Annotated in this window: 202 protein-coding genes, 2 tRNA genes, 3 rRNA genes and 1 riboswitch (2 of these 208 running past the window's edge); of the genes, 100 read left to right on the forward strand and 107 right to left on the reverse strand. The window is 40.4% G+C overall.

Annotated elements, in window-relative coordinates:
• Together BFS30_RS10230 and BFS30_RS10235 are read right to left on the reverse strand one after the other, a co-directional pair.
• Positions 1-286 carry the 5' end (the start) of a hypothetical protein gene (locus tag BFS30_RS10230; RefSeq protein WP_157262902.1) on the reverse strand. Its footprint begins 302 nt before the window's first position, so only the first 286 of its 588 coding nucleotides appear in the window; its start codon is at positions 284-286; its stop codon lies off the left edge, out of view.
• 71 nt (positions 287-357) lie between these two features.
• The gene (locus BFS30_RS10235) at positions 358-726 is read right to left on the reverse strand and encodes a hypothetical protein (RefSeq protein WP_069379202.1); all 369 of its coding nucleotides are present in this window, start codon (positions 724-726) and stop codon (positions 358-360) included.
• A 242-nt stretch (positions 727-968) separates the two neighbouring features.
• Between BFS30_RS10235 and BFS30_RS10240 the strand changes: the two genes are divergently transcribed.
• Complete coding sequence (locus BFS30_RS10240) at positions 969-1,760, forward strand: glycosyl hydrolase family 18 protein (RefSeq protein WP_069379203.1); 792 nt, start codon at positions 969-971, stop codon at positions 1,758-1,760.
• A 94-nt stretch (positions 1,761-1,854) separates the two neighbouring features.
• On the opposite strand, the gene BFS30_RS10245 is transcribed toward BFS30_RS10240, so the two are convergent.
• From BFS30_RS10245 to BFS30_RS10265, 5 genes are all read right to left on the reverse strand, one after another.
• Positions 1,855-2,478: a phosphatase PAP2-related protein gene (locus BFS30_RS10245; protein ID WP_069379204.1), complete on the reverse strand. Its 624-nt coding sequence runs from the start codon at positions 2,476-2,478 to the stop codon at positions 1,855-1,857.
• Between the two features lie 145 nt (positions 2,479-2,623).
• Positions 2,624-3,826 (reverse strand): DUF763 domain-containing protein, encoded by a 1,203-nt coding sequence (locus BFS30_RS10250; protein ID WP_069379205.1) that lies wholly within the window; start codon positions 3,824-3,826, stop codon positions 2,624-2,626.
• 244 nt (positions 3,827-4,070) lie between these two features.
• On the reverse strand, positions 4,071-5,174 hold the full coding sequence (locus BFS30_RS10255) for a PepSY-associated TM helix domain-containing protein (RefSeq protein WP_069379206.1): 1,104 nt from the start codon (positions 5,172-5,174) through the stop codon (positions 4,071-4,073).
• Positions 5,171-7,537, reverse strand: coding sequence for a TonB-dependent receptor (locus BFS30_RS10260; protein WP_069379207.1), 2,367 nt, complete (start codon positions 7,535-7,537; stop codon positions 5,171-5,173). Before BFS30_RS10260 ends, BFS30_RS10255 begins: the two co-directional genes overlap by 4 nt.
• Before the next feature lie 171 nt (positions 7,538-7,708).
• Positions 7,709-8,152 carry a hypothetical protein gene (locus BFS30_RS10265; RefSeq protein ID WP_069379208.1) on the reverse strand — a complete coding sequence of 148 codons (444 nt, stop codon included), beginning with the start codon at positions 8,150-8,152 and terminating at the stop codon, positions 7,709-7,711.
• 158 nt (positions 8,153-8,310) lie between these two features.
• On the opposite strand from BFS30_RS10265, the gene BFS30_RS10270 reads away from it, so the two are divergent.
• Positions 8,311-8,547: a hypothetical protein gene (locus BFS30_RS10270; protein ID WP_069379209.1), complete on the forward strand. Its 237-nt coding sequence runs from the start codon at positions 8,311-8,313 to the stop codon at positions 8,545-8,547.
• 4 nt (positions 8,548-8,551) lie between these two features.
• Here the strand turns inward: BFS30_RS10270 and BFS30_RS10275 are convergent, their stop codons facing one another.
• From BFS30_RS10275 to pfkA, 4 genes are all read right to left on the reverse strand, one after another.
• Positions 8,552-9,343 carry a hypothetical protein gene (locus tag BFS30_RS10275; protein WP_069379210.1) on the reverse strand — a complete coding sequence of 264 codons (792 nt, stop codon included), beginning with the start codon at positions 9,341-9,343 and terminating at the stop codon, positions 8,552-8,554.
• 123 nt (positions 9,344-9,466) lie between these two features.
• Positions 9,467-10,468, reverse strand: coding sequence for a type I glyceraldehyde-3-phosphate dehydrogenase (gene gap, locus BFS30_RS10280; protein ID WP_069379211.1), 1,002 nt, complete (start codon positions 10,466-10,468; stop codon positions 9,467-9,469).
• 4 nt (positions 10,469-10,472) lie between these two features.
• On the reverse strand, positions 10,473-11,315 hold the full coding sequence (locus BFS30_RS10285; RefSeq protein WP_069379212.1) for a hypothetical protein: 843 nt from the start codon (positions 11,313-11,315) through the stop codon (positions 10,473-10,475).
• Between the two features lie 2 nt (positions 11,316-11,317).
• On the reverse strand, positions 11,318-12,304 hold the full coding sequence (gene pfkA / locus BFS30_RS10290; protein WP_069379213.1) for a 6-phosphofructokinase: 987 nt from the start codon (positions 12,302-12,304) through the stop codon (positions 11,318-11,320).
• A gap of 618 nt (positions 12,305-12,922) precedes the next feature.
• Here pfkA and BFS30_RS10295 point away from each other — a divergent pair.
• The gene (locus tag BFS30_RS10295) at positions 12,923-13,612 is read left to right on the forward strand and encodes an NUDIX hydrolase (RefSeq protein WP_069379214.1); all 690 of its coding nucleotides are present in this window, start codon (positions 12,923-12,925) and stop codon (positions 13,610-13,612) included.
• 87 nt (positions 13,613-13,699) lie between these two features.
• Here BFS30_RS10295 and BFS30_RS10300 read toward each other — a convergent pair whose 3' ends face one another.
• Positions 13,700-14,557 (reverse strand): N-acetylglucosamine kinase, encoded by an 858-nt coding sequence (locus tag BFS30_RS10300; protein ID WP_069379215.1) that lies wholly within the window; start codon positions 14,555-14,557, stop codon positions 13,700-13,702.
• A gap of 465 nt (positions 14,558-15,022) precedes the next feature.
• Here BFS30_RS10300 and BFS30_RS10305 point away from each other — a divergent pair, with 465 nt between their 5' ends.
• From BFS30_RS10305 to BFS30_RS10315, 3 genes are read left to right on the forward strand one after another with little or no spacing between them, the layout of a single operon-like run.
• Positions 15,023-16,063 (forward strand): threonine aldolase family protein, encoded by a 1,041-nt coding sequence (locus BFS30_RS10305; RefSeq protein ID WP_069379216.1) that lies wholly within the window; start codon positions 15,023-15,025, stop codon positions 16,061-16,063.
• A gap of 8 nt (positions 16,064-16,071) precedes the next feature.
• A complete protein-coding gene (accC, locus tag BFS30_RS10310; RefSeq protein WP_069379217.1) occupies positions 16,072-17,559 on the forward strand; it encodes an acetyl-CoA carboxylase biotin carboxylase subunit in 1,488 nt (495 codons plus the stop codon).
• A gap of 8 nt (positions 17,560-17,567) precedes the next feature.
• A complete protein-coding gene (locus BFS30_RS10315; RefSeq protein ID WP_069379218.1) occupies positions 17,568-18,155 on the forward strand; it encodes a riboflavin synthase in 588 nt (195 codons plus the stop codon).
• On the opposite strand, the gene BFS30_RS10320 is transcribed toward BFS30_RS10315, so the two are convergent.
• The gene (locus BFS30_RS10320; RefSeq protein ID WP_069379219.1) at positions 18,156-19,304 is read right to left on the reverse strand and encodes a tetratricopeptide repeat protein; all 1,149 of its coding nucleotides are present in this window, start codon (positions 19,302-19,304) and stop codon (positions 18,156-18,158) included.
• A 174-nt stretch (positions 19,305-19,478) separates the two neighbouring features.
• On the opposite strand from BFS30_RS10320, the gene BFS30_RS10325 reads away from it, so the two are divergent.
• Entirely contained in the window at positions 19,479-19,778 is a 300-nt protein-coding gene (locus BFS30_RS10325; RefSeq protein WP_069379220.1) for a hypothetical protein, read from the forward strand.
• Positions 19,779-19,856: 78 nt separating this feature from the next.
• On the opposite strand, the gene BFS30_RS10330 is transcribed toward BFS30_RS10325, so the two are convergent.
• A complete protein-coding gene (locus BFS30_RS10330) occupies positions 19,857-21,617 on the reverse strand; it encodes a histidine kinase N-terminal 7TM domain-containing protein (RefSeq protein WP_069379221.1) in 1,761 nt (586 codons plus the stop codon).
• Between the two features lie 148 nt (positions 21,618-21,765).
• Between BFS30_RS10330 and BFS30_RS10335 the strand changes: the two genes are divergently transcribed.
• Together BFS30_RS10335 and BFS30_RS10340 are read left to right on the forward strand one after the other, a co-directional pair.
• Positions 21,766-22,353, forward strand: a complete 588-nt coding sequence (locus BFS30_RS10335) for a porin family protein (RefSeq protein ID WP_069379222.1) — start codon at positions 21,766-21,768, stop codon at positions 22,351-22,353.
• A 110-nt stretch (positions 22,354-22,463) separates the two neighbouring features.
• A complete protein-coding gene (locus BFS30_RS10340; protein ID WP_069382380.1) occupies positions 22,464-22,745 on the forward strand; it encodes a hypothetical protein in 282 nt (93 codons plus the stop codon).
• On the opposite strand, the gene BFS30_RS10345 is transcribed toward BFS30_RS10340, so the two are convergent.
• The 3 genes from BFS30_RS10345 to BFS30_RS10355 all read right to left on the reverse strand — a co-directional run bounded on the left by BFS30_RS10345 (position 22,742) and on the right by BFS30_RS10355 (position 26,122).
• Complete coding sequence (locus BFS30_RS10345) at positions 22,742-23,662, reverse strand: YihY/virulence factor BrkB family protein (protein WP_069379223.1); 921 nt, start codon at positions 23,660-23,662, stop codon at positions 22,742-22,744. The genes BFS30_RS10340 and BFS30_RS10345 overlap by 4 nt on opposite strands.
• 123 nt (positions 23,663-23,785) lie before the next feature.
• Positions 23,786-24,916 carry a 4-hydroxyphenylpyruvate dioxygenase gene (gene hppD, locus BFS30_RS10350; RefSeq protein WP_069379224.1) on the reverse strand — a complete coding sequence of 377 codons (1,131 nt, stop codon included), beginning with the start codon at positions 24,914-24,916 and terminating at the stop codon, positions 23,786-23,788.
• A 39-nt stretch (positions 24,917-24,955) separates the two neighbouring features.
• Positions 24,956-26,122: a homogentisate 1,2-dioxygenase gene (locus BFS30_RS10355; RefSeq protein ID WP_069379225.1), complete on the reverse strand. Its 1,167-nt coding sequence runs from the start codon at positions 26,120-26,122 to the stop codon at positions 24,956-24,958.
• 325 nt (positions 26,123-26,447) lie between these two features.
• Here BFS30_RS10355 and BFS30_RS10360 point away from each other — a divergent pair, with 325 nt between their 5' ends.
• Both BFS30_RS10360 and BFS30_RS10365 read left to right on the forward strand, forming a co-directional pair.
• The gene (locus BFS30_RS10360; protein ID WP_069379226.1) at positions 26,448-27,446 is read left to right on the forward strand and encodes a fumarylacetoacetate hydrolase family protein; all 999 of its coding nucleotides are present in this window, start codon (positions 26,448-26,450) and stop codon (positions 27,444-27,446) included.
• Between the two features lie 81 nt (positions 27,447-27,527).
• Complete coding sequence (locus BFS30_RS10365; RefSeq protein ID WP_069379227.1) at positions 27,528-28,415, forward strand: flavin reductase family protein; 888 nt, start codon at positions 27,528-27,530, stop codon at positions 28,413-28,415.
• Here BFS30_RS10365 and BFS30_RS10370 read toward each other — a convergent pair.
• The 8 genes from BFS30_RS10370 to BFS30_RS10405 all read right to left on the reverse strand — a co-directional run bounded on the left by BFS30_RS10370 (position 28,410) and on the right by BFS30_RS10405 (position 39,291).
• The gene (locus BFS30_RS10370) at positions 28,410-28,946 is read right to left on the reverse strand and encodes a C40 family peptidase (protein ID WP_069379228.1); all 537 of its coding nucleotides are present in this window, start codon (positions 28,944-28,946) and stop codon (positions 28,410-28,412) included. The two genes, BFS30_RS10365 and BFS30_RS10370, sit on opposite strands and share 6 nt — an antisense overlap.
• A gap of 61 nt (positions 28,947-29,007) precedes the next feature.
• On the reverse strand, positions 29,008-29,709 hold the full coding sequence (locus BFS30_RS10375; protein WP_069379229.1) for an SDR family NAD(P)-dependent oxidoreductase: 702 nt from the start codon (positions 29,707-29,709) through the stop codon (positions 29,008-29,010).
• The gene (locus BFS30_RS10380) at positions 29,710-31,488 is read right to left on the reverse strand and encodes an aromatic amino acid hydroxylase (RefSeq protein ID WP_069379230.1); all 1,779 of its coding nucleotides are present in this window, start codon (positions 31,486-31,488) and stop codon (positions 29,710-29,712) included. It abuts the gene before it with no gap.
• 117 nt (positions 31,489-31,605) lie between these two features.
• Entirely contained in the window at positions 31,606-32,091 is a 486-nt protein-coding gene (locus BFS30_RS10385) for a GtrA family protein (protein WP_069379231.1), read from the reverse strand.
• A gap of 2 nt (positions 32,092-32,093) precedes the next feature.
• The gene (locus BFS30_RS10390; RefSeq protein ID WP_069379232.1) at positions 32,094-34,022 is read right to left on the reverse strand and encodes an LTA synthase family protein; all 1,929 of its coding nucleotides are present in this window, start codon (positions 34,020-34,022) and stop codon (positions 32,094-32,096) included.
• 146 nt (positions 34,023-34,168) lie between these two features.
• Complete coding sequence (locus BFS30_RS10395; protein ID WP_069379233.1) at positions 34,169-35,692, reverse strand: FMN-binding glutamate synthase family protein; 1,524 nt, start codon at positions 35,690-35,692, stop codon at positions 34,169-34,171.
• A 326-nt stretch (positions 35,693-36,018) separates the two neighbouring features.
• A complete protein-coding gene (locus BFS30_RS10400) occupies positions 36,019-36,708 on the reverse strand; it encodes a CAP domain-containing protein (RefSeq protein WP_069379234.1) in 690 nt (229 codons plus the stop codon).
• A gap of 174 nt (positions 36,709-36,882) precedes the next feature.
• Positions 36,883-39,291, reverse strand: coding sequence for a TonB-dependent receptor (locus BFS30_RS10405; protein ID WP_069379235.1), 2,409 nt, complete (start codon positions 39,289-39,291; stop codon positions 36,883-36,885).
• A 397-nt stretch (positions 39,292-39,688) separates the two neighbouring features.
• Between BFS30_RS10405 and BFS30_RS10410 the strand changes: the two genes are divergently transcribed.
• From BFS30_RS10410 to BFS30_RS10430, 5 genes are read left to right on the forward strand one after another with little or no spacing between them, the layout of a single operon-like run.
• Positions 39,689-40,810, forward strand: a complete 1,122-nt coding sequence (locus tag BFS30_RS10410) for a porin (RefSeq protein ID WP_069379236.1) — start codon at positions 39,689-39,691, stop codon at positions 40,808-40,810.
• A gap of 19 nt (positions 40,811-40,829) precedes the next feature.
• A complete protein-coding gene (locus BFS30_RS10415) occupies positions 40,830-42,260 on the forward strand; it encodes an anion permease (protein WP_069379237.1) in 1,431 nt (476 codons plus the stop codon).
• Positions 42,261-42,270: 10 nt separating this feature from the next.
• Positions 42,271-42,945, forward strand: coding sequence for a succinate dehydrogenase cytochrome b subunit (locus BFS30_RS10420; protein WP_069379238.1), 675 nt, complete (start codon positions 42,271-42,273; stop codon positions 42,943-42,945).
• Position 42,946: 1 nt separating this feature from the next.
• Positions 42,947-44,863, forward strand: coding sequence for a fumarate reductase/succinate dehydrogenase flavoprotein subunit (locus BFS30_RS10425; protein ID WP_069379239.1), 1,917 nt, complete (start codon positions 42,947-42,949; stop codon positions 44,861-44,863).
• A 12-nt stretch (positions 44,864-44,875) separates the two neighbouring features.
• Entirely contained in the window at positions 44,876-45,622 is a 747-nt protein-coding gene (locus tag BFS30_RS10430; RefSeq protein WP_069379240.1) for a succinate dehydrogenase/fumarate reductase iron-sulfur subunit, read from the forward strand.
• A gap of 87 nt (positions 45,623-45,709) precedes the next feature.
• Here the strand turns inward: BFS30_RS10430 and BFS30_RS10435 are convergent, their stop codons facing one another.
• Complete coding sequence (locus BFS30_RS10435; protein ID WP_069379241.1) at positions 45,710-47,191, reverse strand: glycine--tRNA ligase; 1,482 nt, start codon at positions 47,189-47,191, stop codon at positions 45,710-45,712.
• A 77-nt stretch (positions 47,192-47,268) separates the two neighbouring features.
• Between BFS30_RS10435 and BFS30_RS10440 the strand changes: the two genes are divergently transcribed.
• The 11 genes from BFS30_RS10440 (at position 47,269) to BFS30_RS10490 (ending at position 59,342) form a co-directional block, all read left to right on the forward strand.
• Positions 47,269-47,691: a helix-turn-helix domain-containing protein gene (locus tag BFS30_RS10440; protein ID WP_069379959.1), complete on the forward strand. Its 423-nt coding sequence runs from the start codon at positions 47,269-47,271 to the stop codon at positions 47,689-47,691.
• On the forward strand, positions 47,688-48,590 hold the full coding sequence (locus tag BFS30_RS10445) for an IS3 family transposase (RefSeq protein WP_157262844.1): 903 nt from the start codon (positions 47,688-47,690) through the stop codon (positions 48,588-48,590). The genes BFS30_RS10440 and BFS30_RS10445 overlap by 4 nt, the downstream gene beginning before the upstream one ends.
• A gap of 1,201 nt (positions 48,591-49,791) precedes the next feature.
• Positions 49,792-51,313: ribosomal RNA gene (locus BFS30_RS10450) — 16S ribosomal RNA — on the forward strand.
• A 117-nt stretch (positions 51,314-51,430) separates the two neighbouring features.
• Positions 51,431-51,505, forward strand: a tRNA-Ile gene (locus BFS30_RS10455).
• A 14-nt stretch (positions 51,506-51,519) separates the two neighbouring features.
• A tRNA-Ala gene (locus tag BFS30_RS10460) sits at positions 51,520-51,596 on the forward strand.
• 215 nt (positions 51,597-51,811) lie between these two features.
• A 23S ribosomal RNA gene (locus tag BFS30_RS10465) occupies positions 51,812-54,689 on the forward strand.
• 113 nt (positions 54,690-54,802) lie between these two features.
• Positions 54,803-54,914, forward strand: a 5S ribosomal RNA gene (gene rrf / locus BFS30_RS10470).
• The 16S, 23S and 5S rRNA genes sit together here with 2 tRNA genes alongside, the layout of an rRNA operon.
• A 137-nt stretch (positions 54,915-55,051) precedes the next feature.
• Positions 55,052-56,158 carry an N-acetylglucosamine-6-phosphate deacetylase gene (nagA, locus tag BFS30_RS10475; RefSeq protein WP_069379243.1) on the forward strand — a complete coding sequence of 369 codons (1,107 nt, stop codon included), beginning with the start codon at positions 55,052-55,054 and terminating at the stop codon, positions 56,156-56,158.
• Positions 56,159-56,196: 38 nt separating this feature from the next.
• Positions 56,197-56,904, forward strand: coding sequence for a UMP kinase (pyrH, locus tag BFS30_RS10480; protein WP_069379244.1), 708 nt, complete (start codon positions 56,197-56,199; stop codon positions 56,902-56,904).
• Positions 56,905-56,944: 40 nt separating this feature from the next.
• Positions 56,945-57,508 carry a ribosome recycling factor gene (frr, locus tag BFS30_RS10485; RefSeq protein WP_069379245.1) on the forward strand — a complete coding sequence of 188 codons (564 nt, stop codon included), beginning with the start codon at positions 56,945-56,947 and terminating at the stop codon, positions 57,506-57,508.
• An 85-nt stretch (positions 57,509-57,593) separates the two neighbouring features.
• Positions 57,594-59,342, forward strand: coding sequence for an ABC transporter ATP-binding protein (locus tag BFS30_RS10490; protein WP_069379246.1), 1,749 nt, complete (start codon positions 57,594-57,596; stop codon positions 59,340-59,342).
• An 8-nt stretch (positions 59,343-59,350) separates the two neighbouring features.
• On the opposite strand, the gene BFS30_RS10495 is transcribed toward BFS30_RS10490, so the two are convergent.
• From BFS30_RS10495 to BFS30_RS10525, 7 genes are all read right to left on the reverse strand, one after another.
• A complete protein-coding gene (locus tag BFS30_RS10495; protein ID WP_069379247.1) occupies positions 59,351-60,625 on the reverse strand; it encodes an MFS transporter in 1,275 nt (424 codons plus the stop codon).
• 55 nt (positions 60,626-60,680) lie between these two features.
• Entirely contained in the window at positions 60,681-61,322 is a 642-nt protein-coding gene (locus BFS30_RS10500) for an alpha/beta hydrolase (protein ID WP_069379248.1), read from the reverse strand.
• A gap of 41 nt (positions 61,323-61,363) precedes the next feature.
• Positions 61,364-61,996, reverse strand: a complete 633-nt coding sequence (locus tag BFS30_RS10505) for a thiamine phosphate synthase (protein ID WP_069379249.1) — start codon at positions 61,994-61,996, stop codon at positions 61,364-61,366.
• A 5-nt stretch (positions 61,997-62,001) separates the two neighbouring features.
• Positions 62,002-64,449 carry a TonB-dependent receptor gene (locus BFS30_RS10510; protein ID WP_069379250.1) on the reverse strand — a complete coding sequence of 816 codons (2,448 nt, stop codon included), beginning with the start codon at positions 64,447-64,449 and terminating at the stop codon, positions 62,002-62,004.
• A gap of 65 nt (positions 64,450-64,514) precedes the next feature.
• A riboswitch (TPP riboswitch) is annotated at positions 64,515-64,646 on the reverse strand.
• 43 nt (positions 64,647-64,689) lie between these two features.
• The gene (locus BFS30_RS10515) at positions 64,690-65,220 is read right to left on the reverse strand and encodes an AAA family ATPase (RefSeq protein ID WP_069379251.1); all 531 of its coding nucleotides are present in this window, start codon (positions 65,218-65,220) and stop codon (positions 64,690-64,692) included.
• On the reverse strand, positions 65,204-65,821 hold the full coding sequence (gene pnuC, locus BFS30_RS10520) for a nicotinamide riboside transporter PnuC (RefSeq protein ID WP_069379252.1): 618 nt from the start codon (positions 65,819-65,821) through the stop codon (positions 65,204-65,206). The genes BFS30_RS10515 and pnuC overlap by 17 nt, the downstream gene beginning before the upstream one ends.
• 126 nt (positions 65,822-65,947) lie before the next feature.
• Positions 65,948-66,472, reverse strand: a complete 525-nt coding sequence (locus BFS30_RS10525) for a hypothetical protein (RefSeq protein WP_157262904.1) — start codon at positions 66,470-66,472, stop codon at positions 65,948-65,950.
• Positions 66,473-66,733: 261 nt separating this feature from the next.
• Between BFS30_RS10525 and BFS30_RS10530 the strand changes: the two genes are divergently transcribed.
• Both BFS30_RS10530 and carB read left to right on the forward strand, forming a co-directional pair.
• Positions 66,734-67,051 carry a carboxypeptidase-like regulatory domain-containing protein gene (locus tag BFS30_RS10530; RefSeq protein WP_069382381.1) on the forward strand — a complete coding sequence of 106 codons (318 nt, stop codon included), beginning with the start codon at positions 66,734-66,736 and terminating at the stop codon, positions 67,049-67,051.
• A gap of 233 nt (positions 67,052-67,284) precedes the next feature.
• Positions 67,285-70,101 (forward strand): carbamoyl-phosphate synthase large subunit, encoded by a 2,817-nt coding sequence (carB, locus tag BFS30_RS10535; RefSeq protein WP_069379254.1) that lies wholly within the window; start codon positions 67,285-67,287, stop codon positions 70,099-70,101.
• A gap of 73 nt (positions 70,102-70,174) precedes the next feature.
• On the opposite strand, the gene BFS30_RS10540 is transcribed toward carB, so the two are convergent.
• The 7 genes from BFS30_RS10540 to BFS30_RS10570 all read right to left on the reverse strand — a co-directional run bounded on the left by BFS30_RS10540 (position 70,175) and on the right by BFS30_RS10570 (position 77,116).
• Positions 70,175-71,131, reverse strand: coding sequence for a DUF3137 domain-containing protein (locus BFS30_RS10540; RefSeq protein ID WP_069379255.1), 957 nt, complete (start codon positions 71,129-71,131; stop codon positions 70,175-70,177).
• On the reverse strand, positions 71,131-71,688 hold the full coding sequence (locus BFS30_RS10545) for a LemA family protein (RefSeq protein ID WP_069379256.1): 558 nt from the start codon (positions 71,686-71,688) through the stop codon (positions 71,131-71,133). Before BFS30_RS10545 ends, BFS30_RS10540 begins: the two co-directional genes overlap by 1 nt.
• Before the next feature lie 45 nt (positions 71,689-71,733).
• Positions 71,734-72,216 carry a DUF4920 domain-containing protein gene (locus tag BFS30_RS10550; RefSeq protein WP_069379257.1) on the reverse strand — a complete coding sequence of 161 codons (483 nt, stop codon included), beginning with the start codon at positions 72,214-72,216 and terminating at the stop codon, positions 71,734-71,736.
• Between the two features lie 416 nt (positions 72,217-72,632).
• Positions 72,633-74,009 carry a DNA repair protein RadA gene (gene radA / locus BFS30_RS10555; RefSeq protein ID WP_069379258.1) on the reverse strand — a complete coding sequence of 459 codons (1,377 nt, stop codon included), beginning with the start codon at positions 74,007-74,009 and terminating at the stop codon, positions 72,633-72,635.
• A gap of 127 nt (positions 74,010-74,136) precedes the next feature.
• Positions 74,137-75,687 carry an Rne/Rng family ribonuclease gene (locus tag BFS30_RS10560; RefSeq protein ID WP_069379259.1) on the reverse strand — a complete coding sequence of 517 codons (1,551 nt, stop codon included), beginning with the start codon at positions 75,685-75,687 and terminating at the stop codon, positions 74,137-74,139.
• Between the two features lie 247 nt (positions 75,688-75,934).
• The gene (locus tag BFS30_RS10565; protein ID WP_069379260.1) at positions 75,935-76,807 is read right to left on the reverse strand and encodes a tetratricopeptide repeat protein; all 873 of its coding nucleotides are present in this window, start codon (positions 76,805-76,807) and stop codon (positions 75,935-75,937) included.
• Positions 76,808-76,813: 6 nt separating this feature from the next.
• Positions 76,814-77,116 (reverse strand): HU family DNA-binding protein, encoded by a 303-nt coding sequence (locus BFS30_RS10570; RefSeq protein WP_008240139.1) that lies wholly within the window; start codon positions 77,114-77,116, stop codon positions 76,814-76,816.
• A gap of 173 nt (positions 77,117-77,289) precedes the next feature.
• On the opposite strand from BFS30_RS10570, the gene mutY reads away from it, so the two are divergent.
• From mutY to BFS30_RS10585, 3 genes are read left to right on the forward strand one after another with little or no spacing between them, the layout of a single operon-like run.
• Complete coding sequence (mutY, locus tag BFS30_RS10575; protein ID WP_069379261.1) at positions 77,290-78,342, forward strand: A/G-specific adenine glycosylase; 1,053 nt, start codon at positions 77,290-77,292, stop codon at positions 78,340-78,342.
• A gap of 11 nt (positions 78,343-78,353) precedes the next feature.
• On the forward strand, positions 78,354-78,782 hold the full coding sequence (locus BFS30_RS10580) for a single-stranded DNA-binding protein (RefSeq protein WP_069379262.1): 429 nt from the start codon (positions 78,354-78,356) through the stop codon (positions 78,780-78,782).
• Between the two features lie 3 nt (positions 78,783-78,785).
• A complete protein-coding gene (locus BFS30_RS10585) occupies positions 78,786-79,277 on the forward strand; it encodes a damage-inducible protein DinB (protein ID WP_069379263.1) in 492 nt (163 codons plus the stop codon).
• 55 nt (positions 79,278-79,332) lie between these two features.
• On the opposite strand, the gene glmS is transcribed toward BFS30_RS10585, so the two are convergent.
• The 3 genes from glmS to BFS30_RS10600 all read right to left on the reverse strand — a co-directional run bounded on the left by glmS (position 79,333) and on the right by BFS30_RS10600 (position 83,569).
• Positions 79,333-81,171 (reverse strand): glutamine--fructose-6-phosphate transaminase (isomerizing), encoded by a 1,839-nt coding sequence (gene glmS / locus BFS30_RS10590; RefSeq protein WP_069379264.1) that lies wholly within the window; start codon positions 81,169-81,171, stop codon positions 79,333-79,335.
• Positions 81,172-81,245: 74 nt separating this feature from the next.
• Positions 81,246-82,721, reverse strand: coding sequence for a DUF4270 domain-containing protein (locus BFS30_RS10595; protein ID WP_069379265.1), 1,476 nt, complete (start codon positions 82,719-82,721; stop codon positions 81,246-81,248).
• Between the two features lie 23 nt (positions 82,722-82,744).
• Positions 82,745-83,569 (reverse strand): glycogen/starch synthase, encoded by an 825-nt coding sequence (locus BFS30_RS10600; protein ID WP_069382382.1) that lies wholly within the window; start codon positions 83,567-83,569, stop codon positions 82,745-82,747.
• 154 nt (positions 83,570-83,723) lie between these two features.
• Here BFS30_RS10600 and panC point away from each other — a divergent pair, with 154 nt between their 5' ends.
• The 3 genes from panC (at position 83,724) to BFS30_RS10615 (ending at position 86,196) form a co-directional block, all read left to right on the forward strand.
• Positions 83,724-84,563, forward strand: coding sequence for a pantoate--beta-alanine ligase (panC, locus tag BFS30_RS10605; protein ID WP_069379266.1), 840 nt, complete (start codon positions 83,724-83,726; stop codon positions 84,561-84,563).
• Positions 84,564-84,608: 45 nt separating this feature from the next.
• Positions 84,609-84,959: an aspartate 1-decarboxylase gene (gene panD, locus BFS30_RS10610; RefSeq protein WP_069379267.1), complete on the forward strand. Its 351-nt coding sequence runs from the start codon at positions 84,609-84,611 to the stop codon at positions 84,957-84,959.
• A 97-nt stretch (positions 84,960-85,056) separates the two neighbouring features.
• A complete protein-coding gene (locus tag BFS30_RS10615; protein WP_069379268.1) occupies positions 85,057-86,196 on the forward strand; it encodes an acyl-CoA dehydrogenase in 1,140 nt (379 codons plus the stop codon).
• 92 nt (positions 86,197-86,288) lie between these two features.
• On the opposite strand, the gene BFS30_RS10620 is transcribed toward BFS30_RS10615, so the two are convergent.
• Positions 86,289-86,636: a phage holin family protein gene (locus tag BFS30_RS10620; RefSeq protein ID WP_069379269.1), complete on the reverse strand. Its 348-nt coding sequence runs from the start codon at positions 86,634-86,636 to the stop codon at positions 86,289-86,291.
• A gap of 120 nt (positions 86,637-86,756) precedes the next feature.
• On the opposite strand from BFS30_RS10620, the gene BFS30_RS10625 reads away from it, so the two are divergent.
• The 5 genes from BFS30_RS10625 (at position 86,757) to BFS30_RS10645 (ending at position 93,440) form a co-directional block, all read left to right on the forward strand.
• Complete coding sequence (locus BFS30_RS10625; protein WP_069379270.1) at positions 86,757-87,089, forward strand: hypothetical protein; 333 nt, start codon at positions 86,757-86,759, stop codon at positions 87,087-87,089.
• 177 nt (positions 87,090-87,266) lie between these two features.
• Positions 87,267-87,731: a ribosome assembly cofactor RimP gene (gene rimP, locus BFS30_RS10630; protein ID WP_069379271.1), complete on the forward strand. Its 465-nt coding sequence runs from the start codon at positions 87,267-87,269 to the stop codon at positions 87,729-87,731.
• A gap of 2 nt (positions 87,732-87,733) precedes the next feature.
• Positions 87,734-88,969, forward strand: coding sequence for a transcription termination factor NusA (gene nusA / locus BFS30_RS10635; protein ID WP_069379272.1), 1,236 nt, complete (start codon positions 87,734-87,736; stop codon positions 88,967-88,969).
• A gap of 116 nt (positions 88,970-89,085) precedes the next feature.
• Complete coding sequence (gene infB, locus BFS30_RS10640; protein ID WP_069379273.1) at positions 89,086-92,151, forward strand: translation initiation factor IF-2; 3,066 nt, start codon at positions 89,086-89,088, stop codon at positions 92,149-92,151.
• Between the two features lie 134 nt (positions 92,152-92,285).
• The gene (locus BFS30_RS10645; protein ID WP_069379274.1) at positions 92,286-93,440 is read left to right on the forward strand and encodes a glycosyltransferase; all 1,155 of its coding nucleotides are present in this window, start codon (positions 92,286-92,288) and stop codon (positions 93,438-93,440) included.
• A gap of 3 nt (positions 93,441-93,443) precedes the next feature.
• Here the strand turns inward: BFS30_RS10645 and BFS30_RS10650 are convergent, their stop codons facing one another.
• Positions 93,444-94,463 (reverse strand): glycosyltransferase family 2 protein, encoded by a 1,020-nt coding sequence (locus BFS30_RS10650; RefSeq protein WP_069379275.1) that lies wholly within the window; start codon positions 94,461-94,463, stop codon positions 93,444-93,446.
• A 164-nt stretch (positions 94,464-94,627) separates the two neighbouring features.
• Here BFS30_RS10650 and BFS30_RS10655 point away from each other — a divergent pair, with 164 nt between their 5' ends.
• Both BFS30_RS10655 and BFS30_RS10660 read left to right on the forward strand, forming a co-directional pair.
• Entirely contained in the window at positions 94,628-95,362 is a 735-nt protein-coding gene (locus tag BFS30_RS10655) for a hypothetical protein (RefSeq protein WP_069379276.1), read from the forward strand.
• Positions 95,363-95,373: 11 nt separating this feature from the next.
• Entirely contained in the window at positions 95,374-96,183 is an 810-nt protein-coding gene (locus tag BFS30_RS10660; RefSeq protein WP_069379277.1) for a glycosyltransferase family 2 protein, read from the forward strand.
• A gap of 6 nt (positions 96,184-96,189) precedes the next feature.
• On the opposite strand, the gene BFS30_RS10665 is transcribed toward BFS30_RS10660, so the two are convergent.
• The 4 genes from BFS30_RS10665 to BFS30_RS10680 are packed head-to-tail and all read right to left on the reverse strand — an operon-like array spanning position 96,190 to position 100,931.
• Positions 96,190-97,305, reverse strand: a complete 1,116-nt coding sequence (locus tag BFS30_RS10665; RefSeq protein ID WP_069379278.1) for a glycoside hydrolase family 99-like domain-containing protein — start codon at positions 97,303-97,305, stop codon at positions 96,190-96,192.
• Between the two features lie 17 nt (positions 97,306-97,322).
• A complete protein-coding gene (locus BFS30_RS10670; protein ID WP_069379279.1) occupies positions 97,323-98,255 on the reverse strand; it encodes a glycosyltransferase family 2 protein in 933 nt (310 codons plus the stop codon).
• 7 nt (positions 98,256-98,262) lie between these two features.
• The gene (locus tag BFS30_RS10675; RefSeq protein ID WP_069379280.1) at positions 98,263-100,089 is read right to left on the reverse strand and encodes an ABC transporter ATP-binding protein; all 1,827 of its coding nucleotides are present in this window, start codon (positions 100,087-100,089) and stop codon (positions 98,263-98,265) included.
• A gap of 44 nt (positions 100,090-100,133) precedes the next feature.
• Entirely contained in the window at positions 100,134-100,931 is a 798-nt protein-coding gene (locus BFS30_RS10680; protein ID WP_083252013.1) for a glycosyltransferase family 2 protein, read from the reverse strand.
• Positions 100,932-101,088: 157 nt separating this feature from the next.
• Between BFS30_RS10680 and meaB the strand changes: the two genes are divergently transcribed.
• Positions 101,089-101,985 carry a methylmalonyl Co-A mutase-associated GTPase MeaB gene (gene meaB / locus BFS30_RS10685; RefSeq protein WP_069379281.1) on the forward strand — a complete coding sequence of 299 codons (897 nt, stop codon included), beginning with the start codon at positions 101,089-101,091 and terminating at the stop codon, positions 101,983-101,985.
• Here the strand turns inward: meaB and BFS30_RS10690 are convergent, their stop codons facing one another.
• Both BFS30_RS10690 and BFS30_RS10695 read right to left on the reverse strand, forming a co-directional pair.
• Entirely contained in the window at positions 101,986-102,861 is an 876-nt protein-coding gene (locus BFS30_RS10690; protein ID WP_069379282.1) for a glycosyl transferase, read from the reverse strand. It abuts the gene before it with no gap.
• Between the two features lie 81 nt (positions 102,862-102,942).
• Positions 102,943-103,599: a glycosyltransferase family 32 protein gene (locus BFS30_RS10695; RefSeq protein WP_069379283.1), complete on the reverse strand. Its 657-nt coding sequence runs from the start codon at positions 103,597-103,599 to the stop codon at positions 102,943-102,945.
• 461 nt (positions 103,600-104,060) lie between these two features.
• Here BFS30_RS10695 and BFS30_RS10700 point away from each other — a divergent pair, with 461 nt between their 5' ends.
• The 5 genes from BFS30_RS10700 (at position 104,061) to recG (ending at position 109,077) form a co-directional block, all read left to right on the forward strand.
• Positions 104,061-105,389, forward strand: coding sequence for an OmpA family protein (locus tag BFS30_RS10700; protein WP_069382384.1), 1,329 nt, complete (start codon positions 104,061-104,063; stop codon positions 105,387-105,389).
• A 78-nt stretch (positions 105,390-105,467) separates the two neighbouring features.
• Positions 105,468-105,608 carry a DUF6728 family protein gene (locus BFS30_RS28170; RefSeq protein ID WP_335645370.1) on the forward strand — a complete coding sequence of 47 codons (141 nt, stop codon included), beginning with the start codon at positions 105,468-105,470 and terminating at the stop codon, positions 105,606-105,608.
• A 57-nt stretch (positions 105,609-105,665) separates the two neighbouring features.
• Positions 105,666-106,052 carry a RidA family protein gene (locus tag BFS30_RS10705; RefSeq protein WP_069379284.1) on the forward strand — a complete coding sequence of 129 codons (387 nt, stop codon included), beginning with the start codon at positions 105,666-105,668 and terminating at the stop codon, positions 106,050-106,052.
• 18 nt (positions 106,053-106,070) lie between these two features.
• Positions 106,071-106,967 carry an EamA family transporter gene (locus tag BFS30_RS10710; RefSeq protein WP_237028735.1) on the forward strand — a complete coding sequence of 299 codons (897 nt, stop codon included), beginning with the start codon at positions 106,071-106,073 and terminating at the stop codon, positions 106,965-106,967.
• 4 nt (positions 106,968-106,971) lie between these two features.
• Positions 106,972-109,077: an ATP-dependent DNA helicase RecG gene (gene recG / locus BFS30_RS10715; protein WP_069379286.1), complete on the forward strand. Its 2,106-nt coding sequence runs from the start codon at positions 106,972-106,974 to the stop codon at positions 109,075-109,077.
• Here the strand turns inward: recG and BFS30_RS10720 are convergent.
• Positions 109,074-110,258: a serine hydrolase domain-containing protein gene (locus BFS30_RS10720; RefSeq protein ID WP_420488420.1), complete on the reverse strand. Its 1,185-nt coding sequence runs from the start codon at positions 110,256-110,258 to the stop codon at positions 109,074-109,076. The genes recG and BFS30_RS10720 overlap by 4 nt on opposite strands.
• A 315-nt stretch (positions 110,259-110,573) precedes the next feature.
• Between BFS30_RS10720 and fumC the strand changes: the two genes are divergently transcribed.
• The 5 genes from fumC to BFS30_RS10745 are packed head-to-tail and all read left to right on the forward strand — an operon-like array spanning position 110,574 to position 114,345.
• Complete coding sequence (gene fumC / locus BFS30_RS10725) at positions 110,574-111,971, forward strand: class II fumarate hydratase (RefSeq protein ID WP_069379288.1); 1,398 nt, start codon at positions 110,574-110,576, stop codon at positions 111,969-111,971.
• Between the two features lie 19 nt (positions 111,972-111,990).
• The gene (locus BFS30_RS10730) at positions 111,991-112,485 is read left to right on the forward strand and encodes a fumarate hydratase (protein WP_069379289.1); all 495 of its coding nucleotides are present in this window, start codon (positions 111,991-111,993) and stop codon (positions 112,483-112,485) included.
• Positions 112,486-112,508: 23 nt separating this feature from the next.
• A complete protein-coding gene (locus BFS30_RS10735) occupies positions 112,509-113,315 on the forward strand; it encodes a S1/P1 nuclease (RefSeq protein WP_083252014.1) in 807 nt (268 codons plus the stop codon).
• 5 nt (positions 113,316-113,320) lie between these two features.
• The gene (locus tag BFS30_RS10740; protein ID WP_069379291.1) at positions 113,321-113,767 is read left to right on the forward strand and encodes a low molecular weight protein-tyrosine-phosphatase; all 447 of its coding nucleotides are present in this window, start codon (positions 113,321-113,323) and stop codon (positions 113,765-113,767) included.
• Between the two features lie 20 nt (positions 113,768-113,787).
• The gene (locus BFS30_RS10745; protein WP_069379292.1) at positions 113,788-114,345 is read left to right on the forward strand and encodes a DUF1543 domain-containing protein; all 558 of its coding nucleotides are present in this window, start codon (positions 113,788-113,790) and stop codon (positions 114,343-114,345) included.
• 84 nt (positions 114,346-114,429) lie between these two features.
• Here BFS30_RS10745 and cphA read toward each other — a convergent pair whose 3' ends face one another.
• Positions 114,430-117,045, reverse strand: a complete 2,616-nt coding sequence (gene cphA, locus BFS30_RS10750; protein WP_069379293.1) for a cyanophycin synthetase — start codon at positions 117,043-117,045, stop codon at positions 114,430-114,432.
• Positions 117,046-117,316: 271 nt separating this feature from the next.
• Between cphA and BFS30_RS10755 the strand changes: the two genes are divergently transcribed.
• From BFS30_RS10755 to BFS30_RS10770, 4 genes are all read left to right on the forward strand, one after another.
• A complete protein-coding gene (locus BFS30_RS10755; RefSeq protein WP_069379294.1) occupies positions 117,317-118,192 on the forward strand; it encodes a cyanophycinase in 876 nt (291 codons plus the stop codon).
• A 6-nt stretch (positions 118,193-118,198) separates the two neighbouring features.
• Positions 118,199-119,041: an isoaspartyl peptidase/L-asparaginase gene (locus BFS30_RS10760; RefSeq protein WP_069379295.1), complete on the forward strand. Its 843-nt coding sequence runs from the start codon at positions 118,199-118,201 to the stop codon at positions 119,039-119,041.
• 20 nt (positions 119,042-119,061) lie between these two features.
• Positions 119,062-119,745, forward strand: a complete 684-nt coding sequence (locus tag BFS30_RS10765; RefSeq protein WP_069379296.1) for a tetratricopeptide repeat protein — start codon at positions 119,062-119,064, stop codon at positions 119,743-119,745.
• A gap of 173 nt (positions 119,746-119,918) precedes the next feature.
• Complete coding sequence (locus BFS30_RS10770; protein WP_335645371.1) at positions 119,919-122,090, forward strand: carboxy terminal-processing peptidase; 2,172 nt, start codon at positions 119,919-119,921, stop codon at positions 122,088-122,090.
• 77 nt (positions 122,091-122,167) lie between these two features.
• Here the strand turns inward: BFS30_RS10770 and BFS30_RS10775 are convergent, their stop codons facing one another.
• The 3 genes from BFS30_RS10775 to BFS30_RS10785 form a co-directional block, all read right to left on the reverse strand.
• Positions 122,168-123,106 carry an SPFH domain-containing protein gene (locus BFS30_RS10775; RefSeq protein ID WP_069379297.1) on the reverse strand — a complete coding sequence of 313 codons (939 nt, stop codon included), beginning with the start codon at positions 123,104-123,106 and terminating at the stop codon, positions 122,168-122,170.
• Between the two features lie 53 nt (positions 123,107-123,159).
• Entirely contained in the window at positions 123,160-124,278 is a 1,119-nt protein-coding gene (locus BFS30_RS10780; protein WP_069379298.1) for a CapA family protein, read from the reverse strand.
• A gap of 82 nt (positions 124,279-124,360) precedes the next feature.
• Positions 124,361-124,915 (reverse strand): C40 family peptidase, encoded by a 555-nt coding sequence (locus BFS30_RS10785; protein ID WP_069379299.1) that lies wholly within the window; start codon positions 124,913-124,915, stop codon positions 124,361-124,363.
• 227 nt (positions 124,916-125,142) lie between these two features.
• Here BFS30_RS10785 and pdhA point away from each other — a divergent pair, with 227 nt between their 5' ends.
• From pdhA to hisS, 3 genes are all read left to right on the forward strand, one after another.
• Entirely contained in the window at positions 125,143-126,138 is a 996-nt protein-coding gene (gene pdhA, locus BFS30_RS10790) for a pyruvate dehydrogenase (acetyl-transferring) E1 component subunit alpha (RefSeq protein WP_069379300.1), read from the forward strand.
• Positions 126,139-126,168: 30 nt separating this feature from the next.
• Positions 126,169-127,821, forward strand: a complete 1,653-nt coding sequence (locus tag BFS30_RS10795; protein ID WP_069379301.1) for a pyruvate dehydrogenase complex dihydrolipoamide acetyltransferase — start codon at positions 126,169-126,171, stop codon at positions 127,819-127,821.
• Between the two features lie 72 nt (positions 127,822-127,893).
• Positions 127,894-129,279, forward strand: a complete 1,386-nt coding sequence (gene hisS, locus BFS30_RS10800) for a histidine--tRNA ligase (protein WP_069379302.1) — start codon at positions 127,894-127,896, stop codon at positions 129,277-129,279.
• On the opposite strand, the gene BFS30_RS10805 is transcribed toward hisS, so the two are convergent.
• From BFS30_RS10805 to hutU, 5 genes are all read right to left on the reverse strand, one after another.
• Complete coding sequence (locus BFS30_RS10805) at positions 129,276-129,755, reverse strand: nuclear transport factor 2 family protein (protein ID WP_069379303.1); 480 nt, start codon at positions 129,753-129,755, stop codon at positions 129,276-129,278. The genes hisS and BFS30_RS10805 overlap by 4 nt on opposite strands.
• A gap of 54 nt (positions 129,756-129,809) precedes the next feature.
• Entirely contained in the window at positions 129,810-130,202 is a 393-nt protein-coding gene (locus BFS30_RS10810; protein ID WP_069382386.1) for a response regulator transcription factor, read from the reverse strand.
• Positions 130,203-130,440: 238 nt separating this feature from the next.
• Positions 130,441-131,742: an ABC1 kinase family protein gene (locus tag BFS30_RS10815; protein ID WP_069379304.1), complete on the reverse strand. Its 1,302-nt coding sequence runs from the start codon at positions 131,740-131,742 to the stop codon at positions 130,441-130,443.
• 5 nt (positions 131,743-131,747) lie between these two features.
• Positions 131,748-132,401 carry a TetR family transcriptional regulator C-terminal domain-containing protein gene (locus tag BFS30_RS10820; RefSeq protein ID WP_069379305.1) on the reverse strand — a complete coding sequence of 218 codons (654 nt, stop codon included), beginning with the start codon at positions 132,399-132,401 and terminating at the stop codon, positions 131,748-131,750.
• A 119-nt stretch (positions 132,402-132,520) separates the two neighbouring features.
• The gene (gene hutU / locus BFS30_RS10825; protein WP_069382387.1) at positions 132,521-134,173 is read right to left on the reverse strand and encodes a urocanate hydratase; all 1,653 of its coding nucleotides are present in this window, start codon (positions 134,171-134,173) and stop codon (positions 132,521-132,523) included.
• A gap of 78 nt (positions 134,174-134,251) precedes the next feature.
• Between hutU and BFS30_RS10830 the strand changes: the two genes are divergently transcribed.
• Positions 134,252-134,587, forward strand: a complete 336-nt coding sequence (locus BFS30_RS10830; RefSeq protein WP_069379306.1) for a hypothetical protein — start codon at positions 134,252-134,254, stop codon at positions 134,585-134,587.
• A gap of 149 nt (positions 134,588-134,736) precedes the next feature.
• The gene (locus BFS30_RS10835; protein ID WP_069379307.1) at positions 134,737-137,037 is read left to right on the forward strand and encodes a TonB-dependent receptor; all 2,301 of its coding nucleotides are present in this window, start codon (positions 134,737-134,739) and stop codon (positions 137,035-137,037) included.
• Between the two features lie 75 nt (positions 137,038-137,112).
• Here BFS30_RS10835 and hutH read toward each other — a convergent pair whose 3' ends face one another.
• Positions 137,113-138,600 carry a histidine ammonia-lyase gene (gene hutH, locus BFS30_RS10840; protein ID WP_069379308.1) on the reverse strand — a complete coding sequence of 496 codons (1,488 nt, stop codon included), beginning with the start codon at positions 138,598-138,600 and terminating at the stop codon, positions 137,113-137,115.
• Between the two features lie 85 nt (positions 138,601-138,685).
• Here hutH and BFS30_RS10845 point away from each other — a divergent pair, with 85 nt between their 5' ends.
• Positions 138,686-139,675 (forward strand): alpha/beta fold hydrolase, encoded by a 990-nt coding sequence (locus BFS30_RS10845; protein ID WP_069379309.1) that lies wholly within the window; start codon positions 138,686-138,688, stop codon positions 139,673-139,675.
• Here the strand turns inward: BFS30_RS10845 and BFS30_RS10850 are convergent.
• The gene (locus BFS30_RS10850) at positions 139,670-140,449 is read right to left on the reverse strand and encodes a zinc-dependent peptidase (RefSeq protein ID WP_069379310.1); all 780 of its coding nucleotides are present in this window, start codon (positions 140,447-140,449) and stop codon (positions 139,670-139,672) included. The genes BFS30_RS10845 and BFS30_RS10850 overlap by 6 nt on opposite strands.
• Positions 140,450-140,452: 3 nt before the next feature.
• Positions 140,453-141,466: a Gfo/Idh/MocA family oxidoreductase gene (locus BFS30_RS10855; protein ID WP_069379311.1), complete on the reverse strand. Its 1,014-nt coding sequence runs from the start codon at positions 141,464-141,466 to the stop codon at positions 140,453-140,455.
• Between the two features lie 145 nt (positions 141,467-141,611).
• On the opposite strand from BFS30_RS10855, the gene BFS30_RS10860 reads away from it, so the two are divergent.
• Positions 141,612-141,956 (forward strand): hypothetical protein, encoded by a 345-nt coding sequence (locus BFS30_RS10860; protein ID WP_069379312.1) that lies wholly within the window; start codon positions 141,612-141,614, stop codon positions 141,954-141,956.
• 86 nt (positions 141,957-142,042) lie between these two features.
• Here the strand turns inward: BFS30_RS10860 and BFS30_RS10865 are convergent, their stop codons facing one another.
• From BFS30_RS10865 to BFS30_RS10895, 7 genes are all read right to left on the reverse strand, one after another.
• Positions 142,043-142,723, reverse strand: coding sequence for an OmpA family protein (locus BFS30_RS10865; RefSeq protein ID WP_069382388.1), 681 nt, complete (start codon positions 142,721-142,723; stop codon positions 142,043-142,045).
• Between the two features lie 181 nt (positions 142,724-142,904).
• Positions 142,905-143,603 (reverse strand): ABC transporter ATP-binding protein, encoded by a 699-nt coding sequence (locus BFS30_RS10870; protein ID WP_069379313.1) that lies wholly within the window; start codon positions 143,601-143,603, stop codon positions 142,905-142,907.
• Positions 143,600-145,078: a DUF5687 family protein gene (locus BFS30_RS10875; protein WP_069379314.1), complete on the reverse strand. Its 1,479-nt coding sequence runs from the start codon at positions 145,076-145,078 to the stop codon at positions 143,600-143,602. Before BFS30_RS10875 ends, BFS30_RS10870 begins: the two co-directional genes overlap by 4 nt.
• A 1-nt stretch (position 145,079) precedes the next feature.
• Positions 145,080-146,360, reverse strand: a complete 1,281-nt coding sequence (locus BFS30_RS10880; RefSeq protein WP_069379315.1) for a replication-associated recombination protein A — start codon at positions 146,358-146,360, stop codon at positions 145,080-145,082.
• 61 nt (positions 146,361-146,421) lie between these two features.
• A complete protein-coding gene (locus tag BFS30_RS10885) occupies positions 146,422-147,672 on the reverse strand; it encodes a DEAD/DEAH box helicase (RefSeq protein WP_069379316.1) in 1,251 nt (416 codons plus the stop codon).
• A 112-nt stretch (positions 147,673-147,784) separates the two neighbouring features.
• Positions 147,785-148,561: a DUF4197 domain-containing protein gene (locus BFS30_RS10890; protein ID WP_069379317.1), complete on the reverse strand. Its 777-nt coding sequence runs from the start codon at positions 148,559-148,561 to the stop codon at positions 147,785-147,787.
• Positions 148,548-150,443 (reverse strand): vWA domain-containing protein, encoded by a 1,896-nt coding sequence (locus tag BFS30_RS10895; protein WP_069379318.1) that lies wholly within the window; start codon positions 150,441-150,443, stop codon positions 148,548-148,550. Before BFS30_RS10895 ends, BFS30_RS10890 begins: the two co-directional genes overlap by 14 nt.
• Positions 150,444-150,540: 97 nt before the next feature.
• On the opposite strand from BFS30_RS10895, the gene BFS30_RS10900 reads away from it, so the two are divergent.
• Both BFS30_RS10900 and BFS30_RS10905 read left to right on the forward strand, forming a co-directional pair.
• Positions 150,541-151,119 carry an RNA polymerase sigma factor gene (locus BFS30_RS10900; protein WP_069382389.1) on the forward strand — a complete coding sequence of 193 codons (579 nt, stop codon included), beginning with the start codon at positions 150,541-150,543 and terminating at the stop codon, positions 151,117-151,119.
• The gene (locus BFS30_RS10905) at positions 151,112-152,380 is read left to right on the forward strand and encodes a carboxypeptidase-like regulatory domain-containing protein (RefSeq protein ID WP_069379319.1); all 1,269 of its coding nucleotides are present in this window, start codon (positions 151,112-151,114) and stop codon (positions 152,378-152,380) included. Before BFS30_RS10900 ends, BFS30_RS10905 begins: the two co-directional genes overlap by 8 nt.
• A gap of 60 nt (positions 152,381-152,440) precedes the next feature.
• Here the strand turns inward: BFS30_RS10905 and BFS30_RS10910 are convergent, their stop codons facing one another.
• From BFS30_RS10910 to BFS30_RS10935, 6 genes are all read right to left on the reverse strand, one after another.
• On the reverse strand, positions 152,441-153,451 hold the full coding sequence (locus BFS30_RS10910) for an inorganic phosphate transporter (RefSeq protein ID WP_069379320.1): 1,011 nt from the start codon (positions 153,449-153,451) through the stop codon (positions 152,441-152,443).
• An 11-nt stretch (positions 153,452-153,462) separates the two neighbouring features.
• A complete protein-coding gene (locus BFS30_RS10915; protein ID WP_069379321.1) occupies positions 153,463-154,104 on the reverse strand; it encodes a DUF47 domain-containing protein in 642 nt (213 codons plus the stop codon).
• Positions 154,105-154,249: 145 nt separating this feature from the next.
• Positions 154,250-155,275: a sensor histidine kinase gene (locus BFS30_RS10920; protein ID WP_069379322.1), complete on the reverse strand. Its 1,026-nt coding sequence runs from the start codon at positions 155,273-155,275 to the stop codon at positions 154,250-154,252.
• Positions 155,276-155,309: 34 nt separating this feature from the next.
• Entirely contained in the window at positions 155,310-155,957 is a 648-nt protein-coding gene (locus tag BFS30_RS10925; RefSeq protein ID WP_069379323.1) for an HD domain-containing protein, read from the reverse strand.
• A 60-nt stretch (positions 155,958-156,017) separates the two neighbouring features.
• Positions 156,018-156,278 (reverse strand): helix-turn-helix domain-containing protein, encoded by a 261-nt coding sequence (locus tag BFS30_RS10930; RefSeq protein WP_069379324.1) that lies wholly within the window; start codon positions 156,276-156,278, stop codon positions 156,018-156,020.
• A 106-nt stretch (positions 156,279-156,384) separates the two neighbouring features.
• A complete protein-coding gene (locus BFS30_RS10935; protein ID WP_069379325.1) occupies positions 156,385-157,560 on the reverse strand; it encodes a THUMP domain-containing class I SAM-dependent RNA methyltransferase in 1,176 nt (391 codons plus the stop codon).
• Between the two features lie 72 nt (positions 157,561-157,632).
• On the opposite strand from BFS30_RS10935, the gene BFS30_RS10940 reads away from it, so the two are divergent.
• The 3 genes from BFS30_RS10940 (at position 157,633) to BFS30_RS10950 (ending at position 160,976) form a co-directional block, all read left to right on the forward strand.
• Positions 157,633-157,998, forward strand: a complete 366-nt coding sequence (locus tag BFS30_RS10940) for a DUF3127 domain-containing protein (protein ID WP_069379326.1) — start codon at positions 157,633-157,635, stop codon at positions 157,996-157,998.
• Positions 157,999-158,442: 444 nt separating this feature from the next.
• A complete protein-coding gene (locus BFS30_RS10945; protein ID WP_069379327.1) occupies positions 158,443-160,281 on the forward strand; it encodes a sensor histidine kinase in 1,839 nt (612 codons plus the stop codon).
• Positions 160,281-160,976: a response regulator transcription factor gene (locus BFS30_RS10950; protein WP_069379328.1), complete on the forward strand. Its 696-nt coding sequence runs from the start codon at positions 160,281-160,283 to the stop codon at positions 160,974-160,976. Before BFS30_RS10945 ends, BFS30_RS10950 begins: the two co-directional genes overlap by 1 nt.
• Here the strand turns inward: BFS30_RS10950 and BFS30_RS10955 are convergent.
• Entirely contained in the window at positions 160,973-161,746 is a 774-nt protein-coding gene (locus BFS30_RS10955) for a GLPGLI family protein (RefSeq protein ID WP_069379329.1), read from the reverse strand. The genes BFS30_RS10950 and BFS30_RS10955 overlap by 4 nt on opposite strands.
• A 5-nt stretch (positions 161,747-161,751) precedes the next feature.
• Positions 161,752-164,547: an outer membrane beta-barrel family protein gene (locus tag BFS30_RS10960; RefSeq protein ID WP_069379330.1), complete on the reverse strand. Its 2,796-nt coding sequence runs from the start codon at positions 164,545-164,547 to the stop codon at positions 161,752-161,754.
• A gap of 271 nt (positions 164,548-164,818) precedes the next feature.
• On the opposite strand from BFS30_RS10960, the gene BFS30_RS10965 reads away from it, so the two are divergent.
• Positions 164,819-166,342, forward strand: a complete 1,524-nt coding sequence (locus tag BFS30_RS10965; protein ID WP_069379331.1) for a sulfatase family protein — start codon at positions 164,819-164,821, stop codon at positions 166,340-166,342.
• 128 nt (positions 166,343-166,470) lie between these two features.
• A complete protein-coding gene (locus BFS30_RS10970; protein WP_069379332.1) occupies positions 166,471-168,750 on the forward strand; it encodes a helix-turn-helix domain-containing protein in 2,280 nt (759 codons plus the stop codon).
• Here the strand turns inward: BFS30_RS10970 and dapF are convergent, their stop codons facing one another.
• Positions 168,751-169,536, reverse strand: coding sequence for a diaminopimelate epimerase (gene dapF, locus BFS30_RS10975; RefSeq protein WP_069382390.1), 786 nt, complete (start codon positions 169,534-169,536; stop codon positions 168,751-168,753). It abuts the gene before it with no gap.
• A gap of 216 nt (positions 169,537-169,752) precedes the next feature.
• Here dapF and BFS30_RS10980 point away from each other — a divergent pair, with 216 nt between their 5' ends.
• The 4 genes from BFS30_RS10980 to BFS30_RS10995 all read left to right on the forward strand — a co-directional run bounded on the left by BFS30_RS10980 (position 169,753) and on the right by BFS30_RS10995 (position 174,991).
• On the forward strand, positions 169,753-171,291 hold the full coding sequence (locus BFS30_RS10980; protein WP_069379333.1) for a trypsin-like peptidase domain-containing protein: 1,539 nt from the start codon (positions 169,753-169,755) through the stop codon (positions 171,289-171,291).
• A 266-nt stretch (positions 171,292-171,557) separates the two neighbouring features.
• A complete protein-coding gene (locus BFS30_RS10985; RefSeq protein ID WP_420488422.1) occupies positions 171,558-172,187 on the forward strand; it encodes a succinate dehydrogenase cytochrome b subunit in 630 nt (209 codons plus the stop codon).
• A 27-nt stretch (positions 172,188-172,214) separates the two neighbouring features.
• Positions 172,215-174,194, forward strand: a complete 1,980-nt coding sequence (locus BFS30_RS10990; RefSeq protein WP_069379334.1) for a fumarate reductase/succinate dehydrogenase flavoprotein subunit — start codon at positions 172,215-172,217, stop codon at positions 174,192-174,194.
• A 26-nt stretch (positions 174,195-174,220) separates the two neighbouring features.
• The gene (locus BFS30_RS10995) at positions 174,221-174,991 is read left to right on the forward strand and encodes a succinate dehydrogenase/fumarate reductase iron-sulfur subunit (RefSeq protein WP_069379335.1); all 771 of its coding nucleotides are present in this window, start codon (positions 174,221-174,223) and stop codon (positions 174,989-174,991) included.
• A 93-nt stretch (positions 174,992-175,084) separates the two neighbouring features.
• Here BFS30_RS10995 and BFS30_RS11000 read toward each other — a convergent pair whose 3' ends face one another.
• The 6 genes from BFS30_RS11000 to BFS30_RS11025 all read right to left on the reverse strand — a co-directional run bounded on the left by BFS30_RS11000 (position 175,085) and on the right by BFS30_RS11025 (position 181,373).
• Complete coding sequence (locus BFS30_RS11000; RefSeq protein WP_069379336.1) at positions 175,085-177,073, reverse strand: M56 family metallopeptidase; 1,989 nt, start codon at positions 177,071-177,073, stop codon at positions 175,085-175,087.
• A complete protein-coding gene (locus BFS30_RS11005) occupies positions 177,070-177,447 on the reverse strand; it encodes a BlaI/MecI/CopY family transcriptional regulator (RefSeq protein ID WP_069379337.1) in 378 nt (125 codons plus the stop codon). The genes BFS30_RS11000 and BFS30_RS11005 overlap by 4 nt, the downstream gene beginning before the upstream one ends.
• A gap of 195 nt (positions 177,448-177,642) precedes the next feature.
• Entirely contained in the window at positions 177,643-179,205 is a 1,563-nt protein-coding gene (locus tag BFS30_RS11010; RefSeq protein ID WP_069379338.1) for a M28 family metallopeptidase, read from the reverse strand.
• Between the two features lie 268 nt (positions 179,206-179,473).
• On the reverse strand, positions 179,474-180,256 hold the full coding sequence (locus BFS30_RS11015; RefSeq protein ID WP_069379339.1) for an ABC transporter permease: 783 nt from the start codon (positions 180,254-180,256) through the stop codon (positions 179,474-179,476).
• A 2-nt stretch (positions 180,257-180,258) separates the two neighbouring features.
• Entirely contained in the window at positions 180,259-181,167 is a 909-nt protein-coding gene (locus tag BFS30_RS11020; protein WP_069379340.1) for an ABC transporter ATP-binding protein, read from the reverse strand.
• A 2-nt stretch (positions 181,168-181,169) separates the two neighbouring features.
• Positions 181,170-181,373, reverse strand: coding sequence for a hypothetical protein (locus BFS30_RS11025; protein ID WP_069379341.1), 204 nt, complete (start codon positions 181,371-181,373; stop codon positions 181,170-181,172).
• 232 nt (positions 181,374-181,605) lie between these two features.
• Between BFS30_RS11025 and BFS30_RS11030 the strand changes: the two genes are divergently transcribed.
• Positions 181,606-182,634, forward strand: coding sequence for a sensor histidine kinase (locus BFS30_RS11030; RefSeq protein WP_069379342.1), 1,029 nt, complete (start codon positions 181,606-181,608; stop codon positions 182,632-182,634).
• Positions 182,631-183,386, forward strand: coding sequence for a LytR/AlgR family response regulator transcription factor (locus tag BFS30_RS11035; RefSeq protein ID WP_069379343.1), 756 nt, complete (start codon positions 182,631-182,633; stop codon positions 183,384-183,386). Before BFS30_RS11030 ends, BFS30_RS11035 begins: the two co-directional genes overlap by 4 nt.
• 8 nt (positions 183,387-183,394) lie before the next feature.
• Here BFS30_RS11035 and BFS30_RS11040 read toward each other — a convergent pair whose 3' ends face one another.
• The 3 genes from BFS30_RS11040 to BFS30_RS11050 are packed head-to-tail and all read right to left on the reverse strand — an operon-like array spanning position 183,395 to position 187,207.
• Positions 183,395-184,129 (reverse strand): lysophospholipid acyltransferase family protein, encoded by a 735-nt coding sequence (locus BFS30_RS11040; RefSeq protein WP_069379344.1) that lies wholly within the window; start codon positions 184,127-184,129, stop codon positions 183,395-183,397.
• Positions 184,130-184,146: 17 nt separating this feature from the next.
• On the reverse strand, positions 184,147-184,701 hold the full coding sequence (locus BFS30_RS11045; RefSeq protein ID WP_069379345.1) for an NUDIX domain-containing protein: 555 nt from the start codon (positions 184,699-184,701) through the stop codon (positions 184,147-184,149).
• A 13-nt stretch (positions 184,702-184,714) separates the two neighbouring features.
• Positions 184,715-187,207: a TonB-dependent receptor domain-containing protein gene (locus BFS30_RS11050; protein ID WP_069379346.1), complete on the reverse strand. Its 2,493-nt coding sequence runs from the start codon at positions 187,205-187,207 to the stop codon at positions 184,715-184,717.
• A gap of 97 nt (positions 187,208-187,304) precedes the next feature.
• Between BFS30_RS11050 and BFS30_RS11055 the strand changes: the two genes are divergently transcribed.
• On the forward strand, positions 187,305-187,919 hold the full coding sequence (locus tag BFS30_RS11055; RefSeq protein WP_069379347.1) for a thioredoxin family protein: 615 nt from the start codon (positions 187,305-187,307) through the stop codon (positions 187,917-187,919).
• Here the strand turns inward: BFS30_RS11055 and BFS30_RS11060 are convergent.
• Positions 187,899-188,180: an ATP-dependent Clp protease adaptor ClpS gene (locus tag BFS30_RS11060; protein ID WP_048907811.1), complete on the reverse strand. Its 282-nt coding sequence runs from the start codon at positions 188,178-188,180 to the stop codon at positions 187,899-187,901. The two genes, BFS30_RS11055 and BFS30_RS11060, sit on opposite strands and share 21 nt — an antisense overlap.
• Before the next feature lie 77 nt (positions 188,181-188,257).
• Between BFS30_RS11060 and BFS30_RS11065 the strand changes: the two genes are divergently transcribed.
• A complete protein-coding gene (locus BFS30_RS11065; RefSeq protein ID WP_237028737.1) occupies positions 188,258-189,307 on the forward strand; it encodes a 3-oxoacyl-ACP synthase III family protein in 1,050 nt (349 codons plus the stop codon).
• A 20-nt stretch (positions 189,308-189,327) separates the two neighbouring features.
• Here BFS30_RS11065 and BFS30_RS11070 read toward each other — a convergent pair whose 3' ends face one another.
• The 4 genes from BFS30_RS11070 to dcd all read right to left on the reverse strand — a co-directional run bounded on the left by BFS30_RS11070 (position 189,328) and on the right by dcd (position 194,293).
• Positions 189,328-190,203 (reverse strand): SDR family oxidoreductase, encoded by an 876-nt coding sequence (locus BFS30_RS11070; RefSeq protein WP_069379348.1) that lies wholly within the window; start codon positions 190,201-190,203, stop codon positions 189,328-189,330.
• Positions 190,204-190,206: 3 nt separating this feature from the next.
• The gene (locus BFS30_RS11075; RefSeq protein ID WP_069379349.1) at positions 190,207-190,968 is read right to left on the reverse strand and encodes an enoyl-CoA hydratase/isomerase family protein; all 762 of its coding nucleotides are present in this window, start codon (positions 190,966-190,968) and stop codon (positions 190,207-190,209) included.
• Between the two features lie 10 nt (positions 190,969-190,978).
• The gene (locus tag BFS30_RS11080) at positions 190,979-193,672 is read right to left on the reverse strand and encodes a carboxypeptidase-like regulatory domain-containing protein (protein WP_069379350.1); all 2,694 of its coding nucleotides are present in this window, start codon (positions 193,670-193,672) and stop codon (positions 190,979-190,981) included.
• Positions 193,673-193,756: 84 nt separating this feature from the next.
• Positions 193,757-194,293, reverse strand: a complete 537-nt coding sequence (gene dcd, locus BFS30_RS11085; protein WP_069379351.1) for a dCTP deaminase — start codon at positions 194,291-194,293, stop codon at positions 193,757-193,759.
• Between the two features lie 66 nt (positions 194,294-194,359).
• Between dcd and BFS30_RS11090 the strand changes: the two genes are divergently transcribed.
• From BFS30_RS11090 to BFS30_RS11110, 5 genes are all read left to right on the forward strand, one after another.
• Positions 194,360-195,001: a 4'-phosphopantetheinyl transferase family protein gene (locus BFS30_RS11090; protein WP_069379352.1), complete on the forward strand. Its 642-nt coding sequence runs from the start codon at positions 194,360-194,362 to the stop codon at positions 194,999-195,001.
• Between the two features lie 10 nt (positions 195,002-195,011).
• Positions 195,012-195,707, forward strand: a complete 696-nt coding sequence (lipB, locus tag BFS30_RS11095; RefSeq protein ID WP_069379353.1) for a lipoyl(octanoyl) transferase LipB — start codon at positions 195,012-195,014, stop codon at positions 195,705-195,707.
• Positions 195,708-195,785: 78 nt separating this feature from the next.
• A complete protein-coding gene (locus tag BFS30_RS11100) occupies positions 195,786-196,271 on the forward strand; it encodes a DUF5684 domain-containing protein (protein ID WP_069379354.1) in 486 nt (161 codons plus the stop codon).
• Positions 196,272-196,283: 12 nt separating this feature from the next.
• Positions 196,284-196,616: a DUF2752 domain-containing protein gene (locus tag BFS30_RS11105; RefSeq protein ID WP_069379355.1), complete on the forward strand. Its 333-nt coding sequence runs from the start codon at positions 196,284-196,286 to the stop codon at positions 196,614-196,616.
• A 58-nt stretch (positions 196,617-196,674) separates the two neighbouring features.
• Positions 196,675-197,301 (forward strand): SGNH/GDSL hydrolase family protein, encoded by a 627-nt coding sequence (locus BFS30_RS11110; RefSeq protein ID WP_237028738.1) that lies wholly within the window; start codon positions 196,675-196,677, stop codon positions 197,299-197,301.
• Here the strand turns inward: BFS30_RS11110 and BFS30_RS11115 are convergent, their stop codons facing one another.
• Positions 197,302-198,024 (reverse strand): RDD family protein, encoded by a 723-nt coding sequence (locus BFS30_RS11115; protein WP_069379357.1) that lies wholly within the window; start codon positions 198,022-198,024, stop codon positions 197,302-197,304.
• 90 nt (positions 198,025-198,114) lie between these two features.
• Between BFS30_RS11115 and BFS30_RS11120 the strand changes: the two genes are divergently transcribed.
• From BFS30_RS11120 to BFS30_RS11145, 6 genes are read left to right on the forward strand one after another with little or no spacing between them, the layout of a single operon-like run.
• Positions 198,115-199,074 carry a stage II sporulation protein M gene (locus BFS30_RS11120; RefSeq protein ID WP_069379358.1) on the forward strand — a complete coding sequence of 320 codons (960 nt, stop codon included), beginning with the start codon at positions 198,115-198,117 and terminating at the stop codon, positions 199,072-199,074.
• Complete coding sequence (locus BFS30_RS11125) at positions 199,067-199,936, forward strand: hypothetical protein (protein ID WP_069379359.1); 870 nt, start codon at positions 199,067-199,069, stop codon at positions 199,934-199,936. Before BFS30_RS11120 ends, BFS30_RS11125 begins: the two co-directional genes overlap by 8 nt.
• Position 199,937: 1 nt before the next feature.
• Positions 199,938-200,657, forward strand: a complete 720-nt coding sequence (locus BFS30_RS11130) for a DUF4129 domain-containing protein (RefSeq protein ID WP_069379360.1) — start codon at positions 199,938-199,940, stop codon at positions 200,655-200,657.
• Entirely contained in the window at positions 200,654-201,835 is a 1,182-nt protein-coding gene (locus BFS30_RS11135; RefSeq protein ID WP_069379361.1) for a DUF4350 domain-containing protein, read from the forward strand. The genes BFS30_RS11130 and BFS30_RS11135 overlap by 4 nt, the downstream gene beginning before the upstream one ends.
• 2 nt (positions 201,836-201,837) lie before the next feature.
• On the forward strand, positions 201,838-202,815 hold the full coding sequence (locus BFS30_RS11140; RefSeq protein WP_069379362.1) for an AAA family ATPase: 978 nt from the start codon (positions 201,838-201,840) through the stop codon (positions 202,813-202,815).
• An 11-nt stretch (positions 202,816-202,826) separates the two neighbouring features.
• Complete coding sequence (locus BFS30_RS11145) at positions 202,827-204,173, forward strand: DUF58 domain-containing protein (protein WP_069379363.1); 1,347 nt, start codon at positions 202,827-202,829, stop codon at positions 204,171-204,173.
• A gap of 4 nt (positions 204,174-204,177) precedes the next feature.
• Here the strand turns inward: BFS30_RS11145 and BFS30_RS11150 are convergent, their stop codons facing one another.
• The 9 genes from BFS30_RS11150 to miaB all read right to left on the reverse strand — a co-directional run bounded on the left by BFS30_RS11150 (position 204,178) and on the right by miaB (position 213,293).
• On the reverse strand, positions 204,178-205,605 hold the full coding sequence (locus BFS30_RS11150) for an L-serine ammonia-lyase (protein ID WP_069379364.1): 1,428 nt from the start codon (positions 205,603-205,605) through the stop codon (positions 204,178-204,180).
• 78 nt (positions 205,606-205,683) lie between these two features.
• Positions 205,684-206,340 (reverse strand): MgtC/SapB family protein, encoded by a 657-nt coding sequence (locus tag BFS30_RS11155; RefSeq protein ID WP_069379365.1) that lies wholly within the window; start codon positions 206,338-206,340, stop codon positions 205,684-205,686.
• 73 nt (positions 206,341-206,413) lie between these two features.
• Positions 206,414-208,054, reverse strand: coding sequence for a chaperonin GroEL (gene groL / locus BFS30_RS11160; RefSeq protein ID WP_069379366.1), 1,641 nt, complete (start codon positions 208,052-208,054; stop codon positions 206,414-206,416).
• Between the two features lie 58 nt (positions 208,055-208,112).
• Positions 208,113-208,406, reverse strand: a complete 294-nt coding sequence (gene groES, locus BFS30_RS11165; RefSeq protein ID WP_069379367.1) for a co-chaperone GroES — start codon at positions 208,404-208,406, stop codon at positions 208,113-208,115.
• 218 nt (positions 208,407-208,624) lie between these two features.
• Positions 208,625-208,969, reverse strand: coding sequence for a preprotein translocase subunit SecG (gene secG / locus BFS30_RS11170; RefSeq protein ID WP_069379368.1), 345 nt, complete (start codon positions 208,967-208,969; stop codon positions 208,625-208,627).
• 14 nt (positions 208,970-208,983) lie between these two features.
• Entirely contained in the window at positions 208,984-210,021 is a 1,038-nt protein-coding gene (locus BFS30_RS11175) for a hypothetical protein (protein ID WP_069379369.1), read from the reverse strand.
• A gap of 31 nt (positions 210,022-210,052) precedes the next feature.
• Complete coding sequence (locus BFS30_RS11180; protein ID WP_069379370.1) at positions 210,053-210,562, reverse strand: LptE family protein; 510 nt, start codon at positions 210,560-210,562, stop codon at positions 210,053-210,055.
• Between the two features lie 31 nt (positions 210,563-210,593).
• Entirely contained in the window at positions 210,594-211,826 is a 1,233-nt protein-coding gene (locus BFS30_RS11185; RefSeq protein WP_069379371.1) for a sigma-54 interaction domain-containing protein, read from the reverse strand.
• Positions 211,827-211,844: 18 nt separating this feature from the next.
• Positions 211,845-213,293, reverse strand: a complete 1,449-nt coding sequence (gene miaB / locus BFS30_RS11190) for a tRNA (N6-isopentenyl adenosine(37)-C2)-methylthiotransferase MiaB (RefSeq protein ID WP_069379372.1) — start codon at positions 213,291-213,293, stop codon at positions 211,845-211,847.
• 159 nt (positions 213,294-213,452) lie between these two features.
• Between miaB and BFS30_RS11195 the strand changes: the two genes are divergently transcribed.
• The 10 genes from BFS30_RS11195 (at position 213,453) to BFS30_RS11240 (ending at position 226,434) form a co-directional block, all read left to right on the forward strand.
• Positions 213,453-214,253, forward strand: a complete 801-nt coding sequence (locus tag BFS30_RS11195) for a TIGR04325 family methyltransferase (protein ID WP_069379373.1) — start codon at positions 213,453-213,455, stop codon at positions 214,251-214,253.
• Complete coding sequence (locus BFS30_RS11200; protein ID WP_069379374.1) at positions 214,246-215,253, forward strand: glycosyl transferase; 1,008 nt, start codon at positions 214,246-214,248, stop codon at positions 215,251-215,253. The genes BFS30_RS11195 and BFS30_RS11200 overlap by 8 nt, the downstream gene beginning before the upstream one ends.
• A gap of 172 nt (positions 215,254-215,425) precedes the next feature.
• On the forward strand, positions 215,426-215,851 hold the full coding sequence (locus tag BFS30_RS11205; RefSeq protein WP_237028739.1) for a hypothetical protein: 426 nt from the start codon (positions 215,426-215,428) through the stop codon (positions 215,849-215,851).
• Between the two features lie 9 nt (positions 215,852-215,860).
• Positions 215,861-216,472 (forward strand): RNA polymerase sigma factor, encoded by a 612-nt coding sequence (locus tag BFS30_RS11210; RefSeq protein ID WP_069379376.1) that lies wholly within the window; start codon positions 215,861-215,863, stop codon positions 216,470-216,472.
• Between the two features lie 12 nt (positions 216,473-216,484).
• Complete coding sequence (locus tag BFS30_RS11215) at positions 216,485-217,486, forward strand: FecR family protein (protein ID WP_069379377.1); 1,002 nt, start codon at positions 216,485-216,487, stop codon at positions 217,484-217,486.
• A complete protein-coding gene (locus tag BFS30_RS11220; RefSeq protein ID WP_083252016.1) occupies positions 217,486-220,038 on the forward strand; it encodes a TonB-dependent receptor in 2,553 nt (850 codons plus the stop codon). Before BFS30_RS11215 ends, BFS30_RS11220 begins: the two co-directional genes overlap by 1 nt.
• 1 nt (position 220,039) lies before the next feature.
• Positions 220,040-220,867, forward strand: a complete 828-nt coding sequence (locus BFS30_RS11225) for a DUF4249 family protein (protein ID WP_069379378.1) — start codon at positions 220,040-220,042, stop codon at positions 220,865-220,867.
• 50 nt (positions 220,868-220,917) lie between these two features.
• Positions 220,918-222,705, forward strand: coding sequence for a DUF748 domain-containing protein (locus tag BFS30_RS11230; protein WP_069379379.1), 1,788 nt, complete (start codon positions 220,918-220,920; stop codon positions 222,703-222,705).
• An 18-nt stretch (positions 222,706-222,723) separates the two neighbouring features.
• The gene (locus BFS30_RS11235) at positions 222,724-224,538 is read left to right on the forward strand and encodes a hypothetical protein (protein WP_069379380.1); all 1,815 of its coding nucleotides are present in this window, start codon (positions 222,724-222,726) and stop codon (positions 224,536-224,538) included.
• Between the two features lie 345 nt (positions 224,539-224,883).
• Positions 224,884-226,434, forward strand: a complete 1,551-nt coding sequence (locus BFS30_RS11240; RefSeq protein ID WP_069379381.1) for an MAC/perforin domain-containing protein — start codon at positions 224,884-224,886, stop codon at positions 226,432-226,434.
• A gap of 125 nt (positions 226,435-226,559) precedes the next feature.
• Here BFS30_RS11240 and BFS30_RS11245 read toward each other — a convergent pair whose 3' ends face one another.
• The 3 genes in view from BFS30_RS11245 to BFS30_RS11255 are tightly spaced (at most 33 nt apart) and all read right to left on the reverse strand, a layout consistent with a single transcriptional unit that may run on beyond the window.
• The gene (locus tag BFS30_RS11245; protein WP_069379382.1) at positions 226,560-227,624 is read right to left on the reverse strand and encodes a phytase; all 1,065 of its coding nucleotides are present in this window, start codon (positions 227,622-227,624) and stop codon (positions 226,560-226,562) included.
• Between the two features lie 33 nt (positions 227,625-227,657).
• Entirely contained in the window at positions 227,658-228,908 is a 1,251-nt protein-coding gene (locus BFS30_RS11250; protein ID WP_069379383.1) for a right-handed parallel beta-helix repeat-containing protein, read from the reverse strand.
• 5 nt (positions 228,909-228,913) lie between these two features.
• Positions 228,914-230,686, reverse strand: partial view of a TonB-dependent receptor gene (locus tag BFS30_RS11255; protein ID WP_069379384.1) — the 3' portion only. It continues 996 nt past the right edge of the window; 1,773 of the gene's 2,769 nt are visible here — the last part of the coding sequence; the start codon falls outside the window, past its right edge — the gene reads right to left on this strand; it ends in the stop codon at positions 228,914-228,916.

Here is a 230,686-nt window from a genome sequence, read left to right on the forward strand (position 1 = left end):
GCCATTTTTGGATCCAGAATGCATTGATCAGACAAAAGGCAAGAAATCCTGAAATGAGTAAGATAAACCAGATCCTGGCTATGGAATCTTTAAAAACAACCTGGTAAAAAAGCATGATTGTGGAAAATTCAATCATGGTATAGATATGGAGTACAGGAAGATTGTTTTTACTTGATAACCATAATGAAGCACTGTACAAAGCTAAAATTCCAATCAACAACAAGTGAATACTGATCACTTTCAGTTCCTTTGGATAAGACCGGAAATATTTTAATGAAAGTATCAATGGGCAAAAAATAAAGCCCATTGAAAAAATTAAGGTTAGATATTCTACTTTTAGTATTTTAGAAAACATATTTATTCTCCTAAAGGACTGTCAGGTGGAGGACAGGTAGGTGGACAAGGCATCGTGAAATCGAAAATATTACTTTTCTCCTGACCTTCAATAAGAGATGGCGTAGTATTGATCATGTCATGACCATATACATCTGCAGGGACCATAATTAGTCTTTGTTCTCTCCCTTTTTCCATCTCTGTGTCCCAACCAAAGTAAACGCGTACATAACTTGCACCTCTTTCTTCTACCATGTCTTTGAGCTCCCGAGCATCAATTAGATAAGATTTGATGAAATTGCCACGTGCAGCCCATGCTCTGGTAATATCCTGAGCCTCTTTCAGTGGAATTTCAAAGATACTTTTGTCATGTTTGGAGGATTGATGTTCCATTGTTTTTGTTGTTTTAAGTGATTGATTTAATTTATGAACTGAAAAGCAGCTTCTCAATTGGTTAATCTAAAATAAACAATTTTTGTTAAGCTGATTAACTATTTACTCTGTATTTATATTTGTTACGATCTCGTTATTTATACAGGTATAAATACCTGTTTTTTAATATAGGTATTCAAGCGCATACCTGACCGGTTTCTATTGATGAACTTTAAATATCATTTTAAACCATTGATTGATTTATGAAAGCCCCTGATCCCCTTTTTGTTACTTATTGGCTTGGTTACGCAAATCAAAAAATGATTATTGAGGAACTTCCGAACGGTATTGACGTGATCAATTTGTTTCTGATTAACCTGGATCCCCAGAAAACTTTGCAGCATTTGTACCTGACCAGCAATGGAATGACCTGGGCTAGCATTCTGACAGGGGTAAGGGTGCAGCAAAACAGAGGAGTTAAGGTTCTGGCATCAATCATCAGCACGCCAAATCCGCAGATTTCATGGAATACCATTGCCGATCCGGCAGCTTTCGCTGCAGATGTTTATGATTTGGTCGTAAATAACTGGGGATTGGATGGGATTGATATTGATCCTGAAATGGGAGGAGATATCCCCAATGAAACATTTATTGAAGTGGTGTGGCAGTTGTCTAAATATTTTGGGCCACGGTCACAAACGGGAAAGACAATGAGTTATGTTACTTATCAATATTATGCCGATGAACAATTGTTAAAACAGTGTAATGCATTATTTGATTACGTGGCTTTAATGGGATATTTCTGGGATCTGGAAACGATGATCAATCAATTTGAATTGTATGCAGGATTAGTGAGCAGTAAAAAACTGTTATTCGGTGTCCAGCCAGGTGCCCATCAGGCGACTTCATTGGCAGAAGCAGTGCAATTGACCAAATGGCAGCCCGATAATGGCCTAAAGGGAGGGATGATGCTCTTTAATATTAATATTGATAAAGATTTTAATTACACCAACGGACTGATTAAAGTACTTAAATCCAGAGAACTGATGTCCTGATTCAGGAGTCTGGTGGAAAAATATATAGCTCTCAGGCACGTGAACGGGGTAGATTCAAGGATTTGCCACCGTTTACTTTTTTATACGAAACAGGTTATAATTTCTCTATTGATTTTCCAAAATACCAACAGATCCAACTAAAGAAAGGTGCTGCAACAACATCTGCGGTATAGTGTACATGTTGAAGTAACAGCAATACTCCAATGATTCCGGAAGCAATAAAAGCAACCATTTTCTCCCGCTTATTTTCCAGACACAGAGCGCCTAGAAACACAGTAGCAGTATGTCCGGAAAAGAAAAGATCTTTGGTAATTACATTAGAACCATAGAAAACGACAGAACATGGATCTATGAGCTCAATAATCTCTTTTGGAGGATGAAGAGGGACAATAGAAATTGTAATGATTCTTGCTGCGCACAGAAAGATATAGGCCCATAATGCCGTCAGACAAATGGAAGTGTTCCTGGACATCTTTATTAGAAAGAATACAGACATCCCATAAAGGACAATAAATATATATAAAGAAACATCAATAGCCGGAATTCGGGCCAGTAACCAGTCATTAAGTGTAAGTCCCTTATCTCTGTTTTCTACGTAAGCGAAGAAATGAGGTATAAAAACCAGGATCAATGCGAGAATAGAGATCCCAAGGATAAATTTAAGTCTGAATGGGGGATAATCCCAGGCAATTTGCCAGGAGAATTGTTTAAACTGCATTAAAAGGTTTTGTTGGTATCTCTAAAAAGTAAATGCAACAAATAACGGAATTAATCCCCTATAAAAGAATACTCTGACAGAGAAATGTTGATTATTCTATGAAAAAAATAAGATGTTTAAACAGATAATTTGCTGCTTTTAAGAGTTAAAAGAGACTCAATTGAATTTTTTCCGGTGGTTTAGCATCACCATCGACTGTTTTTCCGCCGTATTTCCAGGAATTACGACGCTCTTTTTGGACCAACTCGTCGAAATTATCATTTGGTACGAAGTTCTTTTCAGCTTTACGGGCAAGTTCTCCTAATTTAAGGATGGCATGCTGCTTATCCGATTGACCTAGTCTGGCCTTTTGAATGGCTTTTCCCAATACCTGAATTGTTTCATCGTATACTTTTAGAGGAACAGGAAATGGATGACCATCTTTTCCCCCATGAGCGAAAGAAAACCGTGCGGGGTCGGTAAAACGGGACGGTGTTCCATAAATTACTTCGCTGACTAAAGCTAAAGATTGTAAGGTCCTTGGTCCCAAACCTTCCAATAACAACAGTTCTTCAAAATCTGCAGGCTGTTTTTCCTGTGTCAGCCATAACATGGCACCCAAACGTTTCAGGTCCACATCTTGCGCTTTTACTTCATGATGATTGGACATGACGAGTTTTCTGGCTTCTTTAAGGATGCGTTCCGGATTTTCAGTAGTCATAGATAACATGCTGACCCGCGATGTCCGGGCTTCCTTTGCAACCAGATTTAAAATCTTTCCCTGGTTGATGCCACAAATTCCGGTATGAGGATCTTCTACAAAAGAAGTTAAAGCTGAGGAATGCCAGTGGTATCTTCTGGCGGTAGCACTATCATTCCGCATTCCCTGTTGTACCACAGTCCAGAGCCCGGTTGAATCGACGATGAAATTGTGGGTGTATAGCTGGAATCCATCCTGAATAGCTGTATTGTCAATCTTTGCACTTAGTCTGCTACACCTGACGAGCTCTTTACCATCAAGACCTTGGAGTTCGGCAATATTCAACAATTCATTCGGAGTTTGTCTGGACTTTAGCCCTTTGCCACCACAGATGTAAATGCCGAGTTCCTTACTTCTCGGATTGACGGCAGCTTTTAAAGCACCCATAACAGACGTGGTAATCCCTGATGAATGCCAGTCCATGCCCATTACTGCTCCCAGACTTTGAAACCAAAAAGGATCACTTAACCGTCGTAGTACTTCGGCTGTACCGTATTCAGCAATGATGGCTTCGGTGATGGAAAGACCCAAACGTGTCATGCGCATTGCAAGCCATTTAGGGACAGAACCATAATGAAGCGGTAAGTCAGCAGTTCCTGATGATTTCATTGCTAACAAATTTAGTAAAAAAATAATAACAAATGAATTCACAATCTGGCAGGTGTTCGTATAGTCCGTAAACTTAAAGGAACGTATGATCAACAGAATTCAATAACAACAAGAAAGGGATGCTCCATCCAGACGCATCCCTTTTCTAACCAAATATAAACCTGTATGAAACGGTTTTTTCTTAAATATCTTTGTCGTAATTTCTGCTATGTACACATGAATTATGCCAAAATATAAAATTAGCCTACTCGTGCCGTTTTTTTACTTTTCTCCACCAAAGCAGTCCTCCCGTAACAGAGAGCAAGCCAGGTAGCAAGCCTATAATAACATACAATACTTTAATTACAATGCCGCCAAAACTTCCTGCATGTAAAGGGAAAAAAGTTGCTTCAACCCGTGCCCATATTCCCTTTTTAGTTAGCCTTTCTATCGTTATAACCTTTCCTGAAATCGGATCAATGGAAATGGAATTGCCGTTATAAAAGAGGGGCGACTGTTCTTTCAATGGGCCGGACAGTCGGAAAAGCTTTTCCTTTTGTGTAGGTAAATACATATTTTGAGGGACCAGATCCGGCATTGCATTTCTGGCAGTCCGAAGCATTTGGTCTATAGATTCGTCAGATAGAACATTTGCAGTAGCGGACACCGTTTGTTTTTTCCAGTAAGAGGAATCGAAAGCAAACCTGTTCATCCAGAATCCGGTAAAGAAAATGACTACATTAAAAAATAATGCCCAGACTCCGACAATTCTATGGAGATCAGAGGAAATGGTTCTCCAGTTTTTCCATTTCATTTTTACCTGAAAGCTGAATACTTTCCAGATGTATTTTCTGTAAATGATCAGTCCTGTGAATGTGGATAATAACATCGTGATGCCAAATACAGCCGCAAGGAGCAATCCGGGTAGTCCCAGCTGAAAGCTCCAGTGGAATTGCAATATCCAGTACAGGAAACTTGGGTTGAAATCTTTCAGGTTGCCATCCCGGAGAATAGCGCCGGAATATGGGTTAATACTTATCATGCCCAAATCATAAGTGCTGATTTTCCCATCATTCTGATACAAACGGAACTCATAGGCTTCTCCCTTTCCTGCGTCTGGGTTTAACCAGGCTATTCCGGTTAAGTTTGGATGCTGTTTGCCAATCTTCCTGTACATGGTATCAAGCGCTAATGGTTGGCTTGTAGGGCTGATATGGAGTAGATCTGAATTGATAAAATGATCAATTTCTTTTAGGAAAACCAATGCAGAACCACTCAAACCCAAAAGGATTAGAAAAATACCGCTGACTAATCCCAGCCAGCTATGTAAGGAGAACACCAGTATGCGTGTGAAGTTTATCTTTCTCATTTGATCTGATAACTTAAGCCAACCCTGTAATTAAAAGGATCTCCTAAACCGCCGGTCACCGTACCTGATCTGCTGCCTGTAAAATAATGTTTGTCAGTCAGATTGTAGGCGTTAAACTGGAGGTTGTATCTACCTCTTCTGTAGTTGACGGCTGCATCGAGGACAGTGTATTCCGGAAAGATAAAATTTTGGTTACTGATAAGACCTACCTGGTCACTAACATACCTTAATCCGGTAGCAAGTCCCAGACCTTTTATTACCCCAGTCCGCAGGTTATATTTTAACCATAGATTGGCCATGTGTTTAGGTGCATTGTTAAAACGGTCTCCCTTTTTTCCAAAAGCACTGGTGCTTAAAATCGTATGTTCATTATACGCATATCCGGCGATTATATTGAAGTTTTGAAGCGTTCCGGTGACCGAAAATTCTATTCCCCTGCTTCGGGTTCCATCAATTGCAGCCTGGCGATGGGAGTTCTCTTCGGTCGGTGCCGGTGCCAGAATATTGGCATATTTGATCTGGTAAAGGGAAACGCTGGTCGACAACTGCTGGCTAAAGAAATCACCCTTATAACCAAGTTCATATTGACTTGCTTTTCGGGTGGGGAAGGGGCCTCCGGAAAGCACATTGTTTGAGGTCTGTGGATTAAACGATTTAAGATAAGTTCCGTAAATGGATATATTTTCTGCTGGCAGATACACCAATCCTATTCTCGGAATAAGCCCTGAAGCTTGTAATTCATCTCCCTGTTTATTATCCCTGATGGAAAGTGGTGTTTCTTTTGCGTTGTAGGAATCGTATCTCAGGGAAAGTAAAGCTTTCCACTGTCGGCCAATACTTACCTGATCCTGCAGATATAGACCTATCAGGTTTGTAATACGTTTATTATCATCAGATTCTTCTGCCGGAACGGAGCTTGGTGGCGGATCATTATGATAATCAGGGTTAAAAATGGAAATTCTGGAGGCAGCCTTGTACTGGTAATCGTTTTTAGTCCATCCATACCTGTTATAGTCTGCTCCTCCGGTCAAATGATGTTTTATTGGCCCTGTTTTAGTCTCAAAAGATAAGTAAGCGGTGCTTTGCAGACTAAAACGATTGGTTTCCCAGTCCTGATACCCCCTGCTGATAGAATCATTTTTGATTTTCCCTACAGGAATATGGTCTGTATAATCCAGAACATTATTAACTACACGTTGAACCGCTGTCAGTTTTAACCGGTCATTAAATCGGTGATTGAAGGTTACTGTAGCAGAAGAATTGTAGGTTTTTCCGTAGTCTGTAGGACTTTGAACGGTCAAATGATCTGGATAATAATTGAAATCAAAAGTTCCATCAGGTCTGGTCCGGATAAATGTTCCGTTGTCATATTGTTGTACGGTTTTTTGATAAGCATAATTAACTTCCAGGTTCAGGTCAGTGTTACTGGAAAACAGATAGGTCAGGGAAGGGGCGAGGAAGATATTTTCCTTATCCTGGTCGTCACGGAAACTTTTCGACCTGTCGTATCCGATAATGGTACGGTAGAGTAGTTTTTTATTCCTGGACAATGGGCCGGTCAGGTCGAGAGATGCGCGGCGGAAGTTCCAGCTGCCTAAAGACAATTCTACATTATAGCTGTTTTGCAGCATTGGTTTTTTGGTGATGAAGTTGACCAATCCACCCGGTGCACCTTCACTAAACATCGCACCGGAAGGACCACGCAAGAGTTCAACTGATTCTACATTGTACAACAAGGGCTGCTGACTCCATAAAAAAAGATTACCTCTGATCCCGTTGTACAAAAGAAAACTGGCATCTGTCGGGGAGTAAGCCGTAAATCCACGCATGTTAAACGAGCCGTTTCCATTGTTTGCCTTCATTCCGGTAAAGGTCCCTGCGACTTCGTTGAGGGTAAAAGACTGGCGGTCTTTTATCGTCTGGGAAGAAACGATTTGAATCGATTGTGGAGTCGTTAATAAAGGAAGATCCAACCGGGTGGACGTACTGGAGTTTTTAACCTGATAGGTATTCTTCACACCACTGATTACGACTTCCTTTAGTTGTTGCTTACTTTTCGAAAGTTGCAGATTGACGATGGAAACCTGCTCTGGCTTGATGATCAGGTTTTGCTTATTGGCGGTATATCCGATATTGGAAACGATCAACACATAAGTGCCCGCAGGGATATCATGAAGGCTAAAATTTCCGTTGGAATCGGTTCTTGTACTGATTCCGGTATGTTGAAGCTGAATGGAGGCACCTGATATCGGCTCGTCCTGGAAAGAAATAATGTTACCGTTTAATGATCCTGTACCTGATTGTGCAAATAGCCTGATACTCAGAAGAAGAAAAAATATAATAGAGAAAATCTTGATTTTCATTTTTTACAATTGATTTTTTATAAATAATTAAGAAGACCAGGTTAAAGAACAAGGTCTGTTAGAGCGTAAAAAATGTTTTTATTGTTCGCGTAAAACCCTTCCGCATCAAAGCAGACGATGTCAAATGACCGCTGTTCTTTGCTGAAACTAAGTTTTAAGAAAATAAAAAGATTAAACCCTTAGGCGTTGCGGTGGTTTAAAAATATCGTTGGAAAATGAGGATGGTTTAAAGCGCAGGTAAAAAGAATTGAAGTCTCTTCTTTGAAGGGAAAGCAGACATTCTTCTACCTTGAGTCTGTTCATTTTACAAAAGAAAAGTACGTTTGCTTTTTCCTGACTTTGGGCCCTTTGTTTTTCCTCGTTCTGTTCGGCTTGTTTTAGTTTCTTTGCTAAAACGCATCTTCCATTACAATGCATCTGAGGCTTATCTTTATTTTCACAGAGTGCCTTGGCGATGTAATCCTGATTCACTTTAAAAGCAAGCATAATCCCTACCTTATTAAAGGATTGCAGGGCAATAATCAGGAGTAATAAAATGCAAACGAATCGTCTCAATGAATAACTTTGAAGAGCTGCAAATCTATCATTTTTTTTCCAGATCCTAAGCAGATTCATTTACCGGTAATTTTCTGCCATTCGGCGGCATTTTTGTCCGCTTCAACCAAGAGGTCCTTTAGTTATTTCAATAGATCCCGCATCTTTATGATAACATTAGATGGAAGGTAACACTGGTCATTACCATTCATCATATTAGGCAATTAAAAAATAAAGCGATGAATATAGTAATCTTTAAAACTTCAGTTCAGGATAAAAACGAGTTGACTCCGATTAAACCAATTCTGAATACACTGTTCGGGGAAAAAAACTGGACTTTTGCCTTTGAGGACGTCGATAAGATCCTGAGGGTAGTGAGCGCGGTTCCTTGTGTCGCTGCGGTAAGGCAGATTTTAATGGACAATGGCTTCCTCTGTGAAGAGCTTCCTTATTCGTTAGATGAATTTAAGGTTTAAAAGACTATTGAAATTCTTTAATGTCTACGATTCTATCGTCGTCATTGTATTTCAAAAATGAAATTCCTTTTTTATTTTTCTGGAAGCTGTAGTTGTTCTGAATCCATCTGTAGACTCCTGGAATGTCCTTCGGAATATCTCCGCTCAAAGATTCAGTAGATACTTCAGCTGAGGTATAGTGCACCTGATATAAAGATTTTCCAACCAGAAAAACAATAGTTTGTCTGTCTGGTGACATCAATAAAAACTGTCCTTGAATTCTTTCAGCTGGATTTTGCCTTTTTACAAAATAAACTTTCGCATTTACATTCGTGATAAAAAAATCATTATCGACGAGATATCCTGCTCCGCCAACCTTGTTGATTCCTGTGCTGAACTTTTTATCCTGACTTCCATTCGATGCCAGATATAAGCTGATCACCTCTATCCCACTACCTTTCAGACTAATCAGGTAAGAAGGGGCAACCAAGCCTGTACTATCAGCCAGCTGGACCAGTAAACATGTTTTTTGGGTATTGATGAATTGAGCAGAGGTAAATTTATCATTGGCACTATTCTGATCAGATAGATCAGTTTGAATACGCATTACGGTATCCCTGAATTTGATCCTGAATTGTTCCGGATTGGTATTGCCGACTTTAACAATGGTTATGGAATCTGCCTTTTGTTCCGGATAGCGGTTGAATCCTTCGTTGGTAGTTAAGGTTCTTGGAATATATGTTTTTGTTGATTCTTCCTTTTTAGAACATCCAATAACAAACGTGATCAAAGTTGCGGCAATAAAAAATAATTTCATATCTGACTTAAAGAAGGGGATTTGTTTTCGACAAAGATAATAAAGAAATCAAATAACAAGAAAGGGATGTTCCATCCAGACACATCCCTTTTCTAACCAAATATAAACCTGTATGAACGGGTTTTACTTTAAATTTCCGTAGTATTCTACGAATTTAGCTAATGCATTAGAATAGCCCCATTCGTTATCATACCAGGAAACCACTTTTACGAAGTTGTCATTTAATGCAATACCTGCATTTGCATCGAAAATTGATGCATGATCATCTCCTATAAAGTCAGAAGAAACAACTTCATCTTCTGTATATCCTAATACACCTTTCAAGTAACCTTCTGAGGCTTCTTTCATGGCAGTTTTAATTTCTTCGTAAGTTGCCGCTTTTTCTAAGCGAACAGTTAAATCAACTACAGATACGTCAGCTACCGGTACACGGAAAGCCATACCTGTTAGTTTTCCTTTTAAAGCAGGGATTACTTTTGTAACTGCTTTAGCAGCTCCGGTAGCAGAAGGGATAATGTTAGAGAAACCTCCACGTCCACCTCTCCAGTCTTTCGCTGAAGGACCATCTACTGTTTTTTGTGTTGCAGTTACCGCATGTACTGTGCTCATTAAACCTTCGATGATACCGAATTTATCGTTTAATACCTTAGCGATTGGCGCTAAACAGTTAGTGGTACATGATGCATTGGAAACTACAGTCTGATCTGCAGTTAACTGCTCGTGATTTACACCCATTACATAAGTAGGGATGGAATCATCTTTAGCCGGAGCAGAAAGAACAACTCTTTTAGCACCTGCCTGAATGTGTTTCTCTGCATCAGCCTGAGTTAAAAATAAACCAGTTGATTCGATTACAGTTTCTACACCTACTTCATTCCATTTTAGGTTTGCAGGATCTCTCTCTGCGGTGATGCGGATTGTTTTTCCGTTTACTACAAGGTTTCCGTTTTCTACTGCAATCGTACCATCAAAACGGCCATGAGTAGAATCGTATTTTAACATATAAGCCATGTAATCCGGCTCCACTAAATCATTGATCGCAACAATATCTAATCCTCTTTTTAAAGCAGCTCTAAAAACCAGTCTGCCGATACGGCCAAAGCCGTTTATTCCAATTTTGCTCATTTTGTTAATTTGAATAGTAGTTTAGTAAATTATATATCGGTTCTTTAGTAATCGATGTAATTTCCAGTTGGTATCTTTTAGCCGTTGCCCGAAGTTCCTCCTGGAAGTTTCCCGCAACAAGACCTACAAAATGTATTTCTTTTCCGGGATGTAACTTCAGTGTTGGTAACAAATAAGTATTAATATAGCTTTCAAAGCCTTTTTCTATCATTGCCAGAAGGAATTTATCCGTTCTGTTTTCCAGAAAAAAGTCAAAGAAAGAACTTAAAAACTGTTGTGCCATTGGTCGCTTATACACACGCTCTAGTATCTGTGGGCGGTCAAGGTTATATTTAACCTCGAATTTTTTATGTAATTCAGCGGGTAATTTATCCTGTACAAAATATTTAAGCAGTGTTTTTCCAAGGTAATTTGCAGAGCCTTCGTCTCCTAGGATGTAACCCAGGCCGAAATTGTTCTTTTCAGGGGTTTTGCCATCAAAATAGGCACAGTTGGCACCACTTCCAAGCAAGCCGACAATTCCGCTGTTATTATAACAGGATGCAATTGCTGCACCGTAAAGGTCATCTTTAACAGATATTTTACTGTACCTGAAGAATTGACCTAAGGTCTCGGCAAGCTCATTCCTTCTTTCCTCAGATGAAGCACCGGCAGCGAAAACGTAAATTTTCTTAATGCTTTCTGCATGGTTCACCAGGATGGACTTTTTATTCAAAAATTGAAGTATAGACTTCTGATCATTGAAACAAGGATTAATTCCCGGCATATTGCATTCCGCAATGGTTTTCCCATCCCGGGCAATTTTCCAGAAGGCTGTTTTTGATCCGCTATAAACTACTGCTATCATACTTATATTGATAAAACTTTAGTCATCTCCAACAAATCACTTTCCAGTTTGAAAGTATGTCTCGTTAACGCTTCGTCTATACTAGTCGTCTTTATATCATTACCACGTAAACCAACCATTTGCATGGTACTGCCTTTTAGGAGCTCATTAACGGCTGCGAAGCCTAAACGACTTCCTAAAATGCGGTCGAAACTACTTGGACTACCGCCACGTTGGAGATGTCCTAATATAGTTACTTTAGTGTCATAGTGGTTAAAACTCTCTTTAACTTTTTTTGCAACATCGTAAGCACCACCATACTTATGGCCTTCCGATACGATAACAATGCTCGAGGATTTCTTTGTCGAGGCACCAGCCTCCAATTGAGCTATAAGCTCATCCAGATTGGTTTCTTTTTCGGGTAAAAGCACCGCTTCAGCACCGCTGGCTATTGCGCTTCTCAAGGCAATGCATCCAGAATCCCTGCCCATTACTTCAATGAAAAATAAGCGGTCATGAGAGTCTGCTGTATCCCTGATTTTATCTATTGCTTCAATAACGGTATTAATGGCCGTATCGTATCCAAGTGTAAAATCAGAACCGTATAAATCATTGTCAATTGTTCCTGGAATTCCGATGACACGGATGCCGAACTTTTTTCCAAAACGTTGGGCACCTGTAAAGGTTCCGTCTCCTCCGATAACAACTAAACCGTCGATTTCGCGTGCTTTCAGATGTGCAAAAGCCAACTCCATTCCTTCTTCAGTTTTGAATTCGAGACAACGTGCCGTTTTTAGTATGGTACCGCCAAGGTGAATGATGTTACTAACGGATCTTGCATCCATCGGATTAATATTGTTGTTGATCAATCCCTGATAACCCTGCAAAACCCCAAACATGTTGATACCATTGTATATTCCGGTACGTACAACTGCTCTGATGCAAGCATTCATTCCGGGAGCATCTCCTCCAGATGTTAATACGGCGATATTTTTAATATTTGGTTTCATGATTTATGATTACGAATATAGCGTGTATTTTTTACACTAAGTAATTTATTTTTAATTTTTCCTGTTGACACACGAAACAGGTGTGCCGGTTTGTTTAGTTTCAAAAAGAACAATAAGTTTATTACATGCGTTTTAAACCCTTTTTAAACTATTATTTAGCTTAAAAAGTCTTCCGTCCTCCATCCCGGATTCTGACAATATTCTGGCAAAGGCAGAAATCAATGTGTACTGAAAATGGAATGAAAACCCAGATCCAAACGGTAAGCAGCTGCAATATATGAAAGAGTATGGAAAAATTCGGAATTAAATTTGGTGTAATAACCGAAGTATAGCTAGCAAGAGAGGCATAACTATAAATGGGGATAAAGCGGGAGCATATGAACTTTCTTTTGCAACAAATTCTCTATAATTCCATTTTTCATTTTGTTTTTAACTTAAATCCTGTTAATCTTGTTAAAACAGGATATTATTTAAGAACTTTAAAAGATTAGCTCCAATAATAGTGGGGGAAAAAAAGGGAAAAAAGATAGAGAAGATCAGTAATCTAAAAAATGAAGAGCCTTAGTGATAGCTAAAGGCAGATTTAAGAAATAAGTTTGAAAAATAAAATTTAATATTTTGAAAGAAGTCTTACCAAAGTTTAATTCCACTTTCTCGATTGATTGTGTGTTGTTCGGATTCGATGAAGGAGAATTGAAAATTCTTTTGATCGAAAGGAACGAAGAACCATTTAAGGACTGGTGGGCCCTACCAGGGAACCTGGTTGCGGAGGATGAAAGTTTAGACCAGAGTGCTTCCAGAATTTTGCATGAACTGACCGGTCTTGGTGATGTCTATATGGAACAGTATTATACCTTCGGTGATGTCAACCGACATCCTCAGGGGAGGGTAGTAAGTATTGCGTATTATGCGCTGTTAAGGTTAGGTGGTGATAAAGCATTAAAGCCCCTTAGCAATTATGCTAAACAGGCGCATTGGATCAATGTCAAAGATTTGCCGAAACTGGCATTTGATCATCAACAGATCTTTGATAAAGGTCTGGAGAAGATTAAAAGACGCATTAAGCACCAGCCTATAGCTTTTGAACTCCTGCCTGAAAAATTTACGCTTACTCAGTTGCAAAATGTATATGAGATCATTTTGAATAAAAAGCTGGATAAAAGAAACTTCAGGAAGAAGATGCTGAGCTTCGGTGTATTGAAAGACCTGGACGAAAAACAAAAAGGAGTTTCATTCAGAGCAGCGACGCTCTATAAATTTGATAAGCGTAAATACGCGAAGTTATTTGGAAAAGAGATTTCCTTCTAAGCAGATGAACGGTGCTGATATGAATTCAGCATCCCAAAAAGAAAGCCCGAAAGTATCAACTTCCGGGCTTTTAGCATTTTTTATGTTTTATTTATTTACTGCTGAGATGTGGTAGTCTACCAGATCATCTATAGGAGAGCGGATGATCTTTCCGACACCCATTTCGTATCTGTCTGCAACGATGCTTAAGATATCCCTAAAGCTATAACCAACCGATCCTACACAGTTTAAAGAGTAATCTTTGTAGTTTGGATAATGGATCACCAGATTCTCAAAAAATGCGGTAAACGCATAATCTACAGTAGAGAAGGTGTAATCTTCATAATTGTCTTTGAAATCGTATAAGAATTTACTGAACCCGGCACAAAAACGGTTTGGAAGTGGCTTATTATAGATGTGGTCAAAAATATCCTCATTGGTTAAAGCGAAGTTGTCATAGAAGCTTTCCCTAAGTCCTTTAGGCATATAACCTTTCATATAATCACTCAGAATTCTCTTTCCGATGAAACATCCGCTACCTTCATCACCAAGGAAATAACCAAGAGAATCAATGTTCAATGTAATGTCTTTACCATCATATAGACAAGAGTTTGTTCCTGTTCCCAATATTGCAGCGAAACCAGCCTCATCTCCAAGTAAAGCCCTGCAGGAAGCCAGTAAATCATGACCTATATTGATCTCTGCATTCGGGAAAATCTGTTGCATGGCATCTGCTACAATTTTGCGCTTGGCATCAGTAGAGCAACCCGCACCATAATAATTTACCTGGGTTAGTTTTTCTGTTTCTAAATGATCCGGAAGAGATTTTCTTAAGGAATCAACAATATATGCTGTATCTGAGAAGTATGGGTTATATCCTTCTGTATTAAAATGAATTTTCCTACCTGCCTCATTAATTAAACACCAATTGGTTTTGGTTGAACCACCATCTGCAATAACTATCATCTTAATTTGTTTTTTTCGGGATAAAAGTAAATAATCCTAACACTTTTGTATGGTTTTTTTTCATAAATGTAATTCTTTAGTTTAAGTTTTTAAATAATTATCCGCTTCTAAAGGGTAAAAAACGGCTTTTTTTGTAATTTTATTTATTGATTTAAGGTTACCATATTGTTAAAAAAACACTAAGCTAAAATACGCTTGTTATTTTGAAATCCAAATTTAAAATCAAGCATTTAAAAGAAAGGGTTTTTAAATTGGGCTAAACTGCGATTTCAGCATAGATAAAAACCCTAATTGCGCAATTATTAAACGATTTAGTGCCCATTTATAGCCAATTATTCAAATAAGGTATAAATTTAAAAAACGCCGGATGGAAACTTAACAATTGTTTTACACAAAGGTTTAGTGTGGTAATTACAGGATAGATCGCCGGATTTTTTTAATATTTGTATTCATTCGTAAATGACTATGGCAATAAAAATCGATTTTAGAAGCGATACGGTAACCCGCCCAACGGAAGGGATGCTTACTGCAATGATGACCGCAAAGGTAGGTGACGATGTGTTTGGAGAAGATGAGACGGTCCATAAACTGGAAACAAAACTCGCTTCGATGTTTAATATGGAAGCAGGCTTGTTTTGCCCTTCAGGAACGATGACCAATCAGATTGCCATCAAGTGTTTTACTCAACCCATGGATGAAGTGATTTGCGATCAGACAGCACATGTATACCGATACGAAGGTGGTGGAATTGCTTATCATTCTATGGCTTCTGTCAGACTGCTAAACGGGGAGCGGGGGATATTAACTCCTGAAATGATCGAACCGGAAATCAACGAAGAAAATATCCATTATCCCAACTCCAGCCTGGTCGTGTTAGAAAATACAGTAAATAAAGGAGGGGGAGCCTGTTATCATTTGTCACAAATCGAACCGATTCATACTTTATGTAATATCAAAGGCTTGAAACTCCACCTGGATGGTGCGCGTCTTTTTAATGCATTGGTGGCTACAGGTGATCAGGCCAGAAACTATGGTCAGTATTTTGATGGAATTTCCATCTGTTTATCCAAAGGACTGGGAGCTCCGGTGGGTTCTGTACTGCTAGGAAGTAAAGAAACCATCAGGAAAGCAACGAAAATCAGAAAGGCATTTGGCGGAGGAATGCGCCAGGCCGGTTTCCTGGCTGCCGCAGGCATCTATGCACTGGATCACCATGTGGAACGAATGGCTGTAGACCACCAGCATGCCAAAGCCCTTGCCACCGCTTTAAGTTCGCTAAATTACGTTGCTTCTGTGATGCCTGTGGAGACAAATATTGTGATTTTTGAAGTTGCAGCAGGATTTAAAGCCGACAGCATTGTACATACTCTGGCCGAAAAAGGAATTGCCTGTAGTGCTACAGGACCAAAAACGATAAGATTAGTGACCCATCTTGACATTTCTGCGGAAATGATCGACATGGCTATAGAAAACATAATACATTTGCATCCATCAGGTCATAAATAACCTATTAAATGAAGAAAATCCTTATAGCCAACAGAGGCGAAATTGCATTGCGGATTATGCGCTCTGCACGTGAGATGGGAATAAAAACCGTAGCGGTATATTCTGAAGCAGACCGGGAAGCGTTGCATGTGCGTTACGCAGATGAAGCCATTTGTATTGGCCCTGCCGCTTCCAACCAGAGTTATTTGTTAGGAGAGAAGATCGTAGAAGCCTGCAAAATCACTGGTGCTGAAGCCATTCATCCGGGATATGGTTTCCTGTCGGAGAATGCATCTTTTGCCAGGCTGGTCCAGGCTTCAGGGTTGACTTTAATAGGTCCCACCCCTGAGGCAATGGAGATCATGGGAAATAAATTGTCTGCAAAAGCGGCGGCTTTAAAGTATCAGATCCCGATGGTTCCGGGAACAGAAGAGGCCATCACAGATGTCAATGAGGCGAAATTAAGAGCTATAGAAGTGGGCTTCCCAATTCTGATTAAAGCAGCTGCAGGCGGAGGAGGAAAAGGAATGAGGATTGTGGAGCAGGTTGCTGATTTCGAAGAGCAGATGCAGCTGGCTGTAAGTGAGGCGACCTCTGCTTTTGGCGATGGCTCAGTATTTATCGAACGTTATGTCTCTTCTCCGCGACATATAGAAATACAAGTTCTGGGTGATACTCATGGCAATATTGTACATCTTTTTGAACGGGATTGCTCTGTTCAGCGTCGTCATCAGAAGGTGGTTGAAGAAGCACCCTCGAGTGTGCTAACCGCGGAAATCAGAGAGAAAATGGGGAAATGTGCGGTGGATGTAGCCCGTTCGGTAAATTATGTAGGTGCGGGTACCGTTGAATTTATCCTGGATGAAAAACTTGATTTTTTCTTTTTGGAAATGAATACCCGTCTGCAGGTAGAACATCCCGTTACAGAGATGATCACCGGGCTGGACCTGGTGAAAGAACAGATCAGAATTGCAAGGGGAGAAGCACTTTCCTATCGGCAGGAAGATCTTCAGATTAATGGCCATGCCATGGAGCTTAGGGTTTATGCGGAAGATCCGGAAAACAATTTTCTTCCTGATATAGGGGTGTTGAGTACTTATAAAACGCCAAAAGGGAACGGTGTGCGCGTAGATGATGGTTTTGAGCAGGGAATGGAGATCCCTATTTATTATGATCCTATGATTGCCAAGTTGATTACTTATGGAAAGACGAGGGAAGAAGCGATGGATAGAATGATTCGTGCAATTGATGAATATGAGATTACCGGGATAAAAACCACTTTAGGTTTTGGTAAATTTGTCATGCAGCATGAAGCTTTTAGATCGGGAGATTTCAATACCCATTTTGTCAGTAAATATTTCAGTCCGGATAGGTTGAAAGAAACTGATGGTCAGGAAGCAATGATCGCAGCAGTGGTAGCCGCTATGTCTTATAAAAAAGCAGCTATCCCGGTTCAGAGCCAGCTTCAAACGGAGACCCTGAGCAACTGGAAAAGAAATAGAACAAATTATAATTAGATACGCAGATGTTTACAGGAATAATTGAAACATTAGGAGAAATAGAAAGCATCCGGGAGGAAGGAACAAACCTTCATTTTACGGTACAGTCAGACTTGAGTAATGAACTAAAGATAGACCAGAGTATAGCTCATAACGGAGTTTGCCTGACAGTAGTAGCATTGACTGATCATACGCATACAGTAACTGCGATTCAGGAAACCCTGGAGAAAACCAACCTTGATGGTTTAAAAGTGGGAAGTAAAGTGAACCTGGAGCGTTGCATGTTGATGAATGGGCGCCTGGATGGACACATCGTGCAAGGGCATGTGGACCAGACGGCAGTTTGTATAAAAAGAGAAGAGCTGGATGGCAGCTGGGAATACCGGTTTAAATATGATTCAGAAACCGGAAATGTAACGGTAGAAAAGGGCTCTGTCTGTATAAATGGAATTAGCTTAACTGTTGTCGGATCGGAGGATGACGAGTTTTCTGTATTCATCATCCCTTATACCTTTGAACATACCAATCTGCAGGAGGTAAATGTAGGGGATACCGTAAACATTGAATTTGATATTATCGGTAAATATGTGGCACGTTTAGCGGCCCGTTCGTAATTACCTTTTCAATTCTTCGACTTTATTCTTTATAAATGTGATCAGCTTGGGCTGTGCTACAGGATCGATAGTTTTTAAGTATTGATTGTAATAGCTGATCGCATTTTTCTTGTCGTTAAATTTAGTCTCATATACCAGGGCTATATTATAATACAAACTTCCGTTGTTGTCAAATAGTAACCCTCTTTTGTAAGCTGCATTGGCTTGCTCATTTTTGTCAATATTCTCAAACGAATCCCCTAGGAGACCATAGTAGCTGGCTATTCCCGAAGAAATGGCCTCCTTTATCGCCGTTTCCAGATAAGGAACTGCATTTTTATAATCTTTAAGACCCCGGTAACTCAAGGCAATGTTGTACGATAGTGTTTCATTGTCCTGTGAGGCGCTCTTAACTTTTAGGAAGTAGTCTAATGCTTTCTGGTATTCCAGAAGCTTAAAATGACTCTTACCCATGTTGTTCAGCACAAAAGTGGAGCTGTCTCCATAGCGGAGCAGCTTTTCTCCGGTTTCAATGGCCTGTTTATATTTTCCCGAACCAATGCTGACCGGCATTTTCATTTTCAGTAACTGAAAGTTACTGCTGTCGGCTTTTAGTGCAGGCTCAAGAATATCTTCTGCTTTTCGGAACAAATTACCTTTAAAATAAATCTCACAAAGATCAAAAACCACATCTGCATCCGTAGGGTTTAGTTGATTTGCTTTTTTTAAATTGATGAGCATGGGCATGATTTCTCCCTGGTCTTTGTTAATTCTGGCCAGTTGCTTATAAACATTAAAGTTATTGCTGTCCAGCTTAATGATTTCTTCGTAATATTCTTTTGCTTTGATGTTATTCCCCCTTCTGATATTGATATTGGCCAGCTGGAATAATCCAGGAATATCACCGGGCTTTTCGGCATACAACTTCAGGTAATTCTTTTCTGCCTCCGGAAGTTTTCCTGCCATCAGGTACGCATAGGCGAGCTGAGCAAGCTCTTTTGGATCTTTGGTGTCTTCCTTATAGCTGCTTTGCAGATACTGTGCAGCTTCAGCGTAGCGTTGCGTCTGAAAATAATCGAGTAGTTTCTCTTTATCCACCACAGCAGAAGATTGAGCCTCTGCAAGTTGAATGCCAGCAAAAATCAAAAGAAGGGTCAGGAGCTTTTTCATGATCGTATAATTGGGTATCAATTTTATTTTTCTTTTAAACTAAGTTATTAGTTATCTATTAATAATCCAAATCGGACTACCATTATCTGGCATTTATCGAGAAAATGAAAACATATTGGCAGGGTAATTGGTTGATTAGGTATAAATCAAATGTTAATATTAATATAAAAGCATATGGATACTTTAAAAAAGTTTGAATTAATGGAGAAGATTGTCAGAGAGCTGGAAGACTTACAGCACTCACAGCAGGCCATCATCCAGAAGATAGGGAAAATAGAGGTAGATAATATTGAATTGGGTGATAAAAGACTTGATAAAGACTTACCTGATATGCATCAAAGGGTTTCAGATAACCTGAATACCATTGTGGGAATCCTGGAATACTTTGCGGATAAAACCCAGAACTTCGGGAACAAAAACAATGTGGATGCGTTAAAAGAGAAACAAGCAATTGATGAGGCCACCGGCAATTAATCCAGTTTAATCATAAGAAAAGCCAGGGGATGTCCCTGGCTTTTCTGTTTCCAGAATTTCTGGTCTATGCCTGGCTTATCAAGGCTCTATAGGAATAAAAAGATTAAATTTAGTGCCTTTCCCAAACTCACTTTCCACTGTAATCTCCCCATCATTCCGCTCCATAAATTCTTTACATACCATCAATCCCAGGCCAGTTCCTTTTTCGTTCATGGTTCCCCTGGTTGATATATTCTCTCCTCCAAACAGCCTTTCCAAGGCTTCTGCTTTGATTCCCATCCCATTATCTGCTATGGATAGTAACATCTTTCCCTTGCTGTAAACGGCGGTAATGTTGATCTCACAATCTTCATAACAGAATTTTATGGCATTACTCAGGAGGTTTCGGACTACGATCTGGATCATCAGCATATCCGCATATACGATGTTTCCCGGAAACACATTCTGTACAATATTTACATTTTTTGACGCAGCTGAAGGTAAATGATAATTTACTTCATTAATGATCATACTTTTCAGGTCAAAATACTCTTTATTAATTCCGTAGCCTTTTAACTGGCTTCTTGACCAATGCAGGATGTTTTCCAGTAAATCCGTGGTATACAAAATATCTTTATTCAGGATCGGAGATAATGTTTTGAACTCCTCTACTGTAATCAGGTTATTGGAAATCATTTTAAGGACTTCTGAGAGGTTCACCAATGGCCCTCTCAGGTCATGGGCAATGATAGAAAAAATCCGGTCTTTTAACTGATTTAACTTCTTCAGTTCTTCCGTCTGTTGTTGTGATTTAAGGGCTTCCTGCTTAAAATGGGTGAGGTCCTGCAACTTGATAATTGTGGCATCATTATTTAGTTTATTCTCATCCAGATACAGAATGTCCGCTTCCAGATCAAAAGAACCCAGGTGACTTTTGATATGCAGTTCTATCTTTCCGGACTGATGCCTTTCCATGAATTCAAAAAAAGCAAACTGATCCGGAAACAGAGTTTCAATTGGAGTCCCTATGATTTTTTTATTATTGGGATCGATCAGATATTTTCTGAAAGCATTGTTATAATCAATAACCCGGTTCTTTTGATCGACCACTAAAAAGCCATCCTGGATTAAATCCAGAACCTTTTCTCTGGCGATAGGTAGTACGTCAAAGAGCTTGAACCTGTATATGGCAATGGAAATAAAAAAGATCGTTGCCGCAAAAGAAAAAGGAGTGAGATCCAGGTTTCCAACAGGGCGGAAGCCCAGAATATAAGCAATATTGGTTAACCACGGGATAATGGCCGCAATCACGACACTATAGTTTTGTCTTTTATAAATCGGATCGGCCTTTCGAAAGGTTGTAATGAGCAAATAACTACCGATGGCTAGCAGCAGATAAAAATAGATAGTAAATAGCTGGTAAGAAATTCCCGGAACAATATATACCATAGGGAATTCTCCTCTGGTATCCATAAAGTAGCTTTTATAATGCAGGTGATGATAACTGTTGGTCCAAACCAATAAGGTGATAACTACAGTTACACTGGCTAAAAGGGAAAAATTTAAAGGCCGTTTATACCATTTTTCCCGACCCGCCAGTTTTAAGCAAAATAAAAACCAGCAAAGGGGTAATGTGGTGATGCCTACATATTCAATATCAATGAAAAATTTTGCCTGATCTAATGAAGCACTCGCAAGTTCAAATCCATAGGCCAATGACCAAATGGAATTTGACAGCATCATCAGCCCAAATATCTTAAGTGCCCCATGCTTCTTTTTATAAGCATACCAGGACAAAAAAAGCATGATGCTGCCAGAAATCAGGAGAAATAAGGAGTAGGCATTAAATGTAAAATCCATTTAAACAGAAGATGAGAATGCAATCATTAGACGCCTCAAATATACCCCATATGCGATGATTGTTAATATAAAACTACGTAATTTAGTTATGAATTAAAAATATTCTTAGTTTTACAGAACAGTTATCATATCAACTTATCATTACATTATGAAAAAAATAATCTTATCTGCATTATTCATCTGTTCCAGCATGATGGCTTTTAGCCAGGTGTTGCCTAGCTTCCAATTCGGATTAAAAGGTGGGGCCAACCTTACTAAGTTTAGCACCAAGGGTACTTTTAACAGCGAAAACAGAGCAGGATATTACGGTGGTGTCTGGGCGCGTATCGGTGCTGCAGGAATTCACCTGCAACCAGAGCTTTACATTTCTGGGAAAAATACAACTTTAAAAGATGATGCTGGTGTAGAGAATAAAGTGAACTTTACCAGTTTGGATATTCCGGTTTTGGTCGGTACAAAAATCGGAGCAGCAGGTGTGGGGATTCGTTTAAATACAGGACCTGTCGTTTCTTTTATCCTGAATGAAGATCAGTCTATCGGTGACGCAACGAGCTCAGCACTTAAAGGAAACTTTAAAGGTCAGAACTTTGCATGGCAGTTTGGTGCCGGATTAGACATCAGCAAATTAGGCATCGACCTAAGGTACGAGCAAGGTCTTTCTAAAATTGGAAAAGACGACTATAATGCTAAAAAACTAGGTCTGTTTACTTTAGGATTGGCTTACAGGTTATTCTAAAAACAAAAGTTTTCAACATTTTGTTGAAAAGGGGTGGACATCAGTTGTTTACCCCTTTTTTTGGCTTTAAAATTGACGTTGTAATTCTCCCTAACTTAATTAATACAACTATGAATATCAAAGAGTTATTATTAAACGGAAAAAGCTTTTCAGAGCTATTGAAACAGTTCTCTATAGAGGCAGATGATGTTAGAATACAGGACGAAGATGTCATCCTGTCTGACCACATTTTGAAACACCAGGATGTGGTAAAAGAAAGTATCTGTATCGAAGGTAAAAACAAAGAGGGAATTGTGAATTTCTTTGGTACCCTTCATTATAACTTATTGAACAAGTTGGCTGTATTTGAAATGCAGGGATTTGAGAAGATTACTTCTCCTCAGGTTTGTTAGGCATCCTTGATCACTTCTTTGATTTCATAATTGAATGTGCCTTTAATAGGCCGTATAGGCGTGTTTTTGTCGTCACTAAGCACCTTCACATAACAGGCGCCAAAATAGAAAATGAAAGATGAATAGAAAACAAATAGCATAATCAGGACAATAGAACCTGAAGTTCCGTAAATATTCCCTATACCGCTTAGGGGTAACATAATCCTTAAGATATACTTTCCTGCAGTAAATAAAATGCCAGTCAGAATTCCGCCATGAATGGCCGATTTCCAGGTTGGACGGCCATTGGTCAGGAACCGGAACAGAACCGAAAACCAAATGGTCACGATTACCACAAACAAAGCCTGATTTAATATCGAAAGAAAGAACTTTCCGAATGTAGGTGCGGCATTATTAATATAAACCCCAATAATGGCCTGGATACTGTCGGTGAGAAGGCCGAGAAAAAATAATAAGCCTGCCAGCAGGATGATGACAAAGGAACGGGCCCTCAACTGCATCTTGAAATAAAAACCGGCCTTTCCCTTAATTCCAATAGACCAGATCTGATCCATTGAATTTTTGATAACCGCAAAAAGTGTGGTGGCGACAAAAATGAAGAAGATAAAACTCAATATCGTAGCATACCACTGGTGATCAACACCTCTGATATTTCTTAAGGTTTGTCGGATCTGAAGTGTACTGCTGTCGTCTAATACGCTGCCCAATCGTTCAAACAACCGGTTTACCAGGGTCTTACGGTCCATAAAGAAACCAAATAAACGAATCAGGATAATGAGAATGGGAGGGATGGCAAAATTTGCAAAGAAAGCAGTAGCTCCGGCAAGACGTAAAGGATCATTCTTTTTGAACAATTTAAACGCAGCGCTAAAACGCGTACAAAATAATGAGATCCTGCTGATGCTGTTAATTTCCATTCCCCTCAGATTGCCTTGAGGCCCGAAAATAGCTAAATTTTTTAAATCTGATGGGAATGTCACATAAAAAAGCCAGTACTGTTTCCAGACTGGCTCCGTTTTATGAATAATAATGGTCAGTTTTTATAAATTTCCTCTCAGTTCCTGCTCACGTTCCAATGATTCGAATAAGGCTTTGAAATTACCTGCTCCAAATGATTGTGCCCCTTTTCTTTGGATGATCTCAAAGAACAAAGTCGGACGGTCTTCTACTGGTTTGGTAAAGATCTGCAATAAATAGCCTTCCTCATCACAGTCTACCAGGATACCCAACTCTTTTAACTGCTCAATCTCCTCATCAATTTCTCCTACACGATTCGGCATCATGTTGTAATAGGCTTCAGGGGGTGCACTTAAAAACTCAACCCCTCGAGATTTTAATTCCCTTACCGTAGACAAAATATCTTTTGTAGCTACCGCAATGTGTTGCACCCCTTCGCCTTCATAAAACTCTAAATATTCTTCGATCTGTGATTTTTTCTTCCCTTCGGCAGGCTCGTTGATCGGAAATTTCGAAAACCCATTCCCGTTGCTCATTACCTTACTCATCAGGGCAGAATACTCTGTATTGATCTGCTTATCATCAAAAGAAAGAATGTTGACAAAGCCCATTACGTCTTCATACCATTTCACCGTTTCATTCATTCTATTCCATCCTACGTTTCCTACGCAATGGTCAATATATAAAAGACCTGCATCCTTTGGTGCGTAATCACTCCTCAGGTCCTGATAACCAGGCATGAAACTACCGGTATAATTCTTACGCTCAATGAACATGTGGATGGTCTCGCCATAGGTATAAATACCAGACATTTTTACTTCTCCATGTTCATCCGTTTTGGTTACCGGCTCCATATAAGGTTTGGCACCACGCTTAGTGGTTTCCTCAAATGCACTGTAAGCATCGTCTACCCAAAGTGCGAGGATTTTTACACCGTCACCATGTTTTTTAACATGTTCTGCAATCGGACTGTCCGATTTCATAGCGGTTGTCAGTACCAATCTGATTTTTCCTTGTTGTAAGACATACGAAGCGCGATCGCGAACTCCTGTCTCTGGTCCTGCATAAGCTAAGGATTGAAAGCCAAATGCTGTTTTATAGTAATGTGCAGCCTGCTTTGCATTGCCTACATAAAATTCTATGTAATCTGTTCCATTAATAGGGAGAAAATCCTGTGCTTTAGCGATCTTTTCTGCAAATGTTTGTGTGCTCATGATTGTTGTTAAATATTTTAAAATAAGCTGTTTATCTGATTATTCTACGTTGTGCTGCCAGCTTTTGTGGTAGCTCTCATCCTCAATGTTTACGGCATCTTCAGTAAGCATTAAAGGACGGAAAGGGTCAATCATCACTGCCAGCTCCTCTGTACTTTCTTTTCCGATAGATTTCTCTACAGTCCCAGGGTGTGGCCCATGAGGAATTCCTCCGGGATGTAAGGTGATTTGTCCTTTTACTACACTCTTTCTGCTCATAAAGTCGCCATCTACATAATACAGGACCTCATCACTATCCACATTGCTGTGGTTATAGGGTGCAGGAATCGAAAGCGGATGGTAGTCGTATTTGCGGGGAACAAAAGAGCAGATCACAAAATTATGTCCTTCAAAAGTCTGATGAACCGGAGGCGGCTGATGTAAACGTCCGGTTATGGGCTCAAAATCATGGATAGAAAAAGCCCATGGATAATGAAAACCATCCCAGCCTACAAAATCAAAAGGATGGGTGCCATAAGTATAAGGATACATTAAGCCCTGTTTTTTAATCAGTACCTTGAAGTCGCCTACCTCATCAATAGTCTCCAGATCTGTTGGACGTTTGATGTCACGCTCACAATAAGGAGAATGTTCCATCAATTGCCCGTATTCATTTCTATAACGTTTTGGAGAGCGGATCGGACTAAAGCTCTCTATAATAAAGAGCCTGTTTTTCTCCTCATCGAATTCCAGCTGATAAATGGTACCTCTTGGAATCACAAGGTAATCCCCATATGCAAAACGGATTTTACCAAAACCTGTTTTTAGGGTTCCTGTACCTTCATGAATAAAGATGACCTCATCCGCCTGACTATTTTTATAGAAATAATCGGTCATCGATTTTCTTGGTGCCGCCAGGGAGATATGCAGGTCACTGTTCACCAGGACCGGCTTTCTGCTTTCCAGGTAATCATCTTCAGGTTTGATATTGAAACCGATCAGACTGGTATGGCGCAGGTGTTTTTCACGGGCAATTTTTGGCTCTACAGAATAGGGCTCCCCAAGGGATTTTACGATGGTTGGCGGGTGACAATGATAGACCAGTGAATATAAGCTTGAAAACCCTTCAGTAGAAACTAGTTCCTCTGCATATAAATTGCCATCTGGTTTTCTAAAAACGGTATGGCGTTTAGCAGGAATGGTTCCTAAGGTATGATAGATAGGCATAACAGTAGGTTAATTTGGTTAGAATAATATATATTAATAACGTTAAAACGCGGAAAACGTTTTATAAAATCAGCGGAAAAGCTAAATGGAGTATTGGGCAAAAATGATTTTGGAAAGCATGGCATACCTGAATGCGGCCAATGCTTGTTTGGCTACTTGATTTTGGTATGTGAGGGGCTGTATCATTTTGTTTGCGTCAGCTAAATTAAGGAATTAATCTAGTAATCAACAAACAATAAAAGAGATTTAATGGAGATAATTTTTTTATAGCCATGGTTGCTGTAATTTTATATAGCTTTGAACAACTACATAAAAAACTGAGCATATGAAGCTGGTATCCTATAAAACAGAAGACAGAGAACACCTGGGTGTTTTTGTAAACGGACATATTTATAATCTGAATTCATGCGACAAACAACTGCCGAATGAGATGAATGCTTTTTTGGCAGGCGGCGAAGAATTGATGATCCGTGCGAAAAAGATTGACGCACAAATCAAATCTGCTGAGATTGAACCTAAAGAAGAGGCTTTCTATGAGCTTATCGCTCCGGTACCGCACCCAACTTCCTGCAGAGATGGATATGCCTTCCGTCAGCATGTGGCTGCGGCACGTAGAAACCGTAAAGTAGATATGATTGCAGAGTTTGATCAGTATCCTATTTTTTATTTTACCAACCATAACGCCATTCAGGGACCGGGAGAGATCGAATGTATGCCCGATCATTTCCAAAAACTTGATTTTGAGCTGGAAGTAGCTATTGTAATTGGTAAAAAAGGCAGGAATATTACTGCTGCAGAAGCGGATAGCTATATCGCCGGTTATATGGTGATGAATGATATGAGTGCGAGAACCCTGCAAATGGAAGAGATGTTGTTAAACCTGGGCCCTGCAAAAGGAAAAGATTTCTCTACGGTGATTGGCCCATGGCTGGTTACTCCTGACGAGCTGGAACAGTATAAAACAGCGGCTAAACCAGGTCATACCGGTAATGCTTACGATCTGAAAATGACCTGTACCGTAAATGGTGTGGAAGTATCTTCGGGTAATATGGCAGATATGGACTGGACTTTTGCCGAGATTGTGGAGCGTTGCGCTTATGGTGTAGACATCCTGCCTGGCGACGTGATTGGTTCAGGTACAGTAGGTACAGGGTGCTTCCTGGAGTTAAATGGAACAGGCTTATTGAATAATCCTGATTTCAAGCCACAATGGTTACAGGATGGCGATGTAGTGGAAATGGAAATTACTGGTCTCGGACATTTAAGTAATATCATAAAAAAGGTAGATACAGACTTCTCTATCCTTGCTTTGAAGAAAAAATAAAATCATACCCGTAAAGACAATTGCTCTTTACGGGTAATTAGCCCTGATCAGGTATCCGAATTAAGGCTCAAATAAAAGAATATGCTTACTATAGATGTAACTACACAAACTCCTGCCCAGCTGCAGAACTATTTGCAATATGCAATTGCACCAAGACCAATCTGTTTTGCTACCACAATTGATAAGGATGGAAACATCAACTTAAGCCCTTTTAGTTTTTTCAATATGTTCAGCACCAACCCTCCATTGTGTATTTTTTCTCCTGCAAGGAGGGTGCGTGACAATACCACCAAGCATACGCTGGAAAATGTACTTGAGGTAAAGGAATGTGTGATCAACATCGTCAATTATCCGATGGTACAACAGATGAGTCTGGCCAGCACGGAATATGCGAAGGGGGTAAATGAGTTTGAAAAGTCAGGTTTTACCATGCAGCCCTCACAATTAGTGAAACCACCAAGGGTAGCTGAGGCTCCGGTTCAAATGGAATGCATTGTTAAAGAGGTGATCCATCTTGGAGCGAATCCAGGTGCAGGAAACCTGATCCTGGCGGAAGTAAAACTAATTCATATCAAAGAAGAAATCCTGGATACAGATGGAAAAATTGACCAGGCAAAAATAGACCTTGTAGCTCGTTTAGGTGGTGATTGGTACTGTAGAGTAACCCCTGAAAACCTGTTTAAAGTAGCCAAGCCGCTAACCACACTAGGTGTGGGGGTAGATGCTTTACCTTCAGCCGTACGGAATTCACATGTATTGAGTGGAAATGATCTGGGGATGCTTGGAAATGTAGAGCATTTGCCTTCAGCAGATGAAATAGATGCGATCAGGGATACGGAGCTGGTAAAAGAAGTGTTGGATGCAACGATTGGTGATGCTGCCAACCGCGAACGTGAACTTCATGAACTGGCCAGGCAATTGTTGAAAGAAGGAAATGTAAATGAAGCACTAAAGGTGGTTTTGTTATAGAATACTGACCACTTTCATGAATCTTTTCTTATAAAAGCCTTCATTTAAACTCGTAATTGTCACTCCTTTTGCACCACCGGAAGAGGAGTGAATAAATTTGATCTCATCGCCATTAATGGAGTATATAATGCCCACGTGGCCTATCCGGCGAACCCGGCTATTGGTGCCGGTAAAAAGGATTACGTCACCAATCTGTGCATCTTCCAGCTTTTTAGCCTCGCCTCTGGTTGCAAATTCCCTGGAGGAACGTGGCACTTTAAATCCAAAATTCTGAAACACATAGCTTACAAAGCCGGAACAGTCAAATCCTTTCCTGGGATTGCTGGAAGCATATCGGTAAGGAATACCAATCATAGATTTCGCAAACTCTAAAAGGCGGTTGGTAGATTGGGGCTTACTTGCAGGAATTGCCGGCGTGATTTCCATGAGTTTGGAAACCAATTCTTTATATTGAACGGGTGTGGTGTTTTGCGATCTTGCTGCAAATGCACTACATGAAAGAAAGAGGGATAAAATAATGCTTTTCTTCATATCAACGGGCTAAAGATATTAAAATATCCTTAGCCCGTTGATAATGTTGATAACTTGGCGGCTAAGGTGTCGTTACAGCCACAGGAAGCACTTTTCCATTAAAAAATTTATGTCCTGTCTTTGCAAAATCAGCTACATACTTGCCCATTTCAAAAGCCATAACCGGCGATTGGTAACCTGGAAATGCCTCTTCCAGCATCTCGGTTTGAGCAGAACCCAGAGCCAGACAATTGATTTTTATTCCCGTATCGGCCAGTTCAAAGGCCAGACATTCGGTTAAAGTATGCAAAGCCCCCTTACTGGAAGAATAGGCTGCAAGCCCAGGAAATTTAACACTACCCTGAAAACCGCCCATACTGCCAATATTTACAATATGGCTTCCTGAGGTCAGTAGTGGAAGTAAGTTCTGGATCATGTTAAAATGCCCCAGCACATTGCTTTCAAACATCTGGTATAAATCCGCTGCGCTGGTTTCCAGAAAAGGTTTGTTGATTAATGAGCCGGCATTATTAATTAAAATATCTACCGTTCCCAGTCTTTCCTTTAAAAAAGGAATCAGTGCGGCATAATCATCATTTACAATGTCAAATTCTACAGGAAGTAAAACACAGTCGGGGTTTATTCCTCTGGCAATTTCCAGTAGTTTACGCAGTTTGTCCGCAGATCGGGCAATACATACGATTTTATGGTCTTTATTCAGTGCAAATTCTAAGGCAGCTTCAAAACCTATTCCACTGCTTGCACCTGTTAATACTATGTTCATCTAATCTTCTTCAGTAATCAATTGGCTCACGGGGTTTTCAATCACATGTAAACCATCTGTAATTAATTTACGGTAGTCTGCCTCATTTGCCGCTTTAAGCTCCAGATATACCCGCAGCTCTTTTTCGAATTCGGGATCCAGTTTCTTGTGATAAATGATCTCTAGAATTTCTAAAGCAGCAAGCCAGTCGTAACGGTGTTCTGCTTTAAGTTCTTCAAATAGAGCGATACATTTCTCATAATCTCTTTTATCCTGTCTTATAGAACGGATAGCGCTATAGATCGCATGTAATTTCTTGGTTTTTTCATCATAAGTTACCTTATGTGTTTGCTGACCGCTTACATGGGTGATTTCTTCATAAGCATCTTTATCGGCTGCGCCGTTGAATACAGAGATGATTTTTTCTCCCACTGCCATATCATAAATACCCCATTCCGGTTGGAAAAGTATATTTCCATTGTCTTCTTTAACGGTACAATCCTCAAATGTGATCAATACCGTTTTACCGCCATGCTGGACAATTTCTTTTACCAGTCCTTTCACGTGAATCCCGCTGTCAAAAGTCAGGTCTGCGGTTTGCCCTGTAGCAATACCTTGCGCCTGTAGCTCAGTAAGGCTCAGATTTTCCAGTGCCAGACCATTCCATCTGCCAACAGGGGAGGAGAATCCGTCCTTATGGTAGAATTTGCCATGACCTTCCAGTTGTTTATGGTCTACAGCCAGTGCAGATGGCCCGGTTGTTTTTATAAAAGTAAGCTCGTCATCGGCAGTGATGCCCATATCTGTAAAAATGCCGGTAACCTGTAAGCCAGAACTGTAAACTGCTGTTGCAGGATTTTTACATTCAATTGCTTTGACCAGACTTTCAGCACCGCCACGTCTGAACGCCATAGTATCAGCAAACTCTTCTAAAACGTCTATCAGGTTTTGAAAAGTTTCCGTCACAAATAATTGTGGCTGTGGCTTGGTGATGTCATATTGTGCATTGATTGCATCGATGGTATACCATTTTTTCAGCACGTCATCTTTCATACAGCTGGAACTTTCCCCGATCGAAGAAAGTAAACCCGCGCCATAAATTTTAGGGTCTTCAAGTGTGCCTATCAGTCCATATTCTACTGTCCACCAATGTAGACGACCCAATAGCGCCATTTCAGAAGGCTCGCCCATATTCTCGGCAACCACCTGCAAATGTTTTTCTGCTTTGGCGATTTCCTGTTCCGAGGCATCTGCAGATTCCTTCAGGATAGAAAGGTTGCGGATAGCCTCATAAAGCTCAAAATCTTTGGAAGAGAACATGGCTTTAGCTCCGATAGAGCCAAAATAGCTCAAGTAACTGTTGTAGTCGGCATCCGCTATGATGGGTGCATGCCCTGCCGACTCATGGATAATATCCGGAGCGGGTGTATATTCAATATGGTTGATCTGACGAATATCTGCTGCAATAACCAATACCCGGTAAGCCTGGTATTCCATGAATGCTGCAGGAGGAATAAACCCATCCACCGTAACCGCACCCCAGCCTATTTTGCCAAGGTTATCGTTCATGGTTTGCAAATTGGGGATATATTCAATACTTAGGCCTGCACGTTGCAGTCCTTTGATATATGGATAATAAGCCACATGTTTCAGGTAACTATAATTCTGACGCATTACATAGCGCCAAACAGCCTGATCGATTGGCGTATATTTTTCGTAATGCTGCTCTACAATAAACTGCCTTAAATGCTTAGGGAGCTTTGCTACCTGGGGATTGTTAAAGTCATTAAAATCACTCATTACGTGTGTTGATTAGTATTGAGCCCAATATAAGAAAATCTACGTCTTCACTTAAAAAAAAGGGGCTATGATTTAAGAAAAATAACCGAAAACAGACATGTTGTTCAGTTGTTGTAATTACTTTCTGACCTTAAATGTAAAGTACTTCTGAGAAAAATAACTGAATATGGTCAGGATTACCGTGATGATGATTTTTGAAATTGTCGGATAAAATCCAAATGCCTCCACCAGTACTTTCAGCATCGCAAGATTCAACAGAATGTTCGTTACAAATACCGAACCATACCGGAAGAGCTGGATTCTTCCCTTAAGATTGGATTTAGTGAATATCAGGTATTTGTTGAGGATAAAACCGATGCAAAAGGTGATCAGGGATTCAATTGCCAGTGCTGCTACCGGTGCGGTAATCAGATTGGGCAGATATGGAATGGAAAGTTTTACATCCTCCTGGTGTAACACCCAGTTATAGACAATATAGTAAACTACAATACCAGAAGCTGCAGTTGTACCTCCTGAAACCAGGTATCTGAACGTATGAAGGGATAGCCAACGGGAAAAAGGGGGGTAGAAGAAATCTATTAATCTTAATAACGCTTTGCGCATGCTTATTTGAAGGTTAATTTATTCTCAATCATCCTGTTGTTATATTGCTGTCTGAAGGCTTTCAAATTCTTTTCCAGTTTTTCTGCAATCAATGGCTCTGTCTTCAACAGATTATGCTGAACAAGCCGGTCGGTTTTTAAATTATATAAGGCCAGATTTTCTTTTCCGTCATTTACAAGGTAATAGTCGCCCATGTAAAAGTTGAAAGAACCATCGTTGTTATTAACGACAAAGTTATCGGTTTTCTTATCAAAAGCATCAAAACCCATAGAGAAATAAGGTTTATTGTAATGCAGGTAGTTTAATACCGTGGGCATAATGTCCATTTGCTGTACCAGCTTGTCCGTTTTTCCTTTCAATGTCCCCCCGGGGCGGTAGAACAGAATTGGAATAGAGAAATATCCTGGAGTGTTTTGGTATTCAGGCAAATAGGATACCGTAGCATGGTCTGCGCAAAGCACAAACAAGGTGTTTTTATACCAGGGCATGGTCGAAGCAGTTTTAAAGAAATTGCGTAAGGCCATATCGGTATAACCCAGGGGTTCCTGTACCGGAAGAGGGCCTTTAGGGAATTTCCCCTGATACTCATCAGGCAGACGGAAGGGATGATGGGAAGATAAAGAGAAGAAACTGGCAAAGAAAGGTTGTTTCAGCGTGTTCATCGTATTCGCCATGTATTGCATGTACGGATCGTCCCAAATTCCCCATGTACCATCAGAATCACCCTTTTTCTGATATTCATTCTGGCCGAAATACTTTTTAATTCCGGCAAGGTGTGTGTAGGAAGAAAAGCCCATAGAGCCATTAGGCGCCCCATGAAAAAATGCAGTTTCGTAACCCTCGTCTCCCAACAGCTTGGCAATGCTGGTTGTTTTGTTGCCTGAATAGATGGAAAGTACGAAGGGTTCATTGATGGAAGGGATGCCGGTAATTACAGAAGGCAATGCATCTATGGATTTGCGTCCATTGGCAAAAGTATGTGTAAAGGTAAAGCTCTCCCCAACCAGGGAGTCCAGAAAAGGAGTATAACCCTTATATTTTCCACCCATGAGGTCTTTATTGAGACTGCCTACATGTTCCTTTCCCAGACTTTCAATAATCAGAAAAACCACATTTAACTTATTAAAGGCCGCAGTATCTGCCGGCTGGTGGATCGGATTATAGATCGCATTTAAAGTCTTTTCGTCAAAGTAGTTTACAGGCTTTAGTTTAGAAGCTTTCAATGTCCTGAAAATAGCAAATGGAGTGTTCAGGACCAGGCTCATCTGATCGGGGGTGTCTACATATTCGCCTGCATTGCTCAGCGTAATAGGCCTGGTTCCAAAGCCCCAGCCACCACGAACACCGGTAATACACATCAGGGCAATCATCAGCAATAATGCCGTATGTAAAACATACACAGGCCAGGTAAAACGAACTGTTTTTTTAACTTTTACCAATTGATAAAGTTTGCTGAAGATCCAGATGAATACAGCTAGCAATATCAACAGATACCAGTAGTCCTTTAAAAAATCGACAAAGAGCTTAAATTTATTCTGCTCATGACTGAACTGACCGAAAACTGTTGCGGTAGTTCTTTTTAACGTAAACTTATAATAGACAAAGTCGGCTAGATTGGCGATAATACCTATGCTATTGGTGATCAGGAACCACCATTTACAAAACTTTTGAAAACCCTCATTATAACGGAACGGAAAAGGAATAAGATGGAGCAGAATGTAAATCGCATTGATGTAGATTAATGCGGAAACGTCGAACTTTAATCCTCCCCAAAGGATATAGAGGTATTTTGGCAGCGTAATATTTTGAAAAAGGTCCTGGTTAAAAAGATAAAACCCGATTCTGCACAGGGTATATAGGAACAACAATATCAGGAAGCGATAGGCCAATACCAGATAGAGGTTAAGGCCTGTAGTGTCTTTTCTTTTCAAAGTCTTGATTTTAACACGGCAAATTTAAGTATTGATAACGATTTATTGATGTTAAATTAATAAGCCTTTCGTATATCACGAAAAAAGGGTCTGTTTTCCAGAAGAAAACAGACCCTTTTTGAATGGAATACGCTGACGAATGCCGCTTAGGAGAAATAAATATCTTTGAAATTCAACGTTTTTGTCGTGTCAATCCTTCTGTTAAAACGCTCTGGTTTAATCTCAGAAAGGGTATCAAAACCACAAGCCTCCATTAATTCTATGGTCGCATGAACAGTATTCTTATGGAAGTTAGCCACCCGGTGCTTTTTATCAGTTACATCAATTCCCTTAAACAGGCTCTTGTCCTGGGTAGCAATACCTACCGGACATTTACCGCTATCGCATTTCAAGGCCTGAATACAACCTAAAGCCATCATCATTCCCCTCGCACTGTAACAGGCATCTGCTCCAAGCGCAACCACCCTCATGATGTCAAATCCGGTAATGATTTTCCCTGAAGCCAGAATTTTAATGTCATCTCTAAGGCCATATTTTTTTAGGGAGGTGTTTACAAATGCAAGGGCATCCAGTAATGGCATCCCCACATAGTCGGTATATTCAAGAGGTGCTGCTCCGGTTCCACCTTCTGCACCATCTATGGTAATAAAATCGGGAGAAATCCTGGTCAGCGACATGGCTTCACAGATGTCAATAAATTCCTGTTTACTTCCGATACATAATTTAAACCCTACAGGTTTACCTCCTGACAGCTCGCGCAATTGCTGAATAAAGCGCATCAGGCCAGTTGCATTAGAGAAAGTGCTGTGAGCGGGAGGGGACAGGATAGTCGTCCCAGCCACCACGTTTCTGATCTCTGCAATTTCAGGGGTATTTTTAGCGGCCGGTAAAATACCACCATGTCCTGGTTTTGCACCCTGGGATAATTTTAACTCAATCATCCTGACATATTCTCTTTTAGAGTTCTTTTGAAATAAAGCTGGATCAAATTTTCCTTCCGCGTCCCGGCATCCGAAATATCCGGTACCTACCTGCCAGATCAGGTCGCCACCACCTTTAACGTGATAAGGACTGATTCCTCCTTCGCCGGTATTGTGTGCAAACTTATTGAGATTTGCGCCATTACTTAGCGATTGGATGGCTGTTTTGCTCAATGCACCAAAACTCATGGCTCCAATGTTCAGGATGCTCAGGTTGTAAGGCTGTAAACAATTTTGCCCGCCTACCTTCACCCGAAGGTCCATATTGGTTAATTTTTTAGGGTAAATACTGTGTGATACCCATTCGTATCCTTCCTGATAAGGGTCTACCTGCATACCAAAAGCAACAGTTTCTCTTTCATTCTTTGCCCTTTGGTAAACAATAGAGCGTTGGCGACGGTTAAAAGGTTTTCCGTCCAGTTCGGATTCGAAAAAATACTGACGCATCTCTGGTCTGATAGACTCGAAGAAATAACGTAGCCGGCCAATAACCGGGTAATTGCGCAATACTGCATGTTTCGACTGAAATCGGTCGTAAGCCAAAGCGGTAACCAGAATAATCGGCAATGCGATCAATAGATAGAATGCCGATTTTTGGTAAAACGCATTCACGATTAAAGCTACAATGCCTAGTAAGGCGATCCAAAGAAATACTGTTCCAAGTAAGGAACGAAATTCTTTTTGTTTCATAAATTGAGGATAAATAAAAGAAAAATGATCATCCTGATAGGAATATGATTTAAGAATCTTATACCTTCAGTATGATTTAAATGATGATTTTGATAAATGAACAGGCCCCTGAATCAGATAATCTTAAGGTGAAAGATTCGGGGCAAAGAGAATAAAGTCTCTACAGGTACTCTGGAAGGCGAAGCCAAAGGCATAATTGTCTCTAACATATCGGCGGAAACGCCTATACACAGTTATATATTTACCCTCACTTGCTTTCATTGGGGCAAAGCTCGGCACCTTTTTCCTCAATTCAAAGCAATTCAAGGTTATTTAATTGTAAATAATTAATCCGGAAGGGATACAAAGTCAATGACCGCAGTGTAGCGATAGCGTTTATGAGACTGAATACTCAAGCCTACTGTATTCAATTTTGAAGAGGTATTCAGAAGGATTTTTCGGTGCCCCAGGTCGGCAACACCTTTGTCCAGCAATAACATACATATATTAGATAAGCCGGAACTAAAACCAAAAGCCAGACATTCCCCATTGGATTTATTAGGATATACCGCTCCGATACGCTGGGCAACTGAGCGTCCGTCGCTGGATTTATGACCGGTAAAATTATTTCTGTTCAGGTCCTTTCCATGAGCTCTGGCGATTCTGCTTAATGCTTCATCGGGCCAGAATACGGGAAAATTCTTAACATTCTCCAGATCCCTGCGCAGACTTCTGTAATAACTGCTGTTTCTGCTCACCTTTACTTCCTCGTAGTTTCCGTATTGCTGCATTTCCTGGTTGTGTGCATCCACAAATTCCTGGAAATAAGTATCGAAAAATCTTGCCCCATCCATTCTGGCCAGGTTCATGTAAATGACCATGTCTTTTTCTTCGGCAGTAAGATAATCGGCATTGCCGGCAGTATTGGCCATTCTCAATTCTTCTCTTGTCCAGCTGTCGTCCGGATCTGATCTTTGAACTGCATTTGGAGAGAGTAGGGGAAATAAGAGACAAAGGGTGACTGTAATTATTTTCATTCGTATTTATTATTCCTAAGCGCTAGGGTGATAAAGCGTTTATCAGCGTTTTAACGCAAAAAACCGGCCATATTGTATAATATATGGCGTATTATTTAATGAGGTACAGGATTGCCTGATAAAGAAAAAGGATGTCTTTTTGGGACATCCTTTTTCTCTGACACGGCATTGATCCTAAAATCTGTAGCTTATTGTTGTCATAAATTGTCTTGGAGGAATAGGGTTGATACTATAGTTCTCATGAACATAGTAGTTGAGCGTATTGCCTATGTTCGAAACTTTAGCCAGAAGGGATAATTTCTTAAAGCTATATCCTGCAGTAAAATCAAATGTGGTGAAATCTCCAACAGGGATCAGACGTGAGCCGGTAGGGCTGGTCAAATCAGCATAAGTATTGTTCCATCCTGCCATACGTTTACCGGTATAGAAGGCGGAAGCTCCCAGTTTAAGTCCTTTTACCGCTCCTTCACTAAAGGTGTAAAATAAAGTTCCATTGGCCGTGTGAGCGGTATTTCCTACAATGCGTTCTCCGACAACATTGTTTACCGGTTTTCCTGGTGTTTTGGTATAACGCATAAAGTTATAGCTATAACCTGCAAGGAAATTTAATCCGGAAACGATGGTTCCTGAAAGGTCAATTTCTAATCCGTCACTGGTCGTTTCTCCTGCAAATTCTCTGGCTGCGGTTGGTTCGTTATTCGGTAACACCACTGCTTGTGCGAAATCATGGTTGATGATTTTATACAAAGACAGGTTAGCCGTAATCTTTCCGTCAAACAACTCATTTTTAACACCTACTTCATACTGATCAATGATGGAGGCCTTCATGTTGTCACCGTTGATGTCAACGCCGCTATTTGGCGAAAAGTTATTGGAATAGCTGGCAAAAACAGAGGTAGTTTTTAAAGGTTGATAAACAAGACCTACTCTGGGAGAAAAAGCCTGTTCGTATCTGGCACGCACCGTTGTTGATTTTGCCGTTTCTCCCGTAGATACGGTATGTATTTTCGGAACGCCTACTGCCTGATAAGAATAACGCAGACCAGCGAGTACTTTAATCTTTTCAGATAAGGCAATTAAATCCTGGAAATATAAACCAACACGATCGGTAGGGGTTTTTGATGAGGACAATATTTGCGTATCCGGCATATCTGTTCTTGGCACGAACTTATTAGGGTCAAGAGTATTGATTTTATCGTAAACAGCACTAGTGGACAGATTAAAGGTATTCGTTAAATTCATATACCTGTCTCCATCCACACCTACTAATAAAGTATGTTTTACAGATCCGGTATTGAAAATACCGTTTAAGTTGATCTGCCCGGTATAGTAGTCTTCTGATGTTTTCTGGCGACTCAATTTACGTTCCCAGTCACCGATCTCAGAAGCCTGGATTCTCTCTGAAGAGAAATAGTTTCTGTCAAACGACTGGAAGGATCCGATCGCATTTAATTTCCAGTTGGCGTTAAACTGATGGTTCAGTTCTGCAGATGCCGTAGCTTGTTTTCCTTTATTGTAAGCCCAAACTGTGTTGAAAAATTCAGAACGTCCAATTGTAGTCGGGATTTTTCCGCCTAAAGAACCGATTCCAAAATCAGGAGTCAGGTCGTATTCCAGGTAATCACCCTGAACTAAAAGGCTGGTTTTTTCACTGATGTTATATAGTAATGAAGGATTGACATAGTAGCGGTCAGACTTTACGGTGTTTCTAAAGCTCTTTGCATTTTCATATGTTCCAATCACACGGAAAGCAAGGTCTTTACTGATAGGTCCGTAAATATCAGCACTGGGTTTGTAAAAATCGTAACTGCCTGCACGCATGGAAACTTCAGCGCCGTATTCGAATTTAGGTTTTTTGGTTACCATATTGATGACCGCTCCGCTGCTTACATTTCCGTAAAGTAATGCAGCACTACCTTTTAATACTTCTATGCTTTCCAGTGTACTGGTTTCAGGTAAAGAACCTGAATTTGTTCTGGCACCGTTTTTAAAATAGTTATTGGCTCCAAGGCTATAACCGCGAGCGAAAAAATTCTCTCCGGTAGTTCCTCTTGTTGTTCCAAGGGCTATACCGTTTACATTTTTCAATACATCACTTAACCTGCTTGCCTGCTGATCTGTAATGGTCTGGCTGCTGATAATCTGAATGGATTGTGGCAAATCTTTTGGAGCAATGGCAATCTTACCCATTGCAGCTGGCTTGAGATTCTGACTGTGTGTACCTGCGATAATTACCTCATTCAATTCTGAGGAGTTTTCGGACAGGATAAAGTCAACTTTGGTAGTTTGACCTTCTGTTACGATTACCTTTTGCGATTGCACCTGTAAACCTACATAAGAAGTCTTTACGGTGTATTCACCGGATTTTAAATTATGGAAACTAAAAGTTCCATCCTCTTTTGTCAGGGTTCTTCTGTTGTTTTCCACAATCTGAACGTTAACATATCCGGCAGGTTTTCCATCATTGGAGCTTACTTTTCCGGTAATACTTCCCCTGGCAGGGACCGACGCAAGTTGTGCAAATGTGTTTACAGATAAAAAAAGGAGCACTGTAATGCTGAGTAGTTTGTAAAAGTGTTTCATTGGCTTATTTAGACTTAATCTAACGAGCGGCAAATGTACTTTCTGATTTTGATATGACCAAATTTATCTGGATTAATTTTAAATAGACAGCTGTTTGAAAGTTAAATATGGCTTTAAGTGCCAATAGGGGAGGATAGAAAAAATAATAATAAAATATTTTTAAGCAGATATAATAATCTGAATGGATGAGCGTCTATATATGTGAGAGCGTTAATTTAAACGGGGCGGCTTCGGACGAAGCTTCCCCGTTTTCCTTTTTAGGACATCTGGCAGCTATCGCTGCAGAATCTGTGTTATTCTTATTTTGTTTCTTTATTATTAACAAAAATAAGTTTAGGGTTTCATTTTTTTTGACTAATTTGTTGGAACTGGTCAAGAATACATAAAATCATCCCCTATGAAGCTTAATCAACCGGTATTTTATATCGCACTCAGTTTATTTCTATGCCCCTTTATCATCAGGGCCCAGGGAATTGATATTCCCGTTACCTCTAAAACAAAACTCAATTTCTCGGGAATGCTCCAAAGTCAGTTTAATTATTCTCTGGATGATGATGTTGATGTTAAAGGGGTACACCATGCTGAAAAAGGACAATTTGCACACAACTCTTTTTCCGTTAAACGGGCAAGGTTACAGCTCAATGCTACGATCAGTGACCGTATCAATGCAGTTATTTTAGTCAATTTTGGTGATTTTACGGGAAATCCTGAAAATAAAGTGCTGGAAAATGCCTTTATTAAATATAGTGTCAATGACTATGTGAACTTTCAGTTCGGACAATTTCGTCCGCAATTCGGACAGGAAGACAATTACCCGGTAGATTTTGTGCAATCTATAGATTATTCCAATCAGTATTACCTGTTTGGAGGCAATAGCTGGCAAAGTTTCCAGATTGGTGCCAGTTTCTCCGGACAGATCAGGGACATTGCTGTTCCCATTCAATATGCTATTGGCATATTTAACGGAAACAACCGGAACACGGTAGACAATGATGATGGCAAAATCATCCCGGCAAGATTGGTTTTTGGATTGAGCAGGCAAACTCATCTAGGCCTTAGTGCAGGTGCAGGAAAAAATATGGGACAGAAGATCTGGGCCTATGGTGTTGATGTCGATTATAAAAAGCAACTCAATGAAAAATGGGGTGTTCAACTCATTTCTGAATATAAACAAGGCATCAACAGTCAACAGTTTTTTAAACAGACAGAACCATTAATCCCTATCAGCAGATATGCCATGAGGGGAATTTATGTGCTCCCGAATGTCAGCTATAGCTTTAAGAACACCCGTTTAAAAGACCTTGAATTTGCCTTCCGTTATGAATACCTTGATGCGGACTTTAAACAGTCAGGAAATGCCAGACAAAGTTATATCCCTATGATAAGTGCTTCCTTTGCTGAAGCCTATGCAATCCGGGTACAGCTGGGGCTTCAGATGGACCGGTTTCAGGAAAACATTCCAAACACAACAGAATACAATACCAATAGAGTGATCTGCCAGGTGCAGGCAAGGTTCTAACCTAAAAATTCCCAATTTTATGCAAGAAATTAACTACAAAATGATGCTGGTTACCCTGGTCTTTGGGGTAATTATTTGGTTTATTCCTGTGCCGGAAGGTGTTAAGCCCGAAGCCTGGCATTTACTGGCCATTTTTCTGGGAACGATCCTCGGGATCATCCTAAAAGCGGCTTCTATGGGGACCATGTCAATGATTGCCATTGCAACAGTCGCCCTCTCGGGTGTATTGGCACCGGGAGATCCGGGTAAATCCATTTCTCTGGCCTTAAGCAGCTTTGGAGATAAGGTCATCTGGCTGATCGGCATTTCTTTCTTTATTGCTCGCGGGTTTATCAAAACAGGATTAGGAAGCAGAATTGCCTATCTTTTTATCCGTGTATTTGGACGTAGCTCCCTCGGTTTAGGTTATGGCTTAGGCTTGGCTGATCTGGTGCTCGCACCAGCTATTCCAAGCAATACAGCCCGGGGCGGGGGAATCATCTACCCGATTATGAAATCTATGGCCCTGAATTTTGATTCCGTTCCTGAAAAGCCGGAAACGCACAGAAGACTGGGCGCTTACCTGACGTTAAACAGTTACAACATCAACTTGATTACTTCGGCAATGTTTCTTACCGGAACAGCAAGCAATCCGATGTGCCAGAAGTTTGCAGCAGACCTTGGAATTCACATCACCTGGATGTCCTGGATGTGGGCTGCGATTGTTCCGGGAATCATTTCTCTGATTGCCGTGCCTTATATTATCTATAAAATCTATCCTCCGGAAATTAAGTCTACCAATGGGGCGACAAAAATGGCGACAGAAAAATTGAAAGAAATGGGCGGAGTAACGCGTAATGAATGGCTTATGCTGACTGCTTTTTTTGTCTTGCTTTTTTTATGGATTACCGGTGATCTTTTTAAAATTGATGCAACCACGACTGCTTTTATCGGTCTGGTGTTTTTACTTCTTTCACAGGTGCTGACCTGGGAAGATGTGAAAAGTGAAAAAGGAGCCTGGGATACCATCGTCTGGTTTTCTGCCCTGGTGATGATGGGTAGTGCACTCAACCAGCTTGGCTTAATCCCATGGTTCAGTAATCTGGTGAAAGCAAAAATAGGAGGGATGAGCTGGACAATGGCCTTTCCAATTATTATTCTTGTTTACTATTATAGCCATTACCTGTTTGCGAGTGCAACTGCGCATGTTGCCTCTATGTATGCCGCACTATTGGGGGTAGGCGTAACAATAGGTATTCCGCCAATGCTCCTGGCCTTATCTCTTGGATATTGCGGAGGGATATTCGGTACATTAACTCATTACGGACATGGTCCGGCACCTGTATTTTTTGGAAGCACCTTTGTAGACGTGAAAGACTGGTGGTCCAGAGGGTTTATATTGAGTATCGTTTTTCTGATTATCTGGATGGGGCTCGGCGGTTTGTGGTGGAAAGTGATCGGTTTATATTAACTCAGAACGCATGGAAAAAAAAAGTAGCTGGTCAACCCTCATGCGGAAAACGCTGATGGCGCTATCAGGATTATTCCTTTGTTTCTTTCTGGTGATTCACCTCCTGGGAAACCTGCAACTGCTGATGCCTGAAGAACAGGCGAAGGAGAGCTTTAACAATTATTCTCAATTACTTTCCGGAAATATCTTTATCAAGGTCATTTCCTATGTGTTATACACTTCCATTGTTGTCCACTGTCTGGATGCTTTAGTAATCACCCTTTCTAACCGGAAAACTGCTGGCAAATATGCATTCGATCAGCGGGGAGCGTCGAGTAAATGGTATTCGAGAAATATGGGGATCCTGGGCACACTGATATTGGTTTTTCTGGTATTTCATTTTAAAGATTTCTGGTATCAGTACAAGTTTGGCAGTTTGCCGAAAGATGAGTACGGGCATAAAGATTTATATACGATTGTAATTGCCGCTTATCAGGATTGGTGGTATGTGCTCTTTTATGTATTGTCCATGTTTGCATTGGGCTATCATTTGTTGCATGGTTTTTTTAGTGCTGCCCGCACATTGGGTGTCTATCATCCCAAATATGTTTCCTGGATCAGAACCTTTGGGAAAGGTTATAGTTATGTCATTACCATAGGCTTCGCTATCATTCCGATTTATATTTATTTAACTCAACATATGTAGTATGGAACTGAACGCTAAAATACCTCCAGGGCCATTAAAAGATAAATGGAACTTTTATAAAGATCATGCAAAACTGGTAAACCCAGCCAATAGAAAAAAAATGGAGGTGATTGTAGTCGGCACCGGGCTTGCAGGAAGTGCTGCAGCGGCATCGCTTGGGGAGATGGGCTATATGGTGAAATCATTTTGTTTTCAGGATTCTGCAAGAAGGGCTCATTCCGTAGCTGCACAGGGTGGGGTAAATGCTGCCAAGAATTATAAAAATGATGGAGATAGCGTGTACCGTATGTTTTACGACACGATTAAAGGTGGAGATTTCCGATCCAGGGAGGCTAACGTCTACCGCTTGGCAGAATGTTCTGCACAGCTAATTGATCAGGCTGTTGCCCAGGGTGTTCCCTTTGGCCGGGAGTACGGCGGATATTTAAATAACCGCTCTTTTGGGGGCGTACAGGTAAGCCGGACATTTTATGCCAGGGGACAAACCGGACAGCAGTTGTTATTGGGTGCCTATCAGGCATTGATGAGACAGGTGTCAGCAAAAACAGTGACACTTTATACCCGTCATGAGATGTTGGACCTGGTATTGGTGGACGGAAAGGCCAGAGGAATTATCGTGAGAAATTTAGATACCGGAGAGATAGAGCGTCATAGTGCACATACCGTAATTCTGGCTACCGGTGGTTTTGGTAAAATCTATTACTTATCTACATTGGCGATGGGCTGTAATGCTTCAGCCATCTGGCGTGCGCATAAAAAAGGGGCGTTTATGGCCTGTCCGAGCTGGACGCAGGTTCACCCGACTTCCCTTCCCCAATCTGGAGATTACCAAAGCAAACTGACGCTGATGTCTGAATCCTTGCGTAATGATGGTCGGATATGGGTACCGTTAAACCGGGAGGAAAAGAGAAACCCAAATGATATTCCTGAGAATGAACGTGATTATTATCTGGAACGCCGATACCCTGCTTTTGGAAATCTGGCGCCACGGGATATTTCATCCCGGGCAGCTAAAGAACGTATTGACGCCGGTTTTGGAGTAGGCCCTCAACGGAATGCTGTATATCTCGATTTCTCCAAAGCAATAAAAGAACAGGGAAAAGAAAAAATCAGGGAAAAATATGGGAATCTGTTTGATATGTATCGTAAAATCACCGCTACAGATGCTTATGCTGAACCTATGATGATCTCTCCAGCAGCACATTTTTCTATGGGTGGGCTATGGGTAGATTATGAGCTAATGACCACCATTCCGGGATTATTTGCCCTCGGTGAAGCCAATTTTGCAGATCATGGTGCCAACCGGCTTGGTGCAAACTCTCTGTTGCAGGCTTGTGTTGATGGTTATTTTGTTGCTCCTTATACCGTTTCCAATTACCTGTCAGGGGAGATTCATTCAGAAAAGCTGGAAACAGATACGCAGGAGTTTGTTGATGCTGAGGTACAGGTGCGGGCACACCTGGGGAGATTGCTGGCTATAGGGGGAACTAAAACAGCCGACCATTATCATAAAATACTCGGTAAACTGCTATACGACCATTGTGGCTTGTCGAGAAGTAAAAAAGGATTGTTATATGCTATAGAAGAAATCAAAAAACTGCGGGAGGATTTCTATGAACACCTTAAAGTTCCGGGCACTGAAGACGAAATGAATGGGGAACTGGAGAAAGCGGGTCGAATCAGTGATTACCTGGAAGTGGCGGAGCTGATGTGTCAGGATGCCTTAACCAGGGAAGAGTCCTGTGGAGCTCATTTTAGGGAGGAGTATCAGACGGCAGAAGGAGAAGCTTTAAGGAATGATGAGCAGTTCTGCTTTGTTTCTGCCTGGCAATGGCAGGGGGAGAACAAGGAAGAGCAGTTGGTTCCCGAACCGCTGTATTTTGAACAGGTAGAATTAACCGTAAGGAGTTACAAATAATAAAACCGGCTTATGAAGATCAATTTGAAAATATGGAGGCAAAGTGATGCCGGAAGTCCAGGTAGATTAGTAGATTATAAACTGGACAATGTAATCCCTCACATGTCTTTTCTCGAGATGATGGATACCCTGAATGAACAGCTGGTCTTGAACGGAGACCGCCCGGTAGAATTTGACCATGATTGCAGGGAGGGCATTTGTGGTCAATGTGGAATGATGATTAACGGGCGCGCACATGGACCAGTTGAACACCTTACGACTTGTCAGCTGCACATGCGGGAATTCAAAGATGGAGATACCATTTATGTAGAACCTTTCCGGGCTCAGGCTTTTCCGGTAAAAAGAGACCTGAGGGTAGACCGGTCGGCATTCGACAGGATCATTATGGCAGGGGGATTTGTCTCGGTAAATACTGGACAGGCTCCGGAGGCAAACGGAATTCCCATTAGCCATGAACAAGCGGAATCGGCTTTTGATTCTGCAGCCTGTATTGGATGTGGTGCCTGTGTGGCTACCTGCAAAAATTCCAGTGCTGCGCTGTTTACAGGCGCGAAGATTGCACACCTGGCTCAGTTGCCGCAGGGAAAGATAGAATCCAGAAAAAGGGTGCTTTCGATGGTGGACCAGATGGATATAGAAGCTTTCGGTCATTGCAGCAATACAGAGGCCTGTGAAGTAGAATGTCCGCAGCATATTTCCGTGTTAAATATCGCCAGAATGAATTGGGAATATAGCCTGAGTAAAGTTCTAAAAAAGTAAACCCGTGTATCCCCCTTCAGACAGAAAATAAAGAATCCGGTATTGCCTATCAATACCGGATTCTTTATTGGATTATATTCTTTATACTTATTGCAATAAGTTTTTCCAGCTTACTTTGCTGGAGATTAAGGATTCCAGGTCTTTAATGTCTATACGTTGTTGTTCCATGGTATCGCGATGACGGATGGTTACCGAATCATCTTCCAGCGTCTGGTGATCAATGGTGATACAGAATGGCGTTCCAATGGCGTCTTGTCTGCGGTAACGTTTACCAATCGCATCCTTTTCTTCATACAAACAGTTGAAATCAAGTTTCAGATTGTTCATGATTTCTCTTGCTTTTTCCGGTAAGCCATCTTTTTTAGTTAATGGGAAGATCGCTACTTTATATGGAGCCAGACAAGGGTGTAAGCGAAGTAATGTTCTGCTATCTTGTTTCTCTCCGTCACTCAGATCCTGCTCTTCAAAAGCATTGATCATCGTTAACAGGAACATGCGGTCTAAACCAATGGAGGTTTCGATCACATAAGGGATATAATTTCCATAAGGTTTTCCTTCTTCATTCAGTTCTGCATCGAAATATTGCATTTTCTTGTTAGAGAACTTCTGATGTTGTGAAAGATCAAAATCCGTACGGCTGTGAATACCTTCTACCTCTTTAAATCCAAAAGGGAATTCAAACTCGATATCCGTAGCGGCATTAGCATAGTGAGCCAGTTTCACATGGTCATGGAAGCGATATTTATCGGCAGAAGTTCCTAATGCCTTATGCCATTTTAAACGGGCTTCTTTCCAGTAAGCAAACCATTTGGCGTCTTCACCCGGACGAACAAAGAATTGCATTTCCATTTGCTCGAACTCGCGCATTCTCATGATGAACTGACGGGCAATTACTTCATTTCTGAAGGCCTTTCCTATTTGAGCAATTCCAAAAGGAATTTTCATTCTTCCTGATTTCTGTACGTTTAAGAAATTCACAAAAATACCTTGTGCTGTTTCCGGACGTAGATATACTTCATCAGATCCTTCAGCCATTGCACCGAATTGAGTACTGAACATCAGGTTAAACTGACGTACTTCTGTCCAGTTTTTTGTTCCACTTACCGGGCAGGCGATCTCATGTTCTTCAATTAATAATTTTAAACGGGGAAGGTCTTCTGCCTGTAAAGCTTCGTCCATATCCGCCTGCAGTTTTGCAGCTTTATCGGTCTTTCCGTCTTTTTCGTAGCGGGCAATTTTATCTTCTAACAACTGATCGGCACGATAGCGTTTTTTAGAGTCTTTGTTATCGATCATCGGATCGTTAAACCCATCTACGTGTCCGCTGGCTTTCCATACTTTCGGGTGCATAAAAATTGCTGAATCTATTCCTACAATATTTTCATGCATCTGAACCATGGATTTCCACCAGTAAGTTTTAATGTTGTTCTTTAATTCAGCACCCAGCTGCCCGTAATCATATACAGCACTCAGTCCATCATAAATTTCGCTGCTTTGGAATACAAAACCGTATTCCTTGGCGTGTGATATTACATTTTTAAATTGTTCGTCGTTAGTATTCTTTGCCATAGTGATGCAAATATAGAAGATTAACAAATAAATCTTCTACCCGAAATCAGATGATTCCAAAAAACAATAGATGCATCATGTCCGTTCCTGCCCTGAGTTTACATAAGAAAGTTTTTCAAGAGAGAAAAATGAGTATGAAAAATGAACGTCCAAACAAAAGAAAAGGAGGCACAGAGTGGAATCATTCCGAGAGTCTTAGAGTACAGATCGCCTTAGAGTATCTTGATGGTGATTTTAGCCAGGTTCAAATAGAACGTAAGTATGGGTTATCGCCCAATACGGTTTATAGATTCGTATCTTGGTACAAAAGTAATCATAACCATCTTATGCCAGAAGCCGTCAACGTAGCTGAAGAGCTGCCTTTCAGCGCTAAAGAACGAAGAGAGCTGGAAAAGCGGCTGGCCTTATCAGAACTGAAGGTCGCCGTGCTGGAAAAAGTGATTGCCATTGCTAATGAGGAATATGGTACAGATCTTAAAAAAAAAGCTGCTACCAAGTGATCTCAGAACTCAGAGGCACCCGCAAATACTATAGCATAGCTCTTCTTTGCGCCACATTTGATTATACCAGGCAAGCCTGGTATAATCATCTAAAAAGTGTTGAATTGCATCTTCTGGAGGAGCATATTGTACTTGAAAAAATCATTGAGATCCGTAAAGCGCTTCCTAAAACAGGATGCATAAAGTTGTATAAAGAACTCAATAATGGCTTTTTACAGGCCCATGGTATCACTATGGGAAGAGATGCGGTATTTGAATTCGTACGTTCTAATGGAATGTTGATCAAGACAAAAAAGAAATGGGTTCGTACAACAAATTCTTTTCACCGGTTTAAAGTTCATCCTGATCTGGTGCAGCGCAGGCCAGCGATACATGCTGAAGAAATATGGGTAAGCGATATTACTTATCTGCGTACCAGTACTTGTTTTCTTTATTTATCACTAATCACAGATGCCTATTCAAGAAAGATCGTAGGTCATCATTTGGCGACTGATTTAAAGGCAATCGGATGTATTAAAGCATTAAATCTAGCCTTAAAAGGAAGATTGTATCCAAACAGACCCCTTATTCATCACTCAGACAGAGGAACTCAATATTGTTGCGATGACTATGTGACCATGCTTAAAGACAATGGAATACAAATCAGTATGACTCAGACAGGCAGTCCATATGATAATGCAATAGCAGAAAGAGTGAATGGAATACTGAAAATGGAACTAGGGTTGGAAAAGACCTTTAAAAATGTAGCCCAGGCGAAAGTATCAGTAGAACTGGCTATGGATAAATACAATAATTTAAGAATGCATTCCAGTTGCGAATTCCAAACCCCACAGCTGACTCACATGGTGGAGAATATCGTTCCAAAACAACAAAAAACACAATCCTTACTGCCTATGTAAACTCAAAACAGGAAAATCAGCATTTTTGGGTAAACTTATATCAGTAATAAAATTTATCATTGTAAACCTATATCAGTAAAACAAAAAAACTACGTAAACACTAATCAGTAATTTACTTTCTGTATGTAAACTTATTGCAGTATAAGACACTCTGTAATGAGTCCGGGGTTGGAAGGTAATTGCGAGGTAGCTACGAGGTAGTTGCGAGGTAGTTGAAAGGTTAAAACAATAATGCAACTACCTCTCAGATACCTTTCAACTACCTCGCAATTACCTTCCAACCCCGGACTCTGTACGAAGGATCCCCGAAGCGATCTCAGCGCGATGTCTAGCTTAACAAGTCATTCTTAAATAACTTAGCATCGTCCTGAATTAAATTTAACATGTCCCTGATAGGCATCACAGATTATTGATTTTTCCTGTTTTACGGTTACATAGGTAATCAATTTTGGGTTTTTGTAGTCCTGGATTGATATTTTTAAGCATATGGAAGGTACTATATGCTATAGTATATATCATATAACAGATGATTTAGTCCGCTACGAGCGGTATGATTTGCTTTTTTTCAGCTGATCTTGCGCTGGTGTATATTTTACGTTAAGTATAGATGAAGTTTTTTCTTCTGTAAATCATGCAGTTAGGGGTGTGATACAATTATAATGGATGAATTGTTTTGAGAACGGATAAAATTTCCTACTTTTGCATCCCGCTTCGGAGGAAGAGAGACATTGAGGTTGATAAGAGAGAAGGATTTGAAAGATTGCAGTAGAGATGAGTCAGAGGTTGTTTTGACGGTTTATTAACCAGGAAAGACAAAGTAAAAAAGTTTCAAAAAAAGCTTGACAATAACAAAAAGATTTCTACCTTTGCAGTCCCAACAAAAACGGGGGTTACCAAACGGAGTTTAGTAACAAAAACAAAAAGACTGAAACGATTGGAATTTCGAAACTGACACCAGGAACATTAAGACCCGGAAGAAACAGAGAAAAGAAGATTGCCACATAAAAGAAGAACCGCGAGGAGATTCGAAAAGTTCATTAAAGAGATGTCATTTATAGCGTAGCGAGGTAAGATAGTACCGTTTCAAAGTACATGAAAACCAAAGCTATTTTTTCAAGTCAGAATCTGACAGACAATACAAAAAAGAATAAAGACTATTATTAACAAGTTAAGAATGGTCAGCGTTCAAACAACACATTTTACAATGGAGAGTTTGATCCTGGCTCAGGATGAACGCTAGCGGCAGGCCTAATACATGCAAGTCGAACGATACCATTTAGCTTGCTAGATGGGAAAGTGGCGCACGGGTGCGTAACGCGTATGCAACCTACCTTAATCAGGGGGATAGCCCGAAGAAATTCGGATTAACACCGCATAAAATCACAGTACAGCATTGTACAATGATCAAATATTTATAGGATTAAGATGGGCATGCGTGTCATTAGTTAGTTGGCGAGGTAACGGCTCACCAAGACCACGATGACTAGGGGATCTGAGAGGATGACCCCCCACACTGGTACTGAGACACGGACCAGACTCCTACGGGAGGCAGCAGTAAGGAATATTGGTCAATGGAGGCAACTCTGAACCAGCCATGCCGCGTGCAGGAAGACAGCCCTCTGGGTCGTAAACTGCTTTTATTCGGGAATAAACCTACTTACGTGTAAGTAGCTGAATGTACCGAAGGAATAAGGATCGGCTAACTCCGTGCCAGCAGCCGCGGTAATACGGAGGATCCAAGCGTTATCCGGATTTATTGGGTTTAAAGGGTGCGTAGGCGGCTTATTAAGTCAGGGGTGAAAGACGGTGGCTCAACCATCGCAGTGCCCTTGATACTGATGAGCTTGAATACACTAGAGGTAGGCGGAATGTGACAAGTAGCGGTGAAATGCATAGATATGTCACAGAACACCGATTGCGAAGGCAGCTTACTATGGTGTCATTGACGCTGAGGCACGAAAGCGTGGGGATCAAACAGGATTAGATACCCTGGTAGTCCACGCCCTAAACGATGAATACTCGCTGTTAGCGATACACAGTTAGCGGCTAAGCGAAAGCGTTAAGTATTCCACCTGGGGAGTACGCCCGCAAGGGTGAAACTCAAAGGAATTGACGGGGGCCCGCACAAGCGGAGGAGCATGTGGTTTAATTCGATGATACGCGAGGAACCTTACCCGGGCTTGAAAGTTAGTGAATGAGATAGAGATATTTCAGTGAGCAATCACACGAAACTAGGTGCTGCATGGCTGTCGTCAGCTCGTGCCGTGAGGTGTTGGGTTAAGTCCCGCAACGAGCGCAACCCCTATGTTTAGTTGCCAGCACGTTAAGGTGGGGACTCTAAACAGACTGCCTGTGCAAACAGAGAGGAAGGAGGGGACGACGTCAAGTCATCATGGCCCTTACGTCCGGGGCTACACACGTGCTACAATGGATGGTACAGAGGGCAGCAAGCTGGCAACAGCAAGCAAATCTCAAAAAGCCATTCACAGTTCGGATAGAGGTCTGCAACTCGACCTCTTGAAGTTGGATTCGCTAGTAATCGCGTATCAGCAATGACGCGGTGAATACGTTCCCGGGCCTTGTACACACCGCCCGTCAAGCCATGGAAGTTGGGGGTACCTAAAGTATGTAACCGCAAGGAGCGTCCTAGGGTAAAACCGATAACTGGGGCTAAGTCGTAACAAGGTAGCCGTACCGGAAGGTGCGGCTGGAATACCTCCTTTCTGGAGTAGTTCAGACTACTCGCTACGTAAATGATATAAATGACAAAAAAATCTCAAAAAGAAAAACCCATAGGATGAAACATCACTTAGTGTTCTCATACTGCAGTAAAGACAAATAGTCCCGTAGCTCAGTTTGGTTAGAGCACTACACTGATAATGTAGGGGTCAGCAGTTCAAATCTGCTCGGGACTACAGATATATTCTAAGGGGGATTAGCTCAGCTGGCTAGAGCGCCTGCCTTGCACGCAGGAGGTCAACGGTTCGACTCCGTTATTCTCCACCATTACCCAGGCTTAATACAAAAGGCCAAGAAATATGATTACGGATTGTGATCAGGGGAAGTAAAGTTCTTTGACATATTGGAAGAAGTTAAAAAAGAAGAGCAAACAACAATAGAGACGTTGTTAGCTTGAAGGAAGGAATAAGCAATTATTCAGTCCGTAGAGATAACAACAAATCAAAAAAAGCATTTCCATAGGCGCAAAAGGCTATGGAGAGAAGAAAGTAATTAAGAGCACACAGGGGATGCCTTGGCTCTCAGAGGCGATGAAGGACGTGATAAGCTGCGATAAGCTTCGGGTATTAGCAAATATGAATTAATCCGAAGATTTCCGAATGGGGAAACCTGGCTAGTTGAAGACTAGTCGTACAATGTACGCAAACCTGCCGAACTGAAACATCTAAGTAAGCAGAGGAAGAGAAAATAATAATGATTTCCTAAGTAGTGGCGAGCGAAAGGGAAAGAGCCCAAACCACTTATGTTACGGCATATGTGGGGTTGTAGGACTACGATGTGGTATACTAAAATGAAGTGGAACAGGATGGGAAGCCTGGCAATATAGCGTGAGAGCCGCGTACACGTAAGTAATAGTAACCTAGTAGTATCCTGAGTACCGCGAGGTCGGAGACGCCTTGTGGGAATCTGCCGGCACCATCCGGTAAGGCTAAATACTCCTGAGAGACCGATAGTGAACCAGTACCGTGAGGGAAAGGTGAAAAGAACCCCGAACAGGGGAGTGAAATAGAACCTGAAACTGTGTGCTTACAAGCGGTCGGAGCGTCCAGGTGGCGTGACGGCGTGCCTTTTGCATAATGAGCCTACGAGTTACTCTTCTCTGGCAAGGTTAAGTGTTTAAGACACGCAGCCGAAGCGAAAGCGAGTCTGAATAGGGCGTATAGTCAGGGGAGGTAGACGCGAAACCTTGTGATCTACCCATGGACAGGTTGAAGGTGCGGTAACACGTACTGGAGGACCGAACCGATAAACGTTGAAAAGTTTCCGGATGATCTGTGGGTAGGGGTGAAAGGCTAATCAAACTGGGAAATAGCTCGTACTCCCCGAAATGTTTTTAGGAACAGCGTGGTGGTAAAGTTATATAGAGGTAGAGCTACTGATTGGGTGCGGGGGAGTCAAATCCTACCAAATCCAGACAAACTCCGAATGCTATATAATATACACTGCAGTGAGGCCCGGGGTGCTAAGGTCACGGGCCGAGAGGGAAAGAACCCAGACCATCAGCTAAGGTCCCCAAGTTATAGTTAAGTTGAACTAACGAGGTCCGATTGCATAGACAGCTAGGATGTTGGCTTGGAAGCAGCCATTCATTTAAAGAGTGCGTAACAGCTCACTAGTCGAGCGATCGGGCATGGATAATAAACGGGCATTAAACTATACACCGAAGCTATGGGTAATATTAATATTACGGTAGGGGAGCATTCCAGCGGCAGCGAAGTTATGACGTAAGTTGTGGTGGAGCTTCTGGAAAAGCAAATGTAGGCATAAGTAACGATAAGGCGGGAGAGAAACCCGCCCACCGAAAGGATAAGGTTTCCTGATCAACGCTAATCGGATCAGGGTTAGTCGGGGCCTAAGGAGAACCCGAAGGGGATATTCGATGGACAACTGGTTAATATTCCAGTACTTTTTATAACTGCGATGTGGGGACGGAGTAGTGACACTGCCGCGATCTGACGGAATAGATCGTTAAAGGGCGTAGGTATTAGGACTGTAGGTAAATCCGCAGATCTAGCTGAAACCCGATAGTACTGCAAACCTTCGGGGGCGTAGATAGCGCAGGTAATCAGACTTCCAAGAAAAACCGCTAAGCTTCAGGTTATAAAAACCCGTACCGCAAACCGACACAGGTATCCGGGAAGAGAATTCTAAGGTGCTCGAGTGAATCATGGCTAAGGAACTCGGCAAAATGGCCCTGTAACTTCGGGAGAAGGGGCGCTGACAGCAATGTCAGCCGCAGTGAAAAGGCCCAGGCGACTGTTTAACAAAAACACATGGCTTTGCAAAATCGAAAGATGAAGTATAAGGCCTGACACCTGCCCGGTGCTGGAAGGTTAAGAGGGGATGTTAGTCGCAAGGCGAAGCATTGAATCGAAGCCCCAGTAAACGGCGGCCGTAACTATAACGGTCCTAAGGTAGCGAAATTCCTTGTCGGGTAAGTTCCGACCTGCACGAATGGTGTAACGATCTGGGCGCTGTCTCAGCCATGAGCTCGGTGAAATTGTGGTCCCGGTGAAGACGCCGGGTACCCGCAACGGGACGGAAAGACCCCATGCACCTTCACTACAATTTAACATTGACATTGGATACAGGATGTGTAGGATAGGTGGGAGACTATGAAGTGGCATCGCTAGGTGTTGTGGAGTCAACGTTGAAATACCACCCTTTCTGTATTCGGTGTCTAACCCCACTCAGTGGGGGACATTGTTTGATGGGTAGTTTGACTGGGGTGGTCGCCTCCAAAAAGGTAACGGAGGCTTTCAAAGGTAAGCTCAATACGCTTGGTAACCGTATGAGGAGTGCAATAGCATAAGCTTGCTTGACTGTGAGGCAGACAAGCCGAGCAGGGTCGAAAGACGGATATAGTGATCCGGTGGTTCTGCATGGAAGGGCCATCGCTCAAAGGATAAAAGGTACGCTGGGGATAACAGGCTGATCTCCCCCAAGAGCTCATATCGACGGGGAGGTTTGGCACCTCGATGTCGGCTCGTCACATCCTGGGGCTGGAGAAGGTCCCAAGGGTTCGGCTGTTCGCCGATTAAAGTGGCACGCGAGCTGGGTTCAGAACGTCGCGAGACAGTTCGGTCCCTATCTGTTGTGGGCGTAGGAATTTTGAGTGGGGCTGACCTTAGTACGAGAGGACCGGGTTGGACTAACCTCTAGTGAATCTGTTGTTCCGCCAGGGGCATTGCAGAGTAGCTACGTTGGGAATAGATAAGCGCTGAAAGCATCTAAGTGCGAAACTAGCCACGAGATGAGAATTCCATATAGGACCGTAGCAGACTACTACGTTGATAGGTTACAGATGTAAAGGTGGTGACATCAAAGTCGAGTAATACTAATAATCCGAAGCTTTCAAGAGCAATAAACTGTTGTTTGTTCTTCCTAACTTAACTTCTTTCAATAATATGTCACTGTTTGATGGTGAGCTGCAATAGCAGATACACTGATAAAAGATCAGACAATAAAAATATTTAGGTGCCTATATCGGTGGTGTCTACCTCTTCCCATTCCGAACAGAGAAGTCAAGCCCACCAGAGCCGATGGTACTGCGGTAACACGTGGGAGAGTAGGTCGGTGCCAAATCTTAAAGTAAGCCTGTAGTAATACTACAGGCTTTTCTTGTTTAAAAGGGTTTTTCTCAACCGCCGCATTTTATCCTCATAATTATCTGCTGATTTCCCCATACTCCCTTATATTTGGGTGTCCCTAAAACTTAGCTTATGATTGCAATAATAAATGGTCAGTTTTATAATGAAGATACACTGGTTAACGGTCAGACAATATTTATTGAAGACGGAAAGATTAACCGAATCACAGATGAGCGCGTTCCATCAGGATATGAAATCGTTGACGCGGCTGGTGATTACATCGGTGCGGCTTTTATAGACCTACAGATTTACGGAAGCGGAGGAAACCTTTTTTCGGCTTATCCTACCGCTGCTACCTTAAAGCAGATGGATGAAGACCTTTTATCTAAAGGCACAACTGGATTTTTAGCTTGTGTGGCAACGAATAGTCCGGAAATAGTCTACCAGTGTCTTGACGCCGCAAAAGAGTACCGAAAGGAGGCTAAGGGCTTTTTGGGCCTGCATCTTGAAGGTCCCTATATTAATGCGAAACGTAAAGGAGCACATGTGGAAGAATATATTTATAAAGCTTCCCTGGAAGAAGTGAAACGCTTGTTGGATTATGGAGAGGGCACAATAAAAATGATGACGATAGCAGCAGAGCTTCAGGATGAAGAGGTGATCAACTATTTATTGGATGAGGGAATTGTATTGTCCCTCGGCCATAGTGATGCTGATTTTTCAGAAGCTACAGCGGCATATGACAGTGGATTTAAAACTACAACACATCTGTTTAATGCGATGCCTTCTATTCATCACAGAGCTCCTAATTTGCCTGTGGCCGTATTTAGCCATCCTACAGCTATGGCCAGCATCATAGCCGACGGCACACATGTAGACTTAGAGATGGTGAAGATGACTTATAAGGTGATGAAAGACAGGCTGTTTTTAATCACAGATGCTGTAACGGAATGCGGAATCGGACCTTATCAACACCAGTTAAAGGGAAATAAATTTGTTACTCCTGATGGGACACTTTCCGGCTCAAACATCACCCTGTTACAGGCTGTTCAGAATTGCGTTCAGTATTGTGATATCAGCCTCTCACAGGCGCTGCGTCTGGCTTCAACCAATCCCGCAAGATTAATGGGCTTAGCGGAGAATAAGGGTGCTTTAAGTATTGGTAAGGATGCTGATTTGTTGTTTTTATCTCCGGAACTGAAGCTGACTAAAGTTTTTGTAAAGGGTTTACACATTTGAGTCCTGATTAATTAAAACAAATAGTTATTTTTGGAGTCATGAAGTATAAACGGATCCTGCTAAAATTAAGTGGCGAATCGCTAATGGGCGATAAACAATATGGTATTGACAATGAGCGCGTAAGGCAATATGCTGAAGACATTAAAGCTGTACATAGCGAAGGCCTTGAAATAGCAATAGTTATTGGAGGTGGTAATATTTTTAGAGGCTTGAGTGCTGAAAAGTCTGGCATGGACCGTGCACAAGCTGATTATATGGGAATGCTGGCCACAGTGATCAACAGTATGGCATTACAGGATGCGCTGGAGAAAGTGGGTCTGAAAACCCGTTTATTGACGGCGATTAAAATGGAACAAATTTGTGAGCCATTTATTCGTAGAAGAGCGGTGCGTCACCTGGAAAAAGGTCGTGTGGTGATTTTTGGAGCCGGTACCGGTAATCCTTACTTTACAACGGATTCTGCAGCTGCATTAAGAGCGATTGAGATTAAAGCAGATGTGGTATTGAAAGGAACCCGTGTAGATGGAATTTATACTGCAGATCCGGAAAAAGATCCGACAGCAACAAAATACAACAAGATTTCATTCAAAGAAGTTTATGATAAAGGATTAAACGTAATGGATATGACCGCCTTCACTTTATGTGAGGAAAACGAACTTCCTATTATTGTTTTTGATATGAATAAAACAGGTAATTTCATGAAAATTGCTAAAGGGGAAGAGATTGGTACCCTTGTTAAAGGCTGATTCTAATAAATTTTATATTTTTGGTTAAATTTTACAAAACATGAATGACCTCATAAAGAAACAATTACAAGATGCTCAGGCAAACATGGACAAGGCAATTGACCATTGTGAAGCTGAATTGACAAAAATCCGTGCTGGAAAAGCTTCTGCAGGGATGTTAGATGGCATCTTTGTAGATTATTATGGTAGTGCTACTGCTTTATCCCAGGTAGCAAGTATCAATACACCGGATGCACGTACTTTACTTGTTCAGCCTTGGGAAAAGAACATGTTGGTGCCAATTGAACGTGCGATCATGGAAGCTAATATCGGAATCAATCCTCAAAATGATGGAATTGTAATCCGGTTAGTTGTACCTCCACTGACTGAAGAGCGCAGAAAGGATCTGGTTAAAAAAGTTAAAGAGGAAGCAGAACGTGGTAAAATAACTGTTCGTAACATCCGTAAAGATGCCAACGAAAAAATTAAAAGATTAAAAGGCGAAAGCGTTTCCGATGATGAAATCAAAACCGGAGAAGCTGAAGTTCAAAAAATAACAGATGCATATATTATCAAAGTTGATAAGCATGCTGAATTGAAAGAGAAAGATATCATGACCGTTTAGGTCTGATTTATAATTTACTTGTAATTTAAAGGGAATGAGCTTTATGCTTCATTCCCTTTATTTATTTTTGGCTAGATTTAACTAAATGAAATTACTACTTCAATATTTGCAACGCCATAAATGGATCGTTGCACTGGCGCTGTTATTGGCCGCTATTAACATTGGTTTTTCCTTATTAGACCCCTATATCACCGGAAGGATTGTCGATGAGTTCATCCAAAAGAAAGATGTCTTAGACAGAAGTGCTTTTGTGTGGGGAGTACTTGGGCTGATCGGACTTAGTGTCGGAGCCGCTATGGTTTCCCGGATTGCCAAAAATTTTCAGGATTATTTTACGAGTATCATCGTTCAGAAGGTTGGGGCACGCATGTATGCCGATGGATTAAAGCACTCGCTGGAATTGCCTTATCAGGTATTTGAAGACCAGAGAAGTGGGGAAACACTCGGGATTCTTCAAAAGGTACGTCTGGATTCAGAAAAATTTATCACTTCTTTCATCAGTATTCTTTTTGTGAGTCTGATCGGGATGGTCTTTGTAATTGTCTATTCGGTTACAGTAAGCTATAAGGTGACATTGGTTTATTTTTCCGCCATTCCAATCATCAGTTTCGTAAGCTGGTTCCTGAGTAAAAAGATAAAAACCATTCAAAAAACTATTGTAGCAGAAACAACTGCTCTGGCAGGTTCTACTACAGAATCGTTAAGAAATATTGAATTGGTAAAAAGTCTGGGACTGGCCAATCAGGAGATCGAAAGGTTGAATAAAACCACCTATAAAATTTTAGGCCTTGAATTGAGGAAAGTTAAATATGTAAGGAGTATGAGTTTTGTACAAGGAACAACAGTTAATTTCGTTCGGAGTACGATGGTAGTGGTTTTGCTGATTCTGATTTTTGAGAATACCATTTCAGCAGGTCAGTACTTTTCTTTTCTCTTTTACTCCTTTTTTCTTTTTGGCCCTTTGCAGGAACTTGGTAATGTAATCTTGTCCTGGCGTGAAGCAGAAGTTTCTTTAGGGAACTTCAAAAAGATCCTGAGTACTCCGATTGATCAGAAACCATTAAATCCCGTGAAGCTGGATAAAATTACAAAATTGGCATTTTCAGATGTGAATTTCAGACACCTTACAGGTAAGCACAATGCTTTAAATGATATTAATTTCCACACGTATAACGGAGAAACAATTGCCTTCGTAGGCCCATCAGGATCAGGAAAAACAACCCTGGTTAAGTTGTTGGTCGGATTGTATCAGCCGATGGAGGGTGATGTGCTCTATAATGATACTTCCAGTAAAGAGATTGATCTGGACCTGCTTAGAGAAAAGATTGGTTTTGTAACACAGGATACACAATTATTCTCCGGAACAATCAGAGAAAACCTACAGTTTGTTCGTCCTGACGCAACAGATGACGAATGCTTAAGGGTGATGCAGCAGGCTGCCTGTAATAACCTACTGGCAAGAGCCGATAAAGGATTGGATACCGTGATTGGAGAAGGAGGGGTAAAAGTATCAGGAGGAGAGAAACAAAGATTGTCTATAGCAAGAGCATTGCTCCGTAGACCAGATATTCTGGTATTTGATGAAGCAACATCTTCTCTGGATTCTCTGACAGAAGAAGAGATCACAGCTACGATCCGTGACATTTCGGTACAGACTAACCACATCACCATATTAATTGCGCACAGGCTTTCTACAATTCGTCATGCTGATCGCATTTATGTCTTAGAGAAGGGCCATATCATTGAGCAAGGTAAGCATGAAGACTTATTGGCAGAAAATGGGTTATACTATGCGATGTGGAGACAACAGGTTGGGGAACGGAAAGACAACTAATAAGATTTTCAGGTTTGCTGATCGTTGATTTCCTGTAAGGTTAATTTCATTAAACCTTTTGTTTTGAGGTAAGTGATCCCTGCAACCAGAATAGTCATGCTTCCACCAAAAACAACGGCTGGAACTGTTCTCATCAGTTTCGCCGTAAGCCCTGATTCAAAGGCTCCGATCTCATTAGAGGAGCCAATAAACATACTGTTCACTGCAGAGACCCTGCCACGCATTTCATCTGGTGTGAGCAGCTGCATAATTGTAGAACGAATGATCACACTAATGCTGTCAAAGGCGCCCTCCATAAATAAAAACAGGAGGGTAAGGTAGAAGTTTTTAGAAAGGCCGTAACAGATGATACTTGTTCCAAATCCGGTAACTGCAATGAGCAGGTTTCTCCATGGTTTATTCATTGGAGAAAAGCGGGTCATGACCAACATTGTGATTACTGCCCCACTGGAAGCGGCTGCACGCATAAAACCGAGTCCTTCAGAACCAACTTTAAGGATATCATTCGCAAATACGGGAAGTAGGGCTACGGCTCCTCCGAAGAATACGGAGAATAAATCCAGGCTCATTGCACCTAACATCATCTTATTTTTAAATACAAAATGAACACCTTCAGTCAGACTCTTTACAATACTTTCTTTAGGAATGTAAGTTGGTGGATGGGGCTTTAAAAAGAAGATGCAAACTAAAGCAATGGCAATAAAAAAGAGAATCACACAATAGGTTGCCGTAATTCCGTAAAAACCGTAGATCAGTCCTCCTGTAGCTGGTCCAAGGATAGAGGCAGCCTGCCAGCTTGAGCTGTTCCAGGTACTGGAGTTAGGATAGAGTTTCTTAGGAACAATCTGTGCCATCAGGGAGAAGGTTGCCGGACTGAAAAAACCTCTGGCAATCCCAATTCCAAAAACCATCAGATACATGATGGGAACAATATAGCTTACCGGAACATAGGCATGCATCTGGCTGGTGGTGACGACTAGCATGATCAGGGAGCAGAGGAATACTCCTGCAAATACTTTGAGTAACAATCCTCTTTTTTCTGATTTATCCGCTACATAACCTCCATATAAGGCAATGGAGATCGCAGGAATAGCCTCACAAAGACCAACTAAGCCCAATGCTAATGGATCCTTTGTTAAATGATAGATATGAAAACCAATGATGACTGCCTGCATCTGATAAGCAAACGTAAAAAAGAAACGCATTCCAAGGTAAGACCGGAATTCCGGATATCGGAGGGCAGCGTAAGGATCTGGTTTTTCTATGATACCGGGACTATCCAAGAGAAAATGATTTTGAACAAATGTAGGTGTTAGGATACCAAATCTGAAATGTAAATCAGATGTTTCCCATAATTATTTTGCTAAGTTCTGCGGCCTTGTTTACGATCATGAAATGTCCTCCTCCAGGAATTTTTATATAATCTTTAATCGGCTTTGTGGGAAAGATTCGATCCGAAGTTCCATGAATATGAATGATATTTTTTTGAGGATCCGGATTTTTCCAGGTCATTAGACGATCTATAGCCCAACGCAGAAAATTGCTATCTGTGTCTTTGATGATTTGATGCAAAAGCTCCGACTCTTTAGCAGATGAAGTACTAAAATAATAGTCGGCGGTAAGGGTGTTACTCCATTTTAAGAATTTGGCAGGAAATAACCGGTAGATTTTGCTGGACGATACAAGCGATAATTGCCAGCTAAACTCCAGTGTAGACTTAATACTGGAAATGATAATTACTTTTTGGCAGTCAATGATTTTTGATATTTCCTGTGCAATGATTCCTCCGAATGAAATTCCGACAAGTACAATTTGCTGCGTTAAATCAATCTGCGCAGTTAAGCGGTTTACGTAGGATGCCAACGATTCCTGATTGACGGGGATAATCCACTTGATATAAATCCTCTCCACTCCAGGCAGATCTAAAAATTGGAAAACCCTTTCATCAGCACCTAATCCACTTATAAAGTATACTTTCATAATTTTATCAGGTTAAATTGCTGCTGATGAAAAGAAGGTTTTTATTTTAACTGATCATAGAAGTCGAGATAGGCCGCTCTCATATCTTCCGCCTGATTGATCGCTGCTGATACCGCAATTCCAAAAATTCCTGTAGCCATCAATGGATCTACATCGCTTAAGGTAACTCCACCTACTGCGAGCACTGGTAGGTCAATGGATTTTTCTTTCAATACCTGCATGGCGGTTTGATACCCTGTTATGCCGAGAAGAGGTGCATTGTTCGGTTTTGTAGTAGTAGTATAAAAAGGGCCGAATCCTGCATAATCTACTCCTTCTGCGGCAATTCTGATCAGTCCGTTCAATGTGTTTGAAGAACCACCAATGGTAATTGCTTCTCCTAGCTGCTCACGGATTTTTATAAAATCAGCATCCATGTCTTCGATATGAAATCCTTGAATATCGGCTTTGCCATTCAAATGAATGTGGTCTGTGACTATCAGGGTGGCTCCCCAATCGTCACAGATTTCAGCGATGGCATTGATATCTTCCAGAAGCTCTTCGTCATTTTTAGTCAGACAACGGTATTGTATCCATTTTGCACCGGCATGGCAAGCAATCTGAGCTTGTTCTATATGAGTATGTTGGGGAATGTCGTGTGTTATAAAGTGGAGTTTTTCAATGAATTTCTTCATGTATATTAAAATTTCAAATTTAACGAAAGTAAAAAATTAGTTCCGGCTTGTGTGAAATAAAAATTTTGTTTGGTGATATCTCCCATATAAGCATAGCTATAGGTATACCCGTTGCTCTCATATTTTTTGTTCAATATGTTGTTCACCAAGAGTCCAAGGTTGATATTTTTGATTCCTTTAATTTGGAAATCATACCCAAGCCTGGCGTTGTTTACCCAGTAAGCCTTTAGCATTTTGTTTTCACTTTGTGTATTGTCCATATATTGCTTACTGATGTATTTGCTTTGCAGGGCAGCAGCAAAGCCTTTAAATGGTTTGTACACCAGTTCTCCTGAAACCACAGCGGCAGGAGAAAAAGAGATATCAGGATTTGAATAGGTATTGACGATTAAACTGGTGCTTTCGTCTTCTTCAGTATTGGCGATATAATCTACATAGTTTTTAATTTTATTTCTGCTGAAAGCTGCATTTGCATTTATTGCGAATTTCGAACTGATTACATAAGCCCCATCCAGTTCGACGCCTATCCGGTAACTTTTGTCTACATTCTGGCGGTAAGCATCTGCATATTCATTGATTTCTCCGGTGAAGATCAGCTGATCTTTATAGAACATCCCGTATACATTTACACCGACATTGAAGGTGTTGTCATTAAAACGATAACCTGCTTCCACATTATTCAAACGTTCAGTTTTAGGCGAAGGAAGTCCTTTTTTCAGATTGGTAAAATCATCACGGTTAGGTTCTTTATTGGCTACACTAAATGAGGTATAAATATTACTTTGTTGATTCAGGAAGTAGGTTGCCCCAACTTTAGGATTGAAGAAATTATAGTTGTTGCTAAAGTTAATTGGTTCCAGGTTTTTATCGGTACCGCTGATATCATAGCTGACTGTTCGATATTGCAGATCAGCAAACAGGCTAAGCTGATCAATTGGGCTATAGTTGACTTTGAAATAGGTGTTGAAGTCATTTTTGTTTCCTTTGCCATCATAATAATGATCAGTATTGCTCAGACCTATAGGGAATTTAGACCAGATTACCTGTCCGAAATGCTTACCTCTATACTCATTGTAAGCCCCGCCAAGAGTGAAGTTTAAATTAGATTGAGGTTGATAATTGAATGCATAAGTAAGTCCGTAAAAATTATTATCCAGCCAACGGCGGCGAATGAGGTCAGTACGGTCTTTTAGTTCTCCATCCACGATTACTCCTGGTTGTTTGTACTTTTTGTACTTGTCTTTTAACTTGAATTCTTCAAAGTATCCTTTACCATCTGTATAATGCAATGCTCCATTAAACGAAAATTGTTCATTAAACTGTTTGGCATAGATGGCCTGGTAATGGTTTTGTGTATAGTTGTCCGTCTGGTCTTTATAAGTAAAAGGATTATACGTTCTGTTTCCTGAATTGAGTAAATTTTCCAGTTCTTCCGGTTTAAGACCTTCATTAGCTGCGTAGTCTTTCATTCCCTGTATATCTCCTTTTAATCTTGACTCTGGAATACCGCTCCAGGCCTGATAGGTCTTTTCTGTTCCGGAGAAGACATTTAGCCTTAGCAGCTCGTTTTTTCCGTGATAAGCACCGGAAAGAAAATAGGATTTTAAGGTAGAGGCAGCACGGTCAATATACCCATCGGATTTTACACGGGATAATCTGCCGTCAAAACTCCATTTATTATCAATCAGGCCAGTTCCTACTTTGACGGTGTTTTTAAGCGTATTGAAAGACCCGAATGTATTGTTAAGTTCTGCATAGGCTTTTTCCGAAGGAGCAAGGGTCTGGATATTTAAGCTTCCGCCAAAAGCGCCGGCCCCATTGGTTGAGGTTCCTACGCCTCGCTGAATTTGAACATTTTCTATTGAAGAGGCGAAATCAGGCATGTTTACCCAAAAGATACCCTGACTCTCACTATCGTTATAAGGAATACCGTTGATCGTTACGTTGATTCTGCTGGCATCGCTTCCCCGGATCCGGATACCGGTATAACCTACACCGGCGCCTGCATCTGAAGTGACCACTACTCCTGGAGTATTGTTTAAAATAAAAGGAAGGTCTTGTCCAAAGTTGTTCTGCTGAATTTCCTCTCTGTTTAGATTCCTATAAGTAGTAGCTGATTTTTCATTAGCTCTGGTGGCCCTTACAATGACTTCATCAGCCAGAAATGCAGAAGGGCTTAAACTGAAATTCACAATCTGGTCTGCACTGAGCTCTATTTTTTTTTCGATCGTCTGATAGCCAACAAAGCTCACTACTAATGTATAATTACCGGCTTTAAGATTCGTTAATTGGTATTTACCTTCTGCGTTAGCAGTAGCTCCGGTGGATTTTTCCTTTAAACGCATAGATGCTCCGGGTAATACCTGATTTGATTTTTCGGATACTGATCCGGAAATACTGAACTGTGCCTTCACTAAAACTGGCAACAGTAACATAGCTAATGCTATGGTCATTAATCTTTTCAATTCTTTGATTTTTAGTTAAACCACTGTAAGTAAGGGGTACTTACAGCCCAGTTAAACTCCATAACTCCAATCCCTCCGCCGGCATTATCCGGATCAGGTGCATATATCTGTTTACAGATATAATGGGTATGCTCTCAGCCTGTTTTCGTGTTTTTTACAAAACAAGGCACCCCTTTTTGATGAAACAAAGGTATTGATAAAAATTGAATAGCAAGGAAATGGCTTACGTTATGGCTTTTCCAGGAATAATTGTACGGCTTCTATAGCATTCTTTAGTCTTTCTTCTTGTCCGCTGATCAGCACATAGTTTGCATTCAGGTTCAGTAATTCCTGATGCCATATTTGCATAAAATGTTCTCTTTTGTGAGGAAAATCACGCAATGGATCTTCCTGCCATGGGAGGTCAATGTCCATCAGAAGATAGAGATCATACGTATAGTTTGGCAAGGCGTCCAGTACCATTCTTGGTGTCTCCCCGAAGACTTCATCGCTCCAGATCTTCACTGTAATGAAAGTCGTATCACAAAAGATCAGCTCTTTTTCTGCGATGGCAAGAATAGATTCCTCCAGTGCAAGCTGTCCGTGAAACATATTGATTTCGTCTTGTAGGGTACAGGGATCGGTTAGCGCAGCGCAATAATACCTTGCGTATTCAGGGACCCAAAGGGTTTTGTAATGCTTAGCCAGCTGTTGTGTAATAGTCGATTTTCCGGTGCTCTCAGGTCCGACGATAGCAATTTTCTTAATTTGTTTGTTCACGGTAGGTTTTCCTCCAGTCTAAATAGCCTTTGATGGCGATCGCCACCAGGAAGGCATAAAAAACAGCACTTAAATTTAGATTTTTGTAGATGTATAATGGAATATAACAAAGATCAACAATGATCCAGAGTATCCAGTTTTGAAGAATTTTTCTGGTCAGCATCAACTGCGCTACAAAGCTTAATGCGGTACAAAAACCATCTTCGTAAGGAACGTTTGTGTCGGTGTACTTATCCAGATAAAGACCTAATACCGCGGATAGGATCAGCACGGATCCACCTGCAATCCACCAACCTTTTAGGGATAAGTTAGTGATAGGTTTATCATCACTTGCTTTGTTATTGATCCAAAAATACCAGCCATAAAAAGCACTGCAAAGGAAATAAAACTGTAGGGCCATATCACCGTACATTTTTGCATCATAGAATACCCAGGCATAGGCAACGACACTAATAATAGAAATCGGCCAGCTGAGTACATTTTCCTTTGTGGCCAGATAAATGCAAATAAACCCGGAAATGACGCCAAGCCATTCCTGCCATGAGGTATGCTTAAACTGATCGACGATCAATTGAAAAAAAGAAGCTTCGAGAAGTAACATGAACCAAATGTAGTTATCCTAAAATAAACGCACATAAAAAATCCGGCAGAAATCATTTTTCTGCCGGATCATAAACCAAACAAACTATTTATGAAGATTACCCTCTTAACAGAGGATTTTTTTATACTATTTTGTTGTTTTTGGAGAAGTGCTGAAGCTTAATGAAACTCTTACACTTACATCTGTAGTGGTGGTGTCTCTCAACACATATTCCATTCTTATGCGCAGGCTGGTTCCTTTGACATAGTTATCAAGAAAACGCGAATTGTCTATATCTAGTACCAGTCCGGAGCCAATATTTTCCTGAACGTCGTTTCTTGACGCCACCATGACTTCTGCTCCTTTGTCGTTGGCTACAAATAGCCTTACAGACTTAAACATTCCAAGGCTTTTGTTGGATGGGTTGCTTGCATCCAGTTTAGCTGAGGCAATTCTGACTTCCTTTACATAATCGGTCCCATTTTGATTTCCAAAAACCTGATCAAAGCTGGTTGCTGCAGAGTTTGCTGAAATTATTGTGTTGCTTTTAGAGGATGCAGGAATAACTACTGTTGCGGTATAAGGGAAAGTCGATTTGATCAGCGATTGCACTGTGGCGCATCCAGCCAATAAAACTACAATAGCAAGTAATGCTGGAAATAACTTTTTCATTAGTGGGCTTGTTGTTCTCATTTGTGATGGTGTATTTTGTTTTGAATGAAAGCTGATGCAGCTTATAACGGTATAGAAACTGCAAATGTTGTTCCAATTTATAATTAATGGATGTTTGTCGTTTATTTTGACAAGGATCTGTGGTATGCTATTTTGCAAATGAAAAAAGAAAGTATATTTTTAAAAACATATTCAGGTCCTGTTTGTATTAGAGAATGGAAACATTTAATAAACATTAAGGTTAAACTAAAATTGATCAGGATGAAAAAAGCGAGTTTAAATTTCATAGCAGTATTAGGGCTTTCATTAGGTTTATTAGCATTTACTACCATCAGAGAAGGTGGAATTCAAGGGAAGGTCAGTCCTGTAGAAGGCGCATCTCAGGTATTGGCTGTTGCCGGAAGAGATACATTAAGAGCAGCGGTAAATAATGGAAGTTTCGTATTTAGCAAGGTTAAAGCAGGAACTTATACCGTTTTGGTAAAGGCAAATGTCCCTTATAAAGATGCGACTGTGGAGAACGTAGCAGTGACAGATAGTGCCACTACGGATGTTGGAGAGATAAAATTGCTCCAATAATTTAAAGATGATAAATAAAAGGGCTGTCGGTTAATTCTGACAGCCCTTTTTTATTTGAACTGTTTTTTTAAAAATAGCTGATTTTTAATGTTCAAAAACGTAACTTTGCATCCCGACAGAAGAGTCGGGAATTTCCATACTTACCAGCACAGAAAATCTCAAGACTATTCTGGTCTTTTAGAACGCATTTTTTACCAATTTCACTTATATAACTTTAGACTTTTTAAAGCCTTATGCCTAAAGACACCTCCATACGCTCAGTATTAATTATCGGATCGGGACCTATTATCATTGGTCAAGCCTGTGAGTTTGATTATTCAGGATCTCAAGCTGCCTTATCCTTAAAGGAAGAGGGGATTGAAGTTTCGATCATCAACTCTAATCCTGCAACCATCATGACCGACAAGGTGATTGGGGATCATGTTTATCTTTGGCCTTTAACGGTGGACTCCATTGAGCAGATTTTAATAGAACGTAAAATCGATGCAGTTTTGCCTACTATGGGCGGACAAACCGCTTTAAACCTTTGTAAAGAGGCAGAAGAGCGCGGTGTCTGGGAAAAGCATGGAGTAAAGGTAATCGGGGTAGACGTTGCCGCGATTGAGAAAACGGAGAACAGAGAAGCTTTCCGCCAGTTAATGATCGACATAGGTGTTGGCGTAGCTCCTTCCAAAATTGCAAACTCTTTCCTTGAAGGTAAAGAAGCAGCTCAGCAAATCGGTTATCCATTAGTGATTCGCCCTTCATACACTTTAGGTGGTTCGGGCGGGGGCTTTGTGCATAAAAAAGAAGAATTTGACCATGCTTTACAACGCGGACTTGAAGCTTCTCCTACGCATGAGGTTTTGGTAGAGAAAGCTGTATTGGGTTGGAAAGAATATGAGCTGGAATTGCTTAGAGATAGCAATGATAATGTGATTATCATTTGTTCTATTGAAAACTTTGATCCAATGGGTATCCATACGGGAGATTCTATCACTGTAGCACCGGCAATGACTTTATCTGACCGTTGCTATCAGGAAATGCGTAACCAGGCCATCAAAATGATGCGTGCTATTGGTAACTTCGCAGGAGGCTGTAATGTTCAGTTCTCCGTGAATCCTGATAATGATGATATTATCGCTATCGAGATCAACCCAAGGGTATCCCGCTCTTCGGCATTAGCCAGTAAGGCAACAGGGTATCCAATCGCAAAAATCGCTGCTAAGTTGGCGATTGGTTATAACCTCGATGAGATTGAGAATCAAATTACAAAAACAACTTCCGCTTACTTCGAGCCTACTTTAGATTATGTAATCGTAAAAGTACCACGTTGGAACTTTGATAAATTCAAAGGTGCAAATATGGAACTTGGATTGCAGATGAAATCTGTAGGTGAGGTGATGGCTATCGGTAGAAGTTTTATCGAGGCATTACAGAAAGCTTGTCAGAGTTTAGAAATTGGCAGAGCTGGATTAGGTGCAGATGGTAAACATAACAGAAGCATTGAAGACATTATGAACGGACTCGAGCATCCAAGCTGGAACCGTCTGTTCTTAATTAAAGATGCCATGAGCATGGGCGTTCCATTGGAATCTATTCGCAAAGTAACCAAAATTGATAAATGGTTCCTTGCACAGATCCAGGAGCTGGTTCATCTGGAAACGGAATTGAAAAGATATTCTCTGAATAATATTCCAAGAGAGTTCTTCTTTACGCTGAAACAAAAAGGATTCTCTGATATTCAGATTGCTTACCTGCTTGGTAACGTAACGGAGGATGAGGTATATGAGCGTAGAAAATCACTGGATATCCGACGCGTATATAAAATGGTAGACACCTGTGCTGCTGAATTTGCTGCACAGACTCCATATTACTATTCTACATTTGAGGAAGAGAATGAATCAACCCCATCTGATAGGAAAAAGATCATCGTATTGGGTTCAGGACCTAACCGTATCGGGCAGGGGATTGAATTTGATTATTCTTGTGTACATGGTTTACTTGCTGCAAAAGAAAGTGGCTATGAGGCAATTATGATCAACTGTAATCCTGAAACCGTATCGACAGATTTTAATATGGCTAATAAGTTATATTTTGAGCCGGTATTCTGGGAGCACGTCCGTGAAATCATTGAACTGGAGAAACCAGAAGGCGTAATCGTTCAATTGGGTGGACAGACAGCTTTGAAGATGGCTGAGAAACTTCAGGAGAATGGAATTAAAATTATTGGTACTTCTTATAACGACATGGATGTTGCAGAAGACAGGGGACGTTTCTCTGATCTTTTGAAAGAACTGGAGATCCCTTATCCAAAGTATGGTGTTGCAGAAAATGCTGAAGAAGCAATCGTGGTGGCTAACGAAGTTGGATACCCGGTATTGGTAAGACCAAGTTATGTATTGGGTGGACAGGGAATGAGCATTGTCATCAATGACGAGGATCTGGAGAAGGCGGTGGTTAAATTATTAGGTGACCTTCCTGGAAACAGGGTTTTAATTGATCATTTCCTGGACAGAGCTGAGGAAACGGAATCAGATTCAATCTGTGACGGAGAGGATGTGCATATCATTGGATTGATGGAGCATATCGAACCTGCCGGAATTCACTCCGGAGATTCAAGTGCAGTATTGCCTCCTTTCAGTTTATCTGAGAAGGTAAAAAATGATATGGAGATCTACTCGAAAAAAATAGCGAAGGCATTAAATGTAATTGGACTATTGAATATCCAATTCGCGGTGAAGGACGAGAAAGTTTATGTGATTGAAGCAAACCCAAGAGCATCCAGGACTGTTCCTTTCATTGCGAAGGCTTATGATGTTCCATACATTAATATTGCAGCAAAAGTGATGCTGGGTGTAAACAAACTGAAAGACTTCACCATAGTAAGAAAGCTGGAAGGTTATGCGATTAAAGAACCGGTATTCTCTTTTGATAAATTCCCTGAGGTAGCTAAAGAGCTGGGCCCGGAAATGAAATCTACTGGAGAAGCCATCAGGTTTATTAAAAACCTGGAAGATCCCTACTTCAGAAAATTATATAAAGACAAATCGATGTATTTGTCGAAATAAAATAAAAAAGTCCCGTAAGGGACTTTTTTATTTTGAAAAGGTTTTGTTTTAAAATGCGGTGCCTGTGAGTTTCTTAGTTTTTGCCCCAGATCCGGGTGTTTAAATCAAGTTCTGTGATAATGGCGTACATGAACTGAACTAGTTCAATATCTTTTTGAAGCAGGGCTTCATCCATCAGACTCTTAGAGAAAGGCGGTTCAAAGTAGTTTCCGCTTAATGGGAAGGCGATGAATACCAGATTGCCGGTAAAGGACAGACTAATGGTTTCTTTAGAGCGATTATTGAGTTCACAAATTCTTTCCATCATGGAAGAAGTTAAAATATAACGGGCTTCTACCTGGTCGTCAGAATAAGTAACAAAATTCTTATCGAAATCTGGATTTTCCAGTTTGACTACTTCTCCGGAGGAAAATATAGGAAGGGCAGTTGAAATCCAGGCGCCAAAAACAGCGCTAAAATCCTTAGGTCTGACCATAGTGGTCCCGTTAAAATTTTTATTGAAGTCAGCAGAGAAAACAATGCCTTTCAATATGTCATGCCAATCAACACGCTGACCATTCTTTGTCTGAGTAACTGTTTTGTATTCTGCATGCACCTCTGAAAAACTGAATTTTGTTTTTCCTGCGACACCATAAACCTGGTCCTCGCTATGGTACCGGTCTGGTGTCTTACTAAACAAGCGGGACGAGATGAATGTCTGCTCAGATAAAGCTTGTGTGGAATCAATCTGAAGACTTTCATCTATAGTTTTTAAAGCATGTGTAACCAGAGCATATTTATAAGAATGCCTGTATTGTATTTCTCTGGGGCCGGCTTTACTGATCATCACGAAGCCATAGATGACGATAGCAATACCTGATAGTATAACGGGAATGAGAACGTCGAATACGATGCCAAGAATGAAAATCAGGACACCGATGCCAAGGATGGTGTAATTTTTAATTTTCAGGCCGTAAATTTCCTTACGTAAAGCTTCCAGTTCTGTTAAAATCTGCCGTCTGGAAGCATCATCTGTAATGGAAGAGGTCATTAATTATTGAAAAGCTCTTTGGCGCTGATGTTTTTTCTTTCTTCTTCGGTGTTTGCCAGGACTGTAATTTGCTGGTAGTTCATCATTCCGGCAAAAATGCTTCCTGGAAACATCATGATGGCATTATTATAATCGGTAACCGAGGAATTATAAGCCCGTCTTGACGCAGCGATTTGTTCTTCACTTTCTGTCCAGGTACTTTGAAGATTTAAAAAATTCTGATTCGCTTTTAAATCCGGATAGTTTTCAATATTTATCATCAGGCCTTTGACTGCTGAGCTGAGTTGTTTGTCTATCTCGAGCTTTTCCTCATTACTGATGTTCGGGCTTGTGCTGCGACTTCTCAGTTCAACTATCTTTGTGAGTACACCTTCTTCATATTGCATGTATTGTTTTACCGTTTCGATCAGGTTTGGCAACAAATCGAATCGCTTTTTTAACATCACGTCTATTGCCGAAAAAGCATTATTAACCTGATTTTTTTTAGCGATCAGCGAGTTATAGATAGAGATTCCCAAAAGAATAAGAACGACAAGAATGATAGCGCCTATAATCATGTTGTTTGTGTTTAAGATTATTCCTAGATGTATAATTTTAATGGTTTAGTTCAGGATAACTACTCCTTTTGCCTCAAATGCCAGTTCTTTTTTTGGCTCAGTAATTTTTGCGACTTCTTCTGCGGATTTGTGTGCGTCTTCTGCATAGTGACGTAAAGTTTCTACTGAGATCGTTTGTTTTTTAGCAATGCCGTCAAGAGCAACTTTTTTTCCTACAACGTCCATAGGCATGAAAAATGCATAATCTTTAAAGGTGATACGAATTGATTCTCCTGAGGGTGTTTTTAATGTCATCCAGCATCCCTTCTTTTTACAGACTTCCACAACTTCTCCGGTAACTTTCATTTCAGCTGTTTTCTTATCACCCATTGCAGATTCCATTTTCTCTATAGGAAGAAGGTTTCCGGCTGCGACACCCTGTCCAAATGATTTACCGCTCGGAGCAGGGGTTTCCTGTGCGACAGCACAAATTGATAAAGCGCAGAAGGTTATGCTTAGTAATGTTATTTTTATCATGATAGTTTTCATTTTCACAGTGATTTAACATTGATAATTGACTCTCTGTTTAACTAATCAGAACAAATGCCCTGGTTTCGGTTTTAGAACAGGGTAACCCTATGGGTTTCTTGTCTTTATAAATGTATAAAATATTTAAAATATATTCAGGAAAGGAAAAAGATAATAAATAAAAAATCCTCGTTACCTAACGATAACGAGGATAATCATCCCTATTGTTTGTTAATTCATAAATGATTAACGCTAATTATATGGCAACTAATAGGCCAATTTTAAAAAACGCACTCATCGAATTGTAACTGTCTAATATTCAGGTGTATTTAAAAATTGTTAATTTTACATGAAAAAATTAAGTGGGGAAAATAATCCTCAATATGTGGAAACAGATCATTTGTTTCCACATATTTCCCATTTTTGGCATGGGTGAATTATCCAAATAGCAAAGAGAAAACATCTTCTATTTTGCTAACCGGACTAAGTTCAATCTTATAACGATCGGTAATGAGGCCCTTCATATTATAGTTGGAAATGAAAATCCGTTCAAAGCCAAGTTTTTCAGCTTCGGAGATTCGTTGCTCAATTCTGTTCACGGCTCTGATCTCTCCTGATAACCCCACTTCTGCAGCAAAGCATATTTTGGAAGAGATAAATATATCTTCATGGGAGGAGATGATGGCGACTAGAATTGCAAGATCTATAGCCGGGTCTTCTACCTTGATCCCACCAGCAATGTTTAAAAAAACATCCCTTGTACTTAATCTGAATCCACATCTTTTTTCGAGTACGGCCAGGAGCATATTCATCCTTTTTGTATCAAAGCCATTAGCTGAGCGTTGTGGAGTTCCGTATGCGGCAGTGCTGACCAGGGCTTGCGTTTCTATTAGCATAGGTCTGGCGCCCTCTAATGTGGCTGAAATGGCAATTCCACTTAGCTCCTCATCCCGCTGTGAAAGCAGGATTTCTGAAGGGTTGGAAACCTGTCTCAGTCCGCTGCTGTGCATGGCATAAATGCCGAGTTCGGCAGCTGCTCCAAATCTGTTTTTTATAGAACGGAGAATCCGGTAAACATGATGACGGTCTCCTTCGAATTGTAAAACGGTATCAACCATATGCTCCAGAATTTTTGGTCCAGCAATGGTTCCGTCTTTTGTGATATGGCCGATTAAAAATACGGGAGTATCTGTTTCTTTGGCAAACCTAAGGAGTTCTGCAGTGCATTCCCTAACCTGAGATACGCTGCCAGGAGTGGAATCAATGTGCGCCGAATGTAAAGTTTGTATAGAATCTACAATCAGTAAATCGGGTTCCAGCTCTTCAATCTGTTTGAATATGTTTTGTGTGGAAGTTTCGGTGAGAATATAGCAATCTGCTGTAGGTGATGAGGTGATGCGCTCGGCCCTCATTTTAATCTGTTGCTCGCTCTCTTCTCCGGAGATATACAGGATTTTTTTTCCTGATATGTTCAAAGCGAGCTGAAGCATTAAGGTTGATTTCCCGATCCCGGGTTCGCCGCCGATAAGGATTACCGATCCGGCAACCAAACCGCCACCCAATACTCTGTCAAGTTCCAAATCGCCGGTAAGTACTCTTTCTTCTGTAATGGAAGGAATGTTATTCACTTTATTTGGCTTGTTTACACGGCTTGTTCCGGTAGTGGTTTTCCAGGCCGGAACCTTTGATCCTGCTTTTTCTATTACTTCTTCTACAAAGGTATTCCAGGAGTTACATGAAGGGCATTTACCGAGCCATTTCGCTGATTCATAACCGCAACTCTGACAAAAATATGCTGATTTCGTTTTAGCCAATTGATAGAGGTTTTAGTGAATTACGAATTTAGGTTTAATTCTATAAAAATGAGGATTAAAAACAGCCCTAAAGCAAAACAGGCCTGATCTGAAAAGAGCAGGCCTGTTAAAAGACATTCAACCGTGATTATAATTTAATCTCTTCGTCTTTAGAAGAAATAAAATGGAATTCCGTTAGATTATACGATGGAACAGCTCTGATTTTGATTCTTTGACCGAATTTAAAGAACCACTTCCATTGTAAAGATATGAACCCTTTTTTGATGTAAGCCTCAATATAAGGGTGTACACAAAGTGTAATATTTTTTTCGTTTTGCTCCTGCAAAATATAGTTCAGATTGTTTTCGATATCATCCATCAAAACAATACTGGCCTTAATTTCACCCGTACCATCACAGGTTGGGCATTTTTCACTGGTGACAATGTTCATCTCCGGTCTTACACGCTGACGGGTGATTTGAACAAGGCCAAACTTACTTGGAGGAAGAATGGTATGCTTGGCACGGTCCAAGAGCATTAGTTCCTTTAGGTAGTCGAATAACATTTTACGGTTAACTGGTTTGTGCATATCGATAAAATCGATGACCACAATTCCTCCCATATCACGTAGACGCAGTTGTCTTGCGATTTCTTTTGCGGCTTCTTTATTCACCTGAAGCGCATTTTCTTCCTGATTTTCTTTGCTGGCTGTTCTGTTTCCGCTATTCACGTCAACAACATGCAACGCTTCAGTGTGTTCTACCACCAGGTAAGCACCTCCAGCGAGGTTTACAGTTTTTCCAAAAGCATTTTTAATTTGCTTTTCAATACCGAAATGCTCAAAGATAGGCTCTTTATGTTTGTAGATCTTGACGATCTTTTCCATCTCCGGAGAGATTTCATGCACATAAGAACGAATGTCTTCAAAAAGGTTACCGTCGTTCACATAAACATTAGTGAAGTCAGTACTTAAAATATCACGGATCAGCGTAGAAGTGCGGTCCATCTCTCCCCAAACACGCTTGGAAGGCTCTGCATCGGGTAACTTTTTAATAAAGTTTTCCCATTTGGCTACAGAGTCCAAAAGGTCTTTTTGAAGTTCAGCTACACCTTTGCCTTCAGAAACCGTTCTAATGATCACTCCAAAATTCTTAGGCTTGATACTTTCGATAATCTTTTTTAAACGATTACGTTCAGTATTGCTTTTAATCTTTTTGGAAATCGAAATGACATTAGAGAAGGGAACCAATACAATATAGCGTCCTGCTATAGATAGGTCAGAGCTTAAACGTGGCCCCTTTGTTGAAATTGGTTCTTTGGCGATTTGAACTGGCAGCACTAGATTCTTGCTCACCACTTCAGAGATCTTTCCGGCTTTGTTAATATCTCCTTCTAGCTTGAAATTATCTAATAAAGTTCCGCTAACAGAGCCGTTACGCTTGATTTTAGTAAGCTTTATCAAAGATTGTACTTGTGGACCAAGGTCGAAATAATGCAAAAAAGCATCCTTTTCGTAACCTACATCAACGAACGCAGCATTTAGGCCCGGCATAATTTTCTTTATACGGCCTAAATAAATATCGCCTACGGCGTAATTGTTATTGATGTGTTCCTTATGAAGTTCTACAAGTTGTTTGTCTTCAACTAAAGCTATGGTTACTCCCGAGGGAGATGAATCTATAATTAGTTCCTTTACCAAAAGCTACAGATTTTAAGGCTTAAAGCCTTATTAACACATGGACAATAAAAAACATTGCTACCAACAATTAAGGCTACGATTAAATCCTAGCCTTAGTTGTTTAGCAAAACATGAAGAAAACTATTTTTTCTTATGTCTGTTTTTTCTTAAACGTTTTTTACGTTTGTGAGTAGCCATTTTATGTCTCTTTCTTTTTTTACCGCTTGGCATAATCTTAGGTTTTAAATATTTTTATTAAATCTGTTTATTAATTTTTATTCTTTAACGCAATCACTCTATCATCAATAAATTTTGATAATGTCGCATTTGCTGCTAATTTTTTACTCTTTTCGTAAGCATCGATAGCTTCAGCATTCTTTCCCAGGTTTTCATAAGATGTTCCCAGATAGAAATACGCATCAGGGGATGGCTTCATGGCAATGATGCTTTTAAACCTGATAATTGCTTTGTCAAACTGACCCGACTTCATAGCGAAAGTACCTAAGCTCATATTTGCTTTTAAGTTTTTTGGATCTTTCTTTACAACGTCCATTAACATGGCTATTCCTGACATCGGAGCGCCCATACCGTTAACGATGGTAATTCCTAAGCCTGTCTTAGCCTCATTGCTGTTCGAGTCTATTTTAATTGCACTGCTGTAAGAGGCGTTTGCTTTTTGCAGAAGCGCAGGTTGTAAAAGACTATCACGGGTATTGTCAAATGCCTTCATGAATGTATCTCCAGCAGCTAACCAATTGTTTAACGTTTGCTCTTTATTAGCGACGATTTCCAGATATAATGCACTGGGAACCGATTGTTCTAAATCATCCCACTTTTTTGCCAGTAATTTCGCCTCTTTAGCTTTGTCGTCTTCCGAAGCGCTTTGGTAAGCAGTTTCAAGTGTGGTGATTTCAGCAGCCAATGGAGCCTTAATCATGTTTTTAGCGGCAGTTGAAACTTCCTGAAGATTGATTTCAGCTGTTGCCGGAGCCTGTGCTGCCATCTGACCACCAGCAGGAGCACCGCTGGTCTGTTCTTTTGGCTTTACTAAACCCTTAATATCCCTCGTAAACAGAAATGCAACGAGCAGAACTACTGCTCCTATTAAAATTGCCTGTTTAGATCGGATACTGTTTATCATGATGAATTAAGCTTCTACGCTAACTTTTTTTGAATTATTTTTTACTTTGTCAACAAATACTTTTGCTGGTTTAAAGCTAGGAACGAAGTGTTCCGGGATAATAATTGCAGTGTTTTTAGAAATATTTCTCGCAGTTTTTTGTGCTCTCTTTTTAACAACAAAACTACCAAAACCCCTAACATATACATTTTCGCCACCAATCATGCTGTTTTTGATGACCTTGAAAAATGCCTCAACGGTTTCTTGTACATCTACCTTTTCAATTCCTGTTTTCGTTGATATTTCTGAAATAATATCTGCCTTAGTCATATTCTCTGTTATTAATTTATAGTGTGTTATATACTTTATAAGTGTTTTGGGGTTGCAAAAGTATTGCTTTTTAATGAGATAGGAAAATAAAAGATGATTTATTTGTCTTCTGTTGTATCACCGAATTGCAAGTTTTAGTAAAAACAAATATTTACCACGTATTTTTGTGGACTATGAGTTTTCAGACAGAAATCGTAAAATGGTATTTAATCAATAAAAGAGCGCTTCCCTGGAGGGATACGACTGACGCTTATGTGATTTGGCTTTCAGAAATCATTCTTCAACAGACCAGAGTTGAACAGGGACTTCCTTATTTCAATAACTTTTTGCAGAACTATCCGACAGTAAACGATTTTGCGAATGCTACCGAAACCCAAATTCTCAAATTATGGCAGGGGTTGGGATATTATTCACGTGGACGGAACATGCTGTTTACGGCAAGGCAGATCCGGGATTCCTATTCAGGGGTTTTTCCTGTTAAATACGACGAACTGGTTCAGCTGAAAGGTGTCGGAGCATATACGGCAGCTGCCATCTCTTCCTTTTCTTCTAATGAATCCAGAGCTGTGCTCGATGGGAACGTATTCCGGGTGTTGTCCAGATATTTCGGCATAGAAGCTGCAATTAACAGTACGGAAGGAAAGAAGCAATTTAGTGAGCTTGCACAAGCAATGATTGAAGGGCAACAGCCATCGTTGTATAACCAGGCGATTATGGAGTTTGGAGCTTTACAATGCAAGCCAAAATCTCCTGATTGTAGTAATTGCCCTATTCAATCCGGCTGTTATGCGAAGAAAAATGATCAGGTTAGCTTATTGCCTTTTAAGTTAAAGAAACTGAAAAAAAGAACCAGGTATTTCAATTATCTGGTCTGTTTTGAAGGTGACAGAATTCTGGTCAACAAAAGAACGGCTGGAGATGTATGGCAGGAACTTTATGATTTTCCGTTGATTGAGACCGAAAAAAATTATCTCGATGACCAGGAACAATTCCTGACAGAACTAAAAAAGAACTTTGGAGAAGCCTGTATTATAGCTCCTTTAGTACAACAAAAACATTTGCTGACACACCAAACTATATATGTTCAATTTTTTGCTTTAGACAATTATATCGTTAACTTTAATATGAATGCAGAAATAAAATGGGTTTCTTTTGCAGAATTTGAGGAGTTGCCTCAACCAAAAGTGATTACAAATTTTATGATCTCCAATTCAATTAAACAGTAAAATTATATTTCATGTCAGGTATTAACAAAGTCATTTTAGTTGGACATTTAGGCAAAGATCCTGAAGTCAGACATTTAGAAGGAGGGGTCACAGTAGCTAGTTTTCCATTGGCAACATCAGAGACCTATAACAAAGATGGTAAGCGGATAGAACAGACGGAATGGCATAATATTGTTTTGTGGAGAGGACTTGCAGAAGTAGCGTCCAAATATTTGCAAAAAGGAAAGCTGGTATACATTGAAGGAAAACTGCGGACACGGTCTTTTGAAGACAGAGAGAAAGTAAAAAAATATGTGACGGAAGTAGTCGCAGAAAATTTTACCATTCTGGGGAGAAAGAGTGATTTTGAGCATACCCCGGTAAGTAATGAGAATACAACTCCGAAAAGTGAAACAGAATATCTTGACCCGAATGAGGTTTCAGGAGATTTGCCTTTTTAGGAGATGGCTGGGTTGACCAGGAAAGGAGCAAAAGGAGCATTGCTCGATATCTATGAAGATGCGCTATTGCAATTGCAGGAGAGTATTAAAGACGTCTCTGATGAAGATCTGATTGCGGTAGTCCTCCCGGATGATTCTGATGAAGATTCGAGATCCATTCAGTCTATTCTTGCACATGTAGTAGGTAGTTCTTACAGTTATGCCATCTATATTCGGTCGCTAAAAGGAACTGAATATATCAGGCCCGAGAAAAAGCTCAGAATAAAAGTTGCTGATTATATTCAGGATCTTAAGGATTCTTTTTTATTTAACCTTACCGTTTTTAACGAAATTGAGGATAGTAATCTGGAGGAATTTGATTCTTCTCTCAAAATCATGACCAGATGGAAACAGCTTTATGACATTGAGCAGTTGACCGAGCATGCGATTGTACACATTTTGAGGCATACAAGGCAAATAGAAAAATTTAAGATTTTATTGAATGATAGGAGATAATTGCCCTGTCTGAATAGAAAATGGCCTTCAATATTGAAGGCCATTTTTATTTGTTTTACTCTACCGTAACTGATTTTGCCAAATTTCTTGGCTGATCCACATTACAACCCCGCATTAAGGCAATATGATAAGACAATAATTGTAAAGGGATAGTCGCTAGCAAGGGTAAAAATGCTTCGCTTGAATCAGGGATCTCAATACAATAATCTGCCATCTTTCTCACCTCTGTATCTCCTTCAGTGACGATCGCAAGTACAATTCCCTTTCTAGCTTTCACTTCCTGGATATTGCTGATTACTTTCTCGTAAGAAGAGTTCTTGGTTGCAATAACCACAACTGGCATCTCTTCGTCAATTAAGGCGATAGGGCCGTGTTTCATCTCTGCAGCAGGATATCCTTCTGCATGGATGTAAGAGATCTCCTTGAGCTTTAAAGCGCCTTCCAGAGCAACCGGAAAACCACTACCTCTACCAAGGAATAGGCAATTTCTGGAATCTTTGAATTTTGCTGCAATTTTTTCGATCATCTCATTGGATTCCAGTGCCCTTTGAATTTTTTCAGGAATGCAATCTAATTCCGTAAGAAGCTCCACCAGTTTGGAATGACTAACTGTTCCTTTCTGCTGTGCCATATAAAACGCCATTAGAGTAAGTACCGTTACCTGGCCGGTGAATGCTTTTGTTGAAGCGACTCCGATCTCCGGTCCAACGTGGGTATATACCCCTGCATGAGTTAGTCTCGGAATCGATGAGCCTACCACATTACACACACCGAAAATTGTAGCACCTCTTTCTTTTGCCATTTCAATAGCAGCCATGGTATCTGCAGTTTCTCCGGATTGAGATATTGCAATCACTACATCTTTTTCAGTAATGATTGGGTTTCTGTACCTGAATTCGGATGCATATTCCACTTCAACAGGGATCCGTGCGTATTCTTCAATCAGATATTCAGCAACAAGGCCTGCATGCCATGAAGTACCACAGGCAACGATGATAATCCTGTCTACGTTTTTTAACTTCTCGGCGTATTCTTTGATTCCCCCAAGTTGAACAATCCCTTCATTTGGATAAATCCTGCCCCGCATACAGTCTCTGATCGATCGTGATTGCTCGAAAATTTCTTTTAGCATGAAGTGTTCATATCCTCCTTTTTCCAGCATTTCCAGCTTTAATTCCAGAGCTTGGATGTAAGGTGTTTGCACCACATTATCGAGACGCTTAATAAGTAGTTCATCACGTTTCAGGAATGCAATTTCATTATCATTCAGATAAATTACATTTTTTGTATACTCTACAATTGGAGTTGCATCGGAAGCGATAAAATATTCGCCGGAGCCAACACCAATTACTAAAGGACTTCCTTTTCTTGCCGCAATGAGCTGATCGGGATGATCCTCATCCATCAGGACAATTGCATAAGCACCGGTCACTTCGTTTAGGGCAATTCTTACAGCTTCCAGAAGATCTGTGTCCTCATTTTTATAGATTTCCTCGATAAGATGAACAAGAACTTCTGTGTCTGTATCACTTTTGAACTCATGCCCCCTGTTGATTAGTTCTTCCTTTAAGGTTGCATAGTTTTCTATAATTCCGTTATGAATGATTGTTAACTTCCCGTTATTTGAAGTGTGAGGGTGAGAATTCCTATCGGAAGGGGCACCGTGAGTGGCCCAGCGAGTGTGCCCGATACCTATTGTACCTGAAAGGTTCTTACCTTCAGAGAAGTTTTCTAATTCCAGGACCTTACCTGCTTTTTTATAAATATTAAGACCTGTATCGTTAATTAAAGCAATTCCTGCACTATCATACCCGCGGTATTCTAATCTTTTTAGTCCTTTAAGGACAATAGGCCAAGCTTCTCTATGGCCAATGTAACCAACTATTCCACACATAAAAATTATGTTTTAAAAAATAAATCCCTCGAAATTAATGAATCTCGAGGGATATGAATATGTCTATTGTTAATTTATTTTAGTTTGGTATAAAAGATATTTAATTTCATCCTTTTCGTACCTGCTGCTGCATCTTTTTTAGGGCTTAGCAGTATTGACCGTTCAGCAGAACTTGCATACGGGGTCAAAGTAAATGCAGTTATCGGAGTTGGTGCGATAAAAGTTCCGTAATCTTTAATTTTGCCATTGATGAGGTCCTGAACATAACTGGTAACCGTAAAGATATACCTGCTGTTCACTGAATCAAAAAAGCCGCCGAACAGAAGTTCGGTAGTAGCTCTAGGGTCACCCGAAGGATTACTTTCTGATGGAGGGTTATTGTCTGAAATATTCTGACGTTTTTCTGCCACATCATAACGATATAATCTTAATCTTGGTGCAGGTTTAAAGTGAGCATCTGCAGTAGGAGACACATCAATCACAAGTTCAGCTTTATTGACTGCTACTTTAGCTCCTCCCATTTTCGTCTTGAAATCATCGAAATTAAAACTGATCTTATTTCTCAGTCCTGATAGCGCCTGCAGATAAGTCTCTTCATATTGCTTACCTGTATGATCTTCTAATTGTGTCTTAATAGGGGTATTGGCGTAATCATGTTTCACATATGATACAACCGGGGCTAAACCTGGTTTGATTGGAAAATTTATAGAAACAGTATCTCTTGTTCCCTGTGTTTTGCCGTCTTTTTTATAATAGAGTTGTAATCTGGCACTGTCAACCGAGTTAAAAAAAATAATTCCACCCTTTCCCGTGGCTTTTGCGCCTACATATAGCCCTCTGAATTTATCAATAAACAAGTTGTTTCTATCTAAAGAAAGGGTGTCCATTTTAACGATTTTATCCTGAATCTTTGCTGTATTTAAGCGGATTCTCAATTGCGGGGCGGTCATCCTCAGGCTGTCTGGTTTACCGGTGACAATTTCCGTAATTTTGAAAGGAGTGGAAGGTTTTATGAAGATCCGACCTTGCGGCTGATTAGGATCGTTGGTCACTAAAGTTCCCAGTACCTCAGTCGCGTCTTTGCCCCATTCCGTAGAGCTAAGGAAAGATTGTTCCCGAGTTAAATCTTTAGTCATCTGACCCACAGTGAATGTGTACGTTTGCGTAGAATCACCATAAAAGTAAGTCGTTTTGCTACCAGTTACAGTCGCCTGCGAAGAATACGGTAAAATTAATACCGCCGAATCCAGGATCGCATTTTTACCGAATCTGTACTTCTCGCTTGGAATGTTAACCGTCATTGCTGTACCTGCAGTGGTTTCACCAAAAACCGGATCCGTCATAAAGCCTATAGGATATCCGGTAGTAAGTTGTGATGCACTTACCGCATCATCTGCCTGGGTTTGGGAAGTGATCGTTGTATTGTCATACAGCTCTCCGGTAATGGCAGAATCTTCCTGCCCCAAACCTATGGTATTGGGATCTTTACAAGAAGAAAAAAGAAAAAGACCTATCAACATGGTTAATAAGTCTTGTTTTGAAAATTTCATATTTAAATTAATAATACCTGAGTTTATGCTATTGACACCAATTCTTCATCCGAAATCTCTTCATATAAAGCGTAGAAGTTTTCGAAATCGTCGGTTAAATTATAAGCTAAAGTTGGCTTATTAGAATCTTTAACAAATTTTAACACATTACTATCGATGTTTTCGTTTGCTAATACCACTGCATCAGAGTACGTTATAGCTCCAATGTGTAAAGTGTTGCAGTCTGCATTCTCAAACACTTTTGTGTCTTCAAGTGTCATGGCATTCATTACTGCCTTTTTATGAAGGTCTGCATGAAGCTTTTCTGTGAAGCAGTTTTCATAGATAGAATAAACCACTTTGGCGTTTTTGAAAGTAGGATCGTTCTTATAAGACGTCTTGATATAAGCCGGGACTAATGAGGTCATCCATCCATGACAATGTACAATGTCCGGGGCCCATCCTAATTTTTTTACAGTTTCCAATGCTCCTTTGCAAAAGAAGATCGTTCTTTCGTCATTATCTGCATAGAATTTGTCTTCCTTGTCTCTAAATACATATTTGCGTTGGAAATAATCTTCGTTATCCAGGAAGTATACCTGCATACGGGCAGCCGGGATGGAAGCAACTTTAATAATTAAAGGGTTGTCATTATCATCGATGATAATGTTCATTCCTGAAAGACGTATTACTTCGTGCAATCTGTTCCTTCTTTCATTAATATTCCCGAATCTAGGCATCAAAATGCGGATTTCAAATCCTTTGTCCTGCATTGCCTGAGGTAGTTGACGGGTAATTTCTGAAATTTTTGTGAGTTCAAGGAAAGGCGACATCTCGTGTGTAACAATCAGTAGCTTCGTTTTTGCCATCTCCATATTCTGTAAATAAAAATTTATGTTAAAGAAAAGATTATCAAGGGGCAAAGGTAAGCAAAATAATAACATTTATCAATTATATACACAAGATGTTTTGTTTGGAATAGATAAATAACCAACTTTGCCCTTTGAAATTTTATAGGCTAGTTTGAAAGTTATAAACACCATCGCAGCGTTAAAGTCGTTGCTTGAACCAATAAAATTGGGTCAACAGAAAATTGCTTTAGTGCCTACAATGGGTGCTTTGCACAAAGGACACGTATCACTCATCAATATTGCCCAGCAATATGCGGATGTGGTGGTTTGCAGTATTTTTGTAAATCCGACACAATTTACCGATCCTAAAGACTTAGAAAAATACCCCCGTCCTTTGGAACATGATATGCAGATGCTTCGTGAAGCAGGGTGTGATGTTGTGTTTATGCCTTCGGTAAAAGAGATGTATCCGGGGCCGGAAAATTGGCATATAGACCTTGGACCAGCAGAATTTCTGTTAGAAGGCGAATTTAGAAAAGGACATTACCAAGGAGTTACCCAGATCGTAAAAAAATTATTTGATGCAGTGAACCCCGACCTGGCTTTCTTTGGTCAGAAGGATTTCCAGCAGGTATTGATGATTGAAAATATGGTGGCTTATTTTAAGCTTCCTGTGCAGATTATTTCTTGTCCGATTATCAGAGAAGACGATGGTCTGGCAATGAGCTCGAGAAATATCCATTTAAATGCAGCAGATCGGAAGAATGCATTGGTGCTGAGCAGGGCATTGAGTTATGTGAAAGATCATTTTGAAGAAAAAACTATCTCAGAACTTCTTCAGGGGGCGAAGGAGATGATTTCGGAGGTTGATGGTGTAGAACTTGATTACTTTACCATCGCAAACGGAAAAACACTGCTTCCGGAAAACAATAAAAATCAATCCGATCTTGTGGCTTTGGTCGCAGCTAAGGTTGGTCAGACAAGGCTGATCGATAATATGCTGCTCAACTGACAAACCATTGGATTATAGTAACCACAAAAGTTTTAACTTTGTATTATGATTATCGAGATATTAAAATCGAAAATACACCGTGTTAAAGTAACACAGGCCGAATTAAATTATGTTGGAAGCATTACCATTGATGAGGATCTGATGGATGCTGCCCAGATTATTGCCAATGAAAAGGTCCAGATTGTAAACAACAATAACGGAGAGCGCTTTGAAACTTATGTAATCAAAGGAGAACGCGGAACCGGGACTGTTTGTTTAAATGGAGCTACCGCCAGAAGAGTTCAGGTTGGCGACATCCTAATCATCATGTCTTACGGTTCATTACCAATTGAAGAGGCAAAGAGATATCACCCCATTCTTGTTTTTCCTGATGATAACAATCGTCTTTTAAAATAGCAGGAACAGCATGTAATAAAATAATGCTATGCAGCCATAGTAATAATGAGGTAGAAATACTAAATTTGGCGGTACGTATTTTTTTATCTATATAATTATGCTATTTCAATTAAGTGAAGAACAATTGATGATCCAGCAGGCTGCAAGAGATTTCGCACAGAATGAACTGAAGCCCGGAGTTATCGAGAGAGATGAGCACCAGAAATTTCCTGTTGAACAAGTGAAAAAACTTGGAGAACTTGGCTTTCTGGGAATGATGGTTTCAGAAAAATATAATGGTAGCGGGTTAGATGCGTTATCTTATGTTCTGGTTATGGAGGAGCTGTCTAAAGTGGATGCTTCAGCATCTGTTGTTGTCTCTGTCAATAATTCATTGGTATGTTATGGCCTGGAGTCATATGGATCAGAATTCCAAAAAGAAAAATACCTGAAACCACTGGCTTCCGGTGAAAAGATAGGTGCTTTCTGCTTATCAGAGCCAGAAGCTGGATCTGATGCAACTTCACAGCAGACTACAGCTGAAGATAAAGGCGATTATTATTTGTTAAACGGGACAAAAAACTGGATTACCAACGGAAATACTGCTTCGACTTATCTTGTGATTGCACAGACTGACAGATCTTTAAAACACAGAGGGATTAATGCCTTTATTGTGGAAAAAGGAATGGAAGGTTTTACTATAGGTCCGAAAGAAAACAAAATGGGTATCCGTGGTTCTGATACTCACTCATTGATGTTTAACGATGTGAAGGTTCCTAAAGAAAATAGGATAGGGGAAGATGGATTCGGTTTTAAATTTGCGATGAAGACCCTTGAGGGTGGACGTATAGGAATTGCCGCACAGGCTCTGGGAATTGCAACAGGAGCTTATGAGTTGGCTCTGGAGTATTCTAAACAGCGTAAATCTTTTGGAAAAGCAATCTCTGATCATCAGGCTATTGCCTTTAAGCTGGCAGATATGGCGACTTCTATTGAAGCCGCACGTTTATTGGTGTATAAAGCTGCATGGTTGAAAGATCAGGGACTTCCTTATACCTTAGCGGGTTCTATGGCTAAATCGTATGCTTCGAAAGTTGCAATGGATGTAACTGTAGAGGCTGTGCAGATTCATGGAGGGTATGGCTTTGTTAAAGAATACCATGTGGAGCGGATGATGCGTGATGCTAAAATAACCCAGATCTACGAGGGGACTACGGAAATTCAAAAAATGGTGATCTCCAGAGAGATTTTAAAATAAAATTTTGATTTGATAGGAAAGCGTGCATCCCTGTATTGGGAATGCACGCTTTTTTGTCTTCTTGAAGAAGACTAGATTCAACCTGGGTATTTCTAGTCCTTTTCTGTTCCTGCAATAGAACCAAATACAGCTTTGATTAAGGCTACGACAATTGCAAGAAATGCGGCCGCCCAGAATCCACTCGTATTAAAACTGCTCATCATATTGTCTACCAATAAAATCATTAATACGGTAATGATGAAAGAGACCAGTCCGAGTGTGAGAAAGTTAATGGGAAATGTAAAAATACGCAAAATGGTTCCTATGGTCGCATTTGCCAATGAAATCAGAACTGCGGCGATAATAGCAGCCCAGTAACTATCCACATGGACACCTGGAATAAGTTTGGCGCCCAGAAATACCGCCAGTCCTAATAATAAAATTTCTACAATGAGTCTCATAATGTTTAATTTAGTGATATGTTAAGGTGTTTTGTTAAGTTGATTGGATTTATATGCTCCATTAGTTTGTTTGCTGCTTGTTCTAACGCAAATAACAAGCCACTTTCTATAGATTTTTCTATGGATAGTACAAAAATTATACTTCAGCATATTGATCAGGCTGGATTATTGGCTCTTAAAGATATTAAGGAAGGGGATTCTGTATTGAATGAATTGGTTGCGGTTCTTCAGACGCCATCGGAGCGGGATTCTGCTATCAGGGAAGAACCCGTAGCAGGGAAGATGCTGTTGACTGATAGTAATGTTGTATTTGTTCCTGCCCAGCCCTTTGTAAAAGGACGGGATTATCTGGTGATTACGCATTTAAATATCCGTTTTGGCAGTGCGAAAGAGGTTTTAAAGGGTAAAATTAACTATAGCATGAAGCCTCAGCAGAAATTGTTAACCAGGTAAGGATGAGCTTTACTGTAGCCTTGGCTCTGAGTTGTATCTTGTTGAAAAAGTTGTACATACATTGTACATAAGATGATTCTCATTTTTATTTTGAAAAAATATTTCCTATCTTTGCACTTGTAATAGAGGGCAAGAGGGGGCAGAGGTCCCCTCTTTTCTTTTATTGGAAAATTGGTTATGCAGGTAGAAAAAAGAGTTACGGCGTTAGTTGAAGAGAAAATTTCGGATAGGCCGGAGTTGTTTTTGGTAGAAGTAAAAATGCTTCCAAACAATAAGCTGATCATCCATGTAGATGGCGATGAGGGGATTAGTATTCAGGATTGTGCGGCAATCAGCAGGCATGTAGGCTTTTATCTGGAAGAAGAAAATACAATTGAAAAAGCGTATAATCTGGAGGTTTCTTCACCAGGTGTAGGCGAGCCACTTAAACTTCAAAGACAATATGTGAAAAATGTTGGAAGAGAATTAAGTGTAAAACTGAACGGTGGAGAAATTAAAGAAGGTAAGCTGCTTTCTGTCGAAGATCAGGGTATAACCATCGAGGCTAAGATGAAAGAAAAAGGTAAAAAGGCGCAACTGGTAGAAACCAGTATCGACTTTGGTAATATAACAGAAACAAAGGTTTTAATTTCATTTAAATAAAAATGAGCAATATTAATTTAATCGATTCATTTCAGGAATTCAAAGAGTTCAAGAACATCGACCGTCCTACAGTGATTAGTGTGCTGGAAGAGGTATTCCGCAGTATGTTGCGTAAAAAATACGGTACTGATGAGAATTGTGACGTAATCGTTAACCCGGACAACGGAGATTTAGAAATCTGGCGTACAAGAAAAGTGATGGAAGATGGTTTTTCTGAAGATGATGACCTGGAGATCGAACTTGCTGAAGTAAAGCTTTTAGATCCTGATATGGAAGTTGGCGACGATTACATTGAACAGATCACTTTAGAAAGCTTTGGCCGCAGGGCAATATTAGCTGCACGCCAGACGCTTGTTTCCAAAGTATTGGAACTAGAAAAAGATGAGATCTTTAAAAAATATAAGGATAGGGTTGGAGAAATTGTAACAGGAGAAGTTTACCAGGTTTGGAAAAAAGAAACATTGGTTCTTGATGATGAAGGCAACGAGTTGATGATGCCTAAAACTGAACAGATCCCTGCCGATTATTTCAAAAAAGGTGATACTGTTCGTGCAGTAATCTTAAAAGTAGACATGGTTAATGCTACTCCAAAGATTATCATTTCAAGGATCGCCCCTGAGTTCTTACAACGGTTGTTCGAAATTGAGGTTCCAGAGATCTTTGATGGTTTAATTACCATTAAGAAAATTGTTCGTGAACCAGGAGAAAGAGCTAAAGTTGCTGTGGAGTCTTATGACGATAGAATTGATCCGGTTGGTGCTTGTGTGGGAATGAAAGGCTCGAGGATACATGGTATCGTTAGAGAGCTTAAAAATGAAAATATTGATGTGATCAATTTCACCAACAATATCTCATTATACATTACCAGAGCATTAAGCCCGGCAAAAATTACTTCTATTAAGTTAGATGATGAAACAAAACACGCTTCGGTTTATTTGAAACCAGATCAGGTTTCATTGGCAATCGGTAGAGGTGGACACAATATTAAACTGGCTGGTAAATTAACTGGTTACGAAATTGATGTGTATCGTGAAGCAGGTGAAGAAGACGAAGATGTAGATATCGAAGAATTCTCAGATGAAATCGATAGCTGGATCATCGATGAGCTGAAAGCGATCGGTTGTGATACCGCAAAAAGTGTACTTGCACTTTCAATTGATGAGCTGGTAAAACGTACCGATCTTGAAGAAGAAACCATCAAAGAAGTGATGAGTATATTAAAATCAGAGTTTGAATAAACGTTATCTTGAATAGGTGCGAACTATGTGGCAATTAAAAACAAATCACATACCCATGAAATAAACAAGAATAAACGTTACTTTTGTATAAGAATTAAAGAAAAAATAGGATATCAATGTCAGACGACAAACCAATAATTTTATTTAAAGCAGTTAAGGAACTTAACGTAGGCATTGCTACGGCCGTTGAGTTTTTAGAAAAGAAAGGCTTTTCTGTTGAGAATAAACCCACTACCAAGCTCTCCCGCGACATGTACAATGCGCTGTTGAAAGAGTTTCAGGGCGATAAGATCGTAAAAGAAGAAGCCAATCAGATTGTTATTGGTAAAATTCGTCGTGATGAGCCGGAAGTGACTGAGAAAGTTGCGGAAGCACCTAGAAAAAATGTAGAATTCGAAAATGAAGGCATTCTGATCAAGAACCTTCATTCGTATACTCCTCCTGTAGAAAAACCTAAAGAAGAAGTTCCCGCAAAACCGGCAGCTCCAGTGGTGGAAAAGACAGAAGAGAAACCTGAAGAGGGAGCATTGCCGGGTGTGAAGATAGTGGGAAAAATCAATCTTGATGATTTAAACGCTAAAACCCGTCCGGTGAAAAAAGAAGAAGCATCTGAAGCATCTCAGCCTGTGGCTGAAGCTCCAAAAGCATCTGAACCGACACCAGCCCCTGCTCCAGTGGAGAAAACACCTGTAGAAAAGCCAGTAGAAAAACCAGCAGAAGCCCTAAGGGAAGAAGTGGTTAAGCCTGTAGAACAACCTAAGGTGGAAGAGACTCCAAAGCCTGTTGAGCAACCTGTTGCAAAAGCAGAGCCCGAAGTAAAAGAAACTCCTAAACCAGTGGAAGCACCAAAAATAGTTGAAACGCCGAAAGTTGTGGACACCTCTAAAGTTGAAAAAACGGATGAGGTAGAAGTGATTAAAGCACGTTCTGTAAAACTTTCAGGACCTAATATCATCGGTAAGATTGTTTTACCTACCACACCAGATCGTAAATCATCTCCTGTAGCCTCTTCGGCCGACAGCAATGATGCGAAAAGGAAACGTAAGCGTAAAAAAACTCCGGGACAACACCCAGGACAAGGAGGTAATACTCCGGCTGGAAATCAGCAGACAGGTGGACAGGCAGGACAAGGTACTACAGCACCAAAACCGGCTCCGACTTTTACCAACAGACCTGATTTCAGGAACAATACAAATAATACAGCCAACAGGCCGAACTTTAGGAACAATAAACCAGGAGCTCCTGGTAATGGTCCTAAAGAAGAACCTACGGAAAAAGAAATACAAGACCAGATCAAAGCAACACTTGCTCGTTTAAGCGGCGCTGGTAAATCTGGTAAATTTGCTCAACGCGCTAAATTGCGTCGTCAAAAACGTGATGATGTTGCCCTTTCGGCAGATGAAGCAGCAATGGAACAGGAATTACAATCCAAAGTATTAAGGGTAACGGAGTTTGTTACGGCAAATGAGTTAGCTACAATGATGGATGAACCGGTGACTAAAATTATTGGAACCTGTATGAGTCTTGGAATGTTCGTATCCATCAACCAACGTTTGGATGCAGAGACATTAACTATTGTTGCAGATGAGTTTGGTTACGAAATACAATTCGTTAAACCGGATGATGAAAGTGATATCGTTATCGAGGAAGAAGATAATGATGAAGATTTAGAGCCAAGAGCACCGGTTGTGACCATCATGGGGCACGTCGATCATGGTAAGACTTCATTGCTGGATTATATCCGTAAAGCAAACGTAGTGGCTGGCGAGGCCGGTGGTATTACACAGCACATTGGTGCTTATATGGTAACCACACCTACAGGTAAGAAAGTTACCTTCTTAGATACCCCAGGTCACGAAGCTTTTACAGCGATGCGTGCACGTGGTGCTAAAGTAGCGGATATTGCTATTATTGTTGTCGCTGCGGATGATGCAGTGATGCCTCAGACTAAAGAGGCTATCAATCATGCACAGGCAGCCGGCGTGCCATTGGTATTCGCTTTCACAAAAATTGATAAGCCAGGGGCAAACTCAGATAAGATACGTGAGCAACTATCAATTATGAATATCCTTGTAGAGGATTGGGGAGGAAACTTCCAGTCACAGGAGATTTCGGGTAAGAGCGGACTGAATGTAGACTTATTATTGGAGAAAGTTTTATTAGAAGCAGAATTGCTTGACCTTAAAGCTAACCCTAATAAACGTGCTACAGGTAGTGTAATTGAAGCGACCTTGGATAAAGGACGCGGTATTGTAACTACTGTTCTTGTTCAGGCGGGTACTTTGAAGATTGGTGATCCGATTCTGGCAGGTAGTTATAGCGGACGTGTAAAAGCGTTGTTTAATGAACGTGGACAAAAAGTAGATAAAGCTGGCCCTTCAGTACCGGTACAGGTATTGGGTATGCAGGGTGCACCTACAGCAGGTGATAGATTCAATGCATTGGAAAGTGAAGTTGAGGCAAGAGAAATTGCTAACAAACGTTTACAACTAATGCGTGAACAAGGACTTCGTACTCAGAAACACATTACGTTGGATGAGATTGGCCGTCGTTTGGCAATCGGTAACTTTAAAGAGCTTAACCTGATTGTTAAAGGTGATGTGGATGGATCAATCGAGGCATTATCTGACTCATTATTGAAACTGTCTACTGAAGAAATTCAGATCAATATCATTGGTAAAGCAGTAGGTCAGATCTCTGAATCTGATGTATTGTTAGCTTCTGCTTCTGATGCGATTATCATCGGCTTCCAGGTTCGTCCTTCTTCTGGAGCACGTAAACTGGCCGAGGCTGAGCAAATTGACATCAGACTATACTCTATTATCTACGATGCAATCAATGAGATTAAAGCGGCGATGGAGGGTATGTTGGCTCCCGAGTTTGAAGAGAAGATCACTGCAAATGTGGAGATCAGAGAAACCTTCAAAATTACTAAGGTGGGTACAATTGCAGGATGTATGGTGTTGGATGGCACGATTACCCGTAACAGTAAAATCCGTATTGTTAGAGACGGTGTAGTTGTTTATACCGGTGAACTTGCTTCATTGAAACGTTATAAAGATGACGTTAAAGAAGTATCAAGAGGTTATGAGTGCGGATTGAATATCCATAACTTTAACAACATTGAAGTAGGAGACATCGTTGAAGCCTACGAACAAGTAGAAGTGAAAAGGAAATTATAATTTCCATTAAATAGATTGAAGGTGCTGTTCATACAAGTGAACAGCACCTTTTTTATTTCGGTAATTTATAGAAGTTAAGAGGGAAATCTATTTTTAAGTTAACTTAGACAGGAATTTTATTGCGGGCATAGGCTATGAACATCAAAAGAAGTTTAAAAAAACTCTTCATAAAGAATTATGTTGGAAAGGAGCATGTAATTGTTAATTTATATCAAACGAATTATGATAAACATGTTTTGATTTCTTATATCGTTACACCATTTAAGAACCCAAACACATTCACTCATCAAAATTATATTACCTCACATATCGTTGCGGAGACTTTTCGGGATCTTGGCTATAATGTAGATATAGTTGATCATCATGACAAAAAATCTGCGATTGATTACGAAAAATATACGGTGATTTTTGGTATGGGGGATAACTTTGAACGTTCGTTTTTTTGCCAAAACAGAAAAATTCCCCGAATTCACCTGATTACAGGAGCGCATGATGATTTTCATAATGCGATGAGTTTGAAAAGTATTGAGGACTTTTATCAATTATCAGGGCTTTGGTTAACAACTGAAGCTAATGTCTCTTCCTCCTGCAATTATTACGCACTGTATAATGCTGATTTCGCTATTATTCTCGCACATGGATATGTGTTCGAAGAATATAAAAGAAGATTTGTGAACAAGATATATACATTGAATAATAATATTCTAGGTGTATTTAGTGGATTTAAGCCTAAAGTGGCTGAGACGAGAACGAATAATTTCTTATTCTTAAGCGGAGGAAAGCAAATTACAAAGGGCTTTCATCTGTTAATGGAAGTCGCGAAACAGCGAAAAGACCTTAATTTTTATGTAGTAGTTCCTTACATAAATGACCTTCTGCTTAATTATTACCAGGATCTTCTGATTCCCGGATCAAATGTGTTCTTATTTAAGAACCTTAAGATGGATTCTACGCAAATGCGAGAGATCATTGAGACTTGCTCTTACTCTATTGCACCTAGCTATGTAGATGGATTGCCAGGAGGTACTATAGAACCAATGTCGGCTGGAATGATCCCAATTGTAACTAAGAATTGTGGATTCCCCTCGGAGTTGTTTATCTTCGAGATGGAAGATTTAAGTATAGGCGCCCTTAACAGAGCTATTAATCAGGTGCTGCAGCTTGATGATAAAGTGTATACTGAGTTCAGCGAGCTAGTCCGGAAATATGCCGTCGAAAATTTTTCAGCAGATAGCGTGCAAAAGAATTTAAAACAGATTTTAGAAGCGGAACTGCCCAGACCTAATTAACTGTTATTTGGATAGCCTTCCAAAGCCCTTTAAGGAAAGTTTAAATGTCTTTCGTAGTTGACGCATGTTTAGGTAAGACCAGTTAAAAAGATCCCTATTAAACAAGAGAGCCAAAGCATTCATCTTTGCTTTTTTCTGATAGATGATGGTAAACCATTTTTCAAATAACATTTCCTCAAATTCCCTCACCGGATATTTTCTTAGCTTACGATTTGCTGATTTGATCTGCAAAAAGAGTTGATGATAATCGGAAAACTGATAGCGCTTATAATCACATATCAAAATGCTGAAAAGGATATTTCCAAAGGATTCATGATCGGGAATACCTAAATAGTTTAGCTGTTCACTTTTAATTGCTTTTAATTTCAATTTTGCAATTTCCTCCCTAAGAGAGGATATATTGTTTTCATGGATTCTGTATTTTACCAGGATCTGATCCAGATTCCAGACAGGATACTTCTCGGCTATTCTGATGAATAATTCATAATCTTCGGCGGGGGCATAGTCCTGATATCCGTTTAGCTCCTTATAGATGCTTGTTTTATACATAACAGAAGAGTTGACAAAAGTGTTCTCAAAAAGTAATGTCATTTTTATTTTTTCTGCACCAACAGGTACAATAAGATCGGAATTGTTCGTAAGCTCTGCTCGTTGGTTGATGAAAACCCCATGTCCACCACATAATGCGTATTCAGGATGTTGCCGGAAAAAATTATATTGAAGTTCCAGCCTATTCTTAATGGCAATATCGTCACTGTCCAATATGGCGATGTACTCTCCCCGGGCTTCTGTTAATGCTACATTTCGAGTATAGGTAAGTCCTCTGTTTTTATCGTTATGAACAAGCCTGATTCTGGGATCATTAAATTTTTCAATTACGGCAACAGTCTGATCTGTGGAACCGTCATTTACTATGAGCAGTTCAAAATCAGAAAAGCTCTGTTCAAGAATACTTTTTATGGAATCGCTTATATAATTTTCTGAATTATAAGCGGCCATAAAAACAGTTATTTTAGGAAGCATAATCTTGTCTAATGGGTGTCTGTGTTAATCCGTCCAAATATAATATTATCTTTGCTGCAAATATTCAATATCGGTAAGTGCTGCGCTTATGTAGGGAGGCACACTGGAAAAAGGAATGAAGGTACACATGGAAACTTCATAACCGCTAAAACAATTATGCATTGATGAAAAACAATTACCTCTCTTTTAGCTTATGGGGAAATGAAAAAATTTATACCATAGGGGCAATCAGAAATGCTGAACTGGCGAGGAAAGTTTATAAGGGCTGGAAAGTTATTGTTTATTTTGACAATACCGTTCCAAGTGGGATTATTGAGGAATTGCAGGCATTGGATGTTGTTTTGGTAGACATGACCCATTCAGATATTTATGGGTTATTCTGGCGTTTTCTGGCGGCAGATTTGCCAGATGGAGACCATATTATATTCAGAGACACCGATTCCCGCTTATCTTTAAGGGAGAAACTAGCAGTAGACGACTGGATTAGAAATGGAGATAGTATTCATGTAATGAGGGACCATCCAGCCCATCGAACGCCGTTTGGTGCTAAAGGTTTATCTATTCTCGGGGGGATGTGGGGTATCAAAGCGGGTCAGGTCGAAATGGGACGGATGATCAGGGAATTTAGCATCGGAAAATCTGATCAGTATGGGATCGATCAATCGTTTTTGCAGCGTATTTATAAAGAATTTAAGAGCTCTATGACTATCCATGACGAGTTTTTCGAGAAAAAAAAATTCCCAATAGCACGTGAAGAATATCGATTTGTGGGAGAACGGATTGATGAGAATGAACAGGTTATTGGTACGGACTGGGAGCAAATTAAAGTATACATCAAGGGGCATAATCCATCTTCATTTAAAAAATTGAAAACCTGGATTAAGAATTTTTTTAATTAAGTTTTGGAGCAATGAATTACTATTATACGATCATCATACCAACTTTTAATTCGGCAGGTACGCTTAAGGAATGTTTGAAAAGTATCCTCAATCAGACTTGTAGTGATCTGGAAATTCTGATTAGCGACGGAGCATCTACGGATGCTACAAAAGAAGTTTTTGAAAGTTTTAATGACGGTCGGATTAGTTTTTTTTCTGAACCTGATAAAGGAGTATATGACGCGATGAATAAGGCGATAGGTCGTTCATCTGGCAAGTGGCTACTGTTTCTAGGTAGCGACGACACTTTATATACTGATCGGGTTTTGGAAGAAATGAAAGTTTATCTGGATAAAACCGATGCCCACCTGGTTTACGGGAATGTTAGAATTGTGGGGGATAGCCCCTGGGCTAAGGATGGGGAAATTTATAGAGGAAAAACGTCATTGACGACCTTACTTGTAAATAATATTTGTCATCAGGCTATATGTTATTCAAGAGAAATCTTTAGTGGCGGTCTTAGATACAATCCGAATTATCGTGTATGTTCAGATTATGATTTTAATCTCATTTGTGCCTCAAGATATAAACTAGAGTATGCTCCGGTAATCTTGTCTCATTTCAAAACAGGCGGCTTGAGTTCTGTAGCTGAAGATCCAGCTTTTCATAGGGATAAATGGATTAATATAGTCAGTTATTTTGGGGAAAAATTATTTGATAAAAGTTTTCGGCCCTATCGCAACGCAATACGACAAACTGCACAGTTATTTGTGAAGAAAGCCGAATATAGAAAGGCGATTCTGGCTATACGGTTGTATTTATACTATAAGATCAGTAAATAGCCTAGATTAGCTGTTTAGCCCATCTCTAAAGGCCTTCAAATAATCTTTTCCATATTTCTGATCTGGTTCGAGGTGACATCCTTCCGCCCATTCATTCCATGCATTGATAAAGAAAATTTTCTCCTCGTCCTCAAAATTAGCCAAGGTATAATCTTTAATTTCTGAGACCCATTTTTTAAAGTTATCTGGTTCGGATTCGACGTAAATGACCGCATTAGATTTCCGTCGGGCGGAATTATCCCAACAAGGGGAAACGCACCTGAAATAAGTATAATCCGGTTTTGGTTTTTTTAGCATATTTACTGCAGTCTCTTTGAGAGAAACAATTTTATTCTCAAAATCAGCAAAACGTTTTATTCTCAGATTATGCAGTGCCTTTTTGAGCAAATAGCGGAGCAGATTTTTCTTTCCATATTTTCTGCCTGCTTGGTAGATGTCTGGAGCAAATTCCATACTGGCATCAAAGCCATGCTCTTTGGGATCAAGGTTCCGCTTGAAATTCTCCACTCTGATGAGGTAGATATCCTCAAAACCCGCCTTTTTTGCTTCCTCTCTCCATATTTCAGTTGCTTGTATAATATTCGGATGAAGCTCTGAACGATACATCAGGTATACTGGTTTCCCATTTATCTTTATATATCGTTTGTCTTTAAAGAATGGCATCAGGTATTCAATGTGAGCACGGTCATCATCCGGATGATAATCTTGGTGGATTAGTACCTGTTGATCTGCACCATCCCATTTTCTGGTCCAGTTTTCATTTGCCCAGCACAAACAAAATGGGAAATCCGGTTTTCCTGATTTAAGCATTTGTTCCAATGGTCTTTCCATTAGTAATTTTCCATTAAACCAATAGTGGTAATAGCAAAAACCATGAATACCGTAGGTACCGGCAAGATCAGCCTGAGCCTCCATAGTTTCAAGAAGCCTTAGATCATAGAACCCCAGATCTGCTGGTAAATGAGGTTGATAATGTCCTGGGAATTTTGGCCCGGACCTGACTACATTAGTCCATTCGGTAAAACCTTTGCCCCACCACTCATTATTCTCCGGGAAAGGGTGAAATTGAGGCAGGTAAATAGCAATGGGCTTAAGGCCGTTTTCTTGATTAGCGTGGGACATACATGATCAGGTTTATATTATTTTCTAAGTGCATTCCAAATGGCGGAAGGAAGGAACTTAAGTGTATTTATTTTTGAAGAAAGAGGCATAGCGAGCAATGATCTGATCCTGTCTCTATTTGCAGGTTCTATTGAGTTTTTAACTTTCCAATAAGCCTTATATTGCTTTTTAAATGCTTTTTCATATAAGGAGTCATCAATGAGTTTTTCTTCATACATCCAATTTGTTACTTTGAGCTCCTCAATAATATTTAGTCCGCTCTTGTAAGCCTTTCCACTTACGTCTTTATCATGCTTTCTGAAATAGTTCAAAACTTTTCCGCTGATGTGTACTTTACCATACCTTGCAATCTGTAACCAAAAAAACCAATCCCCACAGAATTTGAATGTAACAAACTCTTCAGAAACGTGCTGAAATATGTCTTTTCGGAAAATAGCCATGCTGGCATTAAAAATAGATACTTTTATAGCAAGGAAATCCCGGATAAAGGTTTGGCTGTCAACAATTTCAGATAAAAGGGGGTGTTTGGATTGCCATTTAATTTTGTTTTCTCCATTAATGCAGGAAAGCTGACAGTAACTGATTACACATTCCTCATCTTTTCTAATTCCTTCGAGCAGTGATTCCAGTAAGGATGGCTCGCACCAATCATCACTTTCTGCAATCCATATGTACTTTCCAATAGCTAGATTAATCCCTTTTTCCCATTGTGCGAAAGGACTGCCACTGTTAATTGTATTGAAGATGATATGACTTATCCTGGGATGTTCTGCATAGCTATTGATAATTTCCTTGCTGTTGTCTGTTGAGCAATCGTCGAGAATTATTAGTTCAAAATTTTGGAAAGTCTGATTAAGAATAGAGTCGATTCTCTGGCGTAAAAAAGCAGCATGGTTGTAGTTCGGGACTATAACAGATACATCTATCATTTCATTATTACTATTTTTCATGTCAGAATTATTCCTCGCTGAATGTCTGCATATCGATTAGTTTGTTATACACACCCCGTAATCTGATTAATTCCTGATGGGTTCCAGTCTCGACAATTTTCCCTTTATCGATCACCACAATAAGGTCTGCGTTTTGTATGGTACTCAAACGGTGGGCGATTACTACAGATGTACGGTTCTCCATCAGTCTGAATAATGCATCCTGAACCAATCTTTCCGATTCTGTATCCAATGCTGAGGTCGCCTCATCAAGAAGCATAACCGGTGGGTTTGCTAATACAGCCCTTGCAATACATAAACGTTGTTTCTGACCCCCTGATAGCTTATTTCCTCCATCACCGATATTAGTATCATATCCATTTTCAGTATGAAGAATAAAATCATCAGCATTTGCAATTCTGGCCGCTTCGATAATCTCTTCACGGCTTGCATCAGGCCTGGAGAATGCGATATTATTTGCGATGGTGTCATTAAACAAAATCGATTGTTGATTTACCGTCCCCAGTTGCGCTCTTAAACTATTGAGGGTAATGTCTTTCAGGTCATGCCCATCCATATAAATAGAGCCCTTTTGTGGGTCGTAAAATCTTGGAATGAGGTCTACCAGTGTACTTTTTCCACCCCCTGATGAACCAACCAGTGCTACTGTCTGACCTTTTTTTATGGTCAGATTAATTCCCTGTAAAACGGGCTTCTCTCCATAACTGAAATGTACGTTCTCAAATCTGATACTGTCTTTAAATTCAGGAATAGCAACGGCATCGGATTTTTCGGTCATTTCTGCCTTGGTATCAATTAATTCAAGGACACGCATACCTGCCGTAATTCCTGAATGTATTCCCGTGAAAGAGTCAGCGATGGCTTTAATTGGCTGCATAACCTGGGAAAATGTAGCAATATAAACCAGGAATTTTGCAGGAGTGAGTTCGCTCTGATTGTTTAAGATCATGGTCCCTCCATACAATACAATACAAACTACAACCAAGACACCAAGCGTTTGGGAAACAGGTGAGGCAAGTTGCTGCCTTCTGACCATCTTTCTCGTCAGATTGGAGTAATAGATGTTCTCCTCATTAAACTTCTCTTTGATTCTGTCCGAAGCATTGAAAGCTTTAATGATCTTGATTGCCCCAAGCGACTCATCTAGAAAACCAATCATTTTAGCAAACGATTCATGCGCCTGCATCGCCTGTTGCTTTAACCTTTTTACTATTTTGCTAATGATAAAGCCAGATATTGGGATCACCAATAGAGAAAATAGGGTAAGTTTTACCGAGATTGATAACAACACGGCTATGTAAAATAACAATTGGATGGGCTCCTTGAAAACTACCTGAAGGGTATTTGTTACGGAGAATTGTACGATCTGTACATCAGATGCCACCTTAGACATGATATCGCCCTTGCGTTCATTACTGAAATAGCCTGCATGAAGATCCATAATATTATTAAAAACGGTTCTTCTAAGATTTAATAAGGTATGTACTCTTAAGTCCTCCATGTACCGCTGAGAAAGATAGCGAAACAAGTTTGCCAGAAAAACGGCAACAACAATTAGCCCGCAGACAAATTTTAAGGTGTATACCTTGCCATAGGTTGTGATAAGATTACCGATATATCGGTTTAAGTTTCCAATAAAGTCAAGAGCAGATGCTTTTTCCATTATGGTTTGCGAAGCTGCACCTTTTGATGAGAATAAAGTCTCCAGAAGAGGACCAAGCAAAGTAAACAGAAAGGTATTGCATATAATGGCTAGTATTGTCGCCAACGCATAAGGCAATGCGAACTTCTCGATTGGTTTGGCAAAGGATAAAAGTCTGAAATAAGTTTTCATTTATTTAATTAAATGGGTAAAAATATCGTTTTGTTTACCTGATATTATACTTGTTCATAGCCGTCATGATTGTATGTTAATTTTTCGGCAAGTGTTTTCCTGTATATGATGTCATTCGGTCCTGTGTTGGCCCTTGAGTTTATTTTATGGAAGATATGGAAGGCTAGTGCAGCCATTTTAAGTCGTTTTCTTTTAATTCCCGAATGCAGTAAACGAGCTCCAAATTCATAGTCTTCCCCCCCCCATCCTTCAAAATTATTGTAATAGCCATTTATTGCGATATAATCTTTTTTCCAGAATGCAAGGTTGCAGCCTTTAATATGAAAAGGGTTAGAAGGATCGAGTACAAATAAGACGCTGAGCAAGGGACATCTTAAGGAATTGAAACGACTATATAATCCTGAAGAGAAAAAAGAAAAATCGATTTGTTTGCTAACCAGAATCTCGGCTGCCTTTTCCTCCGTAATCATTGATCTACTCCCCTGGACAAAGAAACCTGGTTGAGCAGCTTTTAGGTGATCTTTAATAAAGTGAGGATGGATGATGATGTCCCCGTCAATCTCTATGATATATTCTGAATTTATATTCTTAACGGACTTATTTAATATCAGACTTTTTCGGAATCCTTTATCTTCATGCCAGATATGCTTAATCGGAAGATTAAACCGTGACTTAAAAGATGCGATTAATAGTTTAGTTTCTTCTCTCGATCCGTCATCAGCGATGATAATTTCATCCGGCATTCTGGACTGTCTTGCAACGCTGGATAAGACGAGTTCCAATGCCTGTGGCCAATTGTAAGTAGAAATTAATAAAGCAACTGATATGGATTGATTTTGCATTAAAAAAATAATTGTAGAACTAATCTGCAAATTTACGTGATTTAATTGTTTTAATTATAGTTTTTAATATCCTGTGGCTCTGGTATCATTAATTTCATATATTTTTTTGTTGGAGAATATATAATATGCTTCTTTGCAACAAAAGACTTATTGATAAATGAAAACCATCAAGCAATTTCTGGCTGAGATAAAAAGAGGTGATTTTTTGCCTTTAGCAAGAGTGCTGACTATGGTAGAAAATGATCTTGTCGGAAGTAAGGAGTTATTACAAGAAATTCAGAGTAATCAGGATGTTCCTGTAATCGGAATTACTGGCCCACCGGGTGCCGGGAAAAGTACACTGGTGAATGCGATGATTGAAAAACTTGTTCTTCAGGGTAAAAAGATAGCTGTTTTAGCTGTAGATCCCACTTCACCGTTTAATCTGGGCTCACTATTGGGGGATCGCATCAGGATGTCTGCGCACTTTAATAAGCCAGGTGTCTTTATCCGCTCCATTGCAACTCGTGGCTCTGTAGGGGGCTTGTCAGCCAGAATTATCGAAATGGTAGATGTTTTGAGGGCTGCAGATTTTGATTATGTAATTGTAGAAACGGTAGGGGTTGGCCAATCTGAAATAGAAATAGCGGGCTTAGCAGATCTGACAATTGTTGTTCTGGTACCGGAAGCGGGTGATGAAATTCAACACATTAAATCCGGACTGATGGAAATAGGAAATGTTTTTGTAGTCAATAAAGCAGATAGGGATGGAGCGCTGAGCTTTGCTAATAACCTGACAAAAATGCTCCATCAACGTAAGGTTGCAGTTCCCGTTTTCAAAACCGTAGCCGATAAAAATATAGGAGTTGATGAGTTGCTGTCATGGATAGCCAATACGCGCGGAGAAGATAAAAAGAGACGATTATTTTTATATACAGAGAAAGCCTTCAAGCTGATTCAGCAGGATCGGATGAAAAATGTAGAGAAAGCAGACCTACAGATAAAGATCAGTGAAGCTATTGATCATAAAGAATTCAACCTATATCAATTTGTGAAACAATATGATAAATTCTGATTACTTAACTATTTTGTAGTTTTTGTATTCCATTAATCTAAACCCTGTAAGAAGGTATATTTTTTCCAGGATTCTTCTCCGAAAGCTCAATTTCTGACGAGCCTTTGTTGGATCAAAGCTGAATTTCCAGTTGACTGCTTTAATGCGGTTAGTCATTACAGCAGGATGAGTTCCCGTAAAGTGAATCAGGCGATCGGCATTTCCATAATCAAAGGAAGCTGTCTCTGGAATGACTTCCGTTGTTGCATTTTCATCATAAAACGTGTCGAAATTTTGTTTTTTGCGGACAAGTCCTATCGGAGGTTTGACCCAACCATAATGGTTAATATACGCATCAATTAATTTAACCTTTATTTTCCTTCCATCAATACGAAATCCCTGAGCATCGCGATAAGACTGCACATTGAGCTTCCTTTTGATGACTCTGATTTCACGTCTATACCATCTTCTGGACTCTGCAATGTAATCGTAAGATCCATAAAAATGATGGTAATTAAATAAAAGCCCCTCTATCCTCTGGTCATTTAGATTTTCTTTCATTTCCTGATAGATGACCTCAAGATCTTTTTCATGAACACATTCGTCACCCTGTATATAAAAAGCCCAATCTATGTTGCTGGATATGGCCTGGAATGCTTTGTCAGTCTCAAGTGCAAAAACGCGCCCACCCTCCCTTAAATTATCGTCCCAGACCGTGTCGATGATTTTTATTTTCGGGGAATCGATTTCTTCTATGAGTTTTCGGGTTTCATCCTCAGATTTGCCGACAGCGACAATAAACTCATCACAAATGGGAAGGATTGAATTGATGGCTTCTACAATCGAATAATCATTTATCACTGCATTTCTGATAAATGTAAAACCTGCAATTTTCATAGTGTTTTTTATAGTTAACGGGCTAATTCGCCAAAGATAGTTTTATTCAGGAAAATATATCTGGGAAGATCATGACTATGCTTATTCAGGGCGAAGAACCGGTTTTGTAAGTTGCGCTTTTTTCCAGTGCTCCCCCTCATTGTATAGGGAAAATTTACTGAAAAGATATTTAAACTTCAGATGGCCATTATAATCTGTACCTAATACCCTATGCTTAATATCAGGATTTTCTTCCAGTGCACGTTCAATCGCTTTTGTGTAAACAGATGGGCCTGTCATTTGATGAACATCATGCGGATAGGAATTGTGTTCAATATTTTCACAAACGAGCTCAAGAGTTTTTTTGAGGAAAGGATGACCAGCCTCAAATACTAATGCCCATTGCACATATAAGCCCGGGTTTTTTTCCGATGAGATAATTGCAGAATCATCAGACCGGATAAAATCGTCCAGCTTTCCTCTGATTGAACTATCAATATCAAGATAAACACCACCTTTTCTTAATAGAACTGCATATCTGAAAAAGTCGGCTTTTGCAGCGCCTATGTTCAGACGTTGATAAGCTTTTAGAATTTTTTCGTTAAATTCCTCGGACAGGAATTTCTCTATCCGATGATCATCATAAAATTCATATTGATATTCTGAATTTTTTTTTCTAAACCTTGATATATGCCAACGCGTCAGCCAGGGCAATTTGGATGATTTAAATGTCTGATGTATAATCTTTGGTATTGCCATGGAGCAGAAATATGAAAGGCGCTTGGTATTTATTTTTTAGTTGCGACGCAAAAATATAGAATTGTCTTGAAAAAAGGACTTTCTTGTATCAGGGAGTAGGACATTTCTGTTATGAGGACGATCTGACAAAGCTAATCTCCGACAAAAAGACAACAAGGTGTATGTTTTACACCACAAGTATAGTGTTTTTATGTTAAGGAATTGTAATCTGGCGAGGAAAATCTTATCGTGTTGGTTTTCAGAGTGTTTTGATGTTTTTAAAACAAGCCTCAGTCCAGATTGTATGTTCTCTTGTGAGATAATATTCTTCTGATTAAAGGGGGATATTTAGGTAATTAGTGACACTTTCTAAGTTTGGAACGGAGTTTGTAAGGCTATTGTGAGAATTTAAAAATTTGTTTAATTTTGCTACACAAAAAAATTATACAATTAAAATTTGTTTAACCTTAAAAAAGAAAATTATGAATTATTCTACTTTAAAAAAGGGTCTTGCAGTCTCTTTCGTAGCATTAATGGGAGCAACGACTCTTGCTAGTGCACAAGATGCTCCAGCGACTTCATCTTCAGCCAAGGTATTTGGTGGAAGAGGACAGTACAGATCTTGGTCAATCGGTGTTAACGGTGGTGTTTTATCTCCATTTGTTGCAATCGGTGGATCAAACGATTTTACTAATTTCGACGTAAACTTAGGTTACGGACTTTCATTGAGAAAACAATTAGGTCATGCATTCGGTTTAGAAGGTAACATTTTCCGCGGAAAAGTTTCTGGAACTAACAAAGATGCTGTTGGTGGTGCTGTTAATGGAATCAAAGAATTTGAAACTGAAATGCAGTATGCAGTAGATTTAAGAGGTGTTGTTAACGTAGCAACTGTTGACTTCTTACGTCGCGAAAACTCTGTAAACTTCTTCGTAACTGCTGGTTACGGTTTAGTAGCTTACAATCCTAAAGTTAACGGTGTTGACCAAAAAGGTAAATGGGGTGAAGATGGAGATAAAGACTTCGTAAAAGAAGCTTATATCCCAGTTGGAGCTGGTGTTAAATTTAAAGTTTCTGACCGTGTGTCATTTAATTTAGGTTACACTATGCACTTCGTAGATGGAGATAATTTTGATGGAGTATATGCTAAAGCAACTTCTAAAGATAAATTCTCTTACGGATACGCAGGTCTAGAATTCTCTCTAGGTTCTAAATCTAAACCAAACTTGGATTGGGTTAATCCACTAGCTTTAATGTATGATGAATTGAAAGATCCTTCATTACGTCAGGAAGTTGAAGCTTTGAAAACTCGCGTATCTAACGTTGAACAATCTGTTGAAGCTTTGAAAAAAGATTCTGATGGTGACGGTGTTGCTGATCAATTCGATAAATGTCCAGGTACTCCAGCAGGAACTGCAGTTGATGGTTCAGGATGTCCTCTACCTAAAGTAGAGACAGTTGTTGCTCCAAACACAGGTAACGTAACTGGCTTCGAAACTATTCAATTTGAATTCAACAGTTCAGTTTTAAAAACTGAGTCTTACCCTACTTTAGATAAATTGTCTTCAGTATTGCGTGAAAACGGTGGTAAAGTAACTGTAAACGGTTACGCTTCAAGCGAAGGTACTGCTGCATACAATGTGAAATTATCTAAAGACAGAGCTAACTCTGTTAAAACTTACTTAGTTAACTCTGGGGTTAACGCTAGTCAAGTTGTAACTAAAGGTCATGGTGAAGCTAATCCAATCGCTTCAAACGATACTGAAGAAGGTCGTATCCAAAACCGTCGCGTTGAATCTGCTAGAAACTAATTTGTTTCCAAGTAAATATTAAAAAAGAGGGCTTCAATTTTGAAGCCCTCTTTTTTTTATTCCTACATTTGTAACTGTATGTATCTATTCAGAAAAAAAGACCCTAATAGGCCCAGTAATATCAATTTGAAAATCATGCATGTGATTAATGCAATCGCAATTACAATGTTTATCGCAGGTATACTTTGGAAATTAATAGACTTGATTTGTCTGGAATAGACAATATCCTAAGCAGCCGAACCTCTGAATTTTAGAACGAAATAAAACTATATAAAAATGAAGCAGATATTCAACACCAACAATGCTCCGGCACCAATTGGTCCTTACAGTCAGGCTGTAAAAGCAAATGGTTTCTTATTCCTATCAGGTCAGGTTGCTATCAATCCACAAACTGGAGAACTTACCCAGTCTTCCATTGCTGAGGAAACCCATCAGGTAATGAGAAATATCAAAGCAGTATTATTAGAGGCTTCTTATAACTTTAACGATGTGGTAAAGACGACCATCTTTCTGACGGATATGGATTTGTTTGCAGAAGTAAATGAGGTTTATGGTTCTTATTTTGAAAGCAGCAGTAACTTTCCTGCACGTGAAACCGTTGCAGTTAAAGGATTACCTAAGGGCGTGAATGTTGAAATCTCTATCATAGCTTGTAAGGGCTAAGTTTTGGGGAAGTCAAATTTGAGGTACTTCTTTGCGGGAGTTTTATCATTTGCTATCTGGGGATTTTTCTCTATTCCATTGAGAAATCTTAAAGCCTTTCCTTCTCAGGAAATACTTTATTACAGGATATTTACGTCTATGGTCTTCCTATGGGTTGCAATTCTGGTTTTCAGAAAAAAGCAAATTAGAAAAGACCTGGATTATCTTGCCGGGCTGAAAAGAAAAGAGAAACAGACCATAGGCTTTCAACTTGTTGCTTCTACTGTTTTATTAACCTCGAATTGGTACACCTATATTTATGCAGTGAATAATGTCAGTCTCCAGTCTGCAGCTTTTGCTTATATGGTTTGTCCGTTAATTACCGCATTTGGAGGTTTTATCCTACTTAAAGAGCATCTTTCCAGATTAAAGCTAATCTCTCTGGGGATCGCTTTGCTCAGTATTATTTTACTGGCCACGGGTTCCTTTGTGGAAGTGATGTGGTCTGTAGCGATTGCTTCATTGTATGCATTTTATCTGATTATACAGCGTAAGATGAAGCACCTTGATAAGCTGAATGTGCTGGCCACTCAGATTGGTATGGCAGTTCTGATGATGTTGCCTTTCTACTTTTTTGAGCATGGAAATATTCCTGACAGCACCTGGTTTTGGGGTAACATCACTGTTGTGGCGGTATTATTCACCATTATTCCTCTTTTTTTAAGTTTATATGCCTTGATTGGTATTCCTTCCTCAACTCTTGGAATCATCATTTATACTAATCCGATTATTGCTTTTACAGTAGCTATTCTATATTTTAATGAGCAGGTGGATTCAAATAAACTACTTGCCTATCTATTGTTGCTAACATCTGTAATCGTATTTAATTGGAGCATACTAAAAGATATACTTACCTTTAAGAAAAAAAATATTTAAAGCCTTGTTTGCTGCTACTTTAGATACCACCATCGAATATCTTAAAGGTGTAGGGCCTAAGCGCGCTGAACTTTTACAAAAAGAGCTGCGCATATATACCTATGATGACCTGCTCAATTATTTTCCTTTTCGCTATATTGACAGAACAAGGTTCTATAAAATTAATGAGCTCGATACCGATCTTCCTTATGTCCAGATTCTTGGACGGATAACAGGAAAGGAACAGATTGGGGAAAAACATAAAAAAAGAATTGTTGCCCGTCTTACTGATGAGACAGGATCTATCGAGCTGGTTTGGTTTCAAAGCTTAAAATGGGTTGACGAAAATGTTTCTCGTGGTAAAGTCTATATTGTTTTTGGTAAGCCTACAGCCTTTAATGGCTCCTTCAGTATCTCCCATCCGGAACTGGAAAGTTATCCAAGACCGGCCACGATCACTGGGAATTTAAGGTTGCAACCGGTATATAATTCTACCGAAAAGCTAAAGAAATTTTTTCTTGATAGTAAAGGAATTCAGAAGTTGCAAACACTTGTGATCGAGCAATTACTACCGGAAGTCAAAGAAAGTATGCCTGCTTATATCCTGGATAAATACCAAATGGTAACTAAAAAGGAAGCTCTTTTAAGTATTCATTTCCCCCGAGATGTAAAGGCGCTGAAGGGAGCGGAAAGAAGATTGAAATTTGAAGAGTTATTCTTTATACAACTGCAGCTACTACATAATAAACAAATCAGAGAATGGAAGTTCAAAGGACACCAATTTAATGCTGTTGGGGAGGCTGTAAATACCTTTTATAAAGAGATACTTCCTTTTGAATTAACTGGTGCTCAAAAACGTGTGATCAAGGAAATCCGCATGGATACCCAGAGGGGGATTCAAATGAACCGGCTGGTGCAGGGAGATGTAGGTAGCGGAAAAACGGTTGTTGCCTTGATGAGTATGTTACTTGCCATTGATAATGGTTATCAGGCTTGTATGATGGCGCCGACGGAGATCCTGGCCAGACAGCATTATGAATCTATAGCCTCGCTATTAGACGGACGACTCGCAAAAGTTGCAATTCTAACAGGCAGTACGACAAAAAAACAAAGAACGAAGCTTCATGAAGAGCTAGAGGCCGGAGAAATAGATATTCTGGTTGGTACTCATGCGCTCATTGAAGATAAAGTGGTATTCAAATATCTGGCCTTGGTTGTTATCGATGAACAACACCGCTTTGGAGTGGAGCAACGGGCCAAACTATGGCGTAAAAATGTCGTTCCTCCACATATTCTGGTGATGACTGCGACTCCAATTCCTCGTACTTTGGCGATGACCTTATATGGCGACCTGGATGTATCTGTGATCGACGAATTGCCAGTCGGAAGAAAGCCAATTGAGACTCGTCACTTATATGAAGGACAAAGATTACGGATGTTTGGGTTTATGAAGGAGGAAATTGCGAAGGGACGTCAGGTGTATGTGGTGTATCCTTTGATTAAAGAAAGTGAGAAGCTGGATCTTTTACATCTGGAAGCGGGAGTGGAGCAAATGAGTTATCAGTTTCCAAGACCAGACTACCAGATCAGCATTGTGCACGGGAAAATGAGCAATGCTGATAAGCAATTTGAAATGCAGCGTTTCATTGAAGGGAAGAGTCAGATCATGGTGGCGACAACCGTGATTGAGGTTGGCGTTAATGTTCCAAACGCTTCTGTTATGATCATTGAAAATGCAGAACGCTTCGGGTTGTCCCAGCTGCATCAGTTAAGGGGACGCGTAGGACGGGGAGCGGAGCAGTCTTATTGTATTTTGATGTCAGGAAACAAACTTAGTGTAGATGGTCGCCTTAGACTGGATACTATGGTGAAAACAAATAATGGTTTTGAAATTTCCGAAATAGACTTGCAGCTTCGCGGCCCGGGAGACATTACAGGTACTCAGCAAAGCGGAGTATTGGAATTGAAGTTAGCTGATCTGGCTACAGATCAGCTAATTCTGCAGGAAGCCAGAAATACCGTTATCAATATTCTGGAGGGAGATCCAAAACTGGAGCTCCCGGAAAATAGTTTGTTGAAAACATACCTCAACAAGAGAAGCCGAGGTATTGCTTTCGATAAAATCTCTTAATCTTCGTCACTGCCAGGAAGAGAGCCTGATCCGGAATAGGCACCCTTTCTGATAACTGGCATGCCGAGGTGCTTATATAAATCGTCTAAATGCATCAGACTTCCATTCGTTAAGTTACCCAAAAAGATCACCACGATGTTTTTTTGAAAATCACGCACATAGATGTGTCTGAAGCCATGCCACCAGCCAGTGTGATAAACCACTTTTCTGCCATTTTCCCCATCAAACATTCTCCAGCCGTAACCATAGTTGAAGTGTCCGTTGATTGCTTTATTATGCCCTTTATATGCAGAGTCTAAACTTTCTTTCTTTAAAAGACGGCCATTTTTAAGCGCCTTGTCATACAGAACAAGGTCATGCAGTGTACTGTAAATTCCTTTATCACCAACAGGGCCGTCCAGAAAGTTCTGAACTACTGAATATCTCCAGGTGCGGTCATGGCCAATTACATCAACCGGAATCTTGGGATAAACCGTTGTAGAGTATACATGTGTGTGTTTCATTCCCGAAGGTTTGAAAATATTTTCCATCATATAATCTGCATAGGGTTTGCCAGTTACCTTTTCTATAATGGCAGCCAATACCATATAGTTAGAGTTGTTGTAGTGAAAGCGGGTATCCGGTTTGGCATAGCGATTTGGCTTATGTTCTGCAATGAGGTTCATGACATCGTTATTGCTCATAGGCTTTTTCTTGTCCTTCCATATGCCGTCAGTGAAATAAACATAGTTCATCATTCCACTGCGGTGCGTGAGGAGTAATTTTATATTAATCCCCTCGTACGGGAAATTAGGATAGAATTTTTTCACATCATCCGTTAAATGTAGTTTTCCCTGTTCTATCAGTTGCATAATTGCAGTTCCGGTAAAAGTTTTAGTTACGGAGGCAAGTTCAAACTCAGAGTTTATTTTCAGGCTATCGCGGTGTAGATAATCGGCCCAGCCAATGGCCTTCTCGTAAAGAATTTTACCATCTTTTGCAACAAGCATATTCCCATTGAAGCCATATTTTTTATGTAAATTATCTACAAAGTTGGCGATGAATTTGTCGCCTTTGGCTGGATTGTAAACCAATAGAAGGCTGTCAGCTTTGTCATCTTCTGCAGTTCGTTCCTTACTCGGAATGGAGTGAGCTGCATTTTTCTTTGAATTGGAGCAGGCAAAAAATAAAAAAGTGGCCATTGAAGCCACGGCTAAGATATTACGATAAGTCATGTATAAATAAGATACTTTTAAACGCCCGAAAAATAAGGAATATTAAGGCTTTAAACGCAAAAGAGTTTTAAACATTGTTAGATTATAAGCTTTGTTTTCAGAATGTTTTGTTTTTTAGCTCAGGTAATCCTGCAGATCCATTTTTCAGTAGCCTCGAGCCATGGGTAATTCATATCCGAAATGCATTTTTTCGCTTTTTCTGAACTGTATTAAACATCTGACAATAATGCCCCTTTTAAAAGTATAAAAAACCTAAATTTGCGAAATAAAATATTTAACACTATGAATTTTAGAACCGAACACGATACCATGGGTGAAGTGCAGGTACCTGCCGATAAATATTGGGGGGCTCAGACTGAACGTTCACGTAATAATTTTAAAATAGGGCCAGAGGCATCTATGCCAAAGGAGATCATACACGCTTTTGGTTACCTTAAAAAAGCCGCGGCATTGGCGAATACAGAATTAGGTGTCCTGACTGCTGAAAAAGCAGCTTTAATTGCAAAAGCCTGTGATGAAGTGATTGCTGGTACTCTAGATGAACAATTCCCTCTGGTAATCTGGCAAACAGGCTCAGGAACGCAAAGCAACATGAATGCAAATGAGGTGATTGCCTACCGGGCCCATGTTTTAAATGGTGGTGATCTTGCTGATGAAAAAAAAGTGTTGCATCCGAATGATGATGTGAACAAATCTCAGTCTTCTAATGATACTTATCCTACGGCAATGCATATTGCAGCTTATAAGCAGGCTGTAGAAATTACCATTCCGGGGTTAGAGAAACTGCGCAATACTTTAGAAAAAAAAGTAGCTGAATTCGGTAATATCGTAAAAACAGGACGGACACATTTTATGGACGCCACTCCGCTTACTTTAGGTCAGGAGTTTTCCGGGTATGTTCAACAAATTGACAATAGCATCAGGGCTATAAAAAATGCATTGGTGATGATCAGTGAGCTTGCTCTTGGAGGCACTGCTGTTGGTACTGGATTAAATACACCGAAGGGATATGATATATTAGTTGCTAAGAAAATAGCTGAATTAACCGGCCTTCCTTTTGTAACTGCCCCAAATAAGTTTGAGGCCCTTGCTGCGCACGATGCGATGGTAGAGCTTTCTGCTGCTTATAAACGAACAGCCGTTTCTTTGATGAAAGTGGCTAACGACATTAGAATGTTAAGTTCTGGCCCACGTTGTGGAATCGGTGAAATCATTATTCCTGATAATGAGCCTGGATCTTCTATTATGCCAGGTAAAGTTAATCCAACACAGCCGGAGGCATTGACAATGGTGTGTGCTCAGGTGATGGGTAACGATGTTACTGTTGGGATTGGTGGAAGCAATGGTCATTTTGAACTGAATGTTTTCAAACCCGTAATTGCCGCTAATGTGTTACAATCGGGTCGTTTGATTGGAGATGCCTGTGTTTCATTTAATGACAAATGTGCTGAAGGGATTTTGCCTAACCTTCCTGAAATTAAAAAACATTTAGAGAACTCTCTGATGTTAGTTACCGCATTAAATCCTCATGTAGGTTATGAGAACGCAGCGAAAATTGCTAAAAAAGCACATAAAGAAAATAAAACCCTGCGTGCTGCGGCAATTGAACTTGAATTGCTTACCGGAGAACAGTTCGATGAATGGGTTCGTCCGGAAGATATGGTTGGCAGTTTAAAATAATTTAATAAAAATACCCGATATGTGGAGATTGATAGGTTCTCTTTTACTCATTTCCGGCTTGTTTGCATCATGCAGCAGGTTACCTAATGTACAAGGGAAAGGTGAGGCTTTTTTACAGGGTGTTTGGAATCAGGATAGTATCCCGAATGCGGGGAAGTTGCTAAGTTATACCCAACATAAATTTAAGTTCACGTGTGATTCGTTCTACGTCGATTTAACGACGCATTCCAAGGTAAACTACTATCCTGATTCCTGTTTTAATAATGGCACCTGGAAGGAGTTTGCCAAAGGAGTATATGAGGTTCGTAATGACAGCCTGATTCTGGAAGGTACCTACACCAAAGCTAATTATAAGCAAAAGATTTCCGGATGCTATCAGATTGGAAGATATATTAAAAGTTTTTATATCAAGTCCTTTGAACCAACTAAGTTACTGCTCCAAAGCGCCAGTGACCAAAGGGAATGTAACCTCGTTTTGAAAGAGAAGGTTATTTGCGAGCCGAAAGAACTCTAAATCTGTTTCTAAAATATATACTAATGAAGATGAAATCAATCAACAGGTCATTAAAAGTTGCCTTAACCGTTATAATAATGGCTTATTTCCCCCTGACAGCGAATGCATGGGGAATGCTTGGCCATAGAATTGTTGGACAGATAGCAGAGAGCCATCTTACCAAAAAAGCGTTTAAAGGTGTAAAAAGCGTATTGGGCACAGAAAGCTTGGCCATGGCCAGTAATTGGGGTGATTTTATCAAATCGGATACAGCGTATAATTATTTGTATAACTGGCATTTTGTAAACCTTCCCGGCAGTATGGATCAGCAGGGCATTTTTAACTTCCTGGATGCTGAACAGGGACCCAATGTGTACAATAAAATCCCTGAGATGATATCTGTATTGAAGAACCCGCAAAGCACTGCTGATCAAAAGAAGCTGGCTATGCGCATGCTTGTCCATTTGGTTGGGGATTTAAACCAGCCTATGCATACTGCACGCAAAGAGGACCTTGGCGGAAATAAGGTGTATATTACCTGGTTCGGAGCAAAATCTAACCTACATAAGGTTTGGGATGAAGGGCTGATCGACTATCAGCAATTAAGTTATACCGAATACGCGGATGCCATTAATCATCCTTCAGATGATCAATTGACAAAATGGAAAAGCAGCTCTCTAAAGGATTTCGTTTATGGCTCTTATGAGGCTTGTAATAAGATTTATGAGAATACCAAACCTGAAGAAAAGTTAAGTTATAAATACAATTTTGATTTTATAGCGCTTTTAAACACACAGTTGTTAAAAGGAGGAATCTGTCTGGCCAATATCCTTAACGACATTTATAGCTAGTGCCAATGAAAATTTTGATGGTTTGTTTAGGCAATATTTGCCGCTCCCCTTTAGCGGAAGGAATCATGCGCCATTTGGTCGATCAGCAGGAATTAGGCTGGGAGATCGCCTCTGCAGGAACTGGAGACTGGCATGTAAACGAACCTGCTGATAAAAGAAGTATTTCGGTTGCTAGGCAGTTTGGTTATGATATCTCTAAACAAAGAGCAAAACATTTTAACCGGGATCATTTTGATGAATTTGACTTGATTTTGGTAATGGACCAAAATAATTTAAAGGATGTCCTTAAACTTGCCAGCGGGCAGGAACAACGTAATAAAGTATCGATGTTTCTTCCTGATGATCTTGAAGTCGCAGATCCTTATTTTGACGAACGCCTCTTTGAACCTGTATTTCTGCAAATCGAAGCGCGTTGTAAGCAACTGATAGATGAAATAAAAGCGAATAAATAAAGAAAACTATCTTAGATACTATGCAATTACCTAAATTATTTATGTTGATGCTCGGTTGCACTCCGCCACCACGTCGCATAGAACAACACGATATGCTCTTTTCCATTGCCGATTCGTTGAAAGATCTAAAACAAGAGATACTGGATTTTTGGCCTGAGGCCGGAGAAAAGATCCATGTAGATGCCTGGCGTGAGGTGACTGAAGTAGATGGCTATAAAATACAGGTTGTGCCGAAAGGAAGCATCTCTAATCAAATAAATAGCTTGTTTTTTATGAATCTGGGCGGTTATAAGCGCGGTGAGTTTGATGAACCCCATTACAAAATGCTGATTGTTGCTGCGGATAAAGCGGCTGCTATCCAGCAGGCTAAACAAACCGCATTCTATAAGCATACAGGTTTTGAAGGAGCAACTTCTCATATCGATGATAAATATGGGGTCGATGTAGATGATGCCTTTGAAATTGTAGATGTGCTTTCCGAGGACCTGAAACTTCAATATGACCTAAGGATTGAACTTGATGAAGAGCTAGTTAAAGATGAGATTCATCTCGGCTATTTAAAATTCAGTAAAATATAAAGAAAAAAGGACCAACCTTTTTAAATCCTGCACATCTGTACCGTTCTTACAGGAGGTATCAATGTGCAGGATTTTTAGCTTATTTTACATTCCGAATTCTTTATCTACATAATCTGATACCTTAGTGATTGCACCATCTATTGTATCACTTAAGATAGTAATGAATGATCCTGAGCGGGCGGTAGCAATAATATACTTCAGACAATCATCTCCACTATTGTTAATGATGATATCCATATCGGGTTTTACCTGACGAATGGATTCTATCTGTAAGTCAATTAACTCCTGTTGGTTACGGCCGCGCAGGTATTTTTCCTGACAAATAATGATTTTGTCAAACATCTGGGCAGCAATCTTTGCAGTCTCCCTGATATCAGAATCCCTTCTGTCTCCTGTAGCTGATATTACTCCGATATGTTCGGTTGCGTCAATGGTTTTTAAATAAGACTTGATGCCATTATATCCATCAGGATTATGTGCAAAGTCAACCATTATTTTAAACTCTTTGAATTTAAAAGTGTTCATCCTTCCTGGTGTTTGTGCGGCGGAAGGAATAAAGGTTTCCAGTGACATACGGATGTCTTCAATCTTGTAGCCCCAAAGAAAGGTTGCCAATGTAGCTGCGAGTACATTCTGAATCATGAAATCAACACTGCCACCAAAAGTTAGTGGAACATGGGTTACTTTTTCTACCCTGATTTTCCAGTCACCTTTTTTAATCGTGATATAACCATTTTCATAAATTGCCGCTATTCCTCCTTTTTTGCAATGCTCAACGATTATAGGGTTGTTCTCATCCATGCTAAAATAGGCGATATTACAATCAGCAGTAGCAGCAATTTTGATACAATATTTATTGTCGGCATTTAGTACTCCCCACCCACTTCTTTTTACAGCACCAATAACTACTCCTTTAACCCTGGTCAGGTCGTCAAGGGTATGGATGTCAGAGATACCTAAATGATCCTCCTGAATATTCGTGACCACGCCAATATCACATTTGTTGAAGCCCAGACCGGCCCTGAGAATTCCACCTCTTGCCGTTTCCAGAACAGCGAATTCTACTGTCGGGTCCCTGAGAATAAATTCTGCACTTACCGGGCCTGTGGTATCACCTTTCATCAGCATGGTATTCTGCACATAGATTCCGTCTGAGGTTGTAAATCCAACGCGGGTTCCGTTACTTTTAACAATATGAGCAATTAGCCTTGATGTCGTTGTCTTTCCATTGGTTCCGGTTACTGCGATTATGGGAATTATAGCCGATTTTCCAGGAGGATAAAGCATGTCGATTACTGGGGCAGCAACATTCCTTGGTAGGCCCTCGCTTGGAGCAAGGTGCATCCTAAATCCCGGCGCCGCATTTACTTCAAGTACAACACCCCCGTTTTCAGTTAGTGGCTGAGTCAGATTTTCAGCCATGATATCGATCCCGCATATGTCGAGTCCAATGACCCTGGAGATACGCTCACTAATGAATACATTTTGAGGGTGAACAAGATCAGTCACATCAATAGAGGTCCCGCCAGTACTTAAATTCGCTGTAGATTTGAGGTAAACAATTTCTCCCTGTGAAGGAACTGTTTCCAATGTGTATTCTTTCTTTGCAAGAAGATCTAGCGTGTCACGGTCGACGTTAATCTCTGTTAATACATTCTCATGACCATAGCCTCTTCTTGGATCTGTATTTTCTTTATCGATTAGTTCCTGAATGGTTAGCTGGCCGTTTCCTGTCACATGGGCAGGGACACGAAGTGCTGCTGCAACCATTTTATGGTCTATTACCAGGATTCTGAAGTCATAACCGCTGATGAAACGTTCAATGATAACTTTTCGTGAATAATTTTGTGCATATTCAAAAGCTTCTTTAGCTGCTTCATCAGTTTTTACGTTGATGGTTGCTCCCTTTCCATGATTTCCGTCAAGAGGTTTGAACACTAGCGGATAACCAACTTTTTTGATAGCATCAGCGAGATCATTAGGGTCGGATATGGTTACACCCTTAGCAACGGGAATAGCAGAGTCCTGAAGCAGCCTCTTGGTCTCATCCTTATTGCAGGCAATATCAACGGCTATAGAGTTTGTCTTTTCGGTCATGGTTGCACGGAAACGTACCTGATTTTTTCCGTATCCGAGCTGGACCAGTGAGCTTTTGTTCAATCTGATCCAGGGAATCTGTCTGGAGATTGCTTCGTCTACAATAGAACCGGTACTTGGTCCCAAACGTTCAAGTTCTCTCAACTCACGCATGCGGTGAATGTCATGCTCCAGGTCATAATCAGTTCCATTGATCAATGCTTCAGCAATCCTTACAGAAGCTTCAGCGGCATATAACCCTGCTTTCTCTTCGAGATAACTAAATACCACATTGTAAATGCCCTCAGTTTTGGTCTGACGGGTTCTGCCAAAGCCGGTATCCATTCCCGCAAGTGTTTGAATCTCCAGAGCAATGTGTTCAATTACATGTCCCATCCAGGTTCCTTCCTGGATCCTCATCAGAAATCCACCCGCTGTGCCTTTGGAGCACCGGTGCGTGTATAAACTGGGTATTAATTTTTCAATCCTTTCTGCAAATCCATCTATGACATTCGTCGGATTTTGCTCCATCTCCTCCAGGTCAAGGCGCATTTGAATTAACTTTTTTCTGTTTATAGACCATATGTTTGGTCCGCGTAGCACCTGTATGCCTAATATTTTCATTCTAGATTGGTTATTTTGTGTTGGTAGTGACCATATTATGGGAACTGTTTGTAGCTAATCTTATAAGGTCAATGGAGAGATTAAAGTATAAATATTTTTCGAAAGTTCCACTATTGGCCCGTTAAATGTTAGCAATATCTTTTAAACAAGGTATAGAGGGCTGAAGGGCTCATCAGAAAATTGTTAATAAGGCTGGAATATTAATAAATAATTCCGAGATATTAGGCTAATGCATATATATTTGGAATTATTGGAAATGTAAAGATTTAAGATGACTCCAAAGGGTAAACTAATAATTATAGGTGGTGCGATTAATACCGGAAGTTTTACAGAGACAACTTTCGGATTGCCCCAGAATATGAACTTTTTTGAAAGAGGTATTTTAAAGAAAATTACAACGGAATCATTAAAGGGAACTACTTCTCGTTTCGAAATCATTACTACAGCATCTCTTGTTCCGGAAAGGGTTGGAGAAGAATATATTAAAGCTTTCGTGCAACTGGATGTTCACGATGTAGGGGTGTTAAATATTCATAGTCGTGAGCAGGCAAATGCTGAAGAGAATTGCGATCGTATAAAGGCAGCCGATGTGATCATTTTTACCGGAGGGGATCAATTGCGCCTTTCTTCAATATTTGGCGGAACGGCCATTCATCAGATTCTTTTAGATAAATACCAGGACGAACCGGTAGTGATTGCGGGGACTTCCGCGGGAGCCGCTGCCAGCTCTAAAAATATGATCTATCAGGGTAGCAGTAAAGATGCCTTGTTGAAAGGTGAAGTTAAAATTACAGGTGGGTTAGGCTTTATCGACGGGGTGATTGTGGATACGCATTTTGTACAGCGTGGAAGAATAGGAAGGCTTTTATATGCTACAGCCAGTAATCCTGGTATACTCGGGATTGGTCTGGGAGAAGATACCGGTCTGTATATTTCCAATGGAAATACAATGGAGGCGATAGGTTCAGGAATGGTGATTCTTGTGGATGGTAGAAATATGGCGGATACGAATCTTACAGACGTAGATATGGGTCAACCAGTCTCAATTAACAATATGACGGTTCATGTGATGTGTGATGGAGATATTTATGACCTTATGGCCCATAAGCTGACCATTCATCATCCGAAAGTGGTTTCTATAGATTAATCAAAGATGAAAATAATTATTCATGGTGGTTTTTTTAGTGAGTCTGATACCAATCAGGAAACTAAAAAAGCAAAGCAGGATGCTTTATCTGCAATTGTGAGCCAGTCTCATCATTATTTACAAACGCATACCGCATTGGAGACTGTTATTTATGCTGTCAGTCTGCTGGAAGATGATGAGCTCTTTAATGCCGGCCTGGGTTCTCAGATTCAGAGTGACGGTAAGATTCGCTTAAGTGCTTCCCTGATGGATGGTAAAAGCCAGAAATTTAGTGGGGTCATTAATATTGAAAATGTAAAAAACCCGATTCAGGTAGCTGAAAAGCTGCAGAATTTCGACGATAAAGTTTTAAGTGGTGCCGGTGCCTTAAATTTTGCCCGTCAGCATGGTTTCGATTTTTTTAATCCGATTATTCCACAAAGACAAGAAGAGTACGAACAAAAGCTATTCCAATCCACCAGAACAGGTACCGTAGGATGTGTTGCGTTAGATGCTGAGGGAAACCTCGCCGCGGCAACTTCTACGGGTGGAAAAGGATTTGAAATTCCTTGCCGTGTGAGTGATTCTGCCACTGTTGCAGGAAACTTTGCAAATGAATATGCTGGAATTTCATGTACAGGAGTAGGAGAAGATATTGTAAGTACGGCTTTGGCATCCAAAATTGTTACCCGTGTTACAGATGGTTTTACGTTAAAAGAGGCGAGCGAAAAATCTTTTGCGGAGTTAAAAACTTTTGAGGGTTTTGCCGGAATCATCGGAATCTCTTCTAAAGGAGAGATTTACCATACTGACTCGCACCCCTATATGGTCTGGGCTGCTTTTGATGGTAGTTTACAGGTGTTTAACTAAATTTGTTATATCTTTATCGGATGAACAAAATTTGTTTAGTAATCATTTGCCTGTTGTTTTCAGGGAGGGCGATGACACAAACTAATACTTTTTTAACCCAAGACCCCCCGGTGACGGGCGGAGCGATCAACATTGTGACCTCCAGCCTGGAAGAAGCGGATGGAAATACCTATTTCGCTGAGGCCGTAAAAAATGAAAAACGAGGGGATTTGAACGATGCCCTTACGCTATTTGGTAAAGCCGCATTTGAATATAATAGCTCTAAACTCTTTGTACGTTATGGAGAAGCTTTATTGAGATTGGGAAATGTTCATTTTCTGATGAACCATTATGGAGAGGCAGAACAGGTGATTCTCAATGTTGCTTTGAAAAATTACTCGAGAATAGGAAGTAAAACCGGGCAAATGGAGTCTTACTATCAGTTGGGAAGGATTTATTTTGCCGCCAATAAGCTCACTCAGTCGCTGTGGTTTTATACGCAACAGGGAATTCTCGCGAAACAGGTAAATAATAATAACTCTTATATAGAATCTGTTCTGGGAATTGCGCAGGTTAAAATTAAGAAGAAGGAATATACCCTTGCTTTAAGGGATATCAAGAGAGCTGAATTATTAGCCAAATCATCAAATAGCAGTCAGTTTAAGAGTAAAATTAAGGAAGTAAAGGCACTAATCCCTTCTAAGCCAGTAGCGAAGAAATCCTGAAATGCACTTGTAAAATTATCCTATACCTGTTGATTTTTGTATAGGATTTTTAATTACTTTTGATAAGTTTACAGAAAAGAGACGGTAATATTACTGTCTCTTTTCTGTTTATTCGTGATATTGGTATCATATTAGTTGTGCATTACAAAATGGATTTTAAATTATTCAAAGAGATGTTAAAAAGAACATTACTGGTCACTTTTACCGCGGCTGTACTTGCGTGCCAGGCTTCCCCAAAGCCACAACAATTAGTGAAGGGGGTAAGCAATATTGTGCCGGACGAAAGGCAGTCTTTGGTTGTTAAAGAGGTTGTTGGACTGATCGAAAATTATAATTATAAAAAGATAAAACTCAACGATTCTATTTCTTCACTGATCCTGGATAAGTATATAAAGGACCTAGACCCTTACAAATATTATTTCCTGGCCTCTGATATTAAAGACTTTGAACAGTTTAGAAATACATTGGATGACGATTTTAGAAATGGGGATCTAAGTGCTCCGTTCTACATTTTTAACGTATATCTGAAAAGATATAATGAATGGCTGGCGTATACACTTACCCAGGTAAAATCCAAGTATGACTTTAATCAGGATGATACCTATGTGTTTGACCGGGAGAAAATGCCATGGATCACTTCTCCTGTGGAACTTAACGATGTCTGGAAGAAAAAGGTGAAGTATGACCTGGTTAACCTGAAAATTGCAGGAACAACTCCGGCAAAAAATGTGGAAACCCTGACTAAAAGATATGAAAATTTAAAATCACAAGCTGCAAAAGTTAATAATCAGGATGTATTCCAAACGATTATGGATGCCTTTACAGAGACGATTGATCCCCATACCAATTATTTTAATCCGGTAAATGCTCAGCAGTTTAATGAAGATATGGCACGTTCATTTGAGGGGATTGGTGCAAGGTTAAAACTGGAGAATGATATTCTTAAAATTGATGAAATTATTCCGGGTGGTCCAGCCTTCAAAAGTAAGCTGTTAAGCTCAGGAGATAGGATTGTAGGTGTTGCACAGGGTTCTGGTGAATTTGAAGACATCATCGGCTGGAGAATTGATAATTCTGTCTCTAAGATAAAAGGACCGAAAGGAACTAAGGTGAGATTGAAAATTATCCCGGTTGGACGTGAACTGTCGTCAAAACCTGTCATTATAGAATTGACCAGGGAGCGTATCGTAATGGAAGATCAATCGGCCAAAAAATCGGTAAAGACCATTCAGTCAGAGGGACAGTCTTATAAAATAGGAATCATCAGGGTTCCCGCCTTTTATGCAGATTTTAAAGCTGCAAATGCAGGAGATCCTAATTATAAAAGTACCACTCGAGATGTGAGGTTGTTGATTGATACTTTAAAAAACAAAGATAAAGTAGATGCTATTGTGATGGACTTACGTGCTAACGGCGGCGGTTCATTGGTAGAGGCGATCGATCTGACCGGATTATTCATTGATAAAGGACCCGTAGTACAGGTAAAAGATATTAAGAATAACATTGAAGTGAGCGAAGATACCAATTCAGGTGTTGCCTGGAGTGGGCCTTTTGGAGTGATGGTGGATCGTTTGAGCGCATCAGCTTCTGAAATTTTTGCAGGTGCAATTCAGGATTATGGACGAGGTATCGTTATGGGGACGCAGACCTATGGTAAAGGAACTGTTCAATCTTCAATAGATTTGAACAGACTGGTAAACCCATCTATTTTACAAAGAATAGCAGCGTTGGTAAGTAAGGATGCTAAAACAACTATTAAGACCGTTAATGGAAAAGAGGGGGCTCCTGTTCAATTGGGGCAGATCAACCTGACGATGGCTAAATTTTATCGCGTAACTGGAAGTAGTACCCAACATAAAGGGGTGATGCCTGATATTCAATTTCCTTCGCTTTATCCACTGAATAAAATAGGAGAAGACACAGAACCTTCTGCTTTACCTTGGGACGAGGTACAAAAATCTAATTTCAAGGTAGTTGCTGACCTTAACCCTTTAAAACCGGAATTACTGAAACTTCATGAAGCAAGGATGGCAAATTCTTTGGATTATAAAACATTAGAACAGGATATTGCTGATGTTAAAAAACGAGAAGGAGAGGTCTCTATCACTTTAAACGAAACAAAACTGAAAGCAGAGCGGGATAGTCTGGAGGCTAAATCTCTTGCCAGAATTAACCAGTTGAGGGTTTCGAAAGGATTGGCTCCAGTTAAAAAAGGAGATAAGATTAAGAAAGAAGAAACGTTCGACTTCATAGAGGATGAGAGCTTACAGATCATGGCAGATTTGATGAGGTTTACCAATCCAAATAAAGCCGAATTAGTGAAAGTGAAAGCCGGATTTAATTAGATAGAATTCAAATCTGAACGTTAACTTATTCCAAAAAAAGGGCACATCCATTAGGATGCGCCCTTTTTTTTAGGGGATTATTCTCCCGCCTGGTCTTTTCTGTTCTTTTGTATTTGCATGGCCATCATTTCTTTCATGGTCTTATTCATCCCCTCAGTAGAACCATCCAGAAAAACCACATTTCCATCGCTGTTTTCAGCGAAATGTTTAATCGATTCTGTCCACATGGTAAACAGGATTACAGAAATATCTAGATTTGCCTGTTCCATTTCCTGAGCAGCTTTAGTCATACCATGAGCAACTTCTGCACGAAATAAAGCAATTCCTTGTCCACGTAGCTGAGCTGCTTCTCTTTCTGCTGCCGCCGCAATTTTAATGGCGTTACCATCTGCTTCAGCTCCTTTTGTTTTAGTAATCAGTAGAGCCTGACCTTCATTTTCTGCGGCAGCTTTTAGATTGTTTGAGGCAACCACCCTGCTCATTGAACGCATGATTTCCTCATCAAAGGTGATGTCATTCAGTTGTAAATCCTGAAGGTGATATCCCCAGCTTTCCAGTACCTGATCAATCTGGTGTTTTACATGGTCAACAATTTCATTACGCTGCGCTAAAACGTTGGCCTGGCGCTGTGTTGCTACATATGCCCGGATAGATCCCTCAATGGTACGTATCAGGGCCTGCATCAGGTTGGTTTGATCGACAAATTTAAAAGCTACATTCTTGATGGTTTCCTCATCGTGATTAAGCACAGAATAAAGCAGCATAGCCTTAAAATAAACGTTCGCCTGGTCTTGCGTTACCGCCTGAAAAGAAAGTTCAACAGAGCGGTTCTGAATCGAAATTCTGGAATGAATGTTTTCAACCAGGGGAATCTTCAGGCTTAATCCGGGTCTTAATAGTCGCCGGTACTTGCCAAAAATGGTGATCACCGCGATGGTTCCCTGTTTTACAGTGACAAAAGAACTGATCAGAATAACCAGTGCAAAGAATACGAGAAGGTAAAATGTATAGTCCATAGAATTTTGTTTTAATGATTGGAATAACTCCTTCAAGATACGAACAATTCCATCTATTTTTTTTGTTCAATACGTCCCTCTTTCGAAAAATCAAGGCGGTGTCCGGGGAAGTCTGTGTCTGTAAGAAATTTTATTTTTTTAAAGGCACTGTAATTCTCATCTAAAGTCAGACGGTTTACTCTGTCCTGTTTTACTGAAACTACATCTGCATAAAGAAAATTTCCTTTTCCGTTTAGCTTAATCTGCAGTAATGGGGCAATTCCATTGGGCCCCTTCAGGCTGAACATTCCATAAGTACAGAAATTGCCGAGACTGTAGGCTATAAATTTATTTTTGTAAACTTCGACTGCCCTGGTTACATGAGGGCCATGGCCAATCACAATATCTGCTCCTGCATCGACTACTGAATGAGCGAACTGGTAAACATTACCCCTGTTTTCCTTATAAAAAATTTCATTTTTTCTTGGTACATGCTCAAATTTAGCCCCCTCACCACCGCCATGGAAAGAAACAATAACAATATCGACCTGCTTTTTTAGTCTTGTTACCAATGCTTTTGCACTGTCAATCTTATTGATTGAAACCGTGTTTTCATTGGGGGCAAAAGCACAGAAAGCATATTTTACACTATCTTTTTCAAAAATGGTAAAAGGATGAGACTGGAGGCCTGCATAATTGATCTGAAGAGAATCCAGAATTTCCGTGGTCCTTGTCCGTCCTTTTTTTCCAAAGTCACCTACATGATTGTTCGCGACACTCAGTAGGTTAAAGCCTGCTTTTTTGAAAATACCTGCATACCTTTCCGGCATTCTGAAAGCGAAACAGCTGTTGCTGTTAGGATCGCTGCACTTGGTAGATTTCCCATTGTCCAGTAAGCAGCCCTCAAGGTTTCCAAAAATGATATCTCCTTTCAAAAAATTATCTACCTCTTTGAAACTATTGACCGCATCATCGGCAGGGAGGTTTGCTTTGTCGGGGAAGGCTGATCCGAGCATCATATCGCCGACAGCAGTAATAGAAATGGTATCTGTAATGGAAAGCGTATCTCTTTTTATGGAGATCTGGATGCTGTCTTTTTTTATTTGCTGAGGAACGCTTGCGCTATTTCCCTGACAGCTAAACATAAATACAACCGATGAGAGGGTCAGAGCAATGGTGTTGGAGAATTTCATTGATTTAGAGGTAGTGTTTTATCATAAAAAAAGTCCTCCCAGAGATTTAGGAGGACTCAATATATATTTTTGTATGCTGAGGTTACTCCTCAATCAGGTCATTTTTTACAGGGTCTAAAATTCTGCCACCCTTATAAAAATACCTGGAATAATAAGGTTCGTTTAAATTGCTGATCACCACTCCGCGACTGGAGGATGCATGAGCGAAGCGGTTATCACCCAGATAAATGCCAATATGCGTAATGCTACGGCTTTTGATCTTAAAGAATACCAGGTCTCCTTCTTTTAACTCATCTTTTGGCAATGGGTCTACCATGCTAAAGATGTCACGTGAATTGCGGAGTATAGTGGTGTTGAAAACTTTATCGTAAATGGCTTTTGTGAAAGCAGAACAATCAATGCCTCTTTTGGTATTTCCTCCAAATCGGTAAGGAGTTCCAATCCATTCATAAATGAATTTGTAGAGTTTTATATTAGACGTTGCATCTACCGCAACACCCATTACCTGAGAAAAATATTGGGAAGCTAAATTATCAGGGTCTTCTAATTTATTGGTTTCTTTTGTTTTTGTCTGTGCTTGAGCTGCAGAAAGGCTGCACACGACAATGAGGGTAGAAAACAAAAATTTTTTTATCATACTATTAAGTTTGGGTAATAGACACTTACACTTAAACGTACACCACTGGGGCTTATTGTCCGGTGCCAAAACTATGTATTTTACAAATGTTATCCAAATGTAAAATGTTTAAATCTAAAAGTTATCCACATTATATGTAACCTTAGTGTTCATTTTACATGTATTTCTTCTATATGTTGCAATAAAAAAGTAGATTTGCTCTTGTAAATAAAAACCAATACCCAAAAATGAGTGCAGTAGAAATTAATAAAGATACCTATCTGAAGTGGTTTGAGTCGATGTTGCTGATGCGCAAGTTCGAAGAAAAAACAGGTCAATTGTACGGACAACAGAAAATCCGTGGTTTTTGTCACCTATACATAGGTCAGGAAGCTGTGGTAGCAGGAGCTATTTCGGCACTACAACCAGAAGATTCTATGATCACTGCCTACCGCGATCATGCACATGCTTTAGCAAAAGGTGTGAGTGCAAACAGCATTATGGCAGAGATGTATGGTAAAGCTACCGGATGTTCTAAAGGAAAAGGTGGTTCTATGCACATGTTTAGCAAAGAACATAACTTTTACGGTGGACATGGTATCGTTGGTGGACAAATTCCATTAGGAGCAGGTATCGCTTTCGCTGAGAAATATAAAGGCACTAAAAATGTAAACGTTTGTTACATGGGTGACGGCGCTGTTCGTCAGGGTGCTTTAAACGAAGCCTTTAACATGGCGATGTTATGGAAATTACCTGTCATCTTTGTTTGTGAAAACAACGGTTATGCAATGGGAACCTCTGTGGAGCGTACTACAAACATGACTGATATATATAAAATAGGTTTAGGTTTTGATATGCCATGTGCACCGGTAGACGGAATGGATCCTGTTGCAGTTCACACTGCAATGGATGAAGCTGCTCAACGTGCAAGAAATGGCGATGGACCTACATTCTTAGAGATCAGAACTTACCGTTACCGCGGCCACTCGATGTCTGATCCTGCAAAATATCGTTCTAAAGACGAATTGGAATCTTACAAAACCAAAGATCCTATTGAAGCGGTTAGAGAAACGATCCTTCAGGAAAAATATGCTGATCAGGCCTGGATCGAAGAGATCGAAGCAAAAGTGAAACAAATTGTTGATGATGCTGTTAAATTTGCAGAGGAGTCACCTTGGCCGGAAGCATCAGAATTGTATCAGGATGTTTATGTACAACAGGATTATCCTTACGTACAAGATTAATTTAGAACGCATTTCATTTAATAATATAGAATGGCTGAAATAGTTAGAATGCCCAAAATGAGCGACACCATGACTGAAGGTGTGATGGCGAAGTGGCATAAAAAAGTTGGCGATAAAGTTAAAAGTGGCGATGTAATGGCCGAAGTGGAAACCGATAAGGCAACCATGGATTTAGAGTCATATTGGGATGGTACCGTTTTGTACATTGGTGTAGAAGAAGGTAAAGCTGTTCCTGTTGATGCGGTGATTGCTGTCATAGGTAAAGAAGGCGAAGATTATAAAGCAGCGTTGGATGCTGAAGGTGCTGCGGCCCCATCAGCTGAAGCGAAGCCGGCAACGGATGCCGCTCCTGCAGAAAAACCTGCTGAAGATAAAAAAGAAACACCTGCTGGTATTACGGATGCGGATTTAGAAAAAATGGGTGTTACTGTAGTAAGAATGCCTTTGCTAAGTGATACGATGACTGAAGGCGTGATCGCTGAGTGGCATAAAAAAGTTGGTGACAAAATTAAGAACGATGATATTCTTGCCGATGTGGAAACCGATAAGGCGACTATGGAGGTTATGGGATACGCAGACGGAACTTTATTACATATTGGTGTTGAAAAAGGTGCAGCAGCTAAAGTGAACGGAATTATCGCGATTGTTGGTCCTGAAGGGACTGATATCAGTGGTATTCTTGCGCAAGGCGATGCTCCGGCAAAACCTGCAGCAGATAAAAAAGCAGATGCTCCGGTAGCAGAAAGCGCTCCGTCTGTAACAGCAGAAGCCGCGACTGAAGGTTCAGATCGCGTAAAAGCATCTCCTCTGGCAAAGAGAATTGCGAAAGACAAAGGTATTGACCTTGCTCAGGTAGCAGGCAGTGCTGATGGCGGACGTATCATCAAAAAAGACATTGAAAACTTCAAGCCAGCTGCAGCAGCGCCTGCACCGGCAGAGACAACTTCTGCAGCTCCTGCAGAAAAACAAGCTCAGGTAAGTATTCCTCAGTTTATCGGCGAAGAGAAATATACAGAGAAACCGGTTACTCAGATGCGTAAAGTAATTGCTAAACGTTTATCTGAAAGCCTATTTACAGCGCCGCATTTCTATTTAACAATGGCTATTGATATGGATGGTGCAATTGCTGCACGTACTAAGATCAATGAATATGCGCCTGTTAAAATCTCTTTCAATGATATGGTCTTAAAAGCAGTTGCGATTGCTTTAAAACAACATCCTAATGTTAACTCTTCGTGGTTGGGCGATAAAATCCGTTACAATGAGCATGTAAACATTGGTGTAGCAGTAGCTGTTGAAGATGGTCTATTGGTTCCTGTAGTTCGTTTTGCAGACGGTAAATCACTATCTCATATCTCTGCGGAAGTAAAAGATTTTGCACAACGTGCTAAAGCGAAAAAATTACAACCTGCTGATTGGGAAGGTTCGACTTTCACTATCTCTAACTTAGGAATGTTTGGAATTGATGAATTTACAGCGATCATTAACCCACCTGATGCCTGTATCCTTGCAATTGGAGGAATCTCTCAGGTTCCAGTGGTTAAAAACGGTGCAGTAGTTCCAGGGAATGTCATGAAAGTAACCTTAAGTTGTGATCACCGCGTGGTGGATGGTGCAACAGGATCTGCTTTCTTACAGACACTAAAAGCATTGTTAGAAGAACCAGTAAGGTTATTGGTTTAAAATATTTAAATAATCTGAAAAGCTGCCTCGGCAGCTTTTTTTATGCCTGTTACTTTTTGTACTTTTGTCGCTATGTCGAATATTAAACCTTCTCTAGTTAAAGGAACCCGTGATTTTTCACCTCAGGAAATGGTCAAACGCAATTATATTTTTGATACTATAAAAACGGTATTTAAAAAATATGGATATGCGGAAATACAAACCCCAACGATGGAAAACCTGAGTACTTTAACAGGTAAATACGGAGATGAAGGAGATAAACTGATCTTTAAGATTTTAAACAGCGGGGATTTCCTTTCTAAAGTAAATCCGGAATTGCTGGCCAATGCCAACTCCCAAAAATTGATTTCATCAATTAGTGAGAAAGCATTAAGATATGATTTAACTGTGCCTTTTGCCCGTTACGTGGTGATGCACCAGAATGAAATTTCCCTGCCTTTTAAGCGCTTCCAGGTTCAGCCTGTGTGGAGAGCTGACCGGCCACAGAAAGGTCGCTACAGAGAGTTCTATCAGTGTGATGTGGATGTAGTAGGATCAGATAGCTTATTGAATGAAGCAGAATTTGTATTGATCTATCAGGAAGCCCTGAGTAATCTTGGTCTGAAAGATTTTACCATCAAGCTGAACAACCGTAAAATATTATCGGGAATTGCTGAAATTATCGGTAAGCCAGAGTTGATCATAGACATGACTGTTGCGATTGATAAACTGGATAAAATTGGTTTGGATGGCGTAAGTAAAGAACTCCTTGAGCGTGGATTTACAGAAGCGGACCTGGAGAAATTAAAACCGGTAATTTTATTGCAGGGAAGTAATGAAGAGAAATTGCATAGCCTTCGTGCCGTTCTTGCAGATTCAGCGACCGGAATGAATGGCATTGCAGAGATTGAAACGGTTTTCAGATATATAAAAGGATTACTACAGGCTAACCCGGAACTTAATCCGGATTTAGAGTTAGACATAACCCTTGCCCGTGGTTTAAATTATTATACTGGTTGTATTTTTGAAGTGAAAACCAATGAAGCTGCAATGGGAAGTATTGGAGGAGGTGGTCGTTACGATGACCTGACTGGAATGTTTGGCCTGAAAGGATTAACTGGAGTTGGCATTTCTTTTGGTGCCGACCGGATTTACGATGTATTGTTGGAATTAAACCTTTTCCCTGAATCTGTAGCAGCAGGAACAAAAGTTCTGATCAGTAATTTTGATGAAGGTGCAGAAATATATGCCCTGCCAATCGTCCAGCAATTGAGGAATGCAAATATCGCAGCTGAGTTATATCCTAGTGCAGCAAAGCTTAAAAAACAAATGAGTTATGCAGATGCCAAGAACATTCCATACGTCATTCTGATTGGAAGCGAAGAAATGCAAAATGGGGAACTGACTTTAAAAGATATGCATAGTGGGCAACAGGATAAATTATCCCTGGAAGCCATTATTGAAAGAATTAAGGATTAATCTTTGGATAATTCTTTCTCCATATAAGCAGCCAGTTTTGTGCTGGCTTGCTTTCTTACCTTATTTTTGAGAAATGAGGTCCATCCTAATAATAATCCGGTTAATCCCAGGGACTGTTTTGACCAGTTATAGAAGTTGAAATGATCAGTATGTCTAATGATTTTGCCATTTTCAATAATAAAGCTGGCGTCAATCCGATTCAACACTTTTCTACCAGTTGCAGAAAAGGTATAATAAGCGTCCCAGTGAGCCCTTACGCCCTGTTCCTCTGCTCTGATATCACTAAAGTCGATGCGCATATCTTTCCCACCTTTTATCAACATTGCCCACATTGCACATACTTCTTTTGCATTTAGATTTACAAAAGCTTCGTCGCTAAATGTGGCCTGGTCACTATAGCATTCCTGCATAGTGGCCACATCTTTGTTCTGAAAAGCAGTATAGAATTTGGTAATGAGCGCTTCGTTGGCATTCATATCGTTTTATTAATTTGAGTTAAGATACGAATTTCCGGGGAACAGCTTACCAGATTAATAAACCTTCCCTGCAAGAATCCCCTCAATTCTGTCCAGAAGATCATCAATGTCGAAAGGCTTGGCCAGGAAACCATTAGGCTTGAACGCACCATGTTGGATATTCTCTTCAGTATACCTTGCTGAGATCATCAGTACGGGGATGTCTGCGGTGCTGGCTTCAGACCTCAATTGGGTTAGCAGTTCCCTGCCATCCCCATCAGGAAGCATAATGTCCATGATGACCAGATCAGGCTTAAGTTGTTCAATATGCATCATCATATCTACACTTTTATTCAGACCTGTTACCTTATAAGCTTCACTTTGTAAAATTAGGGTGATGACATCAAGGATGGCATGATTGTCTTCAATGACAAGTATGTTTTTGTAAATCTTAGAGCTATTTGCCAAAATCGGAATGTGTTTTAGGAATACAAATATATTTAACAAGATTGATTTGTTTATATATTATTTGATTTTTATAAACAGAGTTCTGTAAATAGCCTGCTACAGAGCAATAAAAATGCTAAGCAAAAAAAATGAACTAAAATGAAACCTTTTGCTTATTAACCCGTCTTATGTATAAGTTTTAGGTTAAAAAAAAAGGTGCAATTGTGGCGATTGTGCCTTTTTTATTTGCAGCAATATTTTACTGAAGATGCGGCTGAAAACTGTCTGTATTGACCAGCGCTTTTAGCTCTTGCAGAATTGTATATAGACCAAAATTGGTACGGTTTACGTAAATGAAATGTTTAACTCCTCTGGCTTGCTTAAATTCAGGCATAGTGGCTACTTTCTCTGCATACGCATACAACTGTTCAAAGAATTCAGGTTTACTGAAATCAAATGTTTTGCTGGTGTATGGACGGGCAAATAATTCAATCATTTCCCGGTATGCTTTGTAGTAAAATTCTATTTGACTTTCTGTATCGTCTTTGTGAATCATGTCGAGTTGACGGAAAGCCGCAATGGTTTTAGCCTTGTCTTTAATTACATCTGTCGAAATCAGCGAGAAGAAAGGATGATAGAAATCATCTGGCATCTCTTTAATACAACCAAAATCTATGACACCCAGTTTTTCATCAGGAGTAATCATAAAATTACCTGGATGGGGATCCGCGTGTACGGCCCTGAGCTCATGCTGCTGAAAATTATAGAAATCCCATAAAGCCTGCCCGATTTTATTCCGAAGTTCCTGTGATGGGTTTGTTTTTAAAAACTCTTTTAGGTGCATCCCTTCAATCCAGTCCATCGTAATGATTCGTTTTCCGGATAGCGCTGGATAGTATTTTGGAAACACAACATTGTTCAGGTGTCTGCAAGCTTCAGAGAATTTGATAGATCTCTTCACTTCGAGTTCATAATCTGTCTCTTCAAGTAGTCTTTCTTCTACTTCTTTGATATAGATATTAAGGTCTTTTTCATTCATCCCCAGTAATCTGAAAGCAAAGGGCTTTACCAGTTTCAGATCTGAAGAGATGCTGTCACCAACTCCTGGATATTGTATTTTAACAGCCAGGGTCGTTCCATTTAACTCTGCCTGATGTACCTGTCCGATCGAGGCGGCATTACTCGAATGAATGTTAAAATTATCATAGATCTGATCAGGAGTTTTTCCGAAATTTTTGCTGAAAGTTCTGACAATCAGCGGGCCGGAAAGAGGAGGTGCATTATATTGAGATTGTGTAAACTTGTCGACATAAGATTTGGGGAGTATGTTCTTGTCCATACTCAACATCTGTGCAATCTTTAAAGCACTGCCTTTAAGCTCACTGAGCGATTTATAAATGTCAGTTGCATTGTCTTCGTTTAGCTCGTCTCTACTCAGACCAGGATTGAATAGCTTTTTCGAATAATGTTTGATGTAATTTCCGCCGATCTGAATTCCTGTTTTTACAAATTTCGCTGATCTCTGTCCCTTTGTTACGGGAATGCTTTCCTGCTCTTTCATGAATATTAAAGCCCCATCTTTTCTTTGAATTTACCATTTCTGGAAAGAAATTTTCCGTAATCCAGCAGGTTGTCCAGTGGAGAGCGCTCAAAAAGGTCAAAGGTTACGTTGATGCCTTTTTCAATAGCCTCATCTGTTTTCTCGAATCCGGAGCTATCGTCATTTATCCAGAAATTCAGAATAAAACCAAACTGAATCCATACGGCATCTTTGTATCTTTTGCTCAAAAATTTACGGTCGGCAAGTTCTCCATTGTCTAGGCCTTCATTGATGATTTGTTCCGCGAAATTTTCAAAAATGGGTTTTACACCTGATAAAACATCTGGGGTACTGAATTTATTGTTAGTAGACTTTAACGTATAAATGATGAAACTCCTTTGTTTTTTTAAGACCTCTACATAGCTGTAGAAGAAGGCAAGGATCCGCTCGCGGGAGGAATACTGACTCCAGACTTCCTGGTCCTCGATAGTATTAATGGTCTCTAGGGTGAGCTCAACCCAGATGTTCTTTTCAATGCTCTCAAATGAGGCATAAGACTCATAGAAATCAGCTTCTGAAATTTTTAACTTCTTAACGAAACTGTATACTGATTTTGGTTTTTCATCATTGCTAAGTACGTAGTCGATGTACGCATTCTTAATTTGCTGAGCCGTTGCCATTCCTTTTTATTTTAATAATAAACGTTAAAGCGGTCTGCTTAGTTTTGCAGACCGCTCAATTTAGCTTATTATTCCATCATAATTTTGTAATAAAAACAATAACGGAGCAACGGGAATTCTTAAAGACCTAACCTGTGTTGACGTAAAGTATCTTTGGCGATATCATATCCGGCGTCCGCATGTCTGATTACACCCATTGCCGGGTCATTGTGTAAAACTCGTTTGATCCTGACAGCTGCATCATCGGTCCCATCAGCAACGATCACCATTCCTGCATGGATAGAATAACCTATTCCAACACCGCCACCATGGTGTAAAGAAACCCAACTGGCACCACCAGCGGTATTAATCAACGCATTTAGAATCGGCCAGTCAGCTACTGCATCAGAGCCATCTAGCATGGCTTCGGTCTCTCTGTTTGGCGAGGCTACTGAGCCGGTATCAAGGTGATCCCTTCCAATTACTATAGGTGCTTTTACTTTACCTTCCGCTACCAGTTTATTGAATGCCAATCCGGCTTTCTCTCTTTCTCCCTGACCAAGCCAGCAAATACGTGCGGGCAGGCCCTGGAATGCAATGCGTTCCTGAGCCATAGTGATCCATTGTTTCAGACTTTCATTCTCTGGAAAAAGTTCCAAAATCAGTTTATCCGTTTCATAGATGTCCTGTGGGTCGCCACTTAGTGCAGCCCAGCGGAAAGGCCCCTTTCCTTCACAAAATAGCGGACGAATATAAGCGGGTACAAAACCAGGAAAATCGAAGGCATTTTCAACCCCTACTTCCAACGCTCTTCCGCGAAGGTTATTTCCGTAGTCAAAAGTGATCGCACCACGTTTTTGCAGCTCCAGCATTTGTCGTACATGTTTTGCCATTGTTGCGTACGACTGTTTTACATATTCTTCCGGATTTTCAATACGTAGTTTCGCTGCTTCAGCAACACTAAGTCCTTCAGGGAAATAACCAATTAATGGATCATGTGCAGAAGTCTGGTCAGTTAATGTATCAGGAATGATATTTCGGTCTATCAATCGCTGTAACAATTCTACGGCATTACAAACCACGCCAATAGAAATGGCTTTCCCGTCTTTTTTATATTGTAAGGCTTTATCAATAGCTGTATCGATATCATGTTCAATCTCATCAATGTAACGGGTTTCCAGCCGCTTTTGAATGCGCCATTCTTCCACATCAGCAGCAAGACAAACACCCTGGTTCATGGTGATGGCTAGCGGCTGTGCTCCACCCATTCCTCCTAATCCGGCCGTCACATTCAATGTGCCTTTCAGGTTACGCTGAAAATGTTTGCGCGCCAGAGCAGCATAAGTCTCATAGGTGCCCTGTACGATTCCCTGCGAACCGATATAAATCCATGATCCGGCCGTCATCTGACCATACATCATCAATCCTTTATCTTCCAGTTCATCAAAATGCTGCTGAGTTGCCCATTTTGGGACTAACTGGGAATTGGATATTAAAACCCTTGGAGCGTCTTTATGCGTTGGTAATATACCCACTGGCTTTCCAGATTGGATCAGTAAGGTTTCGGTATCTTCTAAATTTTGTAGTGCTTTTACAATCAGGGCTAAAGCTTCCTTGTTTCTGGCAGCTTTACCGCGACCACCATAAACGATCAGGTCTTCCGGACGTTCAGCTACTTCAGGATCAAGGTTATTTAACAGCATTCGTAACGCCGCCTCCTGTACCCATCCTTTACAGGTCAATGTATTTCCGGTTGGGGTTTGTTTTTTACTTAAGTCTAAACTAATATCCATATTTGCAGTCATATAAGGGCAATGTTATAAAACAAATGTATGTATTTATACGAAATTGAGTATTTTTAGCCTTCAAAATTGAAAAAGAACAGGCAACATATCCACCAGATTATATCCATTGTTTTGCTGTGGGTGTTTGCTGTTGCATTGATTCCTTTTGGCGCTTTACATCACCATGAAGAGGAAGTTCAATGTGTGAAACACCAGAAAACCTGTAGTCATAAACTACATGTCAGCAATCATACCGATAACTGTCTGATCTGTGCAGCACATTTTGAAAAAAACTACCTTCATCAGTACACTCATTTTCAGGTGTTCCTGGAGATGAGAACGATATCCAAAGACTACGCTACTGCCAGCGGTTCTTATACGGAGCTTATTGGTTCTTCCCTCCGCGGCCCCCCTGTTGTGTAATATTATCTTTCTTTTTATAATTTCCAGGCAATGTAAATCCGTGTACAATGATACGCGCATTTTGTTTCGTCAGGAGAGCTGATTCTATTCAGCGATTTTCTTTTTATACACAACAGAACATTGGCGAGGGCCAATAAATAAAAACACACATGAAAAAGATACATCTTGTATTAATTGTCTTGCTATATACTTTTTTTTCTGCCAATAGTTTTGCGGCAGAATTGTCAGAAGTTAAGGGTAAAATTACCGATGCCAGCACTCAGGAACCTTTGGCTGGCGCCACAGTATACATCAGCGATTTAAAAGCGGTAACGACCACTAATAGCAACGGAGAGTTTACCTTAAAAAACATTCCTTCAAAGGGAAGATTTTTAATGGAGGTCCGTTTTATAGGTTATAAAACTTATTCAAAAATGGTAGATCTGGCTACCATCAATACCTTAAATGTTCCTATGGAGCCTTCGGTTATCGAAAGTGCAGAAGTGGTGATCACCGGCTCTCCTTTTAGTTCCAACAATAAAACAAACAGTTTGTCAGTAGTAACCGTTGGCAAAGATAAACTGGCTCAGGCCGGAGGGACGAATCTGGTTGATGCGATTTCCAGAATTCCTGGTGTTTCGCAGGTGAGTACAGGCGGAGCAATCTCTAAGCCCACTATCCGGGGATTAGGCTATAACAGGGTATTAACCATGGTAGACGGTGCCAGAGAAGAGGCGCAACAATGGGGTGATGAACACGGAATTGAGGTAGACCAGTTTTCTGCAGCACGGGTGGAGATCCTGAAAGGACCAGCCAGTTTGCTTTATGGATCTGACGCATTGGGAGGAGTGATTAATATTATTGATGACCTTGTTCCTCCGCCGGGGGTATTCAACGGAGATTTTACGACTTCTTATAGTACCAATAATGGACTTAGTGCGTCTTCTTTGATGCTTCAGGGCAATGATAACGGATTTGTATATCGTGGGCGTGCTTCTTATAAGAACGCTTATGGTTTTGGTTATAAAAATACTACGGTCCCGAATTCAGGATTTAATGAGTTTAATCTGAATGGAATGGTTGGGCTAAATAAAAGCTGGGGATATTCTCACCTGACTTTCTCCCGTTTTCATACCAATATTGGCCTGGTGGAAGATGGGCCAAACGAGCAGGGAAATTTCCTGAATGAGAATGGAGAGGTGATTACAAAATCTGAAGCACAGGAAAGAAGATTAGGTTTACCTTTTCAGAACATCAATCACTACCGTGCAGCATTGAACAGTAATTTTATTTTGGGTAACGGACAGCTGAAAACTACTTTCGCCTTTCAAAGAAATATGAGAAAGGAATTTGAAGAAAGTGCAACTGAACCGGGCTTGAATTTAAACCTGAACTCTTATACCTATGATGTAAAGTATTATTTTCCTAATGCGGGCAAATGGGAACCTGCAATTGGTGTTCAGGGCATGTACCAGAAGAATGTCAATAAGGGCGATGAATTCCTGATTCCTGATTACAATAGCAATAATATTGGAGCTTTTGCATACCTGAAACGGAACTTTGAAAAAGGAGCGATCAATATTGGTGCCCGTTATGATTATAAAAAAATAAACGGAGAAGACCTATCTATAGATGGGGAACAGGTATTTAATCGCTTTGATAATAAGTTCTCTAATATTTCCGGTTCTATCGGTTTTGCTTATGAGGTAGCCAAAAATCTCGTGTTGAAAGGAAATGCCGGATCGGGGTTCAGGGCACCAAATATTGCTGAACTTGCCGCAAATGGTCGTCATGAAGGGACTTTTAGGTATGAAATTGGAAATAGTAAACTGAAGCAGGAAACCAGCTTACAGTTTGATCTTGGCCTGGAGTATACGGCAAAATCTGTAACGTTTGGCCTGAATGCTTATGCCAACAGAATCTTTAACTACATCTATCCGGGGAATTTCAATAAGGAAACTAAAGAGTTGACCAACGAAGCAGGAGAAATAGAAATTTTACCTGTCTATCGTTTTGTACAGACAAAAGCAGACCTGATTGGTGGTGAAGCATCTATGGATTTTCACCTGGTGAAATCGCTTCACTTTGAAAATTCATTTGCTTATGTCAGAGGAATTAACCGCTCTGATGATTCTCCATTGCCATTCATTCCGGCGGCATCTATTAATAATGAGCTGCGCTTTGAACCAGGCATAAAAGGGCTTGACGGAACTTATATTAAAGTTGGTGTTAGTAATGTATTAAAACAGGCTCGCTTTGATAGCTTTGAAACACAAACCGATGGTTATACTTTGCTAGATGCAGGTATAGGAACATCAATCAAGACGGGAAAAGGAAAACTGAATCTATGGGTAACTGGACAGAATCTGTTGGATAAAAAATATTACAATCACCTGAGCAGATATAAGCCTGCAGGTATTTATAATACAGGAAGGAATGTTACTTTCGGAATCAACATTCCGTTTATGTAGGAAATCTCATTCAAAAATAAGAACAGGGCTATCATGATCAACATGGTAGCCCTGTTCTTTTATGATACTATCGTATTAAATTTTTTCTGTTTTCAGGAAGTTCACTGAAGCCGCGATATCTGTTGCCAATAGACGATCTGCCTCATTAAAAGAAACCACTTTTCTATAATTAGCAACCAATGATTCAATAGCGTCTGAAGAAGCCAGAGGCTTTCTTAGGTCTAATGCCTGTGTTGCGGTGAGCAGTTCTATTGCCAGGATTCTTTCCAGGTTATAGACTACTCGTAAACACTTGGTCGCTGCATTCGCACCCATACTTACATGGTCTTCCTGTCCATTGCTGGAAACAATACTGTCTATAGATGCTGGTGTACACAGCTGTTTATTTTCACTTGCAATAGATGCTGCGGTGTATTGCGTAATCATCAAACCCGAGTTTAAGCCTGCATCCTTTACCAGGAAAGGGGGTAATCCTCTCTGGCCGGAAATCAGTTGAAAAGTTCTTCTTTCAGAGATAGAACCAAATTCTGCCAGAGCTATACACAGGAAGTCCAGTGTCAGCGCTAAAGGCTGCCCGTGGAAATTGCCCGCAGAGATAATGCGGTCTTCGTCTGGAAATACATTTGGATTATCTGTTACGGAATTGATTTCTGTTTCAAAAACAGATTGAATATAGTTGATGCTGTCTTTACTTGCCCCATGCACCTGAGGCACGCAACGGAAAGAATAGGGATCTTGAGTTTGCTTGCCTTCGCGCTTGATCAGTTCACTTCCATTCAGCCATTTACTAATATTCTGGGCTGTATGTATTTGTCCTGCATGCGGTCTGATGATATGGCTAAATGTATCAAATGGATCAATTCTGCAGTCAAATCCATCGATGGAAATTGCAGCAATTGCATCTGCCCATTTTGCCAGGCTCTGTGCTTTAAGCAGACAGAAAACACCGTAGGAACTCATGAACTGAGTACCGTTAATTAAAGCCAGGCCTTCTTTAGATTGAAGCTTTAATGCTTCCCAACCTAAAGTAGCATAAAGCTCTTTTGTCGTTGTTTTTATCCCTTTATAGAGAACTACACCTTCCCCAATCAACGGCAAGGCCAGGTGAGCTAGTGGAGCCAGATCGCCGGAAGCACCTAAAGAGCCCTGGGTGTAGATTACCGGGAGAATATCATTATTGTAAAAATCAATCAGACGCTGAACGGTAGTTAAGGCGATTGCAGAATGCCCATAGCTAAGGGACTGAATTTTCAGCAATAACATCAAACGTACAATCTCAGAAGATACTTCCTCTCCGGTACCACAGGCGTGGGACAACAGTAAATTATGTTGCAATTGAGAAAGTTTCTCAGATTCGATCTCTACATTTTGTAAATAGCCAAATCCGGTATTGATTCCATATATAGGGCCATCATGACGTTTAAGCTTATCGTCCAGATAGTTTCTGCATTTTTTTATTTTAGCAAGGGCCGCATCGGATAATTGTAGGGTTTGTTTTTCTTCGATGATCCAGGCGATTTGTGCCAGAGATAATCTTTCCAAACCTATTTGGTAAGTGCTCATACTTTTTATATTTCTGCAAAATTATAAATAATGCTTAAGTTTAGAACTTTCGATCCTTTTTATTGTTTTTTCTAAAATTTCACCTATGTTTTCTAAAAAAATCTCATTTTACTTCTTGTTTTTCTTCGGTAGCCTTGCTGGTATGGCTCAGCAAACAGATACTTTGTCTATCACTTTGGAAAACGTTAAATATGCTTACCCCGTAAAATATTTCCCTATTCATGCTGAAGGTCAGGACCTGCGGATGGCGTATATGGACGTTGCTCCTCTGAATGCTCCAAATGGAAGAACTGTAGTGCTCTTTCATGGAAAGAATTTTGGGGGTTATTATTGGGGAAATACGATAAAAGCACTCAGAGAAAGGGGATTCAGAGTGATTGTTCCTGATCAGATTGGTTTTGGAAAATCCTCGAAAGCATTTATTCATTATAGTTTCCATCAGATGGCACGATGGAATAAAGCCTTACTGGATACTTTAGGAATTCAAAAAGCAAATATCCTGGGGCATTCTATGGGAGGGATGCTGGCTACCCGTTTTGCTTTATTGTACCCGGAAAGTACAGAAAAACTATTGCTGGAAAATCCAATAGGATTGGAAGATTACAGAAGTTTTGTTCCTTATATCAGCACAGAAGATCAATATAAAACTGAGCTGAAAGCTACCGCCGAAAGTGTCAGGAAATATTATCAGAGTTCTTATTTTACTGTTTGGAAACCGGAGTATGAGGAGCTGGTACGTATTGCCGGAGGAGTAACTGCCGGTGCTGACTTTCCGCGTTGGGCGAAAGTAGCAGCCATGACTTTTACTATGATCTATGAACAGCCGGTGGTTCACGAGTTTATCAATGTTCGCGTACCTGCTGTTTTATTTATTGGTAAAGAAGATAAGACTATAGTGGGAAAGGGCTTGCTCAGCCCTGATCAACAAGCTTTACACGGGCAGTACCGTTTTCTTGGGAAACAAACTGCGGCTAAAATTCCAGGCGCTAAGATTGTGGAGTTTGAAGGCTGTGGGCATATTCCTCATATAGAAATACCCACAGAATTCAATGTTGCCCTACTGGGGAGCCTATAGCAGTTTTTGCGCTGGATCCTGTAAAAATATCTCAGACAAACTTTCATAAAGTTCAGGATGCCTGGATTTAAACTGATCTGGTTTCTCAAAGAAATATTCTGATACCACAGCAAAGAATTCTGCTTCATTGGTAATCGCATAAGGGTTAATGTCTGATTTTCCCTGTTCAATTTTGTGCATCTCCCCATGGATCATTTTGATCCATGGGATAGTGTACTCATGTTTCATCAGGTTTTCCGGAATTCCATCTGTAGCCCCATCTGATTTGTCCAGCAAGTGTACAAATTCATGTATCGCTGTATTCTCTTTATCTGCTGCATTGGAGAAACCCTGAAGTAATGCAGCTCTGGACAAGATCATCTGCCCATTCATATAACCGCTTCCAACCATTCCTGAAATGTTTCTGTCTCCCCCTTCATATTGAAAATCTTTATTAAAGGTATCAGGATATAATAATACATTCGTCAGATTGTCGTATCTCCAGTCTTCAAAACCGAAAACCGGGATCACAGCACTTGAGGCAATTAAAAGTTTGTCCAGGACACTGATCGGAGTGCCTACTCCTTCTATATGTATCCCGCTTAAAAAAGCAGAGAGCCTCTGTTCAAATCGGAGACGATCATCTACCGTGAGGTGTTGATAATAGGTTACATGCTGGAATAACAACTGTTTATCTGACTCACTCAGGCTCACATAATTTTTATGATTGTCTTTTCTGAAAATGAAATAAATTACCAACAGAAAGATGGGGATAAGGATGAAAAAAGACTGCATATTTTAAGCTTCGAGAATTTCCAGTTGAGTAATAACCTTCTCCTCTGTTACCGGATAAGGCTGCTGATTGATCAGACTTTGATATACCGCTTCAAATAGGGGCAGGTAGCTTCCCCTCAGCGATGGAATATCATATTTTGTTTTATTTCCCTCTTCGTCAATTAAGGTCAGTTTACCAGCTGTTCCAGGTGCTTCAATACCATAAGCGGGATCAGAGACTTTCATTCCCTGTAATAATTGTGCTTCCTGAGCATCTGCTCTCACCTTATGTAAGGAACCTTTGGTACCGTTAATGACAAAGGCAGGTAAAGCATCGACCACCATCATGTTCGAATGAACAAATACATGAACACTTTCCGGGTAGCTCAGATGGATTGAAAAATAATCATCGACTTTGGTCCCTACCCGGTTTTTCCCTAAAATTTTATGAAATGAGTCCGGTTTGCCGAAAATACTTAGTGCCTGGTCCAATAAATGCGGGCCTAAATCATACATCAACCCACTTGCTGCTACAGGTTCTTCCTTGAAACTTTTTACACCAATTGTGGAGCGATATCTGTCATAACGGAAATGGACTTCGCTCAACTTACCAAGTTTTCCGCTGTCAATCACTTCTCGTACGGCAATAAAATCACTATCCCATCTCCTGTTTTGATAGAAGAAGATTTTTCTGTCCAATTGTTTTGCCAGACTGAAAATTTCTTTAGCTTCAGCAGAACTGGCGACGAATGGTTTTTCTACCAAAATATGTTTCCCTGCAGTTAATGCTTTTTTGGCATAGTCGTAATGAGTATTGTTAGGGGTATTGATAATGATCAACTCGATCGCTTCATCAGCAATTAAATCATCGATGCTATCGTAACTAATAATTCCCGGATAATCACTTGCCGCGGTCTTGTGGTTTCTTTCCGTTACTGCATGTAATTTAAATCCAGGATGAGCATGCACAAATGGGGCATGAAATACTTTTCCTGACATACCATAGGCCATCAGGCCGGTTACGATCTCTTTTTTCATTAGTATATGTTTATCTTTCTATCGGTTATGAAGTAATCTTAAACCCTGTGAATCTATTTTCAATACGCTAAAAATAACAAAACGCTCGGCTAAACGCTTAATCTTAATGTAATAAAGCACAAATGCTAATTTGTATCTTTGTTCCATGAAACCTGCAGAAATACACGCGAAATGGAAAGTTTTGCAAGAAAAGATAGCTCAGGAGTTTGATTCTGATATACCCGATTTAAAGGTCATGTTATTTTTAATCGGTGTGCAGGAATTGGGCAAGGGACCTGGCAAGTATAGTAAACGTCAAAAGGAAGAATTAATGCACATTGCAACCTGTCGCTTATTAAGTGAAATGGGATTCTATGAACTGGAAGGATTAGATCAGGATGGATGGCCACATTGGAAATTGGTAAAGCCAGTTCCATCGTTTGCAATGATGGAGCAGGAATTGTTACTGAAGTCATTAGCCATCCATTATTTTGAGGATATCTATCAGTAAGAACCTATAAAAAGTTAAACAATAAAAAACCCGAAGTACAAAGTACGACGGGTTTTTGTTTTTATAGGTAGATGTAAATGTGCTTATTATTTGCCTTGTTGTTTGGCTTCTTTTTTCAATTGATCGTTTGCTACGATAACTACCTCAACTCTACGGTTTGCAGCTCTTCCAGCCTCAGTAGTGTTGTCTGCAATTGGCTCAGAGAATCCTTTTCCTAACGTAATTAAACGTGAAGATGGAACGCCTTGAGAAACTGCATATGCTTTAACAGCGGCAGCTCTTCTTTCAGAAAGACCCAGGTTATAAGTTTCTGTACCTTTATTATCTGTATGACCAATTACTTTGATATCTGTTCCAGGATATTGGTTGATAGAACCAGCTAGAGACTGGATATTTGTTTTTGCTGAAGCTGTTAAATCAGATTTATCAAAACCAAATAGAATACCGCTATCAAATTTTACAATGATACCTTCTCCTTCACGGATTACTTCAGCATTAGGGATTGCATTTTGAATCTCAGCCGCTTGTTTATCCATTCTTTTTCCAATAAATCCACCCGCAGTACCACCTACAGCAGCACCAATGATAGCTCCAACAGCAGTATTACCTGCTTTTTTGCCTATAATAGCACCTAGAACACCACCCGCAGCGGCTCCGATACCAGCTCCTTTTTGTGTTTTAGTTAAACTATCGCAACCTTGAAATGTCATTGCACCCATGGCTAAAGCGATACTAAATGTGGCTATTTTAAATTTTGAAGTAATCATAATCTTTTTATTTGTTTTACTCAGAGCATTAATCAAACCTGATGCCAATCTTATTCTTTTGTAAAATTATTGTGTCATGTGAATATTTTAACACTCAGATGTCTGCTAAAAGCTTGTGATAACAAATATCTGTAAGAAAAACTGACTACAATTCTGTACAATTACTCTGTTGTAGTCCTGTTTATCCGGAAAAATATTCTTCCAGTTCCCGTAACGTATTTTCATTGGTGCGGAGATCTTTAATGATCAAACCCTTTTCCATTAAGATAATCCGGTCACATACATCTGTGACATGATTCAAGTCATGACTGGATATAAGAGTAGTCATATTATATTCTTGTTTCAGCGACTTTATCAGTGTTCTTAACCTGATCTGAGTGGTGGGGTCTAAATTTGCAAAAGGCTCATCCAATACCAGTAGCTCCGGAGCTTGCATTAACGCCGCGGCAATCCCAATCTTATTTTGATTGCCTTTAGAAAAGTCCCTGATGTATTTTCCCTTGCCCAGAATCTCGTCATTAAAGAACTCATGAAATTGTTTAAGGTAATCCATCACATGGGCAACACTCATTTTGTGTAAGCTTCCAATAAAGATAAAGTACTCCTCAGAAGTCAGATAGTCTATTAAATAACCTTCATCCAGATAGGACGCGGTGTATTCCTTCCATTGATCGTCATTTATTACTGTTGAGCCCTTAGATAAAATTTGTCCCTGATCCGGACGGATCAGGTCGAGCAGCATTCTGAACAAGGTTGTTTTCCCTGCACCGTTATTACCCACAATCCCTATTGTTTCCCCGGCATTGATCTGTAAATCTGAAATATTTACCACGGTTCTGCCCCCGTATACTTTTTGTAAACTCGAAATTTCTAAAATCATGATTTTTCTCTAAAGCCCTCGGTAATCTTGTATTTTCTTTTATTAAACTCATTCACGATAAAATCCACCCAGAATTCACGGGTTAAGAGAGCGGTTAGTCCACAGCCTCCTAATGCAAGGAGTCCCCAATAGGGTGATCCTGATAATGAAAATGGTAGCACAATCAGATATGGAGATAAAAAATATGGAAGCCCTAATACCCACTGGCTGGCACCGACTCCCTGGAAGTTGAAACTTGATCCCTTACTCAGGTCCATCGATCTGTAATTTCTTGTCGCGAAGTACAAGACGATCACCGTCCCGATTCCAATATTATAAAAATAAGCTGCGAATTGAATCACAAGTATTTTCCAGCTGATAAGGCCATACAAGCAGGCCACCAGAGTAGTAAGGGTAGAAAACAGAGTAAACATCAGGAATTTTGCTTTTATAAAATTTCTGACGCTTATTTTATTAGCCATCAACCCATCAAAATGGGCGGATTGCCAGCCAAACATAAACTGTCCATAGATGCTGATGGAATTTCCCGTCATAAATACGGATGCAAATAACATCAGTTCCAGGTTATCCTTATCCAACAGTTCTTTTTTATAAAAGAGGAAGCCGTAGAGCAGAAACAGCATACTCATGGTTATCGCTGATCGGCTTCTTTTATTTCTGAGGATAAGTTTAAGCTCCATTGCCACCAATACGCCAATTTCTCCGAACCGGTCCAGGAAAGGATAATCAGTGCTGGTCTTTTTTTCTTCATTTTTACTCAGCTCTTCAACGTAAAGATTGTTTCGGAGATATCTGGAGTTGAGTTGATACAGAAATATAGCCAGAAGGGTAAACCCAAATCCTGCAGCAGGATAGCTGGTAATAAAGGCGAATACCCCGTTGGAAATTTCTGCAATAGAGAAAACCTTAAAGTATTCCATCAGGCCCGTAACAATAATCAGCAAGAACATTATTGGAACAATCCTTAGGTTTTGAATACTCTTTCTCTTAAGGTATAAGGCCAAGTAATTGTTAAAAATAGCTAGTGAAGCAATAGACACAACGTACATTAAAGCAGTAAAAGGATCATATACGCTAGATATTGCTGTAACACAAAAGGGAACAAATAAGAAAACAGGCAAAAGATTAAAGGCAGAAAATAAAGCCCTGGTGTTTAGGAAATTTACGATTTTCTTTTTCGGAATCTTTAGGTGCAGGTAAGGTACAATACTTAGCGTTGGTAACTCCTGAAGTTGCATGCGCATCAGGAAATCGACGGCAAAGTAATAAAGGATAACCCCATTAAATATCGTAAAGACATCTTTCCCCGGGAATATTTTTTCTATGAAAATTTCCAGGCCTATTCCTAAGAAAAAAGCCACAGCCAGTAGATAGAGCACTACAATCCCAATAAATATTTGAGTAGCAATGGTACTTCCTTTGTTTTTCGATCGCCAGAAGGCTTTCCATTGGTGATCCAGAAAAGTATTGAGCATATTAATAGTTGTATTTATTTTTCCAGTTCTGTTTCAGCTTCTCTCTAAGTTTATCTTCAGCAGGATTTTTCCCGGGATCATATAATTTTGTACCACTCAGCATCTCAGGAAAATATTCCTGCTCAGAAAAGTTCCCTTCATAGCCATGTGAATACTGATAGTCTTTGCCATAGCCTATATTTTTCATGAGCTTAGTCGGCGCATTTCTGATGTGTAAAGGAACGGGCAGATTGCCGCTTTGTTTCACCAGAGCCTGTGCCTTATTGATGGCTTCATAAGCAGCATTGCTCTTCACCGAAGATGCCATATAGGTCACTGCCTGGGAAAGAATAATCCTGGACTCAGGGTAGCCAATTACATTAACTGCCTGAAAGCAATTATTGGCTAATAACAAGGCATTCGGATTGGCATTCCCAATATCTTCAGAAGCAAGAATCAATAGCCTCCGGGCAATGAACAGCGGATCTTCTCCACCTTCAATCATTCTGGCCAGCCAATATACCGCAGCATTAGGATCACTACCCCTGATGGATTTAATAAATGCAGAAATGATATCGTAATGTTGCTCGCCCGCTTTATCATATAGCGCCAGATTTTGTTGTGCATGCTCCAGGACCTTTTCATTCGTGAGGATGATTTTATCCCCCCCAATACCATTAATTGCAATCTCCAGTACATTGAGGAGTTTCCTGGCATCTCCTCCGGATAGGCGGATCAGGGCTTCATGTTCTTTGATGGTGATTTTCTTGTCTTTCAGAATGACATCCTGCTTGATTGCAGTTTGCAATAATCCGGATAGCTCCTCTTCATCAAGAGATTTTAAAATATATACCTGCGAGCGGGAAAGTAATGCGGAGATGACTTCAAAAGAAGGATTTTCTGTTGTGGCCCCGATTAAGGTAACCAATCCTCTTTCTACGGCGCCTAATAAGCTGTCTTGCTGTGATTTACTGAAACGGTGGATCTCATCAATAAAAAGAATCGGCAGGCCCATCAGGCTATCTTTAAGTAAAGCAGCCCTATCAATCACATCCCTAATATCTTTAACCCCCGAATTAATAGCACTGAGGTTAAAAAAGGGACGGTCAAGTGTTTGTGATATGATGTAGGCCAGTGTAGTTTTACCAACACCGGGTGGACCCCAAAATATCATAGAGGGAAGCTGCCCGCTCTGAATTGCTTTACGCAATACCGCATCGGGACCTACTAAATGCTTCTGTCCAACATACTCGTCCAGATTCTGTGGACGCATCCGTTCTGCTAAAGGGGGTAGGTTTTGCATATAGGTAAAGATAATACCTTAATCGCAAATCCCCTTCCCTAAATGCTATTAATTTTAGTTTTTATTCTTTTCCAGGACCCGGAGCTCCGGCAGCTTTCGGCTTTTTCTTCCAGAATTTACGCTGTGGTTTCTTTTTATCGTATTTTTTTTCTGTGGAAGGGCTGGTTGGCGTATCGGCAGGTGCTTCTCCAAGATGTTCAGGAAGCGGCATTCTGTCGATTTTTCTGTCAATCAGTTTTTCAATGCTCGCGAATTTTCGTTTGTCCTTATCATTTACCAGGGTAATCGCGGTACCGGTTGTTGCCGCTCTGGCTGTCCTACCAATCCGGTGAATATAGTCTTCCGGATCATGAGGCACATCAAAATTGATAACCAGACTAATACCCTCCACATCAATTCCTCTGGAAAGTACATCTGTTCCGATCAGGACAGGAACTCTTTTATTTTTGAATTCAGATAAAATCGCCTCGCGCTCTTTTTGTCCCAGGTCGGAATGGAAAGCCTCTGCTTTGAATCCTAATCCACGAAAAACCTTACCCAGATTTTTTACTTTTTCTTTGGTGGAAGCAAAAATCAGAATACTTGGGAAGTCTACATTTTTCATTAGCTCAGTTAGTAGTTTTACCTTCTGGGCATCATGAACAAGATAGGCTTGCTGGTTAATTCCTGCTGCCGGTTTAGAAATGGCAATGCTGATCTCTTCAGGATGCTGAAGTAACCTGCCTGCAAGGGTTCTTATTTTTGGTGGCATGGTTGCAGAAAACAACACCGTTTGTCTTTTCTGTGGAAGGAAGCTCACAATACGCATAATGTCATCATAAAACCCCATGTCCAACATCCTGTCTGCCTCATCCAATACCAAATGCTGGAGTTGATCCAGTTTCAGCAGGCCTGAAGAAAGATGGGATATTAATCGTCCCGGAGTGGCAATAATGATGTCTACACCTTCACGCATGGAACGCTTTTGCTGCTCATAGGCGATACCGTCTCCACCACCATATACCGTTAAGGAACTGATATTGGTGAAATAAGAAAGTGCTTCTACCTGTAAATCAATCTGCTGTGCAAGTTCCCGGGTTGGAGCTAGTATCAGGGTATTATTATGACGTTCCTCTGTCTGGCTGATCATATTCATGATCGGCAACAGGTAAGCGCCGGTTTTCCCGGTACCTGTTTGTGCGCAGGCAATTAAATCTTTTTTATTTAGAATAAGCGGGATAGCTTCTTGCTGGATGGGGGTGGCATTGCGAAAACCCATCGCTAATAACCCTTCTAGTAAGTCCGGGTTAAAATTAAAATCTTTGAAATCCAATATACTTCTATGTTGTTAGTATTACCCTATAAAAGTAACCTTTATTTCATTACTTATATAATGTTTTTTACTTGCATGGGCTTGATTATTAAATTATAAGCCCATACAGGCCTTATTTTTTCTGTTCCGCGTAACCGAATACCTTCTGCAAAAGAGGTGTGGTTCTGGCACCCAGACTTCCTCTGATTTTAAGTTCTTCCTGAGCAACCTGTATAAACATTCCGTCAATTGCTTTTTCTGCTACATAGCCGGAAAGGTCCGTGGAGACCGGTTTTACAAAAGGAAGCTTATTATATTGACCAGCTGCGTCTCCCCAGTATTTTGCTGCACCGACCTTGTTCAGGCTGTTTGTAATTACAGGTTGGAATTTTTCCATCAACTGCGACGTAGTTACCCTTTTAAAATAATTCGTTGCCGCATCCTGTTGCCCCAATAAAATATTGGTCGCATCTGCGATGGTCATTTGCTTGATTGCAGAAACGAATATAGGCTTTGCTTCTTTGGCCGCATCTTCGGCAGCCCGGTTCAGGCTGAGAATCACATTATCGGCTAATGAACTCATCCCAATGCTACGCAATGTCTTTTCTACCTTTTGCGCTTCAGGAGGAAAAAGGATTTTTACAGCCGCATTTCCTAAAAAGCCATCTTTTGCAGAAAGTAGGTCGGTACCTCTTGATATTCCTATTTCCAAGGCTTCTTTAATTCCAAAGCCCATCTCTGATGTACTCGGCGTTCCCGTTGTCGTAACTGTGCTTTTTGAAGTATTGGCACTACCTGCTTTGGTCGTTACTTTGTTTAAAATCTTTTTGAACTTTGACTGGCTAAATACGGTTATACTGCTCAAACTGATAAAGCAGGTCGCCATCAAATAAATACTAATTTTTTTCATTATGGTCGTTTGTGTCTTCAATACTAAGCAATTCTTTGGCCAATAACTGAGAAGACTTCACTAATTTTAAAAACTCGGAGCGGTAACCTTCTTTATCTTTTCCCATCGATTGTTCCGTAAGGCTGATCACTTGTTCAAAAGATGATCTTTGTTTAAAATCGGATTGTCTTAACAACATGCCAAATTCTGCTACAGCGGCAGCGAATCTAAAATTATTGCTGCTGCCTTCAAAGATGGTGGAGGCGTCTATGACGGATTTTTGAAGTAGTTTACTGCTGTGGCCATTAGGTTCTTTGTAGCGTAGTTTTACGGTTAACATTTCCGGACTGCTATTGCTGCTGCTGTTTTTTTTGTTTTCCTGGTATTTTAATGGGTCAACGGATGGAGTAAAAGTGCTTTGGACACCGATAGGGATGATTTCATATAGGGCGGTCACCGTATGTCCTGAACCCAGATCCCCCGCATCTTTGTGATCGTCGTTAAAGTCTTTATTTGCCAGTAACCTGTTTTCATATCCAATTAAGCGGTAGGCCTGTACTTTTGCCGGATTAAATTCAACCTGAAGCTTTACGTCCTTGGCTATGGTAAAAAGTGTTCCCCCGAACTCATTCACCAATACTTTTCTTGCTTCAGTGATGTTATCTATATAAGCATAATTACCATTTCCTTTATCGGCCAGTGTTTCCATCTTGCTATCTTTGGTATTGCCCATTCCATAGCCGAGAACAGTTAAGAAAACACCGGATTTTCTTTTCTCTTCTATCAATTGTTCCATTTCTTTATCGCTGGATGCACCGACATTAAAGTCCCCATCTGTGGCAAGGATTACCCGGTTATTGCCTCCTTTAATGAAATGTTGACTGGCTACTTTGTAGGCCAGCTCAATTCCTTGTCCACCTGCCGTTGAACCGCCTGCAGTTAATTTGTTTAAAGCTTCTTTGATTGTGTTTTTAAGATTTCCGGATGTAGAGGGGAGGACCAGTCCGGAATTACCTGCATAGACCACAATAGCTACTTTATCTTTTTCACGAAGCTGATTGGTAAGGAGCTTAAAAGAGGAAATCAATAAGGGTAATTTGTTCGGCTGGCCCATGGAACCCGATACATCTATCAGAAAAACAAGGTTTGATGCAGGAAGCTGATCGGTTTTCATTTTCCTTCCCTGAAGGCCAATTTGCACCAGTGTATGTTTATTGTTCCACGGTGCCGTGGAAATCTCTGTGATGATATTCACCGGATCATTTCCTGTTGGCTGAGGATAATCATAATCAAAGTAATTGATCATTTCCTCAATCCTTACCGCATCTTTAGGTGGTAACCCGCCGTTGTTCAGGAATCGACGGACATTACTATAGGAAGCGGCATCTACATCAATAGAAAAGGTAGATAATGGTGTTTTATCAGGGTTATGAAAGGTGTTTTCCTGAATGTTGGCATAACTTTCTGTATTGGATGGGAGAAACATAACGGTACTATTACCATAGGCCTGAACGGGACTGGATTGTCCAATCTCCATTACGCTGGAGGTTATCATTCTTTTTGCCTGGGTCTTATAGCCGGTAACCACAACTTCATTTAAGGGCTGGTGGTCAGCTTCTAAAGCGATGTTAACTCTGGATTTACCCCCAACTTTTATGGTCTGTGTTTTATATCCTATGTAAGAAAACTGCAGCTTATCTTCATTGTTATTCAACACAATGATATACCTGCCTTGCTGATCTGTAACCACCCTTTTTTTGGTTTTGGGGATACTGACCTGTGCCCCCGGAAGTGGCGATCCATCACCTTTATCTGTCACAATTCCCTGAATTGTTTTTACAGTTGTCGCTTTAAATCCGAATAGAAATAAGATCATGAAGATCGGGAGCAATAGCTTTTTCATAATTTCCTTTTTTAGGAATGATGTAAGCTTTAAAGAATTTCCATACCAGTATCAGAAAATATTTTTATACTTGAGCGAATTATGTCCAGGACAGCTATTGAAGTTTATTAAAAATAATACCAGAATCCAGGAGCAGGACGATGCTGCTTTGATTGCCCGATATAAAATCAGCGGCGACCTGGAGGTATTGGGCCAGCTGTACAACAAGTATATGCACCTGGTATTTGGGGTCTGCCTGAACTACCTGAAGGATGAAGAACAAAGCAAAGATGCAGTCATGCAGATTTTTGAAGAGCTGGTTGGCAAGCTGAAGGTTCATGAAGTACAGAATTTCAAAAGCTGGCTTCACGTCTTGTCGAGGAACCATTGTTTAATGGCTATCCGTAAAAATTCCAAAAATACAACTGTCTCTCTGGAAGATACTTTTGTGGAAAACACAGAATTTGTGCATCTTGATATGGATGATACAAAGGAAACGAAGCTTACCGTTATGGAAAGGTGTATGGAAACCCTTTCTGAAGAACAGCGACTAAGCGTAGATTTGTTCTATTTGCAGGAAAAGTGTTATAAAGAAGTGGCGGATATTACCGGCTACGAAATGGTAAAAGTGAAGAGTTATATCCAGAATGGAAAAAGGAACTTGAAAATTTGTATAGAAAAAAACAGCAGTGAATAACGATTGGTTAGATATAGGAGTTTTAGAAGATTATCTTGATGGTAAGCTGGATGCTAAAACCATGAACAGGGTAGAGCGCGAGGCGCTTGAAGATCCTTTCGTGGCTGAAGCGCTGGCGGGGCTAAGTGCGTCACCAAAACGCTCTCTGCAATCTATTTCTCTGCTTCAGAAACAATTGCAGGATCGGATTGCTGAACAGCTGGATTCCAAAAAAACAAAGGTAATTACCTGGCAAAGACTAAGTATTGCCGCAACTGCGGCGGTGTTGTTCATTTCAGTAAGCATCATTTTCTGGATGAAAGAGGCTGCAAATCAGAATCAGTTGGCTAAACAGCCTAAATCGGTTGATGTAAGCATTGCACCCGTTGTTCCGGAACCAGTATCTCCTGTTTCCGCAGATGCACTCGCTCAGTTGAAAACTGCTCCTAAACAGAAGGAAACTGAAACAGAAAAGAGCCCTGTTACCCTTCGTAATGAAGAAGTCGATCGGGCCCTGCGTGCCGCTAAAATAAATGCTTATGCGGCGAACCGCACAAAAGTAGCTCCGGTACCCACTGCAGATGCGGCCCCGGAAACACTCAAAGAAGTAGTTGTAGTTGCTTATCCTGTCACGCAAAAGAGAGCTGTGACCATGAGTGCTCAGAGCGTCATTGCTCCTGCAGAAACGGTCGCGGTGAATAATGCTGCCGCTGCCAGAACAATGGCAGCTCCTGTAGGAGGAATAAGTCCTTCAGTGTTGATGGGGAAAGTGACGACAGCAAGTAATGGTGAGCCAATGCCGGGCGTGTTTGTAAAAATAGAAGGGACTAAATTAACTGCAGTTACTGACGCAGAGGGAAGGTTCAGAATTTCGGCTGACAGCAGTATAAAAGGTGATAAGATAGTCTTGAATTATTTAGGTTATAACTCAAAAGTGGTTTCTGCAAAATGGAATGAACCGATGAGCATCCGTTTAGTAGAAAATAATTCGGCATTCGATAAAAAAGATACACCGGATGTCGCTTCTGGTCCTGATGGAGGTTGGGATAAATGGGCCAGGTATATTCGAAGGAATAATAAATTAAGTAAAGAGCCTTTCCTTAATAGAAAGGTGGAGCTTAGCTTTATCGTTGGAGCAGATCGCAGGCCGGCAGATGTTAAGGTCCTGAATGGGATTGACGAAGCACATGATCAGGAAGCAAAAAGGTTACTCCTGAATGGCCCTAAATGGAAGATCCCGTCTAATCCAGCTGAGCGGATCAGCTTTAACATCGTCTTTTAGAAAATAAAAAACGGGATCATCAGTTGATCCCGTTTTTTTATATTTTTTTAAATCCTGTTTCTAAAAGAACAAATGGATCACTGAGTAAACAATTGCGGCAAGGGTAGCAGATACAGGAATGGTTAATACCCATGCCCATAATAAACTTACTGTTACACCCCAGCGTACTGCTGATACTCTTTTCAATAAGCCTACACCAACAATAGATCCGGTAATCGTGTGTGTGGTAGAAACCGGTATTCCAAAATGTTCTGTAATTCCTAAAGTCACCGCACCAGCTGTTTCTGCTGCAACACCTTCAAAGGCATTTACTTTAGTAATTTTTGAACCCATTGTTTTAACGATTTTCCATCCTCCACTCATTGTTCCTAATGCAATTGCAGCGTAACAAGAGATTGGAATCCATTCTGGCATTGCATCGCCTGTCTTAAGCACGTTTGCAGCCACCATGGATACATAGATGATCCCCATTACTTTCTGCGCATCATTACCTCCATGGGTAAAACTTAAGGCTGCAGATGAGATTAATTGTAGCCTTTTGAACCACTTCTCTGCCACAGAAGGTCTTGCATTCTTAGAGATGTGAAGGATAATAATAGATATAATCACGGAAATTATCATTCCAATTACAGGGGCCAGCACAATAAAGGCGACCACTTTTAGGATAGGGGCAAGGTTAATAGCCGACATTATTCCGGCCCCAACCGTTGCTGCTTTGGCCATACCAGCACCAGCAAAACCTCCAATAAGGGTGTGTGATGAACTGGAAGGGATGCCAAACCACCAGGTAAATAGGTTCCATGTGATGGCCGCTAACAGACCAGCGAGGATTACTTCAAGAGTAATGAAGTTCTCCACAACCGTTTTAGCAATCGTATTGGCCACTTTATGGTCTGTAAAATAAAAATATGCAGCAAAATTGAAGAGCGCTGCCCATAACACTGCCTGGAATGGGGATAATACTTTCGTAGATACAATTGTTGCAATTGAGTTTGCGGCATCATGAAAGCCATTAATATAATCGAAGGCAATTGCCAGGACAATTACAACAACCAATAAGGTAGTTACCATTTTTTGAAGGTTTAAGCGTTCTTTACCAAAATAGATTCCAACACATTTGCTGCATCTTCACATTTGTCTGTAGCCATTTCTAAGGTCTGCAGCACTTCTTTTTGTTTAATTAGTTCAATCGCGTTGGTTTCAAATTCAAACAAACGGGCAATAGCCAGGTTGGTTACATAGTCAGCCTGATTCTCACCGCTGTTAATCCTTACACAGGCATCAGCGATAACGCGGATATTTTTGAAGCTCCTTAATTCTTTGATGGCTTTATCCAGATCGGTACACATTTCTACCAAAAGTTCTGCAAGTTTGATCATTGCATCGCCAATGTTAACAATGTTGTACAACTCGATGTTGCTTGCAGACGCATGAATGTAATCCGCAATGTCATCAACAGCACTGGCTAGTGCATGGATGTCTTCCCTGTCAAAAGGAGTAATAAAATTCTTACTTAATTCTAAGAAAATTGAATGAGTAATGTCATCCCCAACGTGCTCAAGACGCTCCACCTCTTTGATGTATTCTTTTCTCTTTTCCAGATCAGTTGCGCTTAGGGCAAGCAATAAGGCTTCAGAAATTTTTAATACATTACTACCTGCCTGTTCAAACAAGGGCTGGAACTTTTTGTCTCTTGGAGTGAAGAACTTAAAAATGCTATTCATCTGTTATATTATATTTTGTTTTAATTTTCAGATGAAACCCGCATGGCGCCTAGCCCATCCTATTTATAAAATATGATACAAAAGTATGAGTGTAATGTTAAGTTAATGTTAAGTGTTAAGTTATTTTGAAAAAGCTTTGTTTCTGTTAACCAATCTTTTCGAGTGTGAAAGCAAATGTTGTCCCGATCTGCTGAGTACTCCTTACCGAGATGATCTGCTGATGTGCTTCCAGGATGTGTTTTACTATAGCCAAACCTAATCCGGTACCACCTTCCTGTCTCGAACGGTGCGAGTCTATTCTGTAAAAACGTTCAAATAAACGGGGCAGGTGCTTTTCTTCAATTCCAATTCCATCATCCGTTACCTCGACCAGGTATTGGTCATGTAATTCGAAAATTTTTATGGCAGTAGAACCATGCTCTTTGCCATACTTTATAGAATTCTGGATCAGATTGATCATTACTTGTCTGATTTTCTCCCGATCTGCTCTTACGTAAGCTGGGTGAGTATATTTATCTTTGAACGAGATGACAATCTCTTTCGTTTTCGCTTTGTCTTCCAATCCCTCCATTACTTCTTTTGCCAGAAGGACGAAGTCGAATTTGGTATAATTGATTGGAATCTCTCCGGTTTCCAGCTTGGAAATAGAATCCAGGTCATTAATGAGGTAGCTTAGCCGCTCTACGTTATTCTCTGCTTTTTTTAAAAATTTAGTGGCCATTTCCGGATCGTCTGTCAGACAATCCTGTAAAGTCTCTATATAACCCTGTATGGCAAACAGAGGGGTTTTAAATTCATGAGACACGTTGGATAGAAATTCTCTCCGGAACTGTTCCTGTTTTTTTAGAATATCAATCTCTCTTTTCTTTGCGCCAGCCCATTCTTTCACCTCATGTTCCACATCGTTGATGGGATCAGAGCTGACATATTCTCCTAACGCGTCTTTGAGATCTTTTCCGAGTTTAAGGTTGTGAATGAGCTTGTAAATCAATACAATTTTGGAATAGATATACTTTTCCAGGAGGTAATAAAAAACAATGAAACTGGTGATGAAAGCTACTGCAAAAGAAACCAGCATAAAATACCAGCTCTGTTGAAAATAGAAATTCACCAGTCCAATGGAAAGGCCAACTGCAAAAGCAGCAATGAGTACGAGGACGCTTAACTTCATGCAGGCAATTTACAACTTAGATTTAAATTACAGGTTAAATTTTCCCCTGCCATTCCTGATAAAAATGATCCAGATAAAGGAGCATAAAATCATGGCGCTGAATCGCGATTTTTCTTCCACTCTCGGTCTTCATCAGATCTTTCAATTTCAGGAGTTTTTCATAAAAATGATTGAGAGTAGGTGTGCTGGAGTTTTTATATTCTTCTTTACTCATGTGTAGGTTCGGAGAAATCTCAGGGTCATATAGAACCCGGTTTTTATAGCCACCATAAGTGAATGCCCTGGCGATCCCAATGGCACCGATCGCATCCAGGCGGTCCGCGTCCTGGACGATATCCAACTCTCTGGACTGAAAATTAATTTCCCCAAGACTGGCTTTGTAGCTCAGATTTTTGATGATTTCCTGGACATGACTGATCAGGCCTGGCTCGAGCCCCAGACTGTTTAAGAAATCTCCGGCTATTCTCGGACCTATTTCTTCATCTCCATCATTGAATTTCGGATCAGCAATGTCATGTAGTAAAGCTGCCAGTGCAACAATTAGTTCATCTCCTTTTTCCGTTTCATTCAGGTGCTGAGCATTTTTATAGACCCTTTCTATATGAAACCAGTCATGACCTGCTTCAGCACCTTCCAGTGTTTCTTTAACAAAGCTTATCGTTCGCTCAATAATTGTATTCATCAGATTTGCATTTGAAGCAAAAGTATCTGAATTGATCCTAAAAAAAAATGGTGTGGAGAATTATATCTGGACGAGCTGTGCTCTGCCAAAGTCTGTAGCCCTGAAATTAATCAGCTGATTCATCTGGACATCCAGAATAACGGAAATCTGATATAAACGTTCCACGGTCAACTTACTATGGCCCAATTCAATTTTGCTATAGGCATTCTGGGAAATGTGGAGCTGGGAAGCGAGATAGTCCTGGGTGAGGGCTTTGATTTTCCTCACTTTTTTGATATTGCCGGGAATATCCCTGACGTTAATTTCGAAGCGCTCTTTCATAGTTTGGGAAGTTTAGTTTTCGTTTATACAGGGTATAAACGAAAACTAAACACAAATGGATTTCCAAAAAGATAAAAAAAAACGGTTTCTATATGAAATAGTTACATCAGTCCTTTGGTTCCGGTCTTCTTGTGCCATCATACAACTCATATTCCAGCATTCGGCAATCTAGTTTTCCGTTATAAAATTCTAATTTTCTGGTAGCTTTAAGGCCGATTTTCTTGGCCAGGTCGGGGTTCCCGGTAAAAATATAACCGAAATAGCCTTTACACTCCTGCTTCATGAAATCGCCCATTCGCTTATAGGTCAGCTCCAGTTTGGAGTGTACACCCAAACGTTCTCCATATTCCGGATTAAACAACACGACTCCTTTACCGCCCTCAGGTACTTTTGTTTCTGCGAAGTCACAAACTTCAAAAGTAATCAGGGTATCTACACCGGCTGTTTTTGCGTTTTTTCGACTTACATCCACCGCATCTTCGGACAAATCTGTTGCAATAATCTGCAAATCAATATTTTTAATCACCTGGTCTTTCAGAATTCTTCGTTCTGCGAAAAATACTTCTTCATCATAGCCAAGGACGTGCATAAAGCCGTAATTCATACGGAAGAGCCCGGGTCTTCGGTTAGTGGCAATTAATGCGGCTTCAATGGCTAGTGTTCCTGAACCACACATCGGGTTCACAAACGGTGATTTCTGGTCCCATTGGCTGCTCATAATTACTCCTGAAGCCAACGCTTCCAACATTGGAGCTTTTCCGGGAATCTTACGGTAACCGTGTTTTGCCAGTGTTTCTCCGGAAGTATCGATAAATATATCTGCTTCACTATCCTTCCAGTACAAATGAACTACTGCTTTATTCGCATCGGAACCAGAATTAGGACGGATTCCCTTTTTGTCTTTGATACGGTCAACAATAGCATCCTTTACCTTTAAATTAGCAAAGAGTGGTGTCGTAATTGTTGGGTTATCCACATTTGAAGTCACCGAGAAATATCCTGAAAAATCAATCAGCTCTTCCCAGGCCATATCTGCCAGCTCCCGGTACAGTTCCTCCGGATTATTAGCTTTAAAGCTCTTTAAACAATATAAGATCTGACTGGCACATCTTAAGTTTAAATTTAACTTGATGCATTCAGTAAGGGTAATGTTTAATTCTACTCCAGTAGGGAAATCCCTAACAATAGTATAACCCAGGGATTTAACCTCTTCCTGTAGATATGGCGATAATCGCTTGTTGCAGGTTAAGATAACCTTGCTTTTTGTGTGGAAAACTTGCATAATTTATTGTGCGAAGTTATCAATAAAAATATAGAGATTTGAACTTCGTACGAGAATAAAACAGTATTTGTTATGGAAATAAAAGGAAAAGTGCATGAAATTGGTGCATTACAACAGGTGAGTGAGACTTTTAAGAAACGTGACCTGATTATAGAATATGCAGAAAACCCTACTTATCCTGAATACATCAGGTTCGAGGCTTTACAAGATAAAACAGCTTTATTTGATAGCTTAAAAACTGGTGATGATGTTGAAGTTTCATTTAACTTACGTGGTCGTCCATGGACTGACAAAACCGGAAAAACATCTTATTTTAACAGTTTAGTCGTATGGCGTATCAATGCCCTTACTCCAGGAGCTGCAGCTGCAACTCCGGCATATGCTCCACCAGCTGACCTGAATAGCGCTCCAGGCGAGGAAGATGATCTTCCTTTCTAAAGATCTTTTTTAAATAAACAAATTGACCAACGAGGCTATCCGATCATTTCGGATAGCCTTTATTATTTGTTTGGTCTGCCTTTACAACATCGTCGGGATGAGCTCGTAATGAATCCGGACTGACTGCATTTTGCCTCTATAGTGAGTCCACCTTTTTACCGCAAAAACGTGGACTCACTGTGGACTAAGTGTGGACTTACTGTGGATTCAGCTCAGGCGCATATCACAATATCCTACTGGTTTGCCTTTATACTTTAATATCAGTGATTTTTTCGGCAATATGTCTTATTGCGGGCCTTACTTTCAATTTCTCAATCCGGTTGTTTTATATCATTTTTCCAGGTATTTGTGTTAAATTGTTTTTCTCTACAGCAAAATCCGGTGTTAAAAAGTGTTAAATAAGCACTTTTGTAGGAATCCTTATTTATTTTTGAATATCCTGTAATGAAAAAGAGAAGCCTTTGGTTAATCACCGCCTTAATGACCATAGCCTTGCTTGGTGTATTTGTAATGCAATTGTATTACATCAGGGAAGCGTATAACCTTAAATCACAACTTTTTCAACAAGACGTTACTCAGGCTTTAAGTGCAGTAGTCAGCAAAGTTCAAAAAAGATATGCAGCCAGTCACCTGAATAAGAAGGATGACCAGCTAAGGGCAGAAAGAGAAGCCGAGCTCAGAGATAAAGCACAGCTATTGGTTGATTTTAAAGAACAGCATAAAGCAAACGAAGAGCTCCGGAAACTGGAACAGCAAAAAAAAATCATTGCTGATCTAAATATGCAGGATAGCGTAATCAGGAATAATTATCTCAGACCCATGATCATATCTGAAAAGGAGTATGTGTCGATGTCAAGTGTAGACAATGACAAGAAATCTCCATTACAGGTAGATATGAACTTCGGAGTGGATAAGGCTGGAAATGTCATCACGGCGAATATTAACCAGACTTATATTCCTGAGAAAATAGTAACTTTTAAAGTTACGACTGATCGCCTGCCTGATAGCATTCGTTATCTGGCTTTTAATCCCTTTAACCGAAAGCCATTATTAATTACACTTCCGAGGGTCTCTCCGGAAATGGCAGCTAAATTTAAAAGTGAAGACGAGATCGAGGCCCAGAAATTTCAACGGGCTTTTAAAGAGCTGCTGAATGATACGGTGATGATTAAGAACAATAGTCTGAATTATCTGGAAGATGTGGCAAAAGAAATGCAGCAGGAGAACATTCCGATTGATGAAAGAGTATCGAGGGATGTGCTGGATACGTTGATCAGAAACGAGCTGTTAAACAGAAATATCAAACTGAACTACGACTTCTGGGTAAAGCTGGCTAATAAAGATTCCGTGTTATATCGTCGGGTTTCCAATTCCTATGTAGAACCGGTTCCTGCGGATGTACATAAAATGGCCTTGTTTAGTAATGACATCTTCCGTGATCCGGGAATGTTGTATGTGAACTTCCCAAATGAAAACTCTTTAATTCTTGGAAATCTTAGTGCCACAATGGGCTCTTCTGCTGGACTGTTGTTGATTCTGATCTTTATTTTTGCCTATACCATTTATGCCATCTTAAAGCAAAAGAAAATTTCAGAAATGAAGACCGATTTCATTAATAATATGACGCATGAGTTTAAGACGCCTGTGGCCACAATTATGATTGCGAGTGAGGCTTTGAAGGACCCCGAGATTACAGAAGATAAGAATAGGGTGAAGCGATTGGCAGGAATTATTTATGATGAAAATGTACGCCTCGGGAATCACATCGAAAGGGTATTGAGTATTGCCAGGCTTGAAAAGAAGGAATTGAAGCTGGAACGGACGGAACTGAACATTAATGACCTGATCCTGGTGGTGGTCGACAGCATGAACCTACAATTGCAAAAGAAAGATGCCGAAATAAAGTTGCACCTGGATGCATCCGAGCCGATCATTTATGCAGATGAACTGCACCTTTCTAATGTCATTTATAACCTGATTGACAATGCAAATAAGTATAGTGTCAGTGCGCCTAAAATTACCCTTAGCACCAAAAATACAGGTAAAAATATGATTATTGAAGTCGCCGATGAAGGGATTGGAATGACTAAGGAGCAAACAAAACGTATTTTTGATCAATTTTATAGAGTGCCGACAGGAAATTTACACGATGTAAAAGGATTCGGACTTGGCCTGAATTATGTTCAGGATATCATAGCACAAATGAACGGGCTGATCAAGGTGAATAGTGAAAAAGATAAAGGCACTGTATTTGAAATAATATTACCTCTAAATCATAACTAATGAAAAGAATTCTATTGGTAGAAGATGATCCGAATCTGGGTTTGCTTTTGCAAGATTACCTGCAACTGAAAGGTAAATTTGACGTCATCCTTTGTGTAGATGGAGAGGAAGGTCTCAGGGCTTTTGGTAAACAGGATTTTGACATGTGTATTCTTGATGTCATGATGCCTAAGAAAGATGGATTTACACTGGGAAAGGAAATCAGAAAGATCAACCAGCACGTCCCTATTATTTTTGCTACAGCTAAAGCAATGATGGAAGATAAAGCCTCTGCTTACGATCTGGGTGGAGACGATTACATTACTAAACCTTTCCGAATTGAGGAATTGCTTTTAAGGATCAATGCGCTGTTGAAAAGAGTATCTGCCAAAGAGGAACCGGAGGCAAGCCCGGCTGAAACACATTTCCTGATCGGAGATTATACATTTGATTACACTACCCAACTGATTCACTTTAAAGGGCAACAACAAAAACTCAGCACCAAAGAGGCCGAGCTGTTACAATTATTGTGCTTAAAAAAGAATGCAGTACTTACCCGCGAAGAAGCATTGCTGAGTATCTGGCATGATGACAACTACTTTAACGGCCGTAGTATGGATGTGTTTTTAAGTAAACTAAGAAAGTACCTTAGGGAAGACCCTAAGGTTGAAATTCTGAATGTTCATGGTAAAGGGTATAAGCTGCTGGTCAACTAAAGGCTGAAAGCCTTTAGTGCAGTCTGGGCATAACTGCCCCAACTTTTTAAGGCCGAGTGAATGGTGTCCATCAAGCCTTTATTGTTTACCTGTTTTCCTTTTAGAGGGGCTTTTAGTTCTGCTTCCGTTACTGGCCTGTCTTTGATGCTTGTGGCAAACCAGGATACATTTTCGTGTGGTAAAGCAACACCCAGGATCATACCCGGTAAACCTGTAAATGATTCGGGGCCACCAGAAACGGGAATCTTATCCGTATAAAAAGCAACAACATACACAGAATCCAGAATAATTGCATTTGCCCTTCTGCATTCATATCCTGCAATTTCCCTGGTTTCTTCGGTGATTTTCCAATTGATTTTCCTGGTACTGTCCTTTACCAAAAAAGTCTCTTCATATACTTTTTTTTGGGCGATAAAACTGGAGTTAGACAGATCTGTGAAAATGGTGTTATTCTGGCCAGAAGTAGGATCATCTCCAAAAAAACCTCTTGAATCACTATTCTCATCTTTAAGCGGGGTAAATAAGGTCTTGTCCTTTGAAAAGGCAAGGGTGCTTTTTAAAACCTTAAACTGAGGTTGGTTTTTTTTATAAGCATCAAAAGCGGACTGCATATATGCTGAGTTGTCCTTATTGATGCTCTTTTTAATAACGGCATACATATTGGTTTTCTTTTCAAATTCGATTAATCCATCTGTCGTAAATCTTACATTCTGAGCCTGAACACAGGTATATCCGAATAAGAAGAAAAATAAAATTACTTTCTGTTTCATGGTACTTATGGTTTAGGGGCGGATCCACCCATTTTATTGAAATCCCAGATCAGGGATAACATGAAATATCTTTTAATAGTGGTATAGTTATTTTGAGTGATCATGTTGTTGTTAGCTCTCCTCTCAAAGCCAATATTCTGGTTGAGTAAGTCATTTGCAGAAGCGGTCAGCTTAAGGTTTTCTGATTTAAAGAACTTTTTACTGATTGATGCATTCCAGATGAAACGTTCAAACTCCTGGTTAAAGGTCTGGGTTTTTGCCCGATACTCATATTCGCCATCTGAGCCAATTTCTATCCCTCCTGGGAGATATAGACTGAAACTAGCCTCTCCTGCAGCTCCCCATCCGTTATTATTCAGTTGCCGCTGTAAAGAGGCTTCGCTGGTATTGTAGTTTGGGCCCGCTGATACATAAAATGAGTATTTTTTCTCCTGGTGTTTCGAAAGACTAAGTTGTCCGCGGTAAGAATTGGATTTTGTCGTGTTTATAGCCGTGTTTACCATGTTATAGCTGGTATTCCCGCTTACATTTCCATTTAAACCAATATTCAGATCCAATAACTTTATTTTTCTGTTAAAATAAGCATTGATTCCGAAATTGCTTGGCGTCTTCCCTTCTAGATTAATAGATTGAGAGGTGCTCTTTCCGGTTTCATCTGTGACCACACTACTGGTAATGGGATTCGAACTGAACCCATAGTTTGCACCAATATAGATCGATTGATTACTCATAACCTTATAGGAATTATATCCGATGTTGATGTTATTGCTAAAGGAAGGTTTCAAGTCTGGATTTCCAAGAATTATGTTTAATGGATCAGTATTGACTTTCAGTGGTTGAACCTGGTCTATGCTCGGCTGGCGTGTATTCCCATTGTAGTAAAAACGAAAAGATGTCATCTGTGAGACATTGTACCTGTAACTCGCCTGAGGATTCCAATTAGTGAAATTTCTTTTGTAAGTATTGTTGGTATACTTGTTTAACTGTTCGAACTTTACATCGCTGATTTTAGTCCCAAAACTGAAAACAGATTTGTCTTTCTTAACATTAAATATTGCTCCGCCCTGATTGGAAAGTTGATTGAGCTCGAAGTTATTGCTGAATTCCTGATCCAGATTACTATAGGTCCCATCGGCAGATTTATTAAACGATTTCCTGTCCGACACACCTTTATTTATGTTTAAGCCATAGTTAACAATAACAGAAATAGCTTTAGAAAGCGGTTCGGTATAGGTCAGGTTACTGCTAAAAGTGGAATTTGTACTGTTGTTTGTCTTATATTGATCAACTACCTGTTTGTTTGTGAAATTTCCCTGTTCATCAAAGAACTGATTTTCAGAATTCAGAAAGCCTGTACTTTTATTCTCATTAAATGCCTGATTAAGTCTTACTGAAAAAGTCCGGCCTTTTTTCTTCAATTTTTGAGTGTAGAGTGCGCTGGCATTTAAAAGTCGTTGATCCCCGTTATTGCTAAGCGTCCGGCTACTGTTGTTAAGTTGGGTGTCGTCAGCTCTAACACTAGAAGAATAAGAGGCATCATCTGAACGACTGTCCTTCAAGGTTCCATCGACCGAAACTTTTAAAGTGGAGTTGGAGTCAATATTAATGGAGTAAGTTCCGTCCAGTTTCTGTCTGAACATATGATTGCTGAATGTCTGATCGGAGATGCTGTTGATTGCTCCAGTCGGGAGATTGTTCTGGGTTAAAGTATTTCTTGTTCCGTCGACGTTAATAGCGCCGATTTTATAATTGGTATTGATACTTTCTTTGTCTTTATTCCATTTATTGTCGAAATGAGCACCCCCGCTTTTTGTTAGTGGAATACCTTGGCCATTGTACATGCCATTAAAGGAATCCAGATCTCCATCGTCACCTCCTGAGTAAAACATCATACCTCCATCATCACTCACTTCCATATTAGAGGAGCCGTATTTATTGCTGTCTTGCCAACCCAATCCTGTTTTGCCTGTATTTCCAATGGTTCCGTAGGCAGAGAGTTTCTTTTTGCCTTTGAAGGCATTGATCATGGCCTGACCCTGATAGAATTTGTCTGTCCCGACTCCGGCATCTGCCTTTCCGAAATATCCATTCTTTTTGTCTTCTTTAAGTTTAATGTTAATTGTTTTTGCCTTTTCTCCATCATCGATACCGGTAAACGTAGCCTGGTCGCTTTTCTTGTCATACAACTGCACCTTATCCACCATGTCTCCACGAAGATTTTTGGTAACCAGGGTAGGGTCATCACCAAAGAATTCTTCTCCATCAACAAGTACTTTATTCACAGCCTGTCCCTGGGCTGTTATCTTTCCGTTTTTATCGACGGTGATGCCTGGAAGCTGTTTTAGCAGATCTTCTACTTTTGAATTGGGTTGAATTTTATAGGCTGCGGCATTGAATTCTGTAGTATCTCCTTTTATTTTTATGGCGGCGATATTTCCTTTGATAATTACCCCTTTTAGAATAGTAGCTTTTAAGGTCATATTCATTTGTCCAAAATCCTGTGTTTTTTTTGCTGAATCTAGTTGAAAGTCTTCTACATAATCTGCATAACCTGGATAACTGAGCAGTAAGATGAATTTACCGGAAGTAAGATTGCCCAGGCTAAAAGAGCCATCGGCTGTAGCTCGGGTAAATTTCACTAAAGTAGAGTCTTTTGCTTTTAAGACTGTAATAGTGGAATTGACCATTTTGTAGCTGGCCGCTGTATCGGTCACCAAGCCCTTGATTTCATATTGAGTTTGTGCAAATAAGGACAATGAGCTCATACTAAACAGGAGTAAAGCTAAAATTTTATGTTTCATTCGGGGGAAATGTTTGGTTAATCTAAAGGTATAACTAAAGACTTAGTAATAGTGTTAAAGAATGTTAAATTATGTTAAAGCATATTTATTTTCAATGAATTATAGCGTTGATCGTTTGAGGTGTTTGGGTGAATTTTAGACGCAATTGTTTGAAAAATGTTTCTGAATCAACCATTTACTTGGTTCTTTTCTACAATTGTTGAGTGGAACGAACTATCTTATTACCTTCGCTATTCAAAGAATAGTTGAGAAGCTGTTTAAACGACAAAACATGAAGAAGAACCTGTTATCTCTTTTTTTTATAGCTATGGCATGTGCTGCAACGGCTCAATCTGTTAAGAAGACAAGAATTAAATCACCAAATGTCATTTACATTTATGCGGATGATCTGGGTTATGGTGACCTGAGTTGTTATGGAGCCACGAAAATTCAAACGCCAAACTTGGACCGTCTGGCAGCAAACGGGATCCGCTTTACAGATGGCCATTGTACCTCTGCAACGTGTACGCCATCCAGATACGCATTGATGACAGGAGAATATCCATGGCGTAAAAAAGGAACCGGGATTTTGCCTGGTGATGCCGCACTCATCATTCCTACTGATAGGACTACACTTCCAAACCTATTTCAAAAGGCCGGATACCAAACGGGAATTGTAGGAAAGTGGCATCTTGGTCTGGGAGAAACGGTAACCAAAGACTGGAACGGAGAAATAAAACCTGGGCCAAATGAAGTTGGCTTCAACTATTCCTTTATTTTTCCTGCAACAGCTGACCGGGTGCCTACAGTATTTCTGGAGAACCATAAAGTGGTTGCGCTGGAAGCTAATGATCCTATTGCGGTAGATTATACAAAAAAAGTAGGGGATGACCCAACAGGAAAGGATCATCCTGAATTGTTAAAAATGCAGTCTTCCCCAGGGCAGGGACACAATCAGACAATTGTTAATGGCATTGGTAGGATCGGTTATATGAGCGGTGGAAAAATGGCGCGATGGGTAGATGAAGAAGTGTCCACCACATTTCTGGCTAATGCGCAAAGTTTTATTGAGAAAAATCAAAAGCAACCCTTCTTCCTGTATTTTGCTTTGACAGAGCCACATGTACCCCGAATGCCGGCTACAAGATTTAAAGGAAAAAGTGGCTTGGGACTTCGTGGAGATGCAATCTTGCAGCTGGACTGGACAGTAGGAGAGATTATGAAGCAACTCAGGTTACTCGGAATTGAGAAGAATACAATGGTCATCTTTACGAGTGATAACGGTCCGGTACTGGACGATGGTTATCAGGATGAGGCGGTGACTAAACAGAATGGGCATTTGCCGGCAGGGGTTTTACGCGGAGGTAAATACAGCGCGCTGGAGGGTGGCACCCGGGTACCTTTTATTGTCAGCTGGCCCGGACAAATCAAGCCTCAGATTTCACCTGCATTGTTGAGCCAGATGGATTTGATTGCCTCATTTTCCAGCCTCATCGGTCAGCCTATACCGAAAGGAGATGCACCAGATAGCGAAAACCTGATTGCTGCTTTGCTGGGTAAAACAGTAAAGGGGAGATCTTCTTTTGTAGAGCAGGGTGGGCCACTTTCTGTGATCAAAGAAGGCTGGAAATACATTAGCCCTAGTGAAGGAGCGCCTTATATGAAAGATGTAGGTATTGAATCCGGGAATTTACCAACAGCACAATTGTACAATCTTAAAGAGGACCTTAGCGAAAAAAATAACCTGGCAGATAGATATCCGGAAAGAGTAAAAGAGCTGGCTGAATTGTTGGAAGAAATCCGGCAGAAAAAATAAACAAGGTATTGGTGTTTCTTTATGTGATTGTTTTTTAATTAAAACAGGTGTTTATTAAATAGCAGCATTCTTAGTATCTTTGGAAACGCCAATTTGAAGATGGTTTATTTTTAATTGATGCTTACCGTATGTCTGAACAGAATCCTGCCGAACTTGCCGCCAAATTTGTAAATTATACTTCCAAACATATCTTTCTGACGGGGAAGGCCGGTACGGGGAAAACTACTTTTTTGCGAAATCTGATTGAACTGACGCATAAAAAGGCGGTTATTGCAGCGCCTACAGGTATTGCTGCAATCAATGCTGCGGGAGTAACCATTCACTCTTTATTTCAACTTCCCTTTGGCACTTATCTGCCTAAAGCCCCGGCTGCAGAAGGAGACCATTATAATCAGCAATACAATACGCCAAAATCTATTGTACGTCATTTAAATATGACGGCCTCCAAAAGGAAGGTGTTGACAGATATGGAATTGCTGATTATTGATGAAGTGAGCATGCTGCGGGCAGATCTGTTGGATGCCATCGATATGGTGTTGCGCTATATCAGAAGAAATAATGCTGCCAGCTTCGGCGGAGTACAGGTACTCTTTATTGGCGATTTGCATCAGTTGCCTCCGGTAGTAAAGTCTACGGAATGGAGCCTGTTGGGACAGTTTTATAACAGTGCTTATTTCTTTGATGCTTTGGCCCTTCAGAACAATCCTCCGATTTATATCGAATTGGAAAAGATCTACAGGCAGGCAGATGAGGTATTTATTAACCTGTTGAATAACCTGCGAAACAATCAGGTAACCGCGCAGGATGTAGCCCTGTTGGATAAATATTATAAAGCTGATTTTAAGCCTTCCATTGACGATAAATATATTACCCTTACCACACATAATAATAAGGCCGACGCCTTAAATAAGCAAAGCCTGGAAGAGCTGAAAGCTCCGTCTTTTTTGTATGTAGCTAAGATTGAAGATGATTTCAGTGAGTATGCTTATCCTGCAGAACACATTCTGGAGTTAAAGGTTGGCGCCCAGGTCATGTTTATCAAAAATGATCCGACAGGTGAACAGCGTTTCTTTAACGGAAAAATTGCAGTGGTAACTTCGCTGAGAACAGATACGATTGAGGTGGAGACCGAAGGAACAAGAGAAAAGATTGTCCTGGAAAAATATACCTGGAAGAACATTAAGTATACTACGGATAAGGTGACAGGTGAAATTGAAGAGGAGTTGGTCGGAACCTTTACCCAATACCCTTTAAAGCTGGCCTGGGCGATTACAGTTCATAAAAGCCAGGGCCTGACCTTTGACCGGGCAATTATTGATATTGGAAGCGCTTTTGCACCGGGACAGATCTATGTGGCCCTTTCCCGTTTACGTTCTCTGGATGGACTGATTTTAACTTCCCAGATCTCCGGATCGGGCATCCGCCAGGATCAGAATGTTTCTTTCTTCTCTAAAACGAAAGAAAGTCAGGAGAATCTGGTTACACAGATCAGAACAGAAAGTGATGTTTTTCTAAGGTCTTACCTATTACAGTGTTTTGACCTCGCACCCCTGGATAACTATGTGTATGAGCATGTGCATTCCTACACCAAAGACATTAATAAATCGGCAAAACAGAAGCATGTAAAATGGGCGGGACAACTCCTGAAAGACCTGACTGAGGTAAAAGCAAACGCAAGTAAGTTTTTAGCTCAGATACAGCGGATGTACGAAGTAAAAACAGAAAAAGGAATGGCGGCATTATTGGAAAGAACCATTGCTGCGGAGAACTATTTTAACCCCTTGCTGGTTGGCTTTTCCAAACGCATCTTTGAGCGTATGGAGCTGGTGAAACTGGACAAACAGGTGACCGCCTATCTTACCGAACTGTTAGAGATGGAAGCGCTCTTTTATGATCAGTTTAAAAAAATACGTAAGGCGACAGCTTTGCTGAACGCAACTATTAATGGAGCTGAGTTTACTAAAAAGGATGTGAATGCTTTGTTAAGCCAGGCGGAACGGGCAGCAGTGATGGAAAAGGTTTTTGCAGTTCCGGGTAAGCTGGACTTTACAGCCAAAAAAACAAAATCTACAAAGACCAAAACTGCAGTTAAGAAAGAAAAAGCTCCTAAGGTAGATACAAAGGAGGTTTCGTTGGAACTACATAAAGAAGGAAAAACGATTGCTGAAATTGCCAGAGACCGGAAAATGGTAGTTGGCACCATAGAAGGGCATCTGGCACATTATGTGGCCAAACAGGAGATTGCAGCCAAAGATATTATCGGATCAAAAAAACTGGATAAAATTCTGAAAACCATCAGGGAACTCAAGACCATGCAGATGAACCCGATCCGGGAACATCTGGGCAGAGATTATAGTTTTGGTGAAATCAAAATTGGCCTGGCTGCATATCTGGCAGAAGGAGAGTGATCAGACCTCAGTATCTCCCTGAAAAACCTGTTCTGCAGGACCACACAGGAATATATTCCTAAACTGAGATCCATTGTAGTCAAACTGTATTTTCAGATCACCCCCCAATACTTTTACCGGAGTTTCAATATGTCCTTGCTGGTGTTTGTGCTGTGCCATAGATAAGGCTACGGCAGTGACGCCCGTTCCACAGGCATAGGTCTCATCTTCCACACCTCTTTCAAAGGTTCTCACAAACAGATGGTCTCCCTGATCTTCGACAAAGTTGACATTGATTCCTTCCTTTTTATAGGTGGAGTTATTGCGGATGGCTTTTCCCTCCTGATATACATCGAGGTCTTTTAACCCGCTTACCCGTTGCACGTAATGAGGCGAGCCGGTATTCAGTACATAAGCGTCACCATCATTTTTAATTACATCGATGTCAATCATTTGTAAATCAACCCAATTGCCTTCTGCTGAAATTTTGGCATAGTGAGGTCCGTCAACTGCCAAAAAATTAGTTTCCGTGTCAATTATTCCTAAATGCCTGGCAAAGGCAACGATACACCGGCCGCCGTTTCCACACATGCTGCTTGGATTACCATCTGCATTGAAATAAATCATCTCAAAGTCGTAGCCTTCACGGTTTTGCAGGAGCATTAACCCGTCTGCACCAATCCCAAAACGCCTGTTACAGAGTTGCAGGACCGTATTATTACCCGTATATTTAAAGGATTGATTACGATTGTCGATCAGAATAAAATCGTTACCGGCGCCCTGGTATTTAAAAAAGTGGATCTTCATGAGATGTGTATGCTTGTCATTTAACATTTTTTAACAGTATTCACGGCCTGTTACAGATACAAATATCGTTTATATGGTATTAAATTTGAGTAATTGAAACAAAAGAAATAGTTCTTAACGAGTAAAACGAATAAAATCACAATCCATGCCAGCTTTGCTTTAACCGGTTAATATGAAATGGATAGCTTTTGAAACAACAAAAAAGAAAAAATACAAATGAAAAGAATCGGATTGATAGTGTTAGCCGCATTTATAGGTGGTGCGGCTGCGATTGGCGCTTACAAACTGTTAGAGCGCAAAAATGATGGGATGACATTAGCGGAGAAACAAAATGTGCTTTTCGCTAACAATCCTGTAAAAATATCCTCCACAGGAGCGGTTGACTTTGTTCAGGCCGCGTCAGCAGTATCTCCTGCGGTAGTACATATTAAAACTTCCTATGGCAGTAGCTCTGGTAGTGAAAGAGGTGGAGGTGGTTCCCCAATGGATATGTTCGAAGAGTTTTTTGGTGGAGGTGGCCGCGGCAGATCCCGTGTACCAAGAGCAGCTTCCGGTTCCGGCGTAATTCTTACTCCTGATGGTTATATCGTAACGAATAATCATGTGGTGGAAAATGCAGACAAGATTGAAGTAATCCTGTCCGACCGTCGTAAGGTAATGGCAAAGGTGATTGGAAAAGATCCAAATACAGATCTTGCACTGATCAAGGTTGAGGAAACAGATCTTCCCGTGGTAAAAATGGGAAATTCAGACAATGTTCAAATTGGAGAATGGGTATTGGCAGTGGGCTTCCCGCTTGACCTTCAGACTACAGTAACTGCAGGGATAGTAAGTGCAAAAGCAAGAAGTATCGGGATTTTAGCAAGACAACAAAACCAATTGACAGAAGAAGAGTATGACGAATACCGTAGAACCGGTAAAGCACCTGAGCGCACCAACAACAGTATCGAATCTTTTATTCAGACTGATGCGGCAATTAACCCTGGAAACAGTGGTGGGGCATTGGTAAATGCAAATGGTGAGCTGATCGGAATTAATGCGGCAATCGCGTCTCAGACAGGTACGAATGAAGGTTATGGTTTTGCCATTCCTGTCAACCTGGCGAAAAAGATCCTGGAAGATTTTAGAAAATACGGTGCGGTGAAACGTGGATATATTGGCGTGAATTTCAGGCCTCTTGATGCGGATTATGCAGAAGAATTGAAAATTAAAGACATCAACGGATTGTATGTAAGTGATGTATTGCCTAACGGTGGTGGTGCTGCTGCGGGAATCCAAAAAGGGGATATCATTAAAAAAGTAGATGGTGTAGTGATCTACGATTCTCCTGATCTGCAGGAAAAAATCGGACGTTTAAGCCCTGGCGATAAAGTACAGCTTACAGTATTGAGAAATGGAGCCTTAAAAGATTTAAACGTAACTCTTAAAGGTGATGCAAGCGTCAACATTGCTAAAGCAGCACCGGCGACAAAATCAACAGGAACTACAATCAGCAAACTGGGCGCTTCTTTTGCTCCGGCTTCAGCCCAGGTAAAAACTAAATTCGGTGCTAAAAACGGAGTAGTGGTGACCAGCATTGAACCAGGAAAAGTATTCGATTCTATGGATATTCCAAAAGGTTTACTGATCACAACGGTAAACGGTAAAGCAGTGAACAGTGCAATGGATGTAGAAGCAGCTTTGCCCACTTCAAAAAATGGAATGACCACCATCTCGGGTGTTGGTCCGAATGGTAACTATACCTTTACCTTTTAATTAATTTTTGTTAAAGTAATAGAAAGCGGGAGGCAGTTTAAACTGCCTCCCGCTTTCTGTTTATACTGGACCCAGTTTTGATTTTTCACTTGTCATGGCTCTGTAAAATTTAGAACGTTTCTAAATAGCTCTATTGTCGTTATTTTATGACAATGATTAACAAATTAATTCTTTTATTAAATACTTTTGCAGGAATAGAACTAAAATACAATCAAATGGCTAGTTTCGGAAACGCTTTTTCCTCGTCTATAGGAAAAAAACTAATAATGGGTATCACCGGCCTGTTTCTTATTTCATTTCTCGCGGTTCATTGCTTTATAAATGCTTTGATCTTCGTGAATGACGGTGGTTTAACCTTCAATGTAGGAGCTCATTTTATGGCTACCAATTGGCTGATCAGGGCAATGGAAGTAGTCCTGATGGCAGGCTTATTGGCACACATCATTCAGGGTTTACGTTTGGTTTTTCAAAATCAGGCTGCACGTCCGGTGAAGTATGCAGTTAACAATGGTGCTGCAAACAGCAAATGGTACTCCAGATCAATGGGACTACTAGGAACCATCTTATTGATTTTCTTAATTGTACATTTAACTGACTTTTGGGTAGTTTCCCGTTTTACCGGAATCCCAACTGTTGATGCAGCAGGTCACGAAAATCTTTTTGCAGTGATGGTAGCTAGATTTCAAACCCTTTGGGTAGTGATTTTATATATTTTAGCAATGGTTTCTCTGGCTTACCATTTATTACATGGTTTTGCTTCCGCATTCCAGACGCTGGGATGGAACCACAAAAAATATACTCCACTCATCAAAGCATTTGGTATCTGGTATTCAATTATCATCGCAATACTATTTGCAGCTATGCCTGTAGCAATTTATGCAGGTCTTATTAAATAATTTTTGAACGTATAAAGCTTAAATAAAATGGCTGAATTAAATGCAAATATACCGGAAGGCGAATTAACGGAGAAATGGACCAAGTTAAGGTCTTCTATGCCATTAGTTAACCCGGCAAATAAAAGAAGCATCGAAATTATTGTAGTGGGTTCGGGATTGGCAGGTGCTTCGGCAGCAGCAACCCTGGCAGAGATGGGCTATAAAGTTAAATGTTTTTGCTTTCAGGACTCCCCGAGAAGAGCGCACTCTATCGCAGCTCAGGGTGGGATTAACGCAGCAAAAAACTATCAGAATGATGGCGACAGTACTTACCGTCTATTCTATGATACCATAAAAGGTGGCGATTACCGTGCACGTGAAGCTAACGTTCACCGTTTGGCAGAAGTAAGTGCAAATATTATAGACCAGTGTGTGGCACAAGGTGTGCCGCTGGCAAGGGAATATGGTGGTTTATTAGACAACCGTTCTTTTGGTGGTACACAGGTTCAAAGAACTTTTTATGCTGCCGGTCAAACGGGTCAGCAATTGCTCTTAGGTGCATATAGCGCTTTGGAACGTCAGGTAGGAATGGGTAAAGTGGAAATGTTTACCCGCCATGAAATGCTTGAAGTAGTCGTAGTAGATGGCAAAGCACGTGGTATTATTGCCCGTAATTTACTTACAGGTGAATTAGAACGTCATTCAGGACATGCGGTATTGTTGTGTAGTGGTGGTTATGGTAACGTATTCTACCTTTCTACAAACGCAATGGGCAGTAACGTAACTGCAGCATGGAAAGCACATAAAAAAGGCGCTTTCTTTGGTAACCCTTGTTATACGCAGATACACCCTACATGTATCCCTGTTTCAGGCGATCACCAGAGTAAATTAACCCTGATGTCTGAGTCCTTGCGTAATGACGGCAGAATTTGGGTGCCTAAAAAGAAAGACGATCCACGTAAAGCTTCAGAGATTCCCGAAGATGAAAGAGATTATTATTTAGAGCGCAGGTATCCTGCTTTCGGTAACCTTGTACCACGCGATGTGGCTTCCAGAGCTGCTAAAGAGCGTTGTGATGCTGGCTATGGTGTAGGTAAATCTAAATTAGCTGTTTATCTTGATTTTAAAGCCAATACAGAACGTTATGGCCGTATTGAAGCTAACGTACAGAATATCCATAATCCCGATAAAGAAACTTGCATGCGCCTTGGCCGTGAGGTGATTAAGGAAAAATATGGTAACCTCTTTGATATGTATGCGCAGATCACCGGAGAAGATCCTTATGAACTGCCAATGCGTATTTACCCTGCGGTTCATTATACCATGGGCGGCTTATGGGTAGATTATAACTTAATGACAACTGTTCCGGGCTTATATGCTTTGGGAGAGGCAAATTTCTCTGATCACGGAGCTAACCGTTTAGGTGCTTCTGCGTTAATGCAAGGCTTAGCGGATGGTTACTTTGTAATTCCTTATACTATCGGTGCTTACTTATCTAAAGAACTGGCAACAAAACCAATTCCTCAGGATCACCCAGCGTTTGTAGAAGCAGAGGCTAGTGCAAGAGGTATTATCGACAAATTCTTTGCAATTAAAGGAACCAAAACTGTTGATCATTTCCATAAGAAATTAGGAAAGATCATGTGGGAAAAATGTGGAATGGCACGTAACGCAAAAGGCTTAACTGAAGCGATCGCTGAAATTCAACAATTGCGTAAAGATTTCTGGAGTGATGTTCGCGTACCAGGAGAGGCCAATGAGTTCAATCCGGAGCTTGAAAAAGCTGGCCGTGTGGCCGATTTTATTGAGCTGGGAGAATTGATGTGTATCGATGCATTGAACAGAAACGAGTCTTGCGGGGGCCACTTCAGAGAAGAATATCAAACTGAAGAAGGTGAAGCCATGCGTGATGATGAAAACTATGCTTACGTTGCGGCATGGGAGTTCAAAGAAGGTGTTAAATTTGAGCTGCATAAAGAAGAGCTGAAATTTGAAAACATCAAGGTTGCACAAAGAAGTTATAAATAATAGCTAAGTACTAAAATCTCAATATCATGAGTACAGGAAATATGAATTTAACGCTGAAAATCTGGCGTCAAAAAAATACAAAAGCCAAAGGTGGTTTGGTGGATTATAAACTATCAGACATTTCTCCTGATATGTCCTTCTTAGAAATGTTTGATGTATTGAACGAAGAACTGATTTCTAAGGGTGACGAGCCGGTTGTGTTTGATCACGATTGTAGAGAGGGGATTTGTGGTGCCTGTTCGATGTTTATCAATGGCAGACCTCACGGACCAAAGGAAGGAATCACTACCTGCCAGCTGCACATGCGTTCTTTTAAAGATGGAGATACCATCGTTGTAGAACCATGGAGAGCGAAGGCTTTTCCGGTAGTGAAAGACTTAACGGTAGATAGGTCTGCGTTTGACAGGGTTATTGCGGCTGGAGGCTTTATTTCTGTGAATACAGGGAATGCACAGGATGCCAACAACCTGCCTATTCCAAAAGTACAGGCTGATTCAGCTTTCGAAGCGGCAGCATGTATCGGCTGCGGTGCTTGTGTGGCAACCTGTAAAAATGCTTCTGCAATGCTTTTTGTATCAGCTAAAATTTCTCAACTGGCACAACTGCCTCAGGGACAGCCTGAACGCTACCGCAGGGTACAGAGCATGGTCGCACAGATGGATGCCGAAGGTTTTGGTAACTGTACCAATACCGGTGCTTGTGAAGCAGAATGCCCTAAAGGAATTTCTTTAGAGAATATTGCACGCATGAATAGAGATTATTTGTCCGCAAAATTTGTATCTGAGGAAGATATTTAATAAATTTAGCTAACGAGACAAGGATATTTAACACGAAAGCCCGGCTATTTAGCTGGGCTTTCGTGCATTAAGGGGGAGTTTGGGGTATGGTCTTTAATCTTTTTTGTCTTCGTTTTGTTTCGCTTTCAAAGCAGTTTTTGTATTGATTCGGATGGCACCATCAGCACCTGCCGAACCATAAAGTGTAGTAGCAGATGGACTCTTTAAGACTTCAATTGAGGCAATATCGTCTGGATTGATTGCATTGATATCCTGCTCGTATTTCTTGCCATCTAAAAGGATTAAAGGGGCTTTATCCCCGGCAAGGGCGCTAAGCTTTATTTTCAAGCCCGCATCTTGTGTGGTGCTCAATCCAATTACTTTACCTACTTTGTTTCCAGCAGGTGCCTTGGAATGATGCAGTGAAAAGCTGATAGGAATGTTATACTTTACCCGCACTGCCTTACCTTTAACAATTCCTGGATTCCATTTAGGAGATTCAGCCAGCACCCTTACCGCTTCTTCATCTGTTCCTGAACCGAGCGTTCTTTCTACCTTGATGTCCTCAAGTTTTCCGTCTTTCTCTACAATAAAAGATAGAAATACTTTTCCCTCTACTTTACTGCTGATAGCCTCAGCAGGATATTTAACGGTCTTCTTTAAATAAGCATAAAACATTTGCATTCCTCCTGGAAATTCAGGTGCTTTTTCGATTGAAACAAAGTTATAAACTTTATGGTCATTCGGATCTATCCGAACCTCGTCCAATGAAAGGGAAGTTGTATTTGCTGGGGCTTCTTTATATCCCATAAGGGTGACCGTGTTCAAGGCTTTATACCCTTTAACCAGACTTAGTTTTGGATTCTTTTTAGGACTGTTCGCTCCGGAAATGACAAAGGAAACAGGCAATGAATAGTTACCATTCTGGCTGGTTTTAAAATCATTGTAGCTCAGTATCACCCTCATGATTTCGGGTTCAATTCCTCCACCTAGTTTGTTGACTACGCTGATCGCTCCAATTTGTCCATCCTTCAGGCTAAATTTGATCTGGCTGTTTCCCTGAAGGTCATTGTCGTAAGCTTCTGTTGGATATCTGATATGGCGCTTAAGGTGCGTGTAAAAGTTTTGCCATGCAGGGTCAGTTACGTTTTGTGGGCTAACTTCACTTGTCTTCATATTCGATACCGCAATTTCTATAGGTGCAGACATGACTTCTTTTACAACGTTTAAGGGAGTATTTAAGGGAATCTCTTCTGTTACAGCAATGATATTTTCGTTACTGCGGATAGTGGCAGACGATAGGACGAGTGTGATGGCAAAAAGAGGTAAAAACAGGCCATATTTTAATATAGCGGTTTTCTTTGATCTTTGTTTATGAAGCATAAATATTCTCTTTTTTATCAGTGATTTATTAAAGAAAGTATTAGTAAGGCTATTCGGAGCAATGCCAAAGGCCCTGCTTAAAAGGAGCAATGCATATTGCTCTTTGTCGCCCTGAAACTTAGCAGCTTCCTCATCCGCCAGGTATTCATGAATGTTTTTAATGGTATGCTTATATAAATAAATGATGGGATTAAACCAGGTGAAAATGCCCAGTAATTCAAAGAAGAGGATGTCGAGTGTATGCAATTGACGGATGTGAATTTCCTCATGCCTGTCGATGGTCGGAACTTCCGGCAGGCTTTCATCTATTCTCTTTTTTCTAAAAAAAGAAAAGGCATTTCCGGTATGCTCCTGTTGGAGCAAACGATGCACCTTAAACAATTTGTAGAGGAAAAGAACCGCAAAAACAGCGAGCCCGATTAAGTAGGCAATCACGATTAAATTGCCAAAATTCAGCTTTTCCGGAGTATCCGAGATTACACTAACCTGTGTCATGAGGTCATTCAGATGATCAACTCCTGTATAAATGGGTTGCACAACAGTTTGCTTGCTGAACCATTCAAACCTTAAAAAAGGAATGGATAGGGAACACAATCCCGCGGAAATCAGATATATCCTGTTGAGGACGAAATAAGTCTCTTTTGCCAAAAATAATTTATAAAAGCCATAGAATAATACCAGGTATATATTGGCCTGCAGGATATAATGTGCCCAACTCATCTCGGTCTGTTTTTAATTTTGTTGATCATTTTTAAAATTTCATCCACATCGCTCAAATCCAATTTTTCTTCTTTAACAAAGAAGGAGAACATACTTTCTACAGAATTCTCAAAATAGTTGCCTAGCAACTTCTCGGTAGCATGACGCTTGTAATCTTCTCTGCTGATGAGCGGAAAATATTGATGTGATTTGCCGAAAGCCTCATGGCCGATAAAGCCTTTTACCTCTAGTATCCTGATAATTGTAGATACCGTGTTGTAAGCCGGCTTCGGCTCCGGTAAAAAATCCATCACGTCCTTTACAAATCCCTTTTCTATTTGCCATAGAATCTGCATCAATTGTTCTTCTGCTTTTGTTAAATCTTTAATGTCCATCTTTTTATTGTATTAACCGGTTTTTTTAATTGGTTTAAGGATCATGTCTATTCGTCAATAGTATGGTAACTAAAACCTTAGTATAAACTTAGAACTAATATTTTAGTTTTCAAAGTTTCAGCGCAAAAATATTTTAAAGTAAACAAAGAAACCCCCGGGATTAGCGGAGGTTTCTTTGTTATTTATGATGTTATGCTATGGTTTTGCAGTTTCAGGAGCCTTTGGTAATTCTTTTCTCGGAATCTGCTCATTACGCTCAGAGGTATTGTATACAAAAGAGGCAACAATGGTTGCTGCTCTTTTTAAATCTTCCTCAGCTAAACGGTCAAATGTATCCTGATTGCTATGGTGTGTGCGGGTATTATAATCCATCGGGTCCTGAATGAACTGGAAACCCGGAATACCTACCGCATCAAATGCCTGGTGATCTGTTCCCCCGGTATTGTTGATGGTTACCGTTTTAGCACCCAGATCATGGAAAGGGCTAAGCCATTCTTTAAATATAGGTCCTGCCTGGGCATTTCCCTGTAAATAAATCCCTCTGATGGCACCGGTTCCGTTATCCAGATTATAATAGGCGCTGATCTTTTTGTGATCTTTGGTGAGTACCATGGTTTTTGGATCTCCGAAATGTTGGGCAACATAACCTCTTGATCCGAATAATCCTTGTTCTTCAGAACTCCAAAGCGCAATCCTGATGGTCCGCTTTGGCTTAAAGTTAATGGCTTTCAAAATCCTCATGGTCTCCATCATTACTGCTGCTCCGGCAGCATTGTCTGTTGCACCGGTAGCTGAATGCCAGGAATCATAATGCCCGCCAATCATGACTACTTCTTCTTTTAATTTTTTATCCGTACCGGGAATCTCTGCAATCACATTATATCCTTGTGGATCCTGATCATAAAAAGAAGTCCTGATGTCAGCTTCAACTTCCACCTTTTCTCCAGCACGTAACAGACGCAACATATGCAGGTAATCTTCTGCGGATATTTCCAGCTCAGGAGAAACCGGTTTTGCATCCAGGGCATAAGGAGCGCCGTTGCTGGTGAAGAAAGTTCCATGGTTACCTCTGGCGTAAGTCAGGATCAGGCCTACCTGCTCTTCCAGCATAAAACTGGCCATTGCGGCACGTACCTCTCTCATTTTCATCATCTGGGCCATCATGTTATTGGCCGGACGTGGACGTTGCCCTTGTGGTTGTGCGGTGGCATCAGCCATTTTATCCAGCTCAGCGTCAGTGTACCTCACTGCATCTGGCTTGTAGCTGTTTTGCAGGGGTTGTAGTGTTACCTGATCAAACATCACGATCTTACCGGCAAGTTTGCCCTTGTAAGGTAATAGGTCTGTCACTGTATCTGCTTTGATCAGGATTACTTCAGACTTGATCGCTCCTTTGGTTCCCGGGGTCCATGCCTTTGGTGCACCAATAATGGCATGGTAATAAGGAAGGGTTGTGGCTGCATAATATTTATCAATTTGCCAGCCTTTACCAAATTTTCCCCAGGCTTCGAGGTGAACATTTTTTAATCCCCAGGAGGTGAATTGTCGTACTGCCCAGTCCTGTGCCCGCTTTAGTCCGGGAGAATTGGACAAACGAGGGCCTGCCACATCAGTGATCTGAAAGGCAATATCCATTACTTTTGAGTTTTCAAGGCCTTCCTGACGTATTTTCTGTACTGTAGCCATGTCCACCTGCTCCTGAGCAGATAAGGAGACACTGATGCATAATGCTAATGCCGTTATTGTAAATTTTTTCATCCGAATATAATTGTCTTTTAATAATCGTGAAGCAATCATTAGCGATTCATTTACCCGTTGGTAAGCTGCGCGCTAATGATGGTTTCCTAAACGCTTTTTTCCTGGAACTTATTCATTAATACCTGAATTTACAGGAAATGATCATTGGTTGTATCTTCCTCATCATATTTTTACATCCGGACTTAAACCTGTTATTGCTTGCAAATCCTCCAAAAAAGAAATGGCGGTACTAAGACCGCCAATTCTGACTATAAACTAAAACTAAAAATTATTTGATGCTCTTCTTGGCTACGATAAAATAGCCGGCTATAAAGAAGACAACCGCATAAATCAGACTGACATATATTTCCTGGGTAAATATAGCATCCATGTTTTTTGATTTGCTCATGGACAAGGCCAGTGTAGGGTGACTGTAAGGAATCATATAAGCATATTCCCAACCTTTTGTCGCCGCAATAATTCCTGCGATGACCCCTACAAAACCAATTCCCATAGGTTTCAGAAAATCGGACCAGATCAGGCTGATGATAAATTGCAAAGACAAAATTCCTAAGGAGGAAAGAAACATCTTAAAATATACTTTAGACAGAATACTTACCGGTGAAAACCCATTGAAGGTAAATTTGCTGTTTAATGCCTGCAAAAGATGACCAAACAAGATGGTAAAGAAGGCAAATAAAAACAAACAGATAAAAATCAGTAAAACTGCATATAAATATTTTGCTGCATAAATAGAAAGCTTATTCAGGGGTTGTGCAAATAAGGTCTTCCAGGTGTCGTTCTTATGCTCAATATTATTGACTGAAAAGGCCATGAAAATTACATAAAAAGGAAGTATCAGCATCCCCATTACTCCAAGAGCACCTCCGCTAAAGGTCATCCAGAGGGCTTGTGGTGGATAATTCATTTTAATGATTTTATCTGCATTGCTAAAAAAGCCAAAAGTAATCAGCCCGCAAATGACCAGAGGCAGAAGGATCGCGGCCCAAAAGGCAAGTGTCTTTCTTGATTTATAGAATTCGGATTGTAAGGATATGAATAAGGAACGCATGTTTAATTGCTTTTAGTAATGTCAAGGAATAAATGCTCCAGATCTTTCCTGATCTGATAAATGCTGTAAACCGTTAGTCCTTGTTGCACCAGTAAAGTATTTAGTTTGCCACACTCTTCTGTGGAAACAAAAGGAAGGGTCATCTTCTTGTCGGCGATTCCCAGAACCTGATAGCCATTTTTTTCGAGGAAGTCCTGCGCTTTGGCAATGTCGTTTATTTCCAGTTCGATCATGGGCTTGCTCAAATCATGCAGTTCATTGATCGTGCCTTGAAAAAGTAATTTCCCTTTATTGATAATGCCTACATGAGTAGCGATACGCTCTATTTCACTCAGCAGGTGACTGGATACTAATATTGTTTTTTGATGTTTAGTGGCCAGTTCAATCATTAGATTTCTGATTTCTATGATCCCATTTGGATCAAGGCCATTAGTTGGTTCATCTAGCAGCAGTAACTCTGGATCTGACAATAGAGCGAGGGCAATCCCCAGGCGCTGTTTCATCCCTAAAGAATATTTCCCTGCTTTTTTGCTGGCGGCATCTTCCAAACCTACCAGCTGCAGCATTTCTTTTGCTTTCTTCCGGTTAATACCAAGTAACATGCACCTGTTGTATAAGTTTTCCTCGCCAGAAAGATGCGCGTAAATTGCAGGCTGTTCTACCAGTGCGCCAAGGCGTTTTAAACTGGCAATACGATTGGTGTTGATCTCCTTACCAAATAGAAACACAGTGTCTGCCGGCGATTGTAACAGGTTTAAAAGAATTTTGATTGAAGTAGTCTTTCCGGCACCATTGGGTCCAAGAAAACCATAAATACTTCCTTTTTCTACCTTCAACGACAGATCGTCAACTACTTTTTGTGTGCCAAAGTAGTAGTTAAGTCCCCGGGTTTCAATGATCAGATCCTTCATGCTTACTTAAAAGAAATGGTGCTTACTTTGGCAATTCCTTTTACTGAAGTGGTTGCTTTTGCTGCCATTTCTTCATTTTGTGTAGTAGTTACGCTGTTTGCAATGGTTAATACCATCATCATGAATACAGGAACTAATAAAAGTAAGAATGGTGATACGTTTGCTAACTTTTTCATAATATTTATATTGAGAGATGCAGTTTTCATATTCGTTGTGATTTGATGAAACAAATAGAATAATAAAAAAAACGCTGCTAAAATCTTTTAGACCAAGGCCATATTATCCTAGATAAACGCCTATTTATTCTAGTTTTGCAATTGATTGGTTTATTTGCCAATTTGGTAGAAAAAAAATGCCCGTTCGTCGAAAGCCGGTACGCATAACGTCTGGAAAAATTTACTTTTAGACCTATGAGTTTTTGTCAATAACAAAGTTTAAATGAAAAATAAAGGTCCTCTGATTGTACATCTTGTTTTCTGGTCGCTGGTATTGTGTATTATTATCCTGGATATCGTAATCGCTAAAGAATCAAGAAATTTATCTTCAATTGTAATTAGATACGGATCTTCTCAACTTATCAATATTTCTATCTTTTATATTAACTATACGCTGTTAATTCCAATGCTGATTAAAGAGCAGAAGAAATATGGGCTATATATTGGATCGATCCTGTTGTTAATTGTCGTGATGAGTGCCATCAGAACAGTCATTGCCAGCCTTAACCCGGAAGTGATATTGGTGACATGGGAAAGTGGGGTCCGGGATTACATGCCAATTACCACATTTGCTTTGATCGCGGTATTTAGTTGCGGCTTTTTTATTGTAGTGAGTTCCCTGCTTAAATTCGCAATAGACTGGTTTGGAAATGAACGTGTTCAACGCAACCTGGAAAGTGAAAAGAAAGAAATGGAATTGCAATTCCTCAAATCACAGCTGAACCCGCATTTTTTGTTCAATTCCCTGAATAATATCTATTCCCTGGCATATCAGAAATCAGATAAAACAGCGGATGCAATTCTGAAACTTTCGGAAATTATGCGCTATATGATTTACGAGAGCAATGATAGCTGGGTTTCTTTAAGTAAAGAAATTGAATATGTTCAAAGTTATATCGAACTTCAGAAACTGAGGTTCAGAGATGGGGCAGCAGTTGAATTCAGCATGAACGGAGAGATTGATAACCAACATATTGTTCCACTGATTTTAATCTCCTTTGTGGAAAATGCATTTAAACATGGCGTGGCGAATGACCCTAAGGATCCGATCAAGATCAACATCATTGCCAACCAGAAGATCCTGCATTTCAGTGTGACAAATAAAAAAAATAAACATAATAAAGATGAAGTGGGAGGAGTAGGCCTCAACAATGTGGAACGAAGGTTACAATTGTTATATCCTGAAAGATATAAATTAAATATTGTAAATTCGGCTACCCATTACACCAGTGAATTAATGCTAGATTTATGACAAAGTTAAAATGTATTGCGGTCGATGATGAACCATTGGCACTTGATATTATAGAGGATTATGTGTCAAAAGTACCTTTTCTGGAACTGGTTAAAAGAACGGAAAATGCAATTGAAGCATTACAGCTGGTGCAGGCTGGAGGGATTGACCTGGTATTTCTCGATATCCAGATGCCTGAGCTTACTGGAATTCAGTTCCTGAAAATTGCTAATGGGAAATCAAACTATATCCTGACTACTGCGTATTCACAATATGCACTGGAAAGTTACGACCTGAATGTGTCTGACTACCTGTTAAAGCCTATTGCATTCGATCGTTTCTATAAAGCGGTAGAAAAGGTACATAACCAGCAACAAAAATCTGCGGAACCTACTCCGCTTCCTCCACCAGCAATCACACCACTAATGTCTGCACCTGTGGCAGTACATCCTGTACAGGACTTTATTTTTGTGAAAACAGAACATAAAATCCAGAAAATTCAACTGGATGACATCCTTTATATTGAAGGGCTAAAAGATTATATCTCTATTTATACCAAGGCAGAGCGGATCATCACACTTCAGAACATGAAGAAAATGGAAGAAACCCTTCCTACCGGTCAATTTATCAGGGTTCATAAATCTTATATCATTGCTCTGGATAAAATCGAAAGCATTGAGCGTAGCAGGATCAGTATCTTTGGTAAAGTTATTCCAATTGGAGACACCTACCGGGACGAGTTCTTTAAGCACATTGACAATAAGAATATTTAAAGACCTATTTACTGGCCTAATTTCTGACGGATTGCCTTTTCTGCTTCCTGGGTTACTTCTTCCGGGTTTTTTCCGGTGGAGTCTATTGGTTTTAAGACGGTCCAGCGGATCCGCTCTCCAAAGCTAAGGGGGAAAGTTCCGTACTGTACCATTTTCCAGGAGTTTTCGATGGCCACAGGAACAATTAATGCATTGGGTACTTTTTTTAGAAGTGTGGCAATTCCGCCTACATGGAAAGGTTTAAGATTTCCATCTTTAGAGCGTGTGCCTTCCGGAAAAATCATCGCAGACCAGTTGTTTTGTTTCATCCTGTTTCCCAGATGAATAATTTCGCCGACAGCTTGTTTACTATCTTTCCGGTCAATATTAGCCCCTCCACCATATTTAAGATTGAAGGAAATCGAGGGAATGCCTTTGGTTAGCTCAATTTTGGAAATGAATTTAACGTGGTGTTTTCTTAAGAACCAGATCAGTCCGGGAATATCGTACATACTCTGGTGATTGGCTATAAATATTTTAGGTTGATCAAGAGGGATATCCTGCTCATTGATGAATGTAACAGAGGATCCCATAAAAAGGTCGCAATAGGTTAGAAAAAAATTCAGGCAATCTACTGAGGCTTTGTGTGCCTGATAACCGAACAGACGATAACATACCCATTGAATGGGTTGAAAAATAATTAACGTCAGCGCAAAGAAGAGATAAAACAGCGGACTGAAAATATATCCTAAAAATTTATTCATGGTGGGTCAATTGTTCGTTAAAGCGAAGATTCCTGGAGAATGATTTTAGTTTTTAAAATGGCAGCAACACTCATGCTATCGGTGATCTCTCCGTTTAATACCATTTCATAAGCCTCCTGAAAAGGCAACTTACGGATGCGGAGTTCTTCGGTTTCTTCAGGTGAAGCAATACCCATACTCAGCCCTCTGGCAATATAAATGATCGCGAGTTCATTACTCACGGAATTCGATAAATGCATGCGTTGAATCTCTACCCATTCCGTAGCAGAGAGCCCTGTTTCTTCCATCAGCTCCCGCTTTGCACTATCCAGTGGATCTGCATCTAAAGGACCTCCCCCTTCAGGGATTTCCCAGCTGTAAGCTTTTAAAGGGAAGCGGTATTGTCCAACCAGCCAGGTGTTCAACTCCTCGTCCAAAGGTAAAATTCCAATGGCTAAGTTTTTAAAATGTACTTCGCCATATATTCCTTTACCTCCGGAGGGGTTGATCACCTGGTGCTCTGTAAGTCCGATCCAGTTGTTATCATAGATCTTGTGGCTCTCAATAGTGGTCCAGGGATTGCGTTCTTCCATGGACGCAAATATACTAAAATGACTCTTCATCGGAACGCATTTCCTGCTGATCCGGTTTTTTGCCTTTTTTAGGACTGAAGGTCGTCTTACCAAAACGGTAAGAATAAGTTAAACTCGCCATGGTACCTTGCATGTAACGTCTGAAATCAACAATAGAGTTGGTTGTAGTGGTGGTCATACTCCAGTTACGGGTATTGAAGATATCACGCACATTCAGACTTAAAGAAGAGGTCTTGTTTTTAAAATCATATTTGGCACCTGCGTCAACTCCATACATCGCATTTCTTGTTCCCTGTGCCATTACCTGACGGGCACGGTAATCTCCTTTAACCTGTAAAGTAATGTTGTAAGGAAGGACGAAGTTATTGGTGAGATTGGCATTCCAGGTAAATCCTGAATTGTCTACGATTCCAAAGGCGGGAACCCCATCTATTTTGCTCTGATATAAATTAGCATTGGCAGTGAAATTCCATGCCTTAGCAACATCAAACCGACCAATCAGCTCTAATCCGCTGGAAAGCTCTTTGGTTAAATTCTGAGGAGTAGTAAGGGTAATCCCGTTCTGATCCGGTTCTGTTCTGATTCTTTGAATGACATCATTTGTCTGACGCATATAAGCAGTGGAGATAAAGGTAACCTTCGGCCAGAATTTGCTATAGCTCAGTTCAAAGGCATGAACATCCTCCGGTTTAAGATTCGGATTTCCCTGACGGTAGTTTAGTGGATCAGAAACGTCTACAAAGGGGTTGGTATCCCAGCCTCTTGGTCTGTTTACTCTTCTGCTATAGCTCAGTTGTAACTGTTGCTCTGATTTGAATTTCTGTGTTAAAAAGATACTAGGATATAACCTGGTATAAGCTACCTTTCCTGGTACGGAGCTCAGTTGTCCGTTGGTACCGTACATGCCTAAACGCGTGTCCAGAGTAGCGTCCTCTGCCCTCAGGCCAATCTGATAACCGAAGTTTTTAACCTGATTCTGATAGTTGGCATATAATGCATGTACCTGATCTTTACTGTTGAAGTCATTGGTAAGCGATAGATTCACATCGTAGTTTCCAGTGATGTTGTTCAGCTGATCTGAATAAGTATTGTTTTCGGCAATGCGAACCTGACTGCGGTAACCGGCTTCCAGTTTCCCTGATTTTCCAACTGGCAGGGTATAATCGGCCTGAATATTATAGTTTCTGTTGATTCCTGTTCCGTCATTTCTAATGATTTCTGGAAGCTGATCAACGGGAACGCCGTTGAGGTTATAAATGTCTGTATTGTAAATCTGAAGGTTGTTATTGTCTCCCTCAGAAAAGCTGGCATTAAAGGTAATTTCCTCTTTTGGCTTTTTAAACTTATGACTGAAATCGAGATTCAAATCATAACTTCCGCCTGATCCCAGATTGGAATTGTTTCTTCTGCTGAGTTCCAATGGGTCTTTAAGGTTGTTTAACTGATCAATAGTTAGAAACTCATTTCTATCATTGTCCCGGATATTAAATCCTCCGGAGAAGCTTAAAACATCTTTTTCCGTCACATAGTAATCAAGGCCTGCTTTTACATTATGACCTTTATCCAGGGATTTGGAATCCGTGTTCTGATTGGCAAAGGCATTTGGAAAGCTGGAATTTAAATAACTGATGTTATTAAACCCTCCGCCAAGGCGGTTTCCATACCTGTAGCTGTAATTGCCATATAAGTTCACTTTGCTGTTCTGAAAGCTAAGGCTGGTATTGGCATTGTAATTATCCCGGTTTCCGGCAGTTAAGGCGATATTACCGTTTAGTCCGAGCTTCTTATTCTTTTTTAATACAATGTTGATGATTCCTGATTGTCCTTCTGCATCATATTTTGCAGATGGGTTGGTAATCAGTTCCACACTTTCAATGGAACTTGCCGGGATAGACTGGAGGATCTGCGCGACATTACCGCCGGCGATCAATGAAGGTTTACCGTCAATCAGGACTTTAACTCCTGTAGAACCCCTCAGACTCACATTTCCATCGATGTCCGATTGTACAGAAGGTACATTTTGCAAAAGATCGGATGCGGATCCGCCCTCACTCACTAAACTCTGGTCTACAGAAAAGACTTTTTTGTCTACTCCCATTTGCATGGTGCTTTTCTGTGCAGTAATGGCTACCTCATTAAGTACGGTACCCTTTGCTGTTTTCATTTTTATGGTGCCCATGCTGATTTCCTTCACAATCGCAGATATAGAAACAGAATCGCGAACCATGGTCTGGTAACCTACATAACTCACTTTAAAAGTAAAAGCACCTTTTGGCAGGCCAATCATAGATAAATTTCCGTTAACATCGGTTTGTACTCCTTTTATTAATGCCTTGGTTTTTCTGTCGAGGATAACGGCTGTGGCAAATGGAATGGTCTCATTGGTTTGGGCATCTACAACTTTAGCTGTAATCTTACCTTCCCCGGTAGTTTGTGCATTAAGTTTTACAGTTGTAGTACAAATGGCAAAGGTTAAAAATACAACTTTGTATAACAGATTCTTCATCGGTGTGTTTCGCTTTTGGTGTTTTTATATAAGAGGGACAAAGAAACATGACGGAGGTTTAAAAAGAACAGGCGTAACTATTTTATTACAGCTAATTATGGTGGAATACAGTAATATTTTTGTTAACGAAGGAATGAGTTATTCATCCTATCGTAATTTGATAAATGAGCTGCTGCTCGCGAAAAAAACAACCGGTGAAGACGATACTGAGGCCATGCTTCACTATACAAAGATGAACGTACAACGGATGAACCGGGTGGACAAGACAGTACAACTCAATGCTACAATTTTAGAAGCGCTAAGTGGCCTGAAAAATAAGTACCGCTTTTTGGTGATCTCCGAAGGCTGGTGTGGGGATGCAGCTCAGATTGTTCCCATCTTTGATAAAATAGCAAGTGCCTACCCGGATAAAATCAGTCTTAGGTTTGTGTTGAGGGATAAGAACCTGCCCTTAATAGATGCACATCTGACTAATGGAGGAAGGGCAATTCCTGTGCTGCTGATTCTGGATGAAGAAGGAAAGGTGCTTTGCAAATGGGGGCCGAGGCCACAAATCCTGCAATCGCTGCTGGCAGAATGGAAAAAGGAAAGTACCGATATGATGCTGATTGCAGAAAGACTTCATGGATGGTATGCCAAAGATAAAACGCAGACTACCCAAGAAGAGCTAAATACACTTATTCAGCAGGTATTAATCAACGGAAACAGTTAAACCTTCCTGTTGTAAGATCTTACGGTAAACTTCCATTTCCGTAAAAGAACCTTCCAGGACGGCGCATTTTCCTTTATTATGGACTTCCCATGCAATCTTTTCAGCCTGGGTTTCTGAATAATCAAGGTATTTCATCATACAGTGAATTACATGGTCAAACGTATTTACATCATCGTTCCATAGAATTAAGCGGTGAACCGTTTTTAAGGAGGTCAGGATTTCTTCTAATGTAAAAGTTTCTTCTTTAGTTTCTGTTGACATGGTACAAAAATAAGCTAATTTCAAAATAATGTTGCAGTTAAAGTTATTTTTGCCTAAAATTTGTAATAAACCTAAATATGATGCATCGTTCGAAAATTGCCGGAATAGGCTATTATGTGCCTAAAAATGTCTATACCAATGATGATCTGTCCCGTTTTATGGATACAAATGATGCATGGATTCAGGAACGAACTGGTATAAAGGAACGCCGCTTTGCTGACAGACTGGAAGAAACAACCACTACAATGGGTGTGGAAGCAGCGAAAATTGCCATTGAAAGAGCAGGAACAACCGCTGAGGAAATCGACTTTGTGATTTTTGCAACCCTCAGTCCTGACTATTATTTCCCCGGATGTGGCGTATTGCTTCAGCGGGAAATGAAAATGAAGGAAATTGGGGCATTAGACATTAGAAACCAATGCTCCGGATTTGTATATGCGCTGTCTGTTGCCGATCAGTTTATTAAAACTGGTATGTATAAAAATATTCTTGTGGTAGGGAGTGAAAAACATTCCTTTGCGATGGACTTCGAAACCCGTAGCCGCAATGTCTCGGTCATCTTTGGAGATGGGGCAGGAGCCGTAGTATTACAGCCCTCAGAGAAAGACGGACAGGGAATCATGAGTACTCACTTACATAGTGATGGAGCTGATGCCGAAATTCTGGCCATGTATTATCCTGGTGCAAGTGCCAATAAATGGCTGAAAGATAAACCCGGTTATCCGAATCAGGAGCTTGGTGGATTATTTATGACTACCGAACAACTGGAAAACGGTGCAGCCCTGCCTTATATGGATGGACCCGCAGTATTTAAAAAAGCAGTCGTGAAATTTCCTGAAGTAATTAAAGAAGCCTTAACGGCAAATAACCTTCAACCTGAAGATATCGACATGCTGGTTCCTCATCAGGCCAACCTGAGGATCAGTCAGTATGTACAGCAATTGCTGGGGTTGCCGGATGATAAAGTGTTTAATAACATCCAGAAATACGGAAATACAACCGCTGCTTCTGTGCCGATTGCGTTATGCGAAGCATGGGAGGCAGGGAAAATTAAAGAAGGCGACCTGGTTTGCCTGGCCGCCTTTGGTTCAGGTTTTACCTGGGCCAGTGCTTTAATCAGATGGTAAGGATAAAATCAGCTAAAGGTTTAACTGCCTTTAGCTGATTTTGTCATTTGTGCAAACATATCCCACATCTCATTTGGAATAGCCTCCAGCCCGTTAAACTGACCGGCACCTTGTAGCCATTCGCCTCCATCAATACTAATCACTTCTCCATTAATGTAACCCGCGAAATCGCTGATCAGGAAAGCAGCCAGATTGGCCAGCTCCTGATGATCACCCACACGTTTCAATGGAACCCTATTTTTAAAATCAAACTTTTCAGCGAGATCCCCGGGAAGTAAACGATCCCATGCGCCTTTTGTAGGAAATGGGCCGGGAGCAATTGCATTTGTCCGGATGCCATATTTCCCCCATTCCACGGCTAATGAACGGGTCATTGCCAGTACTCCTCCTTTTGCGCAAGCCGATGGAACGACATATGCAGAGCCGGTAAAGGCATAAGTAGTCACGATATTTAAAACGCTGGCACTTTGTTTTTCCTTTATCCAGTGTTTTCCAAAAGCAAGGGTGCAGTTAACAGACCCTTTTAATACGATGTCAATTACTGTAGAGAAAGCATTGGCAGACAAACGTTCTGTTGGCGAGATAAAATTACCGGCAGCATTATTCAATAAGCCATCTACCTTACCAAAGGTTTTAATGGTTTCAGCCAGAACATGCTCTACCTGTTCATACTCACGTACATCACAGGCAACGGCCAAAACTCTTCCACCTGTTTCTTTTTCCATTTCAGCAGCAGTCTTTTCCAATACATTGGCCTTACGGCTGGTGATCACCAGATTTGCGCCCAGCTTCAGAAAATAGGTGCCCATTGCTTTACCAAGACCGGTTCCTCCACCGGTAATTACGATTGTTTTTCCTTTTAAAGCGTCATCTCTTAACATTGGTTGATTATACATGGTCTATTTCTTTTGCAGGTTATCAATAATTGTCTTTAAAATATTTCTGGTAGTAGGTGCCCACCATTGTTTCAGCATCAGTGCCAGTGCTTCATCCTGATTGGCGCGTGTTGCTGCAATAAGGTCCTTTCGGATATTCAGTTTGCTCTGTTCCCAGGTGTTTCTCTCCATACCCATATATTTCCTGATCCTGCGTTCCGCAGCAGTAAGTATACTCTCCGGATTTACCAGCTCATCAACCAGACCAACCTGTAAAGCTTCCTCTGGTGTGAACAATTTTCCTTCCAGCAGACTTCTCGAAGCATGGGCATTGCCAATCCAGAAAGAATAAAGATGGAATATAGAATTTGGAACAATGATGCCTACAGGAACTTCATTAAGGCCGATAATGGCTTTCCCTTCTGCCATAATCCGATAATCACAAGCCAATGCAATCACACATCCCCCCGCCGGGCTATGCCCGTTTATAGCGGCTACCAGTGGTTTTCTGAAAGAGGTAATGTTGGCGATAAAGTCCAGAAACAGATGCCAGAATGATTCTGCCTCGGCTTCGGAATAATTGTAAAGTTCAATCAGGTCCAATCCGGCAGAAAAGAAATTCTCTTTACCGGTGATGATGGCTCCTGCAATGTTTTGATCTGAAACAATATTGTTCAGCATGTCATTCAGTTCGGTAATCATTTCGCGGTTCAGGGCATTAGATCTTCCGCGGTCTAATGTAATTAGTGCTAAATGGTCTTTTATCGTGACTTTAATGGTATTCATATATATCAGTTTATTTTACTTCATAGGTATAAACGGCTCTTCCCAGGCGTCCCATATAATCCATCCCTTCGATTACAACCCTATAAGTTCCGGGTTCATCGGTATTAAAGAAATTGAACGACGATTTACCTTGCTCATTGGTAGGGACCTGAGCTGCCCAGTAAACAGTACTTCTTAAGTCTGGCTTACGGTCAGGAACTGCAGCATCGTATTTAGGAGCATAAAATTCTCTTGGAATATAAAAGCCTTTCGGAGAATAGGTGGTGATGCCGGGAGTAAAAACATTGCTGTAATTTCCGCCACCACGTTTGGTGGTAATGACCAGAACACCTCCACCACCATTCATCCCATAGATGGCAGTGTTTCCTATAGATTTGAGTACCTCAATGGTTTCTATATCTACAGGGTTGATGTTGTCCAGAAAATCTGAACCCATATTCATCCCATCCATCATCACGGTCATTGGTATGCTTCCTCCGTTTCTCATCAGATAAGCCTGGCCATTCCGGACAATCAGTCCTGCAACACGCCCCTGTAAACATTGGCTTAGCGTCACACAGGTGCCCAGCTGCTCTGCAGTAATCACAGCGTCGGCTTTTCCTGCACCATTTAAGTTGGATGAATTTTTTGCCTGTTGCTTCTTTTCTGTGATTTGAACTTCCTTCAGCATCAGGGTTTTTTCCAATAATCCGCGTTTGTTCAACTCATCGAAATAATTGCTGCTCTGTTGCAGATAAGCAGATAAAGCTTCATTGACATTGATTTCTATATCTCCGTTATTTTTGCTCCTGGTCACAATCTGTCCCGGAACAATGTCCATATGGATGTCTACTCTCTTTTTATCTTTTGCAGTACGTGCCTGCACAATAAATTTGGTATCCTCGGGAAACATCAGCTGATCAAAGCTAAACCTGCCCTGGGCATCGGTAAGCGTATCGAGTGCAAAAAATCCACCGGAAGAAGAAAAGAGAGAAACTTTGCTGTTTGGAGAAGGCTTTCCACCATAGTTAGTAATGGTTCCACTGATCGTTTGCGCCTTTTCTGCCTGAAACCTGATCGGCGGAGGGGTATTGTTGATCACATTTTTCCATAGAATCCTTCGCCAGCCCTGGGTCAGCATTAAATTGTCCAGGTTTTGTAGTACTTCAGGACCTTCATTGATAAAATAGTAATTGGGCTTCTCAATATAACCAACCAGGTCCGAAGTCAGGAGCATGGTGCTGAAAATATTACTTTCATTTTCAGGATCGGGTTTTACCGCCGTGGTATTGGTCACGGAAACAGAGAAAGAACCGCTGACAGGCTGGCCCGTATAAGTACTACTTAGATTGACGGTTACATTTTCTCTCTTCGCATAACTGGTCTTTTCTGTTTCTAGTTTGGTCAGGACGCGATCTTCGGGGTGGTATATGAAAACAAGCCGTTCTGCAAGAGGGACATTGTCGCCCGAGAACAGGGTAAGCTGAAGAATACCCTCAATCAGATCTTTCTTAGGAATGGAAACATTTACCATCTGCTTATCCGCTTTTATTTTCGAACTGAACTGTATCGTGCCGCCATGCTGTCCCACCAGTTTTAGCTCCTTTTGATCATTCAGGCTTTCAGAGCGTATTACTTTTACGCTTAGTTTGTCTTTGTCAACATTATTTACACTTAGAATATATCCATTCGGACGGATTAAAGGTAAACTCACGTTTTTCTCAGAGCCATCTGAAAACTTAACTTTTGCAGTATAAGTGAATCCGGGCTGCGGGTTCAGGACGAAACTTCCCATTCCAAGGTGCCTGGTTTGAAAATGATTGACTTCAGTTCCGTTTTGATCAATAATACTTCCTGTTATCTGTTCCCCAAGACCGGAAGCATTGACTGCCTTTATCCCTATCTTGTTTGGAAGCCCCTCTACAAAATTTCCGCTCTCTGCAAAAAATTGAACATCAACATCTTTTGAGGTTGTCCTGAGCGGAATTTCTTTTGTTATTTTCTTCTGATCTGAAAGAGTGATGGTAGCCAGGATTTTCCCCGACTTATATAGGGATGGCTGAGTATTTAAAAAGCTAAGCGAGGCAATTCCTTCTGCATTGGTCAGGGCTTTGCCTTTAAACAGGCTTCTGAAATTTAGCTGAACTTCATATCTGACATCATTGCCCGCATACGGCTTCCCGTTTTTGTCCTTAAACTCAATCTTTGCTTCGACTTTTTCTCCCGAATTCTCTTTCGTGTAAGTATAGCTGGTGTTGGTAAATACAGTATTGGACCAGGAATTTCCAATTTTTATAGTTTTGTCAAAGAAGAATTCAGGGCCTGCATTTCTCATCCATTGCGTATAAGCTCTGATCCTGTAATTCCCCTCTGCGAGGGAATCAGGTAGCTTAAAGTCTCCCCAGGTGATGCCACCTCCAACAGGTAAACGCAATTGTTTCTTCAAGGAATCCCTCTCATTGATCAGCTCTACATAGAGGATTCTGCTAATGTCTGAAGGTTCCTGAGTTTCCGTATTGATGATATAGGCTTTAAACCAGATGTTATCTCCTACCGCATAATATGGTTTATCCAGATGAAGGTGAACCTTTTCCTGTGCATACTTTTTATTGTAAGCTTTCATCCGCTCCAAAAGAGCCTCAAAGGGGTCTCCATCAATTCGGGAAGCAAAAGCCAGGCAGATTCCGGCAATCAATAAAAAAGGATAAAACAATTTACGTTTCATAAGTGATAGCCTTAACAAATAATAAAGCCTCAATATACAAATATTGAGGCTTAAAGTAAATTTAAAAGATAAGGGATGTCGGACTTAGAATTTGTTTTTCCACATCATACTCTCTACTGGCTTAGTCGTTTTATTATTGTATTTAGCACTGATCTTATTGTTATACATTGTTTCAATTTCGCCCTCTACTTTAAAGTAAATCAGTTGGCCGATAGGCATTCCTGCATATATTCTTACTGGTTGTGCGCAGGAAATTTCCAGTGTCCAGGTGTTGCAGAAACCAACATCTCCCTTTCCGGCAGTTGCATGGATGTCTATACCCAGACGTCCGGTGCTCGACTTACCCTCTAAAAAAGGAATGTGTGCATGTGTTTCTGTGTATTCCAGCGTTACACCAAGGTAAAGTGTACCAGGTTGTAAAACATAACCATCTTTCGGGATCTCAAAATGCTCTATTTTATTGTGCGCTTTTGCATCAAGTATTCTATCTTTATAAGTGGCCAGGTATTTGCCTAAATGGACGTCATAAGAGTTTGTGCCAAGACATTCGGCCTTAAAAGGTTCAATAATGATGGTGCCCTTCTCTATTTCTTCCAGAATTCGTTTGTCGGAAAGTATCATTTTATCAAGTATTGGGCTAAATTATGATTAATTTAAGATACTTTTGCATAGTTTTCTAAAATAGAGATGCCCGTAGTTTTTAATAAAAATATTGACGAGAATACCATACTTGCAGTATGGAAAATCGAAGAGACTGAAGAGCAGCTGCTTTCCGGCCTGCAACTGAAACAGCATGAGCTGGATTTCATTTCTTCCTTGAACAATGGGAAACGTTTGCTGCACTGGTTAAGTACACGTGTACTGCTTAGAACTATGCTCAATACCTCTGAGTATATCGATTGCCAGATGGACGAACATGGTAAACCCTTCCTCCCTAATCTTGATTACCACATTTCCCTGAGCCACTCTTATGATTATGCGGCAGTGATTATTGGTAAAAACAGAAAAGTAGGGGTAGATATTGAACTCATCAAACACAAGATCAAAAGCATCAGACATAAATTCCTGTCGGATATTGAACTTGCGCAAAAACAGATCGGCGACAATATCAATGGACTATACGTATGTTGGTGTGCTAAAGAAGCCATCTATAAATGGAATGGGAGAAAAGGACTGGAGTTTAAACAAGATATCCACATCAAGCCATTTAAACTGAAAGCTGAAGGAAACCTGAATGCCCTGGTTGATCTACCTGATGGGACCAGAGAGCTTAGCGTCAACTATTTTAAAACCAGTGATGGTTATATGTTGGGCTATGTAGTGGCTTAATTTTCAAATGATGAATAAGAAAGTACAATTCACAGATTGGGGGCTGACTGATTATCAGGAGGCCTGGGATAAGCAGGAGCTGATTTTTAATCAGACAATCGCGGTCAAAACCGATAACAGGAATAACAATACCCTGATTGAAACACCCAATAACCTGATTTTTGTAGAACACCCACATGTGTATACGCTGGGGAAAAGTGGACATCCCGAAAATCTGTTGCTGGATGAGCAGGGCCTAGTAGAAAAGAAAGCAACTTATTATAAAATTAACCGTGGAGGAGACATCACTTATCACGGTCCGGGGCAAATTGTGGGATACCCGATCCTCGATCTTGATAACTTCTTTACCGACATTCATCTTTACCTGAGAACATTGGAAGATGCAATTATCCTGACACTCAAAGATTATGGAATCTCCTCCGGAAGATACCCCGGATTTACAGGGGTCTGGCTGGATGCGGATAATGAGAAAGCCAGGAAGATCTGCGCAATGGGTGTAAGGTGCAGTCGCTGGGTAACCATGCATGGCTTCGCTTTTAATGTGAATGTCGATCTTGATTATTTTAAGAATATCGTTCCCTGTGGGATAGACGATAAAGATGTGACTTCTATGCAAAGAGAGCTGGGCCGTGAATTGGATATGGAAGAAGTGAAATTGGTACTGAAAGGCCACATTGCCAGTCTGTTCCGGATGGAGATGTTCTGATTTTACTAAAAAAGCTAAGGTAATCCCTTTGTTTTGTTGTGGTAAATATTATCTTTACTCGAAAAACAAACTACTATTATGGATTACACTTCAGAACAATCAGCCGCAATGGCTGGAATCGGCGCTGTTGCTGGGATTATTTATCTCGCTCTCGTAGTGCTCATTATTGCTTCATTATGGAAGGTTTTTGTTAAAGCCGGGAAACCAGGCTGGGCATCACTTATTCCAATTTATAACATTATTGTCCTGCTCGAAATCATTGGTAAGCCAACCATTTGGATTCTTTGGATGCTGATCCCTTGTGTAAATATTTACTTCGGAATCTGGGCAATGAACCTGTTAAGCAAAAGCTTTGGTAAGAGTGAAGGCTTTACCGCCGGGCTGTTATTATTGCCTATCGTATTCTATCCGATCTTAGGATTTGGAGATGCAAGATATCTGGGCCCTTCAGCAGCAGAAGCGCAGCCGGGTTATGCTGGTGGTACGACTAATCCATTTGGTACGAACAACCCGTTCGGTACAAATGATCCGTTTAATAAACCTCCAACCACACCTCAAGCATAATTGTCGGTGTTAATGATATACCTGCTATCCGCCTGGTCTTCTTTTTTAGATCAGGCGGATACTTTTTTTCTAACCTGCCCATTTAAATATCTCACTGGTTTTGATTGCCCTGGCTGCGGTTTTCAACGCGCTGTTCTTGCCCTGATCCAGGGAAATATCACGGAAAGTTTTCAGCTCTACCCCCCAACAATCCCATTGTTAATCACTTTTATTGTCGGCCCGGTCGCCAACTATACCGCTAAAGGAAATAGTGATAAACTGATTAAAATATTGTTCCTGATTACGGGGTCAATTGTTGTAGTCAATTATCTCTTCAAAATATTTTCTTCCCATACACATTCCTGAATTCCTATTTTAATTCTATGATTAATGGTATTATTGACCTGCCAAAAAATAGTTTTAAATGATGACAAATACTGAAACTGAAATTTCTTACTTAGCCATAGGTGATTCTTATACCATCGGCGAAGATGTGCCATTAGAAAGCAGCTTCCCTTACCAGTTGACAGAAGAATTAAAAGCAAGAGGCCTGAAGCTGACTAAACCAGATATTATTGCTAAAACAGGCTGGACCACAAGTGAACTGCAAGATGGGATCAGGAGTGCAGAATTAAACCGGAAATATACAATGGTTACCTTGCTGATTGGTGTGAACAACCAGTACCGAGGAGAGCCAAAGGAAAAATACCGCAACGAGTTTAAAGAACTTCTGCAAACTGCGATAACCTTCGCGAATGGAAATGAAACTCATGTATTTGTGGTTTCCATCCCTGATTGGGGGCTTACTCCTTTTGGAATGGAAAGCGGTAGAGATATCCGTTTCGTCTCTTCGGATATTGATGCTTTTAATGCCATTAATAAAGAAGAAAGCCTGGCAGAGGGAGTTAGTTATACAGATATTACGGTCGCATCCCGCCTGGTCGTATCGGATAAAGAACTGATCGCTTCGGATGGTCTGCACCCTTCTCCAAAAATGTACCTGGACTGGGCCCTGAAACTGGCTCCGGTAGTGATGGAGAAATTTAAATGATCATTCAGACTGAGAAGTGATATAGTTGTAGTCTTTAATAACGGTGTTGAGAAAATTAAGCTCGTTCATTCCCTCCGGCAGACTGACGGCTAAAAGTCCGGTGAGCTTTGCAGACATGGCATAAATCAGATCCGTATTAAATGTTTTATAATAGGTGCGGATCACCTCATGTACAAGCTCAATCTCACGGTCGCTTAGCAGATCCGCATTTTTGAAAACAGGGGTATATTCTTCCTGGACCGGATGAAAAGCAATCTGATCAATATTGGTTCGCTGAACGGTTTTAATCAAGGTGGTTCCGGCCACCATATCTCCGATCCGTTGCTTATGATCTGATAGAGCTATCGCAATTAAACCACCAATCTGGGCAGTCAGTACAAAATCTACCAGCCTGAACAACCACCGGATAAAATATTGCCCGATACTAGCCTGACTTCCGTCTAAGCTGATGACCTTGATCTTCATTAATCTTTTTCCAACACTCTGCCCATTCATAAATACCTCACAAATGAGGTTATAAAAAACATAAAGGGTACCAAGGAGGATCAGCAAAACAATAATAGTGGTTCCCTCGCCTGTTAACATCCCCAAAACGGCAAATAAGATATATAATCCAAAAAAAGCAGCCAGGTCTATGAGTCTTGCAGCAATCCGTTCCCCTAATCCGGCAACGGGATAATCAATAGCGACGTGCTGACTGGTATTTACCTTAATTGTTTCCATAAGATCAAATATAATATTGATGTTCAATTAATTATTGTAAAATTGTTTTTTGTCGCTATTTTACAGAAAATTTGATCTTCACCGGGATTTATGAGAGAAGCATTATTTGTTAAGCAAAATTCGGAGAAATGGAAGCATTACGAGCAAATGCGAACGGAGAACTCAGATGAGCTTGCGGAGCGTTTCATCGACATCACCAATGACCTGGCTTATGCAAATACTTTTTACCCTAAATCAAAGACCACAGCCTATCTCAATGGCTTAGCTTCTGTTTTACACCAGTCTATTTATAAAAATAAAAAAGAAGAGGGAAACAGATTTGTCACTTTCTGGAAAACAGAACTGCCTGTACTGTTCTATACTTACCGCAAGCAGTTACGCTACTCCCTGCTATTTTTCCTTCTTTCCGCTTCAATCGGAGTACTCTCCGCTAAATACGATGACTCTTTTGTCAGACTTATTCTGGGAGATGGTTATGTAAACATGACAAATGAAAATATTGCAAAAGGAGATCCATTTGGGGTATATAAACGACAGGGAGAAGTTGAAATGTTTCTGATGATCGCTGCAAATAATACTTATGTTTCCCTGTTGATGTTTGTCAGCGGAATTTTTCTCTCCATCGGGCCGGTTTTTTTTATGCTGAGAAACGGAGTGATGATCGGAGCATTTGAGTATTATTTTTTTAGTAAAGGCCTGGGTGCTGAATCTGTGCTGACCATCTGGATTCATGGAACACTGGAAATCTCAGCAATCATCATTGCCGGTGCTGCTGGATTGGTACTCGGTCATGGATTGCTCTTTCCTAAAACATATACCCGCTTTCAGGCTTTCAAAAACAGTGCGAAAGACGGAACCAAAATTGCCCTGGGCTTAATTCCCATTATATTGGTCGCTGCCTTCTTTGAAGGCTTCATTACCCGACATACAGAGATGCCGCTTTTCCTCAGTATCAGTATTCTGGCAGGCTCTCTGTTATTCGTCATCTGGTATGTGATCCTATACCCATTAAAACTTCATAAACGCTATCAAACTATAGAAAATGTCTGAAAAACTGGAATTTAAAAAACTCAGAGAGTTCGGAGAAATCATTAATGATCTGTTTTTGTTCATCAAACAAAATATAAAAGCTTTATTAAAGGTATTTGTTTATTTCTGCGGCATCTTTATTCTGGGATCAATGATCTCGGGAATATTTCAGCAAATAGGAATGCAGAAAGCAATGGCAACGGGGGATGATTCTCTTGCTATGTTGGGGAAAATTTTTAATCTCAGTTATTTTCTGCTGTTGCTCTTCAATCTGGTAAGCTATACCGCAATGAATGTCTGTATTCTAAGTTTTATAGCTGTTTATATAAAAAACGGAAATGTAGCTCCGGGGTTGGATGAGGTCTGGGCCTATTTTAAATATTATTTTTTCAGAATGTTGGGAAGCGGGATTTTAATCGGCCTTTTTTGTACACTATGCTTTTTTTTCTTCTTGATTCCGGGAATATATGTCATGCCGGCCATGATGCTGTTCTTTCCGGTGATGATTTATGAAAATGCCAGTTTCAGCTATTCCTTTGACCGGGCTTTTAAGCTGATCAAAGGACATTGGTGGTCCACTTTTGGAGCCATGCTGATCATTTACTTAATTACCCTGGCAACCCAATCTCTGGCTTCTCTTCCAGCCATCATTTTCACTTTATTTAGTGCATTTACTGAAGGATCGAAAGGCTTGAGCAATACGGCAATTATCATTTCTACTACTGTGCAGTATTTGTGTCAGGTCTTTATGATCATTCCGATCGTAGGAATTTCCCTTTGTTATTTTAACCTGGTAGAACGCCTGGATAGTACGGGTCTAATGGACCGTATCGGGCAAATGGGAACATCAAAAGAAACCTTTAATACTCCGGAAGAATATTAACATGCGCAGACTGTTTTTAATCTTTATGCTCATTATCGTGACCATCGGTGGCTTTGCTGCCCCCATGGTACAAAAGCCTGGCCCAAAGCGGCTCAGTAATGACAGCAGTAAGATGATCCTGCGTAATTTCGATAAAGAAAAGATTAAGGCATATACAGAACAGCCTGAATTCAGCTATAAAGAAACGCCGCCTGAAGGCCGTAGCCTGTGGAGCCGGTTCTGGCGTTGGTTCTGGGATTGGTTTTCCAGGATTTTAGAGAATGAGGTATCTGGTGGACTTATAAAATATGGGATCATTATTGCCTTGGTAGGACTGGTTGTCTTTATCATTATGAAGGCAATGGGATTGGACCTGAAAATTTTTACAGGGAAATCTAAAGCGATTGATGTTCCCTACTCAGAGTCTCTGGAAAATATTCATGAAATCAATTTCCGGTCTGAAATAGAAAAAGCCGTAGCGGCGGGAAACTACAGATTGGCGGTGAGGCTCTTTTATCTCCATTCTTTAAAAGTGATGAACGATAATCAGATGATCAGTTGGCAACCGGAAAAAACCAATCAGACCTACGTAGAGGAAATCGCTGACCCCGATAAAAGAAAACAATTTGGCGCATTAACCACCCGGTTTGAATACATCTGGTACGGAGAATTTTTCATTGATAAGGAAAGCTTTGCTGAAGTAAAAAGCGATTTTGACCGGTTTAACAGAAGGGGAGCATGAAAGGGATGAGATTATACCTTATTGGGACGGGTATTTTGTTGCTCTTATACCTTGCAGGGCAATACTATAAGCCAAAACCTACGGATTGGAGCCCCAGTTATCTGAAGGAAGATAAGATCCCTTTTGGTTTGTATGTACTCAATAAGGAATATCAAAGTATATTTCCGGGAACCAGAATGGAAATTTCCAGGCTCCCGGTTTACAATACGCTAAAAGATAAAAAACGGAAGAATACCAATTACCTGATTATTGCCGGTGCAGTGCGTATTGATGAACTGGATTATAAGGAACTGGTTCAATTCATGAAAGATGGAAATCAGGTTTTTATAGCCACCTTCGATATCGGAGATTACCTGAAAGATACCTTGAACCTGAATATCAATTCTTCCCTGAATTATGGTAAAAAGAAAAGTGTGCCGATTAATTTTGTCAATCCTGCCCTAAAAGAAAAAAATGCTTATGTCTTTGATAAAGGCCTGGGCGACCTCTACTTTAGCAGGATAGATACATCCAAAGCTGCCGTTCTGGGAAAAAATGAAAAAGGAGAGGTCAACTTTGTCCGGTATAATTTCGGCGCGGGTGCATTGTATGTTTTACCAAATCCCCAATTATTAAGTAATTATGCTTTGCTGAGCCCGGAGGGGGCAGCATATGCGGCAAAGGCACTTTCCTATCTGCCGGTAACAGAGACGATGATCTGGGACGAACACCATACAAAAGGAAATCTTGGCGAGGAGAGCTTGTTGAGGGTGCTTTTTAAACATGATCAGTTGCGATGGGCCTATTACCTGTCTATGATCAGCTTACTGATTTTTGTGGTTTTTGAAATGAAACGCAGACAAAGGATCATTCCCATTATCCCTAAACTGACAAATTCGTCGGTCGACTTTGTGAGAGTCGTGGGTAAAGTTTATTATCAACAACGTGATAACCGTGATATCGCTTCGAAAAAAATCAACTATCTGCTGGAATTTATACGGACAACATACCGCTTAAAAACCAATGAAATAGATGAAGAGCTGATCAATGCGGTCGTACTTAAATCCGGAGAGAACGAACATGACACCCGACAGCTATTTGCCACCATTGATGAAGTCAATAAATCGGGTAGAGTAAGTGATCACTTGTTGATCACATTAAACAAATTAATAGAAAAATTTTATAAGCAAGCCCAATAAAAATGGAAGCGGAAATGTTTAACAAAAGAACCGACCTGACACAGCTGAATATCGCTGTCGGACAAATCAGGGAAACACTTGGAAAGATTATCGTCGGGCAAAAGGATACGATTGATTTCCTGATTGCCGGACTGCTTGCCGATGGCCACATCCTGTTAGAGGGAGTGCCTGGCGTGGCAAAAACATTAAGTGCGAAGCTGGTTGCAAAAAGTATCGATGCTTCATTTTCGAGGATCCAGTTTACACCTGATCTGATGCCTTCAGATGTACTGGGTACATCGGTGTTTGATCCAAGAAATGCAGCTTTTGAATACCGTAAGGGGCCGATATTTGGTCATATCATTCTGGTAGATGAAATCAACCGTGCCCCTGCAAAAACACAATCTGCGCTATTTGAGGTGATGGAAGAACGTCAGATTACTGTGGATGGACATACTTATGTGATGGATGAACCTTTTATGGTCCTGGCCACACAAAATCCAATTGAACAGGAGGGGACATATCGTTTGCCCGAAGCACAGCTGGACCGTTTCCTATTTAAAATTGAAGTGAAATACCCCAGTCTGGAAGAAGAAACAGCTATTTTGCTCAACCAACACCAGCATCGTTTAAATGATGCGCTCAATGAGGTGAAACCGGTGTTGAGTGTGGGGCAGATAAGATCATGCAGGGCAATCATTAAAGGCTTGCACGTAGAGCCTAAACTGATTGAATATGTGGCAAAGATTACCCACGAAACCAGAAACAATAAATCCTTGTATCTGGGAGCTTCCCCACGTGCATCCTTAGCAATGGTAAACAGTGCCAAAGCTTTTGCCGCAATGCAGGGCCGCGATTTCGTCACTCCGGAAGACATCATTAAAGTGGCTGCACCAGTACTGGCACACCGTGTCATGCTGACGCCGGATAGGGAGATGGAAGGGTTAACAACGAGCGACATTGTTGCTCAGATCATTCAGAAAATAGAAATCCCAAGATAAAAGGAAGAATATTGAAAAGCCTCATTACTAAATATTACAAAGACCTGTTCCTCGGCAAAAGAATTTTTGTTGGCATTGGGATTTGTGTGTCCCTGTTTCTGTTCTCTTTCTTCCTGCCCTGGCTTGGAGTACTGCCGTATCTCTGTTTTTGGGTATTGATCCTGCTGATTGCTGCGGATCTTATTTTATTGTTCAGGACAGATAAGGGGGTTTTCCTACGCAGGGATCTTCCGGAAAGGTTAAGTAACGGGGATGATAATGAACTCCATCTCCATGTGGAGAATTTCTATTCTTTTGGCATCCATGTCGGCATTATCGATGAAATTCCTTTCCAGTTTCAGAAAAGGGACCTCTGGTTTAACAGCAGCTTAAAGTCCAGAGAAAATAAGACCATCACTTATAAGTTGCGTCCAACCAAGCGAGGAGAATACCTGTTTGGCAGGATACGCCTGTACGTGCAATCTCCACTGGGGCTAATTTCCAGGAGGTACAATTTTGGAGAAGAGACCATGGTTGGGGTATATCCTTCTTTTTTGCAGTTGCGTAAATATGAACTCATGGCCATCTCGAACAGGCTCAGCGAAATCGGCATTAAGAAGATCAGAAGAATTGGCCACAGCCTTGAATTTGATCAGGTAAAGAGTTATGTCAAGGGAGACGATTACCGTACCATCAATTGGAAGGCTACTGCCAGGAGAGGGGATCTGATGGTGAATTCTTTTACTGATGAAAAGGCACAGCATGTCTATTGTATCATCGATAAATCCAGAACAATGAAAATGCCCTTTGAGGGATTAAGCCTGCTGGATTATGCCATTAATGCCAGTTTGGTGCTTTCTAATGTTGCTTTGGTAAAGGAAGATAAAGCCGGACTGATTACGATTTCCGAAAAGATAGGAAGCATCGTTCCCGCAGAACGAAGACCTGCGCAGCTGGGTAAAATAATGGAGGTCCTGTATAAAGAAAAGACGCGTTACCTGGAAACCAATATGGAAGCTTTATACCTCAGCATCCGCAGTGTCTTAAAGCAAAGAAGCCTGGTTATCTTTTTTACCAATTTTGAAAGTATGTCGGCCCTGAACCGGCAGCTTCCTTTTTTAAAGAGAATAGCCAGATTTCACCTGCTGCTCATTGTCTTCTTCGAGAATACGGAACTCAAAACGCTGAGTGACGAACCGGCTAAAGATGTCGAAGGAATCTATATTAAAACCGTTGCGGAGAAATTTGCCCATGAAAAAAAGCTCATGGTTAAAGAACTGAGCAAACATGGAATTTTGAGTATCCTGACTCCACCCGAAAAACTAACGGTTAATGTCGTTAACCGTTACCTGGCACTGAAAGCGCAACAAAGAACCTGATGGATTAACATTCCGGTAAGCTGATCGGAATATTGGTGGCCAAACCTCCGTCAGAAGTCTCTTTATACTTGGAATTCATGTCTAAAGCAGTTTCCCACATGGTATTCACCACTGCATCCAGACTAACCTTTGCTTTGTCAGGATTACTTTGTAAAGCAAGCTGGCTGGCGGTAATCGCTTTTATTGCACCCATCGTATTCCTCTCGATACAAGGAATCTGTACCAGGCCTCCAATAGGATCGCAGGTTAATCCCAAATGATGTTCCATGGCAATCTCCGCCGCCATTAATACCTGGCGCTGAGAACCTCCTAAACACTCTGTAAGTGCGGCTGCGGCCATTGCAGAAGAAACCCCTATTTCTGCCTGACATCCACCCATGGCTGCAGAGATGGTGGCCCCTTTTTTAAAGATACTGCCTACTTCTGAAGCACAGGCGATAAACTGACTGATTTTTTCATCTGTATAACCGTCACAGAAGGTGATATAATACTGAAGAACTGCAGGAATTACCCCTGCTGCACCATTGGTCGGGGCAGTAACTACCCGGCCAAATGAAGCGTTTTCTTCATTTACGGCAAGGGCAAAACAACTCACCCAGTCCAGGATATAGTTAAAACCATTTCCACCATTTCTAATGGCCATAATCCAGCTTTCGTAATTGGTATAGGTACTGTTGCCAATCAGGCGTTTATTCAATGCACAGGCTCTTCTTCCAACATTCAGTCCTCCCGGTAAAAAACCAGCAGTATGACAACCCCTGTAAGTACAGTCTTTCATCACATTGAAGTGTTGCATGATGCCCTTTCTGGTCTCCGCTTCCGGACGCCAGGCAAGTTCATTTTCCATCACCACCTCAGAAACTTTTAATCCGGTCGTTAAACACCAGTGTAAAAGGTCGGATGCTTTCTCTACCGGGAAAGGAAGATCCACCTGTTCTTTATCACTGCCGCTTTCTCCTTCTTTTACCACAAAACCTCCACCTATAGAGTAATAGGTTTCGGAAATGGCTTTTCCGGTATTTAAGAAGGCCTGGAAAGTAACGGCATTGGGATGAAAAGGAAGGCTTTCAAAAAAGAGAAACACCAGGTCTTCCTCATAATTGAACGTAATATTTCGTTCGCCATTCAGGTTCAGCACCTGATAGGTTTTGATCTCTTCTATGGTAGAGTCAATGGCATTTACATCAAAAGTCACCGGATCTGCATCATTTAACCCTAAAAGAATGGCCACATCGGTTCCATGCCCCTTCCCGGTTTTTGCTAAAGAGCCATATAATAAAATCTTGATCTGATCGACCTGTGGTAACAGGTCTTTTTCTTTTAACGATGCAGTAAATTGCTGCGCTGCCCGCCATGGGCCCAACGTGTGCGAGCTTGATGGTCCAACGCCTATCTTAAAAATATCAAAAACTGAGATCTGTTCCCTTTGCATATTACAAATCTAATATAGTTTTGGGACATTTTGGGCTTTTGAACCTGCTTAAAAGGCATATAATTGAAAGATTTAGGATTAAAAATCGAAGGCGATGATGTTTTTATCCTGCAACATCCGGTCCACAAATCGTTTGTGGTTTTTAGGACTTCCGATGGCTACCCAGGTTCCGCTGATGATTCCATCAGCCAGTTGCTGTTTCCCCCTGCTTAGTTTTAACCGGGAGGTTTTGATGTGTTCTTCATATTTCTCCAGGCTTTCATTCTCATACTTCTTTACGATCCGGTAAACCCGTTTTGTAAAACGCTGCTCTACCATGTTTTCGATAAAAGGGAAGGTGAGTAAAGCGAGGAGGACAACCAGTGTTACGCCAACAGCCTGCTCCATATACCCGGCGCCGATAGCCATCCCGATTGCTGCAACAATCCAGATCACGCAGGCCGTGGTCAGGCCTTTTACCTGATTGTCTTCTTTGAAAATTACCCCCGCACCAAGGAATCCAATTCCCGTGACAATATTGGAGGCAATCCTGTCATGGCTTGTTAAGCCAATCTTAATGGATAAAATGGTAAATAGGGTAGAACCCAGGCCAATCATGATCATGGTCTTCAGGCCTGCTTGTTTACTCCTGAATTCCCTTTCTGCACCGATCAGGCCGCAAAGTAATGTAGCCAGCAAAAATTTATAGACTTCGGTCTGGGTAAGGAAGTGGTTGTTCTCTAAAATATTTTCCATAGCATTACAAAACTAAATATAACAAAAAAACCCGCCATAAGACGGGTTTTTCTATTTCGTGAAAAGGGGATGATTACATCATTCCACCCATACCACCGCCACCCATTGGAGGCATACCTGCACCAGCAGGAGCATCTTCAGGATCATCAGCTAATACGCATTCTGTTGTTAACAACATTGCTGCAATAGAAGCTGCGTTTTCAAGTGCAACACGACCAACTTTAGTCGGATCGATAACACCTGCAGCGATTAAGTTTTCATATACGTCAGTACGTGCATTGTAGCCAAAGTCAGCTTTACCTTCTTTAACTTTTTGTACCACGATAGAACCTTCAATACCTGCATTCTGACAGATTTGACGTAATGGCTCTTCGATTGCACGTTTTACAATAGCAATACCAGTAGTTTCATCATCGTTGCTACCTTTCATTCCTTCTAAGGCTTCAATAGCACGGATGAAAGCAACACCACCACCGGCAACGATACCTTCTTCAACCGCAGCACGGGTTGCATGTAATGCATCGTCAACACGGTCTTTTTTCTCTTTCATTTCAACTTCAGAAGCTGCACCAACATAAAGAACTGCAACACCACCAGCTAATTTAGCCAGACGCTCTTGTAATTTCTCTTTGTCATAATCAGATGTAGTAGTCTCGATTTGAGCTTTGATCTGGTTAACGCGGGCTTTGATATCTTCCGATTTACCAGCACCATTGATTACTGTAGTATTGTCTTTATCTACTACAACTTTCTCCGCAGTACCTAAATAGCTAAGGTCAGCATTCTCTAATTTATAACCTCTTTCTTCAGAAATTACAGTACCACCAGTTAGAATTGCGATGTCTTCTAACATGGCTTTTCTACGGTCACCGAAACCTGGAGCTTTAACCGCAACAACTTTCAGAGATCCACGGATCTTGTTCACTACCAATGTAGCCAATGCTTCGCCATCTAAGTCTTCAGCAATGATCAATAATGGTTTTCCTGTTTGTACTTGTTTCTCTAAAACCGGCAACAATTCTTTCATGTTGCTGATTTTTTTGTCATAGATTAAAATGTAAGGGTTTTCTAATTCCGCTTCCATTTTATCTGCATTAGTTACGAAGTAAGGAGATAAGTAACCACGGTCAAATTGCATACCTTCTACTGTTTTTACTTCAGTTTCAGTACCTTTTGCTTCTTCCACAGTAATTACACCGTCTTTACCTACTTTACCCATTGCCTCTGCAATAAGAGAACCGATAACTTCATCATTGTTTGCTGAGATAGAAGCAACCTGTTTGATTTTGTTATTGTCTTCACCTACAGTCTGAGACTGAGATTTTAAGTTAGCCACAATTGCAGAAACTGCTTTGTCGATACCACGTTTCAAATCCATTGGATTTGCACCGGCAGCAACGTTTTTAATACCTGCAGTTACAATTGCCTGTGCCAATACAGTTGCAGTTGTAGTTCCGTCACCTGCAATATCTGCAGTTTTTGAAGCCACTTCTTTAACCATTTGAGCACCCATATTTTCGATTGGGTCTTTTAATTCAATTTCTTTAGCTACAGTTACACCATCTTTAGTGATTGCTGGTGAGCCAAATTTTTTGTCGATAATTACATTACGTCCTTTTGGACCTAGGGTTACTTTTACTGCATTAGCCAAAATATCCACACCTCTTTTCAGGGCGTCACGGGCTTCTACATTATATTTTACTTGCTTTGCCATTTTAAAATATTGTTATTAATGATTGATTGTTGTAAGGTTGAATCGGTTAATCCAACAATTAAAGAACTGCGTAAAGATCAGATTCACGCATAATAAGATACTCTTTACCTTCAAAAGTAATTTCAGTACCACCGTATTTGCCATATAAAACCTGGTCACCAGCTTTAACGCTCAACGGGATTAAATTACCTGTAGACTCGGCATATTTACCAGGGCCTACTGCAACTACTGTTCCTTGCTGAGGTTTTTCTTTAGCTGTATCAGGAATATAGATACCCGAAGCTGTTTTTTCTTCGGCAGGAGCAGCTTCAATTACTACTCTATCTGCAATGGGTTTAATGTTTAAAGCCATAACTTATTATTGTTTTTAATTTTAAAATTAATGTAAAATATTACGTGCTCCTGGTACATCAGTTTCTATGCCAAGGCAGTTTTGCTTGCCAAATTTACACTGCATTGTCAGCTAAAGGATTAGGGTAAACCGTTTTTGTGTCAGAGTGGCAGAATTGTATTTCATAAAAAAAGTCCGGTATGTGATATACCGGACTTTTTTAATATCGTGTTGGAAATTTATTTCTTTGTTGTATCTGCTTTTGCTGGTGTCGTAGCAGCCGGTGCAGAGGTTCCAATTGGAGATGGAGTAGGGATCTTATCCAGTTGCTCCTGGATTTTAGAATCTACTGCTGATGAAGAACCACCCGATTTTGCAATGGTAGTAATGGATAAAGTCAGCACTACGATCAATGCTAATAATACCCAGGTGCCTTTTTCAAGAACATCACCAGTACGTTGAACGCCAAACATGTTGCTGCCTGATCCGCCTGTTGCAAGGCCACCACCTTTAGGATTTTGTATCAAAACAAATAACGCTAGAGCAATGCAGACAATGATTAACAAAATAATTAAAAAAAGCATAATAGTTTATATGGTTAAATTTTCTTTTCTATGGATTGGATAAGGTCGGCAAAGTAACGGCTTTTTTCTGGAAACTTCAAACTTAATTTTTCATAAGTCTCTATGGCCTTGTCATAAAGCATTTGTTCAATGTAGATCTTTGCAAGGGTCTCAGATACCAGGTCATTGTGGTCTTCAGCACTCTTTTTGGCCTTATTCTCGGTATTGATTTGTTCCGCATTCGGAGGGCTGATCTGAGGATCATTCTTCAGAAAACTCTCTATAATATCAGTTCCTTTATGTGTATTACGTAAATTAGACGGCGTATAATCACTTTCTCCGGCCTCTGCAAAAGGACTTTGCAAATGGAAAATATGTTCTACATATTGTTGCTGTAACTCATTCGGCCTTCCAGTTTGAGTAGCAGGTTCCTTTTTAAGGGTAACATAGGGCTGGAAGATCTGCTGATATTCTTTTCTTGTTTTATGTAGCCACCACAGGAAGGTATAAGGCAATTGGTCGTCATCATATTTGCTAACCACAACCGGTTCTTCTTTTTCCTCCCCTTCATGTACCTCTTCTTTAGAAGTCTTTTCCTCAGGTAATTCTTCGGGTGCAGGTTCGGGACTAAAATTATCCTGAAAAGCGAAAAAGTCTGTAGACACAATGTTCTCCAGCACGAAATCATCCGCTACCTTTTCCTGATCTGAAGGCTGCGCTGTTGCAGGATCCTCTTTTTCTTCCTGAACCTCGTCCAGAACCACCTCATCCAGTGCCTCGGGTTGGTTATTGAGCTGATCAAAGGCCGGCGAAAAAACAACATTGAACCTGGTGTTTACCAGGTAATCAGGCTCATAAAGGAAGTTGTGCAGCAACTGCCCGTTAGTATATAAAGCTGCAGTAGCTACATTTGTAGCTTCTGACCCTGCTTTTGCCAGTAAAAGATGTAATGGCTGGAAGTAAGGATATGAGGATACCAGGTCTTTTAACATAGGGGCATGATCGGGTCTTACCTTTTCCGGTTCCGCCAATAATACCGCCAGTTCTTGTTTAATGTCTATTTCCTGCTCCACGTTGCTAAGTTAACAATTGAAATTTCAATTTCTACCAATTTGCAAATGCACGGTTAAAAATATCTTCTGATAGAAGGGTCAATACCTGGTCAATCAGGCCCGCTTCCTGAGACTGGAAATTTTGCCCTGCCGTTGGAAAATCTACAAAACGCTCAAAAGATTCTTCGTAACTCAGCTTGGGGTTCAGGTTGTTGGTATATTTAACATTGACCCTGACCGTCATCCTGTTTGTTCCGCTTGCGGTTTGTCCGCGGTTGTTGGCATCCTGAATAGTAGTAGGCCGGATATCATAATTTGTAATGGTCCCTGCGAAAACACCATGTGCGTCATTAGTTGTCATGTTCAGACTGGTCTGGTTACGGATCCTGTTCCTTAAGTTTTCGGTAAACTTGCTCGACATATCTGGAACCACCAGGGGTGCATTGTTTTCAAAAAATGTTACATTAACCGTTTTCATCTCGGCTGGAATAGAGGCCCCGTTAAATTTAATAGAACAGGAACTGAAGAGCGCAACGATGAATAGGATATATAATTTTTTCATTGGAATATGATTCTTAAAGCCTGTTGCCGGGCTAGTTTAAATTGAGCTCTTTAATTTTTCTATATAAAGTACGTTCAGAAATACCAAGCTCCTGCGCTGCAAATTTTCGCTTTCCTTTATGTTTCTTCAAAGCCTTTTTAATCAGATCGGATTCCTTATCAATCAAAGATAAAGACTCTTCAACCTCTTCAGCTTCCTGAGTATAGTTATAATCCACAGGTGCATTCTGAACCGGTTTTTTGATGGTAAAAGTAGGCTCATTGATGGTCTGATCTACTTCCTGATAAAGCTGATTGATGTAATGTGGGTTATCCGCAATGATGTGCGAGGTATTGCCCCCACTTTGAATGATCTCTGCAACCAGCTTTTTCAACTCCATCATGTCCTTCTTCATGTCGAACAGCACTTTATAAAGAATATCCCGCTCGGTATAATCTTCTTTATTATTTGTACCATTGATGGCTACAGGAAGGTTTGTTGCACTCTCATTGGGAATGTAATTGAGTAATGCCGCAGGGCTGACATTCCGGTCTTTCTCCAATACACAGATCTGTTCCGCAATGTTTTTCAGCTGTCTTACGTTTCCCGGCCAGCTGTAGTTGCTGAGCAATTGAATGGCTTCAGGCTCCAGTTGAATTCCCGGACTCCTGTATTTATCACTAAAGTCAGCAGAGAATTTTCTGAATAATAAATAAATATCTTCCTTACGTTCGTGCAATGCCGGAATACGTAGGGGAACAGTATTCAGACGGTAATATAAATCCTCCCGGAATTTACCCGATTTTACCCGGTTATACACATCCACATTGGTGGCAGCAATAATACGGACATCAGTTTTCTGTACTTTGGAAGAACCTACGCGTAAATATTCGCCACTCTCCAGAATCCTCAGTAAACGGGCCTGGGTTCCCAATGGCAATTCGGCTACCTCATCTAAAAAGATGGTTCCACCATTGGCCACTTCAAAATAACCTTTACGGGCTTCGTGTGCACCGGTAAAAGAGCCTTTCTCATGTCCGAATAACTCTGAATCTATTGTCCCTTCCGGAATGGCACCGCAGTTTACCGCAATAAAAGCCCCGTGTTTACGGGTACTCATCTGATGGATGATATGGGAGAAAACCTCTTTACCACTTCCGCTTTCTCCGGTAATTAAAACCGACATGTCTGTTGGTGCAACTTGTCTGGCGATATCTATTGCCCGGTTCAATAGCGGAGAGCCCCCTATAATCCCGAACCGGTTCTTAATGTCTTGTATGTCCAAAGTAATTTGTTTTTTTAATTAAACAATTTCGGGTACTTCAACTGCAATTGTTCCTAGTAACGTTGCCGATGTACAACGGTCAATGTGAACATTTACGTACTGGCCAGCCTTAACTCCTGCTGCTGCAGGAAAAACAACCATCGCATTCTGATCATTCCTTCCGCAAAGGTCCTTGTCGGATTTTTTGGAAGTACCCTCCACTAGAATCCTAACAGTTTTTCCTACGAATTGTTGTAGACGGAACAAAGAAGTTTCCTGTTGTTTAAGTAATATTTCTGCTAACCTGCGTTTTTTTACTTCTTCCGGAACATCATCTTCCAGTTTTCTTGCTGCAAGTGTACCTGGTCTTTCGGAATAACTAAACGTAAATGCAAAATCATAACCTACATAATCCATCATGGTCAATGTCTCCTGATGTTCTTCTTCTGTTTCTGTACAAAAACCGGCAATGATATCAGATGAAATGGCGCAACCAGGAATGATGCGTCTGATGGCATCAATTCTATTGATGTACCACTCACGGGTATAGGTTCTGTTCATTAATTCCAATACCCTGCTGCTACCAGACTGAACAGGCAGGTGGATGTAATTACAGATGTTATCGTATTTGGCGATGGCGTATAATACCTCGTCGGTAATGTCTTTAGGGTGTGAAGTCGAAAACCTGATCCTTAAATCAGGACTGATCAGAGCCACTTTTTCCAGAAGCTGGGCAAAGTTAACTTCTATCTCTGCATTTTCTTCCGCATCAGCACCTTTCCACTTATAAGAATCTACATTTTGTCCCAGTAAGGTAACCTCTTTATAACCCTTATCGAATAGGTCCTGTGCTTCGGCCAGAATAGAGTGTGGATCTCTGCTTCTCTCACGTCCTCTGGTAAAAGGAACAACGCAGAAAGAACACATGTTATCACAACCACGCATGATCGAAATAAATGCCGTGATCCCATTTCCGTTCAGCCTTACCGGACTAATATCCGCATAGGTCTCCTCACGCGACAGTAAAACGTTAATGGCTTTATGTCCTTCTTCTACCTGACTGATCAATTGGGGAAGGTCACGGTAGGCATCCGGTCCAACGACCATATCTACCAGTTTTTCTTCTTCCAGGAATTTTGATTTCAAACGTTCCGCCATACAGCCTAAAACGCCAACCACCAATTTTGGATTCCTGCGTTTTTCAGCTCCAAACTGAGACAGACGGTTGCGCACTCTTTGTTCTGCATTTTCGCGAATAGAACAGGTATTGATGAACACCACATCAGCCTGATGATAATCACTGGTGGTCTCAAATCCCTGATCTTTTAATATCGAGGCAACGATCTCACTATCTGCAAAATTCATCTGACAACCATAGCTTTCAATATAAAGCTTTCGTCCATTGAGTACCTCTGGTGCATCAATAACTAAAGCCTCGCCCTGGCGCTCTTCATCGTGTGTCTTATCGGTTAGCTGTAAATCAATCATAAATGTTTAACATTTTTCTGGGCTTCAAAAATACACAATTATATTGATAAATGACAAAGTGGCAGCATCTTTAAACCCGAAAATAAATCTGAGAATCCTATAGGACCTTTTTAGCAAAGCATTGTCTTTAAAGACAAAATCGAGCTAATTAATTCTTGTATGTTCAAAAATCTGTTTGTAAAACGCCAAAAGAGTCAATACGGGTGGTTTGGTAATTATTCCTCCTGGGCGGAAGTGGCTGCCGAAACGGGCGGTTATGATGCCGGCGTAATTCTGGAACGGACAAAAGAGGCAATATTGAAGGTGAAAAAGGGAGAAGCAGTTTATGAACGTGATTCTGTTGTCTTTGATAAAAAAGAATATCCTTTTCCACTCATCACTTTTCTTCTCCATAGTGCTTCGCTAAATAAAAAACCACTTCATGTACTGGATTTCGGAGGGTCGTTGGGGAGTACTTATTTCCAGGTAAAAGAATTTCTGACACCGGATGTCTGTGCCAGCTGGAATGTGGTGGAGCAAGGGCATTATGTGGAATGTGGAAAAGCACACTTTGAAGATGAAATACTAAAATTCTATGAAAGTATTGATGCCTGTAAGGCAGAAAAGGAAATAGATCTGGTGGTATTGTCTTCCAGCATTCAATACCTGGAAAAGCCACACGATTTTCTGAAACAACTCGCTGCTTATCATTTCCCATTTCTCTTGTTTGACCGTACCGCTTTTCATTACGGGGAGGCCGACAGGCTAACCCTGCAACGGGTGCCCCCCGAAATTTATCCTGCCTCTTATCCATCCTGGTTTTTTAATGAAAAGGCTTTTCTAAGCCACTTTTCTGGCCAATACGAGATCAGAGCTGAATTTACCTCTTATGTAAAAGGGGAGGAAACGATGCTGATTGACGAGGTTCAATCAGGTTACGACAAAGGTTTTTACTTAATTAATTCATCTACCCATGCTTAATTTTTGCACCTTATTTAACACAACTTACCTCTCACGTGGTCTGGCCATGTACCATTCACTGGAGAAACATTGTGCAGATTTTCATCTGTATATATTTGCCTTTGATCAGCATTGCTTTGAAGCGTTGTCTAAACTGGCCCTGGCACATGTAACCGTAGTGAGCCTGAAAGAATTTGAAAATGAAAACCTGTTGGCGGCGAAATCGGAACGGACTGCGCAGGAATATTGCTGGACCTGTGGCTCTTCTACGATCAAACACTGTATTGATACTTTTAATCTGGACCATTGCACATATGTGGATGCAGATCTTTTGTTCTTTAAAGATCCACAGATATTAATTGATGAAATGGGAGAGAAATCGGTATTGATTACTGAACACAGGTATACACCTGCTCATGATCAGGCCAGTGCAAGTGGCATCTACTGCGTACAGTTTATGACCTTTAAAAATACGGAAGAAGGAATGTCTGTTCTGAACTGGTGGGTAAATGCTTGTCTGGAATGGTGCTTCAACCGATATGAAGACAATAAATTTGGAGATCAGAAATATCTGGACGACTGGACAGAAAGGTTTGACTGTGTACATGTCCTTAAACACCTTGGTGGTGGCGTGGCACCATGGAATATACAACAGTATGCCTTTAAGACCAGATCGGGTAAATCTGTAGGTATAGAATTATCTGGAAAGCAGGATTTTGATCTGGTTTTTTACCATTATCATGGATTCAGCTATTTCCTGAAAACAAGCTACATGCTTACACATAAAAGGTATTGCCTGAATAGAAATCAGATTAAACATATTTACAAGCCTTATGTTAAAGCGCTTTCAGCAGCAGAACAGCAGATCAATGCGAGTGTGGATGGTATTGTGCCCTACGCGATAAATAACGGGCCGGAATGGGTGAACAAGATGACAGGGCGAAACCTATTGTTTTCTCTGAGAGGATTTTATAAGCATTTTTATACCAAATGGTCTATTAAATATAGTTTCCTTTATTAAATTTAAAAAACAATAATATACTGATGAAATGATCGGTGTCAGGATTTTTTCATAACCATCAAAAAAAATACATTGCAATAAAAAAGTTAGTAATTTAGTCCCTGGCTAAAATTACAACATGTGGCAGATTAGAGATCAGAGGGTTATATTTTTAAGGATAGGGATTTTGTGTATGATCGCTTGTATATGGGCTTGTAAAAAAGTGCCCGTAGGAGATCAGAAAATTAAACCTCCGGTACGGTCCTATATTGTAACGGCCAGAATTGATAAGAAAGGAACCAATACCAACTCTGAAGGAACAGCAATGTTAAAAGGAAGATACGACGAAGGAACGAAAGTATTGAGTTATAAGTTGGAATACAGAAACCTGATTCCGGAGGAAATCAGCCTTAGAAACGGACCAAAAGGCTCCAGAGGAACATTAACTGCAATTATTTATAAGAATACCGGAGCAACAGTGCCCTTGCCTTTATCCGGAACACTTACATTAACTCCCCTGCAGGAAAGAAATCTGGTCAAAGGTTTTTGGTTTGTCTCGGTTAATACCTTAGCACTGTCTCCTGAAATTTCAGGAATATTGACGCTGAAACAAAATTAGGATTGCATCATGAGTAAAGACCCGATGTGTAGCCTGATTGAAGAAGATGTGAGATTGATCAGCGCCATCAGTAGAAAAGATAAAAAGGTGTTTGAAGCCTTTTATAAGAAATATTATAAACAGTTGTTCAGTACCGCTTACCGTTATGTAGGACAGGCTGAAGCCGCTGAGGAAATTGTTCATGATTTGTTTATTGCCATATGGAATAAGGCAGATCAGCTAAATATCCAGTATTCAATGAAAAGTTATCTGTTCAGGGCAATTGTAAATTCCTCCTTGAATTTCATCAAAAAGGAAAAGATAGATACGGAAAAACAATTGGCCTGGATGGCAGCTCATGATGGATATGAATCTTTGGAGGAAGCAAATGAAAACAATGAAATATTGTTGAAAAATCTCGAAGAAGCCCTGTCCCTGTTGCCCGCCAAATGTAAACAGGTGATGTATCTGAGCCGTTTTGGGAAATTGAAACAACAGGAGATCGCAGATCAGATGGGGATTTCCCTGAAAACAGTTAAAAACCATTTGACCTATGGCTTTCAGAAGCTTAGGGAGCACCTTGGAAAATATGGACAGGCACTCATTTCTTTGATCCTGTTCTTAAAAATAATGATACGCTAACTCACCTTTACAATGGAGAATTTTGAAACAAATGAAGAAATTATTTTTGGACTGATCATAGACGATCTGGACAATAACATAACACCGGCAAATAAGGAGTTGTTGAAACAGTGGAGAGCAACAGATCCGGTCAATGAAAAAACCTATCAGGAATTTCTGCATGTTCAGGTGAATCTTGATAAATTGGTGGTGCGTCTGGATATTGATGCCCAACGTTCATGGGAATCTCTTGATAAAAAAATAGAAGAAGCACCTGTTCTGGAAGAACTCGTTTTATTGAAAGAAGAAAAACAACATTATTTCTGGCTTAAAATAGCTGCATTATTGCTTGTAACCTGTAGCCTGGGATATTATTTTGTTTGGAGGAGCAGTGATGTGGTCATTAGTACTGACCAGCAAACTACTTTAACCAAGGTGGTACTTCCAGACGGAACAGAAGTAAAATTGAATGCAGCAACCACCATCAGCTATAACAAACGGAACTTTAAAACAGACCGTAAACTGGAACTACTGAAAGGGGAAGTTTTCATAAATGTGGCAAAAGATGATCATTCCGGATTCAGGGTGGACATGGGAGAACTGGAAGCAAAGGATATTGGTACCCGTTTTAACATTCACAAATCGGATCATAAAATAGCAGTAATTGTTGAAGATGGTGAAGTTGCCCTGCGTCAGCGCAGCACAAATATAGAAGTGCTTTTAACACCTGGAAAACTAGGGCTCTATAATCCGCTGACAAAAAAATTGATTGCTGAAAATAACCCGGACCTTAATTATAAGGCATGGATAGATAAAAGCTTTGTTTTTACGGCATTTCCTTTAACCCAGGTAGTTGATCAGCTGGAAAAAGCGTACAACTCCAGGATCGACATAAAAGGAGAAGACCTTAAAATAAGAAAATTAACCGCCAGCCTGAAATATGAAACCTTGGATAGCGCCCTTGCGGTTATTTCTGCATCTTTGCAATGTAAAGTGAGAAAATCGCAGGACACTTATATCTTATCCGACAATTAATGACTTCATACAGGCGGCTTTACTGCCTTTTTATTCTCCTTTTTTTTACCGGCAGCATCAGGTTGTGTGCCCAGACTAAAAATGTACTGGATAATCCGCTGAGTATTCATATCCCTGCCAATTCCTTGATCGAGGTGCTCAACCTGCTCGAGTCAAAAGCGAACTGCAGCTTTGCCTATGACCCGGATCAGTTGCGCAATGTACAAACAGGCCCTTTTCATTTTTCTAAAACCCCATTGAGGAGTATTTTGGAAAAGGTGCTCTTCGGAACAAGGCTGGATTTTAAGCTGATTGGATACGATATTGTAATTGCCCCGGCCGCTAAACCAAAAATATGGACCATCCGTGGACACATAAGGGATCATGCCAGCGGAGAAGAACTGATCGGAGCCACCATATATCTGCCGGAACTGGGCGTAGGGATCAATACCAATCAATATGGCTTTTATGCCATTTCCGTTCCCGAAGGGAATTACCAGATACAGATCTCTCATACAGGTTATCAGACAAAAGAAGAAAATACGCGTTTAGAGGGGAATGTGGAAATGGAAATTGAGCTCCGTCAGAAAACAAATCGCCTGGAAGAAGTGGAGATCAGACAGTCCGCAATAGCTCCCAATCCCATTTTATTAAACGAGCAGAATTTTGGCGTTAAACAGCTTAATAATACGACTTATTACGCAGGAGAGACCGATGTAGTGAAAAGATTGCAAATGCAGAACGGAATCAAATCTATGTCGGAGGGAAGCTCAGGGTTATTTGTCAGAGGAGGAAATACAGACCAGAATCTGGTGATGCTGGACGAGGCAATAGTCTATAACCCTTCACATTTATATGGACTGGTCTCTGTATTTAACCCTGATGTGGTGAACAATGTCCAGATCTACAGAGATTATATGCCAGCGAATTTTGGAGGAAGGCTTTCTTCTGTAGTGGTCAACAGAATGGCAGAAGGCAACAATAAGGAATACCATCTTAGTGGTGGATTGAGTCTGATGTCGGCAAGGCTTGCTGCAGAGGGACCGATCGTAAAGGAAAAAGGATCTTTTATCGTCGCCTTTAGAAGGAGCTTGCTGGATGTTTTTCATAACCGCTTCAAATTATTTAGCCCATATTCTGTCTATTATGACATCAATGCTAAAGCCAACTATAAGCTGGATAAAAATAATAGCGTCTTCTATTCTGTTTATGCTGGTCAGGATAACCTGGTATCCGAAAATTCGTATACTAACAATTGGGGAAACCTGACTTCAACGCTCCGCTGGAACCACATCTTTAATTCAAGAATCTTTCAGAACGTCTCTTTAATTTATAGCGATTACCGCAATCTTCTGGATCTGAACGCGGACACGCTTTCTCAAAAAACGCAATGGAATACTGGCGTCAGGGATTTTACACTAAAGGCAGATTATACTTATTACCACAGCCCGGTCAATCAGATCAAGTTTGGAGTGTCAGGGATTTATCATCTGTTTAATCCAGGTGAAATCCGTAAATCCCCAAACGATGAATTTAATATTCCTCGCGATAAATCTTTGGAAGCAGCGATTTATTATGCGCAACAAATTACCCTGAACAAGTCCTTCGAACTGAGCTATGGCCTGCGTATGGGACTTTTTAAGAATAGTCAGGAACGAAATAATGTATTTGACCCACAGGGAAACCGACTGAATCTAAACGAAGTGAAAGTGTTCATTAATCCGGAGCCCCGTATCAACCTCAGTTACCTGCCAGGTGCAAAAGACCGGATTTTCTTTACTTATAACCGCAATTACCAGTACCTTCAATTAATTCAGAACAGTACATTGGCATTTTCTTCTCTTGAGCCATGGATTCCGGCTTCAAAGAAAATTAAACCACAGCATTCTGATTATTTTTCCCTGGGCTACCGCTATTCGCCAACAAATTATGTACTTTCTTTAAGTGCCTATTATAAATATCTGGACCATCAGCTCGACCTGATTGACCATGCACAGATCATCAAAAATCCGGAAGTGAGGAGTCAGCTGAGAGCAGGCAAGTCAAATGCTTATGGATTGGAGCTGGAGCTGACCAAAACAGAAGGGAAATTCACGGGAACCATCGCATATAGCTATTCCAGGGTTTTTCGTAAAATCGCTGATATTAATTCCGGAAACAGGTTTATCGCAAACTATGACATTCCTCATGAGCTGAAAATCACGGCAAGATATGACCTGACCAGGCAATGGTCTTTTCAGGGCTTCTTTACTTATTCCACCGGCAGGCCATTGACACTTCCTGTTGGTTATTATCAGCATGATGGGTTAAATGTTCCTATCTTTGAGGACAGAAATACGTCGAGATTCCCAGACTTTAGTCGCCTTGACCTCTCTGCACAATACCAGTTCCGGACCCGGGTCTTCGGAAAACGAAAAGTTCTCAGTACGATCTCTGTAGGAACTTACAATCTTTATAACCGGAAGAATCCCTTGTATTATCACCTGAATTCTTCTTCATTTGAAACAAAAAAGAGTAGTATCGAATATGGTCTTGGTTTTTATCCCTGGATCGCTTACAGTTTTAAGATTTAGTATGAACAACTATCGCTTATTAATTGTGTTTCTTTTACTGGGACTTGCAGGCTGTAAGAAATCCCTGGATGATCAGTTTCTGGTCCCAAAACGTCAGTATGACCTTTCTGTGGAAGGTGGGATTAATACACGATTACCTACGCAATATATACGGCTTTCCAAACCAGCTTTGCGTGCTGACCAGACCCCGGCGCCAATTTCAAACGCTGAAGTCAGTGTAAATGACGGAAAGTCTGACATCTTATTTAAGGAATCTGCAGTGCCGGGAATTTATACCGGTCTGATCAGAAGCGAATCCAATTATAACGGGGCATATACCCTGACCATCAAATACAACAATAAGACTTATGTTGCAGTGGATACCCTGAGGCAGGTGGTCAATATTGTCGACGATTTTCTCCCCTTATCTACGAAAGTGGGCCCGGACGGAATGTATAGCGGAACAATACCCAAACATACATTTGGCTATCTGAATCCCAATAAATGGATGATCTCCTACCAGGATATCCCTTTATGGAACCCCGGTAAATTCGACCAGTCTAAATATTATAGTTATACGCATTACCTTGGTTCACCAAATTCACTTTATCCACTTAATAACCTGAAAAGGACTTTTAAGCTGAACAAAGACGATTATATTACGATTTATAAGCTCTCGCTTTCTGAACGCTACGCAAAATATTTGTACGATGTATTCATGGAGACAGATTGGAGTGGGCTTTTTTCCGGTGTTCCTGTAAATGCAACAGGAAATATATCAGGAAATGCCCAGGGATATTTCTATGCTATAGATGTCGATGCCCGAAGATATAAAGCCAGTGAGCTCTAAATATTGATTGTGGCCTTGATATTGCAGGATGTTTAATCAATCTGCAGCTTATGGTACAAAGGAAATCGGTAAAAACACAATGGTGGAAATGGATTGCAGGAATTTTAGGAGGACTGCTTTTAATTGGTATTGGATCAGGATATTATCTTTATAGCAGGTGGAAACCCATTCTTTCAGAGAAGATCAAAAAGGAGGTAAAGAATGGATCGCAAGGTTTGTATCAGATCGATTTTAAAGATATTCATTTAAATATACTTACCGGTACAGCCTCTGTTGATGAAGCCCAGCTGAGCCCGGATACTGCAGTGTTTTCGAGATTGAAAACCCTTAAACTTGCTCCTGCTCACCTGTTTCAGGTTAAAGTAAAGAAACTTCAAATCAACCATATTGCTCTTCTGAACGCCTATTTCAATAAAAAAATTGACATCAGTAGCATCGTCCTCAATCAGCCTTCAATCAACATGATTCATTATCGGGTGAATAAAAGAAAGGATAGCATCAAACCTGATGTCAGCTTATTTCAGCTCCTTTCCGGAAAAATAAAATCCATTCGGGTTGATGCGATCAGGATTGTAAATGCAGATTTCGATTACGTTAAAGGAGAGACCTCAAAGCCTTTAAATCGTATAAAAAAGCTGAATCTGAATATCAGGGACCTGCTCATCGATTCTTTGTCCCAATTTGATACCACCCGTTTTTATTATACAAAAGATATCACTTTTGAACTTAGCGGATATCAGTCTAAGGATAAGATGTATCAGATAAAGGCAGATACCATCTCCGGTTCTGCTAGGGGAAAGACGCTGCGGATTCTGGGTCTTAAAATGATTCCTTTACATGCTGATCTGCCATTTAGCCGTATGTATAAATACGGAAAAGACCGATATGACCTTAATTTTAGTCAGATCACTTTCCAGGGGGTAGACTTTCTTCGCCTAAATGAAGAGGAGGAATTTCATGCGAAATTATTGAAACTGGGCCCGGCCAAAGTAGGTATATTTTTAAACAGGGAGATGTCTGCAGATCCGAATGTAAATAAAGGAGATAATTTCCCTCATCTTGCGCTGAGAAGACTGCCACTACCCTCAACTATAGATCAGATCAGGCTAAATGATGTCGATGTTGCTTATACGGAATACAATCCCATTAGTCAGAAAAGAGGAACCATTTATTTTCAGAACCTGAATGGGACGATTACCAATGTGACCAACGACTCACTCAGTCTGGTTAAAAACAACCATGCCATTGCTAAGTTGAACGCAAGGGTGATGAAAAAGGCAAAAATAGACCTTCGGATGGATTTTAATCTGACCGATAATAAAGGGGCGTTTAAGTATTCAGGTGAAGTTGAATCCCTGGATCTGAAGGAGCTTAATCCAGTGTCAAAACCACTTGGGCTGATCGAAATTGAAAGCGGAAAAATGCAGAAGGCTGATTTTAACATCAGTGGTAATAAATTCGGATCCTCGGGAGAAGTACATTTCTATTATACCGACCTTAAATTGAAACTGCTTAAGGAAGGTGAGGATGGTGAAGCCCCAAAGAAAAAAGGGTTGCTATCTTTCCTGGCCAATAGCCTGCTCATTAAGGATGCAAATCCCTCAAAAGGAGAAAGTCCAAGAACCGCCAACGTGACCTTCCAGCGATCTCCTGCAGCCTCATTTTTTAACCTGCTTTGGAAAGGTGTATTTATAGGGATGCGTGAAACAGCAGGACTGGGTATTGTACCGGTAAAAACTCCGGAAAAAGCAATGGAGGCTATTAAGGATAAGAAAAAGGAACGTCAGGAGAAAAGAATAGAACGAAAGGAAAAGAAGAAGGAAAAAAAAGTATCTTAGAATATCCTCATATGGCCTATGATTGAAAAATCCGGAAAAAGAAAGAAGATACTGATATGGACAGGGGCCATCATACTGATCCTGGTGCTGGGCATCAGCCTGACGTCAAGATATTTTGCCAATAAATTCAAACCCTTAATAAAAGAACAGATAAAAGAGCTGGTCTTAAAGTCTACGGATAGCCTGTACCATATAGAGTTTTCTTCCATCAGGATTAATTTGCTGACTGCAAATGCATCGTTAACTGAAGTGAAAGTCATTCCCGATACCCAGGTTTTTAAAAAACTGATTGCCTTAAAAAAAGCACCTAACAACATCTATTATATAGAGCTGGAAAAACTGGGAATCAGAAATTTTCACCTCTTCAGATTCCTGCGTCACCGTAAGTTAAATATCACTCAGCTTCGTCTGGATAACCCAAATGTGGTGATGGTCAATAAACAATTTGACTTCAATGAAGACAAACCACCGAGACCCAATCAGTCTCCATACGATTATATCTCTGCTTACCTGAAAGAATTTAGCATCCACACGATTGATTTTAACAATGTCAGGTTTAAATACATCAACAACAACAAAGCAGAGCCGGAAGTAGATTCCGTAAAAAACCTGAACATTACCCTGAAAGATTACCTGATTGACCCGCATTCTGCAACAGACAAAAGCCGCCTGTATTTATTGAAGGATGTGAAAATCAATCTAAACAATTATACCTATGCTACGCCGGATAGCCTGTATCACCTCAACCTTCATCAGCTGGATTTTTCTGCAGCATCAGGCAAGCTGAACATCAAAAGTTTTATGTTGCTGCCAAGGTATGATGAAATGAGGTTTGGCCAGCTCCTTGGCTATTCCAAGGACAGGTACGAGATTCAAATGAGCGATATTAGCCTGGACGGAATCAACCTGCCATTATACATTCTTAAACAAGAATTTTTTGCCAAAGAAATGAACATTGCCAACGGATCTGTAGCAGTGTTTAATGACAACTCCCTCCCTAAAACAGAGACGGAGCGAATAGGAAGGTACCCTCATCAGTTATTGCAGAAGATAAAAGCGAGGCTCAACATCAATAAACTCAATCTGAATAATATAAATATCAGTTACTCTGTATTTGACCGCGATAGCCGGCAGAAAGGAACGATCAGCTTCGAAAATACCTCGGGTAGTTTTAACAATGTAACCAATATGCCCAAGTACAAAGAAAAAAATCCATTCATGACCGCCAGCTTAACGAGTTATATGATGGGCAAAGGAAAACTGGATGTGAATTTTAAGTTCGACCTGAATGCCAACGATGGCGCCTTCTCGTATACAGGACTTTTAGGTCACCTGGAAGGGCGGAGCCTAAACCGGATTACTAAGCCGTTAGGGATGGTAGAAGTGAAAAGTGGAGAGGTGAAGAAGCTCGAATTTAAGATAGATGCAAACGATCGTACGGCTAAGGGCCTGATGAAATTCGAATACAATGACCTTTCTGTAAACCTGTTGAAAAAGGAAGAAGGAGAAGACCGTCTGGTACGCCAGGGCTGGATGTCTTTCCTTGCCAATGCCATTATTCTTAACCCTAATAATCCGGATAGCAATGGAATTCTGATTACTGCACCTATTTACGAATTGCGCAAAAAGAATGGTTCATTCTTTCATTTTATCTGGAGAACGCTCCTGCAGGGAATCAAACATAGTGTGGGGGTAACTGAAGCAAAACAACAAAAGATTAAAACACAGATTGCCCGTTTTGAGCAGATGAAACTGGATCGCGAAGCCAGGCAGGCCAGGCGGGAAAAAAGAAAGCTGCTGAGGAAAAAGAAATTGACTGGTGAAATAAATTAATAAATAGGGGTGATATGTCTGTTATTTAGGCTAATAATTGTCTGAAATATTTAATCATGTTGTGTTTTTTTAATAAATCTATGCCGTTGTTCATTTTAATTTAATGAAAGTTAAATGTAAAATGGCTAGATTTGGTGGATTATCTTGCATGATAAATGACCGGTGAAAATAAATTGACATTCAGAAAGCACTACATCAAATATTTTAAACTGTTTACCATAAGAATTAATCCATTTTCAAAAAATGGAATGCACCCCTCTTATTTACCCGATTTAGTTGAAACCTCTTTCCTGTCAGCTGAATCCAGTTGAAAAAAATAAATTATCTTAAAATTTAATATCACAAATGAAAAAACAATCAAAAATGATCTGTTTAGCTGTGGCTTTCTTAGCCCTCTTAAATGGATGTAAAAAAAGCGAAACGCTACAATCTGGTGCTAATGTGATCACAAAAAAAAACAGCAACCTTTTTGCAGGTGATGAAAAGTGGGACTTGTTAGGCTTTGGATTAGATGTTACTGCCGATTTATTAGATGAAAGAGGCAGTCTTTCTGATGTTTCTATATTCGATATGAAAAAGTTTGAGCAAGACTTTCTTGATAGGATCGATGCTAAAATTAACATCTCGTATACATCGGATGGTGGTGGGCAATACTACGGCGGGGCATCGGCTTTAGATTACACAATTGACATCCACAATAAGACCTCATTCGACAGTAACGGGAATGTCACAGTGGCAGGGGCAGAGAAAGCTGCACCAACCGGCACTGGCACCGGCACCGGCACTGGCACCGGAACAAGTACAGGAGCTGACAAGAACCTGACTTTTACAGGAAGCTTTGTGAAAAATACTTCGGATCAAAATATAAAAACTTATTCCAGTAAATATTCATACGCAACTTATGAGCTATACCGGAATGTAAAAAAACTGAGATTTACCGGAGATGTCAGCACGGCGTTATTGATGAATTATTTAACCCCGGAATTTAAAGCTAATGTAGCTAGTCATACTGCGGACGATTTGGTGAAGAGATACGGTACCCATGTGCTGTTGGACATCACCAAAGGAGGACGATTAAGATTTACTTATAGTGGCATTGTTAAAAATGAAACTGATATGCAGAAAAGAACTTCAGATGTAAAAATAGGTTTTGGAGCTAATATCTTAAAAATAGTTGGTATTAATATAACAGCGGGTAAGACAAAAGAAGAGATGACTCAGGTGGCCATGGAAACCCGTGAGAGGAATTATACAGGTAGATACTACGGAGGATCCAATTCAGGAGAAAGTCTCGCATTAGATAAAGATGGAAATACTTCACAGGCTGTAAATATCGCCGGATGGCAACAGAGTATTGATGCGAAAAATGCAGCGTTAGTTTCAGTAGGAAAAGCGGCCTTTCTTTATGATTTTATAGCTGACCCTGTGAAAAAGGCAAGTGTTAAGGTTGCAGTGGAAAAATACATAAAAGAACATCAAATTGCAGAGATAGGTGAAGTTCCTGTTTATTCTTATTTTTCTCAAAGATATGGTGATCATTATTTTATGACAGTGAATCAGCCTTCTACAGGAGATGGTTCCTATCTGAATGAAGGACCTGTATTTTATGCTTTTTCAAAAGCAACTACAGGAGCTGTCCCTATTTATATTTATAATTCCCAAAAATATGGTGATCATTACCTGACACCGGAGAATTCTCCTTCTATTGGAGATGGCTCTTACAAAAATGAAGGTATTGCATTCTATGCATTTACAAAACCTACAACAGGAGCTGTCCCTGTTTATGTTTATAATTCCCAAAGATATGGAGATCATGTATATGTGACACAGAACTCCCCATCTCTGGCAGATGGTTCCTATGTAAATGAAGGTATCGCATTGTATGCCTATAAATAAAATGATTCAGTCAGATTTCGTAATCTGATGGATTTATAAGCTTAACCATTATTTAAACTTTTAGTACCGCAAAAGCTCCTTAACCGGGGCTTTTGCGATTTTAAAAATATGATGATATTCGGCTATCATTTATTGATGGATAAGGTCTTACCAGCAAGATCTTCCCAGCGGTAAAACTGAAAGGTCTTATCATCGCTCATCGCCACAAACAACCCATGCTTAAAATCAGCATTTAAAGGACCCGAATAAATATCTGAACCATCACTGTTATTGGTAGAAACCGGAATACTGGTTATTAAAACGTGGTCATGCGGACCTGATTCTCCTTCACGGCTAAATACCTGGAAATGGTTTGCTGCCTGATCTGACACCAGGATATAACCAGTGGTTGGGGAGGTTTTGTATATACTGATCCCCTCATTGTCTTCTTTAAATCCTGTCTTGGCGAATAAAGCCAGTTCTTCATTTCCTTTGGCCGGATCGGCATAATATTTCCTTACACCAAACTGCTCATCAGAATAATAGACATAGCCCAGCTCATTGTCTACCGCAATGGATTCAATTTCTTTCTTTCCGCTGTATTTACCAAATTTCCTTTTCAGGCTGGCTTTCAACTTGCCGCTGCCATCATCCTCCAGAAGGTATTGCCATAAGTATCCGTCTGCAGGGCCGGTTTTGCGCCCCACAATGGCGTAAATCTCTCCTTTTGGTGTTGTGTATAAGGCAATGCCCATCAGGTCTCTGTAAAGCTCTTTTTCTTCTCCTTCGAAAACCGGAATTCCCCCGTTGTCGATTGGCTTCATATCCGGTAAGGAAAAGATGCGGAGCTTGTGGGTCATTCGTTCTGTCGCCACAGCGATGTCTGTTTTTTTACCAGCCAGAAACAACCCATAAGCAATGTCTACATTGTTAGGTCTTTTCAAACCTTTTACGGTTTTTTCTTTGATGGCCTTTCCTTTAAGGTCGTATACATATAATCCCCCATTTTCATCTTTGTCGGTACCAATAACCAAAGATTGGGCCGGATCGGTAGGGTTTACCCAGATTGCAGGATCATCGGTGTCGAACTGAACGGGATCTGAAGTGTATAAGGGTTTCACCGCTAAAGGATCTTTCTGGACGGTTGAACAGGAAATATTTAAAGTAAGCAATAAGGCAGAAAGACTAAGGGTTAAGCTCGGTTTGTTCATTAAAATATCTTTATAATTGTTTCTGAAAAATGATTAGTTGGTGCCAAAAGCACCGATATAGCTGGCTGCTGCCGGAGAAGTATAACTGACTCCATTCATCACCAGACCGTTAAGGGCATAATGAGGTTTGACATCTGTTTTTCCTTTACCCAATGCGGCTGATCCTGGCTGTAAATGAAAATCCCAGCTTGTATTAAACGTTGCGTTATTAACAGGCGTGTTTAAAGGGTAATTTACAAATTTAGGATCATTCTGCCCTGCAGTCTTGCCAATGATGTCGTTAACACCTGCGATGATGTCTGCAGAAGGCTGAAACTGATCTGCCGTGGCCTGATTGTAGCCATAATAATAGTTGTTTCCGAATAGCGATCTTTTGTCTTCGACTTTTTTGGTGTCTCTTTTCACCCCAAAACGTGTATTGGCAAACAGGTTGTTAAACACCTCAACGCGAACGGTTGCTTCCACCCATATGGAACCTCCTTTAGCAGTTGGCCGGCGCCATCCGGTATTGACCATGGTATTGTTGTAAACCACCACATAGGCTTGAGGAGTACGGTCGCCGCTATTGGAGAGTTTTAAAGCATTGGTATTTGCACTATAGATCAGGTTATAGGCTACGTCTGCCACACATCCTGATTTCAGGTTAATGGCTTCCCCTCCGGAAACGCCGGTGGTGTAGAATTTGTTATTGGAAAAGATGATTTTTCCTCCGTCAATATAGGTGCAGTCTTCCTGCAGGTTTCTAAAAATACTATTGGTGACCACTAGTTTTCCATTGACATTGGCAAACCAGAGTGCAGGAAGGTTCTCTCCACTCACACCTTTGTACAGATTTTGCTTTACAGAAGTGGAAGCGTCTGAGGTCGTGGCCCCGGCATATTCAATAATCGTATGGTCCAGCAAGAGCTCCTGACAGCTCGGGGCGGCCAGAATACCTCCCCATAACCGGCCAAATTCCTTGGTTCTGGCACCTTCTGCTACGGTAAAACGGATAGGGAATTCTGCAGTTCCCTGAGCATAAAGATTTCCTTTTATAATGATTTCTGGTTTTGCAATAGTATCCATGATCACGGTTACTCCTTCTTCAATAGTCAGGGATTGTCCTTCAGGAACAATAATATCCCCTTTAATCAGCTGAGTACTTCCCTTTTTCCATACGCCTGAGGCTTCGCCGGAAATGGTTCCATTACCGGTATCGGGATCTACATCGCTGTTGGCTTTCTTACATCCTGTGAAGACTGCTGCGGTTAAGGCCAGGCAGATAAATAGTTGTATTGCTTTCATGTCTTTTATAGTTTATAGCGAAGACCTAGTAAATAGTTTTGTTTGTAATAATCGTTGCGGATGAGGGTATTGCCATCAAATTCCTGAGCGGTAGTTTGTGCATTTTTCTCGTTTGTCCCTTTTATAAATAATTTTAGCGGGGTATTTAACAGGTTTCCGGCTTTAATAAATACACTCAGGTTGTTTCTGAATTTCTTTTCTGCAGAAGCATCCATCTGGATAAACCCTTTTTGCCAAAGGTCATTGTCTAAGAACTGAGAAATGGTATTGATCCTTTCTCCGGTATAAGAGGCCGCCAATTGGGCATCCCAGCCTTTTTTACTGTCTTTGTAAAGCAGGGAGATATTGGCAATATGTGCCGATTGCCCAAACAAAGGCCGGCTTTGGTTGGTGCTCAGCGACTGAAGATCGCCGTTGGTATCCCTGATCCGGTAGCTTTTGGTGGTGGTAATCCTGGAATGTGTATAGGTATAATTGGCTTTAATACCAAACTGATGGAAGAACTTGATGTAATCCAGCTCGAGTCCGTAATTTTTTGCCGTTCCGAAATTTCCAGGTACATAATAGGTGTCCTGTCCACGCGTAGCATCGGCCTGAAAAGTGTATTCTATAGGATGCTGTATGTTTTTATAGAATGCACCTACCATCAGTTGGTCTGTTCCATTAGGAAACAACTCATAGCGCAAATCAAAGTTGTCGGCCAGCGCCCTTTTCAGATCCGGATTTCCTCTTTCTTTATATTCTTCTCTGTTTCCTCCACCGGGAATCAACTCATAAAAACCGGGGCGGTTTAATGACCTGAAATAAGAGGCACGGAGCTGTTCTTTTTGATTGAGTTTATACTTTAAGTTCATGCTGGGCAGGTAGTCAGTATATACCTGTTTTCCTGATGGACGAAGTTCTCCGGCAGGAAACAACATGCGGTAACCCTGATCGGTATGTTCTATGCGTAAGCCACCGATCGCTTCAAAAGCCCCGGCATTCAGTTTAAACATTCCATATCCGGCGCTGATTTTTTCTGATGCATCATAAGTCAGCGGATTGTTTACTGCTCCGCCCGGGTTTTTTACGATCCAGGAAATGTCGCCGTAATTGCTGAAATCTTTACCGTATTCCAGATTTTGGGAAACAGGGGTCAGGGTATAGTTATTATAAAAACTGCTGCGCTGTTTGTCGCGGTATAAACCTCCTGCACTGAAATCTATTTTAACCCCGGTAACAGGTAGGGTATAAGTCAGGTCCAGGTAACCCGCTTTATCCTCTTCCGTATTGCGTTCCCAGCGACGGGTATATACATCTCCGATCGACTGTATCACTGTTTTTCGTTCTGAAAAGTTTTCTCTTATTCCAAGGATATTGATCGTGCTCTGATCAGGAACGTCATTTTTTGCAGAAGAATATACCGCAGACCAGCTGAGTTTCAGTTGTTCCGGAACGAGCTGATGATCACCATGAAGGGTCGTGTTGAAAATCTGCTGTTCCGTAAAGCGGGAACGGGTTTCGTAATTTAATTTGGCATTCCCGAGTTCCTGGTTATAACCGGAAGAAAAGTCAGTCTCTTTAGAATCCCGGAGTTGTGTACTTTGCAGGTTGACATAAGCACTGTATAAACTTAATTTATGTTGTGGGTTAAAGCTATAATCAAGTTTGGCATGAGTGCCATAACGTTGCTGCTGCTCGGAATACTGACGATCTTCTTTGGTGGTAATGGTGGCAAATGGATCGGTATCCACATTGGAGGAGTTGTAAAAAGTACTGTTACTTCCTCGATAAGTATT

The sequence above is a fragment of the Pedobacter steynii genome, assembly GCF_001721645.1.
Lineage (GTDB): Bacteria > Bacteroidota > Bacteroidia > Sphingobacteriales > Sphingobacteriaceae > Pedobacter > Pedobacter steynii_A.

Coding starts and splice junctions, on each gene's coding strand:
- BFS30_RS10235 (WP_069379202.1), bottom strand. CDS start 726: ATGGAACATCAATCCTCCAAACATGACAAAAGTATCTTTGAAATTCCA.
- BFS30_RS10240 (WP_069379203.1), top strand. CDS start 969: ATGAAAGCCCCTGATCCCCTTTTTGTTACTTATTGGCTTGGTTACGCA.
- BFS30_RS10245 (WP_069379204.1), bottom strand. CDS start 2,478: ATGCAGTTTAAACAATTCTCCTGGCAAATTGCCTGGGATTATCCCCCA.
- BFS30_RS10250 (WP_069379205.1), bottom strand. CDS start 3,826: ATGAAATCATCAGGAACTGCTGACTTACCGCTTCATTATGGTTCTGTC.
- BFS30_RS10255 (WP_069379206.1), bottom strand. CDS start 5,174: ATGAGAAAGATAAACTTCACACGCATACTGGTGTTCTCCTTACATAGC.
- BFS30_RS10260 (WP_069379207.1), bottom strand. CDS start 7,537: ATGAAAATCAAGATTTTCTCTATTATATTTTTTCTTCTTCTGAGTATC.
- BFS30_RS10265 (WP_069379208.1), bottom strand. CDS start 8,152: ATGAATCTGCTTAGGATCTGGAAAAAAAATGATAGATTTGCAGCTCTT.
- BFS30_RS10270 (WP_069379209.1), top strand. CDS start 8,311: ATGAATATAGTAATCTTTAAAACTTCAGTTCAGGATAAAAACGAGTTG.
- BFS30_RS10275 (WP_069379210.1), bottom strand. CDS start 9,343: ATGAAATTATTTTTTATTGCCGCAACTTTGATCACGTTTGTTATTGGA.
- gap (WP_069379211.1), bottom strand. CDS start 10,468: ATGAGCAAAATTGGAATAAACGGCTTTGGCCGTATCGGCAGACTGGTT.
- BFS30_RS10285 (WP_069379212.1), bottom strand. CDS start 11,315: ATGATAGCAGTAGTTTATAGCGGATCAAAAACAGCCTTCTGGAAAATT.
- pfkA (WP_069379213.1), bottom strand. CDS start 12,304: ATGAAACCAAATATTAAAAATATCGCCGTATTAACATCTGGAGGAGAT.
- BFS30_RS10300 (WP_069379215.1), bottom strand. CDS start 14,557: ATGATAGTTATTGCAGATGGTGGTTCAACCAAAACCAATTGGTGTTTA.
- BFS30_RS10305 (WP_069379216.1), top strand. CDS start 15,023: ATGGCAATAAAAATCGATTTTAGAAGCGATACGGTAACCCGCCCAACG.
- accC (WP_069379217.1), top strand. CDS start 16,072: ATGAAGAAAATCCTTATAGCCAACAGAGGCGAAATTGCATTGCGGATT.
- BFS30_RS10315 (WP_069379218.1), top strand. CDS start 17,568: ATGTTTACAGGAATAATTGAAACATTAGGAGAAATAGAAAGCATCCGG.
- BFS30_RS10320 (WP_069379219.1), bottom strand. CDS start 19,304: ATGAAAAAGCTCCTGACCCTTCTTTTGATTTTTGCTGGCATTCAACTT.
- BFS30_RS10325 (WP_069379220.1), top strand. CDS start 19,479: ATGGATACTTTAAAAAAGTTTGAATTAATGGAGAAGATTGTCAGAGAG.
- BFS30_RS10330 (WP_069379221.1), bottom strand. CDS start 21,617: ATGGATTTTACATTTAATGCCTACTCCTTATTTCTCCTGATTTCTGGC.
- BFS30_RS10335 (WP_069379222.1), top strand. CDS start 21,766: ATGAAAAAAATAATCTTATCTGCATTATTCATCTGTTCCAGCATGATG.
- BFS30_RS10340 (WP_069382380.1), top strand. CDS start 22,464: ATGAATATCAAAGAGTTATTATTAAACGGAAAAAGCTTTTCAGAGCTA.
- BFS30_RS10345 (WP_069379223.1), bottom strand. CDS start 23,662: ATGGAAATTAACAGCATCAGCAGGATCTCATTATTTTGTACGCGTTTT.
- hppD (WP_069379224.1), bottom strand. CDS start 24,916: ATGAGCACACAAACATTTGCAGAAAAGATCGCTAAAGCACAGGATTTT.
- BFS30_RS10355 (WP_069379225.1), bottom strand. CDS start 26,122: ATGCCTATCTATCATACCTTAGGAACCATTCCTGCTAAACGCCATACC.
- BFS30_RS10360 (WP_069379226.1), top strand. CDS start 26,448: ATGAAGCTGGTATCCTATAAAACAGAAGACAGAGAACACCTGGGTGTT.
- BFS30_RS10365 (WP_069379227.1), top strand. CDS start 27,528: ATGCTTACTATAGATGTAACTACACAAACTCCTGCCCAGCTGCAGAAC.
- BFS30_RS10370 (WP_069379228.1), bottom strand. CDS start 28,946: ATGAAGAAAAGCATTATTTTATCCCTCTTTCTTTCATGTAGTGCATTT.
- BFS30_RS10375 (WP_069379229.1), bottom strand. CDS start 29,709: ATGAACATAGTATTAACAGGTGCAAGCAGTGGAATAGGTTTTGAAGCT.
- BFS30_RS10380 (WP_069379230.1), bottom strand. CDS start 31,488: ATGAGTGATTTTAATGACTTTAACAATCCCCAGGTAGCAAAGCTCCCT.
- BFS30_RS10385 (WP_069379231.1), bottom strand. CDS start 32,091: ATGCGCAAAGCGTTATTAAGATTAATAGATTTCTTCTACCCCCCTTTT.
- BFS30_RS10395 (WP_069379233.1), bottom strand. CDS start 35,692: ATGAAACAAAAAGAATTTCGTTCCTTACTTGGAACAGTATTTCTTTGG.
- BFS30_RS10400 (WP_069379234.1), bottom strand. CDS start 36,708: ATGAAAATAATTACAGTCACCCTTTGTCTCTTATTTCCCCTACTCTCT.
- BFS30_RS10405 (WP_069379235.1), bottom strand. CDS start 39,291: ATGAAACACTTTTACAAACTACTCAGCATTACAGTGCTCCTTTTTTTA.
- BFS30_RS10410 (WP_069379236.1), top strand. CDS start 39,689: ATGAAGCTTAATCAACCGGTATTTTATATCGCACTCAGTTTATTTCTA.
- BFS30_RS10415 (WP_069379237.1), top strand. CDS start 40,830: ATGCAAGAAATTAACTACAAAATGATGCTGGTTACCCTGGTCTTTGGG.
- BFS30_RS10420 (WP_069379238.1), top strand. CDS start 42,271: ATGGAAAAAAAAAGTAGCTGGTCAACCCTCATGCGGAAAACGCTGATG.
- BFS30_RS10425 (WP_069379239.1), top strand. CDS start 42,947: ATGGAACTGAACGCTAAAATACCTCCAGGGCCATTAAAAGATAAATGG.
- BFS30_RS10430 (WP_069379240.1), top strand. CDS start 44,876: ATGAAGATCAATTTGAAAATATGGAGGCAAAGTGATGCCGGAAGTCCA.
- BFS30_RS10435 (WP_069379241.1), bottom strand. CDS start 47,191: ATGGCAAAGAATACTAACGACGAACAATTTAAAAATGTAATATCACAC.
- BFS30_RS10440 (WP_069379959.1), top strand. CDS start 47,269: ATGTCCGTTCCTGCCCTGAGTTTACATAAGAAAGTTTTTCAAGAGAGA.
- nagA (WP_069379243.1), top strand. CDS start 55,052: ATGATTGCAATAATAAATGGTCAGTTTTATAATGAAGATACACTGGTT.
- pyrH (WP_069379244.1), top strand. CDS start 56,197: ATGAAGTATAAACGGATCCTGCTAAAATTAAGTGGCGAATCGCTAATG.
- frr (WP_069379245.1), top strand. CDS start 56,945: ATGAATGACCTCATAAAGAAACAATTACAAGATGCTCAGGCAAACATG.
- BFS30_RS10490 (WP_069379246.1), top strand. CDS start 57,594: ATGAAATTACTACTTCAATATTTGCAACGCCATAAATGGATCGTTGCA.
- BFS30_RS10500 (WP_069379248.1), bottom strand. CDS start 61,322: ATGAAAGTATACTTTATAAGTGGATTAGGTGCTGATGAAAGGGTTTTC.
- BFS30_RS10505 (WP_069379249.1), bottom strand. CDS start 61,996: ATGAAGAAATTCATTGAAAAACTCCACTTTATAACACACGACATTCCC.
- BFS30_RS10510 (WP_069379250.1), bottom strand. CDS start 64,449: ATGACCATAGCATTAGCTATGTTACTGTTGCCAGTTTTAGTGAAGGCA.
- pnuC (WP_069379252.1), bottom strand. CDS start 65,821: ATGTTACTTCTCGAAGCTTCTTTTTTTCAATTGATCGTCGATCAGTTT.
- BFS30_RS10525 (WP_157262904.1), bottom strand. CDS start 66,472: ATGAAAAAGTTATTTCCAGCATTACTTGCTATTGTAGTTTTATTGGCT.
- BFS30_RS10530 (WP_069382381.1), top strand. CDS start 66,734: ATGAAAAAAGCGAGTTTAAATTTCATAGCAGTATTAGGGCTTTCATTA.
- carB (WP_069379254.1), top strand. CDS start 67,285: ATGCCTAAAGACACCTCCATACGCTCAGTATTAATTATCGGATCGGGA.
- BFS30_RS10540 (WP_069379255.1), bottom strand. CDS start 71,131: ATGACCTCTTCCATTACAGATGATGCTTCCAGACGGCAGATTTTAACA.
- BFS30_RS10545 (WP_069379256.1), bottom strand. CDS start 71,688: ATGATTATAGGCGCTATCATTCTTGTCGTTCTTATTCTTTTGGGAATC.
- BFS30_RS10550 (WP_069379257.1), bottom strand. CDS start 72,216: ATGAAAACTATCATGATAAAAATAACATTACTAAGCATAACCTTCTGC.
- BFS30_RS10565 (WP_069379260.1), bottom strand. CDS start 76,807: ATGATAAACAGTATCCGATCTAAACAGGCAATTTTAATAGGAGCAGTA.
- BFS30_RS10570 (WP_008240139.1), bottom strand. CDS start 77,116: ATGACTAAGGCAGATATTATTTCAGAAATATCAACGAAAACAGGAATT.
- mutY (WP_069379261.1), top strand. CDS start 77,290: ATGAGTTTTCAGACAGAAATCGTAAAATGGTATTTAATCAATAAAAGA.
- BFS30_RS10580 (WP_069379262.1), top strand. CDS start 78,354: ATGTCAGGTATTAACAAAGTCATTTTAGTTGGACATTTAGGCAAAGAT.
- BFS30_RS10585 (WP_069379263.1), top strand. CDS start 78,786: ATGGCTGGGTTGACCAGGAAAGGAGCAAAAGGAGCATTGCTCGATATC.
- glmS (WP_069379264.1), bottom strand. CDS start 81,171: ATGTGTGGAATAGTTGGTTACATTGGCCATAGAGAAGCTTGGCCTATT.
- BFS30_RS10595 (WP_069379265.1), bottom strand. CDS start 82,721: ATGAAATTTTCAAAACAAGACTTATTAACCATGTTGATAGGTCTTTTT.
- BFS30_RS10600 (WP_069382382.1), bottom strand. CDS start 83,569: ATGGCAAAAACGAAGCTACTGATTGTTACACACGAGATGTCGCCTTTC.
- panD (WP_069379267.1), top strand. CDS start 84,609: ATGATTATCGAGATATTAAAATCGAAAATACACCGTGTTAAAGTAACA.
- BFS30_RS10615 (WP_069379268.1), top strand. CDS start 85,057: ATGCTATTTCAATTAAGTGAAGAACAATTGATGATCCAGCAGGCTGCA.
- BFS30_RS10620 (WP_069379269.1), bottom strand. CDS start 86,636: ATGAGACTCATTGTAGAAATTTTATTATTAGGACTGGCGGTATTTCTG.
- BFS30_RS10625 (WP_069379270.1), top strand. CDS start 86,757: ATGGATAGTACAAAAATTATACTTCAGCATATTGATCAGGCTGGATTA.
- rimP (WP_069379271.1), top strand. CDS start 87,267: ATGCAGGTAGAAAAAAGAGTTACGGCGTTAGTTGAAGAGAAAATTTCG.
- nusA (WP_069379272.1), top strand. CDS start 87,734: ATGAGCAATATTAATTTAATCGATTCATTTCAGGAATTCAAAGAGTTC.
- infB (WP_069379273.1), top strand. CDS start 89,086: ATGTCAGACGACAAACCAATAATTTTATTTAAAGCAGTTAAGGAACTT.
- BFS30_RS10645 (WP_069379274.1), top strand. CDS start 92,286: ATGAACATCAAAAGAAGTTTAAAAAAACTCTTCATAAAGAATTATGTT.
- BFS30_RS10650 (WP_069379275.1), bottom strand. CDS start 94,463: ATGCTTCCTAAAATAACTGTTTTTATGGCCGCTTATAATTCAGAAAAT.
- BFS30_RS10655 (WP_069379276.1), top strand. CDS start 94,628: ATGAAAAACAATTACCTCTCTTTTAGCTTATGGGGAAATGAAAAAATT.
- BFS30_RS10660 (WP_069379277.1), top strand. CDS start 95,374: ATGAATTACTATTATACGATCATCATACCAACTTTTAATTCGGCAGGT.
- BFS30_RS10665 (WP_069379278.1), bottom strand. CDS start 97,305: ATGTCCCACGCTAATCAAGAAAACGGCCTTAAGCCCATTGCTATTTAC.
- BFS30_RS10670 (WP_069379279.1), bottom strand. CDS start 98,255: ATGAAAAATAGTAATAATGAAATGATAGATGTATCTGTTATAGTCCCG.
- BFS30_RS10675 (WP_069379280.1), bottom strand. CDS start 100,089: ATGAAAACTTATTTCAGACTTTTATCCTTTGCCAAACCAATCGAGAAG.
- BFS30_RS10680 (WP_083252013.1), bottom strand. CDS start 100,931: ATGCAAAATCAATCCATATCAGTTGCTTTATTAATTTCTACTTACAAT.
- meaB (WP_069379281.1), top strand. CDS start 101,089: ATGAAAACCATCAAGCAATTTCTGGCTGAGATAAAAAGAGGTGATTTT.
- BFS30_RS10690 (WP_069379282.1), bottom strand. CDS start 102,861: ATGAAAATTGCAGGTTTTACATTTATCAGAAATGCAGTGATAAATGAT.
- BFS30_RS10695 (WP_069379283.1), bottom strand. CDS start 103,599: ATGGCAATACCAAAGATTATACATCAGACATTTAAATCATCCAAATTG.
- BFS30_RS10700 (WP_069382384.1), top strand. CDS start 104,061: ATGAATTATTCTACTTTAAAAAAGGGTCTTGCAGTCTCTTTCGTAGCA.
- BFS30_RS28170 (WP_335645370.1), top strand. CDS start 105,468: ATGTATCTATTCAGAAAAAAAGACCCTAATAGGCCCAGTAATATCAAT.
- BFS30_RS10705 (WP_069379284.1), top strand. CDS start 105,666: ATGAAGCAGATATTCAACACCAACAATGCTCCGGCACCAATTGGTCCT.
- BFS30_RS10720 (WP_420488420.1), bottom strand. CDS start 110,258: ATGGCCACTTTTTTATTTTTTGCCTGCTCCAATTCAAAGAAAAATGCA.
- fumC (WP_069379288.1), top strand. CDS start 110,574: ATGAATTTTAGAACCGAACACGATACCATGGGTGAAGTGCAGGTACCT.
- BFS30_RS10730 (WP_069379289.1), top strand. CDS start 111,991: ATGTGGAGATTGATAGGTTCTCTTTTACTCATTTCCGGCTTGTTTGCA.
- BFS30_RS10735 (WP_083252014.1), top strand. CDS start 112,509: ATGAAGATGAAATCAATCAACAGGTCATTAAAAGTTGCCTTAACCGTT.
- BFS30_RS10740 (WP_069379291.1), top strand. CDS start 113,321: ATGAAAATTTTGATGGTTTGTTTAGGCAATATTTGCCGCTCCCCTTTA.
- BFS30_RS10745 (WP_069379292.1), top strand. CDS start 113,788: ATGCAATTACCTAAATTATTTATGTTGATGCTCGGTTGCACTCCGCCA.
- cphA (WP_069379293.1), bottom strand. CDS start 117,045: ATGAAAATATTAGGCATACAGGTGCTACGCGGACCAAACATATGGTCT.
- BFS30_RS10755 (WP_069379294.1), top strand. CDS start 117,317: ATGACTCCAAAGGGTAAACTAATAATTATAGGTGGTGCGATTAATACC.
- BFS30_RS10760 (WP_069379295.1), top strand. CDS start 118,199: ATGAAAATAATTATTCATGGTGGTTTTTTTAGTGAGTCTGATACCAAT.
- BFS30_RS10765 (WP_069379296.1), top strand. CDS start 119,062: ATGAACAAAATTTGTTTAGTAATCATTTGCCTGTTGTTTTCAGGGAGG.
- BFS30_RS10770 (WP_335645371.1), top strand. CDS start 119,919: ATGTTAAAAAGAACATTACTGGTCACTTTTACCGCGGCTGTACTTGCG.
- BFS30_RS10775 (WP_069379297.1), bottom strand. CDS start 123,106: ATGGACTATACATTTTACCTTCTCGTATTCTTTGCACTGGTTATTCTG.
- BFS30_RS10780 (WP_069379298.1), bottom strand. CDS start 124,278: ATGAAATTCTCCAACACCATTGCTCTGACCCTCTCATCGGTTGTATTT.
- BFS30_RS10785 (WP_069379299.1), bottom strand. CDS start 124,915: ATGATAAAAAAATTTTTGTTTTCTACCCTCATTGTCGTGTGCAGCCTT.
- pdhA (WP_069379300.1), top strand. CDS start 125,143: ATGAGTGCAGTAGAAATTAATAAAGATACCTATCTGAAGTGGTTTGAG.
- BFS30_RS10795 (WP_069379301.1), top strand. CDS start 126,169: ATGGCTGAAATAGTTAGAATGCCCAAAATGAGCGACACCATGACTGAA.
- hisS (WP_069379302.1), top strand. CDS start 127,894: ATGTCGAATATTAAACCTTCTCTAGTTAAAGGAACCCGTGATTTTTCA.
- BFS30_RS10805 (WP_069379303.1), bottom strand. CDS start 129,755: ATGAATGCCAACGAAGCGCTCATTACCAAATTCTATACTGCTTTTCAG.
- BFS30_RS10815 (WP_069379304.1), bottom strand. CDS start 131,742: ATGAAAGAGCAGGAAAGCATTCCCGTAACAAAGGGACAGAGATCAGCG.
- BFS30_RS10820 (WP_069379305.1), bottom strand. CDS start 132,401: ATGGCAACGGCTCAGCAAATTAAGAATGCGTACATCGACTACGTACTT.
- hutU (WP_069382387.1), bottom strand. CDS start 134,173: ATGGATATTAGTTTAGACTTAAGTAAAAAACAAACCCCAACCGGAAAT.
- BFS30_RS10835 (WP_069379307.1), top strand. CDS start 134,737: ATGAAAAAGATACATCTTGTATTAATTGTCTTGCTATATACTTTTTTT.
- hutH (WP_069379308.1), bottom strand. CDS start 138,600: ATGAGCACTTACCAAATAGGTTTGGAAAGATTATCTCTGGCACAAATC.
- BFS30_RS10845 (WP_069379309.1), top strand. CDS start 138,686: ATGTTTTCTAAAAAAATCTCATTTTACTTCTTGTTTTTCTTCGGTAGC.
- BFS30_RS10850 (WP_069379310.1), bottom strand. CDS start 140,449: ATGCAGTCTTTTTTCATCCTTATCCCCATCTTTCTGTTGGTAATTTAT.
- BFS30_RS10855 (WP_069379311.1), bottom strand. CDS start 141,466: ATGAAAAAAGAGATCGTAACCGGCCTGATGGCCTATGGTATGTCAGGA.
- BFS30_RS10860 (WP_069379312.1), top strand. CDS start 141,612: ATGAAACCTGCAGAAATACACGCGAAATGGAAAGTTTTGCAAGAAAAG.
- BFS30_RS10865 (WP_069382388.1), bottom strand. CDS start 142,723: ATGATTACTTCAAAATTTAAAATAGCCACATTTAGTATCGCTTTAGCC.
- BFS30_RS10870 (WP_069379313.1), bottom strand. CDS start 143,603: ATGATTTTAGAAATTTCGAGTTTACAAAAAGTATACGGGGGCAGAACC.
- BFS30_RS10875 (WP_069379314.1), bottom strand. CDS start 145,078: ATGCTCAATACTTTTCTGGATCACCAATGGAAAGCCTTCTGGCGATCG.
- BFS30_RS10880 (WP_069379315.1), bottom strand. CDS start 146,360: ATGCAAAACCTACCCCCTTTAGCAGAACGGATGCGTCCACAGAATCTG.
- BFS30_RS10890 (WP_069379317.1), bottom strand. CDS start 148,561: ATGAAAAAAATTAGTATTTATTTGATGGCGACCTGCTTTATCAGTTTG.
- BFS30_RS10895 (WP_069379318.1), bottom strand. CDS start 150,443: ATGAAAAAGCTATTGCTCCCGATCTTCATGATCTTATTTCTATTCGGA.
- BFS30_RS10910 (WP_069379320.1), bottom strand. CDS start 153,451: ATGGTAACTACCTTATTGGTTGTTGTAATTGTCCTGGCAATTGCCTTC.
- BFS30_RS10915 (WP_069379321.1), bottom strand. CDS start 154,104: ATGAATAGCATTTTTAAGTTCTTCACTCCAAGAGACAAAAAGTTCCAG.
- BFS30_RS10920 (WP_069379322.1), bottom strand. CDS start 155,275: ATGAAGTTAAGCGTCCTCGTACTCATTGCTGCTTTTGCAGTTGGCCTT.
- BFS30_RS10925 (WP_069379323.1), bottom strand. CDS start 155,957: ATGAATACAATTATTGAGCGAACGATAAGCTTTGTTAAAGAAACACTG.
- BFS30_RS10930 (WP_069379324.1), bottom strand. CDS start 156,278: ATGAAAGAGCGCTTCGAAATTAACGTCAGGGATATTCCCGGCAATATC.
- BFS30_RS10935 (WP_069379325.1), bottom strand. CDS start 157,560: ATGCAAGTTTTCCACACAAAAAGCAAGGTTATCTTAACCTGCAACAAG.
- BFS30_RS10940 (WP_069379326.1), top strand. CDS start 157,633: ATGGAAATAAAAGGAAAAGTGCATGAAATTGGTGCATTACAACAGGTG.
- BFS30_RS10945 (WP_069379327.1), top strand. CDS start 158,443: ATGAAAAAGAGAAGCCTTTGGTTAATCACCGCCTTAATGACCATAGCC.
- BFS30_RS10950 (WP_069379328.1), top strand. CDS start 160,281: ATGAAAAGAATTCTATTGGTAGAAGATGATCCGAATCTGGGTTTGCTT.
- BFS30_RS10955 (WP_069379329.1), bottom strand. CDS start 161,746: ATGAAACAGAAAGTAATTTTATTTTTCTTCTTATTCGGATATACCTGT.
- BFS30_RS10960 (WP_069379330.1), bottom strand. CDS start 164,547: ATGAAACATAAAATTTTAGCTTTACTCCTGTTTAGTATGAGCTCATTG.
- BFS30_RS10965 (WP_069379331.1), top strand. CDS start 164,819: ATGAAGAAGAACCTGTTATCTCTTTTTTTTATAGCTATGGCATGTGCT.
- BFS30_RS10970 (WP_069379332.1), top strand. CDS start 166,471: ATGTCTGAACAGAATCCTGCCGAACTTGCCGCCAAATTTGTAAATTAT.
- dapF (WP_069382390.1), bottom strand. CDS start 169,536: ATGAAGATCCACTTTTTTAAATACCAGGGCGCCGGTAACGATTTTATT.
- BFS30_RS10980 (WP_069379333.1), top strand. CDS start 169,753: ATGAAAAGAATCGGATTGATAGTGTTAGCCGCATTTATAGGTGGTGCG.
- BFS30_RS10985 (WP_420488422.1), top strand. CDS start 171,558: ATGGGTATCACCGGCCTGTTTCTTATTTCATTTCTCGCGGTTCATTGC.
- BFS30_RS10990 (WP_069379334.1), top strand. CDS start 172,215: ATGGCTGAATTAAATGCAAATATACCGGAAGGCGAATTAACGGAGAAA.
- BFS30_RS10995 (WP_069379335.1), top strand. CDS start 174,221: ATGAGTACAGGAAATATGAATTTAACGCTGAAAATCTGGCGTCAAAAA.
- BFS30_RS11000 (WP_069379336.1), bottom strand. CDS start 177,073: ATGAGTTGGGCACATTATATCCTGCAGGCCAATATATACCTGGTATTA.
- BFS30_RS11005 (WP_069379337.1), bottom strand. CDS start 177,447: ATGGACATTAAAGATTTAACAAAAGCAGAAGAACAATTGATGCAGATT.
- BFS30_RS11010 (WP_069379338.1), bottom strand. CDS start 179,205: ATGAAAAAATTTACAATAACGGCATTAGCATTATGCATCAGTGTCTCC.
- BFS30_RS11015 (WP_069379339.1), bottom strand. CDS start 180,256: ATGCGTTCCTTATTCATATCCTTACAATCCGAATTCTATAAATCAAGA.
- BFS30_RS11020 (WP_069379340.1), bottom strand. CDS start 181,167: ATGAAGGATCTGATCATTGAAACCCGGGGACTTAACTACTACTTTGGC.
- BFS30_RS11025 (WP_069379341.1), bottom strand. CDS start 181,373: ATGAAAACTGCATCTCTCAATATAAATATTATGAAAAAGTTAGCAAAC.
- BFS30_RS11030 (WP_069379342.1), top strand. CDS start 181,606: ATGAAAAATAAAGGTCCTCTGATTGTACATCTTGTTTTCTGGTCGCTG.
- BFS30_RS11035 (WP_069379343.1), top strand. CDS start 182,631: ATGACAAAGTTAAAATGTATTGCGGTCGATGATGAACCATTGGCACTT.
- BFS30_RS11040 (WP_069379344.1), bottom strand. CDS start 184,129: ATGAATAAATTTTTAGGATATATTTTCAGTCCGCTGTTTTATCTCTTC.
- BFS30_RS11045 (WP_069379345.1), bottom strand. CDS start 184,701: ATGGAAGAACGCAATCCCTGGACCACTATTGAGAGCCACAAGATCTAT.
- BFS30_RS11050 (WP_069379346.1), bottom strand. CDS start 187,207: ATGAAGAATCTGTTATACAAAGTTGTATTTTTAACCTTTGCCATTTGT.
- BFS30_RS11055 (WP_069379347.1), top strand. CDS start 187,305: ATGGTGGAATACAGTAATATTTTTGTTAACGAAGGAATGAGTTATTCA.
- BFS30_RS11060 (WP_048907811.1), bottom strand. CDS start 188,180: ATGTCAACAGAAACTAAAGAAGAAACTTTTACATTAGAAGAAATCCTG.
- BFS30_RS11065 (WP_237028737.1), top strand. CDS start 188,258: ATGATGCATCGTTCGAAAATTGCCGGAATAGGCTATTATGTGCCTAAA.
- BFS30_RS11070 (WP_069379348.1), bottom strand. CDS start 190,203: ATGTATAATCAACCAATGTTAAGAGATGACGCTTTAAAAGGAAAAACA.
- BFS30_RS11075 (WP_069379349.1), bottom strand. CDS start 190,968: ATGAATACCATTAAAGTCACGATAAAAGACCATTTAGCACTAATTACA.
- BFS30_RS11080 (WP_069379350.1), bottom strand. CDS start 193,672: ATGAAACGTAAATTGTTTTATCCTTTTTTATTGATTGCCGGAATCTGC.
- dcd (WP_069379351.1), bottom strand. CDS start 194,293: ATGATACTTTCCGACAAACGAATTCTGGAAGAAATAGAGAAGGGCACC.
- BFS30_RS11090 (WP_069379352.1), top strand. CDS start 194,360: ATGCCCGTAGTTTTTAATAAAAATATTGACGAGAATACCATACTTGCA.
- lipB (WP_069379353.1), top strand. CDS start 195,012: ATGAATAAGAAAGTACAATTCACAGATTGGGGGCTGACTGATTATCAG.
- BFS30_RS11100 (WP_069379354.1), top strand. CDS start 195,786: ATGGATTACACTTCAGAACAATCAGCCGCAATGGCTGGAATCGGCGCT.
- BFS30_RS11105 (WP_069379355.1), top strand. CDS start 196,284: ATGATATACCTGCTATCCGCCTGGTCTTCTTTTTTAGATCAGGCGGAT.
- BFS30_RS11110 (WP_237028738.1), top strand. CDS start 196,675: ATGATGACAAATACTGAAACTGAAATTTCTTACTTAGCCATAGGTGAT.
- BFS30_RS11115 (WP_069379357.1), bottom strand. CDS start 198,024: ATGGAAACAATTAAGGTAAATACCAGTCAGCACGTCGCTATTGATTAT.
- BFS30_RS11120 (WP_069379358.1), top strand. CDS start 198,115: ATGAGAGAAGCATTATTTGTTAAGCAAAATTCGGAGAAATGGAAGCAT.
- BFS30_RS11125 (WP_069379359.1), top strand. CDS start 199,067: ATGTCTGAAAAACTGGAATTTAAAAAACTCAGAGAGTTCGGAGAAATC.
- BFS30_RS11130 (WP_069379360.1), top strand. CDS start 199,938: ATGCGCAGACTGTTTTTAATCTTTATGCTCATTATCGTGACCATCGGT.
- BFS30_RS11135 (WP_069379361.1), top strand. CDS start 200,654: ATGAAAGGGATGAGATTATACCTTATTGGGACGGGTATTTTGTTGCTC.
- BFS30_RS11140 (WP_069379362.1), top strand. CDS start 201,838: ATGGAAGCGGAAATGTTTAACAAAAGAACCGACCTGACACAGCTGAAT.
- BFS30_RS11150 (WP_069379364.1), bottom strand. CDS start 205,605: ATGCAAAGGGAACAGATCTCAGTTTTTGATATTTTTAAGATAGGCGTT.
- BFS30_RS11155 (WP_069379365.1), bottom strand. CDS start 206,340: ATGGAAAATATTTTAGAGAACAACCACTTCCTTACCCAGACCGAAGTC.
- groL (WP_069379366.1), bottom strand. CDS start 208,054: ATGGCAAAGCAAGTAAAATATAATGTAGAAGCCCGTGACGCCCTGAAA.
- groES (WP_069379367.1), bottom strand. CDS start 208,406: ATGGCTTTAAACATTAAACCCATTGCAGATAGAGTAGTAATTGAAGCT.
- secG (WP_069379368.1), bottom strand. CDS start 208,969: ATGCTTTTTTTAATTATTTTGTTAATCATTGTCTGCATTGCTCTAGCG.
- BFS30_RS11180 (WP_069379370.1), bottom strand. CDS start 210,562: ATGAAAAAATTATATATCCTATTCATCGTTGCGCTCTTCAGTTCCTGT.
- miaB (WP_069379372.1), bottom strand. CDS start 213,293: ATGATTGATTTACAGCTAACCGATAAGACACACGATGAAGAGCGCCAG.
- BFS30_RS11195 (WP_069379373.1), top strand. CDS start 213,453: ATGTTCAAAAATCTGTTTGTAAAACGCCAAAAGAGTCAATACGGGTGG.
- BFS30_RS11200 (WP_069379374.1), top strand. CDS start 214,246: ATGCTTAATTTTTGCACCTTATTTAACACAACTTACCTCTCACGTGGT.
- BFS30_RS11205 (WP_237028739.1), top strand. CDS start 215,426: ATGATCGCTTGTATATGGGCTTGTAAAAAAGTGCCCGTAGGAGATCAG.
- BFS30_RS11210 (WP_069379376.1), top strand. CDS start 215,861: ATGAGTAAAGACCCGATGTGTAGCCTGATTGAAGAAGATGTGAGATTG.
- BFS30_RS11215 (WP_069379377.1), top strand. CDS start 216,485: ATGGAGAATTTTGAAACAAATGAAGAAATTATTTTTGGACTGATCATA.
- BFS30_RS11220 (WP_083252016.1), top strand. CDS start 217,486: ATGACTTCATACAGGCGGCTTTACTGCCTTTTTATTCTCCTTTTTTTT.
- BFS30_RS11225 (WP_069379378.1), top strand. CDS start 220,040: ATGAACAACTATCGCTTATTAATTGTGTTTCTTTTACTGGGACTTGCA.
- BFS30_RS11230 (WP_069379379.1), top strand. CDS start 220,918: ATGGTACAAAGGAAATCGGTAAAAACACAATGGTGGAAATGGATTGCA.
- BFS30_RS11235 (WP_069379380.1), top strand. CDS start 222,724: ATGATTGAAAAATCCGGAAAAAGAAAGAAGATACTGATATGGACAGGG.
- BFS30_RS11240 (WP_069379381.1), top strand. CDS start 224,884: ATGAAAAAACAATCAAAAATGATCTGTTTAGCTGTGGCTTTCTTAGCC.
- BFS30_RS11245 (WP_069379382.1), bottom strand. CDS start 227,624: ATGAACAAACCGAGCTTAACCCTTAGTCTTTCTGCCTTATTGCTTACT.
- BFS30_RS11250 (WP_069379383.1), bottom strand. CDS start 228,908: ATGAAAGCAATACAACTATTTATCTGCCTGGCCTTAACCGCAGCAGTC.